Below are 226,786 nucleotides of genomic sequence, written 5' to 3' on the forward strand. Positions count from 1 at the left end.
TGACCGCGGCGGTGATCAGCGTATCGATCTGCTCCGGGCTGGCGCCCTGTCCGCCGCTCATCAGCAGGCCGTAGCGATAGACCATCAGCTTCTGTTCGGCCCAGTAGGTGAACGCGCCGGCCCAGCATTGGTCGTTGATCTCGTTCAGCACGTGGTAGAGCGCGGGCAGCTTTTCCTCGGGCGGCTCCATCTCGAAGGTGCAGACCATGCGCAGGGTCTCGTCGTAGCCCGACCACGCCAGCGTGATCGAATAGGTGCGCCACTGGCCCTCGACGGCCATGGCGATCTGGTCGTCGCCGATCCGGTCGAAGTCCCAGTCGTTATGCTCGGCCAGGGTCTCGACGATGTCGATGGGGTGAAGATCTTCCTGTAGGAACTGTTCGGACAATGCCACGGCGCCACCTCGTTTTTATATAGCGGAGAAGGCGGATATCGCCCCCAATCGCTAGGCGTCTGCTCAACGGACGGGGGTTCGCCCCCGCGTCCCTACCAGATATGGTGAGGGACGCGAGTCGCCCTGTAAAGCTATTTGTTGTGGATAACCGCAATAACTTGTGGAGCGCCGAATCCCCGCTGCAACATGCCGCGCGGGTCGTGGGTCAGCCCTCTGCGTCGGGCTCGGCTTCGATCAGGTGCACGACGCGCTCGAAGACGCCCGCCTCGTTCAGCGCGTGCAGCCGCTCGATCAGGTCGTCGATCAGCCGTGTATAGGTGATGATCGCGGCGTCCCGGCGCAACTGGTTCTCGGCGTGCTGGATGATCCTGCGCAGCGCCTTCGCCCTGGCCAGCGCGCCCTGCACGGCGCGGATCTCCTCTGCCGGATCACCGGACACGAGACCTGCCTGCGCCGGAACCGGTGCGTGCCTTGCGCGCCCGTCCGATCGACCGCGCCGCCATTTCGCAACCCCTGACTGATACGCCCCCGCGGCACACAGCCATAGGTGGTAAGGCATTGATACAACGCAACATTTCAACGAGCGTGCGGCGACGCGAACCTCGAGTCAAATCAAACTTTGCAACAATTTTACGAATAAGGGCGCTGAGCGCGCGGCCTCAGCCCTTCGTCTTCTTTTTCCCGGCTTCGAGCGCGTCGAGTCGCGTCTTGAGGGCTTCGTTCTCCTCGCGCGCCTTCTGCGCCATCGCGCGCACCGCGTCGAATTCCTCGCGGGTGACGAAATCGCGGTCCGCCAGCCAGCGGTCCACCATCGAGCGCATCGCGGTTTCCGCTTCCTGTTTCGCGCCCTGCGCCACGCCCATCGCGTTGGTCATCAGGTGCGAGATATCGTCGAGCACCTTGTTACGGCTCTGCATCCTCGGCCTCCGTCATTTCAGTCGGCTCCTATATGGGGCGCGGGCGCGCGATTCACAAGGTTGACGCCCAACGCGGCGCGGGGCAAGAGAGGCGCAAATGCAGGCGCTCATTCCCTTCCCCGACATCTCGCCCGAGATATTCTCGATCTCTCTCTTCGGGTTCGAATTCGCGCTGCGCTGGTACGCGCTGGCCTATATCGCGGGACTGGTGATCGGCTGGCGGATCGTGGTCGCGGCGGCGCGCCGCCCAAGGCTCTGGCGGAACGATGCGGCCCCGATGACGCCGGCGCAGGTGGACGACCTGCTGTTCTGGGTGATCCTCGGGGTGATTCTCGGCGGGCGACTGGGTTTCGTGGCGTTCTACCAGCCCGCATACTACCTGGCCAACCCGGCCGAGATCCCGATGATCTGGCAGGGCGGGATGTCGTTTCACGGCGGATTGCTGGGCGTGGTCACGGTCAACTACCTGTTCGCGTGGCGGCACGGGATCAGGCCGCTGTCGACGGCGGACGCGATGTGCATGGTCGCGCCGATCGGCATCTTCTTCGGCAGGCTGGCCAATTTCATCAATGACGAACTCTGGGGCCGCCCGACCGATCTGCCCTGGGCGGTCGTCTTTCCGGGCGCGGCGGCGCAGGACTGCCCCGGCGTGGTCGGGCTTTGCGCGCGCCATCCCTCGCAGCTATACGAGGCGTTGCTCGAAGGGGTGCTGCTGGGCGCGATCCTGCTCTGGCTCGCCTGGCGGCGCGGCGCGCTCAAGCGCCCCGGCGTCATCACCGGCCTGTTCTTCGCAGGCTACGGGGTGGGCCGCTTCATCGTCGAATTCGCGCGGCAGGCGGATGCGCAGTTCATCACGCCGGACAACCCCTTGGGCCACGTGGTCCAGATCGGCGGTCTCGGTCTGAGCATGGGGCAACTGCTGTCGCTGCCGATGATCGTCTTCGGCCTCATCGTCGCGATTTGGGCGCGGCGACGGCGGGTCGCGTGACGCCGCTTGGCCGGCAACTGGCCGCGCGGATCGCCCAGACCGGGCCGATCCCGCTTAACGAATACATGCGCGACTGTTTGATGCACCCCGAGCACGGCTATTACAGCACCCGCGATCCGCTGGGCGCGGCGGGCGATTTCACCACCGCGCCCGAGATCAGCCAGATGTTCGGCGAACTGGCGGGACTCGCGCTTGCGCAGGCGTGGATGGATCAGGGCGCGCCCGCCCCTTTCGCTCTGGCCGAGCTGGGGCCGGGGCGCGGCACGCTCATGGCCGACATGCTGCGCGCCACCGCCGGCGTGCCGGGCTTTCACGCCGCCGCCCGCCTGCACCTGGTCGAGGCCTCGCCGCCGCTGCGGCAGGCCCAGCGGCAAGCGCTGGGCGACCGCGAGGTCACTTGGCGCGACCGGCTGGAGGATGTGCCGGCGCTGCCGCTTTTCCTCATCGCCAACGAATTCTTCGACGCGCTGCCGATCCGGCAGATGCAGCGCGACGGTCCGGGCTGGCGCGAGCGCTGCGTCGGGTTGCGCGGCGGGGCGCTGACCTTCGGGCTGGGCGGGCGCATGGGCGTCGCGGCGCTGGAGCATCGGCTCGCGGACACGCGCGACGGCGACATCGTGGAATTCTCGCCCGAGGGGCAGGAAATCGCCGCCGCGCTCGGCGCGCGCATCGCACGAGAGGGCGGCGCGGCGCTCATCGTTGATTACGGCGATTGGCGCGCGCAGGGCGACACCTTCCAGGCGCTGCGCGATCATGCCCCAGCCGATCCGCTGGCCGAGCCGGGCAAGGCCGACCTGACCGCGCATGTTGATTTCGAGGCGCTGGCCCGCGCCGCCGCACCCGCCTTGCACAGCCGCCTGACCCCGCAGGGCGTGTGGCTTGAGCGGCTGGGGATCACCGCGCGCGCGCAGGCGCTGGCCGCCGGGCTGAGTGGCGCGGCGCTTGAATCGCATGTCGCCGCACATCGGCGCTTGACCCACCCGGCGGAAATGGGGACCCTCTTCAAGGTGATGGCGCTCTATGCGCAGGGCGCCGCACCGCCACCCGGGTTGGATCCATGACGCTCGAGATCCTCACTTCCGACAGCCTCGCGCCGCTGCGCCACGGCTTCTTCACCCGCAAGGGCGGAGCGTCCTCGGGGATATTTGCCGGGCTGAACTGCGGCAATGGGTCAAGCGACCAGAGCGAGATCGTGGCGATCAACCGCGCCCGCGTCGCCGCCGCGATGGAGGTGCCGGCCGATCACTTGCTGAGCCTGCACCAGGTCCATTCCGCCAGCGCGGTCACGCTGGACGCGCCGCCGCAAGAGCGGCCGCGCGCCGACGCGATGGTGACGCGCACGCCCGGCCTCGCGCTCGCGGTGCTGACGGCGGATTGCCAGCCGGTGCTCTTTGCCGACGCGGACGCCGGGGTGATCGGGGCCGCCCATGCGGGCTGGCGCGGGGCGCTCGACGGGGTGCTTGAGGCGACGCTCGACGCGATGGAGGCGCTGGGCGCCGCGCGCGCGAACACCCATGCCGTCATCGGCCCGGCGATCAGCCAGGCCGCCTACGAGGTCGGGCCGGAGTTCATGGAGGACTTCATGGCCGACGACCCCGAAAACGCCCGCTTCTTCGCCGGCGGCGCCGGCGATCAGGTGCAGTTCGACCTGCCAGGATACGGCCTGCACCGGCTGCGCGGCGCCGGGGTCGGGGGCGCCGAATGGCTCCGGCACTGCACCTATTCGGACCCGGCGCGGTTCTACTCCTACCGCCGCGCCACCCACGAGGGCGAGGCGGATTACGGCAGGCTGGTCTCGGTCATCCGTCTCTGAGCGCGGACGCGCCGCCCGGCTGCCGCGGATTGAACCGGAAATGCCCCAGTTGCGGACAAATCTTGGCCGCAAATCCCCGCGATAGTCCGCTGGTCAGGAGCAACAGGCCCGCCGGTTGGGTATTTCGAGGAGATAAGCGCATGAAACTTAAACAGAAACGCTGGATGGCGTCGGTCATCGCGACCAGCCGCGCCGAGCTTCCGACGCTGCCCTTCGCGCGGGGCAAGCGCGCGAACGCGACCCGCCATCCCGCGCGCGCTGCGCTCAGCGATCTGCGCCGGGCCTGAGCCCGCGGGGTCGCTCCCGAAGGTTTTGACGAGTGCCCGGTTTGTGTCCGGAGCGGGGCCGTCCATTGGCGGTCCCGTTCCTATCATGAGCGGCGGGGCGAGGGCGGCCCGGATTGAGCCCACTCCGTTCGCATCCGGTCAACAATCCCGCACCCCGGCGTGGGATTGGCGCGGCGCGGGCATCGAATGTTCTCGGAAACTGGACGATAATGCCCGAATTCCGCCGTTTTGCGCATGTAGTGAGACAAGAGACACCAGTTCTTCTGTCGTCGTCGGTGGGAGCCGACGCGGTTGTGACAACCTCGAAAGGGTAACGCGACATGGTCTACACCCCCTCGGCGCAGAGCCTCCGGCGCGCGACGCCGGCCGATAATGGCGCCCCCCAACGCATGGTTCGCCCACTAGACACGCGTGCGGGCGGCGAGCGGGCGGTCTTTTCTTGCGATGTCCAGTATCTGCGCCGCGACGGCAGCATCGGGGCCGCCCATCACCGCGTGCCGCGGACGCCGCCCTTTCTCGACGCTTTCACAGCCTTCGCGCGCGGCGCGTTGATCGCCACCACGGCCGGGCCCGTCGCGGTCGAGGATCTCACTCCCGGCATGTGGCTGCACACCAATGAACGCGGACCTTCACCGCTGCTCTGGGTCGGCGCGATGACCATGCGCCCCGCCGCCTGCGCGCGCGAGGACGCCGCGCCGCGCCTTGTGCGGGTGATGCCGGATGCGTTGGGGATCGGCCGTCCAATGGCCGATTTCATGGCCGGTCCCGGCGCGCGCATCATGCGACGCATCCCCGGCCTGCTGGACGAAACCCTTTACCCGGTGACCGACCTTGTCGACGGGACGCACGCGATCGAACTGCGCCCGCCCGGCGCGGTGCATCTCTACCACCTGGCGCTGCACCGGCACGCCACGATCACCGCCGCCGGCCTCCATGTAGAGACGTTCCACCCCGGCCCGGGCTTTGACCAGAACCTCGGCGCTGCCGATCTGGCGCTGTTCCTCGGCCTGTTTCCGCACGTGTCGCGGCCGGTCGATTTCGGCAGCCTCGCGCATCCGCGCGGGCCGCTGAAGGGGATGGGCGGGGCCGGCGCGATCTAGGCGTCGCGCGCCAGCCGCTCCTCGAGCACGTCGAAGGGGACGCCGGGCTCATCCTTGGCGCGGCGGATCACCAGCGAGGTCTTGACGCTCGCCACGTTGTCAGCGGCTGTGAGTTCCTCGGTCAGGAACCGCTGGAAACTGCCGAGGTCGGGGGCGACGCATTTGAGGATGAAATCCACCTCGCCGTTGAGCATGTGGCACTCGCGCACCAGCGGCCAGGCGCGGCAACGGTCCTCGAACGCGCCGAGATCCGCCTCGGCCTGGCTGACGAGCCCGACGGAGGCGAAGACCTGCACCTCGAACCCCAGCTCGCGCGCGTCCACATCCGCGTGATAGCCGCGGATCAGCCCGCTTTCCTCGAGCGTGCGCACCCGGCGCAGGCAGGGCGGCGCGGAAATTCCGACGCGGCGGGCCAGTTCCACGTTGGTCATGCGGCCATCGGCCTGCAATTCGGCCAGAATCTTGCGGTCGATCGGATCGAGGCGTGTCGTCGCCATTTAATGCCAGCCCCCCGGATAAGCAGCAGGTTTTCGCGTTTCTTATATGAGGGCCGAAGGTTGCGCAACATTGTTTCGCGCGCGCGCAATATCGTTTCGCCATCTTCGCGCAGCCCGTCCCCGGCCGCAAGCAATGCAGGGCTTTCGTCCCGCCGCCCCCGCGTCTATATCAGGCGTGGCGCGCAACCCAAGCATTGAGAGGCATGAACATGGCCGAGACCCGCAAGACCAAAGTCCTGATCATCGGCTCCGGCCCGGCCGGCTATACCGCGGCCGTCTACGCCAGCCGCGCGATGCTTGAGCCGATCCTCGTGCAGGGGATCGAACCGGGCGGGCAGCTCACCACCACCACCGAGGTCGAGAACTGGCCCGGCGACACAGAGGTGCAGGGCCCCGACCTGATGATCCGCATGGAGGCGCACGCCCGCGCCGTGGGCTGCGAGGTCGTGGGCGACATCATCACGAGCATCGATTTCACCGCCCGGCCTTATGTCTGCCAGTCAGATAGCGGCACGGAATACGTCGCCGACGCGATCATCCTCGCCACCGGCGCGCGGGCCAAGTGGCTGGGCCTGCCGTCGGAGGAGAAATTCAAGGGCTTCGGCGTCAGCGCCTGCGCCACCTGCGACGGGTTCTTCTACCGCGGGCAGGAGATCGTCGTCGTCGGCGGCGGCAACACCGCGGTCGAAGAGGCGCTGTTCCTCACCAATTTCGCGTCCAAGGTGACGCTGATCCACCGCCGCGACGAGCTGCGCGCCGAGGCGATATTGCAGGACCGGCTGCTCAAGAACCCCAAGATCGAGCCACTGTGGTTCCACACGCTTGACGAGGTCTACGGGACCGACGATCCGCTCGGCGTCGAAGGCGTGAAGGTGAAGCACGTCAAGACCGGCGAGATCACCGATATTCCGTGCAAGGGCGTGTTCATCGCCATCGGCCACGCGCCCGCGAACGAGCTGGTGAAGGACGCGCTTGAAACCCATATGGGCGGCTACGTTGTGACGAAGCCCGACAGCACCGAAACCTCGATCCCCGGCATCTTCGCCGCGGGCGATCTTACCGACTGGAAGTACCGGCAGGCGGTGACCTCGGCCGGCATGGGCTGCATGGCCGCGCTCGAAGCAGAACGCTGGCTGGCCGAGCAGGACGACGCGCCGCGCAGCGAGGTGACGGAACCTCTGGGCTACGGCGCGGAGGTCGCCGCGGGCGAATAGGCCGGGAAGGGCCGTCGCAAGAGAGTATTTTTACAAAGAAGAAGCGGGGCGATGCAGGACGACTGGTACGAGATCGCGGAAATTGCCCCCGGCGTCTTCGCCATAGGCGAACCGCGCTATCACCAGCAGAACTGGAGTTACCTGATCCGCGGCGCGGAGCGCGCCCTGCTCTTCGATACCGGGTCTTTCGGGGGCGATATCACGGGCGTCGTGGGCCGGCTCAACGATCTGCCGCTGACCGCGCTGCCCTCGCATATGCATTACGATCACCTGGGCAACGTGGAAGCCTTTGACCGTGTGGCGCTGGCCGACCTGCCGATGCTGCGCGCCTGCGCGGCGGACGGCGTCGTCATCCCGACCGAGGCGCTGTTCCTCGGCGCGCGCGAGAACCGCGCCGCGCCGCGCATCAAGGTGGCGGAGTGGCTGCCGGTCGGCTCGGTGATCGACCTTGGCGGGGCGGCGCTCACCCTTTTGCACACGCCCGGCCATTCGCCGGACAGCGTGGCGCTCTGGTGGGCGGAGCGGGACATGCTCTTCGCCGCCGATTTCCTCTATCACGGGCGGCTCTTCGCGCAGACGCCCGGCGCGTCTCTTGCCGATTACGACCGCACGGCGCGGGCGTTGCGCCACCGGATCGGCGCGCGGATCCGCATCCTGGGCGCGCATGGCGACGCCGCGCGCGTGGAGGCGGCCGCGCCGCCCGAACTTGACCGCGGCCATCTCGACGCGCTGATCGGGGCGCTGGACGGAATTCGCCGAGCGTCCCCGGAATTGAGCGACGGCGTCGCTGAACTGCCGGTCACGCCGCTGAACACGATTGTCGTCGGCGCCGACGCCTTGCGCGGATTTTCCTGAAACCCCGCACGAATGTGGAAAAAATGTCCCCAAGGCGACGGAAACGCGCCCGTGCGCTAGACTTTCGCCACATTCAGGGTCTATGCCGCGCGCCAACGGGCCGTGGATGCCCGACGGCCAGGCAAAAACCGAGAGTGATCCGATGACCATGCTGAGCAACCTCACCCCGATCCCCGAACTCTATGTCAGTTACGAGAGCGCGCAGAAGCTCAAGGTGGAGGCGGGTGACCTGGTGAGCCACGACCTCACGCCGCGCCAGATCTGCGACCTCGAACTGCTGATGAACGGCGGATTCAACCCGCTCAAGGGGTTTCTTTCGGAAGAGGATTACGACGGGGTCGTCGACAAAATGCGGCTTGCCGACGGCACGCTCTGGCCGATGCCGATCACGCTCGACGTGTCCGAGGACTTCGCCGAGGGGCTGGAGCTTGGTCAGGACATCGCGTTGCGCGACCAGGAGGGGGTGATTCTCGCCACGATGACGGTCACCGACCGCTGGACGCCCGACAAGGCGCGCGAGGCCAAGGGCGTCTTTGGCGCGGACGACACCGCCCATCCGGCGGTGAACTACCTGCACAACACTGCCGGTCCGGTCTACCTCGGCGGGCCGGTCACCGGCATCCAGCCGCCGGTGCATTACGACTTCCGCGCCCGCCGCGACACGCCCAATGAGCTGCGCGCCTTCTTTCGCAAGCTGGGTTGGCGCAAGATCGTGGCCTTCCAGACCCGCAACCCGCTGCACCGCGCGCACCAGGAACTGACCTTCCGCGCCGCGCGCGAGGCCGAGGCGAACCTGCTCATCAACCCGGTCGTCGGCATGACCAAGCCGGGCGACGTGGATCACTTCACCCGGGTGCGCTGCTACGAGGCGGTGCTCGACAAATATCCCGGATCGACCACCACCATGAGCCTGCTGAACCTCGCCATGCGGATGGGCGGCCCGCGCGAGGCGCTGTGGCACGCGCTCATCCGGCGCAATCACGGCTGCACGCATTTCATCGTCGGGCGCGATCACGCCGGCCCCGGAAAGAACTCCGAAGGCGAGGATTTCTACGGCCCCTACGACGCGCAGGATCTGGTGCGCGAGCACCAGGACGAGATCGGCATCCAGATGGTCGACTTCAAGCACATGGTCTATGTGCAGGAGCGCGCGCAATACGAGGCCATCGACGAGATCGAGGACCGCGACAACGTCACCATCCTCAACATCTCGGGCACCGAACTGCGCCGCCGTTTGCGCGAGGGGCTCGAGATTCCCGACTGGTTCTCGTTTCCCGAGGTGGTCAAGCAACTGCGCCGCCGGTTCCCGCCGCGTAGCAAGCAGGGGTTCACCGTGTTCTTCACCGGCTTCTCCGGCTCGGGCAAGTCGACCATCGCCAACGCGCTCATGGTCAAGCTGATGGAGATGGGCGGGCGTCCCGTTACGCTTCTGGACGGGGACATCGTGCGCAAGAACCTCAGCTCCGAGCTCGGCTTTTCCAAGGAGCACCGCGATCTCAACATCCGGCGCATCGGATACGTAGCGAGTGAAATCACCAAGAACGGCGGCATCGCCATCTGCGCGCCGATCGCGCCCTACGCCACCACCCGCCGCGCGGTGCGCGAGGACGTGGAGGCCTTCGGCGCCTTCGTGGAGGTGCACGTCGCCACCAGCCTCGAGGAATGCGAGCGCCGCGACCGCAAGGGGCTCTACAAGCTCGCGCGGGAGGGCAAGATCAAGGAGTTCACCGGCATCTCGGACCCTTACGACGTGCCCGAAAGCCCCGAACTGCGCGTCGAGACCGAGAATGTCGAGGTCGACAACTGCGCGCACCAGGTGATTCTCAAGCTCGAGCAGATGGGGCTTATCGCGGGCTGAGGGATGGGTGGCGCGCGCAGGTTCTCAGCGCGCGTCAAGCACCGCCTCCGCGGCGCGGCGCAGGGTATCGCCCCAATGCGCCGCGCGGGCCTTCTGCGCGACTAGCGCGGGCCGGCGCGCGGCGTAGTCGGCGGGCGACATGGCCTCGATGGCGGCGCGGATCTCGCGCTCGTCCCGGCAGAGGATCATGCCGTCGGTGTCGAGGAAATCGCCGATATTGGGGCAGCCCCAGTAGATCGGCACCGTCTCGCACAGCACCGCGTCAATGATCTTTTCGGTAAAGTAGTTCCGCTCGCGCACGTTCTCGATCACCACCGAGTAGCGGTAGGGCGCGAGCCCCTCGGCCTTGGCGCCGAACTTGCGATAGCCCCAGCCCAGCAGATCGACATCCCGCCCCTCGGCGCCGGCCCAGCCAGCGACGGCGTGGCGCAGCCTGTGCCCCTCTTGCGAACGCTTGGTCGAGGCGATGAGCGAACACATCCGCGTCTTGCTCACCTCGAGGTCGCGCCACTCGGACACCCATGTGTCGCCATGCGCGAAGAAAATCCCGTTGGGGATCGCCCCGAGCAGATCCTCGTTGCAGGTCAGCACGCGGAAGAAGCGCCGATAGGTCCAGCGCAGCGCGCGCAAATGCGCGCCGTGGATGGCGGCAGGCTCCATCACCAGGATCGACACGCGCGCCCGCGTGCCGAACCCGGGGCGCAGGTGCACCGTCTTGCGCGGTGAGACGATCAGGTGATCGTCGGGACCAAGGTCGCGCAGGCGCCCGTCCTCGACCCCGGGCGGCGCGCCCAATGGCCAGACCAGGTCGGCCAGCGGAATATCCCCCGGCGCGAAACCCAGTCTCATGTTGTTGGGCAGGATGCCCACCTTCGGGATTGACGGCACCATGCGGCCCTCCGGCTGATCGGTCGGGGACCGCATTAGCCCCATGGCGGGGGCGGGGCAATCGCGGATGGTTCCGCAATACCGTGCGGGCGGAATCAGCGGTTGTACTTGATGAAGGGGGTCAGGGTCGCGATGCGATCATAGAGATAGCGGGCGGTCTGGTTGAAATCCTGCGTCATCCAGTAAACCGAGGGGCAACCGTCGGCGTCGGCCTGCGCATAGACCGCCTCGATCAGCTTGCGCCCGACGCCGCCGCCGCGCGCGGCCGGGTCGGTATAGAGATCCTGGAGGTAGCAGACCTTTTCAAGCCGCCAGTTGTGCGGGTGATAGATATAGTGGACAAGTCCGACCGCGTCGCCGCCCCGATGCGCGATCAGGCCGTTCTGGTCGGGCTGATCGTCCGAGAGCAGGCGGCGAAACGTGGTGCGGTAGACCTCTTCGGGGACGGTGGTTTCGTAATAGTCGAGGTAGCCGGTCCACAGGCGGCGCCAGTCGGGTTCATCCGTCTGGGCGAGGGGGCGGATCGTGATCGGGTCGCTCATTGTCGTGGCCTTTCATCGCGGTGAGTCGGGGAATGCCCGGTTCATTCTGCGGCCACCGCCTTGGGGTCGGCAAGGGTCACGATATCCATCATGATCGTGTTCAGCCCGAAATCCTTGGGGGTATAGACCTTGGCCACGCCCATTTCCGAGAGGCGGCGCGCGTCCTCTTCGGGGATGATGCCGCCGACGATGACCGGCACATGCCCGAGGCCGGCCGCGCGCATCCGCTCCATCAGGTCCTCGACCAGTGGGATATGGCTGCCCGACAGGATCGACAGGCCGACCACATGCGCGCCGTCCTCGAGCGCGGTGCGCACCAGTTCCTCGGGTGTCATGCGGATGCCTTCATAGGCGATGTCCATGCCGCAATCTCGCGCGCGCACCGCGATCTGTTCGGCGCCGTTGGAATGCCCGTCGAGCCCCGGCTTGCCGACGAGGAACCGCAGCCGCCGCCCCAGCCGGGTCGAAACCGCGTCGACCGACGCGCGCAACTCCTCCAGCCCCTCGGTGCGGTTGGAGGGGCTGGACGACACGCCGGTGGGGCCGCGGTATTCGCCGTGCACGGCGCGCATTTCTGCGGCCCATTCGCCGGTGGTCACGCCCGCGCGCGCCGCGTTGAGCGAGGCGGGCATGATGTTCTGCCCCATCGCGGCGGCCTCGCGCAGCGCCGACAGCGCCATTTCGACCGCCGCCGCGTCACGCTCTGCGCGCCACGCCTCGAGCCGGGCGATCTGGTCGGCCTCGACGCCGGGATCGACGGTCATGATCCCGCCGTCCTCGCCCATCAGGGGGCCGGCTTCGCCCTCGGTATAGCGGTTCACGCCCACGACCACGGTTTCGCCCGCCTCGATCCGGGCCAGCCGGGCGGCGTTGCTCTCGACCAGGCGCGCCTTCATGTGCTCGATCGCGCCGATCGCGCCGCCCATGCCCGCAAGCGTTTCCAGTTCGTGGCGCGCGCCTTCCTTCAGCGCCTCGACCTTCGCATCCACCACCGGGTTGTCGTCGAAGAGGTCGTCGTATTCCAGCAGGTCCGTCTCGTAGGCCAGGATCTGCTGCATCCGCATCGACCATTGCTGATCCCAGGGGCGCGGCAGGCCCAGCGCCTCGTTCCACGCCGGAAGCTGCACAGCCCGCGCGCGGGCCTTTTTCGACAGCGTCACCGCCAGCATCTCGATCAGGATGCGGTAGACGTTGTTCTCGGGCTGCTGTTCGGTCAGGCCCAATGAGTTGACCTGCACGCCGTAGCGGAAACGGCGGAACTTCGGATCCTCCACGCCGTAGCGGTCGCGCAGGATCTCGTCCCAGAGATCGACGAAGGCGCGCATCTTGCACATCTCGGTGACGAACCGGATGCCGGCGTTGACGAAGAAGCTGATCCGCCCGGCGAGCGCGGGGAAATCCGCCTCGGGCACGCGCGGCTTCAGTTCGTCCAGCACCGCGATGGCGGTGGAGAGCGCGAAGGCCAGTTCCTGCTCGGGCGTCGCGCCGGCCTCCTGCAAATGGTAGGAACACACGTTCATCGGGTTCCATTTCGGCACGTTCTTCAGGCAGTATTCGGCCACGTCCCCGATCATCCTGAGCGAGGGTTTCGGCGGGCAGATATAAGTGCCGCGCGAGAGATATTCCTTGATTAGATCGTTCTGCACCGTGCCGGTGAGCTTCTCGACATCGGCGCCCTGTTCTTCGGCCGCGGCGATATAGAGCGCCAGCAGCCAGGGCGCGGTCGCGTTGATCGTCATCGAGGTGTTCATCTGTTCGAGCGGGATGCCGTCGAACAGCGCGCGCATGTCGCCCAGATGGCAGATCGGCACGCCGACCTTGCCGACCTCGCCGCGCGCCAGCGCGTGGTCGCTGTCATAGCCGGTCTGCGTCGGCAGATCGAACGCCACGCTGAGCCCGGTCTGCCCGCGCGCCAGGTTCGCGCGATAAAGCGCATTCGACGCCTCTGCCGTTGAATGTCCGGCATAGGTGCGAATCAGCCAAGGGCGGTCTTGCTGCGGGCGGGGTGCGGATTCGGACATCGGCGGTCTCCAGACTGTCGAAATTCAGGTGCGCAACAATGTTACGCCAACGACTGCATACTTGGAAGATTGTGCCGATGTCAATTCGCCGCGATGCGGCATTTTGCTGTGTCCCAACTCTTGCGCGGAACGCTTCATCGGACCTACCGGACCCAAGCCCGAGCGGTTACGATGCCCGCACCTGCGCCCCCGAGCGGGACCGGAAAAGCGGAAAGGCCCGAATGACATCGACTGTGGAAATGCCACTCTGGGCGCTGCTGCTGCTACTGGCCTTCGCCGCGGTGACTTTCGCGTCGCATTTCCTGTTCCCGTCCGTGCGCTGGTTCTTTCGCCGCCGGCTGGAACGCGCGGTGGCCAGGCTGAACGAACGGCTGACGCGACCCATAGAGCCGTTCAAGCTGGCGCGCCGGCACGACATGATCCAGCGGCTGATCTACGATCCGACCGTCACCCAGGCCATCGTCGATTACGCGCGCAAGCACAACGTGCGCGAGGACGTCGCCTTCGAGAAGGCCCGCCGCTACGCGCGCGAGATCGTGCCGAGCTTCAGCGCCTTCGCCTATTTCGGCCTCGGCACGCGGCTGGCGAACTGGCTGGCGGGCGCGCTCTACTCGGTGCGCACCGGGCCGGACAACATGGCGGTGCTCGAGGCGATCGACAGGGACGCCACCGTGGTGTTCATCATGAACCACCGTAGCAACATGGATTACGTGCTGGTCACGACGCTGGCGTCCAAGGCCTCGGCGCTGTCCTACGCGGTGGGCGAATGGGCGCAGGTCTGGCCGCTCAGCCGTCTCATCAGGTCGATGGGCGCCTATTTCATCCGCCGCCGGTCGCGCGGCGGGCTCTACCGCACGGTTCTGGGGCGTTACGTGCAGATGGCGACGGCAGGCGGCGTGACGCAGGCGATCTTTCCCGAAGGGGGGCTCAGCGTCGACGGCCTGACGCGCCCGCCGAAGCTCGGCCTGCTGTCCTATGCCATCGACGGCTGGACGCCGGGGGCGCGCGACGTGGTCTTCGTGCCGGTGGCGATCAATTACGACCGCGTGCTCGAGGACCGGGTGCTGGTCTCCGCCGGAGCGCGCGGCGACCGGCGGTTCCGCGCGCGCATGTCGGTGGTGCTGCGCTTTGTCCTGCGCATGATCTGGCAGCGGCTGCGCGGGCGGTTCCGGCGGTTCGGCGTCGCCGCGGTGGTCTTTGCCGAGCCGGTGAAGCTCAGCGATTACGGCGGCGTCCCCCCGATCGAGGTGTTGGGCCGCGACCTGATGCAGCGGATCGAGGCGGCGATGCCGCTTCTCTTCGCGCCGATGCTGGCGCGCGTGATGTTGCTGGCCGAAAGCCCGCTCGACGCCGACGGGATGCTCGACGCGATGCGCGCCTGCGCCGCGGAGGCGCGGGCCGACACGCCGCTGGTCGCGCCCGAGGCGTTCCCCGCCGCCGTCGCCCGCGCGCGCGCCGTCCTCGCGCGGCGCAACCTCATAGAGGAAACCGGCGGGCGCTGGCGGGCCGCGCCGCATGAACGCGCGCTGCTGACCTATTACGCCAACTCCATTGCGCATTTCTATGACGCGCCCGCGGGCGAGCCTATCATGCCGGCGGCGCGCCCGGATGCTGCGACAGCAAAATCAGATGCTGCGCCTGCAGGGTCATAAAATTACCAATTCCACATCCGAGGCATTGCATTGTTGCGCCGCGATGCGTATCCACAGGGTGGAAATCCGCGATTCTGCATTGCGGCAAAGCTGACGCGGCCGGACCCCATCCGACCGCACCTGATGATGAAGGAGGCCGGCATGGCTCTGGACACCGATAACGGGATCGCGCAGTACGACGCGCCCGAAAAGGACCTCTACGAGATGGGCGAGCTGCCCCCGATGGGCTATGTGCCGAAACAGATGTACGCCTGGGCCATCCGGCGCGAGCGGCACGGCGAGCCCGATTCCGCCATGCGTGTCGAGGTCGTCGACGTGCCCGTCCTCGACAGCAACGAGGTGCTGGTGCTGGTGATGGCCGCGGGCGTCAACTACAACGGCGTCTGGGCCGCGCTGGGCAAGCCGATCAGCCCCTTTGACGGGCACGGGGCGGACTATCACATCGCCGGCTCGGACGCCTCGGGCATCGTCTGGGCCGTCGGCGACAAGGTGAAGCGCTGGAAGGTGGGCGACGAGGTCGTGATCCACTGCAACCAGGACGACGGCGACGACGAGGAATGCAACGGCGGCGATCCGATGTATTCCACCTCGCAACGCATCTGGGGCTACGAGACGCCCGACGGCTCATTCGCGCAGTTCACCAACGTGCAGGCGCAGCAGCTCATGCCGCGTCCCAAGCACCTGACATGGGAAGAATCGGCTTGCTACACGCTGACGCTCGCCACCGCCTACCGGATGCTGTTCGGCCATGAACCCCATGATCTGAAGCCGGGGCAGAACGTGCTGGTCTGGGGCGCGTCGGGGGGCCTGGGCTCCTACGCGATCCAGCTCATCAACACCGCGGGCGCCAATGCCATCGGCGTCATCTCGGACGAGGACAAGCGCCAGTTCGTGATGGACCTCGGAGCCAAGGGCGTCATCAACCGCAAGGATTTCAACTGCTGGGGGCAGTTGCCCACGGTGAATACGCCGGAATACGGCGAATGGTTCAAGGAGGCCCGCAAGTTCGGCAAGGCGATCTGGGACATCACCGGCAAGGGCAACAACGTCGACATGGTCTTCGAGCACCCCGGAGAGGCGACCTTTCCCGTTTCCACCTTCGTGGTGAAGAAGGGCGGCATGGTCGTGATCTGCGCCGGCACCACCGGGTTCAACTGCACCTTCGACGTGCGCTACCTCTGGATGCACCAGAAGCGCGTGCAGGGCAGCCACTTCGCGCATCTCAAGCAGGCGGCGAGCGCCAACAAGCTGATGCTCGAGCGCCGGCTTGACCCCTGCATGTCCGAGGTCTTCCCTTGGGCTGACCTGCCCGAGGCGCACATGAAGATGATGCGCAATCAGCACAAGCCCGGCAACATGTCGGTGCTGGTTCAGGCGCCGCGCACCGGGCTGCGCACGGTCGAGGACGTGCTGGAGGCGCGTAGCTGATCAACAACGTTTCCTTTCCGGAAGCGATGGCCCGCGATTCGGTGCGCCGGAACGCGGGCTTTTTCATGCGCGCTGACCGCCTGGTTTGAAATCAATGACTTAGAGTCACTCATACCCCCTATAATTGGGGGGATGAAATCTGCGAATACCCTGGCGGTAAGCCGCGTGCTAGTCTCAAGTTGACCTTCCGTTAACTCCTCCGAAAGCAGACACCAGATGCAGAATACGTGGATACTTGACGTCCTTGCCGATCTGAAGACTTTCGCGCAGAATAACAACCTGGGCGCCCTGGCCGAATATCTCGACGACACGAGTCTCGTCGCGGCAGCGGAACTGGCGTCGCTTGGGGAAGGAAGCAGCGGACATGACCGTCGCAGCGCAGGCGCGCTTGGATGCCATTTTGGAACGCCTCGAGGAGGCCACTGACCGCGACGGGCTGCAACAGGTCACCGAGGAACTTCGCGACTTTCTTGATGTTCGCCATGTCGTCTATCACTGGGTCAGCGCCGCGGGCGAGCAATACGGCGTCGGCACCTACGCGTCCGAATGGGTCGAACGCTACGTCGCCGAAGGCTACCTGCGCATCGATCCTGTCGTGCAGGGCTGCTATCAGCGGTTTCACCCGGTCGACTGGAAGCGGCTCGACTGGTCGGGCAAGGCGACGCGCAACTTCCGGAACGAGGCGATCGAATACGGGCTCGGCAACCAGGGCTACTCGGTGCCGGTGCGCGGCCCCGGCGGCCAGTTCGCCATGTTCACCGTCAACGATCATTGCGACGATGACGCCTGGGCGCAGTTTGCCGAGGATAACCGCCGCAGCCTGATCCTGATCGCGCATTCGTTCAACGAGAAGGCGCTCGACTTCGAGCCGGACCGCCAGCCCGACGCGGCGCCGAATCTGTCGCCGCGCGAGCTCGACGCGCTGACACTGATCGCGGTCGGCCACAGCCGCGCGCAGGTGGCCGAGACGCTGACCATTTCGGAGCATACCCTGCGCGCCTACATCGAATCGGCCCGGTTCAAGCTGGGCGCGGTCAACACCGTGCATGCCGTCGCCCGCGCGCTCAGCCGCGGATTGATCGTGATCTGACGCGCGGCGCGTCACGCGCCCCCGGACGCGGCCCAGTCCCAGTACATCTCGCGCACCTGCCGCGCGACCGGCCCGATCTCGTAGCGGCGGTCGTCGAAGGCCGACACCGGCGTGATCTTGGCCATGTTGCCGGACAGGAACACCTCGTCCGCGGCCTCGAAATCGGCGTAGTCGAGCACGCATTCATGCACAGTCATCCCTTCGCGGCGCATATTCTTCAGGTGCCGCGCGCGGGTGATCCCGGCCAGAAACGTGCCGTTGGCGATCGGCGTGAACACCTCGCCGTCGCGCACCATGAAGACATTGGTGGTCGCGGTCTCCGCCACGTTGCCAAGCGCGTCGGTCGCCAGCGCGTTGGAAAATCTCTTGGCGCGCGCCTCGGCGAGCATCCGCGCGTTGTTGGGATAAAGGCAGGCGGCCTTGGCGTTCACCACCGCGTCGTCGAGCGTCGGGCGGCGGAACCGCGTGCGCGTCAGCGTCGCAGCGGCGTCCGGGGCCGGCATCGGGATTTCTTCCAGCGCGACGGCGAATCGCGTGCTGTCGCCGTCGGGCACGATCGCCATGTATTCGCTTTCCGCCGCCCAGTACATCGGCCGGATATAGACCGCCGCCCCTTCGGGATACTGCGCCAGCCCCTCGCGAATGATCGCAACCATGTCTTCGGTGGTGACGCAGGGCGTCAGCATCAGCGCCTCGGCGGATCGGTTCAGCCGCGCGCAATGCAGATCGAGATCGGGCGCGCGCCCCTCGTAGAACCGCGCCCCGTCGAACACGTTGGAGCCAAGCCAGGCGCCGTGATCCGACGCGCGGATGACCGGCGGGTTCCCGTCGCGCCATGCGCCATCGAACCAGGTGCGGAGATTCCTGCCAACCGCCATGTCGCCTCCTCCTTTTTCATGGACCCTAGGACTCCGGCCGCGAGCCGTCCAGCGGTGACGCCCCCCGGTCCTGCAATGTTCCGCAAATACTCGAACACGGCAAGTGCGCCATGCGCCCGCCCGGAGGCTTGAGCCCACGTCCGCCATGCCCTACCAAAAGCAGCAGCGCGAGGAGAGGCCAAATGACATTCACGGTCGCGATCGACGGGCCCGCGGCGGCGGGCAAGGGCACGGTGGCGCGGCGGGTCGCCGCGCATTTCGGTTTTGCGCATCTCGACACCGGCCTGCTCTATCGCGCGACCGGGCTGCGCACGCTCGACGGAACCGACCCGGTCACCGCCGCCCGCGCGCTCAAGGCGGGCGACCTCGACGCCGAAGAGGCGCTGCGCGCGCCCGAAGTGGCGCAGGCCGCCAGCCGCGTCGCCGCCATCCCCGAGGTGCGCACGGCGCTGGTCGATTTTCAGCGCGCCTTCGCCCGGCGCTCGGGCGGCGCGGTGCTCGACGGGCGCGACATCGGCACGGTGATCTGCCCCGACGCCGAGGTAAAGCTGTTCGTCACCGCCAGCGACGATGTGCGCGCGCGCCGACGCCACGCGGAACTGACCGGCAATGGGCATGATGTCTCCCTGGACGACGTGCTGTCGGACCTGCGCCAGCGCGACGCCCGCGACAGCGCCCGCGCCACCGCGCCGCTGAAGCCCGCCGTCGATGCGGTGCTTCTGGACACATCGCAAATGACGATCGAACAGGCGGTTGCCGAAGCGATCGCGATTACCGACGCCCGCAAGGGGTAAGGCGCATCCCTATCGGTGGACCCGGCCCTATCGGTGGACCCGGCGCTCAGCCAGAACCACGCTTTCCTTGCGGGTCAGGATCGGCGCCGCAGGTTCTGGCGGCCCGTTAGGGGCCACGTCATCCAGCAGCAACTCGATCTCGGCCATCTGCTCGGGCAGCAGATTGCGCTGCGCCTCGGAAGCCAGCAGGAGACTTTCGCAGGGTTGACCGTTCGCCATCAGGATCACGTGCTCTTCACACAGGATGTGGTAGTAAGTGACCTGCGCCGCGTCGTAATCGATATGCGCCCCGGCGCCGACCAATGCCTTGGCCGGGACCAACACCTTATTGGCCGCAAACAGCATCTCCGCCGCGGGGTCGTCGATCAGCACCCGGTGCTGCTGTGACAGGTATAGATCTGCGTCGGGCATTCCGTGACCTAATGCGCCAGTCGGAATGCAAACCGGACGCATTTTATCACGCGTTCCGGGCAAGGCGGCATCGATATCCACGCAACCATTGCCGATCCAGCGAATCGCATGCGCATCGCCGAACATGTCCAGAACCAGATCACCGGCCGCCAGATCCTCCACCAGCACCTCGCCCCGCGGTGTGGCGATTCGCGTGCCGGCGCAAAAACACACCGGCGTCAGCCCATCATAGGGCACATCCTCCAGATCGGTCACAACGGCAACCGCCGACAGCAGGTTGGGCGGCCCTTCGGGGTAGTGGAAGAAAATCCTGCCACCCGCCTCGAACACGACCAAGTCCTTGGGCGTACCGAGCGGCAAAGTGGCGCCCGCTATGTCTACGCCGGGCGTCGCATCGCCCGACCCGATATAGGTCACCGGATCGCCATTGAAAGTCGCTGTTCCGTTGTCGTCGGAACCAAAGCTGTTATCATCATCCACCAAGAGCCCACTTTCGGCGGAGCCGAAAGACCCCAGGACGATGGTTTGGTTGCTAGACAACAGCTCGGTTTTCAGGAGTTCGCCAGTGTATTCATAAACGGTTATATCGGCTGATGGCATGTTGCGGCCTCCTATTGGCAGTGAGCCCCAGAAGCGAACCTGCGGATGCCGCGGTTCTTGTATTCTACCCAGTGCCACAACTCTAAGTTGATAAAGGCTAACAAAAGGTTAACAGGGACCGCCTAAGCCCAGATTTTCTAAGGCTTGATCTCACCCGGGCTTCGCCGTAGAAGGGCGCGGTCTGCATGAACCTGCGGCGAGGCGGATATCCAAGAGGTCCGGGGCGGAGATGCTCCGGCCCTTGTCTGCGTTCGCCGCATCTCTGACCAACGAAACCTTCAAGACCGGCGGAGACAACCGCGCGGCCCGTATAAATCGCTAGTTAGGATAGAAACGCCACATGGCTCAGAACGCATCTATGGAAGACTTCGAAGCCCTTCTGAACGAAAGCTTCGAAATGGACACGCCCGAAGAGGGCACGGTTGTCAAAGGCAAGGTCATCGCCGTCGAGGCAGGCCAGGCCATCATCGACGTCGGCTACAAGATGGAAGGCCGCGTCGAACTCAAGGAATTCGCCAATCCCGGCGAGGCGCCCGAGATCGAAGTCGGCGACGAGGTCGAAGTTTACCTGCGCGCCGCCGAGAACGCGCGCGGCGAGGCGGTCATCAGCCGCGAAATGGCCCGCCGCGAGGAAGCCTGGGACCGTCTGGAAAAGGCCTATGCCGACGACCAGCGCGTCGAGGGCGCGATCTTCGGCCGCGTCAAGGGCGGCTTCACCGTCGACCTCGGCGGCGCCGTGGCGTTCCTGCCCGGCTCCCAGGTCGATGTGCGCCCGGTGCGCGACGCCGGCCCGCTCATGGGTCTCAAGCAGCCGTTCCAGATCCTCAAGATGGATCGCCGCCGCGGCAACATCGTCGTCAGCCGCCGCGCCATCCTCGAAGAAAGCCGCGCCGAACAGCGCGCCGAGGTGATCGGCAACCTGCACGAGGGCCAGAACGTCGACGGCGTGGTCAAGAACATCACCGAATACGGGGCCTTCGTGGACCTCGGCGGTGTCGACGGCCTCTTGCACGTCACCGACATGGCGTGGCGCCGGGTCAACCACCCGTCCGAGATCCTGTCGATCGGCGAGACGGTCAAGGTGCAGGTCATCAAGATCAACAAGGAAACCCACCGCATCAGCCTCGGCATGAAGCAGTTGCAGGAGGATCCCTGGGATCTCGTCGCCGCGAAATACCCGATCGAATCGGTCCATACGGGCCGCGTCACCAACATCACCGATTACGGCGCCTTCGTGGAGCTGGAGCCGGGGGTCGAGGGCCTCGTGCACGTCTCGGAAATGTCCTGGACCAAGAAGAACGTGCACCCCGGCAAGATCGTCTCCACCTCTCAGGAGGTCGAGGTCATGGTGCTCGAGATCGACCAGGCCAAGCGCCGCGTTTCGCTGGGTCTCAAGCAGACCATGCGCAACCCGTGGGAAGTGTTTGCTGAAACCCATCCCGAGGGCACCGAGGTCGAGGGCGAGGTCAAGAACATCACCGAGTTCGGTCTCTTCATCGGTCTCGACGGCGAAATCGACGGCATGGTCCACCTTTCGGACCTCAGCTGGGACGAACGCGGCGAGGACGCGATCCAGAACTACCGCAAGGGCGATGTCGTGCAGGCGGTCGTCTCCGAGGTCGACACCGAGAAGGAGCGCATCTCGCTCTCCATCAAGGCGCTCGGCGGCGACAAGTTCGCCGAAGCGGTGGGCGGCGTGAAGCGCGGCTCCATCATCACGGTCGAGGTCACCTCGATCGAGGATGGCGGAATCGAGGTGGAGTACGAGGGCATGAAGAGCTTCATCCGCCGCTCGGACCTGTCCCGCGACCGCGCCGAACAGCGCCCCGACCGGTTCAGCGTCGGCGACAAGGTCGACGTGCGCGTGACCAACGTCGACAGCAAGTCGCGCCGTCTCGGCCTCAGCATCAAGGCCCGCGAGATCGCCGAAGAGAAGGAAGCGGTGCAGCAATACGGCAGCTCGGATTCGGGCGCCTCGCTGGGCGACATCCTCGGCGCCGCGCTGAAATCCGGCGACGACTGATCGCGCGACGGACTTGAAATCCAGACGGCCCCGCCCTCACCCGGCGGGGCCGTTTTCGTTTCCGCCCCCTGCTTCTTCTTGCTGGAAAAAATTCGGCCCGGCGGCTCGGGTCACGCGGCGCGCTTGCCGTAGTAGAGCCCGACCACATGCTCGGCCTCGGCGAAGAACAGCCAGCGCGACGCGGCGATCCCGGCCAGGTGGCTCACCACCGCGATGGCCGCGGCGACATGGCTGAACGGCAGCAGGAGCAGCAGGACCGGCAGCGCATAGCCGAGCGCAAGGGCGATCATGCGCAGCTTCAGCGCATGCTTGCGCCCCACTACGTAGACGAATTCCCGCAGGAGGTAGTTGGTCCCGGTATGCGGCGGCTCGAAGGCGCGCACAGCGCCGCCGCCCGGCCCCAGCCCCGTCGCACTGGCGAGCGTCGTGCCGCTTGCCGCGAGCGCGCCGTCGCCCCGCACCCACCACAGCGCCTGCAGCACCGCCGCCACCGGCAGCAGGATCAGCGCCCAGACCACCTGTCCCGCCAGAAGCGCGCCGCCCGCCAGCGCCAGCGCCAGGTAAAGCGCCGGCGTCAGAGGCGTGCGCCAGCGCGGCACGGTGCGCATCTGCGTATAGATCATCGAGGTCGTGTAAACCGTCCCGAGCGCCAGCGCCGCCCCGAGCCAGCCAAGCGGCCACCACCGCGCGTCGAAGAACACCAGCCCGGCGCCGTACAGCGCCATCACCAGCAGCGTCGCAACCGAGGTCCAACCCTCGCGGCTGAGCCAGGAGCTTCGCCATTGCGTGAACGCCTTCAATGCGCGTTCCGGGTGGCCGAGGTGGAAAACCGACGCGATCAGCCCGCCCACCGCCAGCAGGTAGGCGATGGTGAAGAAGGCGAAGGCGCTCCAGCCGGTGACGGATGGCAGCCCGAGACCCAGCCAGAACAGCAGGCCGAACCCGAGGCCCGAAAGCGTGGTGAAAACGATGACGGAAGGGGCGGGGTTCATCTCAGATTCTCTCCAACGCCTTGTCGAGCCAACCGATGAACCCGCCCGCATCCTCGGCCACGGGGTCGAGGAAAGGGGCCAGTACGTCCACCTGGTCCATCTCGTCGCGCATGCGCGGCGGGAGATACTGGTTGACGGGCTTCGTTCCCTGCTCGGGCATGAGATCCATGCCGCCGCGCTCCGCGACGAGGCGGCTCACGTCGCTGTCGGGATCGCCGAGATCGCCGAAATGCCGCGCGCCGGCGGGGCAGGTGCGCACGCAGGCGGGGGTGCGGTCCACCTCGGGCAGGTTGTCGTTGTAGATGCGATCGACGCAGAGCGTGCATTTCTTCATCACGCCCTCGGCCTCGTCCATCTCGCGGGCGCCGTAGGGGCACGCCCAGGCGCAGAGGCCGCAGCCGATGCAGTCGGCCTCGTTGACCAGCACGATGCCATCCTCCACACGCTTGTAGCTCGCTCCGGTGGGGCAGACGGTGACGCAGGGCGCGTCCTCGCAATGCAGGCAGGATTTCGGGAAATGCACCAGCTGCGCCGCCGGGTGCGGCATGTCGCTGGTGGCGAGCGGCTGCACCTCGTAGCTGTGCACGCGGTTGAGGAACGTGCCGCGTGGATCGTCGCCGTAAGGATCCTGGTCCGAAAGCGGGGCGCCGTAATTCTCGGTGTTCCAGCCCTTGCAGGCGACGACGCAGGCATGGCAGCCGACGCAGGTGTCGAGGTCGATCACGAGGCCGAGCTTGCGGTCGGTCTGGGCGGGAAGCGTGGTCATCGCCTGCCCTCCGCTCTTGGCGCGCAAAAGTCTGTTGAAGACTTTTGCCAAAACTTTTCCGAAAAGTTTTGCGTCATTCTCCCACCTTCCATGTCAGTTCATCCGGCCCCGTGCCGACAGGCGACTCGATCGCCGGGAGGACCGGCTGCGCCTCTTCGGGGGCCGCGACCTTCTCGATCTTCACGCGCAGATCGAACCATGCGGCCTGCCCGGTGACGGGATCGGAATTGGCCCAGCGCATCCCGTCGCCGCGTTCTGGCAGCAGCTCGTGGATGAGGTGATTGAGCAGGAAGCCCTTGGTCGCCTCGGGCGCGTCGCTTTCCAGGGCCCAGGCGCCCTTGCGCTTGCCGATGGCGTTCCATGTCCAGACCGTGTTCTCGTTGAGCGCGGCCATGTGGGCGACCGGTACGGTGATTTCGCCGTGATGCGAGGTCACGCGCGCCCAGTCGCCGTCGGCGAAGCCATGCGCGGTCCAGAGTTTTGTCGGCAGATAGAGCGGGTTATGCCCATGGATCTGGCGCAGCCAGGCGTTCTGCGACCCCCAGCTGTGATACATGGCCATCGGCCGCTGGGTCAGGGCGTGAACCGGGTATTCCTCGGGATCGGCATGACCGTCCTCGAGCGCGGGATACCAGATCGGCAGCGGGTCGAGCGTCGTCTTGATCTGTTCGCGCAGGCGGTCGGGCGGCTGGCGCTCTCCGTGCCCCTCGGCGGCAAGCTGGAAGCGGCGCATCGGCTCGACGTAGAGTTCGAAGATATAGGGTTGGGGCGCGTCGAACAGGCCAATGCCGACCGCCCACTCCTGGTAGCCCATGTTCCACGGTTTCATGTATTGCGCGGCCTCGGGGATGTGCGCGGAGAAGAAGCCGCCGTTCTTGATATAGGCGTCAAGCTGCGCCTCGTTCGGCGCGCCGCGCCCGTGTGTCAGCCCGTTTTCGCCCATCCGCCATCCGGCGAGCGGGCCGATGCCGGGCTTGCGTTCGTGGTTGGTGATGTAGTCGGCGTAATCGGCGTATTTCTGGCCGCCCTCGCCATCGGTGAAGCCCGGCAGCTTCAGCCTTGCGCCCAGTTCGCACAGCACCGACTGGAAGCAGCGCACGTCGCGATCCGGCTCCACCACCGGCCAGCGGATCGCGTCCGCCGCGGCGTCCGCCTCGCTTATGGGGCGGTCGAGCAGGGAGATGCAGTCATGGCGTTCAAGGTAGGTCGTGTCGGGCAGGATCAGGTCGGCGTAGGCGACCATCTCCGAACTGTAGGAATCCGAATAGATGATGCGCGGGATCACGTAGTCGCCGTTCTCGTCCGTGTCGGTCAGCATCTCCAGCGTGCCGCGCGTGTTCATCGAGGAATTCCACGCCATGTTCGCCATGTACATGAACAGCGTGTCGATCCTGTAGGGGTCGCCCGCATGGGCGTTAGAGATGACCATGTGCATCATTCCATGCGCCGACATGGGGTTGTCCCACGTGAACGCCTTGTCGATGCGCGCGGGGCTGCCGTCCTCGAGCAGCGCGAGGTCGTCGGGGCCGCGCGGATAGCCGAGATGCGGCCCGTCAAGCGGCTGGCCCGGCGTCGCCTTGCAATGCGGGGCCGGGTGGATCGACACCGGTTTCGGGTAGGGCGGCTTGAAACGCATCCCGCCGGGAACCTCGACGCTGCCGAGCAGGATTTGCAGCAGGTGCAGCGCGCGGCAGGTCTGGAACCCGTTGGAATGGGCCGAGATGCCGCGCATCGCGTGAAAGCTGACCGGGCGGCCGGTCATGGTCTGGTGAAGTTCGCCGCGGAAATCGGTCCACTCGATATCGAGCGTGATCGCCTCGTCAAAGGCGACGCGGGCGAGTTCGCCGGCGATCCGGCGTATTTTGTCTGCACATATTCCGCAACGTTCGGCCACCGCTTCGGGCGCGTATTTCGGGTCGAGATACCGCTCGGCCAACAGGTGCATCACCGGGCGGTGGGTGATCCCGGCTGCGCGGTGGGTGGCGTGCAGGTCCGGACGCACGCCCGGCTTGTCGAAGGCCGCCAGCTTGCCGGTGGCGCGGTCGATTACCAGCGGCTTGCCGTCGTCGTCGCGCAGGAACAGCCCGTGCTCTGGCGATTTCGCGTCGCCGTTCACCAGAACCGGCGCGTTGGTGTAACGCGCGAGGTAGTCGAGGTCGATCTTGCCCGCCTTCATCAGTTCATGCACGAGGCTGAGAATGAAGAGCCCGTCGGTCCCGGGGGTGATCCCGACCCAATCGTCGGCCACGGCGTTGTAGCCCGAGCGGATCGGGTTCACGCCGATCACCCGTGCGCCGCGCTCCTTCAGCCTGGCCAGCCCCATCTTGATCGGGTTGGAATCGTGATCCTCGGCCACGCCGAACAGCATGAACAGTTTCGTGCGCTCCCAGTCGGGAGAGCCGAATTCCCAGAACGCGCCGCCCATCGTGTAGATGCCCGCCGCCGCCATGTTGACCGAACAGAACCCGCCATGCGCGGCGTAGTTCGGCGTGCCGAAATTCTGCGCCCAGTAGCTCGTGAAGCTCTGCGACTGGTCGCGTCCGGTGAAGAAGGCGAGCTTTTCCGGCGCTGTTTCGCGCAGCGGGGCAAGCCAGTCGGTCGCGATGTCGAGCGCCTCGTCCCAGGTGATTTCCTCGAACTCGCCCGACCCGCGCGGGCCGACCCGTTTCAGCGGCGCGCGCAGGCGCGACGGCGCGTTGTGCTGCATGATCCCCGCCGACCCCTTCGCGCAGAGCACGCCGCGGTTCACCGGATGGTCGCGGTTGCCCTCGATATAGGCGACCTTGCCATCCTTCATGTGCACGTTGATGCCGCAGCGGCAGGCGCACATGTAGCAGGTGGTGCGACGTATTTCGTCGGAAACGGGCGGCGAGGTGTCGAGTTCGGGTTGGCGGTGGTGGGTCATACGGGCCTTCCTGTCATCTGCATCCGAGGTTAGGCCAGATCGCGCCCGACCGCGACCGGATTCCTCCCGGCGGCGGGGTCATGCGTCCGCGTCCAGCAGGGCCGCGGCGTCGGCGGCGATCATCCGCTCTTCCGCCGCCGGGACGACCCATGCGCCGACCGATGAGCCGGGCGCGTGCAGCCGCGCAGCGCCCGCGGCGTTGGCGTCGGGGACAAGGCCGGTCCATTCCAGCCCCTCCATGATCCGGGCGCGCACCGTTGTCGCGTTCTCGCCGATGCCGCCGGTAAAGGCGAGCGCGTCCACCCCCTCCATCGCAGCGATCATCGACCCCGCATGACGCCGCGCCCAGTAGCAGAAATGATCGACGGCGAAGGCGGCTTCGGGCGAGGAATCGCCGAGCAGCGTGCGCATGTCCGGGCCGACCCCCGAGAGCCCGGTGAGCCCGCTTTCGTGGTTGAGCAGCCGCGCGGCGGCGTCGATGCCGTCTTCTTCGGCCATCCGCAACACCGCGTTGCCGTCGATATCGCCGGTGCGGGTGCCCATCGTCAGCCCGCTCAGCGGTGAATAGCCCATCGTCGTCGCGACCGACCGCCCGTCGCGGATCGCGCAGAGCGACGCGCCATTGCCAAGGTGGAAGGCCAGCACCCGGCGCGGCAGCGTCCCGCCCGCGATGCCGGGCAGCGCGCGGGTGAGCGAAGCGTAGGAAATGCCGTGAAACCCGTAGCGGCGAATGCCGCGCTCGGTGATTGCGGGCGGCACGGCGTAGGTCGTGGCGACGGGCGGATTGGTGGCGTGAAAGGCGGTGTCGAAGCTTGCGAAATGCGCGAGATCGGGGGCGAGGTCGCGCAGCGCGTTGATGGCGGCGAGGTTGTGCGGATTGTGCAGGGGCGCAAGCGGGTTGCAGCGCGCGATCTCGGCCACGACTGCGTCATCGATGCGCACCGGCTCGGTCAGGCGCGCGCCGCCATGCACCACGCGATGCGCCGTGGCGCGCAGGCGCGAGACGGGAAAGCCCTGCGCCTCGAGTTGTTCAAGAACCGCCTGCAACGCCGCCACGTGGTTGGCGAACTGCGCCTCGCGCGTCACCTCGCCCACCTTCAGGCCGCCCGCCGCCGCGCCGATCCCGTCGGCGGCGCCCGACAGGCGCTGTTGCAGGGCGTCGTCGAAGATCGCGACCTTGATCGAGGACGACCCGGTATTGACGACGAGGATCACCGCGCCGCCACCACCGCGCCGAGCGCGGCCGCCGCGATCCGCGCCGGCGCCGCCTGCGCCCGCGAGGTGAGCAGCACCGGCACGCGCATGCCCAGCACGATCCCCGCGCAGCAGCAGCCCATGCCGAAGGCCATCGTCTTGAACACCGCGTTGCCGGTGGTGATGTTGGGGGTGAGGATGATGTCGGCGTCGCCGGATACTTCCGATCGGTAATTCTTGGCGCGCGCCGCGTCGGCCGACAGGATCAGGTCCATCGCCATCGGCCCCTGCACCACGGCGTCTGGCAGGGCGGTCGCCGCCCATTCGGCGATCTCCGCCGCCTCGATGGTGTTGGGCACGGTTTCGACCAGGTCTTCTGTCGGGGCGAGCAGCCCGGCCTTCGGCCGTTCGACCCCCAGCGTCTGCGCGAGGCGCACGGCATGGCCGAGGCAGGCCTTGCGGGTTGCGACATCCGGGTCGACATTCATCGCCGCATCGGTCAGCAGCAGGGGCCGGTCCGACCCCGGCGTGGTGATGTGAAACACGTGGCCACAGCGCGCGCCCTTGTCCCGCAGCCCGGCGGCCGAGGGCAGCAACTGCTTGAGGAATGTCGAGGTATGGATCTGTCCCTTCATGATCGCGTCCGCCTCGCCCGCGCGGACAAGGCGCGCGGCCTCCGGCGCGGCGGTGTCGCGGGGCGCGTGGATAAGGCGGACGCCCGAGATGTCCCAGCCGATGTCGCGCGCGGTGGCCTCGATCTTGGCGCGGTCGCCGATCAGGATCGGCTCGGCCAGGTCGGCCTCCATCGCCTCACGGATACCTTGAAGCGGATTGGGCGCGCCCGCGTTGACCAGCGCCACGCGCGGCGGCGGCAGCGATTTCGCGCGCTCGAGCAGCGCCTGCGGGGCATGAGGCGGGGTGGCGGAGAGAAACGGGTAGGGGGCGGTCATCAACGATCCTTGTTCATTTTACGTCACCTTTGACCGGAACCGGCCCCATGATCAACATGCCGCCCGCCGCGCTCAGCCCACCTTCTGCGGGCGCATGTCCGCCTTGTCGATGCCGGCCACGGCCACCGGTTTCTTCATCGCGTCGCGGCGGAAGGGTTCGCCCAGTTCCTGGTTGATCATCGCCTCGATCAGCGTGGTCACGCCGTTCTCCATCTGGTCCTTCACCGCCTGCGCCAGCGCGTCGGTCAACTCATCCATCGTGCGCGCCACCACGCCCTTGAGCCCGCAGGCCTGCGCGATGCCGGCATAGCTTACCTGTTCGTCCAGCTCGGTGCCGACGAAGTTGTCGTCATACCACAGCGTCGAATTGCGCTTTTCCGCGCCCCATTGGTAGTTGCGGAACACGATCTGCGTGATGGCGGGCCATTCCTCGCGCCCGATGGCGGTGAGTTCGGTGACCGCGATGCCAAACGCGCCGTCGCCGGAGAAACCGACGACCGGCACGTCGGGGCAACCGATCTTGGCGCCGACAACCGATGGAAGGCCATAGCCGCAGGGACCAAAGAGGCCGGGGGCGAGGTATTTGCGCCCCTCCTCGAACGAGGGATAGGCGTTGCCGATTGCGCAGTTGTTGCCGATGTCCGAGCTGATGATCGCCTCCTTGGGCAGCGCCGCCTGGATCGCGCGCCATGCCTTGCGCGGGCTGAGCCAGTCGGGTTTGTCCGCGCGGGCGCGTTCGTTCCAGGTGGTGCCGGGATCGTCCTCTTCGTGGTCCATCGAGGTGAGTTCCTGCGCCCAGGCCGATTTCGTCTGCGCGATCAGATCCTTGCGCGCGTCGCGGCCCGCGTCGCCCGCATCGTCCGAGAGCTTCTCGAGGATCGAGGTTGCGACCTTCTTCGCGTCACCGACGATGCCGACGCTCACATCCTTCGTCAGGCCGATCCGGTCGGGGTTGATGTCGACCTGGATGATCGCGGCGTCCTGCGGCCAGTAGTCGATGCCATAGCCCGGCAGGGTCGAGAACGGGTTGAGCCGAGTGCCGAGCGCCAGCACCACGTCGGCCTGCCTGATCAGCTCCATCGCCGCCTTCGACCCGTTATAGCCCAGCGGCCCGGCGAAAAGCGGATGCGAGCCGGGGAATGCGTCGTTGTGCTGGTAGCCCACGCAGACAGGCGCGTCGAGCCGCTCGGCCAGTTGCCGCGACACGTCCATCGCGCCGCCCAGCACCACGCCCGCGCCGTTGAGGATCACCGGGAATTTCGCGCCCGAGAGCAGTCTCGCCGCTTCGTCAAGCGCGGCCTCCCCGCCTCCGGGGCGCTCGAATTCGACGACTCGGGGCAGCTCGATGTCGATGACCTGCGTCCAGTAGTCGCGCGGCATGTTGATCTGCGCCGGCGCGCTCGCGCGTTTGGCGTTCAGGATCACGCGGTTCAGCACCTCGGCCACGCGCGAGGGGTCGCGCACCTCTTCCTGGTAGGCGACGCAATCGGCGAACATGTTCATCTGCTCGATTTCCTGGAAACCGCCCTGGCCCATCGTCTTGTTCGCGGCCTGCGGCGTCACGAGCAACAGCGGCGAGTGGTTCCAGTAGGCGGTCTTCACCGCGGTGACGAAGTTCGAGATGCCCGGGCCGTTCTGCGCGATCATCATCGACATCTTGCCGGTCGCGCGGGTGTAGCCGTCGGCCATCATGCCGCCCGATCCCTCGTGCGCGCAGTCCCAGAAGGTGATGCCGGCGTCGGGAAAGATGTCCGAAATCGGCATGAAGGCCGAGCCGATGATGCCGAAGGCGTGCTCGATCCCGTGCATCTGGAGGGTTTTGACGAAGGCTTCTTCGGTGGTCATTTTCATGGGGTCGTCCTCGGCGCTGGGGTGTCTGTGAAATCTGCCGGACCCTAGCCCCAAGGCGGGGGGCGCGTTAGGGCCAGCCGGCCTGCCGGGATAAGGCCAGTTCGCGCGCGATGAGCGCGATCCCGGCGGGGATCTTCGCAGCGGGGATGGAGGAGTAGGCCAGCCGGTAGAAATTGCGCGGCGGCGCCTCCCCGTGGAAGAAGGGCGCGCCCGGTTCGATCAGCACGCCGCGCACGCGCAGGGCGTGATCGACGGCCTCCATGTCCGCGCCCTCGGACGCGCGCATCCAGATCGAGGAGCCGCCGAACACCCCGCGCCCGGCGACGCGCAGCCCGTGCTCCGCCAGCGCGGCCTCCATCGCCTCGCGGCGCGCGGCGAGCACGCCGCTCATCCGGCGGATCAGGCTGTCGTAATGGCCGAGCCCGAGGAAATAGGCGGCGGTGCGCTGGATATGTCCCGGCGGATGGCGCAGCACGCTGGCGCGCAGCGCGCGCGCCTCGCGGATGAACGGGCGCGGCCCGACGAGATAGCCAAGCCGCAGCCCCGGAAAGATCGACTTGGAGAAGCTGCCGACGTAGATCACCCGTCCGTCGCGATCCAGCGACTTGAGCGAGGGCGAGGGCGCGGCGAGGAAGGACATCTCGAACTCGTAATCGTCCTCGACGATCAGCGCCTCCATCTCCGCCGCGCGCGCCAGCAGCGCCTTGCGCCGGGCGAGCGGCATCGTGGCGTTGGTCGGGCACTGGTGGCTGGGCGTGGTGAAAATCACGTCGGCGCGTTCCGGAAGCGCGCCGGGCGGCAGCCCGTCATGGTCGACCGGAACGGCCGTGAGATGGCAGCGGGATTGCGTCAGGATATCGCGCAACGCGTGGTAGCAGGGATCCTCGACCACCGCCGTGCGCCGCTGGGTGAGCAACACCTGCGCGGTCAGCCAGAGCGCGTTCTGCGCGCCCATGGTGACGAGGATTTCGTCCGGCTCGGCCAGGATGCCGCGCCGGGGCAGGGTGTGGCGCGCGATGAACTCGATCAGTTGCGGGTCGTCCTGGTCGTAGTAATCCGTGGTCAGCGCCTGGAAATCCTTCTGTCCCAGCGCGCGCAACGCGCAATGCCGCCAGTTGGCGTGATCGAAGAGCCGCGGATCCGCCTGCCCGTAGATGAAGGGATAGGGATAGCGCGACCAGTCCTGCGGCTTCTCCGGCGTGGCCCCGCCGGTAAAGCGCCGGCCGAGCGCGCGCGACCAGTCGATGCGATCCTGTTTCGGGTGGCGCGGGGCAAAGCGCGGCGGCTCGGGCGCGTTTTGGGACACGAAGAACCCCGATCGGTCGCGCGCGGTGAGGTAGTCGTTGGCCTGCAGTTCGGTATAGGCGAGCGTGACGGTGATCCGGCTCACCCCAAGATGCGCCGCGAGCCGGCGCGAGGAGGGCAGCCGCTCGCCCTTGGCGAGCCGGCCCGACAGGATGCCCTCGGCGATCATCTGCTGGATCTGCGCCTGGAGCGTGCCCTGCGCGTCCGGATCGAGAAAGAAGGTTTCGACGGGAATGGCCATGCGGCCAAGGTTAGACTGGACCTATCCGCAGGGCAATCTGGCCTGACGAGGGAGAAGGCTTTTTGTCAAAAAGCCTTGGCAATTTTCTTGGCGAAGAAAATTGCAGCGTCTCACCCCCAGCCGTCCGTGTAGTCGTCCACCAGCGGGTCGATCCGGTTCCGGCGAAACCGTTTCCAGCGCACTCGGATCGCCCAGAATATCGCGATCAATAGCGTGATGACGATGATGTTGAACCACGGGATGATGGTGACGTCTGGGCCGTCGACCGCGCGCACGCTGATCGCGTTGGGAAAGATCGACATGAACTCGTTGCGCCAGCCGTAATGGGTGATGACCACCCATTGCGGTTTGGCGGCGCTCTTCTTGGAGATCAGATCGGCCGCCTCGGCCTGCAAATTCGACGTGTCGAACTTGAAATAGGGCGGCCAGCCCCAGCCGGTGTCCTCGTTGCGGTAGATCATCGGCTTGTTGTCGGTGCGGAAGGCCTGGATGAAGAATACGTCGCGGTTGACCGTGCCGGTGGCGCTGCCTACGTCCGGGCTCGACCAGAAGATCGAGTTTTCGCCGAAATCGACGCGTTTCTCGTAGGTGTCGGTGATGCGCGCGATGTCGTGCTGCGGCAGCGTGTAGTGGAGGAACGCCGCGACCAGCACCCAGAACGTGCCCCAGAAAACCCACTTCACATAGACCATTCAGCGGTCCCCTCAGTTGAAATTCGTCAGGTAGATGATCGTGCCCATCGCCGCCATCGGGATGATGTAGACCAGCAGGATCAGCTTGCGCCGGACCGAGCCGTCATATTCCTTCAGCCCCGCCTCGACAAAGGCCTCCTTGTCGCCGCTCCGCCCGCTTGCGTCCCACTCCGCGCGCAGCTTGCCCGCGCGCACCGCGCGGGAATAGAGCGACAGCGCCACGTAGATCACGCTCAGGAACAGGAAGCCGTACACCAGCAGTTTCAGCAATGCCGCCATCTATGCCTTGCGCCTCCCCGTCTCGAAATCCCTTCGTTTCTGTCTACCGTTTGCGCGGCAATTGTCCACAGTCTCTGCAACGCGTCCGGCGCCGGTTCAGCGCAAGAAGCGGCGCGAAACGCGGATTTTCGCTTTGGATCCGGCGGTTCGGTGGTAGCCTCGGGAAAGGTCCAGCCAGAGGAGAAACTGATATGTGCGACGCTTGCGTAATGAACGCGGTCAGGGAGCGCATGCTGTCCCGCCGCAACTTCTTCACACTCTCGGCCACCGCCGGGGCCGCCGCCGGTTTGGGCGCCGCCGCCGCCCCGCCCGCCCTCGCGGCGGGCCACGCCACGGTGGAGGACATGACCCATACCCTCAGCGCGGAGTTTCCGACCTTCTCGGGCGCCCCCGGTTTCGGGGCTGAGCAGGTCGTCAATTTCGCCGATGACGGCTACAACGTCTTCAACCTGTCGATCGCGGAACACACCGGCACGCATATCGACGCGCCGCTGCATTTCTCGGCCGACGGCGCGTCGGTCGACGAAATTCCCGTCAGCAGCCTCGTCGCGCCGCTCTGCGTGATCGACATCGCCGCGCGCGCGGCCGAGGACGCGGACGCGCAGTTGACGCCCGACGACCTGAAGGCGTGGATGGACGCCAATGGCGAAATCCCGGACGGCGCCTGTGTCGCGCTCTATTCCGGGTGGGCGGCAAAGGTCGGGGGCGACGGGTTCCGTAACTTCGACGGCGAGGCGATGCATTTCCCCGGATTTCACATCGAGGCCGCCGAGATGCTCATGGAAGAAACCGGCGCGAAGTCGATCGCGGTCGACACGCTGTCGCTCGATTTCGGGAAATCGCCGGATTTCGCGGTGCATTACGCGTGGCTGCCCTCGGGGCGGTTCGGGATCGAATGCGTCGCGAACCTCGACAAGATGCCCGCCAAGGGCGCGACGCTGGTCATCGGGGCGCCCAAGCACAAGGGCGGCACCGGCGGACCCGCGCGTGTTCTCGCGATGGTTTGATCGGGTGGCGGGGCCGCCGGATTCGGCCGCCCCGCCTGTCGCCGGGTTCAGCCGACGACGTTGAAATCGGGGCCGTAGGGATACCCGGTGATGTTCTCGTTGCCGTCCTCGGTGATGATCAGCACGTCATGTTCGCGATAGCCGCCCGCGCCGGGGTTGCCCTCGGCGATGGTCAGCATCGGCTCCATCGAGATGACCATGCCGGGCTCCAGCACCGTGTCGATGTCCTCGCGCAGTTCGAGCCCCGCCTCGCGCCCGTAGTAATGCGACAGCACGCCGAAGGAGTGGCCGTAGCCGAAGGTGCGGTACTGCAGAAGATCGCGTTCCTCGAGGAAGTCGTTGATCTTGTGCGTGACCTCGGCGCAGCTGATGCCGGGCCTGAGCAGGCTCATCCCGTATTCATGGGTGGCGACGTTGGCCTCCCAGATCTTGCGGGACGCCTCGTCCACCTCGCCCACGAACATCGTGCGTTCGAGCGCGACGTAATAGGCCGAAACCATCGGGAAGGTGTTGAGCGACAGGATGTCCCCGCGTTCGAGCTGGCGCGCGGTTACCGGATTATGCGCGCCGTCGGTGTTGATGCCCGACTGGAACCAGACCCAGGTGTCGCGGTATTCGGCGTCCGGGAAGACGCGGGCGATTTCCAGTTCCATCGCGTCGCGCCCGGCGATGGCGATATCGATCTCGCGCGCGCCGATCTTGACCGCGTCCTTGATCGCGTAGCCGCCCACGTCCGCGATGGCGGTGCATTTGCGGATCAGCGCGATCTCGGCCGCCGATTTGTGCATCCGCTGGCGCATGGTCGCCGGGGCGAGGTCGACGGCGCGGGACGGTTTCATGAAGCTGTCCAGCTTGCCCTTCTGCAAGAGCGTCAGGTGATCGCCCTCATAGCCGACGACGCGGCCCTCGCCGGTGACCGAGACGATCGCGCGCCAGTAGTTGTCGCGCTGCCAGTCGGTATAGGTGATGTTGTCGCAGAAACAGCGCCGCCAGGGCTGACCGGCGTCGATGCCCGCGCTGATGGTCACGCATTCATCTCCCGTCACGACAAGGGCGTAGGGCCGCCCGAAGGCGCAGTAGAGAAAGCCCGAGTAATAGGCGATGTTGTGCATGGAGGTGAAGACGGCGGCTTCGACGCCCTCCTTCTCCATGATCTTGCGCAGGCCAGCGACGCGTGATTCGTATTCCGATACCTCGAAGGGCAGCGGCGCCTTTTCGCCGTTGTGGAAGCGATACATTTCAGGACGTGCAGTCATTTCGACCCTCCTAATCAAAGAAAGGTCCCGGCGTTCAGGACTGTTGGGATATGTCCGGCCTTGGCCCGCGCGGATGAAAATGCGGGCGGGCGACGCCATCGCCCCGGCCTTGGCTCTTTCCTTGCCGATCCCGCGCATTCTGGCAAGGTGTTTTGCGACGCGGATGGAGGATTAGCGACATGACCATGCAGACCGGGGCGCGGAACCTCATCACCGACGTGGCCGGGCTGTGCGTGGGCAACGCGGACGACGCGGCGCTGAAATCGGGGGTGACGGTGCTGACGTCGGATGCGCCGTTCACCTGCGGCGTTCACGTCATGGGTGGCGCGCCGGGCACGCGCGAGACGGACATGCTCGCCCCCGACAAGCTGGTGGAGCAGGTCGATGCGTTGACGCTCTCGGGCGGATCGGCCTTCGGGCTCGACGCGGCATCGGGGGCGGCGGACGCGCTGCGCGGCATGGGGCGCGGGTTTGCCGTGGGCGGCGTGCGCGTGCCGATCGTGCCGGGCGCGATCCTGTTCGACCTCATCAACGGTGGCGACAAGGACTGGAGCGAGAACCCCTATCGCGCGCTGGGCCGCGCGGCGCTGGAAACGGCGGCGCCCGACTTCGCGCTGGGCACGGCCGGTGCGGGGACGGGGGCGAGCACGGCGGCGCTCAAAGGCGGGCTCGGTTCAGCCTCGCTTTTGCTGGCGTCGGGGCACACGGTCGGCGCGCTGGTGGCGGTAAACGCGGTCGGTTCGGCCACGGTGGGCGCGGGGCCGCACTTCTGGGCCGCGCCGTTCGAAATCGGGGCGGAGTTCGGCGGGCGCGGCGCGGCGCCCGGGTTCGGCGATCCGCTGGACGCGCCCACCAAGCTCGGGCAGCACGCGGCGACCACCATCGGGATCGTCGCCACTGACGCCGCGCTGAGTCAGGCGCAGTGCACGCGGCTCGCCATCGCGGCGCATGACGGGTTCGCCCGCGCGCTGCTGCCGTCGCACACGCCGATGGACGGCGACCTTGTCTTTGCCGCCAGCACCGGCGCGCGCCCCTTGGGCGATCCTGTGGCCGAGTCTCTGATGATCGGCCACGCCGCTTCCATCTGCATGGCGCGCGCCATCGCGCGGGGGGTTTTCCTCGCGACGCCAGCGCCGGGGGATACGTTGCCCTGCTGGACGACGCGGCACGGGGAGCGCGGCGGGTGAATGCCCTTGAACCCGGCGATTCGCGCGCCATATGAACCCATTAATCCAGCCCAAAACAAAGAGATTTTCCTTTTGATGCGCCACGCCCTCGGTCTTTTCGCCCTTTGTCTCGCAACGCTTTTCATGGCCGCCCCGCTGGCGGCGCAGCAGACCGGGGAGGGGGGCGACGAAGCGCCCGCGCCGCTCGTCATCGCGACCAAGAACGCGCCGCCCTTCGCCTTTATGGACACGAACGGGGAATGGACCGGGATCGCCATCGACGCGGTCACCGCCATCGCGCGCGACATCGGGCGCGAGGTTGAGTGGCGCGAGGACACGCTGCAGGGCATGCTCGACGCGGTCGAAGCGGGCGAGGTGGACGCCGCCGCCGCCGCGATCAGCATAACGCACGCGCGCGAGTCGAAGCTCGATTTCACCTTTCCCTATTACACCACCGGTCTTGGCATCGCGGTCGACCCCGAGGCGGGCGGCGGCTGGCTCAGGGTGTTGCGCAACCTCTTCACATGGCAGTTCGCCGCCGCGATCGCCACGCTCTCCGGCGTGCTGCTGATCGCCGGCGCGGCGGTCTGGCTGTTCGAGCGCGGCCGCAACGAGGAATTTCCCCGCGATCCCGCGCAGGGGCTGGGCGACGGGTTCTGGTGGGCGGCGGTCACCATGACCACGGTCGGCTATGGCGACAAGTCGCCGCGCACGCTCGGCGGGCGGATCGTCGGGCTGATCTGGATGCTGACCGCGATGCTCATCGTGGCGAGCTTTACCGCCGCGATCGCCGCCGCGCTGACGGTCGGCAGCCTCGGCCACCGCATCCAGGGGGTCGGGGACTTGCGCGATTATCGCGTCGGCGTGGTCAGCGACACCACCGGCGCGGAGGAGATGCGCGCGCGCGGCATGCGCACCGGCCGGTTCGAGACGGTGAACGACGCGTTCGATGCGCTGCTCGCCGGCAGGGTCGGCGCGGTCGTCTATGACAAGCCGCTGATGCAATGGGTCGCCATGCAGGATTACGACGGCGAGATCGCGATCCTCGAGAACGCCATCGGGCGACAGGATTACGGCATCGCCCTGCCGACCGATTCGCCGCTGCGCGAACCGATGAACCGCAGCCTGCTGACCTACCTGCGCAGCGACGACTGGAACCGGGTGCAGAACCGCCATCTCGGCCGCGAATGAACGGCGCGGAACGGGGGGCCGGATTGGGTATTTTTTAGGCGAAATGCCCGGTCAGGGCAAAAGCGCGCCGATCATGCGGCTGGCGGGGTCGGCCAGGCCGTCGATCACGTCGAAGTGATGCTTGCTCCCCTCGATCACGTGGCTCGCGCCCCAGGCCTCGGCCAGCCAGCGCGCCTGGTCAAGGAAGACGGGCCGCTCATTCGCGCCGACCCAGACGGTGACCGGCGCAGCGGGAGCGGGGTGCAGGACCGGGCTTTCCGCGCGGGCCGTCGCTTCGGTCAGGTGGAAATCGGCGTTCATCGCCGTCTGCATCAGCGGGCGCAGGTCCGACACCGGGGATATCGGCATGATATGCGCGATCCGCTCGGCCACCGCCCTGGGCAGCATCGCGGGCGCGCCCATCCGCGCGACAAGGTGCCCGCCGGCAGAGTGACCGGCCAGCGCGACCGGCCCCGCCACGCGCGCCGCCGCCGCGCGCACCGCCTGCGCGATCTGCTGCGTGATGTCGGGGATGCGCACCGCCGGGCAGAGGTCGTAGGACGGCATCATCACGGCCCAGCCGCGCGCGACCGGCCCGGCGGCGAGATGCGACCAGAAGCTGCGGTCGAACCGCAGCCAGTAGCCGCCATGCACGAAGACGCAGAGCCCCCCGGGCGCGCCTTCGGGCAGGAAGAGATCATAGGCGCAGCGCGGCCCGTCCGCGTAGGCGATCCCGAGTTCCGCGCGGCCCCGGCGCGTCAACGTATCGCGAAAGGCGGCGGCCTGCGAGCTCCAGCGTTCGGGATAGGCGTCCGCCCCCGGAATGTGGGGCGCGTTGGCGTAGGCGTCGTCAAGTTCCACGGGCGGGCTACCTCTCATGCGGGGGCTGGACAAGCCTACCCCAACCTGCTTTGCGTTTTCGAGAGCGAAATCGGGCGCCTTGCGCGCCCCCCGCATCCGAGGAGGACAGAAGAGATGAGCGATACCGACCTGAAATCCCTGCTCAAGGACCCGAGCCTGTTGGCCGAGGCGTCCTATGTCAACGGCGAATGGGTCAAGGGCGATGGCGCGTTCGAGGTCACCAACCCCGCACGCGGCGACGTGATCGCCAATGTTGCGGACCTGAGCCGCGCGCAGGTCGCCGACGCGATCGACGCCGCCGAAGCCGCGCAGAAGGACTGGGCCAAGCGTACCGGCAAGGAACGCGCCGCCATCCTGCGCAAGTGGTTCGACCTGATGATGGAAAACCAGGACGACCTGGCCACCATCCTCACTGCCGAACAAGGCAAGCCGCTGGCGGAGGCCAAGGGCGAAATCGCCTATGGCGCGTCCTTCGTGGAGTTCTTCGGCGAAGAGGCCAAGCGCGTCTACGGCGAGACGATCCCCGGCCACCAGCGCGACAAGCGGATCACCGTCATCAAGCAGCCCATCGGGGTGGCCGCCTCGATCACGCCGTGGAACTTTCCCAACGCGATGATCACCCGCAAGGCCGCGCCCGCGCTCGCCGCCGGCTGTTCGTTCGTCGGACGCCCGGCGAAGGAGACGCCGCTTTCGGCCACGGTGCTGGGCGTTCTGGCCGAGCGCGCGGGCATCCCGGCGGGCGTATTCAACATTGTGACCTCGGCGCGTTCCTCCGAGATCGGCAAGGAATTCTGCGAGAACCCCAAGGTGCGCAAGCTGACCTTCACCGGCAGCACCGAGGTGGGGCGCATCCTGCTGCGTCAGGCCGCGGACCAGGTGCTCAAATGCTCGATGGAGCTGGGCGGCAACGCGCCGTTCATCGTGTTCGACGACGCCGATCTCGACGCCGCGGTCGAGGGCGCGATCATGTGCAAGTTCCGCAACAACGGGCAGACCTGCGTCTGCGCGAACCGCATCTACGTGCAGGCGGGGGTCTATGACTCCTTCGCCGAGAAGCTGAAGGCCGCTGTCGAGAAGATGAAAATCGGCGACGGGCTGAAGGAGGGCACGCAGCTTGGCCCGCTCATCAACGCGGACGCGATCGACAAGGTGCAGGAGCACATGGCGGACGCGACCGGCAAGGGCGCGGAGGTGATCCTTGGCGACGGCAAGCCGTTGGAGGGCGAAGGGCACTTCCTGCCGCCCACGATCCTCACCGGCGTGACGCAGGACATGCAGGTCGCCACGGATGAAACCTTCGGCCCGCTTGCGCCGCTCTTCAAGTTCGAGGACGAGGACGACGTGATCGCGATGGCGAACGACACGATCTTCGGGCTGGCCAGCTATTTCTACGCCAAGGATCTCAGCCGCGTCTACAAGGTGGCCGAGGCGCTGGAATACGGGATCGTCGGGGTGAATACCGGCATCATCTCGACCGAGCTTGCGCCCTTCGGCGGGGTCAAGCAATCCGGCCTCGGCCGCGAGGGCAGCCACCACGGCATCGAGGACTACCTCGAGATGAAATACATCTGCATGTCGGTCTGAAAAAACCGCCCCGGCTCAGGGCCGGGGCGGGCAGGAACGACAGCGCCCTGCCGGATTGTCCGGCAGGGCGTTTTTGCGTCAGTTCACCGATTTGGCGTCGACGACATCCTTTTCGCTCGCGGCGCCGCGGCTTTCGATCGCGATGCGGCGCGGCTTCAGCGCCTCGGGCACTTCGCGCACGAGGTCGATATGCAGCATGCCGTCGGAATGGGCGGCGCCCGTCACGCGGACATGGTCGGCCAGCTGGAAGCGGCGCTCGAACGCGCGGGTCGCGATGCCGCGATGCAGGTAGGTGCGCTCTTCTTCGTCCTCGGCCTTGCGGGCCGCGACGATCAGCGCGCCTTCGCGCAGTTCGACCGAAAGGTCGCTCTCGGCAAAGCCTGCGACGGCAATCGAGATGCGCCAGGCGTCATCGTCCGTCTTCTCGATATTGTAGGGGGGATAGGTCGGCTGGGCGACGTCATTGGACAGGACGCGGTCCATCATGTCCGCAATCTGATCAAAGCCGACGGTGGCGCGATACAGCGGCGCCAGGTCAAAGTTTCGCATGGGTCATCCTCCATTGAGCGATAACAATATGTGCCTTCCCCTAGGGGACAGGCTGGGTGTGACGCCGGACCCGTGATGGCGCCCGGCGCTGCAAATGTGGGAATTCCGCGCCCCGTTTCAAGAGGTGGGCGGCGTCAGGGTCTGGCGAATTTCGCGCCCGACGCGCGGCGTTCGTCACCCACGCGCACACGCTTGATGCGCGGCGCTTTCAATGTGGCGCGGGGCGCGGCGCGCAGGTCGCGCTTGAGCCGGTCCACCACGTCGGGCAGATCCATCCCGTAGGCGACAGACGCGCCGTCGTCGCGCCGTCCGCCGCTGATCAGCGACACGATGCGCGCGCGTCCCGATTCGCGGGTGAATACCGGCGCGCCGGATGACCCGAAGGTCACGTCGCAATCGAACTGCATCAGCCCGCGCCCCGCCGCCGTGACCCCGCAATCGCGCTGCCAGGACAGCGCCGCCTCGCGGCCCTGTCCGTAGCTGACGACGCTGACGCGCTCGCCCGCGCGGCGCGGTTCGGCCAGCACGAAGGGGCTCGCCACCGCGCTGAGGATCGGGCGGTCGAGCGACAAGAGCGCGGCGTCCGCGCGGATGTTGCGCGCGCTCAGCCCTTGCTGCGGCGCATAGTCCTCGTGCGCCGCGATCCGCGCGACACGGCTCTCCGAGATGAACGCGCCATCGCGCAGGCCCGCGCGGAAGGTGACGGTTTTCGGCTCCACCGCGCGGCCCGAGTCGTCATAGACGCAATGCGCCGCGGTCAGCACCAGATCGGGCGCGATCAGCGTGCCGGTGCAATAGCCGCTGTCGCCGATATCGACCCGGCCCACCGCCTCCCATCCAAAGAGATCGTCGCGATCCGTCAGCCGGATCAGCCCGCTGGCCGCCGCGCCCTGCGCCACGAGCGCCAGCGCGATCACGATATGCCACGCGCCCCTCATGGTTTGGCGAATTTCGCGCCGGTTGCGCGCCGTGCGCTGACCGCGCGCATTCGCGGCGCTTTGGCCTGCTGAACGCCTTCGCCCGCGTCGAGCGCGGCGCGCAGCACCGCCAGCGGCTCTTCGAGCTGGGTGCCGAGCGAGACCTTGCGCCCGTCCACCTCGGCCATGGCCGACACGACCGACACGATGCGCGGCGTTCCATCCTCAAAACTGAAGATCGGGGCGCCGGACGCGCCGTAATCGACGTCGCAGGACATCACCAGCACACCCTGCTGGCGCGCGATCACGTCGCACATTCTCTCGAGCGACGGCGCCTCGGAGCGCCCGCGCGCGTAGCTCACCACGCCGATGCGCTGCCCCTTGATCGGTCGCTGATCCGTGGCGAAGGGATGAACGCGCCCGTTGCGGATCGGGTGATGCAGTTCCAGCAGCGCCACGTCATTGCGCACGCGCTCCGCGGCGACCGCCTTGCGAAAGACGTAGTCGGGATGGATCACCGCCCGGCGAATCCAGCGATAGGCCGAGGCGCGCCCGTTGCGCCACCCGGCGAGGAACTCGATCTGCTCCTGGTCGATCCGCCGGCCGGTCTTCTTGTCGAACAGGCAATGCGCCGCGGTCAGCACCAGGTCGGGCGCGATCAGCGTGCCGGTGCAGAACCCGCGCCCCCCAAGGTCGAGCCTGCCGACCGCCTCCCATTCGCGCCCCTCGTCGGTGGTGTCGAGCCGCTTCAGCCCTGTCTGCTGCGCCGCGGCGGGAAATGTGAAAAGGCTCGCCAACAGGGCGAGCAGGAACGGGCGCAGCATGCGGGTCTCCGGTATTCCAGTCGTCCGGACGTCACTACCGGAGATTTGAGGCCAAAATTGGGCGGGTCAGGGTTTGTTCCCGGGATCGGCGGGTCGTGGCGCATCCGCCAGCGCGCGCGGCATCGGTCCGCCGGTCGCCCAGTCGAGCAGTTCGACCGTATGCACCACCGGCACATCGGTTCCGCTTCCGATCTGCATCATGCAGCCGATGTTCCCGGCCGCGATCACGTCCGGCGCGCGCGCCTCGAGCGTGCGCGCCTTGCGGTCGCGCAACTGCGCCGAGATCGCCGGCTGCATCAGGTTGTAGGTGCCCGCCGAGCCGCAGCAGAGGTGGCTGTCCGCCGGCTCCACCACGCGGTAACCGGCCCGCTCCAGCAGGGTCTTGGGCGCGCGGGTGATCTTCTGGCCGTGTTGCAGCGAACAGGCCGCGTGATAGGCGACCGTCAGGTCGCGCGGCGCGCCTTCGGGCAGGTCAAGTTTCGTCAGTAGTTCGGACACGTCGCAGGCGATCCCGGCCACCCGCGCCGCATCGCCGGCAAGCGGATCGTTGCGGAACATATGGCCGTAATCCTTGACCGTCGTGCCGCAGCCCGAGGTGTTGATGACGATAGCGTCGAGCCCCGCACCGTCCATCTCGGCCCGCCAGGCGCGGATGTTCCGGGCCGCCGCCGCGTGGCTCTCATTCGTGCGGCCCATGTGATGCGTCAGCGCCCCGCAACAGCCCGCGCCGCGCGCCACCACCACCTCGCAGCCCAGCCGCGTCAGCAGGCGGATGGTGGCGTCGTTGATGTCGGTGTCGAGCGCCTTCTGCGCGCAGCCCGTCAACAGCGCCACGCGCTTGCGGCGCTTCCCTTTGGGCGCAAAGCTCTGCGGGTCGTCGTTGCGGCTGACCGGCGGGATGCGCTTCGGCGCCATGTCCAGCATCGCGCGCAGGCGGGCGTCGGGGACGAGCCGCCGGAACGGGCGCGCGGCCTTCGCGCCCAGCAGTGCGAGGCGGAACCGCGTCGGGTAGGGCAGGATGCGCGCCAGCATCCAGCGCAGCGCCCGGTCGGACCAGGGGCGGCGATAATTTTCCTCGATATAGGCGCGCGCGTGATCGACGAGGTGCATGTAATGCACGCCCGAGGGGCAGGTCGTCATGCAGGCGAGGCAACTGAGGCAGCGGTCGATATGCAGCACGGTCTTCGCGTCCGGCACGCGCTCGTTCTCGAGCATGTCCTTGATCAGGTAGATACGCCCGCGCGGGCTGTCGAGCTCGTCGCCCAGCACCTGGTAGGTCGGACAGGTTGCGGTGCAGAACCCGCAATGCACGCAGGCGCGCAGGATCTCGTTCGACCGCGCGGTGTCGGGATCGCGCAATTGCTCTTCGGTGAATTCGGTGCGCATCCGTCAGTCTCCCATCAGGCCGGGGTTGAGGATGCCGCGCGGATCGAACCGCGCGCGCAGCCCGGCCTCGAGCGCGGCGATGGCGGGCGGCTGCGGGGGATACGCGCCGGGGCCGTCCCCGCGCAGCCGCGTCGCATGACCGCCTGCGGCGCTCACGGCCTCGCGGATGGCCGCCATATGCTTTCCCTCGGGCGCCAGCAGCCAGACCAGCCCGCCGCCCCAGTCATAGAGCGCGCGGCATTCCGGCAGCGCGGCGACGATCCTCGGCGCGTCCGAAGGCTTGACCGACAGCCGCCAGACATCGCCCGAGCCCGCCTGAAACGCCGCCACGTCGCGGATCGCGGCCCAGAGCCCGGCGTTTTCCGCGCCGTCGGTCACGATTTCCGCCGCGCCGAACCCGGCCAGCAACTTTTGCAGCGCGCCGGCGCGGTATCGCACCGACGCCTCCGAGCCTTCGATCCGGATCAGCGTCGCCGCCCTATCGGGCGCATGCGCCGCGCCGCTCACCTCCCACGGCGAGCCGAGCGCGCGGGCGAGCGCCGTCACCGCGTCCACGTCCGACAGCCCCGAGAGGCGCAGCGTCGCCACGGCCGCCGGGCGCGGCAGCACCTTGAACGACACTTCGCTCAGAACACCGAGCGTGCCGCGGCTGCCCGCCATCAGCTTCACGAGGTCATAGCCGGTGACGTTCTTCATCACCCGTCCCCCATTGGCCACGATCCGCCCCGCCCCATCGACGAACCGCACGCCCAGCAGGAAGTCTCGCGCCGCCCCCACAGCGATCCGCCGCGGCCCCGACACGTTGGCGGCGAAGACCCCGCCGATCGTCGGCTCCCCTTTCGTGCCCAACAGCCCGCGATGATCCATCGGTTCGAACGGCAGGCGCTGTCCCTCGGCGGCAAGCGCCGCCTCGACCTCGGCGAGCGGCGTGCCCGCGCGCGCCACCATCGTGAGCGCCCCGGGTTCATAGAGCGTGATTCCCGACAGCCCGCCGGTCCGCAGCACCGCGCCACCGCCGCCCGTAGCGCGCGTGCCGCCCCCCTCGACCCGGATCGGGCCGGTCGCGGAGCCGATCGCGTCCGCAAGCTCCGCTTCGGTGTCAGGGCGCATCATGCACTTTCAATGTTCCCAGAATACTCAACGCCACCGCCCGCTCCATTCACTCCGCCGCGACGCGGCGCGGTTCGCTCGCGGCCAACGGGAACACCTTGGCCGGGTTCAGCAGCCACTTGGGGTCGAACACGTCCTTCACCGCCATCTGCGCCTCCAGGTCGTCGGGCGTGTATTGATGCGCCATCAGGTCGCGCTTTTCCACGCCGACGCCGTGCTCTCCGGTCAGGCAGCCGCCGACCTCGACGCAGAGTTTCAGGATCTCCGCGCCGAACGCCTCGCAGGTCTCCAGATCGCCCGGCTTGTTCGCGTCATAGAGGATCAAGGGGTGCATGTTGCCGTCGCCCGCGTGAAACACGTTGCCGACGCGCAGCCCGAATTCCTCGGACATCTCGGATATGCGGCGCAGGACGCGGGGCAGTTCGCTGACGGGGATGGTCCCGTCGAGGCACATGTAATCCCCGATCTGTCCCATCGCGCCGAAGGCCGACTTGCGCCCGAGCCAGATCGCCGCGCTTTCCTCCTCCGATCCGCTTTCGCGCAGCTCCACCGGATCGTGGCGGCGCGCGATCTGCAGGATCACGCCAAGCTGTTCGTCGATCTCGGCTTCGCTGCCCTCGACCTCGACGATCAGCAGCGCCTCGCAATCCGGGTAGCCCGCGCTTGCGAAGGCTTCGCAGGCGCGGATGCAGGGGCGGTCCATGAACTCGATCGCGACCGGCAGCACGCCCGCCTTGATGATGTCGGAAACGCAGGCGCCCGCGACCTCGCTGCTGTCGAACCCGATCAGCACCGGGCGCGCGCCCTCGGGGCGGGGCAGGATGCGCAGGGTGGCCTCGGTCACGACGCCAAGCTGCCCCTCGGAGCCGCAGACGAGGCCCAGCAGGTCGAGCCCGCCCGCGTCCAGATGCGCGCCGCCCAGCTCTGTCACCGTGCCGTCCATCAGCACCAATGTGACGCCCAGCAGGTTGTTGGTGGTCACGCCGTATTTCAGGCAATGCGCCCCGCCGGAATTCATCGCGATGTTGCCCGCGATGGCGCAGGCAAGCTGGCTGCTCGGGTCGGGCGCGTAGAAGAACCCGTCGGCCTCCACCGCGCCGGTCACGCTCAGGTTCGTGCGTCCCGCCTGCACGCGGATGAAGCGGTTGGCGTAATCGGTTTCCAGCACCGCGGTCATCCGCGCCACCCCGAGGACCACGCAATCCCCGCCGGGCAGCGCACCGCCGGCAAGCGACGTGCCAGAGCCCCGCGGCACGACCGGCACGCGCATGTCGTGGCAGATGCGCAGCACGGCCGCCACCTCTTGGGTCGAGGATGGCAACACCACGGCCAGAGGCGCGCAGCGATAGGCGGTGAGCGCGTCGCATTCGTATGCTCGCGTCTCGGCCGGGTCCGAGATCACCGCGCCGGCGGACAGCGCGCCGGACAGGCGCTTCACGAGCTCGGGCTGTCGGGCCAAGATGGCCGGATCGGGGGGCGGCATCTCCATCGGCGGTCCTCCTGTCGGGGCGGCGGGGCCAGTTTGCCCGGTATCGGGCGTGCGGCGCAATGACGGATCGCTGTCCGCCGGGGCCGAATTGCCATGACGCAGAGATAGTGCGAACACACAGACGTGAAAGCATGACATACGCCCGCATCCTATATCATGAACCCATGACCCGATTCACTTTTCTCTTCTGTGCGGCCCTCGCGGTCGCTGCCGCCCTCGTCACGCCCGTCCGCGCCGCGGGGCCGGAGATCACCGGCGTCGAGGTCGAGCGCGACGGGATGGGCTGGCGGTTTCACGTCACCGTCCTGCACCCCGATACCGGCTGGGACCATTACGCCGACGGCTGGGAGGTGCTGGATGCGGACGGCGCCGTGCTGGCCAAGCGCAAGCTGCACCACCCGCACGTGAATGAGCAGCCCTTCACCCGCAGCCTCGGCAACGTGATGCTGCCCGACGGCACGCGCGAGGTCTGGCTGCGCGCGCATTGCTCGGTCGCCAACTGGGTGGGCGAGGCGGTGAAGGTGTCCGTGCCCTATTGATCCGCGCCGCTCGCCGGATGCGAGGACGCCCGCAAGAGCGAAAGAGCGTCAGGTCCGCCGCCCCTCGCGCAGCCAGCCGCCGACCACCAGCCCCGCGACCAGCAGCAGCACCAGCCACGCGGGCAAAAGCGCCGTCTGCGTCACGCTCAGCGTGCGGTAGGCCTCGCGCGGGGTGACGCCGAGCCACGTGCGCCCCGCCGCCGGGCGGCCCTCGCGCACCGTGCGGATCGCGGGCAGCCCATCGGCCAGCGCGCGGACGCCGCCCCCCGTCGCCTTGATCGCATCGGCCAGCAGGTCGCCCGTGGCGATGGTCTGCTCGAACTCGACAGGCGCGGCGGGACCGAGGCCGATCACCGCCGAATGCTCTCCGTTCTCCAGCCGGTAGAGCCCGATCACCGGCCCGTCGTAAAGCGCCTCGAACCGCCCCGGCGACACCTCGGACAGGTCCAGCTCCACCGTGTCGCCCACGGGCGTCGTCACCGTCACCGGCGGAACCGATTCGCCCAGCGTGCGGCGGATGATGCGCATCTCTTGCCCTGTCGCCTCGGCCCAGAGCGCCTCTTCCTCGAGCTCGGGTTCCTTCATCATCCAGTGCGCAAGGCGGCGCAGCATTTCCAGTTGCGGCCCGCCGCCCTCGTAGCCGCGGTTCCAAAGCCACGCATGATCGGAGGCGAGCAGCGACACGCGCCCCTCGCCCACCCGGTCGAGGATCAGCAAGGGCGCGTCTCCCGCCCCGGTCATGACCACGTCGCCGGTGGCCTCGTCCACCTCGACCTGGCGCAGCCAGCGGCCCCATTCGCCGTCATGCATCTCTTCCAGCCCCGCCGTGACCGGGTGGCGATGGCCCAGTTCGCTTATCGTCGGGCGGTAGCCGCGGTCGATCACCCGCGCCGTGGGGCGCGCGGGCACGATCGCCTCGAGCGGTGAGCGGTAGAGGCTGTCGGCGCTGGCGAAATCCGGCCCTGCGGCGATCAGCACCGCGCCGCCCCCTTCGACATAGCTGCGCACGTTGTCGAGGTAGAGCGACGGCAGGATGCCGCGCCGCTTGTAGCGATCGAAGATGATCAGGTCGAAATCGTCGATCTTCTCGAGGAACAGCTCGCGCGTGGGAAACGCGATCAGGCTGAGTTCGCGCACCGGCACGCCATCCTGCTTGTCCGGGGGGCGCAGAATGGTGAAGTGGACGAGATCCACGGAACTGTCGGATTTCAGCAGGTTGCGCCATGTGCGCTCGCCGTTGTGAGGCTCGCCCGAGACCAGCAGCACGCGCAGGCGGTCGCGCACGCCGTTGATCTGCACTAATGCGGAGTTGTTGCGCTCGGTCAGCTCGCCCTCGGCCTCGGGGACGGTGAATTGCAGCACGTTGCGCCCGCCATGCGGCAGCGCGAGCGGCAGATCGATGCTGCGCCCGACCGGCACGTCGAAGCGTTGCGGCGCCTCTCCGTCGACGGAGATGTCGAGCGGCGCGCTGTCCATGCCGGCGGGCACGGCGCCGCTGTCCTCGATGCGCAGGGTAAGGGTGATTTCCTCGCCGAGAATGGCGAAGGCGGGCGCGCCCTCGACGATCAGGCGGCGGTCCCAGTCATCCTCGCGCCCGGTATGCAGCAGGTGCATCGGCGCGGGCAGGTCCGGCGCGCGTTCGATGTCGTGCAGCCGCCCGTCGCTCAGCAGGAAGACCCCGGCGATACGCCCCTGCGGTTCCTCGGCGATGGCCTCGGACAGCGCGGTCATCAGTTGCGTGCCGCTGTTGTCCGGCCCGTCCGGGACGGTCACGCGGCGCACCTCGGTGTTGGCGCGCGCGCCCAACCGCTCGGTCAGCGCGGCGGCGGCCTCCTCGGTCATCGCGGCGCGGTCGCCCAGCTTCTGGCTGGCGCTGGTATCGTCAAGCACCAGCACGATGTCGCTGAGCGGCGCGCGGTCCTCGCGCTGGTAGACCGGACCGGCCAGCGCCAGCAGGATCACCGCCGCGCCGAGCGCGCGCAGCGCCCAGCCCGACAGCCCCCGCCAAAGCGCCAGCGCCACGGCGCAGAGCGTCATGCCCCCGAGCGCCGCGATCAGCCACCAGGGCAGCAGCGGGTCGAAGATCACCGCGCCCGTCATTGGCCCAACCTGTCGAGAAGCGCCGGCACGTGCACCTGGTCGGATTTGTAGTTGCCGGTCAGCACATGCATCACGAGGTTGACGCCGAAGCGGTAGGCCAGTTCGCGCTGCCTCTCCCCCGCGTTGCCCCGCCCGACCGGGAACATCGGGGCGCCGCGCCGGTCCACCGCCCACGCGGCGGCCCAGTCGTTGCCGCCGATCACCACCGGCGTCACCCCGTCGTTGAGGTTGCGGAACGGCATGCCCTCGACCTGCTCGGCGTCCGGCGGCGCGGCCTCGACCCAGACGGGTTGGCCGGCGTAGCGGCCCGGGAAATCCTGCAAGAGATAGAACGCGCGGGTCAGCACGTGGTCCCGCGGTACGGGTTCAAGCGGCGGAATATCCAGCGGCGCGGCAAGCCGTTGCAGCCGCGCGCCGTTGGGCGAGGCCGCGCCGAACCCCGCGACGTCCGCGTCGCGGGTGTCAAAGAGGATCATGCCGCCGGTGCGCAGGTAGCGGTTGAGCTTCACGTAGGCCTCGGCCGAGGGCGTCGGCTGATCCGGGCTGATCGGCCAGTAGAGCAGCGGAAAGAACGCCAACTCATCCGTCTCCAGGTTCACGCCCACCGGCTCGGCCGGTTCCACCGAGGTGCGAAAAAACAGCGTCTGCGTCAGCCCGCGCAGCCCGGCCTTCGCCATGTCGTCAAGCTGCGCGTCGCCGGTGATGACATGCGCCAGCGTCAATTCGTCCGCCAGCGCCTCGGGCGATTCCTGCGCCGCGCCGGGCTGGGGCAGCGTCAGCGCGGCGGCAAGGATCAGCGCCGCGCCCGCGCGGGCGGGCCAGAGCCGCCCCGAAAGCCCCAGAGAGGCGAGCACATCCGCCGCCAGCAGCACCAGCGCCAGCGCCAGCAGCCAGCCGCCAAGCGGGCGCTCGGTCCCGGGGGCGAGGCCGCTTATCCGCGTGCCTGCGGGCCACGCGACGGGCGCGATCGCGTCGTCCGAGCCGATGACGTTGCGCGCGATGCGGCGGTCCTCGTCCTCGTAGACGCCGGGGCGCAGATCCGGCCCGAGGGCGGCGTCGGCAAGGTCCGCGCCCGCGACGCCGGGCAGGGCGCCCGCATCCTCAAGCGCGCCGAAGGCGTCCATGACCTGCACCGGGCTCCAGGTGGTCCCGGCAAGGTCCTCCGCGCCGGGCAACCCCGCACCCGATGAAATCGCCAGGCGTTCGAGCATCTGCACGAAAAGACCCGAGAGCGGCAGCGTCGACCACTCCGCATTGGCGGTGACGTGGAACAGCACGACCTGCCCGGCTCCGATGCGCTTGCGAGTGACCAGCGGCGTGCCGTCCTCGAGCTGCGCAATCACCCGCTGGGCGAGGTCCGGATCGGGCTGGGCCATGACCTGCGCGCTGACCTTCACGTCGTCCGGGATGGGAAGGCCGTGAAACGGGCTGTCCTCGGGGAAGGGGGCCAGCGCCTTGGGCGAACCCCAGCTCATCGCGCCGCCCACCGTGCGGCCGCCCGCGCGCAGCCGCACCGGCATGAGCGGGGCCTCCTCGGCGCGCGACACGTCGCTCGCGGCAAGGCGCGGTCCGGCAAAACGCAAGAGCGCGCCGCCGCCCTCGACCCAGTCAAGCAGCGCGGCCTGTTCCGCCCCGGCGAGCGTGGCGACATCGGCCAGCACGATCACGTCCGGCGCGGCGGGCAGGACGTCCATCAACGCCCCGTCCAGCAGGTCGGCGGAAGGGGCGAGCGCACGGTTCAGGTAGTGCAGCGGCGACAGCAGCTCCAGCCCCTCGCGGTCTTCGCGCCCGGCGATCAGCGCCACCTCGCGCCGCTTGAGCCCGTCACCCGTCAGGCTCACCGCGCCCGCGTGGTCCTGCCCGGCGATTTCGAACCGGGTGAGGCGCGCGCGCAGTTCGGCGGGCAGGGTCAGCGCGCCGGCGGCGGTCGTCTCGCCGGCTGTGAAAGACAGCGGCAGTTGCGCAAGCACCCGCGGCGCGCCAGACGGATCGCGCCCGTGGGCGAGGATGGTGACGTCGCGCGCCAGCGCCGCGTCGGTGCGCAGCGCGGTAAGCGCGAGCGCCCCGTCCTCGAGCATTGCGGGCGCAAGCGCGAGGATCGGTTTGGCGCTTTCGATGATCGTGACCGGCCCGTGCGTCTCCAGCGCGTCCAGCAGCGCGCCGCGCCCCTCGCGGGCAAGCCCGTCCGACAGCCAGCGCGTCTCGAACGGCGCGTCGCCCAGCATTCCGGCCGCGTCCTGCATCGTCTGCGGCGAGGGTTCCCAGGCGGCAGGCGCAAGGCCGGGCAGGCGGCCGCGCCACGTAGCAGCCGAGCGGAACACCGGCGTCTCGGGGTCGCTCAGCCGCAGCACCGCGACGGCGCGCGACTCGCGTCCCGCCTCGGCCAGCATCGCGTCGAGGAACTCGCGCTGCGCCGGCCAGTCGCGCGCGCTGGCCCAGCTGGCGTCCATGACCACCAGCAGCGGGTCGGCGTTGCGCGCGCCCGCGTCCCGTTCGGGATTCAGCACCGGCCCGGCGAACCCGATGATCACCGCCGCCACCGCCAGCATCCTGAGCAGCAGCAGCCACCACGGCGTGCGGTCGGTGACGCTGTCCTCGTCCCGCAAGCCCAAGAGCAGCGCCACGCCGGGGAAGCGGCGGCGCACCGGCGCGGGCGGCACGGCGCGCAGCAGCAGCCACAGGATCGGCAGCGCGGCGAGCGCGACCAGAAGCCACGGCGCGGCGAAACCGATGGGGCCGATCATCATCGCGCGCGCCCTCCGCCCTCGATCGCGCCGAAAAGCCACAGGAGCGCGGATTGCGCGCTCTCGGAGGTGTGGTGGCAGCCATAGCGCCAGCCGGTCGCGTCACAAAGCGCGGCCAGCTCCGCCTTGCGCCGCGCGAGCCGATCAAGATAGCGATCCCGCAGGTCGGCGGCCTTCAGCGTCTCATGCGCGAGCGTGCCGCCGATCGACTCGAAAATCGCCCGCCCGCGATAGGGAAACGCCTCTTCAGCGGGGTCGAGCACCTGGTAGAGCACACCCTGCACGCCGCGGTCCGCCGCCTTGGTCAGCGCGGCGCGCACCGGTTCGGGATCGCCGAGGAAATCCGACACGAAGAGCGCGCGCGAATGCGGCAACATGCCCCGCGTCTCGGGGGCGCCGTAATCCTCTGCCGCCGCATCGCCGAGGGATCGGGCCAGCCGCAGGATCTGCGCCTCGCCCCGGCGGGGCGGCAGCGCGGCGCCGGTGAGGCCGACGCGCTCGCCCCCGCGCAGCAGCAGCACCGACGCGGCCAGCGCCAGCAGGGCGGCGCGGTCGGCCTTCTCGGGCAGGTCGGGCGCGCTGGCAAAGCGCATGGAGGCCGCTGAATCGACCCAGAGCATGACGCTCTGCGCGATCTGCCATTCGCGTTCGCGCACGAATTGCGCATCGCTGCGCGCCGAGCGGCGCCAGTCGATCATCCGGCGCTGGTCGCCCTCCTGAAGGGGGCGGTATTGCCAGAAATCGTCGCCCAGCCCCGCCCGCCGACGCCCGTGTTCGCCAAGGATCACCGACCCCGCCAGCCGTTCCGCGCGCGCCAGCAGCGGCGGAAAGCGGGCGGCCTCGGACTCGGCCCGGGCGCGCAGGGAGGCGGGGGCGGCGCTCACGCGGCGGCCCGCGTCCGGTCGAGCGTTTCGATCGTCTCTTGGATGAGCGCGCCAAGGCTGTCGCCTCGCGCCCGCGCCGCGAAGTTGAGCGCCATGCGGTGAATCAGCACCGGTTCGGCCAGGGCGGCCACATCCTCGGCGTTGGGCGCGAGCCGGCCCTCGATGAGCGCGCGGGCGCGCACGGTCAGCATCAGCGCCTGCGCGGCGCGCGGCCCCGGCCCCCAGGCGACGGTTTCGCGGACCCGCTCGGACGCGCTGGCGTCCTCGGGGCGGAAGGCGCGCACGAGGTCGAGGATCAGTTCCATCACCGCGTCGCCCACCGGCATCCGTCGCAACAGATGCTGCGCCGCGATCAACTCGTCCGGGGCGAATACGGCGTGCGCTTCTTCCTCGGCGGCGCCGGTCGTGGCCAGCAGGATCGCGCGTTCGGTGTCGCGGTCGGGGTAGGGCACGTCGATCTGCACGAGGAACCGGTCAAGCTGCGCCTCGGGCAGCGGATATGTGCCCTCCTGCTCGATCGGGTTCTGCGTGGCGAGCACGTGAAACGGCGGCTCAAGCGCGCGATCCGCCCCGGCGACGCTGACCTGGCGTTCCTGCATCGCCTGCAAGAGCGCGGATTGCGTGCGCGGACTGGCGCGGTTGATCTCGTCCGCCATCAGAAGCTGGCAGAAGACCGGCCCCGGAATAAACTTGAACGCGCGGGAGCCGTCCGCGCCGGTTTCCAAGACCTCGGAGCCGAGAATGTCGGCGGGCATCAGGTCGGGGGTGAACTGGATGCGGTTGGCGGCCAGTCCCATCACCGTGCCGAGCGTCTCGACCAGACGCGTCTTGCCCAGCCCCGGCAGCCCGACAAGCAGCCCGTGCCCGCCGCAGAGCAACGCCGAAAGGGCGAGGTCGACGACCCGCTCCTGCCCGATGAATCGGCGGGTGATCGAGGTCCGCGCGGTCGCGAGCCTGTCCTTCAGCGCCTCGATCTCGGCCACCAGGTCGGCGGGTTCGGTCATGACATATCTCCTGCGCGGTCTATGATTACGCTGACGAGTGTATAGACCAGATGCGAAATGGCAAAAGCAATGAGCGACGATCCGATCACGACCCCGTCAGCAACCCGCCTCGAGGACGCCGCCCGCACGGCGGGCGATGACCGCCGCCTGCCGCCGGTGCATATGTGGGATCCGCCTCTGTCGGGCGAGATGGACATGCGCATCGCGCGCGACGGGACATGGTATCACGAGGGCGCGCCGATCAATCGCCCCGCGCTGGTGCGTCTGTTCTCCACGATCCTGCGACGCGATGCGGAAAAGGACGCCGGCCGTTACGTGCTGGTCACGCCAGTCGAGAAATGGGCGATCACGGTCGAGGACGCGCCATTCGTCGCCGTGGATTTCGAGGCGCGCGGCGCGGGCGAGGACCAGGTGCTGACCTTCACGACGAATGTGGGCGACAGCGTGACCGCCGGCCCCGACGCCCCGCTGCGCGTCACCCGCGACGGCGCGGAGCCCGCGCCCTACGTCCTCGTGCGCGGCGACCTCGAGGCGCTGATCGACCGCAAGAGCTTTTACCGGCTGGTGGAGCTTGGCGCGCATCGCGACGGGTGGTTCGGCATCTGGACGGGCGGCGCGTTCTTTGAGGTGATCCCGTCCGATGAAATGCGGGCGTAGCGCCTGGTTCGCGGTCCGCCTGCGGCGGGCCGCCCTTCGGTCAATGCGCCTCGGCCCAGTTCGCGCCATGGCCCGCGTCGACGATCAGCGGCACGCCGAGCCGCACCGCCGGAGCGGCGGCGCCCTGCATCACGTCGCGCGCGGCGGCGATGACGTCCTCGACCGCGCCATCCTCGACCTCGAACAGAAGCTCGTCATGGACCTGAAGCAGCATCTTGCAGGGCAGACCCTCGATGGCCGCGGGCATCCGGATCATCGCGCGGCGGATCACGTCGGCGGCGGTGCCCTGAATGGGTGCGTTTATCGCGGCGCGGCGGGCGAAGCCGGCGCGCGGCCCCTTGGCGGAGATTTCCGGCGTGTGGATGCGGCGCCCGAACAGCGTCTTCACATGGCCGTGCTCCTTGGCGAAGGCGATGGTGTCGTCCATGTAGGCGCGGATGCCGGGGAAACGTTCGAAGTAGCGATCGATAAACCCCTGCGCCTCGGCGCGCGGAATGCGCAGGTTTCGCGCCAGGCCAAAGCCCGAGATGCCGTAGATCACGCCGAAATTGATCGCCTTGGCCTGGCGGCGGATTTCCGGCGTCATCTGGTCCAGCGGAACGCCGAACATCTCGGAGGCCGTCATCGCGTGGATGTCTAGCCCGTCGCGGAACGCCTGCTTGAGCGCGTCGATATCCGCCACATGGGCAAGGATGCGCAGCTCGATCTGCGAATAGTCGAGGCTGACGAGCGTGCGGCCCTTCGGCGCGACAAAGGCGGTGCGGATGCGCCGGCCCTCCTCGGTGCGCACGGGGATGTTCTGGAGGTTCGGATCGGTCGAGGCGAGCCGCCCGGTATTGGCCCCGGTCTGCACGTAGGAGGTATGCACGCGCCCGGTTTCCGGGTCGATATGGTCCTGAAGCGCATCCGTATATGTCGATTTCAGCTTGCTCAACTGGCGCCAGTCGAGGATCCGGGCGGGCAGATCATGTTCCGTCGCGAGATCCTCGAGCACGTCGGCGCCGGTGGCGTAGGCGCCGGTCTTGCCGCGCTTGCCGCCCACGAGGCCCATCTCGTCGAACAGGATCTCTCCCAGTTGCTTGGGCGAGCCGACGTTGAACTTGCGCCCCGCGAGGGCGTGGATTTCCTCTTCCAGCGCGGCCATCTTCTGGGCGAAGGCGCTCGACATGCGGCTAAGGACCTCGCGGTCGACCTCGATTCCGTGCCGCTCCATCCGGGCCAGTACCGGCACGAGGGGGCGTTCGAGGGTTTCATAGACCGCCGTGACCTTCTCGCGGTGCAACTGCGGCTTGAACAGGCGCCACAGACGCAGGGTGATGTCGGCGTCCTCTGCGGCGTACGCCACGGCGTCGTCCACCGGAACGCGATCGAAGGTGATCGCCGACTTGCCGCTGCCCAGCAGCGTCTTGATCGGGATCGGCGTGTGGCCGAGATAGCGTTCGCTGAGCGCGTCCATGCCATGATTGTGCAGCCCCGCGTGCAGCGCGTAGGACATCAGCATCGTGTCGTCGATGGGCGACATGCTGACGCCGTGGCGCGCCAGGATCTTCATGTCGTATTTCATGTTCTGCCCGATCTTGAGGATCGCCGGATCCTCGAGCACCGGCGCGAGCGCGTCGAGCGCGTCCTGAAGCGGCAACTGCCCCCCGGCCAGCCTGTCCGAACCAAAGAGATCATCCGCGTCGCCGCTGCGATGGCCAAGCGGGATATAGCAGGCATGGCCCGGCTCGACCGCGAGGCTGATGCCGACAAGTTCGGCCTGCATCTCGTTGAGCGAGGTCGTCTCGGTGTCGATGGCGACATGCCCGTGCGCCTTGACGAGGTCGATCCAGACCGCGAGCGCGGCCATGTCGGTGATCTTCTCGTGGCTGGCGGCGTCGATGGCGGGCCAGTCGGGGGCGGCCTCCCCGGGCGCTTGCGGAGCCGCGTCGGGGATGACCGGCGGCTCGACCTCCATCGCGGCGGCGATGCGCTTGGAGAGCGTGCGGAACTCCATCTCGGATAGGAACCCGAGCAGCGTGTCGGGATCGGGGTCGCGCACCTCCAGGTCGTCGAGCGTGAAGTCGAGCGGCGTCGCGCAGTCGAGCTGCACGAGCTGGCGCGACAGGCGGATCTGGTCGGCCTTCTCGATCAGGGTCTGGCGCCGCTTGGGCTGCTTGATCTCGCCGGCGCGCTCCAGCAGCGTGTCGAGATCGCCGTATTCGTTGATGAGCAGCGCCGCCGTCTTGACCCCGATCCCCGGCGCGCCCGGCACGTTGTCGACCGAATCGCCCGCCAGCGCCTGCACGTCGACCACCCGGTCGGGGCCGACGCCGAATTTCTCCTCTACGCCCTCCGCGTCGATCCGGCGGTTCTTCATCGCATCCAGCATCTCGACCCCGCCGCCGACAAGCTGCATCAGGTCCTTGTCCGAACTGATGATCGTCACCCGTCCGCCGGCGTCGCGCGCCTGCATCGACAGCGTGGCGATGATGTCGTCGGCCTCGTAGCCCTCGATCTCCTTGCAGGCGATGTTGAACGCCTCGGTCGCGCGGCGGGTGAGCGGGATCTGCGGGCGCAGATCCTCGGGCATCGCCTCGCGGTTGGCCTTGTATTCGGGGTAGAGATCGTTGCGGAAGGTGTGGCTGCCCTTGTCGAAGATCACCGCGACATGCGTGACGTCGCCGCCGGCGTTGTCGTCGACATAACGTTGCAGCATGTTGCAGAACCCGCTGACCGCGCCGATCGGCAACCCGTCGGATTTGCGCGTCAGCGGCGGCAGCGCGTGATAGGCGCGAAAGATGAAGGCGGACCCGTCGATCAGGTGCAGGTGGCAGCCTTTTCCGAATGACATGGCCCGGGCCTCCTGACGCGCGCCCCCGCGCTTTTTCCTGGTGTAGATACCCAAAATCCCGCGGCTTGCGGCCGGGCGCGGCGCCGATGGATCAGACCTTGCCCTCGAAGTCGCGGTGGATGATCCTGCAGTCGCAATAGGGACACTCGACCCAGCCCTGCTCGGCCGGGATTTGCAGCCAGACGCGCGGATGCCCCAACGCGCCCTCGCTGCCGTCGCAGGCGACGCGATACTGGTCGACGATCCGGATCTCGGGGGCCTCGGTCACCATCGGGGCGTTTCCTTTTGCGGTCATATCTCTTAGGTGCATTTATGGGCGATCCAATCGGCAGGGGCAAGGGCACCATGAGCGCGAACGCAATCGAAATCCGCAACCTTCGCAAGACCTATCGCGGGCGGCGCGGCGAGCCGGCGAAGGAGGCGCTGAAGGGCGTGGATCTCAACATTCCGGCGGGCTCGGTGTTCGGGTTGCTCGGTCCCAACGGCGCGGGCAAATCGACGCTGATCAACATCCTCGCCGGCCTCGTCATCAAGACGGCGGGCAAGGTCGATATCTGGGGCTTCGACCAGGACGTGAACCCGCGCCAGAGCCGGGCGGCGATCGGCGTCATGCCCCAGGAGCTGAACCTCGACCCGTTCTTCACGCCGCGCGAGGCGCTCGAGGTGCAGGCCGGTCTTTACGGCGTGCCGAAATCGCAGCGCCGCAGCGACGAGATCCTCGCACTCGTCGGGCTCGAGGACAAGGCGGAGGCCTATGCCCGCACGCTCTCGGGCGGGATGCGTCGGCGGCTGCTGCTGGCCAAGGCGCTGGTGCATCATCCGCAAGTGCTCGTGCTGGACGAACCGACGGCGGGCGTCGATATCGAGCTGCGCCAGATGCTCTGGGAGAACGTGCGCCGGCTCAACGCCGAGGGCATGACCATCATCCTGACCACCCATTACCTCGAGGAGGCCGAACAGATGTGCGACGAGATCGCGATCATCGACCACGGCGCGCTGGTGGCCCGCGACAGCACCGCCAACCTGCTCGCCCGGCTGGATACGCGCACGATGATCATCTCGCCCGAAGAGCCGGTCGCGGCCCCGCCCGCCGCCGAGGGGATCGAGGTGACGGCGCGCCCGGACGGCGCGCTCGCGATGACCTACCACGCGGGGCGCACCAGCGCCGAGGCGGTGCTTGCCGCGGTGCGCGACGCGGGCATCCGCATCCGTGACGTACGCACGGAACAGGCCGATCTCCAGGACGTTTTCCTTGACCTGACCCGCAGCCGGTAAACGCCGAAGGCCGCGCCGGGCCGGGGCAGGCCCCGCACGCCGTCGCATGGTTCACGATCGACAGGGCCCCATTGCGAAGCCTCTGCGCCGCAAGGCGCGGAAAAGTTATCGAATCGGGATAATTCGTGGTAAATTTTCGGTCTACGAAAGGGAATTTACCATGAAATATTTAAAAAGCATTACTTGTGCGTCGCTTCTTCTGGGCGGGATGCTCGGCACGGCGTCCTCGGCTGCAATCGTCGGCGGCGACGTCACCCACGGGTCGGGATCGTTCAGCATACTCGATCCCACATCCACCTTCTCGGTCGGGGAAGACAAGTTCGATGACGCCAATCTCTATGCCTTCAACGAGGATCAGAACATCATCATTCCGTCGGCCATCTCGGTCGATATCGGGACAGGGCCTGATAAGGGCGACGTGGTGGCAAGCCACTACGTGTTCTTCGATCCCGCCGCATTGACCAGCCAGAAGGGCTATGTGGATTTCGATGCCGACATTTTCGGAATCGCCACCTCCACGGCCAACCTCGACGCCAGCGACTTTCTTCTGAACAACAACGTCACCTACCTGAACCCGTCATTGCGCGGCCTCGAGGCCGGCGATTCGGTTGCGATCGACACCAGCAATTCGAAACGGCTGCTCATTGACTGGACCGCCTCGTCGCCGGGCGATTACGTCCGGGTCTTCACCAAGCAGTCGTCTTCGGGTCCGCCGCCGTCAAGCCCGGTGCCGCTGCCCGCCGGCGCTCCGCTGATCCTCACGGCCCTGGGCGCGCTGGCGCTGCTGCGACGCCGTCGCAAGGAGGGCTGACGCCCGGCCGATCCACGCCGCTGCCATGCGGGTGACTGAAGCCTGCGGTGTTTGACGGGGTCCAGGTGAATCCGGTTGACCCCCGCGCGAGGCATCAGCGCCCGCATGCGCCACGCCTTTATCAAGTGCCCGGGATCAAAAGGCGTGACGCTTCGCGAAGACGGCCTCGCCCTGCGATATGGCCGCCGCGGATGGATGGGGCGCGTTCAGTCGGCCTTCTCCACCATCCGCCCCATGTCCCGCCCGCCGAGGACATGCACATGCAGGTGCGGCACCTCCTGCACGCCATCCGCGCCCGCGTTCGAGATCATGCGGAACCCGGCCCGCCCTTCCTGCGGCATGACCCCCTTGATCCGGCAGACCTCTGCGATGGTGCGGTTGAAATCGACGATCTCGGCGTCCGATGCCTCTGCCGCGAAATGATCGAAGCTCACGTAGGCCCCCTTCGGAATCACCAGGGTATGCACCGGCGCCTGCGGCGCGATGTCGTCGAAGGCGAGGCTGTGCTCGGTTTCGAGCACGGTCTGGTTCGGGATTTCGCCGCGCAGGATCTTGGCGAAAATGTTCTGATCGTCGTAACGGTATGTCATGTCGTCCCTCTTCAGTCGGCGAACAAATGCTCGGTTCTCGCGATGTCCCGGGCCTGTTCGTGGTCGATGTCCAGAAACCGCGCGATGGGCGCGGCGTTTTCCTCGGGCGGGCGGGATTCGCTGATGATGTAGTGATGTTCGAACTCCGCGTCGCGGATCCCGTCGCTTTCATACACCATGTCGCCGCGGATCGTGGGCAGCAGCCGCTCGAACGTCTCCGCGCTGGTCTGCTCCCCGGCAAGGCCGACGCGCATGGCGTGGCCGATCAGGTAGTCGTCGGTAAAGACGCACTGGATTTCCAGCATCCGCGTCGTCGACCGATCGCTCGCGAAATCCTGCAACAGATCGAGCGCGCTGGGGTCCATGCAGACGATCAACTGGTCCGTCCCGTAGTAATCGAACAGCATCCGCATCAGCGCCCGGCGGTGGCGCGTGCGTTTCTCCAGCGTGGACTGGATGCCGCCGAGATCGGGCAGATCGGTATCCTCTTCGTTGAACAGGTATTCGATCGCCGGGGTGTTGGTGATCTTGCGCACCTGCTCCAGCAGGCGCTTGGCGACGTGCCATTTCTTGCAGATCACGATCATCAGTTCGCGGTGCCGCCCCAGCGTGCTCTCGGTTTCCCAGAACCGGCTGCCAAAGCGCTGTCCGATCCGGCCCCGTCCGGTCAGGAACTTGAACAGGCTGCGCCCCTCGTTGGAGATCTTGAACGTCGCGTCGTCGTCGGAATAGAGCGCGCCGAGCCGCGCCTTCAACTCGGTCGCCTCGGGGCTGATCTTGCGGGCAAAGAGGAAATCCTGCCCCAGAAGCAAATCATAATGATCGTTGTAGAAGGTCTGCGGCATTCCGTAATCGGTGAACATCAGGAAGGTGAGCGTGCGCGTGCGGATCTCGGCATCCGGCACGACATGGCGCACCAGCGTCTGAAAGAACGTCTCGTCCGGGATCCAGGTCGTGCGGAAGAACCGCATCACGTCGCGCCGCTTGCGCGTGAATTCGAGGATCCACTCCACCGTGCGGCGGCGCAGGCACCACCACTGGCTGCCGATCATGATCTGGATGTCATTGGGAATCGCGCGGCTCAATCCCAGCTTCCGCTGCAACGCGAAGGACGCGTCGAACAACCACTTGCGCTTGCGTTCGTTGAAGTAGTGGCGGTAGATCAGCCGCTCTTCCTTCATGCCGGTCTTGATCCAGTCGCTTTCGAAATAATCGAAACTCTCGATGTAATCGACGTCCTCGGCGTCAAGGAACTCGTGCGCGTAGCGCGCCGACTTGATCGCGGCGCAATCGCCCGACAGCATGTAGAAATGCGTGGCGCGCGGAAAATCCTTTGCCGCCGCCTCGACCGCCAGCAGCGTCGCCTGCACGAGACTCCATTCCCCCCAGCCGCATTTCACGCGCTTGCGCGCGAAGGTGACGTTGGGATTGTCGGCCAGCGCGCCGCGGATACGGCGGTAATGTTCGGGTCTCGCGCGCCCGTCGAAATGGATCGCGATATAGTCGCCTGCCTTGGTCAGCATCTCGGCCTGTCCGATGATCGCATCGGGGTCCTTGTGGCACAGCAGGATGTAGGCGATTTTTGCCATACGGGAAACAGACTGGCCCTTGTTGCAGCGACTGTTTACAGTGATAGTCCTGAAGTTGCTGTGAATAAACAGGCTTTCGCCCGTTTTTTTATCAGGCTAATTACCAAGAGACCCTGAACAGGGCAATTTGAGGCATGGAGGGCAGTCATGGGGTTTCCCGGGACATGGATGACCGAGAGCGAAAGCGTCGTGTACCGCGTGGTGCCGAAATGCGCCTGCTCGACCATCGGTCAGATCATGTATTACTCCGACCACGGGGAATTCTTCGACGGCGATATCCACGATGCGACGCACGGCCTGCACAAATGGGCGCTCGACGACAGCCAGCCGTTGATCACCGCCAACGTGACCGGGCACAAGTCCTACGCCTTCACCTGCGTGCGCAATCCCTATACCCGCATCCTCAGTTCGTTCTTCGACAAGATCTGCGGCATCCAGCGCAACGGCAAGCGCTACCGGGGCAAGCTGGTGCCGCTGTTGGTGCAGAAATACGGGATCGAGGTCGGCGGCGAGGACGGCAAGCAGGCGTTCGACCAGATCGCCAGCTTCCGCCGCTTCCTTCTGTTCGCGCGCGACACCATCCGCTGGCGCCGCCCGATGGAGCCGGACATCCACTGGTCCGCGCAGGCCGGCCACGTGAGCACCTATATCGTCAACGGCGGAACCTATGACCGCATCTTCTGGACCGAGGCGTTCAACGACGGGATGCAGGACGTGCTCGACGCGATCGAAACGCCCCACGCCGTCGACCTGAAGGCGATCCCGCGCTTCAACGAATCCGAGGGCCACGGTCCGAAACGCGCCCACCCGGTCGAGGATTACTTCGACGATCTGTCGATGCATCTCGTCTATGAAATCTACAAGCAGGATTTCGAACTGTTCAAATACGACCCGGCGGATCCGTCTAGCAAGATGCCCATCGGCGAGATCGACCTGGACGAGGTGCACGCCAAACTCGGCGAGTGACGCGCGCCGGGCGGAACGCCGCCCGACCCCGTCGCGCCCTATCGACGCGAGGACGGCCCGCAAGGGCCGGAGGAGCGGCGCGTCAGACCAACCCCTCGGCCGCGAGCAGCGCCTTCACGTCCCGCTCGGGGCGCGCGCCGTAATGGCCGATCACCTCGGCGGCGGCGATGCAGCCCATGCGCCCAGCCGCCTCGAGGGGCGCGCCCGTCGCGAGGCCATAGAGGAACCCGGCGGCGAACTGGTCGCCCGCGCCAGTGCTGTCCACCGGCGTCACCGCGCGCACCGGCACGCTCACCGTCTGGTCGCCGCGCACGATCGCCACGTCATGCCCCGACCGGGTGCAGACGATCAGCCCGCTTTCCGCCGCCGCCTGTTCCAGCGCCGCGCCCAGATCGTCGGTCTGGTAGAGCGCGCGCCACTCGTGCTCGTTGCCCAGCACGTAGTCGAGCTCGCCCACCAGCGCGCGGAAATCTTCGCGGTGCCGGTCCACGCAGAATGGATCGCTGAGCGTGATGCCCGCCATCCCGCCGCCCTCGCGACAGGCGCGCGCGGCCCGCGTGAACGCCGCCTTGCCCTTGGGCTTGTCATAGAGATACCCCTCGAGCAGCAGCAGCCCCGCGCCGCCCGCCGCCGCCTCGGGCACGTCCTCGGGGCCGAGCTCGGTCGAGATGCCGAGATAGGTGTTCATCGACCGCTCCCCGTCCGGGGTGACGAAGATCATCGATTTCGACGTCGGCAGTTCGCCCCCCGCCACCGGCGCGTTGACGAAATCAACGCCGACCTCGGCCATGCCGCCGGCGTAGAACCGGCCCGGCTCGTCGTCGCGGACCCGCCCGATGAACCCGGTCGAAAGCCCCAGCGCCCCCAGACCCGCGATGGTGTTGGCGACCGACCCGCCCGCCATCTGGCGGCGGTTCTCCATCGCGCTGTAGAGCAGTTCGCCGCGCTCTTCCTCGATCAGCTGCATCACCCCCTTCTCGATCCCCATGCGGGAAAGGAAGGCGTCGTCGCATTGCGTGATCACGTCGACGACGGCGTTGCCGATCCCGACGGCCTGGTAGGTCTTGGTCATAGGTTCTTGTCCTCGTAGGGGCAGAGATCGCGGATCAGGCAGGTCTTGCACAGCGGCTTGCGCGCCTTGCAGGTGTAGCGGCCATGCAGGATCAGCCAGTGATGCGCGTGGTTCTGGAAATCGGCCGGGATGTGGTCCTCGATCGCGCGCTCCACCGCGATCACGTCCTTGCCCGGGCAGATGCCGGTGCGGTTGCCGACGCGAAAGATGTGGGTGTCCACCGCCTGCGCGGGCATTCCCCACCACATGTTGAGCACCACGTTCGCCGTCTTTCGCCCGACGCCGGGCAGCGATTGCAGCGCCGCGCGTGAATTGGGCACCTCGCCGCCGTAGTCGTCGACGAGGATCCGGCTCAGCTTCATCACGTTCTTCGCCTTCTGGCGATAGAGGCCGATGGTCTTGATATGATCGGTCAGCCCCTCGATCCCGAGGTCGAGCATCTTCTGCGGCGTGTCGGCCACGGCGAACAATCCCCGCGTCGCCTTGTTCACGCCCGCATCCGTCGCCTGCGCGCTAAGCGCAACCGCAACCACCAGCGTGTAGGCGTTGACATGCTCGAGCTCGCCTTTCGGCTCGGGCTCCGCATCGCGGAACCGCTCGAATATGGCGCGGATCGCGTGGTAGTCGAGTTGCTTGCTCATGCCATCCCTATGCCCGCTTGGCGGGCAATGCGCAACATTCGGGTCGCCGTGCGCGCGCCGGGCGCCTAGATTGGAAGGCAGGCAAGGAGGATCACCGCGATGAACGTGCAGACCGACCAAGGCTATCACTACCACGTCATGCGCCGCGCGATCGAGCTGATCGACGCGAACGGCGCCGACATGACGCTGGATCGGCTGGCGCGCGCGATGAACATGAGCCCGGCGCATTTCCAGCGGCTGTTCTCGGCCTGGGCGGGCGTGTCGCCCAAGCGGTTTCAGCAATATCTCACCCTCGGCCACGCCAAGGCGCTGCTGGCCGAGCGGTTCACCACGCTCGCGGCCGCCGATGGCGCGGGCCTGTCGGGCGCGGGGCGGCTCCACGACCTCTTCCTGCGCTGGGAGGCGATGAGCCCGGGAGAGTTCGCGCGCAAGGGCGAGGGTCTTTCGATCCGCTGGGGCTGGTTCGACAGCCCCTTCGGCCCCAGCCTCGTGATGGGCACGGAACGGGGCATCTGCGGCATCGGTTTCGCGTCCGAGGCGGGGGAGGGCGCGACGATGGCGGATCTGCGCGCCCGCTGGCCCAGGGCCGAGTTTCGCGAGGACGCGGACATGCTGCGCCCCTGGGCGCTGGCGGCCTTTGGTGCGGACGCGGGCAACCCGGCGCCGCTCTACCTCATCGGCGCGCCGTTCCAGATCAAGGTCTGGGAGGCGCTGATGCAGATCCCCTCGGGCCATGTCACCACCTATTCCGAGATCGCCGAGGCGATCGGCCGCCCCCGCGCCGTGCGCGCCGTGGGCACCGCGGTGGGGCGCAACCCGATCAGCCTGCTCATCCCCTGCCACCGCGCGCTGCGCAAGTCCGGCGGGCTTGGCGGCTATCACTGGGGGCTGCCGGTCAAGCGCTCGATCCTCGCTTGGGAAAGCGCGCGGGCGGACGCCTGATCGCGCGGCGGGCATTCACGGCAATGTGCGCGAAATGCTGCCGATTTCACGTTGCATGGCGTCTTGGGCAATGGCGGAAAGACGCCTATACTCGCGCCCAACCCGACGAAACGGGCGTAACCTGAAGAGGCCTTTCATGATCCGAGCGAACAAACCCATTCTCGCGCTGACCGCGTCGGCGCTGCTGACCGTCACCGCCTGCACCAGCCCCGCGCATCTCGACGGCACGACCAATCCCAACGCCAAGGCGCAGCAGGGCGCGCTGCTCGGCGGGGTGATCGGCGCGATCACCGGCGCCGCGGCCAGCGACAAGAAGGGCAAGGGCGCCGTGATCGGCGGGGCCATCGGCGCGCTGGGCGGGGCCGCCATCGGCAACGCGCTGGACAAGCAGGAGGCCGAGCTGCGCCGCGACATCGAGAACGATCGCGTGAAGGTGACCAACACCGGCGACCGGCTGATCGTGACGCTGCCGCAGGACATCCTCTTCGCCGTGGACAGCGCGCGGGTGAACAACAGCCTGCGGGGCGATCTGCTCACTGTCGCGGACAGCCTGCGCTCCTATCCCGACACCACGGTGCAGGTCGTGGGCCACACCGACAGCACCGGCGCGGCGGCCTATAACCAGGGCCTGTCCGAGCGTCGCGCCAACGCGGTGGCCGACGTGCTGATGGACGGCGGCGTCGGCTTCGGGCGCATCCAGACCTTCGGCCGCGGCGAGGACCAGCCGGTCGCGTCGAACCTCACCGACGAAGGCCGCGCGCAGAACCGTCGGGTGGAGATCGTGATCCTGCCCAACCCGCGCTGATCCGCGCGCCCCGCGGGCCGGGCGTCGACCCGGCCCGCGGCGTTTCTTGACCATCGGGCGCCTTCGCGCTACCCGGTTCGGGACAGACATTCCCGAGGACATTCCACATGAGCACCCCTTCGCTTCTCATCCTGCCCGGTGACGGCATCGGCCCCGAAGTCATGGCCGAGGTCCGCAAGATCGTCGACTGGTTCGGAAAGAAGCGCGACCTGGCCTTCGATGTCTCCGAAGACCTCGTCGGCGGGGCGGCCTATGACGCGCATGGCGCGCCGCTTTCCGACGCCACGATGGCCCGCGCGCAGGAGGCGGACGCGGTGCTGCTGGGCGCCGTGGGCGGGCCGAAATACGACGACCTCGATTTCAGCGTGAAGCCCGAGCGCGGGCTGCTGCGGTTGCGCAAGGAAATGGACCTCTTCGCCAACCTGCGCCCGGCGCAGTGTTTCGACGCGCTGGCGGATTTCTCGTCGCTGAAGCGCGACGTCGTCGCCGGGCTCGACATCATGATCGTGCGCGAACTGACCAGCGGAATCTATTTCGGCGAACCGCGCGGCATCGTGCAGGAAGGCAACGAACGGGTCGGCGTCAACACCCAGCGTTACACCGAGTCCGAGATCGACCGCGTCGCGCGCGCCGCGTTCGAGCTTGCCCGCCGGCGCGGCAACAAGGTCTGCTCGATGGAGAAGGCCAACGTCATGGAGTCGGGCATCCTCTGGCGCGAGGTCGTGACCAAGGTCCACGCCGAGAGCTACCCTGACGTGGAGCTCAGCCACATGTATGCCGACGCGGGCGCGATGCAGCTCTGCCGCGCGCCCAAGCAGTTCGATGTGATCGTGACCGACAACCTTTTCGGCGACATCCTGTCCGATTGCGCCGCGATGCTGACCGGCAGCCTCGGGATGCTGCCCTCGGCCAGCCTCGGCGCGCCGATGGCGAATGGCCGGCCCAAGGCGCTATATGAACCCGTCCACGGCTCCGCCCCCGACATCGCCGGGCAGGGCAAGGCCAACCCGATCGCCTGCATCCTCAGCTTCGCGATGGCGCTGCGCTACAGCTTCGACAAGGGGGAAGAGGCCGACCGGCTCGAGCGCGCGGTCGAGGCGGTGCTCGCCCAGGGCGCGCGCACGCCCGACCTGATGGGCCCCGAAGGCGGCGCGCCGATCTCGACGACCGAGATGGGCGACGCGGTGCTGGACGCGCTCGACGCGAGCCTCTGAACCGACCTGCGGCGACGGCTTGCCCTTGACGGACCCCGCACGCAATTGCTCTGATGCGCGGAACAGTTGGTTTTTTCCCGGGGTGGCGTCATGCGTGCTTTGTCTTATGTTTTCGGCTGCCTGATCGGTATCGGCAGCCTGTCCGTTCCTCTTGCCGCACAGCAGGCCAGCGTCGCCGACGCGATCGTCGCCGAGACCGAGGATTTCCAGCTCTTCTGCTTCAGCAACCAGCGTTGCCCGGCCAGCGACGTTGCCGCACCGCAACGCGCCGCCGCGCAGCGCGGGCTGGAGGAACTGCAGAAGGCGCGCGCCTGGCTCGAGGGGATGGGCTTTGACGTGGAAAACGCGGACATGGATCCGGGAACCGACGGCAAGAAGGCGCTGCGGCTGCAATTCGACACCGCCATCCACGAGCGGCGCTGCACCGGCATGGCGGCCGCCTGCCGCACGCTCAGCGTGCTCAACGAGAGCCGGGTGATCCTTCCTGTCGAGGACGTCGACCAGCTTGCCGATGGGGGCACGCTGGTCCACGAATACGTGCACACGCTTCAGCCCTCGCGCGACGACGAGGGCGTGCACTGGTTAAACGAGATGGTGGCGACCGCCATCGGCTCGGTCTGGGTGCGCAAGCGGACCGGGCGCAGCGCGGTTTATGAGCCGAAATACTCGATGGTCCTCGACCGCGAATTCTGGGATGGGCAGGACGATCCGGGCTACGGCAAGTGGGATTACGCGATCTCATTGGGTCAGGAGATCGGCAGCCAGGACGGCGTGGCCTATCTCGCGCAGGACAGGATCATCAACGCGGCCGCTGACGCCGCCCTGCGCAGCGGCAACGGCATGACGCTTCTCTACGATGACGCGCTGATGGGCGGGGCGACCTTCGACACGTTCTTCCCCCGCTATGTCGCGCGCTTCAACAACGTCGAAAAAGACATCGCCCAACAGGACCGCACCGGCAAGTATTTCTACTACGGCGACATCGCCAGGCACGCGGTCGAGGTGACCTCGACCACCTTCACCCACGAGGACCGCTTCGCGGGCAAGGCGATCGCCTTCGCGGCGCATCCGATGCTGCTCCCGCTCAAGGTGACGCCGACCCCGGACACTCCTCCATCCGAGAACATCCTGCTGGCGACGGTCGAGGTGACCGAAGCCGACGATCCGGACAGCCTGACGCTCATCCGCGAACACCGGCTGGCCAAGGAGAAGCTGCGCGATTCCTTCCTGCTCGACGGCAACGATCCGCCCGATGAGCTGGGCTTCTTCCGCGTCGCGCACACGCCCGCCCCTGACAGCACGGCGGAGAACGGCTTTGTCCTGAAGGTGCAGACCCGCCCGGTGAGCATTGAGCCGCCGACCTGCTTCCAGGCGGGCAAGCCCTCCGAAATGACGGTCACCGGGCTGCCCGAAGCGGCCGCCGACAACTGGCGCTTCAAGGTCGACAATGGCCGCGCCGAGGGCCGCACGATCACCCCCGCCAGCCCCGGCGAGATCGCCGTTCAGGTCGAGATCGACAGCTCCATCACGCGGCGCGAGACGGGGATTGCGCCCAAGGATCCCGTGAAGACGCGGGTGGAGCTGGGAACCTTCGACGTCGCCGCCGACGATTGCATGGTGCGCCTGACGATGGGGCCGGCGGTCATGACCTATGTCGCCGACGGCAGCTATACCGAGTTCAGGAGCCCCGGCGGCGAGGCGATGTATATCAGCGAATCCAACCTCGCCATGTGGCAGGGGGGCGGGTGGATGAACGTGCCGGCGCAGGCCAAGGCGATGATCCTGGGCAGCATGAAGCAGAACAACGCCGCGCTGCGCATGGAATTCCCCGGCGCCCATGACGACGAGGGCGATTTCATGTCGCAGATGCCGAAGATCTTCGCGAAGCGTTTCGGCTGGACGAATCTCCGCAACGCCCACGCGCTGGACGGCGGAACGCCCGTGCGCAAAAGCGCGGCCTGCCCGGATGGCGGCAGCGGATGCAGTTCGATCGTGTTCTCGATGGAGGGCAACCCGGTGCCGGTCACCTTCGATGCGCAGAAACGCCCGAAGGTGGTCACTTTCGACGGGCAGGACATCGTCTTTGACTACGGCACGTGGACCGTGCGCCGCCCGCCGGGCTGGTGACGGTTTTCCTTGCGGAACAGCTTGCATCCGGAACCGATAGCCAGTAATTCCGCCCCACGGTCGGGCAGTAGCGCAGCCTGGTAGCGCACCTGCTTCGGGAGCAGGGGGTCGGAGGTTCGAATCCTCTCTGCCCGACCAGTTTCGGAGATGGCGGCAAGACGTATCGTGAGAAACCTGACTCGCAGCACTTCGCGAGGCGCTCGACTGACTATCAAGTTGTGCAGTTAGTCTCTGTCATCGCCAGCGACGCGTTTAGCTTCGAAGTGTTCCCAAACATGCATACGGCCTTTCTGACGCGCGTCTGCTAACCATAGTTTCTTGCGCGCGTCCGGCAGTTCCAACGGTCGATACTTCCCACCCGAGAACTTTGACCAGTCGATGGCCAATCCGAGTTTCACCATTTCAGCCGAAAGGTCTCGGCCATCTTGCAGGTGGCATCTTGCCACGGCGCGACCATAAGCATCTTGTTCGGTCACTTCCGCCTGCACTGTCTGCCCCTTGCAAAGCGAAACCAGAGCCCACTTGGCCTTCTTTCCGTAGGGATGATTCAATTCCGGCGCATCGACGCCAAATAAGCGTATCTGCGTCTTGCGGATGACCAAAGTGTCGCCATCTATCACGTAAGCAGAGCCTCTCAGGATGGGATTGGCTGCCTGCGGTTTCGCGGTCTTGACGTCGAATGGCTTTAGATGCGCGTCAGTGCTCTTGTAAGGTGCCGTTCGGTTTCGTCGAGCGTTTTTCCGGACTTTTCTTCTGGTGCGCAGCGCGAGGATCAAGACACCGCTCAACAGGAGGATAATGAACACGCTTTCCAAGTTACGGAACCTCTAACGATTAACAATTAAAATGCACGCGTAAGCAGCAATGAGTGGGTTCGCCTTTCGCGTGCGAGGATCAAACTGGTTTGGCGGGAAAATAATGTCCAGCTAAAAGGTGAGAAGTCGCAATGCTCTTACCAAAGCGTGTTCCGTCCTCCCGCGCCTCGGGCCGCGCGCGGCGATCCCGCCGCGCGACGGCGCTGCTACATCAGCCCCAGCGCGCGCGGGATCGCCAGCGACAGGTCTTCCCAGAAGGTCGTGACCAGCATCACCGGGAACGCCACGAAGGTCATCAGTCCGATTGCCGGCATCACCGCCTGCATGATTGGCGCGCGGGTGATCCGGCAGGACAGGAACAGCGTCGGCGCCACCGGCGGGCTGTTGGCCCCGATCACGACCGAACAGCCGACGATGGCCGCGAAATGCACCGGGTTGACGCCGTTGGCCACCATCAGCGGCATGAACAGTGGCGCGATCACCACCGTCACGGATACGTCATCCATCAGCATGCCCGCGATGATCAGCACGAGGTTGACCATCAGCAGCGCGATGATGGGGTTGTGCACGACCGCCTGGATCGCCTCGGTCATGTCTTGGGGCACCCGCTCGAACGCGAGGATGCGCGAGATCATGAACGAAAAGAGCAGGATCAGGATGATCGTGCCGGTCGTCTCGGCGGCCTCGATGATGCTTCCGGCAAGGCTCTTCCAGGTGAATTCGCGGTAGATCAGCCCGCCGACGATCAGCGCCGCGACGGCCGCGACGGCGGCGGATTCGGTGGGGGTGAAGATGCCGCCATAGATGCCGCCCAGGATGATCACCGGCAGCGTCAGGGCGGGCAGGGCGCGCAGCGTCACCTTGCCGAAACTCTCGCGCGGGCCTTCTTCGGCGACCTCGACCTCCTCGAAGGCGCGCCCGACCAGGAAGCGGTTGTAGAGAATCAGCCCCAGGATCAGCACGATGGCCGGGCCGATGGTGGCCGCGAAACAGGCGGCGACGGATTGCCGCGTGACCACGGCGAACAGGATCATCGTGATCGACGGCGGGATCAGGATGCCCAGCAGGGACGAGATGCCCAGCAACGCCGCGACCCGCCCGCGCGGATAGCCGCGCGCGACCAGCGGTTCGGTCATGATCGACCCGATCGAGGCGATGGCCGCCGTCGCCGTGCCCGCGATCGCGCCGAAGATGCTGGACGACAGAACCATCGCGCTGCCCATCCCGCCCTTGCCCGTGGCCAGCCGCGACACGAACGCGATGATGCGCCGCGCAATCCCGCCCGACTGCATCAGGTATCCGGTCAGGATGAACAGCGGCAGCGCCACCAGCACCAGCGAGTTGAGCGACCGGAAGCCCTGCAACATCAGCGTGTTGAGATTGGCGTCGAAAACGAACGCGAGATAGGCCAGCACACCGGCGAAGGACCAGGCGACAGGCAGACCGATCGCCATCAATAGGATCAGCAGCGGAAGGGCGACAAGTGCATCCATGTCAGGAACGTCTCAGCTTGCGGATCGCGGTGATGAAATCGCGCAATCCGTAGAGGAAGCAGGCGACCGCCGCGATCCCGATGGACAGTTGCGGCACCCAAAGCGGGATTCGGTAGGCCGGCGTCAGTTGCGGCCGTTTCAGCCCCCAGGAAAACATCCAGTAGGCCCAGACGATGAAGAAGATCGTGATGATGATCGTCAGCGTGGCGATCAGCAGCTCGTGCGCGGCCTTGCGGCGCGGGTTGGTGATGGTCCCGGCCAGCCAGTCCACCGTCAGATGCGAGCGCGTGCGCGAGGCGATCATCGCCCCGATCATGTAAAGCGCGACGGCGGCCAGCATGATCAGTTCGTGCAGGCCCACCACCGACAGCCCGAGCACATAGCGCGCCACCACCAGGAAGAACATCAACCCGGTGACCGCCAGCGACGCAATCACCGCCAGCGCGTCGAGCAAACGCGCGAGAGCCCCGCCGATACGTGCGACGGGGCTCTTGTCGGTTTCGTCAGAGCTCGCTGGCATTGGCCCGGATCGTGTCCATGATGTCCTTGCCGACCCGGCCTTCCATCATCGGCCAGACCTGTTCGCGAACATGCTTGGCCATCGCGTTGAGCTGCTCTTCGGAGGGTTCGACATAGGTCATGCCGGCTTCCTTGGCCTTGTCGACGTAATACTGGTTACGCTCCTTGGCCTGCTCGAACGCTTCGTTCATGATGGTCATCGCCGCGTCGTGGACGACCTTCTGCTGGTCTTCGCTCAGCCCTTCCCAGGACCCCTGGTTCATGGTGATCACGCCGGTCACGAACTGCTGCTTCGTCTGGTTGTAATAATCCAGCACGTCGCGGAAATATTCGTAGTCCCAGTAGATGATGTTGGCGCCGTCGCCATCGACGGTGCCGTTCTGAATCGCCGAGAACACCTCGGACCAGTCGATCGTCGCGGTCTGGTAGCCAAGCGCCTGCACGGATTCAGCCATCGGGAACATGGCGGGCACGCGGATCTTGAGATCCTTGGCCTCTTCCGGCGTCATCGCGTATTTGCCGCTCGAGGCGATGCCGTTGAAGCCCTCGGGCCAGGGGCCGAAGAACTTGATCCCGAGATCGGCCCAGATGCCGCCCAGCATCTCGTTGACCCAGCCGCCGGGCTTGTAGGCGTCGAACGCCTCTTCCCAGCTCATGACCATGTAGGGCGTGAACAGCACGCCCAGGCGTTCGTCATAGGCGGTGATCGGCCAGTTGATCATCATGTCCACGTCGCCGGCGACCAGCAGGTCCAGCACTTCGGCCTGGCTGCCCAGCTCGTTCTGGTAGAAGACGTCGACCTGCACCTCGCCGTCGGTGCCCTCTTCGATCAGGTCCGCCCAGCGGTCCATCGCATCGCCCGAGGGCGAGCCCTTGGCGCCCGAATCCGTCGCCAGCTTGAGCGTCGTCTGCGCCAGCGCCGGGGTTGCGGTCATCAGCGCCAGCGCGGCGCCGGCGACCAGGATTTTCTTCATGAACATCAGCGTTATCCCCCTTCTGTGAAATGCCCTGCGCGGCAGGCCCGCGCGGCACCGCGATTAACTGGGCATAGATGCCCATTACTGTCAATGCGGATTGCATGCAGGCGGGGGGCGGTCAGGCCGGATCGGCCGCCACCCGGTTCAGCCACTCCGCGAGGAACCAGGCGCGCGGCCACTCGATCAGCACGACATAGCCTTCGTCGTGACGCCCCAGCAGGCAGGTTTCGCCGGCAAACAACACCGCCGCAGAGGCAGAGCCGCCATCCGGATCGATGGACGCGCCCTCGGCGATCACGCGCGGCGCGGCCCTGCCCGAAAGGGTGAAGATGGCCCACTGGTCATCCGCCGGGGTCGCGGCGAAGCCCCCTGCATGCCAGCCGGGCGTCGCGTCGGTCGGCGCGTCGCATACCAGCAGCGCGCGGTCGCGCGCGATGCGCAGGCCCACCGGCAGCGTGGCGGCGTCGCCCCCCAGCCCCAGCAGCGGCGCAGCGGGGGCGAGCGCCGCAATCGCCGCGTCCAGATCGCCCGAGATCAGCACCGCGCCGCCCGTGCGCCGGCATGTCGCGTGCAGATCGGCGGTGTCTATCAGCACGTCGTCAAGGTCGATCAGTTCCGGCCAGTCCATCTCACGCATGAAGCCGCTCCCCTTTCGCATCGAACGCGCAGGGCGCGATCACCCGCGCCTCGCGCACCGCGCCGTTGTCGAAGACGCCGACGCTCTCCCCCATGCGGCTGCGCCCTGACTCGAGCAGCGCCAGCGCATGCGGGGCGCCCGGATCCGGCGCGACGGAGGTGACGAAGCCCAGCGACCGGCGCGCGGCGTCCAGCGGCACGAGATGCGCGCCTGCGGTAAACGCCGCGCCGCCATCCGTCGCCGTCAGCCCGACCAGCTGGCGACGGTCGTTGCGCAGCGCCTCGTCGGTGAGAAGGGATCGCTTGCCGATGAACTCGTCCTCGCGCCGGTTGGGCCAGCCCAGATCCTGCGGCATGGTGAGCCCGTCGGTGTCCTTGCCGATCAGGATGAACCCCTTTTGCGCGCGCAGCGTCAGCACCGCCTCGAGCCCGATGCGCCCGCCGCCCGCTTCCCCGACCCTTGCCGCCAGCAGCGACTCGAGCCATTCGGCATGGCGCGACGGGACCGATAGTTCGTAGCTGCGTTCACCGGTGAAACTGACGCGCGCGATGCGCAACGTGCGCCCGTTCCAGTCAGCCTCGGTCACGCCCATATGCGGCAGGGCGGCATCGTCGAGGTCAACCGGAACGCCCGCCGCGCGCAGCACGTCGCGGGCTCGCGGCCCGGCGACGCAGAGCGTGGTCCAGTGCGCGGTCACGTCATGCAGAAAGACGCGGGCGGGATCGAAGCGGTCCTGGCGCGCATCCTCGAGCCGCAGGCGCACGCCGTCGACGTGGCTCGATGAGGCCGAAACGATGAAGCGATCCCCGGCCAGCCGCAGCGTCACGCCGTCATCGAACACGATGCCCGTCTCCGACAGCATCAGCCCGTAACGCGCGCGCCCCGGTTTCAGCGTCGAGAGCCGGGTGAAGAAACAGAAATCCAGCAACTCCGCCGCGCCCGGCCCGATCACCTCGATCTTGCCCAAGGGCGAAGCGTCGTAGAGCGCGACCGTTTCACGCGCGACGCCCGCCTCGCGCAAGGCCGCCTCGGCCTCGTCGTCGCCGTAATGCGCGGGGCGCAGCCAGCCGCCGTACTCGCGCAGCTGCGCGCCCGCGGCGCGATGCGCGCGCTCCAGCGTCAGACGGCGCGGCGGGTCGAAAAGCTGCCCGCGCCGCCGCCCGGCGATCACCGTCAGCGGCACCGGCAGGAAGGGCGGGCGATAGGTGGTCGTGCCGGTCTCGGGGATGGAGCGATCGGTCAGCCCCGCCATCGCCGCCAGCCCCGCGAAATTCGACGTGCGGCCCTGGTCGGTCGCCATGCCAAGCGTCGTGTAGCGTTTCAGGTGCTCGACCGACACGAACCCTTCGCGCTGTGCCAGCGCGACGTCCTTGAGCGTGACGTCGTTCTGGAAGTCGATCCATTGCCGCCCCGCGGCGTCCGGGTCGGGGCGCATCGGCAGCACGCCCCAGTCGCCCGCCGCCTCTGCGCGCGGCGCATTGCCCGCGCCGCCCGCCGCCGCGTGTCCCTCGGCCAGCGCGTCGGCCAGCGCGAAGGCGCCGTTCGCGGCGCCGGCCACCCGCATCGACGCGCTGCCTGCGCGCGGGATCAACGCATCGCACTCCGCGTCCCAGTCAAGCCGCCCGCCCGCCTGCATGAAGATATGCACCGAAGGCGTCAGCCCGCCCGAGACAAGCAGCGTGTCGGCCTCCTGCAGCACCCCGTTAAGGCGCACGCGCGCCACCGCGTCGCGCCCTTCGGCCCCGGTCACGCGGGTCTCGCGGCGCAGATCGACCCCTTCGGGGGCGTCGGGCGTATCGCCTCGCGCGTCGGCCAGCGTCACGTCGCAGCCCGCGCGCGCCAGCGCCGCCGCCACCGGGTAGCTGCCGTCATTCCCGGTCGCCAGAACGATGCGCCGCCCCGCCACCGCGCCATGCAGGGTCAGGTAGCGCAGCGCCGCCTCGGCGGAGATCACGCCGGGCAGGTCGTTATTCGCGAACCACAAGGGCCGCTCGATCGCGCCGGCGGCGAGGATCACGTCGCCCGCGCGGATGCGCCACAGCCGGTCGGGGGCGCCGCAGCGGCGCTCCCACGCGGCGTATAGCCCATGATCGAACGCGCCCCAGAGCGTCGTGCGGCTCAGGATCTTTCCGCCCGCGCGCAATATCCGCTCCTGCGTGTCGGCGCACCAGTCACGCCACGGCCCGCCGTCGATATCGCCGCCGCGCCAGCGCAGGCTGCCGCCCGGCGCATCCCCGTCGTCGATCAACCACACGGCGCGGCCCGCCCGCGCGGCCGCCCGCGCCGCCGCCAGCCCCGCGGGCCCGGCCCCGATGACCAGCAGATCGGCGCGCGCGTTGATCTGCGCGCAATCGGCGGGCGGCGCGTTGGCCGGGTCCAGCCGCCCGAGCCCGGCCATGCGGCGGATCATCGGCTCCCACCGCATCCAGCCGCCCGCCATGAAGGTCTTGTAGTAGAACCCGGCCGGCAGGAACCGGTTCAGCCGGTCGAGCAGGCGATGCCGGTCGCGCGCCGCCTCGGGCCAGGTGTTGACCGAGCGTAGCGCAAGCCCCTCGCGCAGCGGCTCCAGCGTGGCGCGCAGGTTCGGTGTCGTGACGCCGCCCTCGGTCACGTCGACAATCGCGTTCGGCTCTTCCGCGCCCGCCCCCCAAAGGCCGCGCGGGCGGTGATACTTGAAGCTGCGGCCCAGCACGCGGCGCCCCGACGCCAGCAGCGCCGAGGCCAGCGTATCGCCCGCGAACCCGGTCACGGCGTGGCCGTCGAATGTGAAGCCAATCGGCCTGTCGCGGTCGATTTCGCCGCCCCTGTCCAGCCGCCAGCCGCTCATGCTCTTCTCCCCGGCAGGGTCTCGCTGCCCTTTACTTCGCGCGTGAGCGTGTCGCGCGTCATCACGAAATACTCGCCGCAGGTCAGGTGCAGCCAGACCTCGCGCGCCTCTCCCCTGGGCGCCTCGTTGGCGTAGAGGTACGCGGCCCAATCCTCGGCCGACACCTTGTCTGCGGGCTCGGGGCGCGGCTTGCCCGCCTCGGTGGCGAAGTGGAACTCGCGCTCATCGCGCGGGCCGCAGAAGGGGCAGGGGAATATCTGCATGGCTCAACCTCCTCAATGCGCGATGCCGGACCCGGCGGCTTCGTCGATCAGCCGCCCGCGCGCAAAACGCGTCACATCGAAGGGCGCGCTGATCTCGTGGTGTTCACCCGTGGCCAGCAGATGCGCGAGCAGCCATCCCCCCGCGGGGATCGCCTTGAACCCGCCGGTGCCCCAGCCGCAGTTGACGAACAGCCCCGGAACCCCGACGGGCCCGATGATGGGCGAGCTGTCGGGAACGACGTCAACCACCCCGGCCCATTGGCGCAACAGTTTGAGCTGCCCGAAGGCCGGGAACATCTCGAGCAGGCCCGAGGTCACGGTCTGCTGCGCGGGCAGGTTGCCGCGCTGGCCATGGGTCGGAACCCGGTCGAGCCCGCCGCCAAAGACCATCTCCCCCTTGTCCGATTGCGAAACATAAGTGCCCGTGCCGAGGTAGAGCAGCACGGTGTCAAGGCAGGGCTTGACCGGTTCGGACACGAAAGCCTGAAGCGCGTAGTCGTGGATCGGCAGCGTGACCCCCGCCTGCGCCGCCAACCCCGGTGTCGCCCCCGCCGCCGCCAGCCCGACGCGGGCGGCGCGGATCGGGCCCCGGTCGGTTTCGACGCCGACGCATGCGCCGTTCTCGATCAGCAATTCGCGCACCGCGCAGTTCTCGACGATATCGACGCCCAGGTCGCTGGCCGCGCGGGCGTAGCCCCAGGCGACCGCGTCATGGCGCGCGATCCCGGCGCGGCCCTGCCAGATGCCGCCCTGAAGGCGGTGGCGCGCGTCCTCGGACTGGTTGACCAGCGGCACGCGTTCGAGCGCCTCGTCGCGGCTCATCAGCGCGCCGTCGACGCCGTTCAACTGCATCGCGTTGGCGATGCGGGTGCAGATCTCCATCTGCATCGGCGTGTGCGCGGCGATCAGCATGCCCCGCTGGCTGAGCATGACGTTGTAGTTCAACTCCTTCGACAGCCCCTCGTAAAGGCGCAGCGCCAGATCGTAGAGCGCCACGCTTTCGGGGTGAAAGTAGTTCGACCGGATCACCGTGGTGTTGCGCCCGGTGTTGCCGCCGCCGATCCAGCCCTTCTCAAGCACGGCGACCCGGCGCAGCCCGTGATTCTTCGCAAGGTAATAGGCGGTGGCGAGACCATGCCCGCCGCCGCCCACCACGATGGCGTCATATTCCGCCGCCGGCGTCGCCTTGCGCCAGGCGGGGCGCCAGCCGCGATGGTTCTTCAGCCCCTCAAGGGCCAGCGTCAGGGCGGAATATCGTTTCATCGCTCTTTCAGCGCCTCCGCATGGGCTCGCAGCTTGGCCGTTTCCTCCGCGCGCGCGGCCTGCCCGGTAAAGCCGAGAATATAGCCGTCAATGCGCGACAGACGTTCGTCCAGCGGCTCGGCCAGGTCCAGCGCGTAATAGCCGATCTGCATGAAGTAAAGGATGCGCGCCCGCGCATCGGCCTCGTAGGGGGCAAAGCCGTGGCGTTCAAACATCGCGGCGATGGCGGCGCAGCGGGCCGCGTCGCTGCGATCGATGACGCGGCGCACGTGGCCCTCGCGCCGCGCCCATTCGCGCACCGCGAAATCCAGCTGGTGATTGAACAGCGATGGGTCGAGGAAACAGTGGAAAAGATTGCAGACGGATGCGGTGATCGTCGGCGCGGGCATCTCGGCATGGGCGATCAACGCGCCGGTATTGCCGCTTTCCCATTCCTTCAGCAGCGCGTCGAGCAGATCCTTGCGGCTCTTGAAATACCAGTAGAAGCTCGACCGCGACACGCCGAGGCGCTCGCTGATGGGCAGCACCTTGACCTCGGCCACGCCGTCGCTGACGAGGATGTCCATCGCCACGGTGAGCCAGTCGGCGCGCGTGACCTTGGTGTTGCCGCCGGGGCGGGGGGATTTGCTGTCGTCGGGATCCATCTGCGTCCTCAGCTTTCGGGGGGCGCGCCGCCCTCGGCGCTGCGCCGCGCGATGAAGGCGGTAAGCGCCTCGGCGCGTTCGGGCGGGACGTCAAGCGGCGCGGGATTGTCCAGCAGCGCCTGCCAGATGCCGGTGGCGCGCGTGCTGGCGTCGCGCGCGCCTGCCTCGGTCCAGGCGCCGAAATTCGACCAGTCGGCGACCAGCGGCTCGTAGAATGCGGTCGCGTAGCGTTCCATCGTGTGCGCGCAGCCGAAGAAATGCCCGCCCGGCGCCACCTCGGCCAGCGCGTCGAGCGCGAGATCGTCCTCGGGCATATCGGCGCACAGTTCGGCGAAGGTCTGCAACACTTCGAGATCGGTGATGAATTTCTCGTAGGACACGCTCAGCCCGCCCTCGATCCAGCCTGCGCCGTGCAGCACCACCGTCGCCCCGGCCAGCACCGCGCCCCACGCGCTCATCTGCGTCTCGTGCGCGGCCTGCGCGTCGTTGATGTTGGCGGCGCATCCGGCGGCGCAGCGCCAGGGCAGGCCCAGCAGGCGCGCCAGTTGCCCGGCCCCGAGATTGGCCCTGACCTGCTCGGGCGTGCCGAAGGCGGGCGCGCCCGATTTCATGTCCACGTTCGACGCGAAGGCGCCGTAGCAGACCGGCGCGCCGGGGCGGGCGAGCTGGGTCAGCGTGATACCGGCCAGCGCCTCGGCATGGGACAGCGTCAGCGCGCCCGCCACCGTCACCGGCGCCATCGCGCCCATCAGGCAGAAGGGGGTGACGATCACCATCTGCCCGGCGCGGGCAAAGTCGATCAGCCCCAGCGCCATCGGGACGTCCAACTGCCGGGGCGAGTTGGTGTTGACGATGGTGTAGCACCACGGCTCGGCCGCGAAATCGGCGTCCGACAGTCCGCGAAAATCGCGGATCATCTCGAACCCGTCCTGCACCTGCGGCGTGCCGCGCGCGAAGATCACCGGGAACTTGTCCGACAGGGTCAGCTGCGCCTCGAGCGTGGCGTAATGGCGCAGGTTCAGCGGCACGTCCTGCGGCTCGACCAGCGGGGTGAGCATGTGCAGCGCGTCGAATTGCTGGGTGAGGATGGTCAGTTCGCGGTAGTCGCGCAGGTTGGCGGGCCGCCTGCCGCGTATCAGGTCCGTCGCGTGCGGCGCGCCCGCCCCGGCCTCGAGCGTGAGAACGCCCAACTCCATCAGCACGTCACGGTCGCGCGCCCCGGCGCGCAAGGTGAAGGAGCGCGGCGCGCTGGCAAGCGCCGCTTCGACCATGTCGCGCCCGATGCGCACCATCTGGCTCGCGTCATCCACCACCGCGCCGCCCGCGCGGTAGAGCGCGCGCGCCTCGGGCAGCAGCACCTTCATTCCGAGGTTTTCGAGCACGCCGAGCGCCGCGTCATGGATCGCCCCGACGCGGTCCTCGGAGAACACCGGGACCGGCGGGAAGGGATTTCGCAGGTGGCGGTAATCCACCTCGCGGGCCGGCGCGGTTTCACCCCCGCCGCGCCGCCGCCCCCGTCTGCGATCGCGCGGTCCGGTCATCCCCGCACCGCGCGCCCCTCGGGGTCGTAGGGCGAGGGGGCAATGACGCGCGCGGCGCGTTCGTCGCCCACGACATGCACCGAAAGCTCGGTCCCCTCGGCGGCGGCGTCGCGGTCGATCAGCGCCATCGCCAGCGATTTGTCGAGGCAATGCGCATACCCGCCGGAGGTGACGAACCCCACCATCGCGCCATCCTTCCAGACGGGCTCATAGCCGCTGGCGTCCGCGCCGTCGGCGTCGACCTCAAGCGTGACCAGCAGCTTCGCGGGGCCATCGCCGTCGCGTTCGGCCAGTGCCGCGTCGCGGCCGATGAAATCGGGCTTCTGCCAGTCGATCCAGCGATCCATGCCGGTCATCGCGGCGGTGTAGCCCTGGGTGAATTCCGCCGACCATATGCCGAAACTCTTTTCAAGGCGCAGCGACAGCAGCGCGTTCATCCCGATCTCGCGCAGGCCCTGTTCGGCCCCCGCCTCGATCAGCATCCGGCGCAGCGCGACATGCTCGCTTGAATGGCAGTGGATCTCGTAACCCAGCTCACCCGTCACCGAAAGCCGCCCGACCTTGGCGCGGATCAGGCCGATATCGAATGTGCCGCAGCCCATGAAGCGCAGTTCCGACAGGTCCTCCTCGCAGAGCGTTTGCAGGATGTCGCGCGATTTCGGCCCGGCGATGGCGAAGCCGACGGTATCGTCGGATATGTCGCGCAGATGCACGTCCCCGAACAGGTGATCGCGGAACCAGCGCATGTGCCACGCGCGCAGGTAATAGGACCCCATCAGCCAATAGACATCGTCGCCCGCGTCGTTCGGCCCCCAGTTGAACACCGTCAGGTCGCCCTTGAGCCGCCCGTCATGGCCCAGCATCGGCGCCAGCCGCGCGCGCCCGCGCGCCGGCAGGCGGCTGGCCAGCAGACGGTCGAGCGCGGCCCCCGCTCCGGGTCCGCTTATCTCGAAACGCGAAAACGCCGTAATGTCGAGCAGCCCCGCCGCCGACCGCGTGGCGCGGCATTCCGCGCCGACGATGTCATGCGCGTTCGAGCGGCGCAGAGATCCCTTCTCGCTGAATCCCTCGGGCGCGAAATAGAGCGGCGTCTCAAGGCCGTAGCTGACCCCCCAGCGCGCGCCCGCAGCGCTCATCGCGTCATGCGCGGGGGCCATCTTCAGCGGCCGTCCGGCGGGCAACTGTTCGTTCGGGTAGGTCATGACGAACCGGCGGCTGTAGAACTGCCCGGTGGTCTCGCGGATGAACCGCTTGTTCTGCGCGTAATCCCCGAACCGCGCCACGTCCATGCCGAAGACGTCCGCCTCGGGTTCGCCGTGGATCATCCACTCGGCCAGCGATTTGCCCACGCCGCCCCCTTGCAGGAAACCCGCCATCACCGCGCAGGCGCACCAGTAGCCGCGCTTGCCCGGGACGGGACCGACCAACGGGTTACCGTCGGGCGCGAAGGTGAAGGCGCCGTTGACCCAGCTCTTGACGCCGACCTCCTGCAACGCCGGGTAGCGCTCAAAGCCCTTGATCAACTCGCCCTCGATCCGGTCGGTCTGTTCCTGGAACAGCTCCATCCCGTAATCCCACGGCGCGCCGTCCAGCGCCCAGTGCTCATGGTCGATCTCGTAGATGCCCAGCAATACGCCCTTCTGGTCCTGCCGCAGATAGGTGAACCCTTCGAGGTCCACGGTCATCGGAACCTCGAAGTCGAGCGATTCCAGCGCCGGGATCGCGTCCGAGATCAGGTAGTGATGCTTGAGCGGCGCGACCGGCAATTCGATCCCGGCCATGCGCCCCACCTGCTTGGCCCAGAGCCCGGCGGCGTTGACCACGTGCTCGGCCTGCACCGTTCCCTTCTCGGTCACGACTTCCCAGCCTTCGGCGGTCTGGTTCAGCTCCAGCACGCGGTTATGCTCGATCACCTCGGCGCCGTGGTTGCGCGCGGCCTTGGCGTAGGCGTGGACCGTGCCGGTCGTGTCGACATAGCCCTCGCGGTCGGCCCACATGCCGCCCAGCAGCCCCTCGGTCGACATGATCGGGTTGAGCTCGCCCGCCTCCTCGGGGGTGACGAGGCGGCAGTCCTCGATCCCGATGGATTGAAACACCCGGTAATTCGCCTGAAGCCAGTCCCAGCGGTCGGGCGTGCCCGCCATCGTCAGCCCGCCGGTCATGTGCAGCCCGATCGACTGCCCGCTTTCGGCCTCGAGCTGGCCCAGCAGGTCGATGGTGTAGCCCTGCAACGCCGCGATGTTCGGATCGGCGTTGAGCGCGTGGATTCCTCCCGCGGCGTGCCAGCTCGACCCGGCGGTCAGCACCGAACGTTCGATCAGGCAGACATCGCTCCAGCCCATCTTGGCCAGATGGTAAAGCACCGAGGCGCCGACGACGCCCCCTCCGATCACGACGACACGGTAATGCGATTTCATGGCGGCCCCCCTCGATGCGCTGTCGGGGCCGAGCATATGCAGGAAGGCGCGAAGCTGTCTAGACATTACTGTCCATTGGGGCGGGGAAGCCTTCAGGGCGCCCCGACAAGCGGCGGCTCGCCCGGCGCGTTCCAGTCCTCGGCGGTGATCCAGTCGCAGAAGGTCGCCACCGCCTCGATCCGCCGGTTGGCGCGCGGCAGCACGAGGTAGAAGCCGGGGATGTCCGCCGCGTCCATGTCCTTCAGCGCGTCCTCGCCCAGCGGCGCGACCAGCCGGCCGGTTTTCAGATCCTCGCGCAGATCGATCTCGGAAACCAGCCCGACGCCAAGCCCGTTGATCGCGCCGCGGCGCATGGTGGCCGCGTCCTGGAACTCGATCTCGCCCGCGGGATCGCAATCGCTGTTGCCCAGGTGGCGCAGCACCCGGCTCCAGAGATCGCGCGACAGCGCCGGGTGCAGAAGCGTCCGCCCGGTCAAATCCTCGGGCGTCGAGATCTCGCGCGCCAGCGCGGGCGAACAGCAGATGATCTTGGGGTCGCGCACCAGCAGCGTGACGTCGTGATCCTTCCACGTCCCGAACCCCCACTGGATCGACACGTCGACCTCGTCGGCGTGGAAATCGGGCAGGTCGATCATCGTGGTCAGGCGCAGATCCGCCCCCGGCAGCCGTTCGCGGAACCGGTCGAGCCGCGCCATCAGGAAGCGGGTCGCGAAATAGGGGCTGACGTTGATATTGATCCGGTTGCGGTAGGGCGCCTTGGAAATGCGCCGCACGCCTTCGGCGAACTCCTCGAACCCGGCTTCGACGTAATGCGCCAGCACCCTGGCCTGTTCGGTCGGCTCGATCACCCGCCCCTTGCGCCGGTAGAGCGGCGCGCCGAGGATGTCCTCCAGCAGCTTGATCTGCTGGCTCACCGCCTGCGGCGAGACCAGCAATTCATCCGCCGCCGCGCGAAAGCTTCCCTTGCGCGACACCACCCAGAACACGCGCAGCGCATTGAGCGGGATCATCCTCAGTGACGGGTTTCGCATCTCCGGTCTCCGGCGGCGGGCAGGGCGGCGCCCGCCTGTCCGGGGCGGGACGCGTCAGATGACGGCCTTCTCGATGAAGGGCCGGTTCTCGACTATACGCTCGAATCCGACCTCTGTCAGGTCCAGCGTGCGGAAACCGCCATAGGTGATCAACTCGGACACCCCGCGCCCCGCCGCCGGTCCCTGTTGCAGCCCGTGGCCGGAAAACCCGTTGGCGAAGACGAAATTCGCGACCTCGGGGTGACAGCCGACCACCATGTTGTGATCGAGCGTGTTGAACGCGTAATGCCCCGCCCACTGGTTGACGACCTTGATCGCCTCGAAATTCTGCGACCGTTCGGCCAGCGTGGGCCATATGATTTCCTCGAATTCCTCGTAGCGCGGATCGAAATCGTCCCAATCCACCGCCGGATCCTCGACCGGGGGCGCGCCGCTCAGGAAATACTGCCCCTCGGGGCGGCAGAACACGCCAGAGGGGTCGATCATCAGCGGCAGGCGGCCTTCGTTGACGCGCGCCGTGCCCTCGGGCGTCTGCGCGCAGTCAAAGACGAAGATCGTGCGCTTGCGCGGCTCGACCGGGATGTGAAGGCCGGCCATCCGCGCCGTCAGCGCCGCGCGCGGCCCCGAGGCGTTGACCACGTGGCCCGCCGCGACCGTCGCGCCCGAGGCCAGCGCGACCGCGGTGACGCGCGCGCCGTCGCGGGTGATGCCGGTGACCTCGTCCTTGACGAAGGTCGCGCCCTGCGCGCGGGCCTTGGCGCGAAACCCGTGCATGAGGCCGGTATTGTTGAACCACCCCTCGCCCGAGCGCCCGTAGGAGGCCAGCGCGATATCCTCCACCCGCAGATGCGGGAACGCATCGGCCAGCGCGTCGCGCTCGAGCAGGTCCACATCCGCGCCGCACGCCTTCTGCACCGCGTGGTTGTCGCGCAGGATCTGCGCCTGTTCCGGCGTGCTCGCCAGGAACAGGTAGCCGCCGGGATGGAAGTTGAGGTCGGGCCTGTCGCCGTCGACCTCCATCATCTCGCCGAAATTGGTGATGACCTCGTGGCCGTACTGGCTCACCTTGACGTTGATCGGGTTGGAGAACTGCGTGCGGATCGACGAGGACGACAGCGACGTCGAGGCGTGCGCGTAGCTGGGGTCGCGCTCGACCACGAGGACGGAGCCGTTGAAATCGGGGTTGGCGGTCAGGTAATACGCGACGGCGGAGCCGATAACGGCCCCGCCGACGATGACGACGTCAAAGCCGTCGTTCATTTCCCCTCCTCGTCGTCGGGATGGCCGAGGTTCACGAACCAGCCGCCGATATGCTGCGTCGAGGGGTCGCCGGGATCCGCCGGGTCGGTCTTGGCCTCCATCGCCTCGCGGTAAGGTTCGCTGCTGTCCTGCGGGCGGAACCCGACATGGCCGCCATTGGTCATGTCCACGGGCTTCACCTTGTTGTCGGACATGCCGGCGGTGATGGTGGCGCCCAGGTAGGGCGCGGTCAGGCAGGCGCTGAACAGGCGGCAGCAGTCGTCGAAGGACAACCACGACCACAGCATGCGCCGATCGGCAGGCTCGGGGAAGGACGAGAAGATGCGCACGCAGGCGCTCTCGATCCCGAACTTGTCATGGTAGAGGCTGGCCAGCGATTCCACGAAACACTTGGACACGCCGTACAGGCTGTCGGGCCGGGGTTTCGCGTCGCAGGGGATGTGATCGCCCAGGCGGTGATAGCCGATGGCGTGGACCGAGGAGGCGTAGATCACCCGCTTCACCCCGTGTTTCCGCGCGCCCTCGAAGATGTGGTAGGAGCCGCGGATATTGCTGTCGAGCACTTCCTGCCAGGGCCGCTCATGCGGCGCGCCGCCCATGTGGACGATGGCGTCGCAGCCCTCGATCGCGGCCATGGTCGCCTCTTCGTCGCCGAGGTCGAAGACGATCCCTTCCTCGTTCGCCTGAAGGTCCTTCACCTCGACCATGTCGGCCAGCAGCAGCGTGTCGGCCAGCGGCGCAAGGCCGCGGCGCAGCTCCGTGCCAAGCCGGCCGGCGGCGCCGGTGATCATGATTTTCTTGTATGGTTTGGTCATGCGTGTCTCCGGGTTCAATCTGTCAATGCCGCGACGGCGCGGCCGATCCGCGACACCGCCTCGGTCAGCGTGTCTTCGGATGTGGCCGTAGAGATGCGGAAGAACGGCGACAACCCATAGGCCGTCCCCGGCACCGCCGCGACATGGCCTTCGTTCAGAAGGTATTGCGCCACGTCGACATCCCCCTCCAGCGTGTCGCCATCCGGCGTCTTCTTCCCGATCAGCGCGTCACATCCGATATAGGCGTAGAACGCGCCCTCGGGAGGATCAAGGGTCAGCCCCTCGATCCCGGCGATGCCCTTCACCACCAGGTCGCGGCGGCGCTCGAACTTCTCGCGGAAGGCGGCGACCATGTCCTGCGGGCCGTTGAGCGCGGCGATCGTGGCGTGCTGCGCCACCGCGGAGACCGAGGTGCAGGACTGGCTCTGCACCGTTCCCATCGCCTTGATCAGCGCCTTCGGTCCCGCGCCATAGCCCACGCGCCAGCCGGTCATGGCGTAGGCCTTGGACACGCCGTTGACCGTCAGGGTGCGGTCGCGCAGTTCCGGGCAGGCCTGCGCGAAGGCGATGAATTCGCGCCCGTCGAACAGGATATGCTCGTAAATCTCGTCAGACAGGATCAGAACGTCCGGGTATTTCGCCAGCACGTCGCCCAACGCGCGCAGCTGCTCGCGGGTGTAGACCGCGCCGGACGGGTTGCCCGGCATGTTGAGGAACAGCCAGCGGGATTTGTCGGTCAGCGCGCCTTCCAGAACCTCGGGGGTGAGGCGGAACCCGGTTTCGGCCGGGCAGGCGGGCATCACGGGGACGCCGCCGAAAAGCTTGGCCATCTCGGGATAGGACACGAAATAGGGCGCGGGCAGCACCACCTCGTCGCCCTCGTTCACGGTGGCCATCAGCGCGTTGAAGATGATCTGTTTCGCGCCGTTGGCGACCGCGATCTCGTCCAGCGCATAATCCAGCCCGTTTTCGCGCGCGAATTTCGCCTGGATCGCGGCGCGGCATTCCTCGATGCCCAGCGGCGCGGTGTAAAGCATCCGCTCGGCCTTGGCCGCCTTGAACGCCGCTTCGGTGATGTGATCGGGCGCGGCGAAGTCCGGCTCTCCGAGGCCAAGGTCGATCACGTCCACGCCGGTCGCGGCCAGCGCCCTGGCCGCCTGCGACACGGCCATCGAGGCCGAAGGTTTCACCGCGCTCAGGCGGTCTGCAATCTGCGTCATATTCTTCACTCCGTCACGTAACCCTTGCGCCTGTCTTCGGCGCGCGCTTCCTTTGACCGTTTGGCGGGGTCGCCGTATCCGCCCCCGCCCGGCGCCGCGAGGATCAGCCGCCGCCCGGCGGGCACGAATTGCCAGCCCTTGGGCTTCATCCGCGTCCCGTCATCGAGCGTGACCGCCCCGGCCTGGCCGTCGCCGCCGCCGTCGCGGCCGCGCGCGGGCGCGGTGATGCGGTCGAACATGGCCGAGAACTCGAACTCGTGGCCCTCGGCCGGGGCGATTTCGATCATTTGGCCGAGCCCGCCGCGATGTTCGCCGTCGCCGCCTGAATCCGGGCGCAACTCCTTGCGCCAGACGACGATCGGGCCGGTGTGCTCCGTGGCCTCGATCGGCATGGTGTGCACGCCCGAGGGAAACGCCGTCGCCGAAAGCCCGTCAAGCGTGGGCCGCGCGCCCATCCCCCCCGAGTTGAACATGAGCACCTCGGCGCGCCGCCCGTCGCGACCCTCCGCGGGGCGGGCCGAGATGTGGATGTTCCAGAGCGCCCCGGCCCCTTCGGCCAGCACCTTGCCCGGCAGCGCCTTGGCCACCGCCCCGAGGATCAGGTCAGGAACCATGTGGCCCAGCACGTGACGCACCGACACCGGCGCCGGCCGCGCGGCGTTCAGGATGTTGGTCGGCGACGTTACATTGAACACGGCAAGCGATGCGGCGTTGTTGGGGATGTCCGGCGCCACCACGCATTTCAGCGCGTAGCACGCGTAAGCCTTGGAATAGATCAGCGGCACGTTGATGCCCCAGCGGCTCATCGGCGAGGTGCCGGTGAAATCGACGGTGACCTCGTCCTCGCCGATGCCGACCTCGGTGACCAGCCTGATCTGCTCGTCGTAACCGTCTGTCGTCATCTCGTTGGTCCAGGCGCCTTTCGGCAGGCCCGCCAGCCGCTCCATCATCGCCTTGCGGGTGCGCGACAGGATGAACTCGCCGAGCTTCTCGAGGTTGGGCAGCCCGACCTCCTCCAGCATCTCGATCAGGCGCAGGTGGCCCACGTCGTTGCACGCGGCGAGCGAGTAGAAGTCGCCGATCACCTGGTTGGACTCGCGCACGTTGGTGCGCAGGATGCGCAGCAGATCGCGGTTCACCTCGCCGCGTTCGGCAAATTTCATCACCGGGATCTGGATGCCTTCCTCGTAGACCGACTTGCCGTCCGCGCCGAACCCGCGCCCGCCCACATCGACCACATGCGCCGTGCAGGCGAAGAAGCCGATCAGCTCATCCCCCTTGAACGAGGGCGAAACCATCGTGATGTCGTGCAGGTGCCCGGTCCCCTTCCACGGGTCGTTGGTGACGTAGGTGTCGCCGGGATACATCTCCTCGCGCGGGATCTCGTTGATGAAATGCTGAAGCGCCTCTGCCATCGTGTTGACGTGCCCCGGCGTGCCGGTCACCGCCTGGGCGAGCATCTCGCCACGCGCGTTGTAAACCCCGGCGGACAGATCGCCCGCCTCGCGCACGGAGGTCGAGAACGCGGTGCGCAACAGCGTCATCGCCTGTTCCTCGACGACGGAGATCAGGCGATTCCACATCACCTGCATCCGGATTTCCTCGATCTGGTTCATTGGTCGGCTCCTTTCCGCACGAGCAACAGCGCGCCATCCGGCTGGACGACCGCATCAAAGGGCGAGGTCACCACGGTCGAGGTCTCGTCCTCGACGATCACGGCCGGCCCCGCCACCCGGTCGCCGGGGGTAAGCGCGGTGCGCTCGAAAATGGCCGAATCGCATTCCTTGCCCTCGGTCGGGTCGAACACGGCGCGGCTCTGCTTTGAAGTGACCGGCTTGCCGGCTTCGTCGATGGTCTGGCGCGCGCCCTCGGGGCGCTGATCGTAGGCCTTGACCGAGAATGTCACGAACTCGATCTCCGGGCCTTCCACCGCGCGGCCGAAGAACTCGGCGTAGCGCGATTTGAACGCCGCCTCGATCATCGCCTCGTCATCGGCGGTGAAGGCGCGCAGCGGCAGGGCGACCGGGATTTCCCAGCCCTGGCCCCGGTAACGCATGAAGGCGGTGATCTCGCACAGGATCTCGCCGTCCGTTCCGGCCCGCACGAAGCCCTCGGCGGTCTCGCGCAGGTCGCCCAGGAGCGTGTTCAGCGCGTCCGCGTCGAACCCGGACAGCGTCTGGATCTGCGACGCCACCGCCTCGTAGCCGAAGGGCGCGCGCAGGAAACCGATGGCCGAGCCGACCCCGGCGCTCTGCGGGATGAGGCAGCGCGCGACGCCCAGCTTCTCGCACAGGCGCGCGGCGTGCAGCGGGGCCGCGCCGCCGAAGGCGATCATCGTGTTGTCGCCGATATGCTTGCCGTTCTCGACCGCGTGGACCCGCGCGGCGTTGGCCATGTTCTCGTCCACCACGTCGCACACGCCAAAGGCCGCCGCCTGCGCGTCAAGGCCGAGCTTCGCGCCAACGTCGCGTTCAAGCGCCGCCTTCGCGGCGGCGGGGTCGAGCCGGATCGCGCCGCCCGCGAAATTGTCGGGGTCGAGCTTGCCCAGGAGCAGGTCGGCGTCGGTGATCGCGGGGCGCTCGCCCCCCTTGCCGTAACAGGCCGGCCCGGGTTCGGAGCCCGCCGATTCCGGCCCGGCGAGGATGCGGCTCATCGCGTCCACCGACGCGATGGACCCGCCGCCGGCGCCGATCTCGATCATCTCGATCACGGGGATGGAGATCGGCATGCCCGATCCCTTGGCGAAGCCCGAGGTCCGCGCAACCTCGAAGCTGCGCGCGGTCTGGGGCTGGTAATCCTCGATCAGGCAGATCTTGGCGGTGGTGCCGCCCATGTCGTAGCTCACCACCCGGTCGAGCCCGAAACTCTTGGCGATGTCGGCGGCGAAGATCGCGCCGCCGGCGGGGCCGGATTCGACCAGCCGCACGGGGAATTCCGCCGCCGTGTCGACCGAAACCAGCCCGCCGCCCGAATGGATCATGTAGACCGGGCAGCCCGCGCCCATCTCCTTCAGCCGCTCTTGCAGGCGGCCGAGATAGGTCGCCATCTGCGGGCGCACATAGGCGTTGGCGCAGACGGTGTTGAAGCGTTCGAACTCGCGCATCTGGGGGCTGACCTCGGCCGAGATCGAGATTGGCACGTCAAGGTGTTCCTGCAGTATTTCACGCGCGCGCTTTTCATGCGCGGCGTTCATGTAGGAATGGATGAACCCGATGGCGACCGCGCCGAAATCCTCGGCGGCAAGGCGTTTGCCCAGCGCCTCGAGCGCTGCCTCGTCCAGCGGCTGAAGCTCCTCTCCCTGCGCGCTTATCCGTCCGGCAATGGGAAAGCGGTCCTCGCGCGGGATGAGCGGCGCGGGCAGCTCGATATTCATGTCGTATTGGTCGAACCGGTTCTCGGTGCGCATCTCGATCACGTCGCGGAAGCCCTCGGTCGTGACCAGCGCGGTGCGCGCGCCGCGCCGCTCGATCAGCGCGTTGGTGGCCAGCGTGGTGCCGTGGATGATCATGTCCACCTCCGACACGTCAATGCCGGCCTCCTTCACCACCGCGTCGATCCCGTCGAGGATCGCCTGTTCCGGCGCGGCGTAATTGGTCAGCACCTTCGCAGTGTATAGCGCGCCGCGCAGGTCGAGCGCGATATCGGTGAACGTGCCCCCGATATCCGCGCCGAGCCGAATGTCGTCTCCGGTCTTCATGCTTCATCCTTTCTTGCAAGCGCGGATTCGCGCATCTCGGTTAGCGTCATCCTCGGCGTCAGCGCCTCGGGTGAAATCACGAGGTCGAGCACCGCGCCGGTGCCCGACGCCAGCGCGCGGTCGAAGGCCGCCGCGAAATCCTCGGTTCTCTCGACCCGCTCGGAATGGAACCCGTAGGCCGCGCCAAGTGCGACGAAATCGGGGTTTGCGGTCATCGTCGTGCCGGACACGCGGGTCGGGTAATTGCGCTCCTGGTGGGCGCGGATCGTGCCGTAGATGCCGTTGTTCACCACCAGCACGATCGGCTGCGCCCCGGCCTGAAGCGCGGTCGCCAATTCGGGGCAATTCATCTGGAAATCGCCGTCCCCGGCAAAGCAGACGACGGTGCGCCCCGGCTCCGCGATTTTGGCCGCGACGGCGGCGGGCAGGCCATAGCCCATCGCGCCCGATTGCGGCGCCAGCAGCCGCGCGTCGGGGCCATAGCGAAAGAACTTGCCGGGCCAGACGGTGAAGTTGCCCGCGCCGTTGGTCAGGATGAAATCCTCGGGCAGCTTGTCGCGCATGATCGCGCAGACCTTGCCCATGTCCACGGGCGAGGGCAGGTCCGGCAGCTCGAACCCGGCCTCATACGCCTCGCGCCCCGCGCGACGCCAGTCGGCCCAGCCGCCCTTGACCGGCGCGAGTTGCTCAAGCGCCTCGGCGAATGCGTTCGGCCCCGCATGGATGCCGAGCGTGGGGCGATAGACCTTGCCGATCTCCAGGTCCGAGCCATGCACATGGATCACGCGCTGCTTGGGGTCGGGGCAGTCGAATAGCGTGTAGCCATCCGTCGACATCTCGCCAAAGCGGTTGTTGAGCGCGAGGACGACGTCGGCCTCCTGCACCATCTTGCGGATCTGCGGCGTCATGCCGACGCCCAGTTCCCCGACGAAGACCGGCGAGTTGTTGTCGAACCGGTCCTGGTAGCGAAAGATCGCCGCGACCGGAATATCCGAGCCTTCGGCGAAGGCTTGCACGCGCGCGCGACTCTCATCGCTCCAGTTGCAGCCGGCTATCAGGATCAGCGGACGCTCCGCCCCGGCGAGCATGTCGCGCACCCGCTCCATCGTCGCCGGAGTCGGGGCGGGTTCCGCGATCTCGATCGGCCCCGCCAGCGGCGCGGCGTCGGTCAGAGAGGTCAGCATGTCCTCGGGCAGCGCCACCACCACCGGGCCGGGGCGGCCGGTCGTCGCCTGCGTCCATGCGCGCGACAGGATCTCGGGGATGCGATCGGCGTCCTCGATCTCGACCGCCCATTTCGCCATCGTGCCGAAAACCGCGCGATAATCGATTTCCTGAAACGCCTCGCGGCCCTTCATGTCGGTGCCGACCTGCCCGACGAAGACCAGCATCGGCGCGCTGTCCTGCATCGCCGTGTGAATCCCGATCGAGGCATTGGTCACGCCGGGACCGCGCGTCACCATGCAGATGCCGGGCGCGCCGGTCAGCTTGCCATAGGCGGCGGCCATGTAACCGGCGCCCCCCTCGTTACGGCATAGGACGAAATCAAAGGCGCCCTGCGTGTCGTGCATCGCGTCCAGCACGGCGAGATAGCTCTCGCCGGGGACGCCGAACGCCTTTTTCGCGCCCAACGCGACAAGGCTTTCGACAAGAAGCTGCCCACCGTTGCGTGTCATGTGTCTGAATCCTCGGAGGTTCTGGGGAAAGGGCGCGGATGCAACCCGAGTCGGGCGCGATGCTGCCCCTTTCCCTCCGCCCGGTAAACCAAGAAATTCCGCCGATGGACAAGGCAGGCTTGTCTATTATCCGCCCGTCCGCACCACCACTCCGGGGTTGAACACGCCCTCGGGGTCGAGCGCTGCCTTGATCCGCGCCTGCAACGCGCGTTCCGCAGGCGCGCGCAGCGCATCGGCAAGCGCGACTTTGGCGCGCCCCAACCCGTGCTCGGCCGCGAAACTGCCGCCAAGCTCTCCGGCCAGCCCGCCGAGCGCCAGCCCGAGCCGCTCTTTCACAGGGCCGAAATCGCCGCCCGCGTCGGGCAAGGACAGGTTGTAATGGGTGTTGCCGTCGCCCAAATGCCCGAACGGGTTGATCCGCACCCCCGGCATGATCTCTTCGCAGAGGGCGGCGCCTTGCGTCAGGAATTGCTCGAGCCGCCCCGGCGGCACGGAGATGTCGTGCTTGAGCTGCGGCCCTTCAAGCCGCTGGCCCTCGGGCTGTTCCTCGCGCAGCGCCCAGAGCGCGGCGCGCTGCGCCTCGGACATGGCGATCGCGCCGTCGCTGACCAGCCCCTTCTCGAACCCCGATTCGAGGATGTCCGACAGCATCTCGGAAAGCGGGACGCGCGCCGAACCCGCCGTCAGCTCGACCAGCAGATACCACGGCGCGCGGCTTTCCAGCGGATAGTCCAGCCCCTGCACATGGCGCAGCGCCAGGTCGAGCCCGAGATCGCAGAAGAACTCGGCCCCGCTGATGAATTCGCCCGCCTCCGCGCGCAGCGCCGTGCCGACCGCCGCCAGCGCGGCGAGATCGGGCAGCGCCAAGAGCGCCGTCTCGCGCTGTTTCGGGGCCGGATACACCTTCAGCACCGCGCGCGTGACCACGCCCAGCGTGCCCTCGGCCCCGCAGAACAGGCGGCGCAACTGGTAGCCGGCGTTGTCCTTCTGCACCGCGCGCATCCCATCCCAGACCGTGCCGTCATGCAGCACCACCTCGAGGCCCAGCACCAGGTCCTGCATCATGCCATAGCGCGCCGCGTGGCTACCCCCGGCGTTGGTCGCGATCAGCCCGCCGATCTGCGCGGTGCCCTCGGCCCCAAGATGCATCGGAAAGATCAGGTCATGCGGCTCCAGCGCCTCGTGCAGCGCGGCGAGCACCACGCCGGCGCCGACCTCTATCGCGCCGCTCGCCGGATCGGGGGCGGAGATGTCGCGCATCCGGGCCAGCGACAGGATCACCGCGCCCGTCCGCCCCGCCACCGCCGCGCCGCAAAGCGACGTGTTGCCGCCCTGCGGCACGATGGAGACGCCCGCCGCGCGGCACGCCTTGACCACGGCGGCGGTCTCTTGCGTGTTCCGGGGCCGCGCCACACCCAGCGGCGACTCCCCGTAACGGTCCAGCCAGTCGCGCGCATGGCCAGCCGCGTCCGCCCCCGTCAGCCAGCCCTTGCGGCCCAGCAGCCCGTCCAGCTTGTCTGCCAATCCGCTCATCTCTCAACCCCTTCCGCGCCAGCGCCCTTTCCGCCGCATCATGCTGGCAAAGCGGGCCTGCCGCCACAGCCAAGAAGCGTTGGCGAAGGAAAAGAACAGCTTGGCGATGTCACATCGCCGGAACGCCGATCACCAGCGGGTGCAGCAGGATCAGCGCGGCGAACGCCGCCACGCCGATCACGACGCGCAGGATCGCGCCGGGCCACGAGGCCGGGCGCGGCAGGATCGGCCCGGCGCGCACGGCGTCGCGCAGCGCCTGCCAGCGTTCGGCCCCCATCTCGCGCCGCTTGCGCGCATCGATCAGCCGCATCCCGGCAAGGGCAAAGGCGAAAAGCGGCGCGAACAGCAGCAGATGCGCAAGGTCGCCATTGACCAGCAGATGCAGCCCCGCCCACAGCCCGAGCGCAAGCAGCACGGGATGGCGGGCCCAGCGCACGATGCCGGGCCGCGCGGGGTCGAACCGCTCATCATGCGCGCCGCCGAAAGAGAACGGGTTGGGCCGCAACAGCGCCAGCGCGGCGATCAGGCAGACGATCAGCATGCCGATATGCACCACGTGCACCTGCCACGGATGCTGATACCACACCGCCACGTAAGGCGCGCGCCCGGCGGCGAAGATCAGCAGCGCCAGCATCGCGAGCGACAGCAACGCATAGGCGACGGTGAAGCCGCGCGCGCCCAGGCGGCGCACCAGCCGCGCCTTGACCGCCGGCCGCGTCGGAAAAGAGTGACTGACCGCGAAGGCGACGAACGCCGCGCCGAACCCGAGCCAGCCCATCACGCCCCCTTGCGATACCGCAGAAGCGCGGGCCCATAAAGCGCGGCGAAGCCCGCGAACCCGACGATCCAGAGCGCGCCCGCCGCCTCGTATAGCGTCTGTTCGGGCCAGACCCCGCCCAGCGCGCGCACCAGCACGGAGCCGAACAATGCGCCGTAGATCGCGACCGTCCCGGCGCCCGCATGAAGCGCCTGACCGGTGTGTCCCAGCGTCGCGCGGCTCATCACCGCCATCGTCATCAGCCCCATCGCGCCGCTCATCCAGACATGTTGCGCGCTCGCGGCGTCATACAGCCCAAGGATCGCGATCCCCATCAACAGCGCGCCCAGCGGGATCAGCCCATAGGCCGCGTGCAGGATCAGCACCAGCGGCTCCGCCGCGGTGCGCGCGCCCTGCCAGCGCGCCAGCCGCACCGCCTGAAGCGCGCCCATCACGATCAGCGCCGCGCCGCTCAGCCGATCCTCCGGCAGCGCGACCCAGAGGCCGAGCGCGAGCGCGCTCAGCAGCAGCACCGCCTTGTCGAGCCGCTGCATCGGCGGGGCAGGGCGCGCATCATGGCCCGCCTTGACCAGCCAGTTGCGCGTGAACGAAGGCACGATCCGCCCCCCGATCACGCCGATCATCATCAGCACCGTCGCCACGCCCAGCCGCAGCCCGATCCCCTGCGCCGCGTAGACCCCGCGCGCGTTCTCGAGGTGAAACAGCAGGTTGGCGAGCGTGAAGACCCCCAGCATCATCAGCACGACCAGGTTGCGCCAGTTTTTGCCCGCCACGATCTCGCGCAGGATCACCGCGCCGAGGAGGATGGGAAAGGCAAGGTCCACCGCCGCCGCCACGCCCGCGGGCAAGTGCGCCGAGAACGTCACCGCGACCCGCCCCGCGGCCCAGAGCGCGAACAGCCCGCCCAGATACCAGCCCACCACCGGCAGGCGCCCGGTCCAGTTCGGCACCGCCGTCAGCAGGAACCCCGCGATCACCGCGCCGAGATAGCCAAAGAGAAACGCATGCGCGTGCCAGGTCACCGCGTCGAACCGCGACGGCAGGTCCAGCGCGCCGCTCAGGGCCATGATCCACAGCACCATCGCCCCCGCCGCCCAGAGCGCGCCGAAGAGGAAGAAGGGCCGGAACCCGAAGGACAGGATCGCCGGCCCCTGCCATTGCCGCATCTGTTCCGCCGATGTCTGTGCCATTGTCACTTCCTATGCCTTGCGGTCGGCGACATCCATCAGGCGCCTGATGTGTCGCGCGAACATGATTGTAGCGGGGATTCCGATCACGCAACCGATTGCAATCGACCAGCCCGCGCCCAGAATCGGCAACCCGACCCAACTGCCGATCAGCGAGGCGAAGAACACGTTGATCGCCATCGCCCCCGCCCCGAACGGATAGAGGACAAGCGCGATCCGGTTCGCCGACCACGCGCCGCCGTCGCTCATCGCCGGGCGACCAGCCGCTGGACTGCGATCAGCGCCACGATCAGCGCGATGGACGCCAGCGCGAACCAGAACTCGGCCGTCGCCGATTGCGATTGCGGGATCGGCCGTTGATAGGCCTCGGCGGCCAGCGGGCCGCCGATCAGGGTGAAGATCAGGGTGAGAATGCGCAGCATGTCATGTCTCCTCGGTCAGGGTGCGGTAGATGTCGGGCAGCGTGCGGGTCAGCCGGGCGGGATCGGGCAGCAGGGCGAACCCGCCACGCCCGAAGATGCGCGCGAACCAGTCCTGCCCGTCCTCGTCGATGATGACGCCATATAGGGACTGGCCTTTCGCGCGCGCCTCGCGGACGGCCATGCGGCTGTCCTCGATCCCGTGCTGGCCCTCGTAATGGTCGAGATCGTTGGGCTTGCCGTCGGTGAGCACGATCAACAGTTTCCTGGCGCTCGGCTCGGCTTCGAGCTGCGCGCTCACATGGCGGATCGCGGCGCCGAGGCGGGTGTAATGGCCGGGGCTGAGCGACGCGATATTGGCGTCGATGGCCGGGGTCATGGGATCGGCGAAACCCTTGCAGCGGGTCAGGAACACCCGGTCGCGCCTGAGCGACGAGAATCCCCAGACGCCGAGCCGATCCCCCGCCGCGTCGATCCCGGCGGCGAGCGCGGTCATCGCCTCGCGCGCCACCTCGATCACCGAGGTCTCGCCGATCGCCGCCTCGGTCGAACGCGACGTGTCGATGAGGAACGCCACCGTCAGGTCGCGCTCGGTCCGGCGGGCGTCCTGCCAGATGCGGTCCGATCCGCGCCCCGTCGCCAGCAGGTCGGCCCGCGCGGTCAGCGCCGCGTCGAGGTCGAGCTCGGCCCCGTCCACCTGGCGCGGGCGCAGGATGCGGCGCGGGCGCAGCGTCTCGAACTGGCGGCGCACCTCGCGGATGCGACGGTCGTTCCGCGGGATCACGGCCTCGCCATCGGGCTGCGCGGCCGCGTCGAGCACGCGGCAATGCCCGTCCATGTAGCTGCGCGCGCGGTGGTTCCACTCGGGATAGGTGTGCTCCCCGGCGAGCTTCTCGTGCTCCGCATCCGCCGGCGACAGATCAAGATGCAGGCGCAGCCGCGTCGCCGCCTTGCGCCCCAGGTCCGACAGCGTGATCTTGTCCTGGTCCTCCGCGGCCTTCTGGGCGTTCTCGTCGTCGTCATCGTCAATGCTGCGGTTGATGTTCATCGATTCGACCCAGGAAAGGATCGATTCAAACCGGTGGATGATGAAACTGTCCTTGCGCCCGTGCTGGTCCTGGTCGCGGCGCTCGCCCAGCTTGCGGTCGGTGCGCGCCGCGTTCGGGGGCGGCGCGGCGCTGTCGGCCTCTTCCTCGGTCGCGGCGGCGCCGGATTCGGGATGCGCGAAACTCAGCCAGATCGGCACCGGGGCAAAGGGCAGGTGCCCGTGCGCGGCGCCCACGTCCACCGGCTCGGCCGTGCTTCCGCAAAGCTGGTCGCGCACCGCGCGCTCGATCGCCGCCTCGCTTGGCGGGCGCGCGATCCGGGGGCGGGCCTCCACGCAGGCGGCGGCCATCCGGTCATAGGCCGCGCGCAGCCCCGGGCAGCGCGCATAGGCGCGGTCGGCGGCGTCGGCATTGGCGTGGATCTGCGCGCAATCGCGCGCCGGCCCCCCGGCGGGCAGCTCCAGCGTTGCCGGGTCGCTCACCGCGGCCAGCGCGGTCAGCCAGAAATAGGCGGCGCGGTTCAGTTCGGGGTCGTCGAACGCCGCCATGACCGGCGGCAGCGACAGCCGCGCCCCGTCATAGCGCGCCAGCCACTCGCGGTCGCGCTCCGCGCCCAGCTTGCGCCGCGCCGGGCGGCGATGGGCGGCCAGCGTCGGCGCGCCTTCCCCGATCTCGACGCCCCCGGACCCGCCAAGCGCGCGGAAGAGCACGGCGAGGCTGCCCCGAAGCGGCGCCAGTTCGACCGCCGCCTCCGCGTGTCCCGCCGTCGCGCCGATCCCGCTGGCCATGTCGTGCCAGAGGTTGCCGACGGTCTCTTCCGGTTCCATGAGGTCCATGAGGCGCATGGCGTCACCCGTAAACGGTCGCGATCAGGTCGCGCAGCGCCTGGCGGGTCTCGGGCTCGTCGGTCAGCGGCTCGATCACCGCCGACTCGAGCGCGCGCTCCACCCCCATGCCGCCCGCGATCAGCGTCGCCGCATAGATCACCAGCCGCGTGGAAATCCCTTCTTCAAGGTCCATGCCGCTCAGTTTGCGGATGCGCCCGGCAAGCCGCACCAGCGACGCCACGCGCGCCTCGTCCAGCCCGCTCTCGGTCGTCACCACGGCGATCTCGGTCGCCTCGTCGGGGAAATCGAACGACAGCGACAGGAAGCGCTGCCGGGTCGAGGGCTTCATCCGCTTCAGCACGCTCTGGTAGCCGGGGTTGTAGCTCGCCACGAGCATGAAGCCCTCGGGCGCGGATAGTTCCTCGCCGGTGCGGTCGATCATCAGCGTGCGCCGGTTGTCGGTCAGCGGGTGCAGCACCACGGCCACGTCCTTGCGCGCCTCCACCACCTCGTCGAGATAGCAGATGCCGCCCTCGCGCACCGCGCGGGTCAGCGGCCCGTCGGTCCACACCGTCTCGCCCCCTTTCAGCAGGTAGCGCCCGATCAGGTCCGCCGCGCTGAGGTCGTCATGGCAGGCGACGGTGTAAAGCGGCCTGCCCAGCCTTGCGGCCATGTGCTCGACAAAGCGCGTCTTGCCGCAGCCGGTCGGCCCCTTCAGCAGAAGGGGCAGACCGTGCCGGTGAGCGGTCTCGAAAAGATCGCACTCACCAGCGGTTTCCCGGTAGAACGGGATGGCCGGATTGGTTTGCATGTTCATCGCTCACTCTCCGGGAACATGCGCCGCGGGACCGGGCGCGATGATCTCGCGGCGACGCACGACCAGCATCGAGTAGATGAACAGCAGCGCCCCCAGAACCACCGCCGCGCCGGCGCCGAAGCGCATGATGTAGAACAGCATCAGGTCGTCCTGAACCACCATGAAATATTCGCCCAGCACCCGCTGCATATGCGTCTGGATGGTGCCGGCGAAGGTCAGCACGAAGGTCATGAACGCCATGCCGCTGGTCATCAGCCAGAAACTCGCCATGTTCAGCACCTGGTTATAGGGCGCGCGATTCCGCAGCATCGGCATCGCGTAGGAGAACATCGCGAGATTGAGCGCGACATAGGCCCCGTAAAAGGACAGGTGCCCGTGCGCCGCGGTGATCTGCGTGCCGTGGCTGTAGAAGTTCACCCCGTGCAGCGTGTGCAGGAAGCCCCAGACGCCCGCGCCGAAGAAGGCGACCGTGGCCGAACCCAGCGACCACAAGAGCGCCGCCTTGTTCGGGTGGTTCTTGCGCCCCTTCCAGACCATGACGAAGGCGAAGGACATCATCAGGAAGAACGGGATCACCTCGAAGGTCGAGAAGATCGACCCGACCCACTGCCAGTAGCTCGGCAGCCCGATCCAGTAATAGTGGTGCCCGGTCCCGAGAATGCCCGAGAAGAGCGCCGTGGCGACGATGACGTAGAGCCATTTCTCGATCACCTCGCGGTCCACGCCGGTCAGCTTCAGCAGCAGGAAGGCGAGGATCGACGCCATCACCAGTTCCCAAGTGGCCTCCACCCAGAGGTGCACGACGAACCACCAGTACATCTTGTCGAGGCTGAGGTTGTCGGGGTTGATGAACGCGAAAACCCAGAGCAGCGACAGCAGCCAGAGCCCCATCAGCAGCACGTTGGTGATCGCCGTCTTGCGCCCCGCCAGCACGGTCATCGACACGTTGAAAAGGAAGATCAGCGCCGCGACGAGTATGCCGAACTTGACCCAGAGCGGCTGTTCGAGGAACTCGCGCCCGCCGTGGATGCCGACAAGGTAGGAAACCACCGCGCCGAGCGTGCCGACCACCAAGAGGATGAGCTGGATATAGGCCAGCGGGACCGAGTAGATCTCGCGCTCGGACTCCTCGGGGATGAGGTAGTAGGCCGCGCCGAAGAAACCCAGCAGCAGCCAGACGATCAGCGCGTTGGTGTGGATCATGCGGATGATATTGAACGGCAGCAGTTCCGACAGGAAATTGGGCGAGACATAGATCCAGCCCGCGATCAGCCCGCCCAGGACCTGGATGCCGAACAGCGCCAGCGCGCAGACGAAATAGGCGAGCGCCACTTTCTGTGATTGGTATTTCATTGTCCTTGGTCCCTCTTATCCGGCGTCGTTGGGCGGCCAGCCCTGCGTGTCCGTCTGGTCTGCCCAGCGGAGGAATTCGGCCAGGCCGCGCATTTCCTCCTCGTTGATCTCGAAAGACGGCATCTGGCGGCGCCCCTCGATGCCCGACGGCTGCGCTTCCATCCACCCGGTCAGGATCTCGTAGGCGCCTTCGGGGTCGTCCAGCACTCCCCAGCGGGTCATCACGTTGGCCAGTTCCGGCGCGAAATAGGCGCCTTCGCCATGCAGCGTGTGGCAGTTGATGCAGGAATGCCGCTCCCACACATGCTTGCCGAGGATGACCTCCTCGCTCAGCGGCATGCCTGCGGTCGATTTCTCCACCACGTATCGGTGGCTGTGCACGGTCATCGCGATGAACACCGCCACGAAGAACAGCGATCCTCCGTAGAAGATGTTTCGCGCCCGTGATTTCGTCAGGATTTCGGCCATTGCGGGCTCCTTGGTCAGGCTGAGTCACCCCACAGCTACCGCACCGCCCGCATGAGAAGTTTGCGCCAGCGCAACGTTCATCGCGATCGGGCGGCTAGGTTCCGGCCATCACAGGAGTCGACTGATGCGACGACGGCCCAGACTGGACGACCCGGACCTGCCCATTGCCGACCTGCTGCGCAACTGGCCGCAGGCGGTGGCCGTCTTCATGCGCCACCGGATGCTCTGCGTCGGCTGCCTGATCAGCTCGTTCCACACCGTCATCGACGCCTGCGACGAATACGCGCTGGACGAATCCGAATTCCGGCGCGAGCTGCGACAGGCGGTCAGCGCGTCGGATGCGCCTCGGAGATGACGACGAGCCGATGCGGATCGCACAGGATGATCCGCTTGCGGCGGCTCTTGACGATGCCGTCCTTCTCCCAGGCGCTCAGCATGCGGCTGACCGTGTGCAGCGTGGTGCCGGTCAGTTCCGACAGGTCCTGTCGGGTGATCGGGAAATCGATCTCGATTCCCTCATCCGTCTGCCGCCCGTTCTGGTTGGCGAGCCGCAGCACCGCGTTGGCGATGCGCTGCTCCACATGCTGGGTCGCCATCTCCACGATGCGCGTGTTCATCTCGCCGACGCGCTTGCCGACGGTCTTGTAGGTCTCGGTGGCGAAGCCGTCGTAGCGCGTCACGAATTCCTGCCAGAGCCGGACCGGCCAGCTCAGCGCGAGCGATTCGGACGCGGTGATCGCGGTCGCCGGGTAGGTGTCGCGCCCCAACGCCGGGGCGATCCCGAACAATTCGCCGCTCGGGATGTGCAGCGCCGTCACCTGTTCGCCGGTCGGCGTCACGCGCACCACGCGGATATGCCCGTCCAGCAGCATGAAGAACCGCTGCGCCGGTGCGCCCTCGTCGAAGACGGCGATGCCCGCGTCGTAGCGGCGCACGGTCCCCTGGTCGAGTATCGTGCGGATCTGCCGCCGCTCCAGCCTGGAAAAGGGCGGCAGACCGGTCAGCAGGCTTTCGTCGAGTCGGGAAAGAGGCTTTCTCGGCGCGGGTTCGTTCATGTTTTTCCTCTCTACGGGACCGTCCCCCTATGCCATCGCGCGATAGTTTGCGCCAGCACAACGTAATTGCTGCGCAGCGGCGTATATTTCCTCTCGAAGCGATCAAGAAAAGGAAAGGACACCTCATGATCCGCATCATCGCGAAATCCCTCGTCATCGCCGCGCTGCTGGGCGGCGCGGCCTACGCCGACACCGTCGAGGTCCAGATGCTCAACAAGGGCTCGGACGGCGACCGCATGGTCTTCGAACCCGATTTCGTGCAGATCCAGCCCGGCGACACCGTGAAATTCATCGCCACCGACAAGGGGCACAACGCCGAATCCATCGACGGCATGATGCCCGAGGGCGCTGAATCCTTCAAAGGCAAGATCAACCAGGAAATCGACGTCACCTTCGACGCCGAAGGGCTCTACGGCGTGGAGTGCAAACCCCACTTCGCCATGGGCATGGTGATGACCATCGCCGTCGGCGACGACGTCAAGGCGCCCGACGACTTCCTCGAAGGCCGCATCCCGCGCAAGGCCAAGGAGAGATTCGAAGAACAGCTCGGCAATCTCTGACGCCGCGCAAGGCTTGCCGCCGGGGCGCAGACCCCGGTGGCGCAACACACGGAGCAAGACATGACCAGACTCATAAACCCCGGCCTTAAACAGACGTCACGGCGCAACGTGCTGCGCGGTTCGCTCCTCGCGGGGGCCGCCGCCATGACCGGCGCCGCCTCCTACGCGGCGCCGCGCCGCGCGCCGATGCACCACGCGAACGCCGCATCGGCCCGGCTCTACAAGGCTTCGGCCCAGGGCCAGGCCGAAAGCCGCGCGAAACCCGCCGACCTTTCGGGCTATACCCGCGTGCGCCAGGAACTCGTCGCGCCGCCCTTCGCGCCCGAACATGAACAGGTCGCGACCGGCGGACCGAAGATCATAGAGGTCACGATGGAGACGACCGAACGGCTGATGGTGGTGGACGAGGACACCGGCGCCTCGATCTGGGCGCTGACCTATAACGGCTCGGTCCCCGGCCCGCTCATCATCTGCCACGAGGGCGACATGGTCGAACTGACCCTGCGCAACCCCGAAGATTCGATGATGGAACACAACATCGACTTCCACGCCTCCACGGGCGCGCTCGGCGGCGGTGGGCTGACCCATGTCTATCCCGGCGAGGAGTGCGTGCTGCGCTGGAAGGCGACCAAGCCGGGTTGCTTCACCTATCACTGCGCGCCGGGCGGGGCGATGATCCCCTACCACGTCACCCACGGGATGAACGGCGCCGTCATGGTGCTGCCCCGCGACGGGCTCAAGGACCGCGACGGAAACCCGCTGCGCTACGACAGCATCGCCTATATCGGGGAACAGGACTACTACCTGCCGATGGACGAGAACGGCGAATACAAGACCTACGAAGTCGCCGGCGACGACTATGCCGACAGTCTTGACGCCATGCGCACGCTGACGCCGACGCATTCGGTCTTCAATGGCGCGGTGGGCGCGCTCACCGGCGAAGGCGCGCTGCGCGCCAGGGTCGGCGAAACCGTGCTGATGATCCACAACCAGGCCAACCGCGACTCGCGGCCCCACCTGATCGGCGGGCACGGCGACTACGTCTGGGAGACCTCGTTCAGCGACGCGCCGCTCACCGGGCTGGAAACCTGGTTCGTGCGCGGCGGCACCGCGATGGCGGCGATGTACACGTTCGAGCAGCCGGGCGTCTACGCCTACGTCAACCACAACCTGATCGAAGCGGCCATGCTGGGCGCCACCGCGCATTTCGTGGTCGAGGGCGAGTGGAACAACGAACTGATGGAACAGGTCACGCCGCCGCGCGCGTTCGCCAGCTAAGGCCGCGCGCGACCCCAGGAACGCCCCCGGCCCTCGGGCCGGGGCCAAGCGCCCAGGCTCTGGGACAGGAGCATCCACAATGATCGCCGCCGCCAGCATACAGCGCGAACGCCCGCACCTCATGGCGGGCCTTGCGATCGCGCTGGCGGTGGCGCTGATCGGGGCCACGTCTGTCCTTCGTGGCCCCGATCCCGTTCTTCCGGCCCCGATGGCCGCCGAACGTCCCGTGGTCATGCCGGACGGCCGCGAACTTTACGTCCAGAAATACGAAGTCACCATCGGTGAATGGAACGCCTGCCATGACGCCGGCGCCTGCCTTCTCGCGCTCAGGACGCCGCGCGGCATGGACGCCGCGACGACGCCCGCCACCGGTCTCAGCTACGCCGACGTGGCCGAATACCTCGCCTGGATCGGCAGCGGCGCGCGCCACCCGTTCCGCCTGCCGACGGCGCGCGAATGGGCGGTCATGGCCTCCGACGTCCTGCCCGAGGACCCGGACCCCATCTTCACCGACCCGGCGCTGTCCTGGGCGTCGGCCTACCTCACCGAAGGGCTGTCGCCGCGCCGGCTCATGCCGCAGGGCAGTTTCTCCACCAGCGCCGAGGGGGTGGCCGATCTCGACGGCAGCGTGTGGGAATGGACGCAGGACTGCCATGACGGCGCGGACGGCGATCCCGGCGCGCGGTCCGACCCATCCCGCTGCCCCGCCTTCTATGTCGGGGGCGAACATCTCGCGGCGATGTCCTACCTCGTGCGCGACCCCGCGCGCGGCGGCTGCGCCGTGGGCAGCCCGCCGGCGCATCTCGGCGTGCGGCTGGTTTCGGACAGGCCCTGGTAGCGGGCTCAGACCGAGGCCAGCAAATCCGCCACCGCCGCGCGGTAATCGCGCAGCACCGCCTCGCGCGCGACGTGCCGCCCCTCCCGGACCTGATGCCGCCCCGCCGACCAGAGGTCGGTCACCACCGCGTCCTTCGCGGCGAAGGCCAACCCGTCCAGCAATTGTTCCGTGGTCAGCGCGCACAGCGCCGGCGCGCTGCTGTCCACGGCGACAAGGTCGGCCCAGAGCCCTTCGGCGATCTCGCCCGCGTCCCGCCCCAGCGCCTGCGCCCCGCCGCGCGCAGCCCCGGTATAGAGCGCGCGCCCCACCGATCCTTCGTCGCGCACCATCACGTTGCGCTCGCGCCGGTGCAGGCGCTGGGCGTATTCCAGCGTCCGCAATTCCTCGGTCAGCGAGATGTTGACGTTGGAATCCGATCCCACGCCGAACACGCCCCCCGCGCCGAGGAACACCTCGCCGTTGAACACTCCGTCGCCCAGGTTCGCCTCGGTGATGGGACACAGCCCCGCCACCGCGCGACTTCGGGCCAGCCCGCGCGCCTCTGCGTCGGTCATGTGGGTGCAGTGGATCAGGCACCAGTCCGGCGTGATCCCGACATTCTCCAGCAGCCATTCCACCGGCCGCGCGCCAAGCCAGCCCTGCACGTCCTCGACCTCCCGGACCTGCTCGGCCGCATGGATATGCACCGGTCCGCCCTCGCGCGCCGCCAGCGCCTCGCGCAGCTCGTCCGGCGCCGTCGCCCGCAGCGAGTGGGGCGCGATGCCGATCACCGTGTCGCCCGGCAGACCCGCCGCGCCCTTGCGCGCCGCCTCGACCAGTTTGTGATATGTGCCGACGTCATTGCCGAAGCGTCGCTGCCCCTCGGCCAGCGCCGCCTTGCCCGCGCCGCCATAGGTATAGAGCACCGGCAGATGCGTCAGCCCGATCCCGGTCTGCGCGGCGGCGGCGAAGATGCGCTGCGACAACTCCGCGATATCGTCGTAATGCCCGCCGCCCGCGCGATGATGGACATAGTGGAATTCCCCGACGGCGGCATACCCCGCCTCCTGCATCTCGACATAGACCAGCGCCGCGATCGCCTCGATCTGCTCCGGCGTGAGCTGATCCATGAACTGATACATCACCTCGCGCCAGGTCCAGAAATTGTCGCGCCCGGCGCGGCGCTGTTCGGTCATCCCGGCCATCGCCCGCTGAAAGGCGTGGCTGTGAAGGTTCGAAAGCGCCGGCAAGAGCGTGTCGACGGAGACATCGCCATCCCGCGCCCGCGCGCCGGTCGCGATCCCTGCGATTCGCCCGTCCGCGAGGTCGACGCGGACATCCTTCGCCCAGCCGTCCCCGAGAAGCGCCTGCCGTGCGTGTATCATCGCCTCACTCCTGGTTGGCATTATTATGTCTAGACATAATAATCAAATCGCGCTAGGCGAGGGAAGCGGAATCCGCGTCACCGGGGGATGGGTTCATGGCCGACACGTCGCGCGTCCTTGTCGATCTGCACGCCGCCACGATGGCGGGCGCCGACGCGCCCTACGGCATGATCCGCGACGTCGCGATCGCGGTGGCGGACGGGCGCATCGCCTGGGTCGGCGCGGTTGACGAACTGCCTGAACCCCACCGCGACCTGCCGCGCGACTCGCTTGGCGGCCGGCTGGTCACGCCGGGGCTGATCGACTGCCATACCCATGCCGTATTCGGCGGCGACCGGGCGCGGGAATTCGAGATGCGGCTCGAGGGCGCAAGCTATGAAGAGGTGGCGCGCGCCGGCGGCGGGATCGTCTCGACCGTGCGCGCGACCCGCGCGGCCTCCGAGGATACGCTGCTGAAGGCCGCGCTGCGTCGGGTCGATGCGCTGATCGCCGAAGGTGTCACAATGATCGAGATCAAATCGGGCTACGGCCTTGATACAGATACGGAATTGCGGATGCTGCGGGTCGCCCGCGCCATTGGCGAACAACGCCCGATCCGCGTCCGCACCAGCTTTCTCGGGGCGCACGCGGTCCCGGCCGAATACCTCGGCCGCGCCGACGCCTATATCGACGAGGTCTGCATTCCCGCCCTGCGCGCCGCCCATGCCGAAGGGCTGGTCGACGCGGTTGACGGTTTTTGCGAAGGCATCGCGTTCTCGCCCGCGCAGATCGCCCGCGTCTTCGACGCGGCCAAGGACCTCGGCCTGCCGGTCAAGCTCCATGCCGAGCAGCTCTCGAACCTCGGCGGCGCCAAGCTCGCCGCGAGCTACGGCGCGCTGTCGGCGGATCATGTCGAGCATCTCGACGCCGAGGGCGTGCGCGCGATGGCCGGGGCGGGGACCGTCGCGGTGATCCTGCCCGGCGCCTTCTACACCCTGCGCGAAACCCAGGCGCCCCCGATAGATTCCTTTCGCGAACAAGGGGTTGCGATGGCGCTCGCGACCGATCTCAATCCCGGCTCATCGCCGCTCAACTCGCTTCTGCTGGCGATGAACATGGGCTGCACGCTCTTCCGGCTCACGCCCGAGGAGGCGCTGCGCGGCGTGACCGCGAACGCGGCGCGCGCGCTCGGGCTGACGGATGCGGGGCGCATCGAACAAGGACAGCGCGCGGACCTCGCCGTGTGGGATATCGAGCACCCGGCCGAGCTTGCCTATCGCATCGGGTTCAACCCGCTGGCGCGCCGCATCTTCGGGGGCGCGCCATGCTGACGCTCACCCCCGGCGCGGCCACGCTCGCCGATCTCGAACGCATCTACCGCGATGAAATCGCCGTGAAGCTCGACCCCTCTTGTCACGGCGCGATCCATGCCGCGCAGGCGCGCATCGACGCCGCCGCACAGGGCGAGGCGGCGGTTTACGGCGTCAACACCGGGTTCGGCAAGCTCGCCAGCGTCAAGATCGCGGCCGAGGACACCGCGACGCTGCAACGCAACCTGATCCTGTCGCATTGCTGCGGCGTGGGTCAGCCGATCCCGCGCGCCCATGCGCGCCTCATGATGGCGCTCAAGCTCCTGAGCCTCGGGCGCGGCGCCTCGGGCGTGCGGATGGAGCTGATCGCGCTCTTGGAAGGGATGCTCGCGAACGGTGTCACGCCGGTGATCCCGGTGCAGGGCTCGGTCGGGGCGTCCGGCGACCTCGCGCCGCTGGCGCATATGGCCGCCGTGATGATGGGCGCGGGCGAGGCGGAATTCGGCGGGCAAAGGATGCCGGGCGCCGACGCGCTGGAACGCGCGGGGCTCGCGCCGGTGACGCTGGGCGCGAAGGAGGGACTCGCGCTCATCAACGGGACGCAGTTCAGCACCGCCTTCGCGCTCATCGGGCTTTTCGGCGCGTGGCGGGCGATGAACACGGCGCTGGTCACCTCGGCCATGTCGACGGATGCGATCATGGGCTCGACCGCGCCCTTGCAGCCCGAGATCCACAGCCTGCGCGGCCACGCCGGCCAGATCGAGGCGGCGGCGGCCATGCGCGCGCTGCTCGACGGATCGGTCATCCGCGAGAGCCACCGCGAGGGCGACGCGCGCGTGCAGGATCCCTACTGCATCCGCTGCCAGCCGCAGGTGACGGGGGCGGCGATGGACATGCTGCGCATGGCCGCGCGCACGCTTCAGATTGAGGCCAACGCGGCCACCGACAACCCGCTGGTGCTGGAGGAGGCGGGGCTGATCGTCTCGGGCGGGAATTTCCACGCGGAACCCGTGGGCTTCGCCGCCGACATGATCGCGCTGGCGGTCGCGGAAATCGGCGCCATCGCGCAGCGCCGCATCGCGCTGATCGTCGACCCGGTGCTGAGCCACGATCTTCCCCCCTTTCTGACCCCCGATCCGGGGCTTAATTCGGGTTTCATGATCGCCGAGGTCACGACCGCCGCATTGATGAGCGAGAACAAGCACATGGCCAACCCCTGCGTCACCGACAGCACGCCGACATCCGCCAACCAGGAGGACCACGTCAGCATGGCCGCGCATGGCGCTGTGCGGCTGGGGCGGATGGTCGCCAATCTCGAACGCATCCTCGGGGTGGAGCTGCTCTGCGCCGCGCAGGGGATCGAGTTCCGCGCGCCGCTGGTCACCAGCGCGCCGCTCGCGCGGGTGCTGGCCCGGCTGCGCCAGTCGGTGCAGAGCGTGGGCGTCGACCGCTACCTCGCCCCCGATCTGGAAGAGGCGGGCGCGCTGGTGCGCGGCGGCGTGGTGGCGGCCAGCGCCGGGATCGCCCTGCCGGAGCTGGGCGCATGAGCCCGGTCGAGGTCACGCGCGGCGACGGGCCGGTGGTGCTTGGCCTGCCGCACACGGGCACGCATGTGCCCGACGCCATCGGCGACCGGCTGAACGCGCGGGGGCACGCGCTGGCCGATACGGACTGGCATATCCACCGGCTCTATGACGGGCTGCTAGAGGGCGTGACCCTGGTGCGCGCCACCTTTCACCGCTACGTGATCGACGCCAACCGCGACCCGGAGGGCGCGAGCCTCTATCCCGGGCAGAACACCACCGGGCTCGTCCCGCTCACCGATTTCGACGGAGAGCCGATCTGGGACGCGCCCCCCGACGAGGCGGAGATCGAGGCGCGGCGCGCGGGCTTTCACGCGCGCTATCACGCCGCGCTCGCGGCAGAGCTGGCGCGGGTGCGCGACCGGCACGGGGCGGCGATCCTCTATGACTGCCATTCGATCCGCAGCCGCATTCCCTTTCTCTTTGACGGCGTGCTGCCGGATTTCAACATCGGCACCAATGGCGGGACCACCTGCGATGCGCGCATCGAGGCCGCGGCGCAGGAGATCTGCGCAGGCGCGGCAGGGTACTCCTGCGTTCTGAACGGACGGTTCAGGGGCGGCTGGACGACGCGGCATTACGGCCGCCCCGAAACCGGCGTTCACGCGATCCAGATGGAGCTGGCGCAATCCGCCTACCTCACCGCCGAGGCGCCGCCCTGGACCTATGACCCGGACCGCGCCGACGCGCTGCGCGTGCATCTCGGCGCGATCCTCACCGCGCTGCGCGACATGGCCCCCAAGCTGAAAGGCACGACATGAGCGATCCCCGCAAGAACACCCGCGACATCTATCCCGCGACCGGGTCCGACATCACGGCGAAAAGCTGGCTGACCGAGGCGCCGATGCGGATGCTGATGAACAACCTGCACCCCGACGTCGCCGAGAACCCGCATGAGCTTGTCGTTTATGGCGGCATCGGGCGCGCGGCGCGGACGTGGGCCGATTTCGACCGGATCGTCGCCAGCTTGCGCGATCTGGAGGAGGACCAGACGCTGCTGGTGCAATCGGGCAAGCCGGTCGGCGTGTTCCGCACGCATGCGGACGCGCCGCGGGTGCTGATCGCGAACTCCAACCTCGTGCCGCACTGGGCGAACTGGGACCATTTCAACGAGCTCGATAAAAAGGGTCTGGCGATGTATGGCCAGATGACCGCCGGGTCGTGGATCTATATCGGTTCGCAAGGCATCGTGCAGGGCACCTATGAAACCTTTGTCGAGGCGGGGCGCCAGCACTACGGCGGCGACCTGTCGGGGCGCTGGATCCTGACCGGCGGGCTTGGCGGCATGGGCGGCGCGCAGCCGCTCGCGGCGGTGATGGCCGGGGCCTGCTGCCTCGCGGTGGAGTGCAATCCCGACAGCATCGATTTCCGCCTGCGCACGAAATACGTGGACGAAAAGACCGACGATCTCGACGACGCATTGGCGATGATCGACCGCTGGACCCGCGCGGGCGAGGCGAAGTCGGTCGCGCTCCTGGGCAATGCGGCGGACGTGTTCCCCGAACTCGTGCGGCGCGGCGCGCGCCCGGACATCGTCACCGATCAGACCAGCGCGCATGACCCGGTGAACGGCTACCTGCCGCAGGGCTGGACGATGGCGCAATGGCGCGCGCGGCGCGAAAGCGACCCGAAGGCGGTGGAAAAGGCCGCCCGCGCCAGCATGCGCGTGCAGGTCGCGGCGATGGTCGAATTCCACGAATCGGGCATCCCCACCGTCGATTACGGCAATAACATCAGGCAGATGGCGCTTGAGGAGGGGTTGGCGGACGCCTTTGCCTTTCCCGGTTTCGTGCCGGCCTATATCCGCCCGCTCTTTTGCCGCGGGATCGGGCCGTTCCGCTGGTGCGCGCTGTCGGGCGAGCCCGAGGACATCTACCGCACCGACGCCAAGGTGAAGGAGCTGGTGCAGGATGAGCACCTGCACAACTGGCTCGACATGGCGCGCGCGCGGATCAGCTTCCAGGGGCTGCCGGCGCGGATCTGCTGGGTGGGCCTTGGCGTGCGGCACAAGCTTGGCCTCGCCTTCAACGAGATGGTGCGCTCGGGCGAGCTCTCCGCGCCTGTCGTGATCGGGCGCGATCATCTCGATTCCGGCTCCGTCGCCTCGCCCAACCGGGAAACGGAGGCGATGAAGGACGGCTCGGACGCGGTCAGCGACTGGCCGCTGCTGAATGCGCTTCTCAACACCGCGTCGGGGGCGACATGGGTGTCGCTGCACCACGGCGGCGGCGTCGGCATGGGGTTCTCGCAGCATTCGGGCATGGTGATCTGCTGCGATGGGACCGAGGACGCGGACCGGCGCATCGAACGGGTGCTGTGGAACGACCCCGCGACCGGGGTGATGCGGCACGCGGACGCGGGCTATGACATCGCGCTCGACTGCGCGCGCGAACACGGGCTGGATCTGCCGGGCATCCTGAACGCGTAGCAGAAGATTTACGACGGCGTCATCGCGGATTCGCCGTCGTGATGGACAGCCGATACGTCATTCCCCGCGAGGCGCGGACGCGCGGCAGGCGGACGCGGCAGCGCAATCCCAGGGTCGGCTTGACCTGCCCGTCAAGGCGGCGGTCGTGATTCACAGGGGGTCGCGGACTTTCCCTTCCGGCGCCCCGATCTCATTCGGCGCAAGAAGAGACAGGTACCTGAAGTTCAGCCCCGGGATGGCGCTACCGGGGCGTAACCCGGTCACACGCGGGTTTGACGCCGGCGCCACAGCGCCAGCATCCCGAACCCGGTCACCAGCAGCGGCAGGGTCGCCGGAAGCGGAACCGGCACCGTGCCGTCCTCGACGTAGGTCCGGAAGATTGCATTGTCGTCTACTGTTTTCCAATCGTAGCCGCCGCCGACACCGTTATTGTAGAAATAGGTTTGCGCGCCGAAATATATTGGATCTGTGCTTATTCGGTATCCGTTCCAAATCTTGAACGCCAGCACGTCGCCCACGGCGACCGAGATCCCCATAGACAGCACGTCGAACGAGGCCCAGCCGCCAACGTTCACGCCGCCAGCGGTCCCAACCACGGTGGGATTGGCCGGGGTGCCGCCAACAGGAGCGCCAGCGACGGTGGACAGGATGTCGATCGTCTCCACTGAACGATCCGGAACGCTCAGCAGGAATTCGATACGCGACAACGTGCCGGCGACGCCGACGGTAAATGTCTGCGCCCTGCCGAACCAGGGTGCGACACTTGCGCCCGCGCTGCCCGACTGGCTGGCGCCCGAGTAGTCCTGATCGAGAACGGTGACGGCCGAAGCGCTCGTCGCGGTCAGGATGGCAATGGCTGAAAGGGCGGTTCTCAGAATATTGATCATGGTATCCAAATTCCCTTGAAAACAAATATTATCGGATAAAAATGTCGTCTACCTTCTCACCGAGTCAAGAGATTCCTTGCGCCCGCCCTGCCAGGCGCTTCAAAAGCAGGGCTCGCACCCCCCTCAATACCGCGTCTCCAGCCGATAGCCGGGCCGGAACCACAGGCGCACGAAGGTGATCGCCTCGCCCTGCCACCAGGTCGAGCGTTCGGTCTGGAAGAGCGGCGTGGCCTCCGTGCACGCCAGATGCGCGGCTGCGTCGGCGTCCGCGGCGACCGCGCCGAAGGCGATCTCGGCGTTGGAAAAGGGGATCGCCGCGACCAGCCATTCGTTGGGGCCGGTCGCGGTGAAATCCGCATCCGCCGCGTGGGGGAGCATGTCGAGGCTGATCCAGCGGTCCTCGTACTGGTAAGGAGCGCCGTCGGCGAAATGCAGACAGGTCAGGTGCAGCGCGCGGGCGCCGTAGAGCAGCGACAGGCGGTCGCGCAGCCAGTCGGGGGCGGTCGTTTCCTCGCGCGAAAGCAGGCTGTAGCGGTAGCGCGCGCCGGTCGCCTCAATCTCGTGGCGCACGATGGGGATGGGGACGCGTGCCTCGCGCCGGGGCGCGAGGCGCACGCGGGTGCCGGCCTTGCGCTTGCGCTCGATCACGCCTTCCTCGGCCAGTTCGCGCATCGCGCGGTTCACCGTGGCGCGGGCGCAGTCATAGGTTTCGGCCAGTTCCAGTTCATTCGGGATCAGCGCGCCGGGCGCGAGCGCGCCGCGGGTGATCCGGGCCAGGATGTCGGCCTTTATGTCGCGGTAGGTGGTCGCCATCGCGCCGCTGCTCCTGTCTTGTCGGACCTCAGCAGGCATAGCGCATTTTGTCTAGACATAATAGCGCGCACGGCGCGTTCAGTTGATGGTCGAACTGAGCCCCTCGGGCGCGCCGACGACGACGAAGGTGAGGCGCTCGGGGTCGAGCCGTTCGCGCGCGACGCGGTTGATCTGCTCGAGCGTGACGGCGTCAACCATGTCATTACGATTGGCGATGTAGTCTGGTGACAGTCCCTCCATCTGCATCGCGACCGCGATGTTGGCGATGGCGGCGTTGCCGTCGAAGCGCAGCGGGTAGGCGCCGGTCATGTAGGTCTTGGCGTCTTCCAGTTCCTTCGCGGTGACGCCGTCCTTCGCGATGCGCGCCCATTCCGCGCGGATGACTTCGATCGCCTCCGCGATGCGGTCATTGGCCGAGGCGACGCTGCCCGCCCAAATCTGCGCGGCGTCCTTGTCCACGAGGTAGGAATAGACGCCGTAGGTGAGCCCGCGCTTCTCGCGCACCTCCTGCATGAGGCGGCTTTCGGTGCCGCTGCCGCCGAGAATCTCGTTCAGCAGGTAGGCGGCAAAGAAATCGGGGTCCTCCCGGTCGATGCCGGGCTGCGCGAAGGTGGCGACCGATTGCGGGGTGGCGAAATCGACCACCTGCACCCCGCCCGGCAGGTTGAGGCCGGCAGGGCCGGGCAGGGGCGCGTCGGTTTCGGGCAACCCGTCGAGCAGGGAATCGACCAGTGCGGTCACCTCCTCGGCGGTGATGTCGCCCACCGCGCTCACGTAAAGGCGGTTGCGGGCCAGCGCGGCGTCATGCGCGGCGACGATGTCGTCGCGGGTCAGCGCCGTCACGCTCTCGACCGTGCCGTTCTTCGAACTGGCATAGGGGTGGTCGCCGTAAACCAGCGCGTCGAAAGCCCGCCCGGCGATGGCGCGGGGATCCTTGAGATTCGACTGGATGATCGACAGCACCTGCCCGCGCACCCGGTCGATGGCCCCCTGCGAGAAGGTCGGGTTGACGAGGCTCTCGCGCAGCAGCGCCACCGCCTCGCCCCGGTTTTCGGTGAGGAAGCGGGCCGATACAGACACCGCGTCGTCGTTGACCGAGTAGCTGAACCCGGCGGCCAGCGCCTCGCTCGCGCGGGCGAATTCGCGCGCGTTCATGTCGCCCGCGCCTTCCTCGAGCGTGGCCACCATGAGGTTGATCGCCCCCCGCTTGCCCGGTGCGTCGAGCGAAGCGCCACCGCGGAAGCGCAGCTCGAGCGCGACGAACGGGATCGAGTGTTCCTCGACCAGCCAGATGTCGGCGCCGCCGGGGGTCGTCAGTTCCTGGATGTCGATTTCGGCGCGCGCGGGAAGGGTGACGAGCATGAGCACGAAGGCGGCGAGGACGAGACGGATCATTGGGTTACCTCCGGTGCGGTCAGCCAGCCGGTGACCGATTTGGCGGGATCGAAGACGGCGCGCGCGGCGGCCATGATCTCATCGGACGTGGTCGCCTGGAGGATGTCGGGCCAGGCCTGCACGTCCTCGACCGTGAGCCCCTGCGTCAGCGCCGCGCCGTAGCGGTTGGCGAGCCGTTCCACATCGTCGCGGGCGTAGATCTGCGCGGCGCGAAGGCCCTTCTTGATCCGCGAAAGCTGATCCTCGTCGACGCCGTCCTCGAGGAAGCCGGCGATCACGGCGTCCATCGCCTCTTCGGCCTCTTCCAGCGACACGCCGTCGGCGGGGACCACCAGCAGCGAAAAGGTCGTGTCGTCGAGCGAGGTTCCGTCATACCAGGCCTGCGCCTGCACCGCGACCTGCGTGTCGAACTGCAGCTTTTCCGCCATGACCGAGGTGGTCCCGCCGCCCAGCAATTCGGCCAGCAACGCGAGCGCGGCGGCCTGCTGCTGCGCGCCGTGATCGCGTTCGGGCGCGAGATAGGAGCGCATGACATAGGGCTGCGCGACACGGGCGTCCTGGTAGGTAATGCGGCGCGCGGCGATCTGGCGCGGCTCCTGCGGGCGGTCGCGCGGGGCGAGGTCGGGATTGGCGGGGATGGGCCCATAGTATTTCTCGGCGAGCGCGCGCACCTCGTCCGGGGTCACGTCGCCCGCAACCACGAGGACCGCGTTGTTGGGCGCGTAATTGCGCTCGTAGAAGGCGAGCGCCTTTTCGAGGTCGAGTTCGCGCATCTCGCGCCGCCAGCCGATGATCGGCACGCCGTAGCGGTGGTTGAGATATTGCGCCGCGTTGCGCTGTTCGCGGAACAGTGCGCTCGGGTTGTTCTCGACCCGCTGGTTGCGTTCCTCGAGGATGACGTCGCGTTCGGTCGCGATGTCGTTCTCGTCCAGCCGGAGATTGACCATCCGGTCGCTTTCCATCCGCATCATCAGCTCCAGCCGGTCGGCGGCGACCCTCTGGTAGTAGCCGGTATAGTCGTAATTGGTGAAGGCGTTGTCATTGCCGCCGTTGCGCGCCACGGTGGCGGAAAATTCCCCTGGCGCCAGCGTGTCGGTGCCCTTGAACAGCAGGTGTTCGAGGAAATGCGCGACCCCAGAACTGCCCGGTTCCTCGTCGGCCGAACCGGCGCGATACCAGACCATGTGCACCACCACCGGCGCGCGGTGGTCCTCGATCACCAGCGCCTGCATCCCGTTGTCGAGCGTGAAGCTCGTCACCTGGTCGTCGGCGGAGGCTGCGAGCGGAAGGCAGAGCAGCGCGACAAGCGCGGCCAGGTGGGCGAAGGGGGCCGTGATGATGCGGTCGCGCATGGGCGTCTCCATGAGGGTTGGGCGTGCTGCGCCCTAGATACGCGACGGGGCCGCGCATTCAAGCGCGGTGACGATCCTGTGACCGGCCGGGATGAAGCGGTTACCGCTTGGGCGGCGGGGCCGAGGGCACGCCGACGCCCATCGCGCGCAGGCGGCGCAGCTCGCGCTGCGCGTCGAGCCACTGGCGCTTGTAGGCGTCGGTATAGTCGTCGTTCGGCCCGATATTGAAGATGTTCACCCGCCCGTGCCGCTTGCGCACCTCGAGATCCTCGCGCGCCAGCGTCTGGCGGATGCCGCCGGTCACGCCATAGCGCCGCGCCCGGTTCAGCAGCGCGCCGTCCGCGGCGCCGACGCCATGCGGGGTCAACGCCGCCGGATTGCCGCCAAGGGCCGCGACGCCTTCGGCCTCGGGGTTGGGATCGACGAGATTGGCGCCGCCGGGATTGGGCGGCGGCAGGCTGTTATAGCTTTCGGGGGCTTGCAGCGGCTTGGTCGGCAGCACGGTGAATTCATCCGGTCCGTTGCCGGTGTTCTTGAACCGGCGCAGGCGCAGGTCGTCGCCGCTCCCGCAGGCCGACAGGGTCAGCCCGATCGCCATCACCATCAATACGCTGCGCGACAGGATCATCGCCGTACTCCCAAATCGTTCGAGCCCGGTGTATCGCATGATCGGCGCGAGGTCACGAGGGCTTTTTCGAGGGCGTGAAGATCACCATGCCGATCGCTCCGGCGAAGATCGCCACATCGGCCACGTTGAAGGCGTAGGGGTTGTCGAAACCGGGCAGGCCGAAGTTGAGAAAATCCGCGACCGCGCCGTAAAGCAGCCGGTCCACCACGTTGCCGAGCGCGCCGCCGACCAGCAGCCCGGCGGCGAATTTCTGCCACCACCCGCCCGGTTCGCGCCGCACCCACCACAGCACCGCGCCCGAGATCGCCAGCGCCACGCCGATCAGCGCCCAGCGCGCCACGTCCGAGTCGCCGGCCAGCAGGCCGAAGTTGATCCCGTAGTTCCACGCCATCCGCAGGTTGACCCAGGGCGGAAGCAGATCGATACGCCCCAGCGCGTCCAGCGCCATCGCATGGACGACGACGTATTTCGTCACCTGGTCGATCATGAAGGTCCAGAACGCGGTCCAGAACACCGTTTTCATCGCCTGCTCCTCCTGCGGGGTCGCGGGGCTTCTGCCAGAAGCGCCCGCCTTGCGAAAGCGAAACCCGCGTCAGTGCCGGAAATGCCGCATCCCCGTGAACACCATCGCGAGCCCGGCCTCGTCGGCGGCCTTGATCACCTCGTCGTCGCGCATCGACCCGCCCGGCTGGATCACCGCGCGCGCGCCCGCCTCCGCGGCGGCAAGAAGGCCGTCGGCGAAAGGAAAGAACGCGTCCGACGCCACGACCGAGCCTTCGGTCAGCGGCGCGGGCAGGCCGAGCGTCTCGGCCATGTCGCGGGCCTTGCGCGCGGCGATGCGGCAACTGTCGACGCGGCTCATCTGGCCCGCGCCGACGCCCACCGTCGCGCCATCCCTGGCGTAGACGATGGCGTTCGACTTCACGTGTTTCGCCACCTTCCAGGCGAAAAGCAGGTCGGCCATCTCGCGCTCGCTCGGCGCGCGCCGGGTCACGACCTTCAGATCGCCTTGCCCGACATGCCCGTTATCCTTGTCCTGCCAGAGATACCCGCCCGAAACCTGCCGGATCAACCGCGCCGCCGCGCGGGGGTCGGCCATCCCGTCGGTCAGCAGGAGCCGCAGGTTCTTCTTCTTTGCGAAAATACTCAAAGCTTGCTCGTCGGCGCCGGGCGCGATCACCACCTCGGTGAAGATCCCGGTGATCTCTTCGGCGGTTTCCGCGTCGAGCGGCCGATTCAGCGCGACGATCCCGCCGAAGGCCGAGGTCCGGTCGCAGTCATATGCCGCGCGGTAGGCGGCGCAAAGAGTGTCGGCGCGCGCCGCGCCGCAGGGGTTGGCGTGCTTGACGATGACGCAGGCGGGGCCGTCTTCGGGGGTGAACTCGCAGGCCAGTTCGAACGCGGCGTCGGTGTCGTTGATGTTGTTGTAGCTCAGATCCTTGCCCTGCGCCTGCCGGGCGGTCGCGACGCCGGGCCGCGCGGAGCCGTCGGTGTAGAACGCCGCGCGCTGGTGCGGGTTCTCGCCGTAGCGCAGTTGCTGCGCAAGCGTTCCGGCCGCGGCGCGGCGACGCGGGGCGGCGTCGCCCCGCCGCCCGGCCATCCAGCCGGAAACGGCGGCGTCGTAGGCGGCGGTGCGGGCGTAGGCGGTCATCGCCAGCCCCTGCCGGAATTCCAGCGTCGTGGCCCCGTCATGCGCCGCCATCTCGGCCAGCAGCGCGTCGTAATCCTCCACGTCCACGATCGTCGTGACGAAGCGGTGGTTCTTGGCCGCGGCGCGGATCATGGCGGGGCCGCCGATGTCGATGTTCTCGACGCAGGTGTCATAGTCCGCGCCGCGCGCGACGGTTTCCTCGAACGGGTAGAGGTTGACCACGAGCAGGTCGATCGCGCCGATGCCGTGTTCCTTCATCGCGTCAAGGTGGCCTGCGTCGTCGCGCAGCGCCAGCAGGCCGCCATGCACCATCGGGTGCAGCGTCTTGACGCGGCCGTCCATCATCTCGGGGAAGCCGGTCACCTCCGCCACGTCGCGCACCGCGAGCCCCGCGTCGCGCAGCGCGCGGGCGCTGCCGCCGGTGCTCAGCAGCTCGACGCCGCGTTCGGCCAGGGCGCGGCCCAATTCGACCAGGCCGGTCTTGTCGGAGACGGAGAGCAGGGCGCGGCGGATGGGCGTGGTGCTGGTCATGGGCGGTCCTCGGGATCTGTTGCGTGCCGCCCGCATAGCGGGTTTCCCCGGAAAGCTGAATGGCCGATTTTCGCGCGCCCGCGCTACTCCGCTTCGTCCTCCCAGGGTTTCTCTTCGGCCAGATCACGGATGGCGATCGGCGTGTCCTGCGCCTTGGAGAGCGACCAGCGGATGCGCGTCACGTGATCGCGGGCCAGGCCCGAGAGCACGATCTGCCGGGTCGCGCGGGGCTTGAGGCGCCCTTTCTCGAGATAGACGCTCGGTTGCAGCGCGATCTCCGCGCGGCCGTCATGGCGGAATACCCAGATCTCGCCCGAGCGCAGCGCGACCGAAACCGCCGCCCCGCCCATGTCGAGCGTGGCGTCGGCGTCCGGGTGCAGATGAAAATGGACCTGGTAGCCGATCCCGGCGAGCCGAACGGCGTCCATCGCCTTGTCAAAGCGCCGCCGGTCCGCGTCCCCGAGCGCGACCAGCATGTCCTCACCGGCGACGCCGCGCCCGTCGAAGGTCATCTCGAGCGTGCGCGCGTGGGTGAGGCCGAAGCGCGAGAGGTAGCCGTCATGCCCGCCTTCGAAGCGCAGCCCGTCCGAGGCGTGGCCGATCTCCACGGGGACGTGTCCGGGCCCGCCGACCAGCCATTCCTCCTGCGGGCCGGCGGGCCCGAGCCGGGCGCTCGATTCTCCGGCCACGACCAGCGTGGAATGCGAGGGCGTCGCGCGTCCGGCGCGGCGCCAGTCGGGCCCGAAGGTCGCGCCCGAGCCGCAGTTGACGATCAGCGGCCGGCGCCCCGAGGTCAGTTCGAACGCGAGCGTGGAGGCATGCGCGCCCGCCGAGGCCGCGCCGCGCGGCGGAAGGCTTGCGTCGACGATGAGCGAGCTGCGCCCGGCGCTGAGCCGCGCGAAGCCCATCGCCAGCCCCCCCGGCGCGCGCTCTTTCACGCCGCTGGTCGCCAGCGCGCTGTCGAGCCGCCCCTCGAGCCCGCGCCCGCCGCCGTGGAACCGGGCCAGCCCGCCATCGGCGTGGCGCAGCGTGCGCAACGTCGGCGCGATGCGCCGGATCGCCCGCCAATGGGCGTCGCCGGGGCTCTGGCCCGCGTCGGCCAGCGCCGTGGCGGCCCAGGTCAGCAGGGTAAACACCTCGAGCAGGTCTTCGGGGTTGCGCGTGGGCAAGAGAGCGTCCCCCGCGAGCAATGTTTCGCATTCGCGGGCCAGCGCGCGTAGGGCGGGGGCGGCGTGATCCTGCATCCCCTCGAGCGAAAGCCCCGCGTAGATCAGCCCGGTGAGCGCCTCGAACCGGGGCAGGCCCGGCGGCGCGGCGCGCCAGCGCCGCCCGAGAAACAGCGTCTGCTGCCCGAGCGAGCGGTAGAACGCATCCGATTGCGCGCGATCCTGCTTGCCCAGCAGGAAGAGCGCATGCGCGATCCAGCGGATCAGCCGCCGCCCGGTGAGCGCGGGCGTCCAGCCCGGCCCGCGGCCAGCGCCGAAGCGCTCGATCCAGTCCCAGGTCCATTGCCGCGCCGCCGCGCGGGCAGGCGCGTCGCCCGCCGCGGCGAGGTCGTCGAGCCAGGCGAAGCCCTGCAACTCGGCCTCGAAGGCGAAATCGGGCGCCGCGATGTCCCAGATCGACGTGGCGGGCGGCGCCTGCACGAGATGTCCGGCAAAGAGGAAGTTGCCCGAACAAAGCTGCCGCCCGCGGGCGAAGCTGCCGATGGTGCGCGGTTCGGGCGATGAGACGAAGGCGGTTGCGGGTCGTGCGGAGGCCGCGCGCCGCGCCTGCACGCGGTTCATGAAGCGCGTCCAGCGCGCGGTCATCGTGTCGGATCCTGCCATCGCTCGCCTCTCGGGCGCTCTTTGCGGCGCCTCATGCGGCCAGCCTACCGCGCGGGCGCGTGCAAGTCACCGGCAAAATCGGCGCGGGCGCGCGCGCGGCGCGGAAACGCCGTGCGGTGGGTGGCGCTGCGCCGCGTTGAAGCGCGCAGCCCGCCACGCCTGCGGCGCGGGTATGCGGGCCGGGAAAAAACGCCGGGTCGTGGATGGTGGCCGGGGGAGGGGGTCAGCTGCGCAAGAGCGCCATGTAGAAGCCGTCCATGCCGCCTTGCTCGGCCCAGAGGTCGGGGCGCAGGCGCAGCCCGCCTTCCTCGGTGCGCCAGCTCTGCTCAATGCCGGGCAGGGCGAGCGCGCCCGCGTCGACGCTGAGGCCGGGGTGGCGGGCGAGCGCCTCCTCGATCTGGCATTCGCCCTCGTCCGGCAGAAGCGAGCAGGTGCAGAACATCAGCCGCCCGCCGGGTTTCAACAGCGTCAGCGCATGGTCGAGCATTGCGGCCTGGAGCGCGATCAGTTCGGCGATTCCGGCGCCGTCGCGCGCGTGCGGCAGATCCGGGTGGCGGCGGATCGTGCCGGTGGCCGAACAGGGCGCGTCGAGCAGGATCGCGTCATAGGGCCCGCCCTGGTGCTCGAGCGCGTCGCCGGTGAGGCAGGTGGCCGCAAGGCCGGTGCGCGCGAGGTTCTCCTGCACGCGCTTCATGCGTGTCTCCGAGAGATCGAGCGCGGTGACCTCCGCGCCCGCGGCGGCGAGCTGCATGGTCTTGCCCCCCGGCGCCGCGCAGAGGTCGAGCACCGCCTCCCCCGGTTGCGCGGCGAGGATGCGCGCGGGAAGGGCTGCGGCGGCGTCCTGCACCCACCATGCGCCTGTCGCGTAACCGGGCAGGGCGCTGATCTGGCCCGGCTCGCGCAGGCGGATGGACCCTGTCGGCAGCAGCGCCCCCCCCCCGGTGGCGGCGGCGACCGCGTCCGCGTCGTCGCGCGCGGTAAGGTCGGTGGGGGCGCCGGCGAAATGCGCGGCTTCCATGCGCGCGACGGTCGGCGCGTCGTAGGCCGCCACCAGCGGGGCGCGCAGCCATTTGGGCAGGTGCGGGACGCGCAGCCGGTCCCATGCCGCCGGGCCGTCCGAGGCGACCTTGCGCAGCACCGCGTTCACCAGCCCCTTCATCGCCGAGAGGCGCTTGTGTCCGGCGATCAGGGTCACCGCCTCGTTCACCACGCCATGCGCGTCGCCGCCGGTGCAGAGCTCGACCGTGGCGAGGCGCAGCACGTTCATCACGTGCAGTTGCGGGGTCTTGCGCAGGTGGCGTTTCAGGACGCGGTCGGCGCGTTCCAGCCCACGCAGCGTGTCGGCGGCGAGGCGTTGCGCACGCGCGCGTTCCGCCGGGTCGAGCGCGTCGAGCGCGCCGGCGGCCAGCAGGTCCGACAGCATCCGCCCCTCGCCCAGGATCCGGTCGAGCAGGTGGACCGCGGCGCGTCTTGCGCCGGGATGTCGCGGGGCGTTGGCCATCATGAGTCCTTGCCGGGGCGTGCGCGGGGCGTATATCAACGGGGGGATCGCAAGGAAAGGGGCGCAGATGACCGAGGACGTTCGAGCGGAGTTGCCCGAAGCCGCGCGCCGCGCGCTGGCCGAGGCCGAAGAGCGCCGCCGCGCGCAGCAGCCGCGCGATCTGCCCAAGGAGCTTGGCGGGCGCAGCGAGGGGCTCGAGCCGGTGCGCTATGGCGACTGGGAGAAGAAGGGGCTGGCGGTCGATTTCTGACGCTTGACGCGCGCACGGGGCGGGCGCATATCTGGGCTGCGACGGGGGCGTCCGCGCAAGCGGGCTGAGAAGCACCCTTTGAACCTGACCCGGATCATTCCGGCGGAGGAAGTCGCGGGACCGCCGCGCCGGCACGGTCCCGCCACCACCTGCGCCGGGCAGGAGGCGAGACATGAACGACATCGGAGCCCATCTTGCGGCGATGCGGAACACCGCGCCGCTGGTGCAGAACATCACCAATTACGTCGCCATGAACGTCATGGCCAATGCGCTGCTGGCGGCGGGCGCGTCGCCCGCGATGGTGCACGCGCGCGAGGAGGCGGCGGAGTTCGCCGGGCTCGCGCAGGCGCTCAGCGTCAATATCGGCACGCTCGATCCCGACTGGGTCACAGCGATGGAGGACGCGGCGCGCGTGATGAACGACGCGGGCAAGCCCTGGGTGCTGGACCCGGTGGCGGTCGGGGCGACCGCGCTGCGCCGGGACGCGGGCGCGCGGCTTCTGGCGCTGAAGCCTTCGGTCGTGCGGGGCAACGCGTCGGAGGTCATGGCGCTGGCGGGTGCGGACGCCGCCGGGCGCGGCGCGGACGCCGCCGACGAGGTGGCGAGCGCGGAGGCCGCGGCGCGCGACATCGCCACACGCACCGGCGGGGTGGTCGCGGTGACCGGGCCGGTGGATTACGTCACCGACGGCGCAGCCGCCTACCGCATCGAAAACGGCTCCGCGATGATGCCGCGCGTGACCGCGCTCGGCTGTGCGCTGAGCGGGGTGGTGGCGGGTTTCGCCGTCGGACAGGAGCCGCTGCCGGCCACGGTCGCCGCACTCGCCTTCTACGGGCTGGCGGGCGAGGAGGCGGCGGCGCGCGCGCAGGGGCCGGGGAGCTTCCTGCCCGCCTTCATCGACGCGCTGGCGGGGGTGACGCCCGAGGCGCTCGACCGCGGGGCGAAGGTCATGGGCGCATGATCGGGCCGCTCTATTTCGTGACCGACGCGGGCGCGCCGGCGCCGGTGGCCGAGCAGGCGCTTGCCGTCGCGCGGGCGGGCGTGCGGATCGTGCAACTGCGCGACAAGACGGCGAGCGACGCCGAGATGATCGAGACGGCGCGCGCGCTGCGCGGCGCGTTGGCGCCGCTGGGAACGCGGCTCATCGTCAACGACCGGGTCGAGGTCGCGATCAAGGCGGAGGCGGACGGGCTGCATATCGGGCAGGGCGACGGCGATCCGCGCGCCATTCGCGACCGGATCGGGCATGACATGCTGCTGGGGCTGTCCATCGACGCGCTGGCGCAACTGGACGCGGTGCCGCCCGATTGCGTCGACTACCTTGGCGTCGGCCCGCTGCGCGCCACGGCGAGCAAGCCCGACCACGCCGCGCCCATCGGCTTGGATGGCGTCGCGAGGGCGGTGGCGCAGAGCGATCTGCCGGTCTTTGCCATCGGCGGCGTCACGGCCAGGGACGCGCCCGCGCTCAAGGCGACCGGCGCGGTCGGCATGGCGGTGGTTTCGGCCATATCGCGCGCGCAGGACATGGAGGCGGCGGCGCGCGCGCTCATCGACGCATGGAGGGACCCATGACGCCCAATATCCTGAGCATCGCCGGGTCCGATCCGTCGGGCGGGGCGGGAATCCAGGCGGATATCAAGGCGATCTCGGCCAATGGCGGTTACGCGATGGCGGTGCTGACGGGGCTGACCGTGCAGAACACGCAGGGCGTGCAGCGGGTCGAACTGGTCGCGCCGGGACTTATCGCCGAGCAGATCGCGGCGCTGCGCGAGGATATCCGCATAGACGCCGTGAAGATCGGAATGCTGGGCGACGCGGCGGTGATCGGCGCGGTCGCGGATGCGCTTGGCGGGCTGGAGGCGCCGATCGTGCTCGACCCCGTGATGGTGGCCAAGGGGGGCGACCGGCTGCTGGCCGATGCGGCGGTGGCGGCGCTGCGCGAGCGGCTGCTGCCGATGGCGGCGCTCATCACGCCGAACCTGCCCGAAGCCGCCGACCTTCTGGACAGGACCGAGGCGCAGAGCCGCGACGCGATGACCGAACAGGCGCGCGCGCTGCTGGCGCTGGGGCCGGAGGCGGTGCTGCTCAAGGGCGGGCACCTGGGCGGCGGGCAGAGCCCGGACCTGCTGCTGGGCGCAAATGGCGCCGAAGAGTGGTTCGAGGCCGCGCGGGTGGAGACGCGCAACACGCATGGCACGGGCTGCACGCTTTCGTCGGCGCTGGCCGCGCTGATCGGCGCAGGGTTCGATCTGCCCGAGGCGGTGCGCCGGGCCAAGGCCTATATCGGCGGCGCCATCGCCGCCGCCGACCAGCTTGGCGTCGGGTCGGGGCACGGGCCGGTGCATCACTTTCACGCGCTCTGGCGCGGGGGCGACTGACGGGCTTTCATGCGCGCCCGCCGCGGTGTAGGCAGGCGCGATCACTGACGGGAGCCTTGCCGCATGACCACCCTGCCCGATTTCCGGCTCGAGACGCATTTCGCGAAATGGGAATTCACCGCGCGCCACCACATGACCGCGTCGGACGCCGAGAGCATCGCGCTCAGCGAATTGCTGGACATGGCCACGCCCGAGGATCGCCGCGCGTTCGAGACGATGTGGCTGGGTTATACCGAAACCCGGGGCGCGCCCGACCTGCGCGCCGCGATCGCGGGCATCTACGCGGGGCAGGACGCCGATGACGTGCTCTGCTTCGCCGGGGCGAGCGAGGGGATCTTCGCGGCCAATTCCGTGCTGCTCGACCGGGACAGCCACGCGATCGTGGTGACGCCCAACTATCAGAGCCACGAAACCCTGCCGCTGGCGATCTGCGAGGCGACCGGCGTGCCGCTCGACCCGGATGAGGGCTGGTCGCTCGATATCGACCGGGTGCGGGACGCCATCCGGCCCAACACGAAGCTGGTCACGATCAATTTCCCGCACAACCCGACCGGCGCGATCCTGTCGCTGCAACGCTATCGCGCGCTGATCGAGCTGTGCCGCAAGCACGGCATCTGGATCCTGCATGACGAGATCTTTCACGGTCTGGGGCCATCGGGCGCGCGGCATCTCCCGTTCGTCGCGGACGAATACGAGCGCGGGCTGTCGCTGGGTGTCATGTCCAAGAGCTATGGCCTGCCGGGGCTGCGCATCGGCTGGATCGCCTGCCAGGACCGCGAAGTGCTGGGGCAAATGGAGCGGATGAAGCATTACCTGTCGATCTGCAACTCCGGCCCCAGCGAGCGGCTGGCGCTGATCGCCCTCAAGGCGCGCGACCGGCTGCTGGCGCGCAACAACGCCATCGTGGAGGAGAACCTGCCGAAATGGGACGCCTTCTTTGCGCGTCATCCCGGGTTGTTCGAGTGGACGCGCCCCGACGGGTCCTGCATGGGTTATCCGCGCTACCTTGGCGCGGAAGGGGTGGACGCGTTCGCGCGCCGGCTGGTCGAGGAGGCGGGCGTGCTGGTGCTGCCAAGCACGATCTATTCTTCCGATCTGGGCGAGACGCCGGAAGACCGGTTCCGGATCGGGTTCGGGCGCCGCAGGCTCGACGCGGGGCTGGCGGCGATGGAGGCGTTTGTCGGGCGCGGCCGGGGATAGCGACGCCGGTCTACCGCTCGGGCGTGGTCCAGTCCTTCTCCATCTCGACCCCGCGCCGGCGCAGGCGCAGCGCGAGGCCGACCGAGACGCCGACGCCGATGGCGACGGTGAGGTCGGCGAAGACGGTGAGCACGAGCGTGAGCAGCAGCAGCGCCCGGTCAGAGACGCGCGTGCGCATGTAGGCGCCCCAGCGGTGGGGTTCGCTCATGTTCCAGGCGGTGAGCATCAGCAGCCCCGCGAGCGCCGGCATGGCGAGATAACCCGCAAGCGGCGCCGCGAGCTGCATCACCAGCAGGATGGTGAGGGCGTGCACGATGCCGGCCACCGGCGTCTTGCCGCCCGCCCGGACGTTGGTGGCGGTGCGCGCGATCGCCCCGGTGGCGGGCAGCCCGCCAAAGAGCGAGGAGCCGATATTGGCGAAGCCCTGCGCCAGCACCTCGGCGTTGGGACGGTGTCGCCCGCCGATCATCTTGTCCGAGACCATCGCGGAGAGCAGCGATTCGATGCTGGCGAGGAACGCGATGACGAGCGCGGAGGGCAGCAGCTCGACGAGGCGCCCGACGCTGATCTCGGGCACGGCGGGCATGGGCAGCGTGGCGGGCAGCGCGCCGAAGCGCGACTGAATCGTGTCGACCGGCAGCGGGGCGAACGCGACCAGCGCCGAGGTGACGCCCACGGCGACGATCAGCCCCGGCGCCCTTGGCGCGAGACGGCGCAGCGCCACGATCATCACCATCGTCGCAAGCCCGATCGCGACCGCCCAGAGGTTGAGCGTATCGCGCCCGGCCCAGAGCGCGCCGGTCTTGGCGATGAAATCGGCGGGCGCGTCGTCCAGCGCGAGGCCGAGAAAATCCTTCACCTGGCTCATCGCGATGATGACGCCGATGCCGATGGTGAACCCGCTGATCACCGGCTCGGGCACGAAGGCGACGAGGTTGCCGGCGCGCAGCAACCCGGCGACCAGCATGATCACCCCGGCCATCAGCGTGGCCAGCACCAGCCCGTCATAGCCATGCGCCGCGATGACGCCGAAGACCACGACGATGAACGCGCCTGTCGGCCCGCCGATCTGCACCCGGCTGCCCCCCAGGGCCGAGATCAGGAAGCCCGCGACGATCGCCGTCACCAGCCCCTTCTCCGGCCCCGCGCCCGAGGCGATGGCGATGGCGAGGCTGAGCGGCAGCGCCACCATCGCCACGCTGACGCCGGCGGCCAGGTCGGCGGCGAACTGGTGGCGATCGTAGGTCTTCAGCGTGGTGAGGATCTTGGGTTTCATGGGGCGGATCTATCCGCCTTTCGCGACCGGGGATCAAGTGCGCGCGCCGCATGGACGCCACGCATTCATGGCGCCCGCTAACAGGATATTAATGCCTTCGGCGGGGATATTCGGGGCAAGAAGAAGGGGCTGACGCGGGCGCCGGTCAGGCGGAGGCGCCCCGCATCCCCAGCACATCCAGCATGTCGTATTCGCCCGGCGGGCGGCCCTGGCCCCAGAGCGCGGCCTTGAGCGCACCGCGGGCGAACACCGCGCGGTCGGTGGCGACGTGGCGCAGGGTGACGCGTTCGCCCGCGCCGGCGAAGAGCACGTCGTGTTCGCCGACGATATCGCCGCCCCGGATCGCCGTGAAGCCGATGTCGCCGCGCTTGCGCTTGCCGGTGATGCCGTCGCGGCCGCGATCCGAGGCGGCGTCGAGCGACAGGCCGCGCCCCTCGGCGGCGGCTTCGCCCAGCATGAGCGCGGTGCCCGAAGGGGCGTCGACCTTCTGGTTGTGATGCGCCTCGACGATCTCGATGTCGAAATCCTCGTCGAGTGCTGCGGCGACCTGCCGGGTGAGCTGCGTGAGCAGGTTCACGCCCATGCTCATGTTGCCGGCGCGCACGATCGCCGCGTGCCGCGCGGCGGCCTTGATCCGGCTCAGGTCCTGGGGCGCGAAGCCGGTGGTGCCGATCACGTGCACCGTGCGCGCCTGCGCGGCCAGATCCGCGAATTCGACGCTGGCCGCGGGCGCGGTGAAGTCGATCACCGCCTGCGCGTGGGCGATGACCTCGAGCGCGTCGTCGCTTACCGTCACGCCGAGGTCGCCGCCGCCCATCGCGGCGCCGACGTCCTGCCCGATCCAGTCATGCCCGGCCCGTTCGAGCGCGCCGGCAAGGCGCACGCCCCGTGTTTCTGAAATCAGCCGGATCAGCATTTGGCCCATGCGCCCCGAGGCGCCGGTGACGACGATCCCGGTGGTTCCGGGAGTTGCGGTTTCGCTCATCTGCGTTCTCCTGCTGCGGTCGCGACTCTCTTAGCGCGGGCCTGCCCGCTTGGCAAAGGCGGGCGAAAGGCTTAGATGCAGGCGCATGGCCAAGAACAAGCATCATCAGAGCGCCGGCCCCTCGCAGCGGCAGCTGCGGGTGGGTGAGTTGATCCGCCGGACCCTGTCCGACGTCCTGGCGCGTGGCGACGTGCATGACGCGGAGCTGAACCGCCTGTCGGTGACGGTGGGCGAGGTGCGCGTCTCTCCGGACCTGAAGATCGCGACCGCCTATGTGCTGCCGCTGGGCGGCGAGGGACAGGACGAGATCGTCGGGCTGCTGGCGCGCAACAAGGGCGAGCTGCGCCGCGTGATCGCCAAGAAGCTGGCGCTGAAATACGCGCCCGACCTGCGGTTCCGGCTGGACACGACATTCGATCAGATGGACGAGACGCGCCGCCTGTTCGCGCAGGACGCCGTGCAGCGCGACCTGGACGGGGAATGAGCGCGCTGCGCCGGCTCTGCGCGCTGCTGGCGCTGGCGCTGCCGCTGCCCGTCGCCGCCGCCGAATGCGGCGATGTGACCTGGGAGGGCGCGCGCTACACCATCTGCGAGGCCGACATGGCGCGCGACGAGTTGCGCCTGTTCCTGCGCGCGCCGGGCGCGGGGGCCGCGCTCGGCAGTTTTCGCAACGTGAACGAGGTGCTGGCGCGCGAGGGCGGACAGCTTGGCTTTGCGATGAACGCGGGGATGTATCACTCGGACCGCCGCCCGGTCGGCCTTTACATCGAGGACGGGCGGGAAGTGAGCGGGATCGTGGCCTCCGCCGGGCCGGGGAATTTCGGGCTGCTGCCCAACGGGGTGTTCTGCATCCGCGAGGGGCGTGCGGACGTGATGGAGACCGGGCGTTACCTGCGCGAGTCGCCCGGCTGTGCCTACGCCACGCAATCGGGGCCGATGCTGGTGATCGACGGCGCGCTGCACCCGCGGTTCCTGCGCGACAGCGACAGCCGCTATATTCGCAACGGCGTGGGCGCCTCGGAAGACGGGCGCCGCGTGGTGTTCGCGATCTCGGACGCGCCGGTCAACTTTGACAGTTTCGGGCGGTTCTTCCGCGATTACCTGGAGCTGCCGCAGGCGCTTTACCTTGACGGCAATATCTCGCGGCTGCACGCCCCGGCGCTGGGGCGCAGCGATCTCGGGCTGCCCATGGGGCCGATCGTCGGCACGGTCGCGCCCAAGGATTGATCCGGCGCGCCGGCCCGCTAGCTGGGACAGGATGAACGACCGGACCGCCCGATGAGCGCCGACCGGAGCCTGACCGACGGGCCGGTCGGCCGCGCGCTCTATTCCGTGAGCGCGCCGATGACCGTGGGGATCCTCGGCGTGTTGTCGGTGGGGCTGGCGGATGCGTTCTTTCTCGGGCGGGCGGGGACGGACGAACTGGCCGCCATCGGTTTCGTCTTTCCGGTGATCGCGACGCTCACCTCGCTCTCCATCGGGCTGTCGGCGGGAACGAGCGCGGTGATCGCGCAGGCCATCGGCGGGGGCGCGACGGGCGCGGACCAGCAGCGGCTGACGGTGCACGCGATGATGCTGGCGGCGGCGCTTTCCGGCGTGGCGGCGGTGCTGTTCTTCGCTCTGGCGCGCTGGCTGTTCATGGCGCTGGGCGCCGGGGGCGCGGTGCTTGACGCGGTGCTGGGCTATGTCGGCTACTGGTGCATCGGCTTTCCCTTCATGGTGACGGGCATGGCGCTTAACGCGCGGTTCCGCGCGGCGGGGCGCAGCGGCGTGGCGGCGACGGTGATGAGTTTCCAGGCCCTGCTGAACGTGGCGCTCGATCCGCTGTTCATCTTCGGCGCGGGGCCGTTGCCGCCGCTGGGGGCGGACGGGGCCGGCATCGCCACGACGCTGGCGCGGCTGGTCGCGTTCGCGGGCATTCTGACCTACGGGATGCGGCGTGACGTGATCCGCTTCGACTGCGCGCCGCTGCGCGGCCTCTGGCCGTCGGTGCGGCGCATCGTGCGCATCGGCGCGCCCGCCGCGCTGTCGAACGCGATCGGCCCCTTCGGCATGGCGCTGGTGACCGGGGCGATCGCCACCATCGGCGATACGGCGGTTGCGGGTTTCGGCGCGGCGACGCGGGTGCAGGGGCTGATGATGGTGCCGATGCTGGCGCTGTCCTCGGGGATCGCGCCGGTGGTCGGACAGGCATGGGGCGCGGGTCGGCAGGCGCGCGCGCAGGAGGCGGTGCGGCTCACCTTCCTGTGGTGCCTTGGCCTCGGGCTGGGCGTGGCGGTGTTGCTGACGGCGCTGGCCGGGCCCATCGCGATGGTGATGACAGCCGATGCGGGCGCGGCGCGCTATGCCGCAGCCTACCTGCGCGTGGTGAGCTGGGCGTTCTTCTGCTACGGCATCCTCATCACCGCCAATTCGGCGATGAACGCGCGGGACCGCGCGCTCTGGTCGATGGGGGTGAGCATGCTGCGCATCTTCGTCCTCTACGTTCCGATGGTCTGGGCGGGGGTGCTGACGATGGGCTATGGCGGCGTGCTGGCCGCGGCGGTGCTGGCCAATGCGCTGGGCGCGTGGGGTGCGTTGATCGCGGTGCGGGCCGTCGGGCTGCTGGCGACCGATCGCGCGGCGCTGCGCGCGCCGGCGGAGTGGGTGCTGCGGCGGCTCGGGCGCGGCCCGATTGACAGGGCGCGTCCGCTGGGCTAGCCCGCAGGCTTCATTTCCACAGACGAAGGGCCGGGCATGGCACGCAAACGCAAGGGGCGCGACATTTCGGGTTGGCTGGTGGTGGACAAGCCGGCGGGGCCGAGTTCGACCGCCATCGTGAACAAGGTGCGCTGGGCGTTGCAGGCGAAGAAGGCGGGCCACGCAGGCACGCTGGACCCGGAGGCGACCGGCGTGCTGGCCATCGCGCTCGGGGAGGCGACCAAGACGGTGCCCTTCGTGACCGACGCGCTCAAGGCGTACCGGTTCGGCGTGCGCTTCGGGCAGGCCACCAACACCGACGACGCCGAGGGCGAGGTGATCGCCGCCAGCGACGCGCGCCCCACGGATGACGAGATCAAGCAGGCGCTGCGCCCCTTCATAGGCGACATCATGCAGGTTCCGCCACGGTTCTCCGCCGTCAAGATCGACGGTGAGCGCGCCTACAAGCGCGCTCGCGAGGGCGAGGACATGGAGATCGCCGCGCGTCCGCTCTGGGTCGAGGAACTGCTGCTCACCGACCGGCCGGACGCGGACGGCGCCGTGTTCGAGATGACCTGCGGCAAGGGCGGCTATGTGCGCGCGATCGCGCGCGACCTGGGCGAGAGCCTGGGCTGCCACGCCCATGTCACCTGGCTGCGCCGCACGTGGTCCGGCCCCTTCGAGGAGGAGGACGCGATCCCGCTTTCGAGGATCGAGGATCTGGCGCAGGACCCGGCGCTGGACGAATTCCTGCTGCCGCTGGAGGTCGGCCTGAGCGAGTTGCCCGAGCTGCGCTGCACCCCGGAGGGTGCGGCCAAGCTGCGCAACGGCAACCCCGGCATGGTGCATCCCGGGGACGCGGAATATGGGGATGAATGCTGGGCCTCGCTCGACGGGCGGGCGGTCGCGGTCGGTATTTACAAGGCGGGCGCGCTGCACCCGAGCCGGGTGTTCGCGGCCCCCGCATGATCGAACGCACGCACATCAAGGGCGACGCGCCCTCGACCGCGGTCTATTCGGATTGCGAGCGGTATCGCTACCTGCTGACCCGCGTGTGGAACCCCGAGGGGCGGCGGGTGCTCTTCGTCATGCTGAATCCTTCGACGGCGACCGAGGTGCAGAACGATCCCACGGTCGAGCGCTGCGAGCGGCGGGCGCGGGCGCTGGGCTTTGGCGGGTTTCGCGTGACCAACATCTTCGCCTGGCGCGACACCGATCCGCGCGCGATGCGCGCCGCCGCCGATCCGGTGGGGCCGGATAACGACGCGGCCATTGTCGAGAGTTGTGGCTGGGCGGACGTGATCGTCGCGGCCTGGGGCGCGCATGGCGCGCATCTAAACCGCGGCGCAGAGGTCGAGGCGCTGCTGCGCGGCACGGGCCGCGCCGTGCATCACCTGGGGCTGACCAAGGCGGGTCATCCGAAACATCCCCTCTACATCGCCTATGCCCAGCAGCCAGAACCCTGGCTGCCCGGCGCCGTGGGCGCAAGCTGACGTTAACCACCTCCCCCGGTTTTCGTTGATCCCAAACCCCGCGTGGCGGCACACTGGCGCGGGGTAATGTGTGGATTGGTGGTATGCTGCTATTGGCGGGACTGGTGGGTATGATGGCGGTCGGTTCGCTGGCCTTCGTCGGTATGTCGGAGGACGAGGAGGACGACGCCGACGCGGAGTGCGCCGAGGAGACCCCGACCGAAGAACATGAGACCGGCGCGGAGGGGCAGGGCGTCATCGATTTCGCGGGCCGCGGCGACGCGCCGCGCGCAGCCGATCCCGAAGAGCGCGACGCCGGGGCGGACCCGGAGGCGGAAGAAGGCACAAGCGCGGGCGCCGAAGACACGATCGGCGCGCCCGACGGACCGGACGTCGCCGCGGACCCGGAGAGTGAAGACGCCGACGCCACCGGCGCGCCCGGCCCCGACCGGATGCGCGGCGGCGACGGTCCCGACCGGATCGAGGGCGGCGCGGGCGATGACGAGCTGCTGGGCGGAGCGGGCGATGACAGCCTGTCGGGAGGCGACGGCGACGATACGCTGAACGGCGGTGAAGATGACGACGCGCTCACGGGGGGCGCGGGGCTCGATACGCTTTACGGCAATGTGGGCGACGACGTGATGGAGGGCGGCGCGGGCGATGACAGCCTGCATGGCGGCGCGGGGGACGATACGCTTGCGGGCGATGATGGCGACGACGCGCTGCATGGCGGGCTTGGCGATGATGCGCTCGACAGCGGGGCGGGGCGGGACACGCTCTTTGGCGGCTGGGGGGATGATACGCTTTCCGGGCTGGGCGATGGCGCGGATTTCCTGAACGGCGGCGGCGGGGACGACATGATCACCGCCGGGGCGGGCGATATGGTGACTGGCGGCGAGGGTGCGGACACAGTGGCGCTGGGCGACTGGCTGAACGGAGAGCACCAGGCGCAGATTCTCGATTTCGCCACCGAGGAGGACAACCTGATGGTGATCTTCGACGATATCGCCGATCCCGACCCGGAGGTCGCGATCGAACGGGACGAGGACGACGCGAATATCCGCCATCTCGTGCTGAACGGCGCGCGGATCGCGGCGGTGCACGGCGCGCCGGGGCTGACGCTCGGCCACGTCACGCTGATGGGGCAGAGCGTTCTCGCGGAAGGCGCGGCGGCCTGACGCGATCCGCGCGCCGCGGCCTTGGCGACATGCGCTTGATCGAGGTTGCGAGCGCGCAAGCGGAATGCCCTAGCGGTTGTCGTCTTGGACGCCTGGCGCGAATCGGCTTTTCTTCGCGCGCCGGCTGGCCTATACGCGCCCGGTGTTCCGGCGCGCCCGGAGCATTTCCATGGACCTTGCTGGACGACATCCCGGCTTGCGCCCGCAACCTCTGACCCCAAGGAGACCCCGATGTCGATTACTGTCGAAGAAAAGCAACGCCTGATGAAGGAATTCGCGACCAAGGAAGGCGACACCGGTTCGCCCGAGGTTCAGGTCGCCATCCTCACCTCGCGGATTTCCACGCTGACCGAACATTTCAAGACCCACAAGAAAGACAACCACGGCCGCCGTGGCCTTCTGATGATGGTCGCCCAGCGCCGCAAGCTGCTGGACTATCTCAAGAAGAAAGACGAACCGCGCTACCGCGTCCTGATCGCCAAGCTCGGCATCCGCCGCTGACGCAGGGCCGCAATTCGCGGCGCCCGTGACGACGGAAAATTGGGGAAACGCCCGCTCGGATGGAGCGGGCGTTTCGTGTTTCATGGCGGTCTGTCGCGGCCCGGCGGGCAGGCGTTATGGCGCCGCCCCATGAGACATCATCGAGCGGTTCCGCATCGACGTGAACGCCTGCGCGACAGTCTGAAGAACCGTCACGCTTGCCTTTCGGCGCGGATCAAGCGGCCCGCGCCGATGAACACCGTGCAGAGCGTGACAATCATCGCCGCCGCGATCACGCCGAGCGCGCGTTCGTACAGGCCGTCTATGCCCGTGGGCAGAAAGAAAAAAACCGGCGCGGTACACCCCCAGAGGAGTCCGAGTCCGATAAGGACACGCCGCACGCGGGAATGGTGGTGCGGCAGCGCCCACGCCATGCAGAGCGGCATGGCCAGAAACAGCAGGCCGAGCGCGTAGACAAGGTAGCTATGGATCACCACGCCATCGCTATCGGAATCGCCGTATTCGTTCCGCGCCCCGACGATTATCACGATCCCGGCAAGGATCGCGAGGCAGAAGATACCGGTGGACCAGGCTCCGCCACCCGGATGTAGATGCGCAGCGCCAAGCGCCGTGGCGAACAGTCCGACCGAAAAGCCGTAGAGCGCGATATCCATCGCGATCTCGCTACGCCCGGCGGCAAGATCGCTGATGGTGTCCGAAATCCAGTCATGGTTCGGCACGAGAAAGGCCGCGACAACCGCGCCGGCGATAAGCGCGGCGCAGCCACAGATCCCCATCCAACCGAGTGTGATGAGAAGGCGTGACTGTAACATGTTGTCCGGTAACCCGTGGGATCGGTCATGCGCCACGTCGTGCTCCATCGCTATGCAATCGCAGAGCTTAACTCGCGGCGATGCCGGATCGTTCCGCGCCCGATTTTAACCCGTTCGCCCCGTTCAGATCGCCCGCGCCGCCATCGCGCCCTCGGCGAAGGCTTCCTCGGCGGTGCGCGGCGCCAGCGCGTCGCCGATCAGGCGCCAGTCGCGGCCCGAAGCGGCGGCCGCTTCTTGGAGCTCGGTCACGGCCAACCGCCCGTCCCAGGCGACGATCAGATCGATGGGCTCAACCGCCACTTCGCGCAGGGAATAGACGTTTTCGAGCGTCGCGCCGCCACCCTCAATGCGCAGCAGGTCGTGATTGGGGTGGAAGGTCGCGCCTGCCGACAACAGCCGTTCATAGAGCGGCACGCGGCGCACGATGTCGAGGTCTTCGGCCACGGCGGGCTGCGGCGTGACGATATCGAGCATCAGCCCCATGTCGTTCGCCGCCTCCATCGCGCCCGCGCCTATGATGCCGCCCGCGCGGTCCCAGACCAGCGCGCGCTGCGCCGCGCCGGCGCCGTTCTCGATCAGCGCGTGGGGGGTGACCACGGGGACCGATCCGTCGCTGTCGATCTCGGGGGGCAGGGGCAGCGCGCCGGTGGCCAGCACGATGGCGTCGGCGTCGAGCGCGTCGATCTCCGCCGCCTCGATCCGCCGGCCCAGCTCCATCCTGACCTGCAGGCGTTCGAGCACCTGCCGGCGCCAGTCGATGGCCTTCTGGAATTCCTTCCAGGTGGGGATCGAGGCGCGCAGCATGAACTGCCCGCCAAGATGCGGCTGCGCCTCGTAGAGCGTGACGCGGTGGCCGCGCTCGGCCGCGACGCGCGCCGCCTCGAGCCCGCCGGGACCGGCGCCGATCACCGCCACCTTGCGCGGCGCTTTGGCCGGCGTGGCGGGGCCCCAGTCATGTTCGCGCGCCGCCTCGGGGTTGTGCAGGCAGCGGATCGGTCCGCCGGCGAGCGCGCGCTTGATGCACACGTTTGCGCCGACGCAGGGGCGGATCTCGGCGGCTTTGCCGGTCCTGACTTTCGCGACGATCTCGGGGTCGGCAATATGGGCGCGGGTCATGCCGACCATGTCCGCGCGGCCCTCCGCTACGATCCGCTCGGCCAGCGCCGGGTCGGTGATGCGCCCGGTGGTGAAGACCGGCAGCGATACGACCTGTTTGACCTGCGCGGCGAGGTCGACGAACAGCCCGTGCGGCGCGGGCGTGGGCGGCCAGTGCGTCGTGCGGTGCAGGCGGTCCATGTTGTGCCCGGCGATCACGTTGAGATAATCGAGATGCCCGGTCGCCTCGAGCATCGGGGCGATCTCGCGCATCTGGGTGATATCGATGCCGCCCTCGATGAATTCGTCGCCGGGCACGCGCATCCCGACGATGAGATCGGGGCCGGCCGCTTCGCGCACCGCCTGCGCCACCTCGATCAGGAAGCGCAGCCGGTTCTCGAGCGAGCCGCCGTAACGGTCGCCGCGCGTGTTGGTGGCGGGCGAGAGGAAATTCGCCAGCAGCAGGCCGAAGGCGGCGAGGATCTCGATCCCGTCCATGCCGCCGGCGCGCGCGCGCCCCGCCGCCGCCCCGAAGGCGGCGACCATTTCGTCGATCTCGGGGATGGTCATCTCGTGCGCCTGCACGCGGGCGAGTTCGGACGCCTTGCCGCTGACCCCCCAGAGGGGCGCGCCGGGGGCCGTGTCGCCCAGCGTCGGCCCGTAATGCGCAAGCTGGGCGAGGATCGCGCCGCCTTCCTCGTGAACGGCGTCGGACACCATGCGGTAGCCCTCGATCACCCGGTCGTCCACATTGGCGAGCGCGCGCCCGCCCCGCCCGCTCGAGGCGTGGACCGGCGCGGCGCCGGTGATCTGCAACCCCGCCCCGCCGCGCGCGCGTTCGCGGTGATAGGCGGCGTAGGCCTCGCGCGGGACGCCGTCGACGGAAAGGCCGGGCACATGCGCCGTCACCAGAACCCGGTTGCGCAGGGTACGCGGGCCGACGGTGAGGGGGGAAAGCAGATGATCGAAACCCATGGGATTCTCCTGTCGTGGCGCGATCTGCGCAGGATGCGCAGCGAACGCCCGGGCAGGCAAGCCCCCGGGCCGGCGATCAATTCACCGTGCGACAATCAACACATGTGCGGCGCGCCGTGCGGTGTCTCTTTCATTCCACCGTGAAACCCTGTATGCGCGCAGAATCTGAAAGCCGGCGCCCGGACCTCAGCGCCAGACAAAGAAGATACCGGGGTCAGGGGCAATACGGCCCCTACGCAAACGCCCGATCCGGGCGAGAACAGGAAACGACAGATGTTCAACGAAGTTAAGAAATCGATCGAGTGGGGCGAGGAAACGCTCACGCTCGAAACGGGCAAGGTGGCCCGTCAGGCGGACGGGTCCGTCATCGCCACGCTGGGCGAAACCAGCGTCATGGCCAACGTCACGTTCGCCAAGCAACCGAAGCCGGGCATGGATTTCTTCCCGCTGACGGTTCACTACCAAGAGAAATACTATGCCGCGGGCAAGGTTCCCGGCGGCTTCTTCAAGCGCGAAGCGCGTCCGACCGAAAAGGAAACGCTGACTGCGCGCCTGATCGACCGTCCGATCCGTCCGCTCTTCGTGCCGGGCTTCAAGAACGAAACGCTGGTGATGTGCACGGTGCTGAGCCACGACCTCGTCAATGACCCGGACATGGTGGCGATGATCGCCGCGTCGGCCGCGCTGACGATTTCGGGCGCGCCGTTCCGCGGGCCGATTGCCGGTTGCCGCGTGGGGTATGAGGATGGCGAATACATCCTGAACCCGACCGTCGACGACATGCACGAGCTGAAGAACAACCCCGATCAGCGTCTCGACCTCGTTGTCGCCGGCACCAAGGACGCCGTGATGATGGTCGAATCGGAAGCCTACGAGCTGACCGAGGACGAGATGCTCGGCGCGGTGAACTTTGCGCATGAGCAGATCCAGCCGGTGATCGACTGCATCATCAGCCTCGCCGAAGAAGCGGCGAAAGAGCCGTTCGATTTCGAAGCGCCGGACTACTCGGAGCTTTACGAGGCCGTCCGCGCCGCGGGCGAGGACAAGGTGCGCAGCGCCTATGCCATCACCGACAAGCAGGAGCGCACCACCGCCGTGGCCGCGGCCAAGGACGCGATCCGCGAGGCGCTGACCGAGGAACAGCAGGAAGACCCGAACCTGTCCTCCGCGCTGAAGAAGCTCGAGGCGACGGTGCTGCGCGGTGACGTGGTCAAGACTGGCAAGCGGATCGACGGCCGTGCGCTCGACGAAGTGCGCGACATCGTTTGCGAAACCGGCCTGCTGCCGCGCACGCATGGCTCCGCGCTCTTCACCCGCGGTGAAACGCAAGGTCTCGTCGTGACCACGCTCGGCACCGGCGACGATGAGCAGTTCATCGACGCGCTGCATGGCAACTTCAAATCGAACTTCCTGCTGCACTACAACTTCCCGCCCTACTCGGTCGGTGAAGCGGGTCGCGTGGGCCCTCCGGGTCGTCGCGAGATCGGTCACGGGAAACTCGCATGGCGCGCGTTGCAGGCTGTTCTGCCGGCGGCGACGGATTTCCCCTACACCATCCGGCTGGTCAGCGAGATCACCGAATCGAACGGCTCCAGCTCGATGGCGTCGGTCTGTGGCGGGTCGCTTTCCATGATGGACGCGGGCGTGCCGCTGAAAACCGCCGTGGCGGGTGTCGCGATGGGCCTGATCCTCGAAGAGGACGGCGACTATGCCGTGCTGACCGACATCCTCGGCGACGAGGACCACCTCGGCGACATGGACTTCAAGGTGGCCGGCACGAAAGACGGCATCACCTCGCTCCAGATGGACATCAAGGTGGCGGGCATCACGCCCGAGATCATGCAGAAGGCCCTGGCGCAAGCCAAGGAAGGCCGGATGCACATCCTCGGCGAGATGAACAAGGCGATCACCGGCGCGCAGGAGTTTTCTGTCCACGCGCCGCGCATCGAAACGATGCAGATCCCGACCGACAAGATCCGCGAAGTCATCGGGTCCGGCGGCAAGGTCATCCGCGAGATCGTCGAAGTGTCGGGCGCCAAGGTCGATATCAACGACGAGGGCGTCATCAAGATCGCCAGCCCCAACGGTGATGCGATCAAGAAGGCCTATGACATGATCCATTCGATCGTGGCCGAGCCCGAGGAAGGCGCGATCTACACCGGCACGGTGGTCAAGATCGTCGATTTCGGCGCCTTCGTGAACTTCTTCGGCAAGCGCGACGGACTGGTCCACGTGAGCCAGATCGAAAACCGCCGCCTGAATCATCCTTCGGACGTGCTGAAGGAAGGCCAGGAAGTGAAGGTCAAGCTGCTGGGCTTTGACGACCGCGGCAAGGTGCGCCTGTCGATGAAGGTCGTGGATCAGGAGACCGGCGAAGAGATCAAGAAGGGCGAGGACGCCTGAGCGTCCGCGTCCCTTGCTTAAAACCTATGGACCCCGGCGGAAACGCCGGGGTTTCTTGTTTGTGATTCCCGGTTTTCCTGTACTCAAGCGGTTTTGAGTAGCCACCACTGACCACAAACTATTTTGAATATAGAGGTGGCGACGATATCATATTCAAGTTGTTTGAGTATGACGCCTCCGATACAACGGCTTTCATGGTAGCCAAAACCGAAGTTCTTATACACAACACAATATATGACCGTTCGGACGCGGTGGACTACCACTATGGCCAATTCCCGCCGCCCGCACCCGACCTGAACGTGCTTCAGGCGCCGTTTGCCGGGGCGCTTGTCGCGCTTACCAAATATGACACGCTATTGCGGCAGCTTCCCAATAGTGAATTGCTGCTCGCCCCGCTCCGCGCCCGCGACGCGGTCGTTTCGTCGCGCATGGAGGGCACAATTTCGACCATCGAAGAGGTGCTGCGGCTCGAGGCGGATGCGAATGAAAACGCGATGTCGACGACATCGCGAAACGACGCACTGGAAGTGGCGCTCTACGCGCGCGCCCTGCGACAGGCCGAGGACCAGATTGCCGAGGGCTATCGAATTTCCGAACATCTCATCAAGTCGGCGCACCGAGTCCTCCTCAGCCACGGGCGCGGCGCCGAAAGGCGCCCCGGGGAATACAAGGCGGACCAGAATTACATCGGCGAACGGCGAGGACGGAAGATCGACTTTATCCCGATCAATGCCGGGGACCTGACTGCCGCGATGCAATCGCTTGTCGTGTTCGTGAACGAAAGCGACATGCAGCCGCTTTTCAAGACGGCGATCGCGCATGCCGAGTTCGAGGCGCTCCACCCGTTCGATGATGGCAACGGCCGGGTCGGGCGTATGCTGATCCCGCTGATGCTGTGGCAGCAGGGCGTGCTCAGCGCGCCGCGTTTCTTCGTCAGCGACTATTTCGAGCGCAACAAGGAAGAATACATCGAACGTCTGCGCGCTGTTTCCTCCGATGGGGACTGGACAGGCTGGTGTCGGTTCTTCCTTGACGCCCTGAGCGAGCAGGCCGGTGACAACCTCGTCATGGTCAATGAAATCCAGGCGCATTATGGCGATATGCGCGAGGCCTTCCGTGATGTGTTGCGTTCGCACTGGTCCGGCGATGCGCTGGACTACATCTTCGCCAACCCGATCTTTCGCAACAATCGCTTCACTCGGAATGCCGGCATACCCAGACAGACCGCGCACAGTTTTACCCGCAAGCTGGTCGATGCGGGGTTCCTGAAAGTGCTCGAGCCTCCGGCGGGACGCGCACCGGGCCTCTATTCGTTCCCGTCGCTCCTCGAGATTGTCCAAGAGCCACGCTGAGTGGCAATGCCGCCCGCGACGTCATCGGATTGCTTGCAATTCGGGCGGTAGTGCAAGCAATGTAGCTGAAATTGAAACAATCCGGATGGGGGAATGATGAAGAAGAGGATCGCGGGCCTGCTGGGTCTGTCGCTGGCGGTGGCGGGATGCGTCGAGACAGCAGAGATGGCGTCGCCGGCGCGGCCGAACGTGCCGCGCGTGCTGTCGACGGTGCCCGAGAACATCAAGGAGATGGCCGCGCCGAGCCAGGACCTGACATCGGTGCGCGTCGCGCCGGAGGACGGCTGCCTGTGGTATCTCTACGCCGGTCCGGTCGAGACCACGTGGCTGCCGCTGCGCACGCGCGACGGGCGGCCGATCTGCACGGCGAAGGACGCGGCCGCCTGAGCCGCCCCGCCGGGGCGGGGCCGCCTCAGCTGCGCGCGGTGACGTAGTTTTCGGTCGGGTAGAGATGCGCGGTGGACCCGAGCGCGACCCGGTCGTAGAGGCCGATGATGTGGGCCATCACCATGCGCACGCAGCCCGAGCTGGCCCGACCGCCCACGGAACGCGGCGTCGGCGTGCCGTGGATCCGCAGATAGGTGTCGCGATTGCCCTCGTAGAGATAGAACGCGCGCGAGCCCAGCGGGTTGGTCGGGCCGCCGGGGACGCCGTCCTCGAACTGGGCGTATTTTTCCGGCTCGCGCTTGATCATCTTGGCGGTGGGCGTCCATGTCGGCCATTTCGCCTTGCGCTTGATGGTGTAGGTGCCCGGCTCGTACAGGTCGCCGCGCGCGATGGCGACGCCATAGCGCATCGCCGTGCCGCCCTCCTCGATGAAGTAGAGATAGCGCGCCACGGCGTCGACATGGATGTCGCCCGGCCGCAGCCCGTCATTCGCCTTGACCCGCGCCGGCATGAAGCGGGGTTTCAGCCCCCAGGGATTCGACGTCGCCGGATCGTAGTTCGGCGGCGTCACCTGTGCGTCCCATTTCGCCCACATGCCGGGCGAGGATTTCGGCGCGGCGTGAAGCGACGCCGGCAGCGCGGCGGCGGAGAACAGCGCGCCGGTTGTCTGGATGAAATGGCGTCTCGTCAGCATAGGTTTCACACCCTCCGGGATCATGTACTGTTTGGTACTCAATGACTTTACGGCATTTTTGTTCGGGTGGGGAGGATAACATTCCTGTGCGCCGTTGCGGTTGGTCCGCTGCGTCAGACCGGCAGCGCGGTCGTCTTGCAGACCGTGCGCAGCGCGAAGCTCGACTGCATCTTGGCCACGCCCGGCAGCCGGGCGAGGTGCTGGCGGTGGATGCGGGCGAAATCCTCGGTGTCCTCGGCGACGAGCTTGAGGATGTAGTCGGCGGTGCCCGCCGTCAGGTGACATTCCAGCACGTCGGGGATGCGCGCGACCGCCGTCTCGAACGCGCCCAGCACGTCCTCGGCCTGGGTGGAGAGGGTGATCTCCACGAAGACGGTGGCCGGCACGCCAAGCTTGCGCGCGTCCAGCAGCGCGACGTAGCCGCTGATATAGCCCTCTGCCTCGAGCCGCTGAACGCGGCGGTGGCAGGCGCTGGGCGAGAGGTTGATCCGCTCGGCCAGGTCGGCGTTCGAAATCCGGCCTTGCCGTTGCAGGACGGTGAGAATGCGGCGATCGGTGGCGTCGACGGACATTGTGCAAGCCTTTTGAGTAACGAAGTTCATATGGCGAAGAATATTCGAATAAAACCGCTAATTGCGAGAGTTAATTGGCCACGTTTGCGCGGCGGTTGCGGCATCATGCCGTCAAACAGGAGGAGAATCGTATGAAGATCGGCTGCCCGACGGAAATCAAGCCACAGGAGTTCCGCGTCGGAATGACCCCGAACGCCGCGCGCGAGGCGGTGCATCACGGCCACGAGGTGATGATCCAGGCCGGGGCGGGGATCGGCGCGGGCTTTACCGACGCCGACTATGTGGATGCGGGCGCGCGGATCGTCGATACCGCCGAGGAGATATTCGCCGGCGCCGAGATGGTCGTGAAGGTCAAGGAACCGCAGGCGGTCGAGCGCAAGATGCTGCGCGAGGGGCAGGTGCTCTTTACCTACCTGCATCTCGCCCCCGATCCCGAGCAGACGAAGGATCTGCTCGCCAGCGGGTGCACCGCCATCGCCTACGAGACGGTGACCGACGCGCGTGGCGGTCTGCCGCTTCTGGCGCCGATGTCCGAGGTGGCCGGGCGGCTGGCTCCGCAGAGCGGGTCATGGGCGCTGCAAAAGGCCAATGGCGGCAGCGGCGTGCTGATGGGCGGCGTGCCCGGCGTGCGCCCCGCCAACGTCGCGATCATCGGCGGCGGCGTCGTCGGCACCGCGGCGGCGCGGGTCGCGGTGGGCATGGGCGCCAACGTGACGGTGCTGGACCGGTCGGTGCCGCGGCTGTCATATCTTGACGACGTGTTCATGGGCCGCCTGACGACACAGTATTCCGACAAGGGGGCGGTCGAGGACCTGCTGCCGCGCATGGACATGGTGATCGGCGCGGTGCTGATCCCCGGCGCCGCCGCGCCCAAGCTGGTGAGCCGCGAGCAACTGGGCGTGATGAGCCCCGGTTCCGTCCTCGTGGATGTCGCCATCGACCAGGGCGGCTGTTTCGAGACGTCCAAGCCCACCACCCACGAGGACCCGATCTACGAGGTCGACGGGATCATCCATTACTGCGTCGCCAACATGCCCGGCGCGGTCGCGCGGACCTCGACCATCGCGCTGGGCAACGCGACGATGCCGTTCATGCTCGCGCTGGCCGACAAGGGCTGGAAACAGGCCTGCGCGGAGGACGAGAATCTGCTCAACGGTCTTAACGTCCATGCCGGGCAGCTGACCTATTACGCGGTGGGCAAGGCGCTCGGGATCGACGTGATTTCGCCGCAGAAGGTGGTGAAGGGCTGAACCTGCGCATATTCGGGCTTCCCGCCGGGCGCGGGACGTGCCACATCGACCCTGGCAGGAACGGGGCAGGGGGAGACCGATGATGGCGTTCATTTCCGACATGATGCGGGTTCTGACGCGGGACAGCATCCGGCGGGCGGTGCTGGTCTGCTGCGTTCCGGCGCTGGTCTTTTACCTGCTGGCGCTGCTGATCCTCACGCAGGCGGGGTTCACCCTGGTCGAGATCCTGCGCGACACCGCGCAGACCACGGGAGAGTCGAGCTTCCTCGGCTTCGTTTCAAGCTTTGGCGCCTGGCTCTGGGTCGCGGCGGCGAGCGTGGCGGCGTTCCGCGTGGTGGTCGAGGGGCGCGGCGCGACCGGCGCGCATCGGAGATTGGCGTTGTTGCTGGCGGGCTTCTCGTTCTTCCTGGCGCTGGACGATTTCTTCATGATCCACGACCGGTTCCTGACCGAAGGCATCCTGATCCCGCTCTACATCCTGTTCCTCTATTACCTGATCCGCCGCTTCTGGCCGCTGATCGCGCGCGTGGACGGGACCGCGTTCCTTATGGCGGGCGGGTTCCTCGCGATGTCGGTGATCGTGGACGCGGTGCAGGAGATCCTGCCGATTTCCTACGGCGCGTCGCAGGCGCTGGAGGAGGGGTTCAAGTTCCTCGGCGGAGCGGGGTGGCTATACTTCTGCACCCGCGTTGCCGCGCATCGCCTCGTGGTGGCCCCGGTGGAAGAGGGTTGAGGGGGGACTGAAAATCCTTGAGGCCCCCCGGCGGCGCGGCTACACCCGCGACCAAAGGAGCCGCGCCATGAGTTTCAACACGTTCGGACATCTCTTTCGCGTCACCACCTGGGGCGAAAGCCACGGTCCCGCGCTCGGGGCGACGGTCGATGGCTGCCCGCCCGGCGTGGCGGTGAGCGAGGCGATGCTCCAGCACTGGCTGGACCGGCGGCGGCCCGGGCAGAACAAGAACATGACCCAGCGCAATGAGCCGGACGCGGTGCGAATCCTGTCCGGCGTGTTCGAGGGGCGCACGACCGGCACGCCGATCCAGTTGATGATCGAGAACACCGACCAGCGCAGCCGCGACTATGGCGACATAGCGGACACGTTCCGCCCCGGCCATGCCGACATCACCTATCACCAGAAATACGGGCTGCGGGACTATCGCGGCGGCGGACGCAGTTCCGCGCGCGAAACCGCCGCGCGGGTGGCGGCGGGGGGCGTGGCGCGGGCGGTGCTGGAAGACCTCGTGCCGGGGATCGCGGTCAAGGGGTACATGGTGCGGATGGGCGCGATGGCGCTGGACCGCGCGCGGTTCGACTGGGACGCGATCGAGGGCAATGATTTCTGGCTGCCCGACGCTCAGGCCGCGCCGGAATGGGAGAAATACCTGCAAGCGCAGCGCAAGGACCGCAATTCGGTCGGGGCGGTGGTCGAAGTGGTGGCGCGCGGCGTGCCTGCCGGCCTCGGCGCGCCGGTCTATGCCAAGCTGGACACCGCCCTGGCCGCCGCGATGATGAGCATCAACGCTGTCAAGGGCGTCGAGATCGGCGAAGGCATGGCCGCGGCGGAATTGACCGGAACCGGCAACGCGGACGAGATTTTCATGGGCGAGGACGGGCCGGAATACGGGTCCAACCACGCGGGCGGCATCCTTGGCGGGATCAGCACCGGGCAGGAGATCGTCGTGCGGTTCGCGGTCAAGCCGACGTCGTCGATCCTCAGCCCGCGCCGGTCGATCCGCAGGGACGGCTCGGCCATGGAGGTGGTGACGAAGGGCCGGCACGACCCCTGCGTCGGCATCCGTGCGGTTCCGGTCGGCGAGGCGATGATGGCCTGCGTTCTGCTCGACCAGCTGCTGCTTCAGCGCGCGCAGACCGGTGCGGCGGGGCCGGTGGGCCGCATCGGGTGACGCCGTTCAGCTGCGCCAGAAATTGATGGTGAAGATCGCGTAGACCGCCATCAGTTCCAGCCGCCCGATCAGCATGGCCGCGCTCAGGATCCATTTCGCGGTGTCGTTGAGAGGCGCGTAATTCCCCGCCGGGCCGATGGTGTCGCCCAGCCCGGGGCCGATATTGGCCAGCGCCGCCGCCGCGCCCGAGATCGACGTGACGAAGTCGAGCCCGGTAAGCGAGAGCAGCACCGAGATGACGCCCAGCGACACGATGAAGAAGACGAAAAACGCCATGACCGAGTTCAGCACGTCATCCGCCACCGGCCGCCCCGCGTAGCGCGGCGTGAAAACGCCGTGAGGCGTGCGGATGCGGCGCATCTGCACGCGGATCGAGGCGAACAGGAGCTGGTAGCGGAAGATCTTGATCGAGCAGGCGGTCGAGCCGGCGCAGCCCCCGATCAGCCCGGTGAGAAAGATCACCGCGATCGGCAGCGGCCCCCATGTCATGTAGTTTTCGCTCGCGTAGCCGGTGCCGGTCATGATCGAGATGGTGTTGAACAGCACTTCGCGAAAGGTCTTTTCACTGGCGTCGCCGGCCTGGATGAAGCGCCAGAGCGTGAGGGAGCCGATGATGGCGAACAGCGTCAGCAGGTAGGCGCGCACCTGCGGGTCGGTCAGCAGCGGGCGCGCGGTTCCGGCGGTCAGTTGCACGAACCGCACGAAGGGCAGGGCGGCCAGCGCCATGAACAAGGAGGCGACGTATTCGCTCGACGCTGGCAGGGCGACGAAGGAGGCGTCGTAATTGGCCATGCCGCCGGTCGCGATCGTGGTCATGGCGTGCACGATGGCGTCGAACATGTTGAGCCCCGCCAGGACGTAGGCGGTGACGCAGACCAGCGTGAGCGCGAGGTAGATCACCGATATTCGCGACGCGATCTCGGTCGCGCGGGGCAGGATCTTGCCCATCGTGTCAAAGGCTTCGGCCTTGAATATCTGCATCCCGCCGACGCGCAGTTCGGGCAGGAACACCATCGCGACGATGATGATCCCGATGCCCCCCAGCCACTGCATGATGCCGCGCCAGAGCAGCAGTCCCTTCGGGAGATCGTCAAGCCCCGACATCACGGTCGATCCGGTCGTGGTCAGCCCCGACATCGCCTCGAAGAAGGCGTCGACGAAGCGCAGTTCGCTTTCGCCCAGCATGAAGGGCAGCGCCCCCAGAAGCGGCAACACGACCCAGACGCCGGTGGTCAGCAGAAAGGTCTGCTGGATGGTCAGCCCCTGCTCGACCCCGTTGCGGCAGGTCAGCGCGACCAGCCCGCCGCTGAGCATGGTGAGAAGCGAGGATTGCGCGAACACCGTCCATTCGCCGCGCCCTTCGGCGAGATCGACCATCAGCGGAGCCAGCATCGCCAGCCCCAGCGCCATGACCGTGAGGCCGACAACATATCCCACCGGACGAAAATCCATGAGCGGCAGCGTTGGACTCGGCCCGCGCCGCTGTCAAGCTGCAACGGAGCGCGGCTCCGGCAGGGAATGAATCCCCCTTTACAGGGCGGGCGAATTGTATACAGATTGTGTACGATATGGGGGTGGCATGGCCGGGGAACGCAAGAAACAGTGTCTCGACGATCTCCGGATGCGGATCCTGACCCAGCAGATCGCACCGGGCGCGGATCTTGACGAGGTGTCGCTCTGCGACGCTTACGGCATGTCGCGCACGCCGATGCGCGAGGTGCTGCAAAGGCTTGCCGGGGACGGTTACGTGCGGCTCGAGCGCAACCGCGGGGCCAAGGTGGCCTCGATGGATCTGCCGGTGCTGCGGATGTTCTTCCAGACCGCGCCGCTGATCTACGCCAACATCGCGCGTCTTGCCGCCAGCAACCGCCGCCCCGAGCAGATCGCGCCGCTCTGCGCCACGCAGGAGGCGTTCCGCGCCGCGACCGAAGCGCAGGACGCCGGGGGCGCCGCGCTGCTCAACCACCGCTTTCATGAGACGCTGGGCGAGATGGCGCACAATCCCTACCTGATGCCGGCGCTGCGCCGGATGCTGATCGACCACACGCGGCTTGGCCAGACGTTCTACCGCCCCACCTGCGCGGACGAAAAGCAGCGGATCGCCACCGCCTGCCTGCATCACGAGCAGATGATCGGCGCGATCGAGACGCAAGATGCGGAGCGCGCCGTCGATCTCACGCTTGCGCACTGGGATCTCTCCCGCGACCGGCTGGAGCGTTACGTGACGCCCGATCCGCTGCCGCTCGACCTCGATACGACAAAGGACCAGGCCCATGCAGTTTGACGGCATCTACGTTCCCATAGTCACCCCCTATCACGACGATTTCACCATCAACGAGGAGGCGCTGGCCGACACGGTCGAGCTGCTGATCGGCGCGGGCGTCGCGGGGATCGTCGTCGCCGGGACGACGGGGGAATATTACGCGCAGTCGATGGAGACGCGGCTCTGGCTGTTCGAGCGGCTGAAGAAGCTGATCGATGGCCGCGTGCCGATGGTCGCGGGCACCGGCGACATGCAGACCGAGAATTCCGTCACCTACGCGAGGGCCGCCAAGGAGATCGGCGCCGATGCGCTGCTGGTCGCCACGCCGCCCTATTCCTGCCCGACGGGGCGCGAGATCGCGCTGCACTGCCTTGCGATCGACCGGGCGGCGAACCTGCCGGTGATGCTTTATAACTACCCGGGGCGGATGGGCGTGAACATGGACGAGGAATGCCTCGACCGGCTGGGCCGTTCGCCCAATTTCTGCGGCATCAAGGAAAGCTCGGGCGACATCAACCGGCTGCACATGCTGGCGCGGGATTACCCGCATATCGGGCTGGGGTGCGGGATGGATGACCAGGCGCTCGAATTCTTCGCCTGGGGCGCGCGGTTCTGGGTCTGCGCGGGCGGCAACTTCGCCCCCGAGGCGCATGTCGCGCTGTGGCGGGCCTGCGCGGTCGAGGGCGATTTCACGCGCGGGCGCGCGATCATGTCGGCGATGCTGCCTTTGATGCGCGTGCTGGAGCAGGGCGGCAAGTTCATCCAGTGCATCAAGCACGGGCTGACCATGCGCGGCATCCCCGCCGGACCGCCCCGCAAGCCGCTGCATCCGCTCAACAAGGACGACAAGCGCGCGCTGGAGGAGGTGATCCGCACAATGAACACCGCCATCGCCGCCATCGAAGGAGAGGCAAAATGAGTGCGAGCTGGCGAATGGCCCGCCCGGACGCAGGCCGGGCTTCGGATAGGCATCCGATCTCGCACGCAATCAGTGTTATGGAAGGGGTCTCGAAATGACCGAGTTTCTCACACGCGCCGAATACGCCGCCATCGCGGCCGAGATCGACCTGCCCGCCGCGCCCTATATCGACGGCAAGTTCCGCAAGGGGTCGGGGCCGATGATGGACACGCTGAACCCCGCCACCGGCGAGGTTCTGACCTCGATCAGCACGGCCGGCGCCGATGACGTGGATTTCGCCGTCGCCAAGGCGCGCGAAGCGTTCGAGCGGGGCGACTGGTCGCGGCTGCACCCGTCCGAGCGCAAGGACGTGCTGATCCGGCTCTGCAAGCTCATCACCCGGCGCAGGAACGAACTGGCGGTGATGGAATGCCTCGATTCGGGCAAGCCGATCCGCGATTGCGTGAGTATCGATATTCCTGAGACGATCGACACCATCAAGTGGCACGCCGAGCTGATCGACAAGCTCTACGACCAGACCGCGCCCGCCGGGGATGACGCCGTGGCGATGATCGTGCGCGAACCCATCGGAGTGGTCGGCGCGGTGCTGCCGTGGAACTTCCCGCTGATGATGATGGCGTGGAAGATCGGCCCGGCGCTGGCCGCGGGCAATTCGGTGATCGTGAAGCCGGCCGAGCAGACGACGCTGACCGCGCTGCGCATCGCGGAATTGGCGAGCATGGCGGGCCTGCCCGCCGGCGTGCTTCAGGTGCTGCCGGGCGACGGGCCATCGGTGGGCGAACCGCTGGGCCTGCACCGCGCCGTCGACATGGTGAGCTTTACCGGCTCGACCGAGACCGGAAAGCGGTTCCTGCGTTATTCGGCCGACAGCAACATGAAGAAGATCACGCTGGAATGCGGCGGCAAGAACCCCGCCGTGGTGCTGGCGGACGCCGAGAACCTCGACCACGTCGCCGCGCATGTGGTGAACGCCGCGTTCTGGAACATGGGCGAGAATTGCAGCGCCGCCTCGCGCCTGATCGTGCACAAGGACGTGAAGGAGCCGCTGATGGAGCGCATCGTCGCGCGTATCCGCGACTGGAAGACGGGCGATCCGCTCGACCCGGCGAACCATCTTGGCGCGCTCATCGACGCGAAGCATTGCAGTAAGGTCGCCGCCTATCTCAAGGGCGAGGCGATCGTGGGTGGGACGGCCGAGGGCGCGTTCGTGCCGCCCACGGTTTACGAGGTGAAGGTGGACGATGCGCGCGCGCAGGACGAGATCTTCGGCCCCATCCTGTCGGTGATCGAGGTGGCCAGCACCGAAGAGGCGATCCGGCTGGCCAACGACACGAGCTACGGGCTGGCCGCAAGCGTGTTCACCGCCAACGCGCGGACCGCGATTCGCGCCGCGCGAGAGATTCGCGCCGGCACAGTGACCGTCAACTGCTACGGCGAAGGCGACATTTCCACGCCCTTCGGAGGCTATAAACAGTCGGGATTCGGCGGGCGCGACAATTCCATTCATGCCCATGATCAATTCACCGAACTGAAGACGATCTGGATCGACCTGAGCGATCCGGCGGAAGGGGACAACGTGGGCTGAAGGCGCGGGGCGCCGGCCCTTGGGCCGGGCTCCTGGTTGCAGAGGGGAGACCCCGGCCACGTCCGGGGCGGGGAGGGAACGATGGAGACACAGACGCTGAAACCCGCCCGCCGCGGGCGCGGCGCGCGCACCGCGATCCGCAAGGCGCGCGATTTCACCATGCTGCCGGCGCTCAGGCGCGGCCTGCCGCTGACCGAGCCGATGGACGAGGTTGAGATCGAGCGGATCGACGCCGCGTCGATGGACATACTCGAGAATATCGGCGTCGTCTTTCGCGACGATACGGCGCTCGCCGACTGGCGCGGCGCGGGGGCCAGGGTGGAGGGCGAGACGGTCTATCTCGACCGCGGCCTCGTGCGGGAATTGATCGCGACCATCCCCGAGACGTTCACCTATCACGCGCGCAATCCGGCCAACAACCTGCCCTTCGGGCGCGATCATGCGATGTTCGTGCCGATGACCGGCGCGCCTTACCTGCGCGATCTGAACGACGTGCGGCGCAATCCGACGCTGGAGGATCTCGCCAATTTCCACAAGCTGAGCCACATGCTGCCGGCGATCCATTCCTCGGCGCATCATATCGTGGAGCCCTACGATCACCCGATCAGCCAGCGGCATCTGCGCATCACCTACTCTTCGATGAAACACTCGGACAAGACCTTCATGGGCATGACGACGAGCCCGAAGAACGCCGAGGACGTGATGGAGATGTGCGCGATCCTCTTCGGCGCGGAGTTCATGGAGACCCACCCGGTCGTCACCGGGAACTGCAACGGCAACTCGCCCTTGGTGTGGGACGAAACCATGCTGGGGGCGATGCGCGCGTTCAACAAGCGTAACCAGCCGGTGCTGTGTTCGCCCTTCGTACTGGGCGGGGCGAACACGCCCGCAAGCGTCGCGCCCACGGTGGCGCAGCTCAACGCCGAGGCGCTGAGCGCGCTGGCCTACACGCAGGTCGTGCGCAAGGGGTGTCCGGCGATCTACGGCCACTACCTCAGCACGGTCAGCATGAAATCCGGCGCGCCGATGGCGGGCACGCCTGAAATATCGCTCATGAACCTGATGATCGGCCAGATGGCGCGGTTCTACCGCGTGCCGTGGCGGTCCTCGACCAGCCTGGGCGGGGCCAAGACGTTCGACGCACAGGCGGGGTATGAAAGTGCGACGACCCTGATGGCGCTGCAAATGGCGGGGACCAACTACATGTGGCACGCCGCCGGCTGGAACGAGGCGGGGATGCATTGCTCAATGGCGAAATTCGTGGTGGACGCGGAGCAATGCGCGATGGCCTACCGCATGGCGCAAGGAATCCGCTGGGACGATTTCGACGAGGCGCTGGCGGCGGTCGCCGATATCGGCCCCGGCGGGCATTACCTGGGCCATGCGCATACGCTCGAGAATTTCCAGCGCGCGTTCTTCATGCCGGAACTGTTCGACAACAACTCGATCGAGCAATGGCAGGCCGAGGGGGCGATCGAGATCAACGCGCGCGCGCTGGCCTACACGCGCGACCTGCTGGGCGCCTACGAGGAGCCCCGGCTCGACGAGGCCGTGAACGAGGCGCTGCTCGACTACATCGCCCGGCGAGAGCGCGAGATCCCGCCCGCCGACGCGCTCAACCAGGACCGCTAGCACGGTGAAGATCGCAAGCATCCAGATCTACCAGGCCGAACTGCCGGTGCGCAACGGCCCCTACACGATGGCCTGCGCGCAGGTTTGGTCGCTGACCAGTACGCTGGTGCGGGTGGTGAGCGATAACGGAATCGTCGGCTGGGGCGAAACCTGCCCCGTCGGCCCCACCTATGCCGAGGCGCATCCGGGCGGCGCGCTCGCGGCGCTCGGCGCGATGGCGCCGGGGTTGATCGGGGTCGAGATCGCGCCGCTCACGCTGCACCGGGCGATGGACGGGCTGCTGACGGGGCACAACTACGCCAAGGCCGCCATCGACATCGCGGCGCATGACCTCATCGGCAGGGCGACCGGGCGGCGCGTGGCGGATTTCCTGGGCGGCGTCGCGCAGGAGCGCGTGCCGTCCTACTACGCCACCGGCGTGGGCGCGCCGGACGAGATCGCGCGCATCGCCGCCGAGAAGGTGGCCGAGGGCTATCCCCGGCTTCAGATCAAGGTCGGCGGGCGGGACGTGGCGATCGACATCGCCGTGCTGCGCAAGGTCTGGGAAGCGGTAGGCGGGCGCGCGCGTCTTGCCGTGGACGGGAATCGCGGCTGGACTACGCGGGACGCGCTCCGGGTGAGCCGCGAATGTGGGGATATCCCCTTTGTCATGGAGCAGCCTTGCAACAGCATCGACGAGCTGCGCCAGATACGCCCGCAGATTCGCCACGCGCTCTACATGGACGAGAACGCGGTTGACCTCTCGACGGTGGTGAACGCCGCGGGGAGCGGGCTTGTCGACGGGTTCGGGATGAAAGTGACGCGCATCGGCGGGCTGCACCCGATGGCCGTCGTCCGCGACATCTGCGCGGCGCACCGCCTGCCGCATACCTGCGACGACAGCTGGGGCGGCGACGTCATAGCCGCCGCCTGCGCCCATGTCGGCGCCACCGTGGCGCCCGATCTGCTCGAAGGAGTGTGGATCGCCGCGCCCTACATCGAGGGGCATTATTGCGCGCGCGGCGGGATCGAGGTGACGGACGGCATGATCGCGCTACCCGAGGGGTCGGGGCTTGGGCTTGAGATAGACGCCGCGCGGTTCGGCGCGCCGGTGCTGGAGGCATGATGCGGTTTACAGGAAAAAGGGCGCTGGTGACCGGCGCGGCGGGCGGCATCGGGCGGGCGATCGTCGCCGGGCTGCGGGCCGAGGGCGCACAGGTGGCGGTGACCGATCGCGATTGCGGCGCGCTTGAGGCCGAAGCGCGCATCGACGGCGACCTGCTCGACGGCGGGTTCTGCGATGCGCTGCCGGGGCGGGTGGCCGAAGAACTCGGCGGGCTGGACATCCTCGTGAACAACGCGGGCGTCATCACGCGCGGCGACATCACCACGGCGACGGATGCGGATTACGCGCTGACGATGGGCGTCAACGTGGAGGCGCCGATGCGCCTTTGCCGCGCGGCGATCCCGATCATGGCGGCGGCGGGCGGCGGGGCGATCGTCAACACCGCGTCCTGCTGGGGGCTGCAACCGGGGCCGAACCATCCGCTTTACGTCATGTCGAAGGCGGCGCTTGCCTCGCTCACAGAATGCCTGGGGCGCGATCACGCGCACCAGGGCGTCCGGGTGAACGCCGTCTGCCCGAACGAGGTGAACACGCCGATGCTGCGCACCGGTTTCGCCATTCGCGGGCTCGACCCCGAGGCGGGCATCGCCACGCTGAACGCAAGCGTGCCGCTGGGTCGCATCGCGGAGCCGGAGGACATCGCCGACGTGGCGCTGTTTCTCGCCTCGGACGCGGCGCGCTACATGACCGGCGCGCTGCTGCCCGTGAACGGCGGGAAACCGGTCGGATGAGCGAGTTCAAGGGCAAGGTCGCGCTGGTCACCGGCGCATCGAGCGGAATGGGCGCAGCGACCGCGCGGCTTCTGGCGCGACGCGGCGCGCGGGTCTTTACCGCGCAGCGCGGCGCCGCGGAATTCGAGGCGGTGCGCGCCGATTTGGCCGAACCCGAAGCGCCCGAACGGGTGATCGCCCATGTGGCGGACGCGGCCGGGCGGCTCGATATCCTCGTGAACAACGCGGGCGTCATGCGCGAGGGCACGGTCGAGGAAACCTCGCTCGAGGATTGGCATGTGCAGTTGCAGGTCAACCTCACCGCGCCGTTCCTGATGATCCGCCACGCCATGCCGCTGTTGCGCGCCGCGCGCGGGGTCATCGTCAACGTCGGCTCCATCGAGGGGCTGGGCGCGAACCCGCGCCACCCAGCCTATGGCGCGTCCAAGGCCGGGCTGCACGGGCTCACCCGCGCTGTGGCGGTCGATCACGGGGCGGACGGCGTGCGCTGCAACGCGGTCGCGCCGGGGTGGATCGACACGCCGCTCAACGAGGATTTCATCGACAGCCAGCCGGACCCGGCGCGTTTCCGCGCGCAGATCGGCGGCATCCATCCGCTGCGGCGCACCGGGCGGACGGACGAGGTGGCGCAACTTGTCTGCTGGCTCGCCTCGGACGCCGCAAGCTTTGTCACCGGGCAGGTCTATGCCGTGGACGGCGGGCGCACCGCGCAGTTGAGCCTGCCGTGAAGGTCGCGCGCCTCCCCGTCGATCCCGGCGCCTCCGGCTGGAGCGCCCTGCTGCCCGCACAACCTGCGCCCGACCGGCTGGAGGATGCGATCACCGCCGACTGGCTGATCATCGGGGGCGGGTTCGCCGGGCTGGCGGCGGCGCGCAGGCTGGCGCAGCTCCACCCCGGTACGAGGATCGCGCTGCTCGAGGCGACGCGCATCGGCGAGGGGCCGGCGGGGCGCAACTCTGGCTTCATGATCGATCTGCCGCATGACCTCGCCTCGGAAAGCTATGCGGGCGCAGAGCAGGGCGACGCGGCGCAGACCCGCGCCAATCGCGCGGCCATCGCGTTCGCGGCGGAAATGGCGGCGGAATTCGGGCTGACGGCCGAGGCCTTCGCGCCGACCGGCAAGGTGAACGCGGCGGCGGGCGACAAGGGCCACCGGCACAACCTCGATTACGCCGCGCATCTCGCGGGGTTGCGCGAGGCGCATGAAATGCTCGACGCTGACGCCATGCGCGAGATGACCGGCACGCGCTACTACCGCAGCGGCCTTTTCACCCCCGGCACGGTGATGATCCAGCCCGCGCTTTTCGTGCGCGGCGTGGCGAAGGGGCTGGCGGGCGCGGGCGTGCGGATATTCGAGGACAGCCCGGTCACGGGGCTGAGCCGCGACGGCGCGTGGGGGGCGCAGACGCCGCGAGGATCGGTTGTCGCCCCGCGCGTGATCCTTGCCGTCAACGGCCATGCCGAAAGTTTCGGACAGTTTCGGGGGCGGTTGCTGCATGTCTTTACCTATGCGTCGATGACCCGCGCGCTGACCACGGATGAGGTGCGCGCGCTGGGCGGCGCGGCGCGCTGGGGCGTGACCCCGGCGGACCCGATGGGCACCACCGTGCGGCGCATCAGCGGGACCGGGGGCGACCGGATCATCATCCGCAACCGGTTCACCCATGACCCGGCGATGCAGGTGTCGCAGCGGCGCATTGCGCGGGTGGGCCGCGATCACGACCGCGCCTTCGCCGCGCGCTTTCCGATGCTGGCGGGCGTGGGGATGGAGTATCGCTGGGGCGGGCGGCTTTGCCTGAGCTGGAACGGCGCGCCCGCGTTGGGCGAGGTGGCGCCGGGGCTTTTCGCGGCGTGCTGCCAGAACGGGCTGGGCGTCGCCAAGGGGACGCTGCACGGAATGCTGATGGCCGAGCTGGCCTCCGGGCAGAGCTCCGACCTGCTCCGCGAGGTGCTGGCCCAGCCCGCCCCGCGCCGCCTGCCGCCGGCGCCGCTGACCTATCTCGGGGCGAATGCGACGATGCGCTGGGGGGAATGGACGGCGGGGCGCGAATTCTGAGCCATATCTTCGCGCCGCGCCTAGAACTGGCGCCGTAGCCACGACCTGAATGCTTCCACGTGCGGTTGGATTGCCGTGCGGTGCTCGGTCCGGACAAGATAATGAGACTGCCCAAGGTCCATGGGCTCACCGACGATGCGGATTTTCTGTCCCGCCTTGATCGCCTGTCGCGCGAATCTTTCGATGACCACAGCGCAGCCCAGCCCCGTCGCGACCATCTCGATCGCGGCGGTCGAGGTGTCGGTGATCAGCCGCCCGCCGGAGGTCGCCGGTTTCAGCGCGTGCCCGGAAAGATATCGCGCCCAGTGATCGTCAAAACCCGTGATATGGATCGGGGGCTGTTCCAGCAAGTCCCGGGGTGTTCTTATCTTGCGGGCGGATGCGGCGCTGTGGACGGGAACGATCGCTTCGTCCGCCAACAGTTCGAGATCCGATCTTGTATGCTGTTTCGGGGCGAGGACGATATCGATATCGATTGGGTTCTGGTCGGGGGCCGTCCAGATGGCGGTCATCGTCTTGATGCCGATATCGGGATGGTCCTTCAGGAAGCCGTCCAGCCGGGAAGAAATCCACATGATGAACGCCATCGAGGCGCGCATGGTGATCGTGCTGGCCCGGCGCGGTCCGAACAGGCCGGTGGTCGACATCTCGATCGCGTCAAGCGCGCCGCGTACCGCCGGCAGGTAGGCCTTGCCGACATCGGTCAGGTGCAGGCTCTTGGGGCGGCGCAGGAAAAGCTTGTGGCCAAGCTGCGTCTCGAGCGCCTTGATATGTTGGCTGACGGCGGTTTGCGTCAGGCCGATTTCATGACTGGCGGCGGTGAAGCTCAGCAATCGCGCCGTTGCCTCGAAACTGCGCAGCCAATTGAGATTCAGGTTGTGGCGCATGACATCGTCATAAGTTTTTTATGTCCATCGGCGTTTATTGTTTCGTTTTATCTGACAGAAACCTCGCTGCATAGTCTTCCGGACCCCACCGCTTTCGCGCCGCCCTAGGGGCAATGAGAGGAGACCGTCATGGCTGACAGCAAACAGGCCCGAAACGATATCGCCCTGGATATGATCGACCTCGACCGCTATCCCATTGCCGATCTGGACAGCGGGCCGGGCGCGGAGTTCCTGGCGGAATGCCAGCGCAGTATGGATGATCAAGGTTGGTGCAACCTGGACGGGTTCATCCGCGCCGATGCTCTTGAACAGCTCAACGGCGAGGCCAACGACCTCTTGCCGACCGCCGAAGTGCTACATGTCAAACGCAATATCTATCAGGGCGCGATCGATCCGTCGGCGCCCGAGGATGATCCCCGGCGAAAGGAATTCACACATATCGCCGCCCAGCTCGCCGATGATCAAATACCCGCCGAAACGCGGCTAAAGCGGCTTTATCATTCGGATACGCTGACTGAGTTCGTGCGCCGGGTTCAAAGGAAAGCCCAGCTCTTTCGCTGCGCGGATGAGTTCCAGGCGCTCAATATCGTCGCGCTGCAACCCGGTAGCTGGCACGCATGGCATTACGACACGACCGAATGCACCGTCACCCTGCTGTTGCAGGCCGCCGAGGCAGGCGGCGAGTTCACGTTTCTGCCCAACTCTCGCACCGATGAGGCCGAGGACCGCGAGGCGGTGGACCGGCTGCTGTCGGGCGACATGAGGCAGGCCCGGACCTTTTCGCGCGGGGCGGGCGCGTTCACCCTGTTTCGCGGCGGCTATTCCCTGCATGGCGTCACCAGGGTCGAAGGCGGCCGATCGCGCATATCCGCGATCCTGACCTACGATGAACAGCCGGGCCGCTTGATCGAGGATGAGATCAACATCCGCATCTATGGCAAGCGGGTGGAGAACATCCTGGCCAGCCGCAAGACCCAGGCGACTGCATAGGGACGCGCGACGATGAAAACGGCATTGCTTGTGATAGACGTGCAGATGGCGCTGGCGCATGAGGATGCCGCCGGCGCGGAGCGATCCTGTCCCGGAGCCGAGGACAACATCGCCCTGCTTCTGGACGGGTTTCGCAGCATTGGCGGCATGGTGGTGCATGTCCATCACCACGGCACGGACCCGGACGACCCGTTTCATCCCGACTCTGCCGGCGCGGCGGTTCAGCCTGTCGCCGCCCCGCAACCGGGTGAGCCTGTCGTCACCAAGACCGGCAGCAGCGGGTTCGTGGGGACGCCGTTGCAGACGATCCTTCAGGAAGCCGGCGTCGAACGCGTCATCCTGTGCGGCGCGACCGCCAATCATTGCGTGGAATCCACCACCCGCAATGCGGCTGATCTGGGGTTCAACCCCGTTTACGCGGCCGATGCGGTCTGGACTTATGGCCTCACCGGGCCGGACGGGGTGAGGCATGGCGCAGAGCGGATACACTCGGTCAGCATGGCGACGCTTGACGGTGAACTAGCCGTCGTGAAGAACACCAAAGACATTCTGTCGATGTGACCTCCGCGCGGCGCCAGCGCCATTGCCGCAGTGCTGCGCCTCGCTGCGCAGACCGTGAACGCCCGCCTTCCCGCTTTCCGGCTTCCCTGCACCCTCAATCCGGCGCGAGATCCTGCAGGATCGGGCAATCGGGGCGCTCATCGCCCGCGCAGGACTCGACGAGATGCGCCAGCGTGTCGCGCATCGCCTGAAGCTGGGCGATCTTCTCCTCGATCTGCGCGAGGTGGGTGCGCGCGACTGCCTTCACGTCCGCAGAAGAGCGCCCCTCGTCCTCGTATAGCCCCAGCAGCGTGCGGCACTCGTCGATCCCGAACCCGAGCGCGCGCGCCCGCGCGACAAAGCCGAGCTTGTGCGCGTCGGCGTCGCTGAAGCTGCGATAGCCGTTCGCCCTGCGCTCCGGGCGGATCAGGCCGATATCCTCGTAATAGCGGATCGTCTTGGCCGGCAGGCCGGTGCGTTCCGCGACTTCGCCGATATTCATGGCCTTTCTCCCGTTTCCAGCCGCCGCAGCCGCAGCGCGTTGCCCACGACGAAGACCGACGACAGCGCCATCGCGCCGGCGGCGAGCATCGGCGACAGCAGCAGCCCGGTCAGCGGGTAGAGGACCCCGGCCGCCACCGGGATCAGCGCGGCGTTGTAGGCGAAGGCCCAGAACAGGTTTTGCCGGATGTTCGACATGGTGCGCGCCGAGGCGTGCCGCGCGGTGAGCGCGCCATGCGGGTCGCCTGAAATCAACACCACGTCGGCGGCGTCGATGGCGATGTCGGTGCCCCCGCCCATCGCGATGCCGATATCCGCCTCGGCCAGCGCGGGCGCGTCGTTGATGCCGTCGCCGACAAAGGCGACCGGGCCGTGCCGGTCGCGCAGCGCGCGGATCGCGTCGCGCTTGCCGTCGGGCAGGACGCCGGCGATCACCTGGTCGATGCCGATCTCGCGCGCGATGTTCTGCGCGGCGGCCTCGGTGTCGCCGGTGATCATCGCAGTGCGCAGCCCGGCGGCGTGCAGCGCGGCGATGGTGGGGGCGCTCGCGGGCTTGATCGTATCGGCCACGCCGATCACCCCGACGAGCGCGCCGTCGATGGCGACCATGATGAGCGTCTGGCCAGCCTCGGCCATCGCTTGCGCTTCGGCGTCCAGCGCATCCGTGCCGATCCCTTCGGTCCGCATCAGCGCCGCGTTGCCGATCAGCACCTGTCGCCCCTCGACCTGCGCGCGCATCCCGTGTCCGGCGATCGCCTCGGCCGCCTCGGCGCGGGGCAGGTCCATGCCCTGCGCCGCTTCGGCCACGGCGCGGGCGAGCGGATGATCGGACTCGGCCTCGACCGCGGCGGCGACGCGCAGCACGTCGGCGCGCTGCGCGCCCTTGGCCAGCGCGATGCGCTGCATCCGCGGCTCGCCCACGGTCAGCGTGCCGGTCTTGTCGAAGGCGATGACGCGCGCGTCGTCCAGCGATTGCAGCGCCGCGCCGCGCCGGAACAGCACGCCGAGTTCCGCCGCGCGGCCGGTGCCGACCATGATCGACGTCGGCGTCGCCAGTCCCATTGCGCAGGGGCAGGCGATTATGAGCACCGACACCGCCGCCACCAGCGCATTGGTGAGGGCGGGCGCCGGCCCGAAGGCAAGCCACGCCGCGACCGTCACCAGCGCCACTGCGATCACCACGGGAACGAAGACGCGCACCACCCGGTCGGCAAGCGCCTGAATCGGCAGTTTCGCGCCCTGCGCCTCTTCGACCATCGCGACGATGCGCGACAGCACGGTGTCGCGCCCCACCTGGATTGCGCGCACGCGCAATGCGCCGCTGCCGTTGCCGGCGCCGCCGATCACCGTGTCGCCCGGCGCTTTCTGCACCGGCATCGGTTCCCCGGTGAGCATGGATTCATCGACGAAGGACGTGCCCTCGATCACCTCGCCGTCGACCGCGATCCGGTCGCCGGGGCGGGTGCGGATCACGTCGCCGACCTCTACCGCCGAGAGCGGGATTTGCTCAGTCCCTTTGCCGCGTTCGACCAGCACCTCGTCGGGTTGCAGGCCCATCAGGCGTTCGATCGCCGCGCCGGTGCGGCCGCGCGCGCGGGCCTCCAACCAGCGCCCGACGAGGATCAGCGTCACGATCACCGCCGCCGCTTCGAAATAGACGGCGCGCGCCGCCTCGGGCAGCAGCGCGGGCGCCAAGAGCGCGACCGTGCTGTAGCCCCAGGCCGCCAGCGTGCCGAGCGCGACGAGGCTGTTCATCTCGGGGGCGCCGCGCAGCAGGGCGGGGATGCCCTTGGCGTAGAACACGCGCCCCGGCCAGAGCAGGACCAGCGTGGTCAGCGCGAACTGGATCATCCAGGCGGTTTGAACGCCGATGGTCGCCGCGATGGCGTCTTGCAGCGGCGGAAAGACATGCCCGCCCATCTCCATCACGAAGACCGGCAGCGTGAGCGCGCCCGCGATCAGCGCCGCGCGGCGGGTCTCGGCCGCCTCGTCATCCGCGCTGTCGCCGTCGCGCGCAGCTTCTCCGACGATCGGCGCCGCTGCATAGCCCGCGTCCGTCAGCGCGCGGGCCAGCCGCGCAGGATCGGTCGCCCCGTCGAGATAGGTCACCCGCGCGCGCCGCGTGGCGAGGTTCACCGCCGCGTCAAGCACCCCCGGTACGGCGCGCAGCGCGGTCTCGCTGCGGCTGACGCAGGAGGCGCAGGTGAGCCCCGACACGTCGAGTTCCGCCTGCGCCTCTCGCGCAGGGTAGCCCGCCTGCGTCAGCGCCGCGGCAAGCGTGGGCGCATCCGCCGCGGCGGGCTCGACCTGCGCGGCGTGGCTGGCGAAGTTCACGCTCGCCCGCGCCACGCCCGGCGCGGAGGCGAGCGCGCGCTCGGCCCGCCCCGCGCAACCCGCGCAGGTCATGCCGGTGATCCTGAGGGTAAGTGTGTCGCCCATCACGTCGCTCCTTCATCCGAGGGTCAGATAGTGCTTCCAGTAACTGGAAGGTCAAGGGGCGGCATCCGCGACAATGCGGCGCGCGCCCCTTGACCTCGGCGCGCGCGCCGCGCACATGTTTCCGGTAACGCGCACAGCAGGAAAGCCGGTCCCATGCCCCTGGACAGATCCGTCAAGATCGCCCCTTCCATCCTCTCGGCGGATTTCGCCAATTTCGGAGCCGAGATCGAGGCGATCGAGGCGCAGGGCGCGGACTGGGTGCATGTCGACGTGATGGACGGGCATTTCGTGCCCAACCTCACCTTCGGCCCGCCGCTGGTGAAGGCGATCCGCAAGCATGTGCGCACGGTGATGGACGTGCACCTCATGATTGCGCCGGTCGATCCCTATATCGACGCCTTCGCCGATGCGGGCGCGGACATCCTGACCGCGCATCTCGAGGCCGGACCGCATATCCACCGCACGCTTCAGGCGATCCGGGACGCGGGCTGCAAGGCGGGGCTCGCGCTCAACCCCGGCACGGGGCTCGATGACGTCAAGCATCTTTTGGACATGATCGACCTTGTCTGCGTGATGACGGTGAACCCCGGCTTCGGCGGACAGAGCTTTATCGAAAGCCAGGTCGCGAAGGTGCGCTCATTGCGCGAGATGATCGGCGACCGGCCCATTCATATCGAGATCGACGGCGGAATCACGCCCGACACCGCGCCGCTGATGACGGCGGTGGGGGCGGACGTGCTCGTCGCCGGGTCGGCGGTGTTCAGGGGCGGCGGCGTGGACAACCCGGGGGTTTACGGCGCCAATATCCGCGCGATCCGCGACGCGGCCGAGGGCGCGCGCGCCGCGTGACCGATGGCGCCGGCGGAGCAATGACGACAGCAGGGGAACGGACATGACCGATATCGTGATTCTGGGTGGCGCGCGCACCGCCATCGGCACATTCGGCGGATCTCTCAAAGGGGTGAAGCCGACGGAACTGGGCGCGATCGTGGCCCGCGCCGCGCTTGAACGTTCGGGTGTCGAGGGCGGGCAGATCGGCCACGTGATATTCGGCCAGGTCATCAACACCGAACCGCGCGACATGTATCTCAGCCGCGTGGCGGCGATGGATGCGGGCGTTCCCGAGACGGTTCCGGCGATGAACGTCAACCGGCTCTGCGGGTCGGGCGCGCAGGCGGTGGTGTCGGGCGTCCAGGCGCTGCGCCTCGGAGATTGCGATTTCGCGCTGACCGGCGGGGCCGAGAGCATGTCGCGCGCGCCGTTCATCAACCCGGACGCGCGCTGGGGCGCGAAGATGGGCGACGTGCGCGCGCTCGACATGATGCTGGGCACGCTCAACTGCCCGTTCGGCACCGGCCACATGGGCGTGACCGCCGAGAACGTCTCCGCCGAGCATGGCGTGAGCCGCGAGGCGCAGGACGCCTTCGCGCTCGAAAGCCAGACCCGCGCGGCGAAGGCGATCGAGGCGGGGTGGTTCAAGGAACAGATCGTGCCGGTCGAGGTGAAGGCAAAGCGTGACACCGTGGCGTTCGACACCGATGAACACCCGAAGACGACCACCGCCGACGGGTTGGCCGGTCTGCGGCCCGCGTTCCGCAAGGACGGGTCGGTGACGGCGGGCAACGCATCGGGCATCAATGACGGCGCGGCGGCGCTGGTGCTGGCGCGCGCCGGGGCGGCGGAGAAGGCGGGGCTGACGCCCCGTGCGCGCGTCTTAAGCTACGCCCATGCAGGCGTGCGTCCCGAGGTGATGGGAATCGGCCCGGTGCCAGCGGTCAAGGCGCTGTTCGAACGCACCGGGCTTGGCGCGGATGATTTCGACGTGATCGAATCGAACGAGGCCTTCGCGGCGCAGGCGGTCGCTGTGAACGCGGCGCTGGGGCTGGACGCGGCGAAGGTGAACCCCAATGGCGGCGCCATCGCGCTTGGCCATCCGGTCGGGGCGACGGGGGCGATCCTCGTGGTCAAGGCGCTTTATGAACTGGAGCGGACCGGGGGCGCAAGGGCGCTCATCACCATGTGCATCGGCGGCGGGCAGGGCATCGCGCTCGCGATCGAGCGGGTCTGAGCCGCGCGCTCCTCCGCCCTTGCGGGCGTCCTCGCTTTTTCATGGGAAGAACACCTCCGCCGAAAGCTCCGGTGGCCGGTCAGGGACGCCTTCGGCGAGAGTATTTCGGGAGCATTGAAAGCCGGCTTCAATCCAGCCGGATCGTCACGCGCGCGGCGCGGCCCTTTGCGTCAATCACCGAGAGTTGCGAGAAACCCCGCTCGAGCCCGGTGAGTTCGGCCTGCCGCCTGTGCACCCCGGTCAGCAGCGGCGCGCCATTGGCGAGCCAGGTGAAGGGCGGGGTTCCGTCGCGGACCTTGACCGGCACGCCGTGCTCCCCGGTGGCGAGGCGCGCGCCGTCAGGCGGGAAGATCAGCTTGGGCGCGTCCGGCGCGGCGGCGAAGACCGCGTCGCGCGGAGTGAAGCGGCGCAGGGGCTGGGGCAGTTCGGCGGTGGGAAGGATCAGGGTTTCGGGCGGCGGCGGGGGCAGGGGCGTCCGCGGCGTGTCGAGGCGCTGGAAGGCTTCGAAAAGCACGGGGGCGGCGATGTTCCCGCCAAAGGCGCCGGGCACCGGCGTCCCGTCGGGCCGCCCGATCCAGACGCCGGCCACATGTGCGCCGTCATAGCCCACCGCCCAGGCGTCGCGGTGGCCGTAGGAGGTGCCGGTCTTGTAGGCCAGCGCGCGGCGCGGCGCGCCCGGCGGCGGGGCCAGCCCCAAGAGGATGTCGCCCACCTGCCACGCGGCGACCGGGCTGAGGATGCGCTGCGGCGGCGCATCGGACGCGGGGCCGGTCCAGCGCAGCGGGCGGGCGATGCCGCCTTCGGGCAGCGCCGCGTAGAGTTGCACGAGATCGGTGAGGCTGATCCCGACGCCGCCAAGCGCCACCGCCAGCCCCGGGCGTTCGCCCGGCAGCTCGGCGCGCACATGGGCGCGGCGCATCAGATCCATCAGGTGCGCCGGGCCGATCTCGTTCATCAGCAGCACGACGGGAATGTTGAGCGACTTGCGCAGCGCGTCCGTCACCGTCACCTCGCCGCGGAAGCGGCCGTCGAAATTCTGCGGCGCGTAGCGGCCGAAGGCGATGGGGCGGTCGTCGATCAGCGTTTGCGGATGGGCAAGCCCGCGGTCGAAGGCCAGCCCGTAGATCAGCGGCTTGAGCGTGGAACCGGGCGAGCGCAGCGCCTGCGTCATGTCCACGAACCCGTCCCGCGCCTCGGCGTTCCTGAGCCCGGCGGAGCCGACCGAGGCCAGGATCGCGCCGCTGCGGTGGTCCGCCAGCACGATGGCGATCGAGACGTTGCCGGGCAGGCCGCGCAGCGCGCTCCGGGCGAGCGTTTCAAGCCGCGCCTGAAGGCCCGCGTCGAGGGTAAGCCGATGGTAGGTTTGCCCGGGCGCTTCCGCCACGGCCCGGTCGGTCAGGTGCGGGGCGAGCGCGGGAAAGGGGCGGCGCGCCTGCGGGACGGGTTCGCTCAGCGCGGCCTCGGCGGCCTCGGCGGTGAGCCGCCCGGCGCGCACCATCCGGTCCAGCACCCGGTCGCGCGCGGCGCGCGCGGCGCCATGCGCGCGGTCGGGGCGGCGGGCCTCGGGCGATTGGGGCAGCGCGATCAGCAGCGCGGCCTCGGCCGGGGTCAGGCGGCGGGGCTCCTTGCCGAACCAGGCGAGCGTCGCGGCGCGGATGCCCTCGAGGTTGCCGCCATAGGGCGCGTGGGTGAGGTAGAGCGCGAGGATCTGCGCCTTGCTCAGCCGCCGCTCGAGCGCGAGCGCCACGCGCATCTGGCGCAGCTTGCCCGCCCATCGCCCCGTGCCGCTTTCCTCAAGGAGCCTTGCGACCTGCATGGTCAGCGTCGAGCCGCCCGAGACTACCCCGCCATGCCACGCCGCCTGCCATGCTGCGCGTAGCATGGCGCGGGGATCGATGCCGGAATGGCTGCGGAACCGCTTGTCCTCGTAGGCGATCAGCATTTCGAGGTAGCGCGCGTCGACCTGTCCGGGCGTCACCGCCAGCCGCCAGCGCCCATCGGCGACGGTATAGACGCGCAACAGGCGCCCCGCGCGGTCGCGCATCTCGGTCGAGGTCTCCGACAGGAGCGGCGGCAGCACCGTCGCGTCCACCCATGCGTCGAGCCGGTCGCGCGCGTAGCCGCCAAGCGTCAGCAGAAGCGCGAGCGCGAAGAGGAGGCGATGCGCGCGCATGCTGCGAACGCTATTCCACCACCGTCATCGCGCCGGTGTCGGTGTTGGCGCGGAATTCGGGGCGATACATATCCTCGACCGTGGCGGCGGGGTGATGGTAGCGCCCCGGCGAGACGGCGCGCACGATATAGGCCAGCGTGAAGGGCTTATCCCCGCGCCACTCGACGGCGGCGATGAACCGGTCCGAGCGGAACTCGGAATGTTCGGCCTGCGCGGTGTCGAGCCAGTCGAGCGCGCGCACGTCGCCCGAGCGCAAGAGGTTCGGGTTGTCGATCTCGAGCCCCGCCGGCAGCGGATCGTCGATGATGAGCCGCGCCGCGCTGTCGCCTGCGGGCCGCACCTTCAGCACCGCGACGAGCCGCTCGCCGCTGCTCACGCCATCGAGCGGGACCGCCTTGCCGTCCATGTCGTAATAGCTGCGCTCGATCCGGTAGCCGTAGCCGCCGGCGGGCGGCGGGACCTGCGGTACGCCGATCGTGGTCAGCGTCACGTCGGCCTCGCGCGCGCCGGTGTTGGCGATGGTCTGCGCGCTCAGCGTGTCGGCCGCGAGCAGCCGCACGAGCGGCCCGTTGACCGGCTCGCCGTTGAGCGTGAGGTCGCCGCGCGTCGGATTGTCGATCAGCGAATGCGCGGCCAGCAGCGTCCAGGCGCGTTCCTGCGTCGACATGTGCGGCCCCGTCCGGCCAAGCCCGCCGGCAAGCTGCGCAGGATCGGCGACGTTGCTGCGCGCCTCGAGCAGCAGGGCAAGCACCCCGGCGCGGTCGCGGTACTGCGTGCCGTAATCCGAGCGCCAGACTTGCCGCTCATTGCCGCTGTCTCGGGTCAGCCGCGACACGGCGGCGCGGAACATCCGGTCGGCCCGGGTCTGATCGCCGTAGGCGGCGAGCGCCGCGCCGAGCTGCGCCAACGCCAGCGGCGTGGCGAAGGCGTCGGCCTTCACGTCGGCGTAGTAGCGCAAGTCGCCCATGCGCGCCGCCCCCTCGCGGGCGAGCACCATGAGAGCATAGGCCACCGCCTCTCCGCCGTCGTCGAAATCGGGGGCGTAGTTCAGCCGGTTGCGCAGGTTGTCCATCGCCATCGAAAACGCGCGGTCGGGGACGTCGAACCCTTCGGCGCGGGCGCGGCTGAGGAAATCGGCGATATAGGCGTCGAGCCAGAAATCGCCCGACCCCGCGCGCCAGAGCCCGAAGGCGCCGTTGCTGTCCTGGCGGGTGAGGATGCGATCTATGCTCCGCTCGATGCGGTTCGCGATCTGCGCGTCGGTCCCGAGGTCGAGCGCCCTGGCGACCTGGTTGAAATAGAGCAGCGGCATCGCGCGCGAGGCCACCTGCTCGGTGCAGCCATAGGGATAGCGGTCAAGCGAGCGCAGCATCGCGGGCGCGTCGAGTTGGGCCAACGGACCGGCGGTAAGCACCGCTTCGCCAGTGCCGGGGCGCATATCGGCGAAGATGTCCGAATCAAACGTCAGGCTCTTGCCGGCCGCGAGCGTGAGGCGGCGTGTCTGCGATACCTCGGGGTCGTTCGAGCGCACCGGCAGGGTCAGCGATTTGGTCAGTTGCCTGCCCCCCGGCGTTGTGAGCGCGATCTGCACGTCATAGTCGCCCGTCTCCCCGGCGGTGATCGGCAGGCTGAAGCTCGCCTTGCCGTGCTCCGCGAGGTCGAAGCCCGAGGGCACGGCGCCGCCCAGGGTCACGCCCGGCGCGCTCACGTCGAGGCCGACGCGGCCCGCCGGGCCAGTGGCGTGCGCGATCTCGAGCAGCAGGCGGCTTTGATCGCCGGGGGCGAGGAAGCGGGGCAGCGACGCGGTGAGGACCACCGGGTCGCGCACCAGCACGTCGCGCGCGGCCTGCCCGACGCCGGTATCGGACCAGGCGATCGCCATCAGCCGCACCGTGCCGTTGAAATCCGGCATCTCGAAGCTGGCCTCGGCCCTGCCGTCCGGGCCGACGCGCAGCGGGCCGGTGAAGAAGGCGACGAGTTCCTCGGTCGGCGGGGGCGATTGGCGCTGCATCCCGCCGCCGGCGTCGCCGCCCGAGCGGACCTGCCCTTCGGCGCCGTTCATCCCGTCGATGAGGCGGCCGTAGAGGTCGCGGATTTCCACCCCCAGCCGGCGCTGGCCGAAATAGTATTCGGAGGGGGCGGGCGCCTCGAATCCGGTGAGGTTGAGGATGCCCACGTCCACGGCGGCCAGCGTAACGTAGCCCGTCGCGCCGTCCGCCAACCCGCCGACATCGACGGTGACCGGCAGCGGGCCGCGCGGGTCGGACGCCTCGGGCGCATTGATGCTGACCGAGAGCTGCTGCGCGCCCGGATCTATTTTCGCGTAGCTGAGGCCGAGCGAGCGCGCCGGGTTCTGTTCTGCTGAAACGTCCATCGGGCGGATCACCTGCGCGGTGACATAGGCGCCCGCGCCCCACTCGTCGGTCACGTCGAGAGGGATCGTGTTCTCGCCCTCCGAAACCTCGACCGCCTTCATGTCGATCACCCGGTTCGACAGCACGGTGATGAGCGCGGTGCCCGCGTAGCGCGGCACGATGCGCAGTTGCGCCGTCTCGCCGGGGCGGTATCCGTCGCGGTCGAGCGACAGTTCCAGCGTGTCGGGCGTCTGGCTCGCGTCGGCGGGGGCATACCAGCCGGCGTGAAAATCCGTCGACGCCGCGACGTACGCGCCATCGGTGCGCTCCACCACCAGCTCGTAATGGCCCCAGTCGACGTCGCCGGACAGCTCGAGCGGCGCGTCGCCGAGCGCGCCGGCGCCCTTGGCGATGCGTTCGCGGGTGGTCACGGGCTCCCACTGCCAGTTGCCCCATTCCTGGTACCACTGGTAGCGCGTCGTCACGCGGTTGAGCGTCCATGTCACCTGCATCGGCTGCGGCTCCAGATCGGAGCCGAGGCCGATCACGCTGAACCGCGCCTTGCCGCCTTCGGGCACGACGCCGTCGAATTGCGGCTTGATCCCGATCATCGGCCCCTTGGGCGCGGTCATGCGGGTGATGCGCCGCTCGACCGGGCGGCCCGAGCCTTCGCGCAGGCGCAGCACGACCTCCGCCTCGTAAGGGCGGTCGGTCACCTCGATGTCGGGCAGTTGCAGCGAGATCGAAAGCGCGCCGGCGTCGTCGGTGGTGAAACTGTCCAGCGTCGTGGTGCGCGTCGGCGCGCGTTCGTCGTACCGCCCGAAGACATAGCCGGGGAAGGCCTCGAGGCTGCGTTTCGGGCGCAGCACGACCTCGCCGCCGGATTTCAGGCCCGCGCCGGGCGCGCTGAAGAGGTATCTGGCCGCCACCGAAAGCGCGGGCGGGTTGTCCATCGCGATCAGCCCCTCGGGCAGCGAGAGATCGAAATCGATGCGCTCGGGCAGGAAATCCTCGACCAGCACCGACTGGCTGGCGAGCGCGGGCGCGTCCACGTCGGCCTTGATGTCGATCTGCCATGTGCCGCGCGGGGCGGTCTCGCCTATCGGCATGTCGAACACATGCCCGCCCGCAGCGTCCTCGGCAGAAAGGTGACGCGCGTATTCCACCCCGTCGGGCCGCGTCAGGATCGCGGTCAGCGGCAGGCCGGTCACGGCGTTCACCTTGCCGTCGCGCGCCAACGCGGCCGCGTGGATCACCTCGCCCGCGCGGTAGGCGCCCCGGTCGGTGGCGAGAAACACGTCCACGGGCGGCGCGGGCGGACGGCCCTCGACCCCGCGATCGGACAGATCGAACGCCGGATCGGTGAGCGACAGGAAGGCCATGTCGTCATCGCCCTTGCGCGCCAGCACCATCGCCGGGGCCGCGCCGCCGGTCCCGCGCGCGAGGCCGGGATCAAACCGCACGTGCCCCTGCGCGTCGGTCGTCGCCGTGTCCAGCACCCGGTTGGAGCGCGACAGCAGCGTGACTTCGATCCCGTCGAGCGCCTCGGCGTCCGACAGGGCGCGGGCGAAGACATGCAGCCCGTCCGTGCCCTTGAGCGTGGTCAGCCCCAAGTCGGTCAGCACGAACCATTGCAGCGCGCCGGGATCCTCGTAGCGCTCCACGCCTTCGATCCGCGCGCCTAGCGTGTAGATGCCCGGCGGCTGATCCGACAGCGCCTCGCCCAGCGGCAGGCGGGTCGTCATGGTGCGGTTGAGGGTGTTCTGCACCTCGCCCTTGCCGGTCCAGACCTGCTCGGAGATGTCGTTCTCGAACGTGTCGAACTGGTACTCGCTCAGCGGACGGCCGAAGTAATCCTCCTGCATCGCGCGCAAGAGGTTGCGGTCGCTCACCCGGCGCAACTCGAGGGTCACCTCGTCCAGGTTCACCGTCTCGATCGGGAGCGCCGCGTCGGCGGCGCGCGGCAGCACGTAGGCGCGGCCCGGAAACGCCACCTTGGGCGAGCGGTCGCGGATATAGAGCGAGATCGGCACGTCCTTGGCCAGCGTTTCGCCGGAGGCGGCGGGCAGCCCCTTGCGGAAGGTGATGGTGTAGCGTTCGCCGTGCTCCACGCCGTCGATGCAGATCTGCCGCCCGTCGGGCTGCACCACGAGGCCGGGATCGGGCAGCTTCACATAGGGCGTGTAATCGGTTCCCGCCTCGATCAGCCTTTCGGAGAACTCCGCGCAGATGCGCGGCGCGGCGGATTCGTTGTCGGCGCGATGCTCGGTGATGCGGAAGCCGTATTTCGCGATCGCCCTGTCCAGCGCGGCGTTCACGTCCTCGCGCGGCTGGAGGTCGCTGGCCAGCCGCAGCGCGCGCAGCGAATCGCGGCCCCGGCTCTGTTTCTCGAGCGCCTCGGCCAGGATCATGAGCGCGTTCACCCGCGCCCCGTCGCCGCGCGCGCGCAGGTAGCCGTTGACCGCCGCCTCGACCGCCTGCCGGGCATGTTTGCTCCGGTCCTTCTTGGTAAGCAGCGACAGGCGGGCGAATTCGGTCCACTGATCGGCCGCGTCGGTGACCGAGACCGCGGCCCCCATCCAGCGCATCGCGTTGAGCGCGTCGCCATCGGCCATCCGGTCGCGCGCCGCCTTGAGCATCGCATCGACATCCCATTGCCCCGCCGGGTGCTTGCCGCCCACGCTGCGGGCGAGGTCATGCGCGCTGTCGATGATGTAGGCGCCGAGAAATCCGAGGTCCTCCATCCGCGCGTCCGCCTGCGCGAGCACCGCGGGATCGGTGGGCAGGATGCGCGCCGAATAGGCGCCCTCATAGGCCACTTCCTCGCTCACCGCGCTCTTGGGGAAGCAGGCGCTGGATTTCGAATTATAGGTGAACGCCTTGCAGGCCGGATCGTTCAGGCAGGCGTTGCGGCAGGTCTTGTAGGTCGTGTCGAAGATCGCCTGAAGGTCCGAGCCGTAGTAATCCATGTCGTTTGTCACCACCGCGCGCCGGTCGGGCAGGGCGGATTGGCCCATGGCCTGCGACGCCAGCAAAACGAGGGCGAAAAACGGGAAAATCATACGCGACATGGCGGCCTCCGGGGTTGGCGTTGCGCCCAGTGTGCCGCCCCGTCGCCCGCCTGGCAATGATTCCACGTCGCCTTTTAATTAGTTGTTCACGCCGATGACGGAACATGCGTTGGATCGGAACGGCGCACGGCGGAGGTGTGCATGAGCCTGGCCAACAAGCTGGCGGAGGAACGGCGCGCGCGGCTCGCCGCCGAACGGCTGCTCGAACAGAAGCAGGCGGAACTGCATGCCGCCAACCGCAAGCTGGGCAAGCACGCCCGCCAGCTCTCGGACGAGATCGTGGAGACGCGCGCGAAGGTCCAGACCGTGGAGGACGAGAACCAGCGCGTCAAATCCGACCTCACCGTCGCCAACGAAAAGGTCGAGATCGCCGAACGTCGGCTCTGGCACTCGATCGAGACGATCCAGGACGGGTTCGCCTTCTTCGACGAGGGCGGCCGCATGATCGCCGCGAACCCGGCATGGATCGCCATCTTCGATGGGCTGGCGGATGTGCGCGCGGGCGTGAGCTATATCGAGATCCTGCAACTCGCCACCGAGGAGGGGATCGTCAACACCCGGGACGAAACCCCGGCCGAGTGGCGCGAACGCATGCTCGACCGCTGGCAGTCCGAGGCGCCCGAACCGACGGTTATCCGGCTCTGGAACGGCGCCTATATCAAGCTGATCGACCAGCGCGGGCATGGCGGCGACGTCGTGAGCCTGGCGCTCGATATCACCGACACGGTGCGTTATGAGCAGCAACTGAAGGAAGCGCGGCGGCGGGCCGAGGCGGCGAACCGCGCGAAATCCTCCTTCCTCGCCAACATGAGCCACGAGATCCGCACGCCGATGAACGGGGTCGTGGGCATGGCCGACCTGCTGCGCGAAACCGCGCTGGACGAGGAACAGCTGCTCTACGCCACCACGATCAAGAATTCCGGCGAGGCGCTGCTGGTCATCATCAACGACGTGCTCGACTACTCCAAGATCGAGGCGGAAAAGCTGGTCCTGCATCCCGAACCCTTCGATCTCGAACGCTGCATCCACGAGCTCATCATGCTGATGCAGCCCAGGGCGCGCGATCAGGGGGTGGAGGTGCTGCTCGACTACGACCTGTTCCTGCCGACGCGGTTCATCGGCGACCCGGGGCGCCTGCGCCAGGTTCTGACCAATCTCATGGGCAACGCGATCAAGTTCACCGCGAAGGGTCATGTGCTGATCCGGGTGACCGGCATCACCGATGACGGGGCCGGCGCGGTGCAGGTGCATGTCGCGGTCGAGGATACCGGCATCGGCATCCCCGAGGACATGGTCGATCACGTCTTCGGCGAATTCAACCAGGTCGAGGGGGAGCACAATCGCAAGTTCGAGGGCACCGGGCTCGGCCTCGCCATCTCGGAGAAGCTGATCGGGTTGATGGGCGGCGATATCTGGGTCGAGTCCGAGGAAGGCGCGGGATCGACCTTCGGCTTCCGCATCACCCTGCCGGTCGCCGAGGGGGCCGCGCCCGAGCCGCCCGCGCGCGCGCAGACGCTCCGGCGCGCGCTGGTGGTTGGGGGCAGCGACGCCAACCGGACCCTGCTGGAAAAGCAGCTCGATCAGCTCCGGATTGCTCCGCTGGCCTGCGCCGACGGGGCCGAGGCGCTGGCGCGGCTGGAGGAGGGCGCCGACGCCGTTTTCGCCGAGCATAACATGAACGCGATGGACGGGCTGGAACTCACCGCCGCGATCCGCGAGGCCGGAAGCGACGTGCCGGTGATCCTGCTGAGCGCGAATACCGGCTATGCGGAGCGCGACCCGGCGGCGCATCACCTGCACGCGATCCTGCAAAAGCCGGTCGCGCGGCGCGATCTCTTCGCGGTGTTGCGCAGCCTCGACGCGGCGGCGCCCCCGGATGCGCCGAAGGCGCCCACCGCCCCCGATGCGCCCGCGCCGGCCCGTGCCGCGCCCGCGCCCGACCGCGCGCTGCGGGTTCTCGCGGCGGAGGACAACAAGACCAACCGCCTCGTCTTCTCCAAGATGGTGGGCGCGCTCGACATCGAACTCGAATTCGCCGGGAACGGGCATGAGGCGGTCGCGCTCTACCAGTCATTCGCGCCCGATATCGTGTTCATGGACATCTCCATGCCCGGCATGGACGGCAAGGAGGCGACGCGCGAGATCCGGAAGCTGGAGCAGGAAAGCGGCGCGCATGTGCCCATCGTCGCGATGACGGCGCACGCGATGGAAGGCGACGACGCTGAGATCCTCGCCGCGGGGCTGGACCACTACCTGACCAAGCCGCTGCGCAAGGCGCTGATACATGAACGGATCGCGGCGATGGCGGGTGACGGCATACGCCCGCCGATGGGCGCGGACGTGGCCTGACGCTCAGGCCGCCTTGGCGGCCGCCTCGCTGCGCAGGAAGACGGGGCGATCGGGTTCCGACATGCCTGCGTCGAAGCGATAGCCGCCGAGGTCGAAACTATGCAACGCCTCGGCGTCGCGCAGGCGGTTCTGCACGATGAAACGCGCCATCGCGCCGCGCGCCTTCTTGGCGAAGAAGCTGATGACCTTGGGCTCGCCGCCCCGCTCTTCCATGAAGACCGGCGTGACGACGCGCAGCCCGAGCGCGTCAAGGTCGACCGCCCCGAAATATTCCTGGCTGGCGCAGTTCACGAGCGTATCGCTGCCGGTCTCGGCGGCTTGCGCGTCGAGCGCCTCGGAAATCTGCGCGCCCCACCAGTCATAGAGCGACCTGCCCCGGTCGGTCTTCAGCCGGCTGCCCATCTCGAGCCGGTAGGGCTGGATCGCGTCGAGCGGACGCAGCACGCCGTAAAGGCCCGACAGGATCCGCAGGTGATCCTGCGCATAGCGCATCTCGTCCGCGTCGAGCGTGCCGGCCTCGAGCCCCTGGTAGGTGTCCCCGGCGAATGCGAGCGCGGCGGGCTTGGCGTCCATCTCTCCGAAATCGCGGAACCGGCGGGCGTTGAGGCTGGCGAGATCCTCGCTGATCTTCATCAGCTTGCGCAGCTCTGCATGGGTGAGCCGCGCGGCGCGGCGCGCCAGCGCCTCGGCCTCGTCCGCGAATTGCGGGGTGGTGGGGGTCACGCCCTCCACCGGGTCCATATCGAGCTTCTTCGCGGGCGAAATGACGACGAGCATGGCGGTTCCTCCGTATTCTCCCAATACCTAGGACGCCCCGTGCAGAACGTCCAGAAAGGCCGCGCCGAAGCGTTCCGCGCGCCTGTCGCCGAGGATGTGAGACATCTGGACCGCGTCGCGGGGGCGCGTCTCGGCCACGCGGGTGATGAGCGAGGTCGAGCAGCTGAGCGGCTTCTCGGTGCCGTCCGTCCCGCGCGCCAGTTCCGCGTGCACCTCGGCCAGCGCGTCGAACAACGTCCCGGACTCGCGCCCGGCAAGCCTGCGCCGCGAGGGGTGCATACGCGCCGCCTCGCCGTTGATGACGGCGAGGAAGGCGTCGCCGTATTGTTCGAGCTTCTTCGCGCCGACGCCACCGATGCGCGCCATCTCATCAAGCGTCGCGGGCCGGGCTTCGGCCATCTCGATCAGGGTGCGGTCATTGAACACGACATAGGCGGGCACGCGCGCGGCCTCGGCAAAGGCGCGTCGACGCGCCTTGAGCGCCGAGAGCAGCGGTTCGTCCTCTTCCGACACCAGCGTTTTGACCGCCGGGCGGCGGTCCTTTACGGCCAGCGTGTCGCGGCGCAGCGTGATCTGCGCCTTGCCCTTGAGGATCGGCACGGCGGGATCGGTCATGCGCAGCGCGCCGTGGCGGTCCGGATCGGGGCGGATCAGGTCATGGCCCATCATCTGGCGGAAGATGCCCTGCCACATGGGCCGCGCGATGTCGCGCCCGACGCCGAAGGTGGGCAGCCCGTCATGGCCGCGCGCGCGCACCTTTTCCGTGACCTTGCCGGTCAGGATGTCGATCAGGTGCCCCGCGCCGAACCACTCATCGGTGCGCAGGATCGCCGAGAGCGCCTTCTGCACCGCCTCGGTCCCGTCGAAGGTGGCGGGGGGCGCGTCGCAAAGATCGCAATTGCCGCAAGGCTGGGCCTCCTCGCCGAAGTAGCGCAGCAATTGCACGCGCCGGCATTCCAGCGCCTCGGCCAGCCCGAGCAGCGCATTGAGCCGCGCGTGATCGGCGGCGCGGCGCTCGGGGGGCGCGAGGCCCTCGTCGATCTGTGCGCGGCGCAGGCGGATGTCGTCGGGGCCGAACAGCGTCAGCGTTTCCGCCGGCGCTCCGTCGCGGCCCGCGCGGCCGATTTCCTGGTAGTAGGCTTCGATCGATTTCGGCAAGTCAGCATGCGCGACCCAGCGGATATCGGGCTTGTCCACGCCCATGCCGAAGGCGACGGTGGCGACCACGATCAACCCGTCCTCGGTGTTGAAGCGTTGCTCCACCGCACGGCGCGCATCCGCCTCCATCCCGCCGTGATAGGCGATCGCGGAATGCCCGGCCTCGCGCAGCGCCTGCGCGAGCGATTCGGTGCGCGCGCGGGTGCCGCAATAGACGATTCCGGGCTGCCCCTTGCGCGCCGCGGCGAAGGTGGTGATCTGCTTGCGCGGTCCGTCCTTGGCCTGGAAGGCGAGGTGGATGTTGGGCCGATCAAAGCCGTGCAGGAAGGTGTCGGGCGCGCGCCCGTCAAACAGTTTCTCGACGATCTCGGCCTGCGTTTCCGCGTCCGCCGTGGCGGTGAACGCGGCGAGCGGCACGTCGAGCGCGCGGCGCAATTCACCGATGCGCAGGTAATCGGGGCGGAAGTCGTGACCCCACTGGCTGACGCAGTGGGCCTCGTCCACGGCGATCATGCTGACATTGATGCGCCGCAACATGCCCATCGCCGACCCCGCGGCGAGCCGTTCGGGCGCTATGTAGAGCAGCTTCAGCCGCCCCTCGTCCAGCGCGCGCCAGACCGCTGCGGTCTCGTCCTCGGTGTTGCCCGAGGTGAGCGCTCCCGCCTCGACCCCCGCTGCGCGCAATGCCCGGACCTGGTCGCGCATCAGCGCGATCAGCGGCGAAATCACCACCGTCACGCCATCGCGCATCAGCGCGGGCAGCTGAAAGCAGAGCGACTTGCCCCCGCCGGTGGGCATGATGGCCAGCACGTCGCGCCCGCCCGCAACCGCATTGACGATGTCCTCCTGTCCGGGACGAAAGGCGTCGAATCCGAATATGTCGCGCAAGAGCGTGGCGGCGGCTGGCATGGAAAAGCCCTGTATCTGGTGTTCTGTTTTCTGCTCGCCCCAAGGACTAGCCCAGACCGGCGGCCTTGCGCAACGCCTCGTTCATGCGGCTCTGCCAGCCGGGGCCGTCCGCCTTGAACCGTTCGATCACGTCCGCGTCGAGCCGGATGGTCGTGGAGACCTTGGGGTTGGCGGATTTCGGGCGGCCGCGCTGCACCGGCGCGGCCTCGATCACGGCGGCCCATTCGTCGGTGGAGAGATCGGGAATCTCATCCGGATCCACCCAATCGGTTGCGGTATCTTCTTTCTTCACGCGCATTGGCTTTCCTCAGGCTGATGATGCGCCGCGCATCGCCGCGATATGTCCAGGCGAGAACGACCATCCGTCCGTCCAGAAACCCGAAGGTCAGGTATCGGTCTTCGCCGTAGTCGTAACGGATGTCGGGAAATGTAAGGCAAGTCCCGACAAAGACGGCGTAGGCGTGGGCCATGTCGAGCCCACGGGCAGCATAAGTCGCGTCACGCTTGCCGCATCATGCTCGATCTTCATTTACGTTACTACAATAAATGGGCGTTGCACCCACTATCGGCAAGCGTATTCAAGAATGGATGAAGTTCGGCCGTCGCTCAGTAGAACGCGGCCGCGTTGTTCGTGAGAATGATGCGCAGCGCGTAGACTGCGACCAGCGCCACCAGCGGCGCGAGGTCGATGCCCGACATCGGCGGCAGGATGCGGCGGATCGGGGTGTAGATCGGTTCGAGCAGACGGTCGAGGCCGCTCCAGATCTGGGCGACGAGCGGCTGGCGCAGGTTCAGCACCTGGAAGTTGATCAGCCACGACATGATGACATGCGCGATGATGACGAACCAGACGATATCGAGGATCAGCATGATGATCTGGAAAAGCGATGTCATGAGCGCGCCCTGTTCTGCAAATTCGCCCCCGTAGGTAGGCGTCGGCGCGTCAAAGCGCAAGACTTACGCCAAGTGACGGTTGACGCCCGCGCCCGGCCATATGACATGGACCGCAAAGGAGCCCGCCCATGTATCCCGCGATCCGAATGCTCTGGCAGTTGTGGAAACACCGCAACGACCCGGCGTTGCCGGTTACCGGCACGCATGTGTCGCGGCACTACTGCCTGCCCTGGGATATCGATCTGTGGATGGAGCTGAACAACGGGCGCACGCTCACGCTCTATGATCTCGGGCGGATCCCGCTGGCGCGGCGCGCGGGGCTGATCCGGGTGCTGCGGGCGCGCAAATGGGGACTCACGATGGCCGGCGCGTCGGTGCGCTATCGCCGCCGCGTGCGCCCCTTCGAGGCGGTGGAGATGCGTAGCCGCATGGTGAGCTGGGACGAACGGTTCGTCTATATCGAACAGTCGATGTGGAAGGCGGACGGCGGTTGCGCCAATCACATCGTCTATCGCGGCGCCGTCACCGGCAAGAGCGGCATCGTGCCGCCCGCCGAGGTGCTGGAGGCGATGGGGCGCGCCAATGCGCCACCTCCCATGCCGGAATGGATCGCCGCCTGGATCGCGGCCGACGCCGTGCGACCCTGGCCGCCGATGCAGGACGCCACAGAGGGCGAAACCCCGCAGGAATGACTTGCCCCGAACGCGCGCCCGCTGTCATATCGGCGCGGGAAAGACTTGGGGTTGTTCATGAAATCGGCATCGCATCGCAAGCGTATCTGGGGATGGTTCTTTTTCGACTGGGCAAGCCAGCCCTACAACACGTTGCTCATCACCTTCATCTTCGCCCCCTACGTGAAGGAATTGATAGGCGACGGGGCCGCGGCGCAGACGGCCTGGGGGTTCGGGATCGGCGCGGCGGGGCTGATCGTCGCGCTGCTGGCGCCGGTGCTGGGGGCGATGGCGGATCATTCGGGCAACCGGATGGAATGGATCAAGCTGTTTTCGGCGATGTATGTGATCGGCGCCTTCGGCCTCTGGTGGGCCGCGCCCCATGATTTCAACCTGACGCTCATCCTGATCCTGTTCGCCCTCGGAATGATCGGGATGGAGTTCGCGACGATCTTCACCAATTCCATGCTGCCCGACCTGGGTGACAAGCAGGAGATCGGCCGCATCTCCGGCAATGGCTGGGCGTTCGGTTATGTCGGCGGACTGTCGGCGCTGATCATCATGCTGCTCTTCTTCGCCGAGAGCGGCGACACCGGCAGGACGCTGATCGGGCTCGACCCGCTTTTCGGGCTCGACCCCGTGAAGCGCGAAGGCACGCGGTTCGTCGGGCCGCTGACCGGGTTCTGGTACTTGCTGTTCATGGCGCCGTTCTTCCTCTGGGTGCGCGACCCGCAGCCCCGGACGGTCGAGAAGGGCGTCGTGGGCGAGGCGTTGCGCAGCGTCGCGGCGACGATCCTGCGCCTGCCGCGCACGCCGTCGCTCTTCGCCTTCCTCGGGAGCTCGATGCTCTATCGGGATGCATTGAACGGCATGTATTTCTTCGGAGGGATCTACGCGGCGGGGGTGCTTGACTGGAACGTGGTCGATACCGGCACGTTCGGCATCATCGCAATCATCGCGGGCGCGATCTTTGCCTGGCTGGGCGGGCGCGCGGATCAGCGGTTCGGACCGAAGCCGGTGATCATGGTCTGCATCATCGTGCTGGGCTTCGTCGCCGTATCCATCGTCTACGTGTCGCGCGAGAGCGTCTATGGCGTCGCCGTGCCCGCGCGTTCGACGTTGCCGGACATGATCTTCTACGCATTCGGCGCGCTGATCGGGGCGGCGGGCGGCGTGATCCAGTCGGCCAGCCGCACGATGATGGTGCGCCAGGCGCGGCCCGGGCACATGGCCGAGGGGTTCGGCCTCTATGGCCTTGCCGGCAAGGCGACGAGCTTCGTCGCGCCGATCGCCGTCGGTCTCGCCACGGCGGCGAGCGGCAGCCAGCAGATCGGCGTGACGCCGCTGATCGGGCTTTTCACGGTGGGGTTCGTGTTGTTACTGTTCGTCAAACCGAACGGGGACGCCGCGCCATGATGAACCCTTTGAAAGCCCTTCTGATCGCCGCCGGGCTGTGCGGTCTCACCCTGCCGGCGGCGGCGGAGATTCCCGCCTCGATGAAGAATGTCGAGGCCAAGCAGCTCTTCGGCAAGCAGCGCGCAGGTTCGGCGCACAAGCCCGCGCCCTTTGGCAGCTACGCGAAGGGCTGTCTCGCCGGTGGTCTGCAACTGCCCGGGACGGGTCCGACATGGCAGGCGATGCGCCTGAGCCGCAACCGCAACTGGGGCCATCCCGAAACCATCGATTTCGTCCAGAAACTCTCGGCCTTCGCGGCGCGGCAGCCGGGCTGGGCCGGGCTTTACATCGGGGATATCAGCCAGCCGCGCGGCGGGCCGATGCTGACCGGGCATCGCTCGCACCAGCTCGGGCTCGATGCGGATATCTGGCTGATGCCGCCCAAGCGGCTCAACCTCAGCCGCGCCGAGCGCGAGAATCTCTCGGCGATTTCCTACCGCCGCGCCAAGGGGGCGTTCGTCAATTCGCGCTGGACGCGCCAGCATCATGAGGTGATCAAGGCGGCGGCGAAGGACCCGCGCACCGCGCGCATCTTCATCTTTCCCGGCGCCAAGGTAAAGATGTGCAACGACGAGAAGGGCGACCGCGCCTGGCTGCGCAAGATCCGCCCCTGGTGGGGGCATCACTACCATTTTCACGTGCGCCTCGCCTGTCCGCGCGGCGCGCGCGGCTGCGTCGACCAGAACCCGCCGCCGCCGGGGGATGGCTGCGCCGCGGCGCAGAAATGGGTGAACGACATCCTGAACCCGCCGCCGCCCGACCCGAACGCGCCGCCACCCAAGAAACGGCGCGAACTGACGATGCGCGACCTGCCGTCGCAATGCGTGACCGTCCTGCAATCGCGTTGAGCGCGCGCCAATAAAGAGTCTTCTTGCCTACGGCGAGGATATTTCGGGCAAGAAGAACGGATGCCGAGCGGTTGACCGGTGGCGGGGCGGGGTGTATCGGGCGTCGTCCCCGGTGATCAGGGGCCAAGTTTCCGCAACCTTGTGCAAAACGGACCCATCATGAAACATCTGACCGGCATCTTGGTCATGGCCGCGATCGTCGTGGCCTCGAACATCCTCGTGCAGTTCCTGCTGCTGGACGGCATCCTGACCTGGGGGGCGTTCAGCTATCCGCTGGCCTTTCTCGTCACCGACCTGATGAACCGCATCTATGGCCCCGCCGCCGCGCGGCGCGTGGTGCTGGCGGGTTTCGTCGTGGGGATCGTCTGCAGCCTCATCGGGTCGCAGATCATGCTGAAATTCGGCCCCGCCGTGCCGCTGCGGGTCGCGGTCGCCTCGGCGACCGCGTTCCTGGTGGCGCAATTGCTGGACGTGGCGATCTTCGACCGGCTGCGCGGCGGCGCGTGGTGGCGCGCGCCGCTGGTCTCGACGCTGATCGGGTCGGTGGTGGATACGGCGCTTTTCTTCACCATCGCCTTCTCGGCCTCGATCACGGTTTTCGGCGCGGGCGCGGACGCCGCGATCAACTGGGCGTGGGAGGGCGCTCCGTTCATGTTGCTTGGCCCGGTGGCACCGCTCTGGGTGACGCTGGCGGTGGCCGACTGGACGGTGAAACTGGCCGTGGCGTTGGTCGCACTGATTCCCTTTCGCCTCATCTCGGCGAAATATTCGCGGCCCATGCCCTGAATTCTTTTGACAAATGCGAAATCCGTGGCAGGCTGTTCACAGGTTCAACGAGCGAAAGGAGGTGGTCCAGTGTCTATAGAGGTATTGGAGCGAGGTGTCGGAACAGTGCGGGAGGCGCGGGTCTAGGGCAGCCCCTGGACGTGTAACCACCCGGATTGGTGCGCCTAACCGGCCCACCTCCGAGAGACTTCTAGAGGGCCGTTCCCGCCAGGGGCGGCCCTTTTGATTTGCGCGCAAGGCATTAGGTTGGGGCGATGCTGAGGATCGACGACGCCATCGCCATCGAGGATTGGGAACTGACCGAGCAGTTCGTGCGCGCCAGCGGGCCGGGCGGGCAGAACGTGAACAAGGTGGCGAGCGCGGTCGAGTTGCGCTTCGAAGCGGAACGCTCGCCCAACCTGCCCGATGCGGTCAAGCGGCGGCTGAAGCGGCTTGCCGGACGGCGCTGGACGAAGGACGGCGCGGTGGTGATCCAGTGCGACGAGACCCGCCACCAGGCGCGCAACCGCGAAATCGCGCGCGCCCGGCTGGCCGAACTGGTCCGCGCGGCGGCGACCAAACCGAAACGGCGCATCCCGACGCGTCCGACGCTCGGGTCGAAGAAGCGGCGGCTCAAGGCCAAGAAGGCGCGCGGCGAGGTCAAGGCGCTGCGCGGCAACGTATCGCCCGGCGAGGAATGACATGCGCCGGGACGCCGACAATCTGGTGGCCTCGCGCGCCGATCCTATGTAGAGCAAGGACGCAACAGGTGCGAAGGACAGGTTATGGCGAACCATCTTTACCAGGGCGATCTTCCCGACGGGCTTGATCTCGGGCCGGTCGTGGCCATCGACTGCGAGACGATGGGCCTGAACCCGCATCGCGACCGGCTCTGCGTGGTGCAGATGTCCGGCGGCGACGGCGACGCGCACCTGGTGCAGATCGCCAACGGGCAGTTCGAGGCGCCCAATCTCTGCGCCATGCTCGAGGACGAGGACGTGCTCAAGCTGTTCCATTTCGGGCGTTTCGACATCGCCGCGCTGCTCAACGCCTTCGGCGCGCTGACCGCCCCCGTCTATTGCACCAAGATCGCAAGCAAGCTGATCCGCACCTATACCGACCGGCACGGGCTGAAGAACCTGTTGCAGGAACTGCTGGACATCGACATTTCCAAGCAGCAGCAGAGCTCGGACTGGGGGGCCGACAGCCTGAGCGACGCGCAGGTCGAATACGCCGCGTCGGACGTGCTCTACCTGCATCGGCTGCGCGAGAAGCTGGATGCGCGGCTGGTCCGGGAGGGGCGCATGGAGATGGCGCAGGCCTGTTTCGATTTCCTGCCGGTGCGCGCCGCTCTCGACCTCGAAGGCTGGCCCGAGCAGGACATTTTCGCCCATTAGGATCGCCGATGCGCGCTGGGGACAATCTCTATTCGGTGCTGGTGGCGTGGATGAAGATCATCCTGCCGCTGGTCGCGCTTGGCCTGTTGTCGACGGTATTCCTGATCAGCCGCAAGGTCGATCCCGGGGGGACGATCCCGGTCAGCCAGGTCGATATCGAGCAGCGCGCCGACGAGCAGGGCGTGACCAATCCAAGCTTTGCGGGCGTCGCCACGGGGGGCGAGCAGATCACGTTCAAGGCCGATCGCGTGCGCCCGGACCTCGACCATGAAGGCCGCCTGATGGCCGATCGGGTGCGGGCCGAACTGCGCCTGAACGGCGGAACCGTGGTCAACATCACCTCGGATCGCGGCGAAAGCGACCAGTTCGAGTATTCCGCGCGGCTCGACGGGGATGTCCACATCACCACCACCACCGGCTACGATATCCGCACCGACGTGCTCACCGCCGAGTTCGACACCCTGCGCGCCGAGGCGCCGGGGCGCGTCACCGGTTCCGGCCCGGCGGGCACGCTCGAGGCGGGGCGGATGCTGCTGACCTCGGAAGAGGAGGACGGAACCGCACATTTGCTGTTCACGGACGGGGTCAAGCTGGTATACAGCCCCGCAGACACAAAGGACTGATAAGACGTGGCGCGCCTGATAAAAGTAATCCTATTCATGTGCCTTGCAGGCATGGCGCAGGCGCAGGGCACGCAGGTCGCCTTTGGCGACGTCAGCCAGGATTCATCCCTGCCGGTCGAGGTGACGGCGGAGAATCTCGACGTTGATCAGACCGACGGCACCGCCGTGTTCACCGGCAACGTGCTGATCGGGCAGGGGGAGATGCGCCTGTCGGCGCCGCGCGTGCTGGTGGTCTATCTCGAGGACCGCTCGGGGATCGAGCGGCTGTCCGCCACCGGCGGCGTGACGCTGGTCAGCGGCGAGGACGCCGCCGAGGCGACGCAGGCCGATTACAACGTCCAGACCGGCATGATCGAACTCGATGGCGATGTTCTGCTGGTGCAGGGAACCTCCGCGCTGACCGCCGACCGCATGTTCGTGGACACCAGGGCGGGAACCGCCCGGATGTCCGGCCGGGTCAAGACGGTGCTGCAGCCCGAGCAGGAGCAATGACGCCCGCCGCGCTGCATATCGCGCATGAAAGCGACGCGCAGGACCTGGGCCTGAGCGTGCGCAACCTGCGCAAGAGCTACAAGAAACGCGTGGTGATCCGCGACGTGTCCCTGACGCTGCGCCAGGGCGAGGTCGCGGCCCTCCTGGGACCGAACGGGTCGGGCAAGACCACGACATTCTACGCCATCGCCGGCCTTGTCTATCCCGAGGGCGGCAAGGTGATGATCGACGGGCGCGACGTGACCGGCCTGCCGATGTATCGCCGCGCCAAGATGGGGATCGGCTATCTTCCGCAGGAAATGTCGATCTTTCGCGGCCTTTCGGTCGAGGACAACATCATGGCGATCCTCGACATATCCCAGAGCGACCGCCACAAGCGGCGTGAACGGCTCGAGGCGCTGCTGTCGGAATTCTCGATAGAGCATATTCGCCGCGCGCCCGCGCTCGCCCTGTCGGGCGGTGAGCGGCGCCGGGTCGAAATCGCGCGCTGCCTTGCCGCCGATCCGCGTTACCTGCTGCTGGACGAGCCATTCGCGGGGGTCGATCCGATCAGCGTCGGAGATATCCGCCACCTTGTCGCGGACCTCAAGAAGCGCGGCATCGGCGTGCTCATCACCGATCACAACGTGCGTGAGACACTGGAAATCGTGGACCGCGCATATATATTGCACGATGGGCAGGTGCTGATGTCCGGCGCCCCTGCCGAGGTCGTGGAGAATGAGAATGTCCGCCGCGTCTACCTGGGTGAGAACTTTCGCATCTCGTGATATTCCGTGCTGAATTCCGCAGGGGGATCCGTGATCGTGATTGACGAATCGCCTCGAACCGGCCTCAATTATCCCATGACATTCGAGACGCCCGAACAGCCCGGCGCCGGGGTGCGGACCCCCGGGGCAAGGACCGGACAGATCGGCGGGATGAGCATTTCAAGCGACCAGGATCAGGGCTGCATCACGCTACGCAACCGCGCGGCGCGGCAATGACCGGCGCAAAGCCCGAAGGAGAGAACATGCGCTATCAAATCACCGGAAAGCAGATCGATATCGGCGAGGCCCTTCAGACGCACGTCAAGAACGAGCTTGGCGTGGCTGTCGAGAAATACGCCGAGCGGCCGGTCGACGCCCAAGTGGTTTTTTCCAAGAGCGCCAACGAGTTCGTGTGCGAGGCGACCGTGCATCTTTCGACCGGTCTGACGGCGCAGGCCAGGGGCCGCGCGCACGAGATTTACTCGGCGTTCGACAAGTGTTGCGAGAAAATGGAAAAGCAGCTGCGCCGTTACAAGCGCCGCCTGAAGGACCATTACCGCGACCGCACGGAGCCGGTTGAACTTTTTGGCGGCGCCTCCTATATCCTCGCCTCGGAAGCAGAGGAGGGGGAATCGGAACCCGAAAGCCTCCAGCCGATCATCGTGGCGGAGATGGAAGCGCGGATACCGTCGCTCTCCGTCGGCGAGGCCGTCATGCAGATGGAATTGGCCGGAGCCCCCGTCCTGGTGTTCAAGAACGAGGCGAAAAACGGGCTGAACGTCGTGTATCGCCGCGATGACGGCAACATAGGCTGGATCGACCCGTAAACGAGGGCAGCGCGCGGCAAGACGGCGTTTGTTCGGAGCGAGAATGGAAGTTTCAATGATCCTCAAGCCCGAGGCGGTACGAGTCCTGTCATCCGTATCCAGCAAGAAGCGTCTGATGCACGAGCTGGGCGATATCGTCCACGCCGCCTATGGCGTGAGCGCGGGCGCGGCCGTCGAGGCCCTGCTCGAGCGTGAAAGCCTGGGGCCGACCGGCGTCGGACATGGCGTGGCGCTGCCGCATGCGCGGCTCGATGATCTGGGCCGCGTGGTCGGCGCGCTGGTGCTGCTCGAACATCCGATCGAGTTCGGGTCCGTGGACCGCCGCCCGGTCGACCTCGCCTTCGGGCTCTTCGCGCCGCGCGACGCGGGGGTGGAGCATCTGAAGGCGCTGGCGCTGGTGTCGCGCACGCTGCGCGACGACTCGCTCTGTGCGAAGCTGCGCGCAAACCGGGACGCGGCGACCCTCTATGCCATCGTGACCGAGGCTCAGTCGGCCCTCGCGGCCTGACGCAAGGCTGTTGCAAGATCCCTGGCGCTCAGCCCCAGCGGGTGAACCCGAACGTCTCGTAGTCGCGCTGGTAGATGTCGGCGGTCAGCGCCTCGATCCCGTCGTCGTAGATGTCGGCCAGCGCAAAGGGCGCATCCGGTGCGGGCGCCGGAACCGGGACCGCACCCGGATAACCCGCCTGCTTGGCCAGCGCGGCAAGGTGCAGCACCATCTCCTCTTCGCGCAGCACCATGTCGGGGAGGACGAATTGCGCCATCCCCTGCAGGACCGAGACCTGGCTCGCCCAGGCGGCGTCGACCCGCACGCTGGTCTGGCCGCGCAGGTTGGCCTTGAGGAATTCGAGGAACGCTATGAAGGCGGTGTGATGCGCGCGCCGGTCCCAGCTCTCATCGGGGCCCGGGCCGGGGATCGGCAGCTTGTGGAAATTGCGCAGCGTGCGGCGGATTTCCGGCAGGCAGTCCGGCCCGCGGTTCAGGATGCGCGTGCAGAAGGCGTGGTGTGCGCGGGCCACCGGATGACGCAGCACGGTAAAGCGGCGATGACCCGGATGCGCGGCCATCCAGGCGCGCATCCCCTTCTGGTTCATGCCGCTGCGCAGCGCCTCGGGCGCCGCGCCGTCGAGCGCGGCGAGCCATTGGCGCACTTCCGCCTCGGGCCCCGCCCGCACCGGCATATAGAGAAGCGGCGCGCGGAGCGCCGCCACGTGGGCGGGCACGGCGGGGCCGCGGCGCGGTTCGAAATTCGGCGTGCGGGTAAGGTTGAAGCGGTCGAGCCCGGCGAGCGCTCCGGCCATTTCGTCGAAATTGGCGACCTTTTCCCCAATCGCCTGAGGGTTCTGTATCTTGAGGGTGCTGTCGAGCGATTCCAGCTGCTCCCCGACGCCGAGGAAACGCGCCAGCCCGTTCATCACGTCAAGGTCGCTGAGGTCCTCGTAGGCGATGTAGAACGCAGTCTGCCCGCTGCGCTGCAGCGCGTTCAGCAGCTTTAGCTGGAATTCCTGCAAGCGCGTCACATGCGCGTCGAATTCCGCCGCGTCGAACTGCGCGCGCGCGCCGCGGCGGCGCTTCACGTTGGTCAGTTTCCACTGGCCGGTTTCCTGCGCGATCTTCCAACTCACATAGCTTTCGGCGGGGTTGCGCGTCAGGATGATCTTGGCGCAGCGCGGATCGTTCAGCACGATGTCGAGCGCGCGCTGATCATGATCGTGAAAGAAGCGGAATCCGCCCAGGCCCTCCGTGTCGTCCCGGATGGCGTAGATCAGCCGCCCGGGGTCGCCCTCGCGCATGGCCTGCGTGACGCCGAGGATTTCGGTTCGGTTGGGGTAGCCGATGAAATGCGGGTTGAACGCTTCGCCGTGGCAGGCGATGCCGTCAAAGGCGTTGAGATTGGATTCGAGCAGGTTGCTCCCGGTGCGCATCTCCGCGAACACCACGAAGTAATCGAAACGGCTCATGCTGGGCTACCGGACCAGATAGGGTTTGCGCTTGCCGGCCTGAGGCGCGTGCGGGCTGTGGGCGACGGGGAAGTTGCCCATCAGGTAGGGGTGCATCCCCTGGTTCTTGAGGTTTTGCAGGAACTGGCCGAACCCGGTGAGGTCGGCCATCTTGGGCGCCTCCGCAATGCCACGCGTGGTCTGCTGCGCGCCGATCTCGTCGATGATGGTCTGCAAGGGCTCCATCGGCGCCTCGATGAACTCGGCCATGGTCCAGATGCGCACCCGCGCCTTGGTCCAGGATGAGCGCAGGATCTCGAGATGCTTGCTCTCGATCTGTTGCAGGCGGGCCGCTTCGCGGCGGATGTCGGCGAAGTTGCGGTTCGACTGGAACAGCGTCACCGCCCAGGCGCCCGATATGACGGAAATCTGCGCGTTGGGATCCTTGGCGATGTCCCAGTTGATCGCCTGGTTGTCGCAGGGGCCGAACTGGAAACATTGCCGCTCGCCGCGCGTGTTCCAGATCAGCGAGGCGAGAAACGCGTGCGGGTTGTAATCGCGCAGCGCGGCGCTGTCGCTCAGCGCGCCGTTCATCACCGTCTGATCGTCGCAGAACTCGGCCCGCTCGGGCGCGAAGATATGGCCGTGCACCCGAGTGCCTGTCGCCCGCGCGAGCCAGGGTTCGAAATTCTCGAACAGCTCGGTGAAGCCCTGGAACATCGAATATTGCGCCGAGGTGAGACCGTTTTCGCGGGTTTCCACCGGAAAGCGGCTCTGCATGTAGAGGCCGGGGCGGCCGCGCGTGCGCCGCTCCACCGCCTTGGCGAAGATGCGGTCAATCTTGCCGGGGTTGGGTTCGGTCTTTTTCATGGCGTGCGCGGCGTCGGTCAGAAACGCGTCGTAGAGCCGGTTCGCCCGCGGCCAGATCTTGCGCGCGACGAAACAGTCGGACCGGCGCAGCAGTTGCAGGTGATCGTCGTAGAAGATGTGCGGCTTGCCCTGGTAGTCGAACTTGCTCAGCGTGAGCGAGCGGCTCTCGATCCGGCGGGAATACTGCCGCGCGAGGGTCTGGAAATAGGCTTCGTCAGGGATCCACACCTTGGAGAAGTAGCGATCGTAAGTGGCGCGCTCGGGATCGCTCAGGATCGCGGACAGGGTCTGGCGGGTGAGGCACCACCACTGGCTGCCCATATGTGGCACGATGCCTGGCGGGATGCGCCGGCGCAGGCGCAAGGTGCGCTGCAACGCGACGTATTTGTCAAAGAGATAGCGGTGCCGGCGCCACGAGAAGGGAAAGCGCAGCGTGAACCGTTCGGCGTCCAGCCCGCCGATCGTCCAGGGCACATCCGCCGTCGTCGCGCTTTCGATGAAATCGGTTTGCGGGCGCTCGGCGAGATAGTCGATCAGTTCCTCCACGGGGCGCAGCGGCAGGCACGACCCGGAGGCGAGATAGACGTGACGCACCTTGGGGAATTCGTCCAGCATGATCTGCGAGGCCGCCTGCGACGCGGCGACAAGACCCCATGTCCCCCATTCGCAGCGATGCCGCCTCGAGAAGCGCACGTCGGGCAGGTCCGAAAGCGCCTCCCGGAAGGCGCGGAAGGTCTTGTTCGGGACCGAGACATCGGCATGGATCACCAGCGGGCAGCCCGCCGCCGACCAGTGGCGCGCCACCTGCTCGGCCCGCGCAAGGGCCGTGTGGACCAGCATGACGATGCCGACGCTCATGGCGCGTGTGCCTTCCTGCTCATGCCCAGTTGCCCTTGGACATGAGGCCAAGGATCTCAAGCTGGCGCCAGTTTATATATTTCTCCGACCATTTGCACCAAAGCTCTGGCGTGTCGCGGAGGTTTTCCATGTAGGCCTTGTATTCGATGCTGGCGCGATAGTGCTGGCGGCGCTCCATCTCCTCCTCGGCCTTGTGGGTGAAGGTGTCGAGAAACTTGGCGTGCAACAGCACCCCGCTCGCCGTCTCCCCGCCCCATTCGTCGTAGACGAGGTTGAGCCCGCGCGGCAGCAGCATGTGGGTGGAGCTGATGTAGGCATAGCGCCGGTGCCATTTCACCAGCGGTATTTTATTGAGCGCAGGCGCCTTTTTGGGCATGTCCTGAAAGAAGACGCGGGCGCGCGGCCCACCCTGGATCCAGAGATTGCCGTATTTGCGGTTCTTCTCGATCATGTAGTTGCCGGGGTCGAACCACGACGCGATCTCGATCGGGTCCTGTCCGCGCCGGTAGGGCACGGAATCAAGCCGCCCCTTGGGATACATGTCCAGCAGCATCGCCCCGAAGCTGCGCACGTTCGACCCGTCGAGCCAGTCGGTGAGCGCGCCGATCGGCCGCGTGTCGCAGAACGGATAGATGAAGAGTTCGTCCGGGTCGACCACCAGCGTCCAGTGGCCATGACCATAGCGCGCCTGCAACCAGTTGAGCCAATCCACGCCAAAGCGCGACCGCCGGTAACTGCCCCGCGTGTGCCAGAGCGACACGTCGGGCTGATCGGCCAGGTAATCGCCGCCGCCGTCGCTGCTCTCATTGTCCACGATCAGGAAATGATCGACGCCGAGGCCGCGGTAATATTCAAGGAAATAGGGCAGGCGGACATGTTCGTCCCGCATGGTCGAAAAGAGCAATATATGACCCGGCCGGATCTGGCCTGTGCGGTCCACCACCGGGCGCAGCGCGAAATGCTTGCGAAACGCGCGCGCCTTGGCGTGCTTGCGTCGCAGCCGCATCCGGTAGGATTGCACGAAACTCAACTCGGTTTTCCCTCGCTTCTGGTTGCCGGACAAGGGTCACTTGGCGCAGCATAGGCGCGTCCGATTAAGACAAGATTGCTGAAATTACCCCTGCCCCTGCCTGCGGCGGGACGATAAGATGTTGGCGCGTTTGGGTAAACGCATATTCCGCCAAACTTCACAGCCAAGTTCCCCGGCTCATCAGTCCCATCGCCTCGAGTTGCCGCCAGCCGATCAGCCTGGTCGAGCCCTCGCACCAGAGATCGGGCGCCCGCGACAGGCTGTCATAATATTCATCATAAAGCGCGGAATTGGCGAAGTGTTCGCCGCGCGCTCTTTCCTCGACCGATTTTTCGGCGATCTCCGGCAGGAACTTGGTGTGCAGCAGGACGCCGCAGGTCCGCTCGCCGCCCGTCTCGTCGTAGACATGGTTGAGCCGGCGCGGCAGCAGCGAATGGGTGGAGCTGACATAGGCGTAGCGGCGCCGCCACTTGACCAGCGGCACCTTGCCCATCGTGGGCGCGCGCCGCGGGTTCCGGGCGAAGAAATTGCGCGCGCGGGGGCCGCCCTGGATCCACAGGTTCTCGAGATCTTTCTTCTTTTGGATCATGTAGTTGCCGCCGTCGAACCATTGCAGGATCTCGAACGGGTCCTCGCCAGCCTCGTAGGTCTGGGCGTCGAGCGGTCCCTTGGGATACATATCCAGCATCAGCGCGCCAAAGGCGTCGATCCCCTTGCGCTCCAGCCATTCGGTCAGCGCCGGCAGCGGTCGGGTGTCGTGGAACGGGTAGATGAATATCTCGTCCGCATCGAGGGTCAGGCACCAGCGGCCGTGGCCGTGGCGGATTTGCAACAGGGTGAGCCAGTCCACCCCGAAGCGCGACAACCGGTAGCTGTGTGATGTGCGCCAGACGGATACGTCCGGTTGCTCAGCGAGCAATTCGCGCGTTCCATCACCCGAGTCATTGTCCACGATCAGGAAATGATCGACCCCGAGTTTGCGGTGATGGTCGAGCCAGAAAGGCAGGCGGGCCGCCTCGTTCCGCACGGTGGAGAAGCACAGGATCGCGCCCGCCGCGAGCCCGTTCGTGCGATCTTCGACCACGCTCAGCTGGCGGCGCTTGCGCAATGCGCGCGCCAGCAGCCGGCGGCGTTTCCAGCGCAGGCGATAGGCCATCGCCGCACGGCTCAGATGTCGCGAAATGTCCTCTCTTTTCGGCATCGGTCCTCGGCGGGTGGCGTTTCACGTCTTCTGCCACGAAACTTGGGCGATTCGATGAAAATCCGCATCGCTTCCAGGCGCGGCGACCGCTACCGTTCGTAATGCCCGCTCTGGTGCCAGCGCCAGGCGTCCGCGATCATCTGCCTGAGCGTGGAGCGATGCGGCGTCCAGCCAAGTTCGGCCTCTGCGCAGGTCGATCCCGACACCAGCCTGGTGCAATCGCCGGGACGGCGCGGTCCCTCGATCACCGGCGCCTCGCGCCCCGTCACCGCGCCGGCGTGGTCGATCACCTCGCGCACGGAAAACCCGGTCCCGGTTCCGAGATTGAAGATCCGGCTGCCCTTGTCTCTTTCCAGCCATTTCAGCCCCAGAAGATGCGCGTCCACCAGGTCCATCACGTGAACGTAATCGCGGATGCAGGTGCCGTCGGGGGTGTCCCAATCCGTGCCGAAGATGGTGAGCGCGTCCCGCTTGCCGTCGATCGCGTCGAGCATGAGCGGGATCAGGTGCGTCTCGGGGCGGTGGAATTCGCCGATCTCGCCGTCGGGGTCGGCGCCGGCGACGTTGAAATAGCGGAAGATCACGTGGCGCAGCCCGTAGGCGCCCTCGAAATCGCGCAGCATGTCCTCGATCGCGCGCTTGGAGGCGCCGTAGGCGTTGATCGGATGCTGCGCGCAGTTCTCATCCAGCACCACGTTATCCTGGTCGCCATAGGTCGCGCAGGTGGAGCTGAACACCACATCGAGACACCCGGCATGCACCGCCGCCTGCAACAGCGTGAGGGAGCCGGCGACGTTGTTGTGCCAGTAGGTCTCGGGGCTGCGGATGCTGTCGCCGACCTGGCTCAGCGCGGCGAAATGCATCACGGCGGCGGGCTGGTAGGCGGCGAACACCTGATCGAGCCGCTCGCGGTCGGTCAGGTCGCCCTGCTCGAAGGGGCCGAACTTCACCGCGTCCCGCCAACCGATGCCGAGATTGTCGTAGGTGACGGGGGTATACCCCGCCGCGAGAAGCGCCTTGCACGCATGGCTGCCGATATAGCCCGCGCCGCCCGTCACCAGAATGTTCGTCACGTTGTCGCCTTCGTGGCTGCGAAAAGGTTATTGCGCAGCCTTACTAGCGTTAACGATGTCGTAAAGGAAGTTTTGCAGATCGTCGCGCAGGTCGGGCCGATCGAGCGCGAATGACACCGTCGCCTGGAGGAACCCGGCCTTGGAGCCGCAATCGAACCGCTGCCCGCGGAAGCGCAGGCCATAGACCTCTTCGCCCTCGTCGCGGGCGTCGTCGATCGCATCGGTCAACTGGATTTCGCCCCCCGCGCCCGGCTTCTTCTTGTTCAGCATCTTGAGCACCGTGGGCGTCAGCACGTAGCGCCCGATCACGGCGAGGTTCGAGGGCGCCGTGCCGGCCGCGGGTTTTTCCACCATGCCCTTGGTCGACACCACCGAGCCCATGTCGTCCTTGATATCGAGGATGCCGTAGGAGGACGCCTTGTCATCCGGCACCTCCATCGCGGCGACGATGTTGCCCTGTGTTTCCTCGAACTGTTCGATCATCTGTTGCAGGCAGGGTTTCTCGGCCGCGATCACATCGTCGGGCAGCATCACTGCGAACGGTTCGTTGCCGATCAGACGCCGGGCGCACCATACCGCGTGACCCAGGCCGAGCGGCTTGTGCTGGCGGATATAGGCGATTTCACCAGAATCCATGTTGGTGGATTTCAGGATTTCCAGCAGCTCGGACTTGCCCTTCTTGCGCAACTCCTGTTCCAGTTGGGGCGCGTTGTCGAAATAATCCTCGAGCGCGCCCTTGCCGCGCGAGGTGACGAAGATGAATTCCTTGATCCCCGCCGCGCGCGCCTCGTCGATCGCGTATTGCACGAGCGGGCGGTCGACCAGCGTCATGATCTCCTTCGGTACCGATTTCGTGGCTGGCAGGAACCGCGTTCCCATCCCGGCGACCGGAAAGATGGCCTTGGTCACTTTGCTGCGCATGCGCTTGTCTCCGACACGTCCCATGATTCACCCACCTAACATCGAAAAGCTAAAGACAGTTTCCAGCTAAGTGGGAATTTTGACATTTTTTTGTCCCCGGGGCCGGAATTCCTGACCAATGTTGGTCCGGCGGCGCAATTCTATCAACAACGGCAAGCAAATGCACTCGGAAGTTGCTTGATCACGGCATTCCCATGTCGCGCATCATCGCCTCGATGCGGGGCGCGTCCTCGGGGTTGTTCAATTCCCAGAACTGCCGCCCGCGCGCCTCGACCTCGACGCAGAGAATGGCGCGCCCCTGTTCGAGGAACCGCAGCTGCTCGAGCCCCTCGAGCGCCTCCAGCGGCCCGGGCGCGGCGGCGGTGTACGCCGCGAGCGCCTCGGGGCGGTAGGCATAGACGCCGACATGGTGGAAAACCGGCGTGGGCGCGTCGTCGGCGTAGGTTTCCGCGGTGTAGGGCACCACCTCCTTGGAGAAGTAGAGCGCGTGACGCGCGGCGTCGAACACCGCCGTAGTGCCGCCGACGCGGCCCTCGCTGCGGTCGCGCAGGAACCCGTTGAGCGCGCGCCCGTCGCAGCGCAGCACCGGGGTCGCGACCCCGGCGCCGGCGTCGGCGCGCAGGCCCTCGATCAGGTCCTCGACGAACCAGTGCGGCGTAAGCGGCGCGTCGCCCTGAAGGTTCACCACCATCTCGAACCCGCCGCCCAGAGCCGCCGCGGCCTCGGCGCAGCGTTCGGTGCCATTGGCGCAGTCGGGCGAGGTCATCACCACCTCGGCGCCGAACGCCTCGGCATGGGCGCGGATGCGCGCGTCGTCGGTGGCCACGACGACGCGGTGGTCGCCCGGCACGGCGCGCGCCGCCTCCCACGACCGCTGGATCAGCGATTTCGTCACGCCGGTCGCGCCGGTGAGCTCCGCCAGCGGCTTGCCCGGATAGCGGGTCGAGGCGTGGCGCGCGGGGATGGCGATCAGCACGCTCATGGCTCAGCCGTCCTTGAGCGCGACGCCGGGCGCGTGGGCGATGAAGAAAGGGTTGGCGAAGCCGTCCTTGCCGTAGGTCAGCGCCTCGTGATCGTCAAACCGCACGACATGCCCGCCCGCGCCCGACAGCACCGCATGACCCGCCGCCGTGTCCCATTCCATCGTCCGCCCCAGGCGCGGATAGATGTCCGCCTCACCCGTCGCGACAAGGCAGAACTTGAGCGAACTGCCCGCGCTTTTCATGTCGCGCACGGCGTACCTGCCGATATAGTCGTCCGTCGCCTGGTCGCGGTGGGATTTCGACGCCACCACCATCAGCGCCGCGTTGTCCGGCCTTGCGACGCGCACCGGGCTGACGGGTCCGGGCGCATCCTTGTCGAAGGGGCCGGTCTCCTCGACCGAGCCGCCATCGGCGAGCGTGTAGAACAGCCGCCCGCGGGCCGGCGCATAGACCACGCCGCGGATCGGCGCGCCGTCTTCGACATAGGCGATGTTGACGGTGAAATCGCCGCGCCGGTGGATGAATTCCTTGGTCCCGTCCAGCGGATCGACGATCAGGAAAGTGCTGACGCTCTGCGCGTGGGAATTCGCCTGTTCCTCGGTCACCAGCGGCAAGTCCGGAAAAGCGGCGCGCAGCCCGGCCGAAATGATGGCGTCAGCGGCCACGTCCGCCGCGGTGACGGGGCTGGCGTCCGCCTTCGTTTCGACCCCGAGGTCCTCGGACTCGTAGATCGCCATGATCGCGTCCCCCGCCTCGAGCGCGAGGCGGCGGGTCACCGCAACAAGATCGGCGTGATCCATGAAACTGCTCCTATATACCTTCGCGACACCCCGTGATCACGAGATGTTGCGGGAAATTGCCTGTCCCCTTATGGTATGGCGCTAACGGGACGGCAAGAATTCCGTGCGACATTGCGGGCAGCAAAGGCAGGGCGGATGTTTCAGGCGGCCAAACCGAAGTCGAAACTGCAGACGGCGATCTCGATCGCCGAGCTGATCTATCACGCCACCGTGCGCAGCGTGCGCAAGGGACATGGCAACGCGCTGATGGCGATCGGGCTGAACATTCTTCAGGCGCTGGTCTTCATCGCGACGTTCTACGTCATGTTCGCGGTGCTCGGGCTGCGCGGCGCCGCGCTGCGCGGGGATTTCCTGCTCTACATCATGTCGGGAATTTTCCTGTTTCTCACCCATGTCAAGACGTTGGGCGCGGTGGTCGGTTCCGAAGGGCCGTCATCGCCGATGATGAAACACGCGCCGATGAACACCGTGATCGCGATCTCGGCGGCGGCGCTGGGCGCGCTCTATATCCAGGTGCTGACGCTGTTCCTGATCCTGTTCGTCTATCACGTCGGCTTTCACCCGTTCGACATCGATCAGCCGTTCCTGGCCTTCAGCATGCTGCTGCTCGCGTGGTTCACCGCTGTCGCGATCGGGATCGTCCTGCTCGCGGTCAAGCCATGGTTTCCGACCTTCACCACCACCGTCGTCACCGTCTATTCGCGCGCGAACATGATCGCCTCGGGCAAGATGTTCGTCGCCAATGCGCTGCCGCCCTTCATGCTGGCGATGTTCGACTGGAACCCGCTGTTTCATCTGATCGACCAGTCGCGCGGCTTCGTCTTCGTCAACTACTTTCCGCGCAACAGCAATATCGAATACCCGGTGACGGTGGGCGTCATCTTTCTCGTGGTCGGGATGATGGGGGAATTCTACACCCGCCGCCAAGCTTCGCTCAGCTGGGACGCGCGGCGCTGACGCGATTGCGCGCCGCCGCTCAGTTCCGGCCGGCGCTGCGCACCGCTTCCGCGATGCTGCCCACCACGTCCTGCAATAGCGGTTCGTCCTCGCATTCGGCCATGACGCGGATCAGCGGTTCGGTCCCCGACTTGCGGATCAGGATGCGCCCCTTGCCGTCGATGCGCCGCTCCTGCGCCGCTATCGTCTCCTGCACCGGTGCGGCGGCCAGCGGCTCCGCGCCCGCCTCGAAGCGCACGTTCTCGAGCAGTTGCGGCACCGGCTCGAATGAGCGGGTTAGCGCGCTCGCCGGTTGGCCGGTGGTGACCATCGCGGCAAGGAACTGCAACCCCGCGATCAGCCCGTCGCCGGTGGTGGCGTAATCCATCATCACGATATGGCCCGACTGCTCTCCGCCGAGGTTGAAACCCCCGTCGCGCATCCGCTCCACCACGTAGCGATCCCCCACGTTGGTCCGCGCGAGCGTGATCCCGCGCGCCTCGCAGAACCGCTCCAGTCCGAGATTGGACATCACCGTGGTGACGAGCGTGTTCTCGCGCAGCCGCCCGGCCTCGGCCCAGAGCCCGGCGAAGAGCGCCATCAACTGATCGCCGTCCGCAACGGCGCCCGTCTCGTCGATGAGGATGATCCGGTCCGCGTCCCCGTCAAGGCAGATCCCGAGATCGGCGCCATGCTCGCGCACCGCGGCCGCGGCGGCGCCCGGGCAGGTCGAGCCGCAATCGCGGTTGATGTTGTAGCCGTTGGGCGCGACGCCCAGCGGGATCACCTCCGCGCCCAGTTCCCACAGCACGTCGGGCGCCGCGCGGTAGGCCGCCCCGTTGGCGCAATCCACCACGACCTTCAGCCCCGAAAGGCGCACGGCGCGCGGGATCGTCGTCTTGGCGTATTCGACGTAACGCCCCTCGCCCTGCTCGATCCGCTTGGCCTTGCCGATGTTGTCGGGCTGCGCGGGTTCGATCTCGCCGCCGAGGATGCGCTCGATATCGGCCTCCGCCGCGTCGTTCAGCTTGAACCCGTCGGGGCCGAAGAACTTGATCCCGTTGTCGTGATGCGGGTTGTGGCTGGCCGAGATCATGATGCCGAGATCGGCGCGCATGGAACGCGTGAGAAAGCCCACCGCTGGCGTCGGCACCGGCCCGAGCAGCAGCACGTTCATCCCCGTCGAGGTAAGCCCCGCGGTCAGCGCGTTCTCGATCATGTAGCCCGACCGGCGCGTGTCCTTGCCGATCACCACGCGATGCCCGTTCGACCCGTCATGCCGGAAGTGCCGGCCCGCCGCCGCGCCGATGCGCAGCGCGTTCTCGGCGGTCATCGGATAGGTGTTGGCGGTGCCGCGGATGCCGTCGGTGCCGAATATCTTGCGGGTCATCATGATCCCTTCGCAGTCGGGGTTGGCGGCGTTCGCCGCGTGCGCTCTGGGGCGCGTCTTATACCCCCGCGCGCGCTTTGGCGAGCGTTTCCGCCATGTTGGCGCGCTCACGCGCATTTCAACGTCGACCGGTTGCCAGCCGCGGAACGGCAAGGCAGAACAGGGTCGGCAACGACCCGGAGGAGGCGACGCATGACATCATCCGACCCCAGGGCGCGCGACCGCAGGCTGGCGGGTCGGGCGACGGTGGCGCTGGTGCTGCTGATCGCCGGTCTCACCCTCTACCCGATCCAGACGCCGGGCTCGGTCCCGGGCACGGACAAGCTGCACCACCTGGTCGCCTTCGCCGCCCTTGCCCTGCCGCTGTCCTGGGCCTGGCCGCGCCATGCGCTGCTAGTGATCGTCGCGGCGGCGCTCTATGGCGGTGTGATCGAGCTGGTCCAGCCCCATGTCGGCCGCTTCGGCGAGTTGAGCGACTGGTATGCCGACTCCATCGGCGCCGCGCTGGGCGGCGCGCTCGGCGCGATGCTCGGCGCGTGGCGCGGCCGGCGCCTTACCCGAGAAGCGTGACCCCCGCCTCCTGCATCCGGTCGAGCGCGGTGGCGAGCGACCCGTCAAGGTCGATCGCGCGGCAGAGCGGCAATTCCACCGAGACGTGATAGCCCAGCTGCGCCGCGTCCTCGGCCGAGAAGGCGACGCAGAAATCGGTGGCCAGCCCGACCAGCCGCAAATGGGTGATCCCGCGCGTGCGCAGGTAGCCGTGCAGCCCGGTGGGCGTGCTGCGGTCGTTCTCGAAAAAGGCCGAGTAGCTGTCGATGGCGGGGTTGTAGCCCTTGCGGACGATCATGTCCGCCCCGTCGGTGTCGAGACCGGGATGGAACGCGGCGCCTTCGCTGCCCTGCACGCAATGATCGGGCCAGAGCACCTGCGTCCCGTAGGGCATTTCGATCGTCTCCATCGCCGCCTTGCCCGGATGGGACGAGGCGAATGAGGAATGGTCCGCCGGGTGCCAGTCCTGGGCGAGGATCACGGCGTCGGCGTCCTTCATGCGTTGGTTGATCCCCGGCACGATCCGGTCGCCGTCATCGACGCCGAGCGCGCCGCCGGGGCAGAAATCGTTCTGGACATCGATCACGATCAGGGCGGTCGGCATGGCGGTCTCTCCGGTTCGGGGGCTCGTCATCGGTAGGCGGGCCGGGCGGGCGCGTCAACCATGCCGCAGGCCCACGCCCTTGCCGGGGGCGGCGCGAGGGCGTAAATGCGCCGCATGTACACCATTGCCGCGCTCTATCACTTTACCCGTCTTGACGATCCCGCCGCGTTGCAGGGTCCGTTGCGCGCGCTGTGCGAGGCGCGGGGCGTGACCGGCATCCTGCTGCTGGCGCATGAAGGCGTGAACGGCACCATAGCCGGGTCGCGCGACGGCGTCGACGCGGTGCTGGCGCACCTGCGCGCGCTGCCGGGTTGTGCCGCTCTCGAGCACAAGGAAAGCACGAGCGCGACGCAACCCTTCGGTCGCCTGCGCGTGCGCCTGAAGGCCGAGATCGTGACGATGGGCCGCGAGGACGTCGATCCGCGCGCCGGGACCGGGCATTACGTGGACCCCGCCGACTGGAACGCGCTGATCAAGGCACCCGACGTGGCGGTGATCGACACGCGCAACGATTACGAGGTCGCCATCGGCACGTTCGAGGGGGCGATCGACCCCGAAACCGAAAGCTTCCGCGACTTCCCCGCGTGGTGGGAGGCGAATAAACACCGGTTCCACAATAAGCGGATCGCGATGTTCTGCACCGGCGGCATCCGTTGCGAGAAATCGACCAACTACCTGCTGGGACAGGGGGTGGAGGATGTCTATCACCTGAAGGGCGGGATCCTGAAATATCTCGAAGAGGTGCCGGAGGATCAGAGCGCGTGGCGAGGCGAATGTTTCGTCTTCGACGGGCGGGTGTCGGTCGGGCACGGGCTGCGCGAGGGGCGCCACCGGCTCTGCCACGCCTGCCGCCGCCCCGTGTCGCTCGCGGATGCCGCGCGCCCGGAATACGAACAAGGCGTGTCCTGCCATCATTGCATCGCCGAGACGAGCGAGGCCGACAAGGCCCGGTTCCGCGAGCGCCAGAAGCAGATCGCGCTTTCCGCGGCGCGGGGCGAGCGGCACATGACCCGCGTCCCCGGCGGGTGAGCGGGGTGTTGCCGCCGCGCGGCGCGGGCTGTAGCACTCTGCGATGATGACGAAGAAACGCGGCGCCGCGAAATCCTCAAAACCGACCCCGCGCCGCCGCCCGCTGCGGCGGCTGCGCCGCTTCGCGCTCTGGTGCGTGCTGGTCTGCGTCGTCTCGACCTGCCTCGCCGCGCTGGTTCATAGCCGGATCGCGCCGAATCCGACGCATTACATGCGCGAGGAGGCGCGCCGCCTCGGCGGGATCGAGTGGCGCTGGGTCGATATCGACGATGTCGCCCCGGTCATGGCGCGCGCCGTGGTGGCGGCGGAGGACGCGGATTTCTGCATTCACTGGGGGTTCGACATGCGCGCGATCCGCTCCGTGATCGAGCGCGGCGAGACCCGCGGCGCCTCCACGCTCAGCCAGCAGACGGTCAAGAACGTCTATCTCTGGCAGGACCGAAGCTGGGCGCGCAAGGCGCTCGAGGCGCTGATGACCCCGCTGATCGAGGCGCTCTGGTCCAAGCGGCGCATCATCGAGGTCTATCTCAACATCGCGGAGTTCGACGAGGGCGTATTCGGAATCAAAGCGGCGGCGCGGCATTACTTCGGCGTCAGCCCCGATGCGCTGAGCGCGCGACAGGCGGCGCGGCTGGCCGCGTTGTTGCCCGATCCCAAGGATCGCTCGGCCAGCCAGCCGAGCGCATGGGTGCGCAAGCGCGCGGGCGCGATCATGGACGGGGCGGCCACCATTCGCCGCGACGGGAGATCAGGCTGTTTCGAGGATTGAAAATCCCGTTCGGAGCAGGCATTGAAGACCCGAGTTCCCCGCGAAGGTGCCCGCCGGTCATGGCCAAGCTCTATCACGTCCCGCTCTCGCCGTTCTGCCGCAAGGTCCGTCTCAGCCTCGCCGAGAAGAAGATCGAATGCGAGCTGGTCGAGGAACGCTACTGGGAGCAAAGCGCCGAATTCCTGCGCCGCAACCCCGCCGGCAAGGTGCCGGTGCTGCGCATCGACGGGCGCACCCTGTCCGAAAGCGCGCCGATCTGCGAATATATCGAAGAGAAATACCCCGAACCCGCCTTGCTGCCAAAGAGCGCCGAGGCGCGCTACGAAGTGCGCCGGCTGGTGGCGTGGTTCGACGACAAGTTCCACCACGAGGTCACCTCGAAGCTGCTCTACGAGCGGGTGAACAAGAAGATGATGAGCGCGGGCTACCCGGACAGTTCCAATGTCAAGGCGGGCGCGCGCGCGATCAAGTATCACCTCGACTACATGACCTGGCTGCTGGATCACCGCCGCTGGCTGGCCGGCGACGTGATGACCCTCGCGGATTTCGCCGCCGCCGCGCATCTGAGCGCGCTGGACTACATCTCGGACGTGGACTGGAACCGCTCGGAGGTGGTCAAGGACTGGTACGCCAAGATCAAGTCGCGCCCGGCCTTCCGCAACATCCTGACAGATCAGGTGTCCGGCTTTCCGCCGCCGCCGCATTATGCTGACCTCGATTTCTGAGATGCCCCGCCGCGCGTGGTCCCGCCGCCGGCTGTTCGGGTGTTTCTACCAAGAGAAAACATGAGCGGGCTCAAGCAGAGGCTGGTGGCGCGCGCCGTCGAGGAAGGGTTCGACGCGGCCCGCATCTGCCGTCCCTGGGATATCCCGAAAGTGCCCGCGCGGCTGGCGGAGTTCCTGGACAAGGGGCGGCACGGGCAGATGGGCTGGATGGAGGCGCGCAGCCATTGGCGCGGTGACCCCGCCGCGCTCTGGCCCGAGGCGCAATCGGTCGTCATGCTGGCCGAGAGCTACACGCCGGAACTGGACCCGACCGCGACGCTGGAGCGCCCGGATGTCGGGACCGTGTCGGTCTATGCGCGCAACAAGGATTACCACGACCTCGTCAAGAAGCGGCTGAAGCGGCTGGCCCGCTGGCTGATCGCGGAAGCCGGGCCGCAGACCGAGGTGAAGGTCTTCGTCGACACCGCGCCCGTGCCGGAAAAACCGCTGGGGCAGGCGGCTGGCCTTGGCTGGCAGGGCAAACATACCAACCTGCTGAGCCGCGAACTCGGTAACTGGTTCTTCATCGGGTCGATCTTCACTACGCTCGAGCTTGAGGCGGACGCGCCCGAGGTCGATCATTGCGGGTCGTGCCGGGCCTGTCTCGACGCCTGCCCGACGAACGCGTTTCCCGCGCCCTACCAGCTCGACGCGCGGCGCTGCATTTCCTACCTCACGATCGAGCACAAGGGGCCGATCGACCCCGAGTTGCGCCCGCTGCTGGGCAACCGGATCTACGGCTGCGACGATTGCCTCGCTGCCTGCCCGTGGAACAAGTTCGCGGTCAGCGCCCGCGAGGTTCGCTATCACGCGCGCGACGATCTGAACGCGCCGCCGCTGGCCGAACTGGCCGCGCTGGACGACGCGGCGTTTCGCGCCAAGTTCTCGGGCAGCCCGATCAAGCGGATCGGGGTGAACCGGTTCCTGCGGAACGTGCTTTACGCCATCGGCAACTCGGGCCGGGCCGACCTGGCCCCGAGCGCGGCGGCGCATCTCGATGCGGAGGCGCCCGAGGTGGCGGATGCGGCGCGTTGGGCGCTGGAGCGGTTGGGGCAAGGCTGAAAAGGGGACGGCAATGGCGATACTGTTGGGGGTGGACACCGGCGGCACCTACACGGATGCGGTGCTGCTGCGGGACGAAGAGGAAGTGATCGCGTCGAGCAAGGCGCTGACCACGCGCCACGACCTCGCCATCGGCATCGGCGCGGCGGTCGGGCGCGTGCTGGAAGAGAGCGGCGTCTCGCCCGGCGACATCGCGCTGGCGTCGCTGTCCACCACGCTGGCCACCAACGCGCTGGTCGAGGGGCAGGGCGGGCGCGTCGGGCTTGTCTATATCGGGTTTCGCGAACAGGATATCGACGGGCACGGGCTGCGCGCGCCGCTGAACGGCGACCCGGCGATCGTCGTGGCCGGCGGGCACGATCACGCCGGCGGCGAGGCGCGCGCGCTGGACCGCGAGGCGCTGCTGACGTGGCTCGATTCGGTCGAGGGCGTCTCCGCCTACGCGGTGGCCGCGCAATTCGCCACTCGCAATCCCGAACATGAACTGGCGGCGGCCGAAATGATCACCCGGCTGACGGGGCGGCCGGTTTCCTGTTCGCACCACCTGTCCGCGCGGCTCAACGGGCCGAAACGCGCGCTGACCGCGCTGCTCAACGCGCGGCTGATCGGCATGATCACGCGGCTGGTCGAAAAGGCCGAGGGCAAGCTTGCCGAACTCGGCATCACGGCGCCGCTGATGGTGGTGCGTGGCGATGGCGCGCTGATCAGCGCCGCGCAGGCCCGCGCCCGCCCGATCGAGACGATCCTGAGCGGCCCCGCCGCCTCCATCGTCGGGGCGCGCTGGCTGACCGGCGCGTCGCTGGCGCTTGTCTCGGACATCGGCGGCACCACGACCGACATCGCGCTGCTGCGCGACGGGCGCCCGATGATCGACCCCGCCGGCGCCCGCGTCGGCCCCTGGCGCACGATGGTCGAGGCGGTGGCGATGCGCACCTCGGGCCTCGGCGGCGACAGCGAGGTGCATGTCGTCGACGAGGGGCTCGTGGGGGGTGTCACGCTCGGGCCGCGCCGGGTGCTGCCGGTCTGCCTGATCGCGCATGAATCGCCCGAGATCGTGCATCGCACGCTTGATGCGCAACTCCGCAGCACCGTGCCCGGCGAATTCGACGGGGCGTTCGCGCGCGCGGTGCCGGGGATCGACGCCGACGGGCTGCACAAGCGCGACGCAGCACTTCTGGATCGGATCGGCGATGGGCTGCACCCGGTCGGCTCGCTGCTGAACAGCCGGCTCGAGCAGATGGCGCTCCGCCGGCTTATCGGGCGCGGGCTCGTGCAGGTGTCGGGCGTCACGCCCACGGATGCGAGCCACGTGCTCGGCCACGTGAACAGGTGGGATACCGAGGCGGCGGAAAAGGCGCTGACGCTGATGACGCGCAAGCGGACCGGCACGGGCAACGTGCTGGCCGAGGACGCGGCAGGCGTGGCGCGGATGATCGTGGACCGGCTGACTTGGCAGACGGTGATCGCGCTTCTGGAGGCGGCGCTCTCCGAGGAGGAACGCCCCTTCGGCCCGCCGCCCGAGCAGCTGGCGCGCCATGTGCTGATGGCGCATGGGCTGAACGGCTATCGCGGGCTGACGCGGCTCGACGCCGGGCTTGACGTGGCGGTGGTGGGTCTGGGCGCCTCGGTGGGGTGTTACTACCCGGCGGTCGGAGAGCGGCTGGGCTGCGAGATGATCCTGCCGGACCATGCCGGCGTCGCCAACGCCATCGGCGCGGTGGTCGGGCGCGTGACGATCCGGCGCAGCGGCACGGTGACGGCGCCCTCCGAGGGGCAGTATCGCGTGCATCTCGACAGCGGGCCGGTGGATTTCGAGACCGCAGAAGAGGCGCTGGCCCGGTTGCAGGCCGAACTCGAATCCGCCTCCCGCGCCGAGGCCGAGGCGGCGGGCGCCGAGGACATCCAGATGAGCGCCACGCGCGAACTGCGCACCGCGCAGGCGCAAGAGCGCGAGGTGTTCCTCGAGGGCGAGATCACCGTCGAGGCGTCGGGGCGGCCCCGGATCGCGGTAGGCGGCGCGGCGGGGTGAGGCCCCGCCCTACGCCTGCGCGTGGGCGATCAGCCAGTCGCGGGCGGCCAGCGCCTCCGCGGAGAGGGGGGCGCCGTTCGACCAGACAAGGTAGAACCCCGCGCCGGTTTCCCAGGCCCAGTCCGCACGCTCGGCCAGCAGGCCCTGTTGCACGAGAAAGGCGGTGGTGTGCCGCCAGCCGAGGGCAAAGCCCTCGCCCGCCATGGTCGCCTGGAGCACCAGCGCGTAGTCGTTGAGCCGCAGCCCGCCATGCGGTTCGGCGTAAGGCGCCTGCCAGTGGCGAAAGAAATCCGCCCAGGTCGGGCGGTCGCGGACCGGCTCTTCGAGGTGGATCAGCGGCTGGTTGCCCAGCGTGGCGATCGAGCGCAGGTTGATCGCGGCCGCCATCACGCGGGGCGCCGCGATCGGCGCGATCACCTCGGGGGCGATAAGGGCGGCGTCGCAGCCGGGCCAGTTTCCATTGCCTCGCCTTATGGCAAGGCTCAGCCCTTCGGCGTCGATATCCGGCTCGCGATCCGAGGTTTGCAGGCGCAGGTCGGTGTCCGGGTTCGCCGCGTGGAACCCGGCCAGACGCGGCACCATCCAGTAATGCGCGAAGGCGGTCGAGGCCGAGAGCGTCACCCGGTTGCCCGCATGGCGCGTGGCAAGCGTGCGGGCGCTGTCCAGCACCCGGGCGAAGGCGCCGGATACGTCCGTGTAAAGCCGCTCGCCCGCAGGGGTGAGCGTGACCGAGCGATGCGCGCGGGTGAATAGCGCCGTGCCGAGCGCCTCTTCCAACTGCTTGATCGCCGCGCTCACCGCGGGCTGCTGCACGTTCATCTCGCGCGCGGCGCGGGTGAATGAGCCGTGCCGCGCCGCGGTCTCGAAGACCAGCAGATGACGCGGGGAGGCGACCAGTTTCCAAAGTTCCTGCATAAGCTCACGTTATCCAAGGCCATGGTTTTTTCAAGGCTCACATGCGCCCTGCCGCGGGCTAGTCTCAGGGCGGTGCGAGAGCGGAGGGCAAGGTCATGGCCAGGCGGACACGGATCAGGAGGGACGGGGGGGAAGGACAGGGGCCGGACGTCGCGTCGCCGCATGTCGAGCGGCGCCTGCCCTATTTCGACCCGCTGAACGAAGAGGGGCTCGCGCGGCTCGAGGCGCAGGTCGACTGGATCATGCAGGACGTGGGGCTCGAATTCCGCGACGACCCCGAGGCGCTTCGACTCTGGAAAGAGGCCGGGGCGAAGGTCGAGGGCACGCGGGTGCGCGCGCCCGCGGACTGGATCCGCGATCTCTGCTTGAGAGCGCCGCGCGAGTTCACCCAACGCGCCCGCAACCCGGCGCGCAGCGTGACCATCGGCGGCGTCAACCAGGTCTTCGCCCCGATCTACGGCGCGCCCTTCGTGCGCGACCTCGCCGGGGGGCGGCGCTACGGCGACATGGAGAGCTTCGAGAAGCTGGTGAAGCTCGCCTGGATGCACCCCAACCTGCACCATACCGGGCTGGTGATCTGCGAGCCCTGCGACGTGCCGGTGAGTCACCGCCATCTCGACATGGTCTACACGCACATGAGATGGAGCGACAAACCCCATCTCGGCGCGATCACCGAGCAGAGCCGCGCGCAGGACAGCGTCGACATGGCCGAGATCCTGCACGGGGCCGACGTCATGAACGAACATTGCGTCATCATGGGCAACGTCAACACCAACTCGCCGCTCCTGGTGGACAAGGTGGTGACGCAGGCGATCCAGACCTATTGCGGACGCGGTCAGGGCATCGTCGTCGTGCCGTTCATCCTGTCGGGCGCGATGGGGCCGGTCAGCACCGCGGCGAGCGTCTGCCAGGCGATGGCCGAGGCGATGATGTGCTGCGCCTACGCGCAACTGGTCCGCCCCGGCGCGCCCTTCGTACTGGGCAATTTCCTGAGCTCCATGAGCCTCAAGTCCGGCGCGCCGACCTTCGGGATGCCCGAACCGGTGCTCAGCAACTACGCCATCGGCCAGATGGCGCGGCGCGTCGGGCTGCCGCTGCGCTGCGGCGGATCGCTCACCGCGAGCAAGCTGGAGGATGCGCAGGCGGCCTATGAATCGGCCGATTCGATGCATTCCACCATGCTTGCCGGCGCGCATTTCGTCCTTCACGCGGCCGGTTGGCTCGAGGGGGGATTGTGCACCGGGTTCGAGAAGCTGGTGATGGACGCCGACCGGCTGGGCAGCTACCAGAAGGTGCTGGGCGGGCTGAACGTGAGCGACGAGGCGCTGGCGCGCGACGCCTACGAGGAGGTGAAGCCGGGGGGCCATTTCCTTGGCTGCGCGCACACGATGCGCAATTATCAGACGGCGTTCTACGAACCCGCGCTGAGCGATTCGGAAAATGTCGAGAGCTGGGAAGAGGGCGGATCGCTGGACATGCGCGCGCGCGCCTACACGCGGTGGACCGGGATGCTGGCGCGCTACGAGGCGCCGCCGATCGACGCCGACAAGGACGAGGAACTGCGCGACTTCATTGCCCGTCGCAAATCCGAGATACCCGAGGCATGGTATTGACGGGCCCGCCAGCCCCCGACCCCCGGGATATTTGGCGCAAGAAGTAGTAACAGGCGGGCAACAAGGAAGGAACGGCGATGCGAGCATCGGAAAGATTCGACCAGGACATCGGAGCAAGGCTTGACGGATTGCGCGACGACGGGCTCTACAAGACGGAGCGGGTGATCGCCTCGCCGCAGGGCGGGCGGGTGACGCTGGCCGACGGGCGCGAGGCCGTCAACCTATGCGCCAACAACTACCTTGGCCTTGCCGATGACGCGCGGATCGTGGCGGCGGCGAAGAAGGCGCTCGATCGCTACGGGTTCGGCATGGCCTCGGTCCGGTTCATCTGCGGCACGCAGGAGGATCACAAGGCGCTGGAGGCGCGCATCGCGGGATTTCTGGGGATGGAGGACTGCATCCTCTACCCGTCCTGTTTCGACGCCAACGCCGGGCTCTTCGAGACGATCCTCGGGCCCGAGGACGCGGTGATCTCGGACGCGCTCAACCATGCGAGCATCATCGACGGCGTGCGGCTTTGCAAGGCGCAGCGGTATCGCTACGCCAATTCAGACATGGGCGATCTGGAGCGATGTCTGAAAGAGGCGAGCGGCGCGCGGCACCGGCTGATCGCGACCGACGGGGTGTTCTCGATGGATGGCTATTACGCGAGACTCGACGATATTTGCGACCTGGCCGAGCGTTATGACGCGATGGTGATGGTGGATGATTGCCACGCCACCGGCTTCGTCGGCGCGACGGGGCGGGGCAGCCATGAGCATTGCGGCGTCATGGGGCGCGTCGATATCCTGACCGGTACGCTGGGCAAGGCGCTCGGCGGGGCGTCGGGGGGCTACACCGCCGCTTCGACGCGGGTGGTGGACTGGCTGCGGCAGCGCTCGCGTCCCTATCTTTTCTCCAACGCCGTGGCGCCGGTGATCGCGGCGGCGTCCCTTACCATGTTCGAACTGGTCGAGGCCGGCGACGATCTGCGCTCGCGGCTCTGGGAGAATGCGGCCCATTTCCGCGAGCGGATGGGCGCGCTGGGATTCGAGCTCTTGCCGGGCAGCCACGCGATCATCCCCGTCATGCTGCGCGATGCGAAGCTGGCGCAGGCGATGGCGGCGGCGCTTGGCGAACGGGGCGTCTTCGTCACCGCGTTCAGCTTTCCGGTGGTGCCCAAGGGTCAGGACCGCATTCGCACGCAGATGAGCGCGGGGCTGACGCACGATGACCTTGATGCCGCCATCGACGCCTTCGCCGAGGTGGGGCGGGAACTGGGGGTGATCGCGTGAAGAACGAGATGAAGGCGCTGGTGAAGGCGCGGCCCGAACCGGGGCTGTGGATGGAATACGTCCCCGTCCCCGAACCGGGGCCGAACGACGTGCTGATCAAGGTGCGCAAGTCGGCCATCTGCGGCACCGACGTGCATATCTGGAAATGGGACGAATTCAGCGCGAAGACCGTGCCGGTGCCGATGGTGGTCGGGCACGAGTTCGTCGGCGAAATCGCCGATTGCGGCGCGGCGGCGACGCGCTATCGCATCGGGCAGCGCGTGTCGGGCGAGGGGCATATCGTCTGCGGCGCCTGCCGCAACTGCCGCGCCGGCCGCGGCCAGCTTTGTCGCAACACGAAGGGCGTGGGCGTGAACCGGCCTGGTTCCTTCGCCGAGTATCTCTGCATCCCCGAGGCCAACGTGGTCCCGATCCCCGCCGATATCCCGGACGAGATCGCGGCGATCTTCGACCCGCTCGGCAACGCGGTGCATACCGCGCTCAGCTTTGATCTGGTGGGGGAGGACGTGCTGGTTACCGGGGCCGGCCCGATCGGGATCATGGGCGCGCTGGTCGCGCAGAAGGTCGGCGCGCGCAAGGTGGTGATCACCGATATCAACCCCTATCGCCTGACTCTCGCGCGGGACATGGGCGTGCAATACGTGGTCGATGTGTCGGGCGAGCAGTTGCGCGACGTCATGGACGATATCGGCATGACCGAAGGCTTCGACGTGGGACTTGAGATGTCCGGCGCCGCCGCCGCCATGCAGCAGATGATCGCGCGGATGAACAATGGCGGCAAGATCGCGCTTCTCGGGATCGCGCCGACGGAGTTCGCGGTGGACTGGAACAGCATCATTTTCAAGATGCTGCACGTGAAGGGCATCTACGGGCGCGAGATGTTCGAGACCTGGTACAAGATGATCGCGCTGGTGCAGTCCGGGCTGGACGTGTCAGGGCTCATCACCCACCGGATCGGCATCGACGAGTTCGAGGACGGGTTCGAGGCGATGATGTCGGGCAATTCGGGCAAGGTGGTGATGGATTGGTAGCGGCGCGCGCTCTTCCGCCCTCACGGGCGTCCTCGCGTCGCGAAACGGGAAAGGAAGTGACATGAGCGATATCGGGGCCAGGTTTCGGGCGCTGCATCGGCGCGGCGATCCGTTTCTCCTTGTCAATGCGTGGGACGCGGGGTCGGCGCGGATGATGGAGAGCATGGGCGCGCAGGCGGTCGCCACCACCTCGGCGGGCCACGCCTTCAGCATGGGACGCGTCGACGGCGGCACGCTCAGCCGCGACGAGGCGCTGGCCCATGCGCAGACGCTGGCGGCGGCGGTGAACGTGCCGGTGTCGGGCGATTTCGAGAACGGCTTTGCCGAGGCGCCGGACACGGTGGCCGAAACCATCCGCCTTGCGGACAAGGCCGGGCTTGCGGGCTGTTCCATAGAGGACACCGCGCTTCCTGCTTTCAATTCCTACGGGTTCGACCTCGCGGTCGAGCGCATCCGAGCCGCCAGCGCGGCCGCCCGCGCCCTGCCGCGCGACTTCGTGCTGGTGGCGCGCGCCGACGGGGTGATGCTCGGCCAATACGACCTGGACGAGGCGATCCGCCGCATTCGCGCCTTCGAGGAGGTCGGCGCCGATTGCGTCTATGTCCCCGCGCCGCCGGACGTGGACGCGCTGCGCCGGGTTGTCGCGAGCGTATCGATTCCGGTGAACGTGCTGGCGGCGGGGCGGTTCGCGTCGCTCAGCCGCACCGAGTTCGCGGAGATGGGCGCGGCGCGCCTGTCCGTCGGCGGGGCGTTGTCACGGGTCGCCTATGGCGCGGCGATCAAGACGACGCGCGGCATGCTGGGCGGCGACTTCACCGGGCTGACGCGCGTCGCCGGGGAGCCCGAAATCGAGACATTGCTGACACGGAACGGCGGAGATGAAGATGCCTGAAATCCAGAAAGACACCGAAACCGGCGCCAGGACGCTTCCCTCGCACGCCAAATGCGTCGTCATCGGCGGCGGCGTGGTCGGCTGTTCGATCCTCTTTCACCTCGCCAAGTTCGGCTGGAAGGACACCGTGCTGCTGGAGCGCGACGAATTGACCAGCGGCTCCAGCTGGCACGCGGCGGGGCAGATCCACACGATCAGCTCGGACCCCAACATCTCGCGCCTGCAAAGCTACACCATCGATCTCTACAAGGAGATCGAGGAGCTGAGCGGGCACAGCGTGGGGCTGCATATCACCGGCGGCTTCTACCTTGCGTCCAACAAGGAATGGTATGATTACCTCAAGCGCGAACGCTCCAAGGCGCGCTACATGGGGCTGCATCAGGAATTCATCAGCCCCGAGGAAGTGGCGAAGCGCCATCCGCTGATCGACCCGAAACACTACCTCGCGGCGCTCTGGGACGACCAGGACGGCGATCTTGACCCCTCGGGCGCGACCTATGCGTTCGCTAAGGCGGCGCGCTATCACGGCGGGCAGTATTTCACCCATTGCGGGGTCACCGCGACGACGCAGCGCGCTGACGGTTCATGGGACGTGACCACGCCCAGGGGCGTCATCAACGCGGAGCATATCGTGAACTGCGGCGGCCTCTGGGCGCGCGAGGTGGGGCATATGCAGGGGCTGAACCTGCCGGTGCAGCCGATGGAGCATCACTATCTCATCACCGAGCCGATCCCCGAGATCGTCGCGCGCAAGGATCGCCTGCCCTGCGGCATCGACTACGAGGCGAACATCTATTTCCGCCAGGAACGGCAGGGGATGCTGCTTGGCACCTACGAGCCGCGCGGCACGCCCTGGAAGGTCGAGGGCACGCCCTGGGATTTCGGGCATGAATTGCTCCAGCCCGATCTGGACCGCATCGCCGACCGGCTTGAGCTCGGGTTCGAGCGCATCCCGGCGCTGGGGGAGGTCGGGATCAAGGACGCGATCAACGGCCCATTCACCTTCGGTCCCGACGGCAATCCGATGATCGGGCCGGTGCCGGGGATGCGCAACTACTGGTGCGCGGTGGGCGTCATGGCGGGGTTCTGCCAGGGCGGCGGCGTCGGCCTCACGATGGCCGAATGGATGATCGACGGAGAGCCCTCCATCGACGTCTGGGCGATGGACGTGGCGCGCTTTGGCGACTGGGCGTCGCCCGACTGGGGCACCGTGAAATCGACCGAGAATTACGAGCGCCGCTTCGTCATGACCTTCCCGAACGAGACGCTGCCGAAGGGCCGCTTGCAGAAGACCACCGCGATCCACGACCGGCTGATCGCCAAGGGCGCGCTGATGGACCAGTCCTTCGGTCTCGAGAACGCGCTCTGGTTCGCCGACGGCCCCGAGGACGCGCATGAGGACCCCACCTTCGAGCGCAGCCGCAGCCACGCCTATGTCGCGCGCGAAGTTGCGGCGGTGCGTGAAGGCGTTGGCGCGATCGAGATCGCCAACTTCGCCAAGCACGAACTGACCGGGCCGGGCGCGCGCGCCTTCCTCGACCAGTTGCTCGCCGGGCGGGTGCCGAAACCGGGCCGCTTGACGCTGACGCCGATGCTGACGGAAAAGGGCAAGCTTTACGGCGATCTCACCGTTGCCTGCCTCGCCGACGATCATTTCATGCTCTTCGGCTCGGGCGCGATGCAAGAGGCGCATCGCCGCTGGATCGAAGCGCGGCTGCCCGATGACGTGCTCTATCGCAACGTCTCGGACGACTGGCACGGGATCGCGCTGTCGGGGCCGAAGTCGCGCGCGCTTCTGGCGTCGATCACCCGCCATGACGTGAGCGCGGAAGCGTTCAAATTCCGCGACCTTGCGCAGACCTACGTGGGCGGCGTGCCGGTGATCCTGAACCGCATCAGTTTTTCCGGCGAACTGGGCTACGAGATTTATTGCCGCCCGCCATACCTGCTGCGCCTCTTCACCGCGGTGGAGGAGGCGGGCGCCGATCTCGGCCTGCGCTGGTATGGCGCAAGGGCGCTGATGAGCATGCGGCTGGAAAAGGGCTGGGGCGTCTGGACGCTCGATTACCGCCCGGATTTCGATGCGATCGAAAGCGGCATGGACGCCTTCATCGACTGGAGCAAGGACTTCGTCGGCAAGGACGCCGCGCTTGCCCAGCGCGAGGCGGGGCCAAGCCGCCGGCTTGTCACGCTGGTGATAGACGTGGACGGCATCGATGTGTCGGGAGACGAGGCGATCCTTCAGGACGGGCGCGCGGTGGGCTACGTGAGCTCGGGCGGCTACGCGCATCATGTCGGGAAATCCGTCGCGATGGGCTATGTCGAGGCGGATCTCGCGGCGGATGGAACCGCGCTCGAGGTTGAGATCCTGGGCCGGATGTACCCGGCCCGCGTGCAGGCCGCGCCGCTCTATGACGCGAACGGGGCGAACATGCGCGGCTGAGAGGCGGGGCGCGGCGTTTCGGGCGCCGCGCCCGCTGCTCGCATGGGATTCCGAGTATTCGGAGAACATTGAAAGGGCGGACTCTGGCCAGCATCGCCGATGGCTTGCGTTGCGCCGCACTTGCGCCTTGGGGACGTCGGGTCTACCTCTACGGCGACAAAGCGTTCTGAGTTCAGGTTGAGCCACAGGCTGATCACGAAACGCACGCAACCTTCATATGTCGTGGGCGTTTCGACCTATCGTCGTGATCCGACGCCATGTCGAAACGCTTTAGCGGAGCCGCCGATGACCACGTCCCTCACTGACCTTGCAGAGATGCTTCTCGACGCCGCGCGCCGGGCCGGCGCGGACGGGGCGGATGCAATCGTCGCCAGCGGGCGGTCGGTCATGATCGACGTGCGCGCGGGGCAATTGGAACAGGCCGTGCGGGCCGAGGGCCGCGATCTTGGGCTGCGTGTGCTGATCGGACAGCGGCAGGCCGACGTGTCTTCCTCGGATGCGCGCCCCGAAACCATCGACGCGCTGGCCGAACGCGCCGTCGCGATGGCGCGCGAGGCGCCCGAGGATCCGCATATCGGGCTGGCCGACCCCGCGCAGCTGGCGCAGGAGCGCGACAGCGCCGCGCTCGAACTGGCCGACCCGGCGGACGAGCCTTCGGGCGAGACGCTCCAGGCGCGCGCGGCGTGCGCCGAGGAAGCCGCGCTCGCGGTCGAAGGGGTGAGCCAGGTGCAATCCGCCATCGCCGCCCATGAGCGCAGCGAGATCGCCCAGGCGATCAGCAACGGCTTTCGCGGCAGCTATGGCCGCACCAGTAACCACGTCGGCTGCACCGCCATCGCCGGGGCCGGCGCCGGGATGGAGCGCGATCACGACAGCGATACCCGCATCTTCGACGCCGACCTGCGCGACGCCGCCGGAATCGGCCGCCGCGCCGGGGAGCGCGCCGCCGAGCGGCTGGGCGCGCGCCGCCCGCCCACCGGCGCCTGGCCGGTGCTGTTCGATGAGCGTATCTCGGGCTCGCTCATCGGGCACCTCGTTGGGGCGGCGAACGGAGCTGCAGTGGCGCGCGGGGCGTCCTGGCTGCGCGACCGGCTGGGCGAACCGGTGCTGCCCGAGACGCTTTCGCTGATCGAGGATCCGCATCGCCCCCGCGTGAGCGGCTCGCGCGCGTTCGACGGCGAAGGGCTGGCGACGCGGCGGCGCGCCATCGTGGAGAACGGCGTGCTGACGGGCTGGCTGCTTGACCTCGCGAGCGCGCGCAAGCTCGGGATGGCGCCCACCGGCAACGGCAAGCGCGGCCTGTCCGGGCCGCCCAGTCCGGGGCGGTGGAACGTGGCGCTGACCCAGGGCGCGGCCGACCGCGACGAACTGCTGGCGCAGATGGGGACCGGGCTTCTGGTCACGTCGATGATCGGGGCCACGATCAACCCCAATACCGGGGATTATTCGCGCGGCGCCGCGGGTTTCTGGGTCGATAACGGGCAGATCGCCTACCCGGTCAACGAATGCACCATCGCGGGCAGCCTGCCCGATTTCCTGCGCCGGATCACGCCGGCCAACGACGCGCGCACGTGGCTCTCGTCGGTCGTGCCGTCGCTGCTGGTCGAGGGGCTGACGCTTGCCGGGGAATGACCTGCCGCTGCTGGTCGCGGCGGCGCGCGAGGCGGGAGAGACCGCGCGGCGCTTCACCGGGGCCAGCGCGCGCCGCTGGGACAAGCCGGGCGGCGCCGGCCCGGTGACCGAGGCCGATCTCGCCGTGAACGAGGTGCTGGCCGCGCGGCTGCGCGATGCGCGCCCCGGCTACGGATGGCTCTCCGAGGAAAGCGAGGACGGCGCCGGGCGCCTTGACGCCAGCCGCGTCTTCATCGTCGATCCTATCGACGGCACGCGCAGCTTCATCGAGGGGTCGCGCGCCTGGGCGCACGCGCTCGCCGTGGCCGAGGGCGGCGTCGTGCGCGCCGCGGTTATCTACCTGCCGATGATGGACAAGCTCTACGCCGCCGCCGAGGGGCAGGGCGCCACGCTCAACGGGACGCCGCTCCGCGCCAGTGCGCGAACCGAGCTGGAGGGCGCGTCGGTGCTGGGCGCCAAGCCGGCCTACGAGCCGCGCAACTGGCGCGTGCCGGTGCCGGGTTTTCGCCGCGCATACCGCCCGTCGCTCGCCTATCGGTTGGCCTGCGTGGCCGAGGGGCGGTTCGATTCGATGCTGACCCTGCGCCCGACCTGGGAATGGGACGTGGCCGCGGGCGATCTGATCCTGCGCGAGGCGGGCGCGGTCACCTCCAACCGGCGCGGCGGCGCGCTGCGCTTCAACAATCCCGTGCCGCAGGTCGACGGCATCCTCGCCGCCAACCCATTGCTGCACGCCGCGATGCTGGACGCGCTGGCGTGAGAGGCGCAAGGGGCGCTCACTTCTGCCCGATTTTCGGTTCCGTCCCGGCGCGGATGCGGCGGATATTGCCCCGGTGCCGCCAGAACACCAGCAGCGTCAGGACCGCGCCGAGGATGACCGCGTGGCCGTGGCCCAGCAGCAGCATCCAGATCGTCGAGGACGCCGCCGCCGTGATCGCGGCGAAGGACGACATTCGCGTGATGGCCGCGGCGGCCGCCCATGTCGCGCAGCAGGCGATACCCACCGGCCAGGCCAGCGCCAGAAGCAGGCCAAGGAATGTCGCCACCCCCTTGCCGCCGCGAAAGCCCAGCCAGACCGGGTAGCAATGCCCGAGAAACGCCGCCAGCCCAGCCAGTTGCGCCGCGTCCTCGCCCGCCGCACAGCGGGCCAGCAGCACCGCCGCCGCGCCCTTGACCCCGTCCAGCAGCAGCGTGGCCAGCGCCGCGCGCTTGTTGCCGGTGCGCAGCACGTTGGTCGCGCCGATGTTGCCCGATCCGATCTCGCGCAGGTTCCCGAGCCCCATCGCGCGGGCCAGCACCATGCCGAACGGGATCGACCCCAGCAGATAGCCTGAAATGGCCCAGAGGATCAGGACGCCGGTTGTGGTTTCGATCAGGGGCATCGGTCGGCCTCGTAAACGGTTTGGCCCGCGACGAAGGTCATGGCGACCCGGCCCTGCATGCGGGCCTCGTCAAACGGGGTGTTCTTGGATTTCGAGCGCAGCTTGAACCGGTCGAGGATGAAGGGCGTGTCGGGATCGAACAGCACGAGGTCCGCAGGGGCGCCCGCCGCCAGCCGCCCAGAGGGCAGACCCAGCCGCTTCGCGGGGTTGAGCGCCAGCGCGCGGAACAGCGTCGGCAGGTCGAGATCGCCGGAATGATACAGGCGCAGCGCCGCGGGCAGCAGGGTTTCAAGCGCGACCGCGCCGCTTGCCGCTTCCTCGAAGGGCAGGCGTTTGGATTCCTCGTCCTGCGGCGTGTGCATGGAACTGATGGTGTCGATCAAACCGTCGCGCAGTGCGGCGATCACCGCCTGGCGGTCGTCCTCGGACCGCAAGGGGGGCTTTACCTTGAAGAAGGTGCGATAGCCCGCGACGTCCAGCTCGTTGAGCGTGAGGTGGTGGATCGACGTGCCCGCCGTGATGTCGAGCCCGTTGCGCTTGGCCCGCTCGAGCGCGGGCAGGGCGCGGGCGGTGGTGATCTGGTCGGCGTGATACCGCGCGCCGGTCATTTCCAGAAGCGCTATGTCGCGATCCAGCCCCATACGCTCGGCCATCGGGCTGACGGCGGGCAGGCCGTAGAGCGACGCGAACTTGCCGCTGGTGGCGGCGGCGCCGTCCGAGAGGCCCGGCTCCTGCGGGTGGGCGATCACCAGCGCGCCAAGGCTGCGGGCGTAGGTGAGCGCGCGGGCCAGCACCTTGGTGTCCTGCACCACGTGGTCGCAATCGGTGAAGGCCACCGCGCCCGCGTCCAGCAGGAAACCGATCTCGGTCATTTCCCGCCCCAGCCGCCCCTTGGTCAGCGCGGCCATCGGCAGCACGTTGACCGGAGCCGCCTCGTTCGCGCGCCGGCGCGCGAATTCAAGCACCTCGGGGCTGTCGATCGCCGGCAGCGTGTCGGGGCGCGTGGCCATGGTGGTCACGCCCCCCGCAGCGGCGGCGAGGCCGGCGGAGCGGTAGGATTCCTTGTGCCGCTCACCCGGCTCGCAGACCTTGACGCCGATATCGACGATGCCGGGGGCGAGGCACTTGCCCCCGGCGTCGATCACCCGCGCGCCCTCGTCCAGCCCTTGCGGGCTCTCCTCGGGCCTGACCTCCAGGATCGCGCCATCCTTGATCAGAACCGCGCCGGGGGCGTCGGCGCCGGCCTCGGGGTCGATCAGTCGGGCGTTGGTGATGAGGGTGCGGATCATTGGGCTGTCCCTTCCATCGGCGGCTTGCGGCGAATGCGGTCGCTCATGTCCCCTCCTTCTCCCGGCCCAGCCCTCCGGCGCGCTCATGCGGGGGTCCCCTGCATCGCGGCGGCGATCCGGGCGCGGGTGGCGGCGCGGTCGCGCTGGTATTTCAGCAGATGCTTGTCGCCGCCCTCGGTGACGATCTGCACCGCGCTGCCGAGGCCGCGGAGCGCCGTGATCCGGGCGAGCGGGACGTTCCGCCCGCCGGGGCCGAGCAGGCCGCGGTCCGTGAGGTCCCAGCGCGCGTCGAGCTCTTCGGAGGCGAGGTAGAAGCAGCGCAGCGCGACCGCCGCCAGCCCGCCGACCGCGCCGGTCCAGACATGCGGATTGCCAAGCGCCCAGAGCGCCGCCATCCCCGCCGCTATCGCCAGCGCCGCCATCCAGGCGTGATCGCGGTAATAGGTGGCGCGGTCGGGGCGGAAGCTGTGGCGCACAATCTCTTCCGCCCGCATGGGGCCGCCGCCGTCCGGCGTCATGACAGCGCCAGCGCAAGCAGGCCGACCGCGACTCCGGCGATCAGCAGGATCACCGCCCACCAGCCGCGCCCGGACGCGGGCGCGCCCGCCGTCCCGGTCCCGGCCACCGTGCCGACCGCGCCGGACGAGGGCAGCGGCTCGAACTGGACCTTCGGGCGGGCCTCATGGAAGGTTGCGACATGGCGCAGCGGCGCGCGCGGCTTGAGCGTGACGGCCTGCCCGCCGAAGGCGCGCGAGCGCAGGATCAGCACGCCGCGCTCCAGTGAGTCGAGCCGGGCGCGCATGTCCTCGAGCTCTTCCGCCGCAACGCCCAGCCCCTCCTCGAGGTAACCCGAGAGGCCGACGCCGGCGAGATCGGAGGCGGGGAAGAGCTCGACCTGGTCGGGGGCGAGCGTGTCGACCCCCAGCGCCTCGGCCGCCGGCCAGGCGCCGTTGCGCTGCCCGAAGGCGCGCAGCTCATCCGCGTCGAGATCGACGGCGAAGACCCGCACGACCCCGTGCTCGTCCGCGCTCACCTCGATTTTGTCGCTCATGCCATCACTCCCTTGTCGCTCTGTTCCGCGCGCCGCACCCGCAACCGGCGCGCCAACAGGTCCATCGCCGCCATGCGCACCGCGACGCCCATCTCGACCTGTTCGCGGATGACGCTGCGGGCCACGTCGTCCGCCAGTTCGCCGTCGATCTCTACGCCGCGGTTCATCGGCCCCGGATGCATGACGATGGCGTCGGGCGCGGCATGGACGAGCTTTTCGGCGTCCAGCCCGAAGCGGTGGTAATATTCGCGCTCGGACGGGATGAAGCCGCCGTCCATCCGTTCGCGCTGAAGGCGCAGCATCATCACCACGTCGACGCCCTTCAGCCCCTCTTCCATGTCGTCGAACACCTCGACGCCGAATTCGTCGATGCGCGCGGGCATCAGCGTGGGCGGCCCGATCAGGCGGATGCGGTTCTCCATCTTGCCCAGCAGGATGATGTTCGAGCGCGCAACCCGGCTGTGCGCGATATCGCCGCAGATCGCGACGCTGAGCCGGTGCAGCCGCCCCTTGGCGCGCCGGATCGTCAGCGCGTCGAGCAGCGCCTGCGTCGGATGCTCATGCCGCCCGTCGCCGGCGTTCAGCACCGCGCAGTTCACCTTTTGCGCAAGCAGATCCACCGCGCCCGATTGCGGGTGTCGCACCACCAGCAGGTCGGGGTGCATCGCGTTGAGCGTCGTCGCCGTGTCGATCAGCGTCTCGCCCTTCTTGATGCTCGACGCCTGCATCGCCATGTTCATCACGTCCGCGCCAAGCCGCTTGCCCGCCAGTTCGAAACTGGCCTGCGTGCGCGTGGAGTTCTCGAAGAACATGTTGATCTGGGTGAGCCCGGTCAGCGCGTCGGTATGCTTGACCTCGCGGCGGTTCAGCGCGGCATACTGGTCCGCGAGGTCGAGCAGCGTTGCGATGTCCGCGGGCGCGAGCGGTTCGATCCCCAGAAGGTGGTCATGGTCAAAGCGCACTGGTCCGGTTCTCCTGCCGCGGGGGCCCCGCGCAGTTATCGCATCTCGCCGGGGGCGGATCAACGCCCCCGCGCGGCGCGCGCGCCGCGGCGGCGGGATTCAGGCGTTTTCAGCAGCAAATAACATCCGGCGCGGCAGATTTGCGCGCTGCTTTCCGCGGCGCGCCGGGCGCGATAGCATGGGGCATGGATTCGGCATTGGATTTTCACGCGGCGCGCGCGCTGCTGGCCTGGCAGGTAGAGCTCGGCGCGGACGAGGCGATCGGCGACGCGCCGGTGAACCGCTACGATCTGCCCGACACGGCGCCGGGCAGGCCCGCTCGCAAGACGGCGGCGACCGAGCCCGAGCCGGTCGCGCAGGCCGCGGCGGCCGACCCGGTGGCGGATGCGCGGCGCATGGCGCAGGCGGCGGCGGATCTCGACGGCTTGCGCGCGGCGATGGCGGCCTTTGAACATTGCGAACTGAAGCGCGGCGCGCGCAACCTGGTCTTCGCCGACGGCAACCCGGCCGCGCGGGTGATGATCATCGGCGAGGCGCCGGGCCGCGAGGAGGACCAAGCCGGCAAGCCCTTCGTCGGGCGCGCGGGCAAGATGCTCGACCGGATGCTGGCGGCGATCGGGCTGGACCGCGCCGCGCAGGACGGGGCGCACGCGGCCTATATCGCGAACGTGGTGCCGTGGCGGCCGCCACAGAACCGCGACCCTTCCGCCGAGGAGATCGCGATGATGGTTCCCTTCATGCAGCGTCATGTCGAGTTGGCCGCGCCCGACCTGCTAGTGCTCGTGGGCAACATCAGCTGCGAGGCGGGGCTGGGCAAGCGCGGCATCACCCGGCTGCGCGGCGGCTGGACGCAGGCCTATGGCCGCCCGGCGCTGCCGATGTTCCACCCCGCCTACCTGCTGCGCCAGCCGGCGAAGAAGCGCGAGGCCTGGGCCGACCTGCTGAGCCTTCAGGCGCGGCTGCGGGAGGGCGGCGCATGAAAATCCTCGCGTTCTCGGACTTGCACCATGCCTGCGCCCGCGCCGAGGCGCTGGTCGCGGCCAGCCGAACCGCCGACCTGGTGATCGGCGCCGGCGATTTCTGCAACATGCGCCGGGATCTCGCGGACGCGCTGGCGCTGCTGGACGGCATCAGCGCGCCGATGGTGCTGGTCCCCGGCAACGCCGAGAGCGCGGACGAGCTGCGCGCCGCCGCCCCCGGGGGCGCGCGCGTGCTGCATGGCGAGGGGACGGAGGTGGACGGCCTACGCCTCTTCGGGCTGGGCTACGGGGTGCCGGTGACGCCGTTTGGCGCGTGGTCTTGCGATCTGCCCGAGGAAGAGGCCGCGCGCATGCTCGCGCCGTGCAGCCGCGCCGACATTCTCGTCACCCATTCGCCGCCCAAGGGCGTCGCCGACCGCACTTCGGCGGGGCAATCCGTCGGCTCCACCGCGATCCATGCGGCGATAGAGCGCATCCAGCCGCAACTGGCGCTTTGCGGGCATATCCACGACAGTTGGGGGCAGGGCGGGCTGATCGGCCGCACGAAGGTGCGGAACCTCGGGCCTGCGCCCAACTGGTTCGACATCGAGGGAGAGGCATGAGCGAGACGCGCGAATTCATTCCGGTCCGCATCGCGGTGCTGACGGTCAGCGACACGCGGCAGGCGGGCGACGACCGCTCGGGCGACACGTTGGCCGGGCGGATCGGGGACGCGGGCCATGTCCTCGCCGCGCGCGCCATCGCAAGGGACGACCGCGCGGAGATCGCCGCGCAACTGCGGGCGTGGATCGACGACCCGGAGATCGACGTGATCCTCTCTACCGGGGGCACCGGTCTCACCGGGCGGGATGTCACCGTCGAGGCGCATCGCGACGTCTACGAGAAAGAGATCGAGGCTTTCGGAACCATCTTCACCATGCTCTCGATGCAGAAGATCGGGACCAGCGCGGTGCAGTCGCGCGCGACCGGCGGCGTCGCGGGGGGGACCTATCTATTCGCGCTTCCGGGCAGCCCCGGCGCGTGCAAGGACGCCTGGGACGGCATTCTCGCGGCGCAGCTCGATTACCGGCACATGCCCTGCAACTTCGTCGAGATCATGCCGCGCCTCGATGAACACCTGCGGCGCAAGTGACGCAACTGTCATCGGCTGCGCGCTTGGTGTTTCGCGCGCGACGCTTTACATTGGGCCAATGCGCCCAGGGCGGGGCGCGCCAACAAGGCCCTGTGAGATATGCGGTTTCTGCGCCATAGCCTGACCGGTCTGTTCCTCGTGTCGATGACGCTGGGGCTGCTGGGCTACGCCGGCTACGTGCTCTATGACGCGGTGCAGACCCGGCTGAGCGCGGAGCCGCGCATGCCCGAGCGGCGCGAACGCATGTTCGCGGTCAACGTCGTCACCGCCGCGCCGCAGCGGATCACCCCCGTCCTCACGGTCTTTGGCGAGGTGCAGAGCCGCCGCTCGCTCGAGATACGCGCCCGCGCGAGCGGCACGCTGGTCGAACTGGCCGAGGCGTTCGAGGAAGGCGGGCAGGTGCGCAAAGGGCAGCTTCTGGCGCGCATCGACCCCGCCGACAGCGAGGCGGCGCTCGCCCGCGCGAAAAGCGACGTGCTGGATGCGCGGGCCGAGGTGCGCGACGCGCAGCGCAGCCTCGGGCTGGCGCAGGACGAACTGGCGGCGGCGCAGGCGCAGGCGGACCTGCGCGAGCGGGCGTTTCAGCGGCAGAAAGACCTCGAGGAGCGCGGCGTCGGCACCGCGGCGGCGGTGGAGACGGCCGAGCTGGCCGCATCGCAGGCCCGGCAGGTCGTCATCACCCGCCGGCAGGCCGTGGCCGCCGCCGAGGCGCGGATCGATCTTGCCAAAACCGCGCTGTCGCGCGCCGAGATCTCGCGCGATGAGGCCGGTCGCAGGCTCGCCGATACGCGCATCACCACCGGCTTCTCGGGCAGCCTGAGCGACGTGGCGGCGGTCGAGGGCGGGCTGGTTTCGGCGAACGAGCGGCTGGCGACGCTGGTCGACGCCGACGCGCTCGAGGTGGCGTTCCGCGTCTCCACCCCGCAATTCGCGCGGCTGCTGGACGCGGACGGCCGCCTGCGCCGCGCGCCGGTCACCGCCACGCTCGAGGCGTTCGGCGTCGATCTCGAGGCTACCGGCGCGATCACCCGCGCCGGCGCGGCTGTGGGCGAGGGGCAGACCGGGCGACTGGTCTTCGCCCGGCTCGGGGAGGCGGCAGGCATGAAGCCCGGCGATTTCGTCACCGTCCGCGTGCGGGAGCCGCCGCTTGACCAGGTTGTGCGGCTGCCTGCCTCCGCACTCGGGGCCGATGGCGCGGTGCTGGCGCTGGGCCCGGATGACCGGCTCGAATCGCTCGAGGTCACGCTCCTGCGCCGCCAGGGCGACGACATCCTCGTGCGCGGCGCGGCGCTTGCCGGGCGCGAGGTGGTGACCGGACGCTCGCCGCTTCTGGGCGCGGGGATCAAGGTGCGCGCGATCCGCCCCGAGTCGGCGGGCCCGCGCGCCGACGCGCCCGAGATGCTGACGCTGAGCGCGGAGCGCCGCGCGCGGCTCGTCGCCTACGTGCAGGACAGCGCCGACATGCCCGACGCGGTCAAGACTCGGCTGCTCGCCAAGCTGGGGCAGGACCGCGTGCCCGCCCGCGTGGTCGAGCGGCTGGAAACCCGGATGGGCGGCTAGGGCATGGCGCGCGCCATTCCTCCGGCGGCGGGCGGGCTGCTGTCGTATTTCACCCGCCACCGCACCGCGGCGAACCTGCTGCTGTTGTTGCTGATCGTGCTGGGCGTCGCCGCCGCGCCGCGCATGCGCGCGCAGTTCCTGCCGGACGTGATCGTGGACACCGTCACCGTCTCGATCACCTGGGAGGGCGCGGGGGCCGAGGATGTCGACGCCGCGATCGTCCAGCCGCTCGAGCCTGCCTTGCTGGCCGTGGAAGGCGTCGAATCAACCCAGGCCACCAGCCGTGAAAACAGCGCGCGCATCACGCTCGAGTTCGAACCCGGCTGGGACATGGGCCGCGCCGCGACGGATGTGGAGGCGGCGGTCGACTCTGTCACGACCCTGCCCGAAGAGGCCGATGAGCCGGTGGTGCGCCGCGGGGCGTGGCGCGACCGGGTGACGGACGTGGTCATTACCGGGCCGCTGGGCGCGCAGCAACTTGGCCTTTACGCGGATGAATTCATCACCCGCCTGTTCGCCGCGGGGGTGACGCGGACCACCGTGCGCGGCGTGGCCGCGCCCGAAACCATCGTCGAGGCGCCGTCTACCGCACTCATGGCGCATGACGTTACGATGGCCGAGATCGCCGCCGCGATCCGCGCCGAGGTCGACGCCGCCCCGGCGGGCGATGTCGAGGGCGCCAACACCCGCGTGCGCACCGGCACCGAAAAGCGCACGCCCGAGCAGATCGCCGCCATCACCCTGCGCGTCAATCCCGACCGCTCGCGGCTGACCATCGGCGACGTGGCCCATATCCGCACCGAGGGCGTGGCGCGCGAGCGCGGCTATTTCGTCGGCGACGACCCGGCGATGTCGATCCGGGTCGACCGTTCCGCGCGGGGCGACGCGCTGGCGATCCAGGACGCGGTCGAGAAGGTCGCGGCGCAGATGGCCGAAACCCTGCCCGAAGGCGTCACGGTCAAGCTGGTCCGCACCCGCTCCGAGAACATCTCGGCGCGGCTCGACATGCTGCTCGGGAACGGGCTCACGGGGCTTTTGCTGGTGGTGACGCTGCTGTTTCTCTTTCTCAACGCGCGCATCGCGTTCTGGGTGGCGGCGGGCATTCCGGTGGCGATGTGCGCGGCGGTGGCGCTGATGTACGCGGCGGGGATCACCATCAACATGATCTCGCTCTTTGCGCTCATCATCACGCTGGGGATCGTGGTGGATGACGCGATCGTCGTGGGCGAACACGCCGACGCCCGCACCCGCCGGCTGCGCGAATCCCCGGCCCAGGCGGCCGAGAACGCCGCCCGGCGCATGGCGATGCCGGTGTTCTGCGCGACGCTGACCACGATTATCGCCTTCTTCGGTCTCGTGGTGATCGGGGGGCGGTTCGGGACGCTCATCGCCGACATTCCCTTTACCGTGATCGTGGTGCTCACCGCGTCGCTGATCGAGTGTTTCCTGATCCTGCCCAACCACATGAGCCACGCGCTCGTCCATTCGGCGCGCGAACACTGGTACGACGCGCCGTCGCGGGTGGTGAACCGCGGGTTCGTGTGGGTGCGCGCCTATCTTTTCCGACCGCTGATGGCGGGGGTGATCCGGGCGCGCTATCCGGTGCTGGCCGGCGCGGTGCTGGTGCTCAGCTCGCAGCTGGCGCTGTTCGCGCGCGGCGACGTCACATGGCGGTTCTTCAACGCGCCCGAGCGCGGCAGCGTGACCGGCAATTTCGCGATGGCGCCGGGGGCCACGCGCGCCGATTCGATGGCGATGATGCGCGAGATGCAGCGCGCGACCGAGGCGCTGGCGGCGGAATATGTGCAGACATATGGGCGCAGCCCGCTGGCTTACGTGATGGCCGAGGTCGGCGGCAACGCCGGGCGCGGCATGGCCGGAACCGAGACCAAGGAGCCCGACCAGCTCGGCGGGATATCGATCGAGCTGATCGACGCCGACCTGCGCCCCTATTCGAGCTTTGCGTTCGTCGCCGACCTCCAGGAACGGATCGTGCAGCACCCGCTGGCGGAAACCGTGAGCTTCCGCGCCTGGCGCGGCGGGCCGGGGGGCGATGCGCTCGACGTGCAGTTCTACGGCGCGGACGCGGAGCAGCTCAAGCAGGCGTCGGGCGCGCTCAGGGCGGCGCTGATGCGCTATCCCGAGGTCTCGGGGTTGGAGGACGACCTTGCCTACGACAAGGAGGAGCTGATTCTCGACCTGACGCCGCAGGGGGCGGCGCTCGGGTTCGACATCGACGGGCTGGGCCGGGTCTTGCGTGCGCGCCTCGCCGGGATCGAGGCGGCGACCTACCCGCTCGGGCCGCGTAGCGCCGCGATCCGGGTCGAGCTGCCCGAGGGCGAACTGACCGCCGATTTCCTTCAGCGGATGCAGTTGCGCACGGCGGCGGGCGGCTATGTCCCGCTGGCCGATATCGTGACGGTCGAGCGGCGCAACGGCTTCTCGACCGTGCGGCGCGAGAACGGGCTGCGCACGATCAGCGTGACCGGCGAATTGTCCGAGGACGACCCGGCCCGCGCCGCCGAGGTGATGCAGGCGCTCGAGAGCGAGATCCTGCCGCGCATCGCCGCGGAGCAACAGGTCGAATGGCGGCTCGCGGGCCTCAGCGAACAGGAGGACGAATTCCTCGCCGAGGCGCGGCTCGGACTGATGCTGACGCTAACGGGGATATACCTGGTGCTTGCCTGGGTGTTCTCGAGCTGGACGCGCCCGTTCGTGGTTATGGCGATCATTCCCTTCGGCCTTGTCGGCACGATCTATGGCCATGCGCAATGGGACGTGCCGCTCAGCATGTTCACGGTGGTGGGGTTGCTGGGCATGACCGGGATCATCATCAATGATTCGATCGTGCTGGTCACCACCATCGACGAATACGCCGCCGAGCGCGGCCTGGCGCCGTCGATCATCGACGGGGCGGCGGACCGGCTGCGCCCGGTGATGCTGACCACGCTTACGACCGTGGCCGGCCTTGCGCCGCTTCTGTTCGAGCGCTCGGCGCAGGCGCAGTTCCTGCTGCCGACGGTGATCACGCTGGTCTACGGCCTCGCCTTCGGGATGCTGCTCGTGCTCTTGGTGGTGCCCGCGCTGATCGCGGTGCAGCATGACCTCGCGCGCGAGACGGCGGCGCTGCGTCGCGGGCTCGGGATGCGGCGCGGCGGGCGGATACGGCTGGCGCTATGGGCCGGGGCGGCGTTGATCCTTTGCTGGCTTGGCGCGACGCTGGGCTGGACGATCGCGAGCGGCGCGTTGCCCGCGACGCTGCTGGCGGCGCTGCCGGTCCTGGCGGAGTTCGATCCGATGGTCGCGGCGCTTCTGGCCTTCCTCACGGGCGCGGCGGCGCTCGTGCTTGCGCTATATGTCGCGCTGGCGCTGACGCAGGCGCTGCGGCGCCCTCAGCCCGCCGGGCAGCCCTGAATGTCCACGGCGTAGGACGTGCCCAGCACGGTGATGCGCAGCCCCTTGCGGTTCACCGCAAAGCTGCGCCCCTCGGCATGGACCATGCGCGTGTTCACCGTCAGCGTGTCGCCCTTGCGCGCGGCCTTGGCCGGGGCGACCCAGACCGCCGGGTTGTCGGTCTCGACCACGGCGAATTCGCGTCCGCCGCTGCTCGGCATCGCGATCTCGGCGTGCAGGCGCAGACCCCCATCCGCCGGGGCGAGCGTGCAGCGCACCGCGCCGACGCGCGCCTCGGACGCGCTGTAGGGTTGATCGGCGAGCGCGGCGGCGATGCGCGGGTCGCGTTTTTCGGTGGTGCGGGGCAGGTCGGCGTCGAGCCGCAGCTGCACCGGAATGCACACGTCGCGGCAGACCCCGAGATCGAGCAGCCCGTCGAGCCGCACGTCGCGCCCCGCCCGGCGCGGCAGCACCCGCAGCGGCAGGATCACCCGTCCGTCATAGCCGATCGTGGTCGTCCCCGCCTGCAGAATCGGTTCGGGCGTTGGCCAGACGATCTCGACCCCGGCGAGGTTGCGCGAGCCGCTCCAGTCGAACTGCGGCGGGATCCCGAGGTCGCCGGGCGCGCGCCAGTAGGTCTTCCAGCCCGGATCGAGCGTGATCTCGAGCGCGGCCATATGCGTGCCGTCCGCCATCCGCCAGCCGGGCAGGAGCCGCGCCTCGAGCACGTCCTCGACCGACCCAGCCGCATGGGCGAACGTGGCGGCAAGGGCCGTGGCGAGGCAGGCGAGGGAGCAGAGAACCGTGCGTATCATGCCTCCGACATGGGCCATTCCGCGGGCAAAGCCAACTCACGTTCCGGCGAAGACGTGCAACAATTCCGCCAACGGTATGCAACAATGTCCCATGAACGGACGTTACAGGCCCATGCGCGTGCGGTCCGGCCCCGCCCCTTGTGTTGACCTGGGCGGTATCCCATTGTCGGAGGGAATACGCGCGCAGGGGCGCGAAACCGCAGGAGACCGGCAATGGCCGAGGAAATGAACCTGACAGGACAGACGCTTATCGCCATGCCGGGCATGGGCGACGACCGTTTCGGCAATGCGGTGGTCTTCATGTGCGCGCATTCTCCCGAGGGCGCGATGGGCCTCATCGTGAACAAACCGACGTCGGACCTGTCGCTGTCGCATCTTCTCGACCAGTTGTCGGTGGAGGTGAGCGCGGAGGCGCGCGAAATGCCGGTGCATTTCGGCGGCCCGGTGGAGCATGGGCGCGGCTTCGTGCTGCACGAAAAGGGCTACGCGTCGCCCGTTTCCACGCTTGACGTGAGCGACGCCTTCGCGATGACCGCGGCCATCGACATTCTCGAGGACATGGCTGGCGGCGGCGGCCCGGAGCATGCGATCATCGCGCTGGGCTATGCCGGCTGGGGGCCGGGGCAGCTCGAGAGCGAAATCGCGCGCAACGGCTGGCTGATCTGCCCGGGCACGCCCGACCTGATCTTCGACACCGCCGATCCCGACAAGTGGGAGGCCGCGCTGACCCTGCTCGGGGTGAGCCCGCTGACGCTTTCGGCGGAGGCGGGGCGGGCGTAGGTTTTTCGCACGCTGCGCACGCTTGATCTCTCGCCCCGAGGCGGAGGCTCGCGCCGTCTTTGGCGAGAGTATTTGGGGAACATTGAAAGCCCGTCGGGGGCGTCAGAACCGTTCGAGCAGGCGTTCGAGGTAGTTGCGCTCGACCTCGGGGCGTTCCGTTTCGCCCGAGCGGCGGCGGATTTCATCGAGCAATTCGCGGGC

At 68.0% G+C, this 226,786-nt stretch carries 207 protein-coding genes, 1 tRNA gene and 1 riboswitch (2 of these 209 running past the window's edge); of the genes, 98 read left to right on the plus strand and 110 right to left on the minus strand.

The genetic code is table 11. The annotated features are described in order from the left end of the window. The 3 genes from D6850_RS00540 to D6850_RS00550 form a co-directional block, all read right to left on the minus strand. Positions 1–394, minus strand: partial view of a type III secretion system chaperone family protein gene (locus D6850_RS00540; protein ID WP_121163015.1) — the 5' portion only. The gene continues 107 nt to the left of window position 1, outside the view; 394 of the gene's 501 nt are visible here — the first part of the coding sequence; its start codon is at positions 392–394; its stop codon lies off the left edge, out of view. Positions 395–599: 205 nt separating this feature from the next. Continuing rightward, positions 600–833: a hypothetical protein gene (locus tag D6850_RS00545; RefSeq protein ID WP_121163016.1), complete on the minus strand. Its 234-nt coding sequence runs from the start codon at positions 831–833 to the stop codon at positions 600–602. A gap of 220 nt (positions 834–1,053) precedes the next feature. Continuing rightward, positions 1,054–1,311 carry an accessory factor UbiK family protein gene (locus D6850_RS00550; RefSeq protein WP_121163017.1) on the minus strand — a complete coding sequence of 86 codons (258 nt, stop codon included), beginning with the start codon at positions 1,309–1,311 and terminating at the stop codon, positions 1,054–1,056. A gap of 97 nt (positions 1,312–1,408) precedes the next feature. Here D6850_RS00550 and lgt point away from each other — a divergent pair, with 97 nt between their 5' ends. The 5 genes from lgt to D6850_RS00570 all read left to right on the plus strand — a co-directional run bounded on the left by lgt (position 1,409) and on the right by D6850_RS00570 (position 5,499). Further along, on the plus strand, positions 1,409–2,299 hold the full coding sequence (lgt, locus tag D6850_RS00555) for a prolipoprotein diacylglyceryl transferase (RefSeq protein WP_121163018.1): 891 nt from the start codon (positions 1,409–1,411) through the stop codon (positions 2,297–2,299). Continuing rightward, the gene (locus tag D6850_RS00560) at positions 2,296–3,360 is read left to right on the plus strand and encodes a class I SAM-dependent methyltransferase (protein WP_245964057.1); all 1,065 of its coding nucleotides are present in this window, start codon (positions 2,296–2,298) and stop codon (positions 3,358–3,360) included. Before lgt ends, D6850_RS00560 begins: the two co-directional genes overlap by 4 nt. Continuing rightward, positions 3,357–4,112 (plus strand): peptidoglycan editing factor PgeF, encoded by a 756-nt coding sequence (pgeF, locus tag D6850_RS00565; RefSeq protein WP_121163019.1) that lies wholly within the window; start codon positions 3,357–3,359, stop codon positions 4,110–4,112. Before D6850_RS00560 ends, pgeF begins: the two co-directional genes overlap by 4 nt. 140 nt (positions 4,113–4,252) lie before the next feature. Then, positions 4,253–4,399 (plus strand): hypothetical protein, encoded by a 147-nt coding sequence (locus D6850_RS19370; protein WP_166433962.1) that lies wholly within the window; start codon positions 4,253–4,255, stop codon positions 4,397–4,399. 320 nt (positions 4,400–4,719) lie between these two features. Beyond that, the gene (locus tag D6850_RS00570) at positions 4,720–5,499 is read left to right on the plus strand and encodes a Hint domain-containing protein (protein WP_121163020.1); all 780 of its coding nucleotides are present in this window, start codon (positions 4,720–4,722) and stop codon (positions 5,497–5,499) included. On the opposite strand, the gene D6850_RS00575 is transcribed toward D6850_RS00570, so the two are convergent. Next, entirely contained in the window at positions 5,496–5,996 is a 501-nt protein-coding gene (locus tag D6850_RS00575) for an Lrp/AsnC family transcriptional regulator (protein ID WP_121163021.1), read from the minus strand. The two genes, D6850_RS00570 and D6850_RS00575, sit on opposite strands and share 4 nt — an antisense overlap. Before the next feature lie 209 nt (positions 5,997–6,205). On the opposite strand from D6850_RS00575, the gene trxB reads away from it, so the two are divergent. The 3 genes from trxB (at position 6,206) to D6850_RS00590 (ending at position 9,923) form a co-directional block, all read left to right on the plus strand. Then, complete coding sequence (gene trxB / locus D6850_RS00580; RefSeq protein WP_121164964.1) at positions 6,206–7,210, plus strand: thioredoxin-disulfide reductase; 1,005 nt, start codon at positions 6,206–6,208, stop codon at positions 7,208–7,210. Between the two features lie 51 nt (positions 7,211–7,261). After that, positions 7,262–8,065 (plus strand): MBL fold metallo-hydrolase, encoded by an 804-nt coding sequence (locus tag D6850_RS00585; RefSeq protein WP_121163022.1) that lies wholly within the window; start codon positions 7,262–7,264, stop codon positions 8,063–8,065. Positions 8,066–8,207: 142 nt separating this feature from the next. Next, complete coding sequence (locus tag D6850_RS00590; RefSeq protein WP_121163023.1) at positions 8,208–9,923, plus strand: bifunctional sulfate adenylyltransferase/adenylylsulfate kinase; 1,716 nt, start codon at positions 8,208–8,210, stop codon at positions 9,921–9,923. Positions 9,924–9,947: 24 nt separating this feature from the next. On the opposite strand, the gene D6850_RS00595 is transcribed toward D6850_RS00590, so the two are convergent. From D6850_RS00595 to D6850_RS00605, 3 genes are all read right to left on the minus strand, one after another. Beyond that, positions 9,948–10,814, minus strand: a complete 867-nt coding sequence (locus D6850_RS00595) for a hypothetical protein (protein WP_121164966.1) — start codon at positions 10,812–10,814, stop codon at positions 9,948–9,950. Between the two features lie 92 nt (positions 10,815–10,906). Beyond that, positions 10,907–11,353, minus strand: a complete 447-nt coding sequence (locus D6850_RS00600) for a GNAT family N-acetyltransferase (RefSeq protein WP_121163024.1) — start codon at positions 11,351–11,353, stop codon at positions 10,907–10,909. A gap of 41 nt (positions 11,354–11,394) precedes the next feature. Next, positions 11,395–13,374, minus strand: coding sequence for a protein meaA (locus D6850_RS00605; protein WP_121163025.1), 1,980 nt, complete (start codon positions 13,372–13,374; stop codon positions 11,395–11,397). 221 nt (positions 13,375–13,595) lie between these two features. On the opposite strand from D6850_RS00605, the gene D6850_RS00610 reads away from it, so the two are divergent. Then, a complete protein-coding gene (locus tag D6850_RS00610; RefSeq protein WP_121163026.1) occupies positions 13,596–15,026 on the plus strand; it encodes a 1-acyl-sn-glycerol-3-phosphate acyltransferase in 1,431 nt (476 codons plus the stop codon). 141 nt (positions 15,027–15,167) lie between these two features. Further along, positions 15,168–16,454 carry a crotonyl-CoA carboxylase/reductase gene (ccrA, locus tag D6850_RS00615; RefSeq protein ID WP_121164968.1) on the plus strand — a complete coding sequence of 429 codons (1,287 nt, stop codon included), beginning with the start codon at positions 15,168–15,170 and terminating at the stop codon, positions 16,452–16,454. Between the two features lie 174 nt (positions 16,455–16,628). On the opposite strand, the gene D6850_RS19375 is transcribed toward ccrA, so the two are convergent. Continuing rightward, positions 16,629–16,853: a hypothetical protein gene (locus tag D6850_RS19375; protein ID WP_166433959.1), complete on the minus strand. Its 225-nt coding sequence runs from the start codon at positions 16,851–16,853 to the stop codon at positions 16,629–16,631. Between D6850_RS19375 and D6850_RS00625 the strand changes: the two genes are divergently transcribed. Next, the gene (locus D6850_RS00625) at positions 16,819–17,544 is read left to right on the plus strand and encodes a helix-turn-helix transcriptional regulator (RefSeq protein WP_121163028.1); all 726 of its coding nucleotides are present in this window, start codon (positions 16,819–16,821) and stop codon (positions 17,542–17,544) included. The genes D6850_RS19375 and D6850_RS00625 overlap by 35 nt on opposite strands. An 11-nt stretch (positions 17,545–17,555) precedes the next feature. On the opposite strand, the gene D6850_RS00630 is transcribed toward D6850_RS00625, so the two are convergent. Further along, the gene (locus D6850_RS00630) at positions 17,556–18,422 is read right to left on the minus strand and encodes a branched-chain amino acid aminotransferase (RefSeq protein ID WP_121163029.1); all 867 of its coding nucleotides are present in this window, start codon (positions 18,420–18,422) and stop codon (positions 17,556–17,558) included. Positions 18,423–18,604: 182 nt separating this feature from the next. Between D6850_RS00630 and cmk the strand changes: the two genes are divergently transcribed. Continuing rightward, positions 18,605–19,216 carry a (d)CMP kinase gene (cmk, locus tag D6850_RS00635; protein ID WP_121163030.1) on the plus strand — a complete coding sequence of 204 codons (612 nt, stop codon included), beginning with the start codon at positions 18,605–18,607 and terminating at the stop codon, positions 19,214–19,216. Positions 19,217–19,243: 27 nt separating this feature from the next. Here cmk and D6850_RS00640 read toward each other — a convergent pair whose 3' ends face one another. Then, complete coding sequence (locus tag D6850_RS00640) at positions 19,244–20,227, minus strand: Hint domain-containing protein (RefSeq protein ID WP_121163031.1); 984 nt, start codon at positions 20,225–20,227, stop codon at positions 19,244–19,246. Between the two features lie 340 nt (positions 20,228–20,567). On the opposite strand from D6850_RS00640, the gene rpsA reads away from it, so the two are divergent. Next, positions 20,568–22,250 (plus strand): 30S ribosomal protein S1, encoded by a 1,683-nt coding sequence (rpsA, locus tag D6850_RS00645; protein ID WP_121163032.1) that lies wholly within the window; start codon positions 20,568–20,570, stop codon positions 22,248–22,250. Between the two features lie 110 nt (positions 22,251–22,360). Here the strand turns inward: rpsA and D6850_RS00650 are convergent, their stop codons facing one another. From D6850_RS00650 to D6850_RS00685, 9 genes are all read right to left on the minus strand, one after another. Continuing rightward, entirely contained in the window at positions 22,361–23,242 is an 882-nt protein-coding gene (locus tag D6850_RS00650; protein ID WP_121163033.1) for a dimethyl sulfoxide reductase anchor subunit family protein, read from the minus strand. Position 23,243: 1 nt separating this feature from the next. Beyond that, positions 23,244–24,008: a 4Fe-4S dicluster domain-containing protein gene (locus tag D6850_RS00655; RefSeq protein ID WP_121164970.1), complete on the minus strand. Its 765-nt coding sequence runs from the start codon at positions 24,006–24,008 to the stop codon at positions 23,244–23,246. Positions 24,009–24,081: 73 nt separating this feature from the next. Continuing rightward, the gene (locus D6850_RS00660) at positions 24,082–26,913 is read right to left on the minus strand and encodes a molybdopterin oxidoreductase family protein (protein ID WP_121163034.1); all 2,832 of its coding nucleotides are present in this window, start codon (positions 26,911–26,913) and stop codon (positions 24,082–24,084) included. A gap of 78 nt (positions 26,914–26,991) precedes the next feature. Continuing rightward, a complete protein-coding gene (locus D6850_RS00665; protein ID WP_245964058.1) occupies positions 26,992–28,128 on the minus strand; it encodes an acetate/propionate family kinase in 1,137 nt (378 codons plus the stop codon). Beyond that, positions 28,125–29,057 (minus strand): phosphate acyltransferase, encoded by a 933-nt coding sequence (locus D6850_RS19655; RefSeq protein ID WP_245964059.1) that lies wholly within the window; start codon positions 29,055–29,057, stop codon positions 28,125–28,127. Before D6850_RS19655 ends, D6850_RS00665 begins: the two co-directional genes overlap by 4 nt. 72 nt (positions 29,058–29,129) lie before the next feature. Then, complete coding sequence (gene xsc / locus D6850_RS00670; RefSeq protein ID WP_121163036.1) at positions 29,130–30,908, minus strand: sulfoacetaldehyde acetyltransferase; 1,779 nt, start codon at positions 30,906–30,908, stop codon at positions 29,130–29,132. 67 nt (positions 30,909–30,975) lie between these two features. Then, complete coding sequence (gene pdxR / locus D6850_RS00675) at positions 30,976–32,454, minus strand: MocR-like pyridoxine biosynthesis transcription factor PdxR (protein WP_121163037.1); 1,479 nt, start codon at positions 32,452–32,454, stop codon at positions 30,976–30,978. A gap of 110 nt (positions 32,455–32,564) precedes the next feature. Next, positions 32,565–33,146, minus strand: a complete 582-nt coding sequence (locus tag D6850_RS00680; RefSeq protein WP_121163038.1) for a DUF1523 family protein — start codon at positions 33,144–33,146, stop codon at positions 32,565–32,567. A gap of 12 nt (positions 33,147–33,158) precedes the next feature. After that, a complete protein-coding gene (locus tag D6850_RS00685) occupies positions 33,159–33,425 on the minus strand; it encodes a hypothetical protein (protein WP_121163039.1) in 267 nt (88 codons plus the stop codon). Positions 33,426–33,616: 191 nt separating this feature from the next. On the opposite strand from D6850_RS00685, the gene D6850_RS00690 reads away from it, so the two are divergent. Then, complete coding sequence (locus tag D6850_RS00690; protein WP_121163040.1) at positions 33,617–34,432, plus strand: cyclase family protein; 816 nt, start codon at positions 33,617–33,619, stop codon at positions 34,430–34,432. Positions 34,433–34,479: 47 nt separating this feature from the next. On the opposite strand, the gene D6850_RS00695 is transcribed toward D6850_RS00690, so the two are convergent. Next, positions 34,480–35,688, minus strand: coding sequence for an aminopeptidase P family protein (locus D6850_RS00695; RefSeq protein WP_121163042.1), 1,209 nt, complete (start codon positions 35,686–35,688; stop codon positions 34,480–34,482). Positions 35,689–35,873: 185 nt separating this feature from the next. On the opposite strand from D6850_RS00695, the gene D6850_RS00700 reads away from it, so the two are divergent. Together D6850_RS00700 and D6850_RS00705 are read left to right on the plus strand one after the other, a co-directional pair. Then, positions 35,874–36,875, plus strand: coding sequence for a P1 family peptidase (locus D6850_RS00700; protein ID WP_121164972.1), 1,002 nt, complete (start codon positions 35,874–35,876; stop codon positions 36,873–36,875). A gap of 75 nt (positions 36,876–36,950) precedes the next feature. Continuing rightward, a complete protein-coding gene (locus tag D6850_RS00705; RefSeq protein ID WP_166433963.1) occupies positions 36,951–38,045 on the plus strand; it encodes a transporter substrate-binding domain-containing protein in 1,095 nt (364 codons plus the stop codon). A 51-nt stretch (positions 38,046–38,096) separates the two neighbouring features. Here D6850_RS00705 and D6850_RS00710 read toward each other — a convergent pair whose 3' ends face one another. Further along, positions 38,097–38,885 (minus strand): alpha/beta hydrolase, encoded by a 789-nt coding sequence (locus D6850_RS00710; protein ID WP_121163045.1) that lies wholly within the window; start codon positions 38,883–38,885, stop codon positions 38,097–38,099. Positions 38,886–38,999: 114 nt separating this feature from the next. On the opposite strand from D6850_RS00710, the gene D6850_RS00715 reads away from it, so the two are divergent. Further along, positions 39,000–40,469: an NAD-dependent succinate-semialdehyde dehydrogenase gene (locus D6850_RS00715; RefSeq protein ID WP_121163047.1), complete on the plus strand. Its 1,470-nt coding sequence runs from the start codon at positions 39,000–39,002 to the stop codon at positions 40,467–40,469. A 78-nt stretch (positions 40,470–40,547) separates the two neighbouring features. Here D6850_RS00715 and D6850_RS00720 read toward each other — a convergent pair whose 3' ends face one another. The 6 genes from D6850_RS00720 to D6850_RS00745 form a co-directional block, all read right to left on the minus strand. Continuing rightward, positions 40,548–41,018, minus strand: coding sequence for an Hsp20 family protein (locus D6850_RS00720; protein ID WP_121163048.1), 471 nt, complete (start codon positions 41,016–41,018; stop codon positions 40,548–40,550). Positions 41,019–41,152: 134 nt separating this feature from the next. Beyond that, positions 41,153–41,956, minus strand: a complete 804-nt coding sequence (locus D6850_RS00725) for a trypsin-like serine peptidase (protein WP_121163050.1) — start codon at positions 41,954–41,956, stop codon at positions 41,153–41,155. Then, positions 41,953–42,759 (minus strand): trypsin-like serine peptidase, encoded by an 807-nt coding sequence (locus D6850_RS00730; RefSeq protein WP_121163052.1) that lies wholly within the window; start codon positions 42,757–42,759, stop codon positions 41,953–41,955. The genes D6850_RS00725 and D6850_RS00730 overlap by 4 nt, the downstream gene beginning before the upstream one ends. A gap of 66 nt (positions 42,760–42,825) precedes the next feature. After that, positions 42,826–44,145: a glycolate oxidase subunit GlcF gene (glcF, locus tag D6850_RS00735; RefSeq protein ID WP_121163053.1), complete on the minus strand. Its 1,320-nt coding sequence runs from the start codon at positions 44,143–44,145 to the stop codon at positions 42,826–42,828. Between the two features lie 3 nt (positions 44,146–44,148). Further along, the gene (locus D6850_RS00740) at positions 44,149–45,255 is read right to left on the minus strand and encodes an FAD-binding protein (RefSeq protein WP_121164974.1); all 1,107 of its coding nucleotides are present in this window, start codon (positions 45,253–45,255) and stop codon (positions 44,149–44,151) included. Between the two features lie 49 nt (positions 45,256–45,304). After that, a complete protein-coding gene (locus tag D6850_RS00745; RefSeq protein ID WP_121163055.1) occupies positions 45,305–46,744 on the minus strand; it encodes an FAD-linked oxidase C-terminal domain-containing protein in 1,440 nt (479 codons plus the stop codon). 164 nt (positions 46,745–46,908) lie between these two features. On the opposite strand from D6850_RS00745, the gene D6850_RS00750 reads away from it, so the two are divergent. Beyond that, positions 46,909–47,283 (plus strand): hypothetical protein, encoded by a 375-nt coding sequence (locus D6850_RS00750; protein WP_121164976.1) that lies wholly within the window; start codon positions 46,909–46,911, stop codon positions 47,281–47,283. Between the two features lie 48 nt (positions 47,284–47,331). On the opposite strand, the gene D6850_RS00755 is transcribed toward D6850_RS00750, so the two are convergent. Genes D6850_RS00755 through D6850_RS00770 form a run of 4 tightly spaced genes read right to left on the minus strand, consistent with a single transcriptional unit; the run spans position 47,332 to position 54,015 of the window. Continuing rightward, on the minus strand, positions 47,332–49,383 hold the full coding sequence (locus D6850_RS00755; protein WP_121163057.1) for a hypothetical protein: 2,052 nt from the start codon (positions 49,381–49,383) through the stop codon (positions 47,332–47,334). Continuing rightward, the gene (locus D6850_RS00760; RefSeq protein ID WP_121163058.1) at positions 49,380–52,130 is read right to left on the minus strand and encodes a DUF4159 domain-containing protein; all 2,751 of its coding nucleotides are present in this window, start codon (positions 52,128–52,130) and stop codon (positions 49,380–49,382) included. The genes D6850_RS00755 and D6850_RS00760 overlap by 4 nt, the downstream gene beginning before the upstream one ends. Then, positions 52,127–53,011, minus strand: a complete 885-nt coding sequence (locus tag D6850_RS00765) for a DUF58 domain-containing protein (protein WP_121163060.1) — start codon at positions 53,009–53,011, stop codon at positions 52,127–52,129. Before D6850_RS00765 ends, D6850_RS00760 begins: the two co-directional genes overlap by 4 nt. Beyond that, positions 53,008–54,015: an AAA family ATPase gene (locus D6850_RS00770; RefSeq protein ID WP_121163061.1), complete on the minus strand. Its 1,008-nt coding sequence runs from the start codon at positions 54,013–54,015 to the stop codon at positions 53,008–53,010. The genes D6850_RS00765 and D6850_RS00770 overlap by 4 nt, the downstream gene beginning before the upstream one ends. A 69-nt stretch (positions 54,016–54,084) precedes the next feature. Between D6850_RS00770 and D6850_RS00775 the strand changes: the two genes are divergently transcribed. Further along, entirely contained in the window at positions 54,085–54,672 is a 588-nt protein-coding gene (locus D6850_RS00775; protein WP_121163063.1) for a DUF1285 domain-containing protein, read from the plus strand. A gap of 40 nt (positions 54,673–54,712) precedes the next feature. Here the strand turns inward: D6850_RS00775 and polA are convergent, their stop codons facing one another. Both polA and D6850_RS00785 read right to left on the minus strand, forming a co-directional pair. Next, on the minus strand, positions 54,713–57,505 hold the full coding sequence (gene polA / locus D6850_RS00780) for a DNA polymerase I (RefSeq protein WP_121163064.1): 2,793 nt from the start codon (positions 57,503–57,505) through the stop codon (positions 54,713–54,715). A gap of 91 nt (positions 57,506–57,596) precedes the next feature. Beyond that, positions 57,597–57,776, minus strand: a complete 180-nt coding sequence (locus D6850_RS00785) for a zinc-finger domain-containing protein (RefSeq protein WP_121163065.1) — start codon at positions 57,774–57,776, stop codon at positions 57,597–57,599. Between the two features lie 74 nt (positions 57,777–57,850). Between D6850_RS00785 and D6850_RS00790 the strand changes: the two genes are divergently transcribed. Both D6850_RS00790 and D6850_RS00795 read left to right on the plus strand, forming a co-directional pair. After that, the gene (locus D6850_RS00790; RefSeq protein WP_121163066.1) at positions 57,851–58,780 is read left to right on the plus strand and encodes an ABC transporter ATP-binding protein; all 930 of its coding nucleotides are present in this window, start codon (positions 57,851–57,853) and stop codon (positions 58,778–58,780) included. Between the two features lie 160 nt (positions 58,781–58,940). After that, entirely contained in the window at positions 58,941–59,591 is a 651-nt protein-coding gene (locus D6850_RS00795; RefSeq protein ID WP_121163068.1) for a VPLPA-CTERM sorting domain-containing protein, read from the plus strand. A gap of 206 nt (positions 59,592–59,797) precedes the next feature. Here D6850_RS00795 and D6850_RS00800 read toward each other — a convergent pair whose 3' ends face one another. Both D6850_RS00800 and D6850_RS00805 read right to left on the minus strand, forming a co-directional pair. Further along, positions 59,798–60,181: an HIT domain-containing protein gene (locus D6850_RS00800; protein WP_121163069.1), complete on the minus strand. Its 384-nt coding sequence runs from the start codon at positions 60,179–60,181 to the stop codon at positions 59,798–59,800. A gap of 11 nt (positions 60,182–60,192) precedes the next feature. Beyond that, entirely contained in the window at positions 60,193–61,770 is a 1,578-nt protein-coding gene (locus D6850_RS00805; RefSeq protein WP_121163071.1) for a DUF5928 domain-containing protein, read from the minus strand. A 147-nt stretch (positions 61,771–61,917) separates the two neighbouring features. Between D6850_RS00805 and D6850_RS00810 the strand changes: the two genes are divergently transcribed. Next, entirely contained in the window at positions 61,918–62,736 is an 819-nt protein-coding gene (locus D6850_RS00810; protein WP_121163072.1) for a sulfotransferase family protein, read from the plus strand. Positions 62,737–62,818: 82 nt separating this feature from the next. Here the strand turns inward: D6850_RS00810 and D6850_RS00815 are convergent, their stop codons facing one another. Together D6850_RS00815 and nth are read right to left on the minus strand one after the other, a co-directional pair. Then, entirely contained in the window at positions 62,819–63,808 is a 990-nt protein-coding gene (locus D6850_RS00815) for an adenosine kinase (RefSeq protein WP_121163074.1), read from the minus strand. Next, on the minus strand, positions 63,805–64,449 hold the full coding sequence (gene nth / locus D6850_RS00820; RefSeq protein ID WP_121163075.1) for an endonuclease III: 645 nt from the start codon (positions 64,447–64,449) through the stop codon (positions 63,805–63,807). Before nth ends, D6850_RS00815 begins: the two co-directional genes overlap by 4 nt. 99 nt (positions 64,450–64,548) lie before the next feature. On the opposite strand from nth, the gene D6850_RS00825 reads away from it, so the two are divergent. The 5 genes from D6850_RS00825 (at position 64,549) to D6850_RS00845 (ending at position 69,675) form a co-directional block, all read left to right on the plus strand. Continuing rightward, positions 64,549–65,391 carry a methylated-DNA--[protein]-cysteine S-methyltransferase gene (locus D6850_RS00825; protein ID WP_121163077.1) on the plus strand — a complete coding sequence of 281 codons (843 nt, stop codon included), beginning with the start codon at positions 64,549–64,551 and terminating at the stop codon, positions 65,389–65,391. A 136-nt stretch (positions 65,392–65,527) separates the two neighbouring features. Further along, complete coding sequence (locus tag D6850_RS00830) at positions 65,528–66,196, plus strand: YiaD family glycine zipper/OmpA-like lipoprotein (protein WP_121163078.1); 669 nt, start codon at positions 65,528–65,530, stop codon at positions 66,194–66,196. 107 nt (positions 66,197–66,303) lie between these two features. Beyond that, positions 66,304–67,410: a 3-isopropylmalate dehydrogenase gene (leuB, locus tag D6850_RS00835; RefSeq protein ID WP_121163080.1), complete on the plus strand. Its 1,107-nt coding sequence runs from the start codon at positions 66,304–66,306 to the stop codon at positions 67,408–67,410. Between the two features lie 90 nt (positions 67,411–67,500). Further along, positions 67,501–69,537, plus strand: coding sequence for a hypothetical protein (locus D6850_RS00840; protein ID WP_121163081.1), 2,037 nt, complete (start codon positions 67,501–67,503; stop codon positions 69,535–69,537). A gap of 61 nt (positions 69,538–69,598) precedes the next feature. Next, positions 69,599–69,675 (plus strand) — tRNA-Pro (locus D6850_RS00845). An 86-nt stretch (positions 69,676–69,761) separates the two neighbouring features. On the opposite strand, the gene D6850_RS00850 is transcribed toward D6850_RS00845, so the two are convergent. The 27 genes from D6850_RS00850 to D6850_RS00980 form a co-directional block, all read right to left on the minus strand. Continuing rightward, on the minus strand, positions 69,762–70,343 hold the full coding sequence (locus tag D6850_RS00850) for a thermonuclease family protein (protein ID WP_245964111.1): 582 nt from the start codon (positions 70,341–70,343) through the stop codon (positions 69,762–69,764). 215 nt (positions 70,344–70,558) lie between these two features. Next, a complete protein-coding gene (locus D6850_RS00855) occupies positions 70,559–71,845 on the minus strand; it encodes a TRAP transporter large permease (RefSeq protein WP_121163083.1) in 1,287 nt (428 codons plus the stop codon). Position 71,846: 1 nt separating this feature from the next. Beyond that, positions 71,847–72,365 (minus strand): TRAP transporter small permease, encoded by a 519-nt coding sequence (locus D6850_RS00860; RefSeq protein ID WP_245964060.1) that lies wholly within the window; start codon positions 72,363–72,365, stop codon positions 71,847–71,849. After that, positions 72,349–73,344, minus strand: a complete 996-nt coding sequence (dctP, locus tag D6850_RS00865; RefSeq protein ID WP_121163084.1) for a TRAP transporter substrate-binding protein DctP — start codon at positions 73,342–73,344, stop codon at positions 72,349–72,351. Before dctP ends, D6850_RS00860 begins: the two co-directional genes overlap by 17 nt. 115 nt (positions 73,345–73,459) lie before the next feature. Beyond that, complete coding sequence (locus tag D6850_RS00870) at positions 73,460–73,978, minus strand: hypothetical protein (protein ID WP_147438839.1); 519 nt, start codon at positions 73,976–73,978, stop codon at positions 73,460–73,462. Next, the gene (locus D6850_RS00875; protein ID WP_121163087.1) at positions 73,971–76,805 is read right to left on the minus strand and encodes a 2Fe-2S iron-sulfur cluster-binding protein; all 2,835 of its coding nucleotides are present in this window, start codon (positions 76,803–76,805) and stop codon (positions 73,971–73,973) included. Before D6850_RS00875 ends, D6850_RS00870 begins: the two co-directional genes overlap by 8 nt. Next, positions 76,802–77,068 (minus strand): sarcosine oxidase subunit delta, encoded by a 267-nt coding sequence (locus D6850_RS00880; RefSeq protein ID WP_121163089.1) that lies wholly within the window; start codon positions 77,066–77,068, stop codon positions 76,802–76,804. Before D6850_RS00880 ends, D6850_RS00875 begins: the two co-directional genes overlap by 4 nt. 12 nt (positions 77,069–77,080) lie before the next feature. Beyond that, positions 77,081–78,331, minus strand: coding sequence for a sarcosine oxidase subunit beta family protein (locus D6850_RS00885; protein ID WP_121163090.1), 1,251 nt, complete (start codon positions 78,329–78,331; stop codon positions 77,081–77,083). Continuing rightward, positions 78,328–78,975, minus strand: coding sequence for a TetR/AcrR family transcriptional regulator (locus D6850_RS00890; RefSeq protein WP_121163092.1), 648 nt, complete (start codon positions 78,973–78,975; stop codon positions 78,328–78,330). The genes D6850_RS00885 and D6850_RS00890 overlap by 4 nt, the downstream gene beginning before the upstream one ends. Before the next feature lie 8 nt (positions 78,976–78,983). Further along, positions 78,984–80,516 (minus strand): trimethylamine methyltransferase family protein, encoded by a 1,533-nt coding sequence (locus D6850_RS00895; RefSeq protein ID WP_121163094.1) that lies wholly within the window; start codon positions 80,514–80,516, stop codon positions 78,984–78,986. After that, positions 80,513–82,933, minus strand: coding sequence for a GcvT family protein (locus D6850_RS00900; RefSeq protein ID WP_121164982.1), 2,421 nt, complete (start codon positions 82,931–82,933; stop codon positions 80,513–80,515). Before D6850_RS00900 ends, D6850_RS00895 begins: the two co-directional genes overlap by 4 nt. Before the next feature lie 92 nt (positions 82,934–83,025). Further along, positions 83,026–83,964, minus strand: a complete 939-nt coding sequence (locus D6850_RS00905) for a LysR substrate-binding domain-containing protein (RefSeq protein WP_121163095.1) — start codon at positions 83,962–83,964, stop codon at positions 83,026–83,028. Between the two features lie 54 nt (positions 83,965–84,018). Then, a complete protein-coding gene (locus D6850_RS00910; protein ID WP_121163097.1) occupies positions 84,019–85,224 on the minus strand; it encodes an NAD(P)/FAD-dependent oxidoreductase in 1,206 nt (401 codons plus the stop codon). Then, positions 85,221–86,039: an NAD-dependent epimerase/dehydratase family protein gene (locus D6850_RS00915; protein WP_121163099.1), complete on the minus strand. Its 819-nt coding sequence runs from the start codon at positions 86,037–86,039 to the stop codon at positions 85,221–85,223. The genes D6850_RS00910 and D6850_RS00915 overlap by 4 nt, the downstream gene beginning before the upstream one ends. 14 nt (positions 86,040–86,053) lie before the next feature. Further along, complete coding sequence (locus D6850_RS00920; protein ID WP_121163101.1) at positions 86,054–87,259, minus strand: pyridoxal phosphate-dependent aminotransferase; 1,206 nt, start codon at positions 87,257–87,259, stop codon at positions 86,054–86,056. Between the two features lie 5 nt (positions 87,260–87,264). Beyond that, complete coding sequence (locus tag D6850_RS00925) at positions 87,265–88,875, minus strand: hydantoinase B/oxoprolinase family protein (protein ID WP_121163102.1); 1,611 nt, start codon at positions 88,873–88,875, stop codon at positions 87,265–87,267. Beyond that, the gene (locus tag D6850_RS00930; protein ID WP_121163104.1) at positions 88,872–90,956 is read right to left on the minus strand and encodes a hydantoinase/oxoprolinase family protein; all 2,085 of its coding nucleotides are present in this window, start codon (positions 90,954–90,956) and stop codon (positions 88,872–88,874) included. Before D6850_RS00930 ends, D6850_RS00925 begins: the two co-directional genes overlap by 4 nt. Continuing rightward, the gene (locus tag D6850_RS00935; protein ID WP_121163105.1) at positions 90,953–92,632 is read right to left on the minus strand and encodes a thiamine pyrophosphate-binding protein; all 1,680 of its coding nucleotides are present in this window, start codon (positions 92,630–92,632) and stop codon (positions 90,953–90,955) included. Before D6850_RS00935 ends, D6850_RS00930 begins: the two co-directional genes overlap by 4 nt. A gap of 126 nt (positions 92,633–92,758) precedes the next feature. Continuing rightward, positions 92,759–94,165, minus strand: a complete 1,407-nt coding sequence (locus D6850_RS00940; protein ID WP_121163107.1) for an FAD-binding oxidoreductase — start codon at positions 94,163–94,165, stop codon at positions 92,759–92,761. Between the two features lie 109 nt (positions 94,166–94,274). Next, the gene (locus D6850_RS00945) at positions 94,275–94,943 is read right to left on the minus strand and encodes an NnrU family protein (protein ID WP_121163109.1); all 669 of its coding nucleotides are present in this window, start codon (positions 94,941–94,943) and stop codon (positions 94,275–94,277) included. Then, a complete protein-coding gene (locus tag D6850_RS00950; RefSeq protein ID WP_121163110.1) occupies positions 94,943–96,133 on the minus strand; it encodes an NnrS family protein in 1,191 nt (396 codons plus the stop codon). The genes D6850_RS00945 and D6850_RS00950 overlap by 1 nt, the downstream gene beginning before the upstream one ends. A 9-nt stretch (positions 96,134–96,142) precedes the next feature. Next, positions 96,143–96,379, minus strand: a complete 237-nt coding sequence (locus D6850_RS00955) for an NnrT protein (protein WP_121163112.1) — start codon at positions 96,377–96,379, stop codon at positions 96,143–96,145. Beyond that, positions 96,376–96,552, minus strand: a complete 177-nt coding sequence (locus tag D6850_RS00960) for a protein NnrT (RefSeq protein ID WP_121163114.1) — start codon at positions 96,550–96,552, stop codon at positions 96,376–96,378. Before D6850_RS00960 ends, D6850_RS00955 begins: the two co-directional genes overlap by 4 nt. Before the next feature lies 1 nt (position 96,553). After that, a complete protein-coding gene (locus tag D6850_RS00965) occupies positions 96,554–98,440 on the minus strand; it encodes a nitric oxide reductase activation protein NorD (RefSeq protein ID WP_121163115.1) in 1,887 nt (628 codons plus the stop codon). 4 nt (positions 98,441–98,444) lie between these two features. Next, positions 98,445–99,239: a CbbQ/NirQ/NorQ/GpvN family protein gene (locus D6850_RS00970; RefSeq protein WP_121163117.1), complete on the minus strand. Its 795-nt coding sequence runs from the start codon at positions 99,237–99,239 to the stop codon at positions 98,445–98,447. Positions 99,240–99,242: 3 nt separating this feature from the next. Next, a complete protein-coding gene (locus D6850_RS00975; RefSeq protein WP_121163119.1) occupies positions 99,243–100,592 on the minus strand; it encodes a cbb3-type cytochrome c oxidase subunit I in 1,350 nt (449 codons plus the stop codon). 15 nt (positions 100,593–100,607) lie between these two features. Then, entirely contained in the window at positions 100,608–101,060 is a 453-nt protein-coding gene (locus D6850_RS00980; protein ID WP_121163121.1) for a c-type cytochrome, read from the minus strand. A 124-nt stretch (positions 101,061–101,184) separates the two neighbouring features. Between D6850_RS00980 and D6850_RS00985 the strand changes: the two genes are divergently transcribed. Continuing rightward, the gene (locus D6850_RS00985; RefSeq protein WP_121163122.1) at positions 101,185–101,415 is read left to right on the plus strand and encodes a DUF1858 domain-containing protein; all 231 of its coding nucleotides are present in this window, start codon (positions 101,185–101,187) and stop codon (positions 101,413–101,415) included. Here D6850_RS00985 and D6850_RS00990 read toward each other — a convergent pair. After that, on the minus strand, positions 101,387–102,115 hold the full coding sequence (locus D6850_RS00990; RefSeq protein WP_121163124.1) for a Crp/Fnr family transcriptional regulator: 729 nt from the start codon (positions 102,113–102,115) through the stop codon (positions 101,387–101,389). The genes D6850_RS00985 and D6850_RS00990 overlap by 29 nt on opposite strands. A 125-nt stretch (positions 102,116–102,240) precedes the next feature. Between D6850_RS00990 and D6850_RS00995 the strand changes: the two genes are divergently transcribed. The 3 genes from D6850_RS00995 (at position 102,241) to D6850_RS01005 (ending at position 104,791) form a co-directional block, all read left to right on the plus strand. Further along, positions 102,241–102,675: a pseudoazurin gene (locus D6850_RS00995; RefSeq protein ID WP_121163125.1), complete on the plus strand. Its 435-nt coding sequence runs from the start codon at positions 102,241–102,243 to the stop codon at positions 102,673–102,675. A 60-nt stretch (positions 102,676–102,735) separates the two neighbouring features. Then, positions 102,736–103,953 (plus strand): copper-containing nitrite reductase, encoded by a 1,218-nt coding sequence (gene nirK / locus D6850_RS01000; protein ID WP_121163127.1) that lies wholly within the window; start codon positions 102,736–102,738, stop codon positions 103,951–103,953. Between the two features lie 79 nt (positions 103,954–104,032). Next, positions 104,033–104,791 (plus strand): formylglycine-generating enzyme family protein, encoded by a 759-nt coding sequence (locus tag D6850_RS01005; RefSeq protein WP_121163128.1) that lies wholly within the window; start codon positions 104,033–104,035, stop codon positions 104,789–104,791. A 5-nt stretch (positions 104,792–104,796) separates the two neighbouring features. Here D6850_RS01005 and D6850_RS01010 read toward each other — a convergent pair whose 3' ends face one another. Then, positions 104,797–106,155 (minus strand): formimidoylglutamate deiminase, encoded by a 1,359-nt coding sequence (locus D6850_RS01010; RefSeq protein ID WP_121163130.1) that lies wholly within the window; start codon positions 106,153–106,155, stop codon positions 104,797–104,799. A gap of 95 nt (positions 106,156–106,250) precedes the next feature. Between D6850_RS01010 and hutI the strand changes: the two genes are divergently transcribed. The 4 genes from hutI to hutU are packed head-to-tail and all read left to right on the plus strand — an operon-like array spanning position 106,251 to position 111,455. Next, on the plus strand, positions 106,251–107,465 hold the full coding sequence (gene hutI, locus D6850_RS01015) for an imidazolonepropionase (protein WP_121163131.1): 1,215 nt from the start codon (positions 106,251–106,253) through the stop codon (positions 107,463–107,465). Continuing rightward, positions 107,459–108,991, plus strand: coding sequence for a histidine ammonia-lyase (gene hutH, locus D6850_RS01020; RefSeq protein ID WP_121163133.1), 1,533 nt, complete (start codon positions 107,459–107,461; stop codon positions 108,989–108,991). The genes hutI and hutH overlap by 7 nt, the downstream gene beginning before the upstream one ends. Next, positions 108,988–109,788, plus strand: coding sequence for an N-formylglutamate deformylase (hutG, locus tag D6850_RS01025; RefSeq protein WP_121163134.1), 801 nt, complete (start codon positions 108,988–108,990; stop codon positions 109,786–109,788). The genes hutH and hutG overlap by 4 nt, the downstream gene beginning before the upstream one ends. Next, positions 109,785–111,455, plus strand: a complete 1,671-nt coding sequence (hutU, locus tag D6850_RS01030) for a urocanate hydratase (RefSeq protein WP_121163135.1) — start codon at positions 109,785–109,787, stop codon at positions 111,453–111,455. Before hutG ends, hutU begins: the two co-directional genes overlap by 4 nt. A gap of 260 nt (positions 111,456–111,715) precedes the next feature. Here the strand turns inward: hutU and D6850_RS01035 are convergent, their stop codons facing one another. The 9 genes from D6850_RS01035 to D6850_RS01075 form a co-directional block, all read right to left on the minus strand. After that, positions 111,716–112,342, minus strand: coding sequence for a VPLPA-CTERM sorting domain-containing protein (locus D6850_RS01035; protein WP_121163137.1), 627 nt, complete (start codon positions 112,340–112,342; stop codon positions 111,716–111,718). Between the two features lie 123 nt (positions 112,343–112,465). After that, positions 112,466–113,155, minus strand: a complete 690-nt coding sequence (locus tag D6850_RS01040) for a histidine utilization transcriptional repressor HutC (protein ID WP_121163138.1) — start codon at positions 113,153–113,155, stop codon at positions 112,466–112,468. Between the two features lie 78 nt (positions 113,156–113,233). Further along, positions 113,234–114,550 (minus strand): M16 family metallopeptidase, encoded by a 1,317-nt coding sequence (locus D6850_RS01045; protein WP_121163140.1) that lies wholly within the window; start codon positions 114,548–114,550, stop codon positions 113,234–113,236. After that, entirely contained in the window at positions 114,547–115,902 is a 1,356-nt protein-coding gene (locus D6850_RS01050) for a M16 family metallopeptidase (protein ID WP_245964061.1), read from the minus strand. Before D6850_RS01050 ends, D6850_RS01045 begins: the two co-directional genes overlap by 4 nt. Before the next feature lie 100 nt (positions 115,903–116,002). Further along, a complete protein-coding gene (locus tag D6850_RS01055; RefSeq protein WP_121163143.1) occupies positions 116,003–116,530 on the minus strand; it encodes a DUF3035 domain-containing protein in 528 nt (175 codons plus the stop codon). Positions 116,531–116,582: 52 nt separating this feature from the next. Continuing rightward, positions 116,583–117,053 carry a signal peptidase II gene (lspA, locus tag D6850_RS01060; protein ID WP_121163145.1) on the minus strand — a complete coding sequence of 157 codons (471 nt, stop codon included), beginning with the start codon at positions 117,051–117,053 and terminating at the stop codon, positions 116,583–116,585. Between the two features lie 69 nt (positions 117,054–117,122). Next, on the minus strand, positions 117,123–118,712 hold the full coding sequence (gene purH, locus D6850_RS01065; RefSeq protein ID WP_121163146.1) for a bifunctional phosphoribosylaminoimidazolecarboxamide formyltransferase/IMP cyclohydrolase: 1,590 nt from the start codon (positions 118,710–118,712) through the stop codon (positions 117,123–117,125). Between the two features lie 83 nt (positions 118,713–118,795). Then, entirely contained in the window at positions 118,796–120,541 is a 1,746-nt protein-coding gene (locus D6850_RS01070) for a heparinase II/III family protein (protein WP_121163148.1), read from the minus strand. 223 nt (positions 120,542–120,764) lie between these two features. Next, complete coding sequence (locus D6850_RS01075; RefSeq protein ID WP_425452338.1) at positions 120,765–122,045, minus strand: RsmB/NOP family class I SAM-dependent RNA methyltransferase; 1,281 nt, start codon at positions 122,043–122,045, stop codon at positions 120,765–120,767. A 64-nt stretch (positions 122,046–122,109) separates the two neighbouring features. Here D6850_RS01075 and D6850_RS01080 point away from each other — a divergent pair, with 64 nt between their 5' ends. The 5 genes from D6850_RS01080 to D6850_RS01100 all read left to right on the plus strand — a co-directional run bounded on the left by D6850_RS01080 (position 122,110) and on the right by D6850_RS01100 (position 125,870). After that, positions 122,110–122,292, plus strand: coding sequence for a DUF1674 domain-containing protein (locus D6850_RS01080; RefSeq protein WP_121163149.1), 183 nt, complete (start codon positions 122,110–122,112; stop codon positions 122,290–122,292). Between the two features lie 33 nt (positions 122,293–122,325). Continuing rightward, positions 122,326–122,420: riboswitch (TPP riboswitch) on the plus strand. Between the two features lie 44 nt (positions 122,421–122,464). Beyond that, positions 122,465–123,253 carry a hydroxyethylthiazole kinase gene (thiM, locus tag D6850_RS01085; RefSeq protein WP_121163151.1) on the plus strand — a complete coding sequence of 263 codons (789 nt, stop codon included), beginning with the start codon at positions 122,465–122,467 and terminating at the stop codon, positions 123,251–123,253. Continuing rightward, positions 123,250–123,864 (plus strand): thiamine phosphate synthase, encoded by a 615-nt coding sequence (thiE, locus tag D6850_RS01090; protein WP_121163152.1) that lies wholly within the window; start codon positions 123,250–123,252, stop codon positions 123,862–123,864. Before thiM ends, thiE begins: the two co-directional genes overlap by 4 nt. Then, entirely contained in the window at positions 123,861–124,670 is an 810-nt protein-coding gene (gene thiD / locus D6850_RS01095) for a bifunctional hydroxymethylpyrimidine kinase/phosphomethylpyrimidine kinase (RefSeq protein ID WP_121164987.1), read from the plus strand. The genes thiE and thiD overlap by 4 nt, the downstream gene beginning before the upstream one ends. Positions 124,671–124,733: 63 nt before the next feature. Next, positions 124,734–125,870 (plus strand): aminotransferase class I/II-fold pyridoxal phosphate-dependent enzyme, encoded by a 1,137-nt coding sequence (locus tag D6850_RS01100; protein WP_121163153.1) that lies wholly within the window; start codon positions 124,734–124,736, stop codon positions 125,868–125,870. A 10-nt stretch (positions 125,871–125,880) separates the two neighbouring features. Here D6850_RS01100 and D6850_RS01105 read toward each other — a convergent pair whose 3' ends face one another. Continuing rightward, positions 125,881–127,146 carry a SulP family inorganic anion transporter gene (locus D6850_RS01105; RefSeq protein ID WP_121163155.1) on the minus strand — a complete coding sequence of 422 codons (1,266 nt, stop codon included), beginning with the start codon at positions 127,144–127,146 and terminating at the stop codon, positions 125,881–125,883. Between the two features lie 145 nt (positions 127,147–127,291). Next, a complete protein-coding gene (gene dapB, locus D6850_RS01110) occupies positions 127,292–128,131 on the minus strand; it encodes a 4-hydroxy-tetrahydrodipicolinate reductase (protein ID WP_121163156.1) in 840 nt (279 codons plus the stop codon). A gap of 85 nt (positions 128,132–128,216) precedes the next feature. On the opposite strand from dapB, the gene rbfA reads away from it, so the two are divergent. The 7 genes from rbfA to rpsO all read left to right on the plus strand — a co-directional run bounded on the left by rbfA (position 128,217) and on the right by rpsO (position 133,961). Beyond that, positions 128,217–128,615, plus strand: a complete 399-nt coding sequence (rbfA, locus tag D6850_RS01115; RefSeq protein WP_121163157.1) for a 30S ribosome-binding factor RbfA — start codon at positions 128,217–128,219, stop codon at positions 128,613–128,615. Beyond that, positions 128,612–129,358, plus strand: a complete 747-nt coding sequence (locus tag D6850_RS01120; protein WP_121163159.1) for a phosphodiester glycosidase family protein — start codon at positions 128,612–128,614, stop codon at positions 129,356–129,358. Before rbfA ends, D6850_RS01120 begins: the two co-directional genes overlap by 4 nt. A 51-nt stretch (positions 129,359–129,409) precedes the next feature. After that, complete coding sequence (locus D6850_RS01125; RefSeq protein ID WP_121163161.1) at positions 129,410–130,831, plus strand: MATE family efflux transporter; 1,422 nt, start codon at positions 129,410–129,412, stop codon at positions 130,829–130,831. A 36-nt stretch (positions 130,832–130,867) separates the two neighbouring features. After that, the gene (gene truB / locus D6850_RS01130; protein WP_121163162.1) at positions 130,868–131,779 is read left to right on the plus strand and encodes a tRNA pseudouridine(55) synthase TruB; all 912 of its coding nucleotides are present in this window, start codon (positions 130,868–130,870) and stop codon (positions 131,777–131,779) included. Further along, positions 131,776–132,303: a DUF1643 domain-containing protein gene (locus D6850_RS01135; RefSeq protein WP_121163163.1), complete on the plus strand. Its 528-nt coding sequence runs from the start codon at positions 131,776–131,778 to the stop codon at positions 132,301–132,303. The genes truB and D6850_RS01135 overlap by 4 nt, the downstream gene beginning before the upstream one ends. An 83-nt stretch (positions 132,304–132,386) precedes the next feature. Next, on the plus strand, positions 132,387–133,460 hold the full coding sequence (locus D6850_RS01140) for a calcium-binding protein (RefSeq protein ID WP_121163165.1): 1,074 nt from the start codon (positions 132,387–132,389) through the stop codon (positions 133,458–133,460). Between the two features lie 231 nt (positions 133,461–133,691). After that, positions 133,692–133,961 (plus strand): 30S ribosomal protein S15, encoded by a 270-nt coding sequence (gene rpsO / locus D6850_RS01145; RefSeq protein ID WP_121163167.1) that lies wholly within the window; start codon positions 133,692–133,694, stop codon positions 133,959–133,961. 191 nt (positions 133,962–134,152) lie between these two features. Here the strand turns inward: rpsO and D6850_RS01150 are convergent, their stop codons facing one another. Beyond that, positions 134,153–134,821 (minus strand): DUF998 domain-containing protein, encoded by a 669-nt coding sequence (locus D6850_RS01150; protein WP_245964062.1) that lies wholly within the window; start codon positions 134,819–134,821, stop codon positions 134,153–134,155. A 75-nt stretch (positions 134,822–134,896) separates the two neighbouring features. Next, the gene (locus D6850_RS01155) at positions 134,897–136,843 is read right to left on the minus strand and encodes an oxidoreductase (protein ID WP_121163170.1); all 1,947 of its coding nucleotides are present in this window, start codon (positions 136,841–136,843) and stop codon (positions 134,897–134,899) included. A 273-nt stretch (positions 136,844–137,116) separates the two neighbouring features. Between D6850_RS01155 and pnp the strand changes: the two genes are divergently transcribed. The 3 genes from pnp to D6850_RS01170 all read left to right on the plus strand — a co-directional run bounded on the left by pnp (position 137,117) and on the right by D6850_RS01170 (position 140,985). Further along, the gene (pnp, locus tag D6850_RS01160; protein WP_121163171.1) at positions 137,117–139,246 is read left to right on the plus strand and encodes a polyribonucleotide nucleotidyltransferase; all 2,130 of its coding nucleotides are present in this window, start codon (positions 137,117–137,119) and stop codon (positions 139,244–139,246) included. 194 nt (positions 139,247–139,440) lie between these two features. Beyond that, positions 139,441–140,598: a Fic family protein gene (locus tag D6850_RS01165; protein WP_121163173.1), complete on the plus strand. Its 1,158-nt coding sequence runs from the start codon at positions 139,441–139,443 to the stop codon at positions 140,596–140,598. Between the two features lie 93 nt (positions 140,599–140,691). Continuing rightward, on the plus strand, positions 140,692–140,985 hold the full coding sequence (locus D6850_RS01170) for a hypothetical protein (RefSeq protein ID WP_121163175.1): 294 nt from the start codon (positions 140,692–140,694) through the stop codon (positions 140,983–140,985). A gap of 25 nt (positions 140,986–141,010) precedes the next feature. Here the strand turns inward: D6850_RS01170 and D6850_RS01175 are convergent, their stop codons facing one another. Next, entirely contained in the window at positions 141,011–141,679 is a 669-nt protein-coding gene (locus D6850_RS01175; RefSeq protein WP_121163176.1) for a L,D-transpeptidase, read from the minus strand. Positions 141,680–141,792: 113 nt separating this feature from the next. Further along, positions 141,793–142,251 (minus strand): Lrp/AsnC family transcriptional regulator, encoded by a 459-nt coding sequence (locus tag D6850_RS01180; protein WP_121163178.1) that lies wholly within the window; start codon positions 142,249–142,251, stop codon positions 141,793–141,795. A gap of 131 nt (positions 142,252–142,382) precedes the next feature. Here D6850_RS01180 and ald point away from each other — a divergent pair, with 131 nt between their 5' ends. From ald to aroC, 3 genes are all read left to right on the plus strand, one after another. Further along, positions 142,383–143,501: an alanine dehydrogenase gene (gene ald / locus D6850_RS01185; protein ID WP_121163179.1), complete on the plus strand. Its 1,119-nt coding sequence runs from the start codon at positions 142,383–142,385 to the stop codon at positions 143,499–143,501. An 82-nt stretch (positions 143,502–143,583) separates the two neighbouring features. After that, positions 143,584–144,234: an oxidase gene (locus D6850_RS01190; protein WP_147438840.1), complete on the plus strand. Its 651-nt coding sequence runs from the start codon at positions 143,584–143,586 to the stop codon at positions 144,232–144,234. 67 nt (positions 144,235–144,301) lie between these two features. Continuing rightward, positions 144,302–145,408, plus strand: a complete 1,107-nt coding sequence (aroC, locus tag D6850_RS01195) for a chorismate synthase (protein ID WP_121163181.1) — start codon at positions 144,302–144,304, stop codon at positions 145,406–145,408. Positions 145,409–145,414: 6 nt separating this feature from the next. Here the strand turns inward: aroC and D6850_RS01200 are convergent, their stop codons facing one another. Continuing rightward, positions 145,415–146,860 carry a TrkH family potassium uptake protein gene (locus D6850_RS01200; protein WP_121163182.1) on the minus strand — a complete coding sequence of 482 codons (1,446 nt, stop codon included), beginning with the start codon at positions 146,858–146,860 and terminating at the stop codon, positions 145,415–145,417. A gap of 127 nt (positions 146,861–146,987) precedes the next feature. Here D6850_RS01200 and D6850_RS01205 point away from each other — a divergent pair, with 127 nt between their 5' ends. The 8 genes from D6850_RS01205 (at position 146,988) to D6850_RS01240 (ending at position 155,699) form a co-directional block, all read left to right on the plus strand. Beyond that, complete coding sequence (locus D6850_RS01205) at positions 146,988–147,692, plus strand: GntR family transcriptional regulator (protein ID WP_121163184.1); 705 nt, start codon at positions 146,988–146,990, stop codon at positions 147,690–147,692. Continuing rightward, a complete protein-coding gene (locus D6850_RS01210; protein WP_121163186.1) occupies positions 147,682–148,590 on the plus strand; it encodes a dihydrodipicolinate synthase family protein in 909 nt (302 codons plus the stop codon). The genes D6850_RS01205 and D6850_RS01210 overlap by 11 nt, the downstream gene beginning before the upstream one ends. 94 nt (positions 148,591–148,684) lie before the next feature. Further along, positions 148,685–150,175: an aldehyde dehydrogenase gene (locus D6850_RS01215; protein ID WP_121163187.1), complete on the plus strand. Its 1,491-nt coding sequence runs from the start codon at positions 148,685–148,687 to the stop codon at positions 150,173–150,175. Positions 150,176–150,256: 81 nt separating this feature from the next. Then, entirely contained in the window at positions 150,257–151,807 is a 1,551-nt protein-coding gene (locus tag D6850_RS01220) for a trimethylamine methyltransferase family protein (protein WP_121163188.1), read from the plus strand. 4 nt (positions 151,808–151,811) lie between these two features. Next, positions 151,812–152,912, plus strand: a complete 1,101-nt coding sequence (locus D6850_RS01225; protein ID WP_121163189.1) for a mandelate racemase/muconate lactonizing enzyme family protein — start codon at positions 151,812–151,814, stop codon at positions 152,910–152,912. Further along, the gene (locus D6850_RS01230) at positions 152,909–153,643 is read left to right on the plus strand and encodes an SDR family NAD(P)-dependent oxidoreductase (RefSeq protein ID WP_121163191.1); all 735 of its coding nucleotides are present in this window, start codon (positions 152,909–152,911) and stop codon (positions 153,641–153,643) included. The genes D6850_RS01225 and D6850_RS01230 overlap by 4 nt, the downstream gene beginning before the upstream one ends. After that, complete coding sequence (locus tag D6850_RS01235) at positions 153,640–154,371, plus strand: SDR family NAD(P)-dependent oxidoreductase (RefSeq protein ID WP_121163192.1); 732 nt, start codon at positions 153,640–153,642, stop codon at positions 154,369–154,371. Before D6850_RS01230 ends, D6850_RS01235 begins: the two co-directional genes overlap by 4 nt. Then, positions 154,368–155,699, plus strand: coding sequence for an NAD(P)/FAD-dependent oxidoreductase (locus D6850_RS01240; RefSeq protein WP_121163193.1), 1,332 nt, complete (start codon positions 154,368–154,370; stop codon positions 155,697–155,699). The genes D6850_RS01235 and D6850_RS01240 overlap by 4 nt, the downstream gene beginning before the upstream one ends. 20 nt (positions 155,700–155,719) lie before the next feature. Here D6850_RS01240 and D6850_RS01245 read toward each other — a convergent pair whose 3' ends face one another. Further along, positions 155,720–156,586, minus strand: coding sequence for a LysR family transcriptional regulator (locus D6850_RS01245; RefSeq protein WP_121163195.1), 867 nt, complete (start codon positions 156,584–156,586; stop codon positions 155,720–155,722). Between the two features lie 129 nt (positions 156,587–156,715). On the opposite strand from D6850_RS01245, the gene D6850_RS01250 reads away from it, so the two are divergent. After that, on the plus strand, positions 156,716–157,576 hold the full coding sequence (locus tag D6850_RS01250) for a HalD/BesD family halogenase (RefSeq protein ID WP_121163196.1): 861 nt from the start codon (positions 156,716–156,718) through the stop codon (positions 157,574–157,576). A gap of 12 nt (positions 157,577–157,588) precedes the next feature. Next, positions 157,589–158,137 carry an isochorismatase family protein gene (locus tag D6850_RS01255; RefSeq protein ID WP_121163198.1) on the plus strand — a complete coding sequence of 183 codons (549 nt, stop codon included), beginning with the start codon at positions 157,589–157,591 and terminating at the stop codon, positions 158,135–158,137. Between the two features lie 94 nt (positions 158,138–158,231). On the opposite strand, the gene cueR is transcribed toward D6850_RS01255, so the two are convergent. Together cueR and D6850_RS01265 are read right to left on the minus strand one after the other, a co-directional pair. Further along, positions 158,232–158,618 (minus strand): Cu(I)-responsive transcriptional regulator, encoded by a 387-nt coding sequence (gene cueR, locus D6850_RS01260; RefSeq protein ID WP_121163199.1) that lies wholly within the window; start codon positions 158,616–158,618, stop codon positions 158,232–158,234. Next, complete coding sequence (locus tag D6850_RS01265; protein WP_121163201.1) at positions 158,615–161,056, minus strand: heavy metal translocating P-type ATPase; 2,442 nt, start codon at positions 161,054–161,056, stop codon at positions 158,615–158,617. The genes cueR and D6850_RS01265 overlap by 4 nt, the downstream gene beginning before the upstream one ends. A gap of 153 nt (positions 161,057–161,209) precedes the next feature. Between D6850_RS01265 and rpe the strand changes: the two genes are divergently transcribed. Together rpe and D6850_RS01275 are read left to right on the plus strand one after the other, a co-directional pair. Further along, positions 161,210–161,905 carry a ribulose-phosphate 3-epimerase gene (gene rpe / locus D6850_RS01270; RefSeq protein ID WP_121163202.1) on the plus strand — a complete coding sequence of 232 codons (696 nt, stop codon included), beginning with the start codon at positions 161,210–161,212 and terminating at the stop codon, positions 161,903–161,905. Positions 161,906–161,948: 43 nt separating this feature from the next. Beyond that, positions 161,949–163,124, plus strand: a complete 1,176-nt coding sequence (locus D6850_RS01275; protein ID WP_121163203.1) for an acetyl-CoA C-acyltransferase family protein — start codon at positions 161,949–161,951, stop codon at positions 163,122–163,124. A 127-nt stretch (positions 163,125–163,251) separates the two neighbouring features. On the opposite strand, the gene pbpC is transcribed toward D6850_RS01275, so the two are convergent. Then, positions 163,252–165,297 carry a penicillin-binding protein 1C gene (gene pbpC / locus D6850_RS01280; protein WP_121163204.1) on the minus strand — a complete coding sequence of 682 codons (2,046 nt, stop codon included), beginning with the start codon at positions 165,295–165,297 and terminating at the stop codon, positions 163,252–163,254. 10 nt (positions 165,298–165,307) lie between these two features. Further along, positions 165,308–170,722: an alpha-2-macroglobulin family protein gene (locus D6850_RS01285; RefSeq protein ID WP_121163206.1), complete on the minus strand. Its 5,415-nt coding sequence runs from the start codon at positions 170,720–170,722 to the stop codon at positions 165,308–165,310. Positions 170,723–170,863: 141 nt separating this feature from the next. On the opposite strand from D6850_RS01285, the gene D6850_RS01290 reads away from it, so the two are divergent. Then, positions 170,864–173,071, plus strand: coding sequence for a response regulator (locus D6850_RS01290; protein ID WP_121163207.1), 2,208 nt, complete (start codon positions 170,864–170,866; stop codon positions 173,069–173,071). 3 nt (positions 173,072–173,074) lie between these two features. Here D6850_RS01290 and yaaA read toward each other — a convergent pair whose 3' ends face one another. From yaaA to D6850_RS01315, 5 genes are all read right to left on the minus strand, one after another. After that, positions 173,075–173,848 carry a peroxide stress protein YaaA gene (gene yaaA, locus D6850_RS01295; RefSeq protein ID WP_121163208.1) on the minus strand — a complete coding sequence of 258 codons (774 nt, stop codon included), beginning with the start codon at positions 173,846–173,848 and terminating at the stop codon, positions 173,075–173,077. Between the two features lie 27 nt (positions 173,849–173,875). After that, complete coding sequence (gene recQ / locus D6850_RS01300; RefSeq protein WP_121163210.1) at positions 173,876–175,915, minus strand: DNA helicase RecQ; 2,040 nt, start codon at positions 175,913–175,915, stop codon at positions 173,876–173,878. Positions 175,916–175,961: 46 nt separating this feature from the next. After that, the gene (locus tag D6850_RS01305) at positions 175,962–176,213 is read right to left on the minus strand and encodes a BrnA antitoxin family protein (protein ID WP_121163211.1); all 252 of its coding nucleotides are present in this window, start codon (positions 176,211–176,213) and stop codon (positions 175,962–175,964) included. After that, complete coding sequence (locus D6850_RS01310; RefSeq protein WP_206019184.1) at positions 176,164–176,385, minus strand: BrnT family toxin; 222 nt, start codon at positions 176,383–176,385, stop codon at positions 176,164–176,166. The genes D6850_RS01305 and D6850_RS01310 overlap by 50 nt, the downstream gene beginning before the upstream one ends. Positions 176,386–176,521: 136 nt before the next feature. After that, positions 176,522–176,809 carry a YggT family protein gene (locus tag D6850_RS01315; RefSeq protein WP_121164989.1) on the minus strand — a complete coding sequence of 96 codons (288 nt, stop codon included), beginning with the start codon at positions 176,807–176,809 and terminating at the stop codon, positions 176,522–176,524. 128 nt (positions 176,810–176,937) lie between these two features. On the opposite strand from D6850_RS01315, the gene D6850_RS01320 reads away from it, so the two are divergent. The 12 genes from D6850_RS01320 (at position 176,938) to D6850_RS01375 (ending at position 185,141) form a co-directional block, all read left to right on the plus strand. Continuing rightward, a complete protein-coding gene (locus tag D6850_RS01320) occupies positions 176,938–177,501 on the plus strand; it encodes an acyl-CoA thioesterase (protein ID WP_121163213.1) in 564 nt (187 codons plus the stop codon). Positions 177,502–177,558: 57 nt separating this feature from the next. Then, positions 177,559–178,896 (plus strand): MFS transporter, encoded by a 1,338-nt coding sequence (locus tag D6850_RS01325; RefSeq protein ID WP_121164991.1) that lies wholly within the window; start codon positions 177,559–177,561, stop codon positions 178,894–178,896. Between the two features lie 80 nt (positions 178,897–178,976). Next, positions 178,977–179,783: a penicillin-insensitive murein endopeptidase gene (gene mepA / locus D6850_RS01330; protein WP_425452364.1), complete on the plus strand. Its 807-nt coding sequence runs from the start codon at positions 178,977–178,979 to the stop codon at positions 179,781–179,783. Between the two features lie 159 nt (positions 179,784–179,942). After that, positions 179,943–180,569 carry a queuosine precursor transporter gene (locus D6850_RS01335; protein WP_121163215.1) on the plus strand — a complete coding sequence of 209 codons (627 nt, stop codon included), beginning with the start codon at positions 179,943–179,945 and terminating at the stop codon, positions 180,567–180,569. Positions 180,570–180,823: 254 nt separating this feature from the next. Continuing rightward, positions 180,824–181,249 (plus strand): alternative ribosome rescue aminoacyl-tRNA hydrolase ArfB, encoded by a 426-nt coding sequence (gene arfB / locus D6850_RS01340; RefSeq protein WP_121163217.1) that lies wholly within the window; start codon positions 180,824–180,826, stop codon positions 181,247–181,249. Between the two features lie 84 nt (positions 181,250–181,333). Beyond that, positions 181,334–181,945 (plus strand): ribonuclease D, encoded by a 612-nt coding sequence (locus tag D6850_RS01345; protein WP_121163218.1) that lies wholly within the window; start codon positions 181,334–181,336, stop codon positions 181,943–181,945. Between the two features lie 8 nt (positions 181,946–181,953). Then, complete coding sequence (gene lptC, locus D6850_RS01350) at positions 181,954–182,568, plus strand: LPS export ABC transporter periplasmic protein LptC (protein ID WP_121163219.1); 615 nt, start codon at positions 181,954–181,956, stop codon at positions 182,566–182,568. Between the two features lie 36 nt (positions 182,569–182,604). Then, positions 182,605–183,060, plus strand: a complete 456-nt coding sequence (locus tag D6850_RS01355; protein WP_121163221.1) for an LptA/OstA family protein — start codon at positions 182,605–182,607, stop codon at positions 183,058–183,060. Further along, positions 183,057–183,827, plus strand: coding sequence for an LPS export ABC transporter ATP-binding protein (gene lptB, locus D6850_RS01360; RefSeq protein WP_245964063.1), 771 nt, complete (start codon positions 183,057–183,059; stop codon positions 183,825–183,827). Before D6850_RS01355 ends, lptB begins: the two co-directional genes overlap by 4 nt. Before the next feature lie 75 nt (positions 183,828–183,902). After that, positions 183,903–184,043 (plus strand): hypothetical protein, encoded by a 141-nt coding sequence (locus D6850_RS19380; protein ID WP_166433964.1) that lies wholly within the window; start codon positions 183,903–183,905, stop codon positions 184,041–184,043. A 26-nt stretch (positions 184,044–184,069) separates the two neighbouring features. Next, positions 184,070–184,633, plus strand: coding sequence for a ribosome hibernation-promoting factor, HPF/YfiA family (gene hpf, locus D6850_RS01370; RefSeq protein WP_121163224.1), 564 nt, complete (start codon positions 184,070–184,072; stop codon positions 184,631–184,633). A gap of 43 nt (positions 184,634–184,676) precedes the next feature. Further along, positions 184,677–185,141: a PTS sugar transporter subunit IIA gene (locus tag D6850_RS01375; RefSeq protein ID WP_121163225.1), complete on the plus strand. Its 465-nt coding sequence runs from the start codon at positions 184,677–184,679 to the stop codon at positions 185,139–185,141. 28 nt (positions 185,142–185,169) lie between these two features. Here the strand turns inward: D6850_RS01375 and D6850_RS01380 are convergent, their stop codons facing one another. The 8 genes from D6850_RS01380 to cysQ form a co-directional block, all read right to left on the minus strand. Next, a complete protein-coding gene (locus D6850_RS01380; protein ID WP_121163226.1) occupies positions 185,170–186,594 on the minus strand; it encodes a sulfotransferase family 2 domain-containing protein in 1,425 nt (474 codons plus the stop codon). Between the two features lie 6 nt (positions 186,595–186,600). Further along, positions 186,601–188,301, minus strand: a complete 1,701-nt coding sequence (locus D6850_RS01385) for a DUF5927 domain-containing protein (RefSeq protein ID WP_121163228.1) — start codon at positions 188,299–188,301, stop codon at positions 186,601–186,603. A gap of 19 nt (positions 188,302–188,320) precedes the next feature. Then, positions 188,321–189,307 (minus strand): glycosyltransferase family 2 protein, encoded by a 987-nt coding sequence (locus D6850_RS01390; RefSeq protein ID WP_121164995.1) that lies wholly within the window; start codon positions 189,305–189,307, stop codon positions 188,321–188,323. 181 nt (positions 189,308–189,488) lie between these two features. Beyond that, complete coding sequence (locus D6850_RS01395) at positions 189,489–190,532, minus strand: glycosyltransferase family 2 protein (RefSeq protein WP_121163229.1); 1,044 nt, start codon at positions 190,530–190,532, stop codon at positions 189,489–189,491. An 89-nt stretch (positions 190,533–190,621) separates the two neighbouring features. Further along, complete coding sequence (gene galE / locus D6850_RS01400; protein WP_121163230.1) at positions 190,622–191,605, minus strand: UDP-glucose 4-epimerase GalE; 984 nt, start codon at positions 191,603–191,605, stop codon at positions 190,622–190,624. A gap of 27 nt (positions 191,606–191,632) precedes the next feature. After that, on the minus strand, positions 191,633–192,526 hold the full coding sequence (galU, locus tag D6850_RS01405; RefSeq protein ID WP_121163231.1) for a UTP--glucose-1-phosphate uridylyltransferase GalU: 894 nt from the start codon (positions 192,524–192,526) through the stop codon (positions 191,633–191,635). A 181-nt stretch (positions 192,527–192,707) separates the two neighbouring features. Beyond that, positions 192,708–193,508, minus strand: coding sequence for a 3-deoxy-manno-octulosonate cytidylyltransferase (locus D6850_RS01410; RefSeq protein ID WP_121163233.1), 801 nt, complete (start codon positions 193,506–193,508; stop codon positions 192,708–192,710). 3 nt (positions 193,509–193,511) lie between these two features. Beyond that, positions 193,512–194,309, minus strand: coding sequence for a 3'(2'),5'-bisphosphate nucleotidase CysQ (cysQ, locus tag D6850_RS01415; protein ID WP_121163234.1), 798 nt, complete (start codon positions 194,307–194,309; stop codon positions 193,512–193,514). A gap of 135 nt (positions 194,310–194,444) precedes the next feature. On the opposite strand from cysQ, the gene D6850_RS01420 reads away from it, so the two are divergent. Beyond that, positions 194,445–195,266 (plus strand): ABC transporter permease, encoded by an 822-nt coding sequence (locus D6850_RS01420; protein ID WP_121163235.1) that lies wholly within the window; start codon positions 194,445–194,447, stop codon positions 195,264–195,266. Positions 195,267–195,285: 19 nt separating this feature from the next. On the opposite strand, the gene glmM is transcribed toward D6850_RS01420, so the two are convergent. Next, a complete protein-coding gene (glmM, locus tag D6850_RS01425; RefSeq protein WP_121164997.1) occupies positions 195,286–196,635 on the minus strand; it encodes a phosphoglucosamine mutase in 1,350 nt (449 codons plus the stop codon). A gap of 192 nt (positions 196,636–196,827) precedes the next feature. Between glmM and D6850_RS01430 the strand changes: the two genes are divergently transcribed. Continuing rightward, on the plus strand, positions 196,828–197,205 hold the full coding sequence (locus D6850_RS01430; protein ID WP_121163236.1) for a VanZ family protein: 378 nt from the start codon (positions 196,828–196,830) through the stop codon (positions 197,203–197,205). Here D6850_RS01430 and pncA read toward each other — a convergent pair. Further along, a complete protein-coding gene (gene pncA / locus D6850_RS01435; RefSeq protein ID WP_121163237.1) occupies positions 197,189–197,788 on the minus strand; it encodes a bifunctional nicotinamidase/pyrazinamidase in 600 nt (199 codons plus the stop codon). The two genes, D6850_RS01430 and pncA, sit on opposite strands and share 17 nt — an antisense overlap. 114 nt (positions 197,789–197,902) lie before the next feature. On the opposite strand from pncA, the gene trhO reads away from it, so the two are divergent. The 5 genes from trhO to D6850_RS01460 are packed head-to-tail and all read left to right on the plus strand — an operon-like array spanning position 197,903 to position 203,441. Beyond that, positions 197,903–198,817, plus strand: a complete 915-nt coding sequence (gene trhO, locus D6850_RS01440) for an oxygen-dependent tRNA uridine(34) hydroxylase TrhO (protein ID WP_121163238.1) — start codon at positions 197,903–197,905, stop codon at positions 198,815–198,817. 43 nt (positions 198,818–198,860) lie between these two features. Further along, positions 198,861–199,586 carry a monofunctional biosynthetic peptidoglycan transglycosylase gene (gene mtgA, locus D6850_RS01445; RefSeq protein WP_166433965.1) on the plus strand — a complete coding sequence of 242 codons (726 nt, stop codon included), beginning with the start codon at positions 198,861–198,863 and terminating at the stop codon, positions 199,584–199,586. A gap of 59 nt (positions 199,587–199,645) precedes the next feature. Beyond that, positions 199,646–200,311: an FtsZ-binding protein FzlA gene (gene fzlA, locus D6850_RS01450; RefSeq protein WP_121163240.1), complete on the plus strand. Its 666-nt coding sequence runs from the start codon at positions 199,646–199,648 to the stop codon at positions 200,309–200,311. 60 nt (positions 200,312–200,371) lie between these two features. Further along, positions 200,372–201,412, plus strand: a complete 1,041-nt coding sequence (gene queG, locus D6850_RS01455; RefSeq protein WP_121163241.1) for a tRNA epoxyqueuosine(34) reductase QueG — start codon at positions 200,372–200,374, stop codon at positions 201,410–201,412. A 13-nt stretch (positions 201,413–201,425) separates the two neighbouring features. Beyond that, complete coding sequence (locus D6850_RS01460; RefSeq protein ID WP_121163243.1) at positions 201,426–203,441, plus strand: hydantoinase/oxoprolinase N-terminal domain-containing protein; 2,016 nt, start codon at positions 201,426–201,428, stop codon at positions 203,439–203,441. A gap of 9 nt (positions 203,442–203,450) precedes the next feature. Here the strand turns inward: D6850_RS01460 and D6850_RS01465 are convergent, their stop codons facing one another. Further along, a complete protein-coding gene (locus tag D6850_RS01465) occupies positions 203,451–204,356 on the minus strand; it encodes a LysR substrate-binding domain-containing protein (protein WP_121163244.1) in 906 nt (301 codons plus the stop codon). 95 nt (positions 204,357–204,451) lie between these two features. On the opposite strand from D6850_RS01465, the gene D6850_RS01470 reads away from it, so the two are divergent. The 7 genes from D6850_RS01470 (at position 204,452) to D6850_RS01500 (ending at position 214,001) form a co-directional block, all read left to right on the plus strand. Further along, positions 204,452–205,969, plus strand: a complete 1,518-nt coding sequence (locus D6850_RS01470) for a trimethylamine methyltransferase family protein (protein ID WP_121163246.1) — start codon at positions 204,452–204,454, stop codon at positions 205,967–205,969. Between the two features lie 77 nt (positions 205,970–206,046). Further along, positions 206,047–207,243: a glycine C-acetyltransferase gene (locus D6850_RS01475; protein ID WP_121163248.1), complete on the plus strand. Its 1,197-nt coding sequence runs from the start codon at positions 206,047–206,049 to the stop codon at positions 207,241–207,243. An 8-nt stretch (positions 207,244–207,251) separates the two neighbouring features. Further along, on the plus strand, positions 207,252–208,274 hold the full coding sequence (gene tdh, locus D6850_RS01480) for an L-threonine 3-dehydrogenase (RefSeq protein WP_206019210.1): 1,023 nt from the start codon (positions 207,252–207,254) through the stop codon (positions 208,272–208,274). Between the two features lie 61 nt (positions 208,275–208,335). After that, positions 208,336–209,166 (plus strand): isocitrate lyase/PEP mutase family protein, encoded by an 831-nt coding sequence (locus tag D6850_RS01485; RefSeq protein ID WP_121163250.1) that lies wholly within the window; start codon positions 208,336–208,338, stop codon positions 209,164–209,166. After that, complete coding sequence (locus D6850_RS01490; protein ID WP_121163251.1) at positions 209,159–211,609, plus strand: GcvT family protein; 2,451 nt, start codon at positions 209,159–209,161, stop codon at positions 211,607–211,609. The genes D6850_RS01485 and D6850_RS01490 overlap by 8 nt, the downstream gene beginning before the upstream one ends. Positions 211,610–211,894: 285 nt before the next feature. Then, a complete protein-coding gene (locus D6850_RS01495) occupies positions 211,895–213,241 on the plus strand; it encodes a TldD/PmbA family protein (RefSeq protein ID WP_121163253.1) in 1,347 nt (448 codons plus the stop codon). Beyond that, positions 213,228–214,001 (plus strand): inositol monophosphatase family protein, encoded by a 774-nt coding sequence (locus D6850_RS01500; protein WP_121163254.1) that lies wholly within the window; start codon positions 213,228–213,230, stop codon positions 213,999–214,001. The genes D6850_RS01495 and D6850_RS01500 overlap by 14 nt, the downstream gene beginning before the upstream one ends. A gap of 16 nt (positions 214,002–214,017) precedes the next feature. Here the strand turns inward: D6850_RS01500 and plsY are convergent, their stop codons facing one another. The 5 genes from plsY to D6850_RS01525 form a co-directional block, all read right to left on the minus strand. Beyond that, entirely contained in the window at positions 214,018–214,623 is a 606-nt protein-coding gene (gene plsY / locus D6850_RS01505; RefSeq protein ID WP_121163256.1) for a glycerol-3-phosphate 1-O-acyltransferase PlsY, read from the minus strand. Continuing rightward, complete coding sequence (gene pyrC / locus D6850_RS01510; protein WP_121163258.1) at positions 214,614–215,912, minus strand: dihydroorotase; 1,299 nt, start codon at positions 215,910–215,912, stop codon at positions 214,614–214,616. The genes plsY and pyrC overlap by 10 nt, the downstream gene beginning before the upstream one ends. An 83-nt stretch (positions 215,913–215,995) precedes the next feature. Beyond that, positions 215,996–216,430, minus strand: a complete 435-nt coding sequence (locus D6850_RS01515; protein WP_121163259.1) for a hypothetical protein — start codon at positions 216,428–216,430, stop codon at positions 215,996–215,998. Continuing rightward, positions 216,427–216,963, minus strand: a complete 537-nt coding sequence (locus D6850_RS01520) for a hypothetical protein (RefSeq protein WP_121163261.1) — start codon at positions 216,961–216,963, stop codon at positions 216,427–216,429. Before D6850_RS01520 ends, D6850_RS01515 begins: the two co-directional genes overlap by 4 nt. After that, positions 216,960–217,925: an aspartate carbamoyltransferase catalytic subunit gene (locus tag D6850_RS01525; protein ID WP_121163262.1), complete on the minus strand. Its 966-nt coding sequence runs from the start codon at positions 217,923–217,925 to the stop codon at positions 216,960–216,962. Before D6850_RS01525 ends, D6850_RS01520 begins: the two co-directional genes overlap by 4 nt. Before the next feature lie 185 nt (positions 217,926–218,110). Here D6850_RS01525 and D6850_RS01530 point away from each other — a divergent pair, with 185 nt between their 5' ends. The 5 genes from D6850_RS01530 (at position 218,111) to D6850_RS01550 (ending at position 225,011) form a co-directional block, all read left to right on the plus strand. After that, the gene (locus D6850_RS01530; RefSeq protein ID WP_121163263.1) at positions 218,111–218,905 is read left to right on the plus strand and encodes a uracil-DNA glycosylase; all 795 of its coding nucleotides are present in this window, start codon (positions 218,111–218,113) and stop codon (positions 218,903–218,905) included. Next, positions 218,902–219,507 (plus strand): metallophosphoesterase family protein, encoded by a 606-nt coding sequence (locus D6850_RS01535; protein ID WP_121163265.1) that lies wholly within the window; start codon positions 218,902–218,904, stop codon positions 219,505–219,507. Before D6850_RS01530 ends, D6850_RS01535 begins: the two co-directional genes overlap by 4 nt. Next, positions 219,504–220,037: a molybdenum cofactor biosynthesis protein B gene (gene moaB, locus D6850_RS01540; protein WP_121163266.1), complete on the plus strand. Its 534-nt coding sequence runs from the start codon at positions 219,504–219,506 to the stop codon at positions 220,035–220,037. Before D6850_RS01535 ends, moaB begins: the two co-directional genes overlap by 4 nt. Before the next feature lie 99 nt (positions 220,038–220,136). Continuing rightward, positions 220,137–221,597, plus strand: coding sequence for an efflux RND transporter periplasmic adaptor subunit (locus tag D6850_RS01545; protein WP_121163267.1), 1,461 nt, complete (start codon positions 220,137–220,139; stop codon positions 221,595–221,597). Between the two features lie 3 nt (positions 221,598–221,600). Beyond that, positions 221,601–225,011: an efflux RND transporter permease subunit gene (locus D6850_RS01550; protein ID WP_121163269.1), complete on the plus strand. Its 3,411-nt coding sequence runs from the start codon at positions 221,601–221,603 to the stop codon at positions 225,009–225,011. Here the strand turns inward: D6850_RS01550 and D6850_RS01555 are convergent. Further along, positions 224,990–225,823: a protein-disulfide reductase DsbD domain-containing protein gene (locus tag D6850_RS01555; RefSeq protein ID WP_245964064.1), complete on the minus strand. Its 834-nt coding sequence runs from the start codon at positions 225,821–225,823 to the stop codon at positions 224,990–224,992. The two genes, D6850_RS01550 and D6850_RS01555, sit on opposite strands and share 22 nt — an antisense overlap. A 195-nt stretch (positions 225,824–226,018) precedes the next feature. Between D6850_RS01555 and D6850_RS01560 the strand changes: the two genes are divergently transcribed. Then, positions 226,019–226,585 (plus strand): YqgE/AlgH family protein, encoded by a 567-nt coding sequence (locus D6850_RS01560; RefSeq protein WP_206019185.1) that lies wholly within the window; start codon positions 226,019–226,021, stop codon positions 226,583–226,585. Positions 226,586–226,687: 102 nt separating this feature from the next. On the opposite strand, the gene D6850_RS01565 is transcribed toward D6850_RS01560, so the two are convergent. Continuing rightward, a protein-coding gene (locus D6850_RS01565) for a TIGR02302 family protein (RefSeq protein ID WP_121163270.1) crosses the window boundary here: on the minus strand, positions 226,688–226,786 show its final stretch. The gene runs 2,481 nt beyond the window's last position; 99 of the gene's 2,580 nt are visible here — the last part of the coding sequence; its start codon lies beyond the right edge, outside the window; it ends in the stop codon at positions 226,688–226,690.

It is taken from the genome of Roseovarius spongiae, from assembly GCF_003651245.1.
In the GTDB taxonomy this organism is placed as follows: Bacteria; Pseudomonadota; Alphaproteobacteria; order Rhodobacterales; family Rhodobacteraceae; genus Roseovarius; species Roseovarius spongiae.

Excerpts from the sequence above, each read along its gene's own strand:
- D6850_RS00550 (WP_121163017.1), bottom strand. The coding sequence starts at position 1,311 with ATGCAGAGCCGTAACAAGGTGCTCGACGATATCTCGCACCTGATGACC.
- lgt (WP_121163018.1), top strand. The coding sequence starts at position 1,409 with ATGCAGGCGCTCATTCCCTTCCCCGACATCTCGCCCGAGATATTCTCG.
- pgeF (WP_121163019.1), top strand. The coding sequence starts at position 3,357 with ATGACGCTCGAGATCCTCACTTCCGACAGCCTCGCGCCGCTGCGCCAC.
- D6850_RS19370 (WP_166433962.1), top strand. The coding sequence starts at position 4,253 with ATGAAACTTAAACAGAAACGCTGGATGGCGTCGGTCATCGCGACCAGC.
- D6850_RS00570 (WP_121163020.1), top strand. The coding sequence starts at position 4,720 with ATGGTCTACACCCCCTCGGCGCAGAGCCTCCGGCGCGCGACGCCGGCC.
- D6850_RS00575 (WP_121163021.1), bottom strand. The coding sequence starts at position 5,996 with ATGGCGACGACACGCCTCGATCCGATCGACCGCAAGATTCTGGCCGAA.
- trxB (WP_121164964.1), top strand. The coding sequence starts at position 6,206 with ATGGCCGAGACCCGCAAGACCAAAGTCCTGATCATCGGCTCCGGCCCG.
- D6850_RS00585 (WP_121163022.1), top strand. The coding sequence starts at position 7,262 with ATGCAGGACGACTGGTACGAGATCGCGGAAATTGCCCCCGGCGTCTTC.
- D6850_RS00590 (WP_121163023.1), top strand. The coding sequence starts at position 8,208 with ATGACCATGCTGAGCAACCTCACCCCGATCCCCGAACTCTATGTCAGT.
- D6850_RS00595 (WP_121164966.1), bottom strand. The coding sequence starts at position 10,814 with ATGGTGCCGTCAATCCCGAAGGTGGGCATCCTGCCCAACAACATGAGA.
- D6850_RS00600 (WP_121163024.1), bottom strand. The coding sequence starts at position 11,353 with ATGAGCGACCCGATCACGATCCGCCCCCTCGCCCAGACGGATGAACCC.
- D6850_RS00605 (WP_121163025.1), bottom strand. The coding sequence starts at position 13,374 with ATGTCCGAATCCGCACCCCGCCCGCAGCAAGACCGCCCTTGGCTGATT.
- D6850_RS00610 (WP_121163026.1), top strand. The coding sequence starts at position 13,596 with ATGACATCGACTGTGGAAATGCCACTCTGGGCGCTGCTGCTGCTACTG.
- ccrA (WP_121164968.1), top strand. The coding sequence starts at position 15,168 with ATGGCTCTGGACACCGATAACGGGATCGCGCAGTACGACGCGCCCGAA.
- D6850_RS00625 (WP_121163028.1), top strand. The coding sequence starts at position 16,819 with ATGACCGTCGCAGCGCAGGCGCGCTTGGATGCCATTTTGGAACGCCTC.
- D6850_RS19375 (WP_166433959.1), bottom strand. The coding sequence starts at position 16,853 with ATGGCATCCAAGCGCGCCTGCGCTGCGACGGTCATGTCCGCTGCTTCC.
- D6850_RS00630 (WP_121163029.1), bottom strand. The coding sequence starts at position 18,422 with ATGGCGGTTGGCAGGAATCTCCGCACCTGGTTCGATGGCGCATGGCGC.
- cmk (WP_121163030.1), top strand. The coding sequence starts at position 18,605 with ATGACATTCACGGTCGCGATCGACGGGCCCGCGGCGGCGGGCAAGGGC.
- D6850_RS00640 (WP_121163031.1), bottom strand. The coding sequence starts at position 20,227 with ATGCCATCAGCCGATATAACCGTTTATGAATACACTGGCGAACTCCTG.
- rpsA (WP_121163032.1), top strand. The coding sequence starts at position 20,568 with ATGGCTCAGAACGCATCTATGGAAGACTTCGAAGCCCTTCTGAACGAA.
- D6850_RS00650 (WP_121163033.1), bottom strand. The coding sequence starts at position 23,242 with ATGAACCCCGCCCCTTCCGTCATCGTTTTCACCACGCTTTCGGGCCTC.
- D6850_RS00655 (WP_121164970.1), bottom strand. The coding sequence starts at position 24,008 with ATGACCACGCTTCCCGCCCAGACCGACCGCAAGCTCGGCCTCGTGATC.
- D6850_RS00660 (WP_121163034.1), bottom strand. The coding sequence starts at position 26,913 with ATGACCCACCACCGCCAACCCGAACTCGACACCTCGCCGCCCGTTTCC.
- D6850_RS19655 (WP_245964059.1), bottom strand. The coding sequence starts at position 29,057 with ATGACCGCCCCCTACCCGTTTCTCTCCGCCACCCCGCCTCATGCCCCG.
- xsc (WP_121163036.1), bottom strand. The coding sequence starts at position 30,908 with ATGAAAATGACCACCGAAGAAGCCTTCGTCAAAACCCTCCAGATGCAC.
- pdxR (WP_121163037.1), bottom strand. The coding sequence starts at position 32,454 with ATGGCCATTCCCGTCGAAACCTTCTTTCTCGATCCGGACGCGCAGGGC.
- D6850_RS00680 (WP_121163038.1), bottom strand. The coding sequence starts at position 33,146 with ATGGTCTATGTGAAGTGGGTTTTCTGGGGCACGTTCTGGGTGCTGGTC.
- D6850_RS00685 (WP_121163039.1), bottom strand. The coding sequence starts at position 33,425 with ATGGCGGCATTGCTGAAACTGCTGGTGTACGGCTTCCTGTTCCTGAGC.
- D6850_RS00690 (WP_121163040.1), top strand. The coding sequence starts at position 33,617 with ATGTGCGACGCTTGCGTAATGAACGCGGTCAGGGAGCGCATGCTGTCC.
- D6850_RS00695 (WP_121163042.1), bottom strand. The coding sequence starts at position 35,688 with ATGACTGCACGTCCTGAAATGTATCGCTTCCACAACGGCGAAAAGGCG.
- D6850_RS00700 (WP_121164972.1), top strand. The coding sequence starts at position 35,874 with ATGCAGACCGGGGCGCGGAACCTCATCACCGACGTGGCCGGGCTGTGC.
- D6850_RS00705 (WP_166433963.1), top strand. The coding sequence starts at position 36,951 with ATGCGCCACGCCCTCGGTCTTTTCGCCCTTTGTCTCGCAACGCTTTTC.
- D6850_RS00715 (WP_121163047.1), top strand. The coding sequence starts at position 39,000 with ATGAGCGATACCGACCTGAAATCCCTGCTCAAGGACCCGAGCCTGTTG.
- D6850_RS00720 (WP_121163048.1), bottom strand. The coding sequence starts at position 41,018 with ATGCGAAACTTTGACCTGGCGCCGCTGTATCGCGCCACCGTCGGCTTT.
- D6850_RS00725 (WP_121163050.1), bottom strand. The coding sequence starts at position 41,956 with ATGAGGGGCGCGTGGCATATCGTGATCGCGCTGGCGCTCGTGGCGCAG.
- D6850_RS00730 (WP_121163052.1), bottom strand. The coding sequence starts at position 42,759 with ATGCTGCGCCCGTTCCTGCTCGCCCTGTTGGCGAGCCTTTTCACATTT.
- glcF (WP_121163053.1), bottom strand. The coding sequence starts at position 44,145 with ATGCGCACCGAATTCACCGAAGAGCAATTGCGCGATCCCGACACCGCG.
- D6850_RS00740 (WP_121164974.1), bottom strand. The coding sequence starts at position 45,255 with ATGCGCCCTGACACCGAAGCGGAGCTTGCGGACGCGATCGGCTCCGCG.
- D6850_RS00745 (WP_121163055.1), bottom strand. The coding sequence starts at position 46,744 with ATGGAGATGCCGCCCCCCGATCCGGCCATCTTGGCCCGACAGCCCGAG.
- D6850_RS00750 (WP_121164976.1), top strand. The coding sequence starts at position 46,909 with ATGACCCGATTCACTTTTCTCTTCTGTGCGGCCCTCGCGGTCGCTGCC.
- D6850_RS00755 (WP_121163057.1), bottom strand. The coding sequence starts at position 49,383 with ATGACGGGCGCGGTGATCTTCGACCCGCTGCTGCCCTGGTGGCTGATC.
- D6850_RS00760 (WP_121163058.1), bottom strand. The coding sequence starts at position 52,130 with ATGATGATCGGCCCCATCGGTTTCGCCGCGCCGTGGCTTCTGGTCGCG.
- D6850_RS00770 (WP_121163061.1), bottom strand. The coding sequence starts at position 54,015 with ATGACCGAACCCGCCGACCTGGTGGCCGAGATCGAGGCGCTGAAGGAC.
- D6850_RS00775 (WP_121163063.1), top strand. The coding sequence starts at position 54,085 with ATGAGCGACGATCCGATCACGACCCCGTCAGCAACCCGCCTCGAGGAC.
- polA (WP_121163064.1), bottom strand. The coding sequence starts at position 57,505 with ATGTCATTCGGAAAAGGCTGCCACCTGCACCTGATCGACGGGTCCGCC.
- D6850_RS00785 (WP_121163065.1), bottom strand. The coding sequence starts at position 57,776 with ATGGTGACCGAGGCCCCCGAGATCCGGATCGTCGACCAGTATCGCGTC.
- D6850_RS00790 (WP_121163066.1), top strand. The coding sequence starts at position 57,851 with ATGAGCGCGAACGCAATCGAAATCCGCAACCTTCGCAAGACCTATCGC.
- D6850_RS00795 (WP_121163068.1), top strand. The coding sequence starts at position 58,941 with ATGAAATATTTAAAAAGCATTACTTGTGCGTCGCTTCTTCTGGGCGGG.
- D6850_RS00800 (WP_121163069.1), bottom strand. The coding sequence starts at position 60,181 with ATGACATACCGTTACGACGATCAGAACATTTTCGCCAAGATCCTGCGC.
- D6850_RS00805 (WP_121163071.1), bottom strand. The coding sequence starts at position 61,770 with ATGGCAAAAATCGCCTACATCCTGCTGTGCCACAAGGACCCCGATGCG.
- D6850_RS00810 (WP_121163072.1), top strand. The coding sequence starts at position 61,918 with ATGGGGTTTCCCGGGACATGGATGACCGAGAGCGAAAGCGTCGTGTAC.
- D6850_RS00815 (WP_121163074.1), bottom strand. The coding sequence starts at position 63,808 with ATGACCAAGACCTACCAGGCCGTCGGGATCGGCAACGCCGTCGTCGAC.
- nth (WP_121163075.1), bottom strand. The coding sequence starts at position 64,449 with ATGAGCAAGCAACTCGACTACCACGCGATCCGCGCCATATTCGAGCGG.
- D6850_RS00825 (WP_121163077.1), top strand. The coding sequence starts at position 64,549 with ATGAACGTGCAGACCGACCAAGGCTATCACTACCACGTCATGCGCCGC.
- D6850_RS00830 (WP_121163078.1), top strand. The coding sequence starts at position 65,528 with ATGATCCGAGCGAACAAACCCATTCTCGCGCTGACCGCGTCGGCGCTG.
- leuB (WP_121163080.1), top strand. The coding sequence starts at position 66,304 with ATGAGCACCCCTTCGCTTCTCATCCTGCCCGGTGACGGCATCGGCCCC.
- D6850_RS00840 (WP_121163081.1), top strand. The coding sequence starts at position 67,501 with ATGCGTGCTTTGTCTTATGTTTTCGGCTGCCTGATCGGTATCGGCAGC.
- D6850_RS00855 (WP_121163083.1), bottom strand. The coding sequence starts at position 71,845 with ATGGATGCACTTGTCGCCCTTCCGCTGCTGATCCTATTGATGGCGATC.
- D6850_RS00860 (WP_245964060.1), bottom strand. The coding sequence starts at position 72,365 with ATGCCAGCGAGCTCTGACGAAACCGACAAGAGCCCCGTCGCACGTATC.
- dctP (WP_121163084.1), bottom strand. The coding sequence starts at position 73,344 with ATGTTCATGAAGAAAATCCTGGTCGCCGGCGCCGCGCTGGCGCTGATG.
- D6850_RS00870 (WP_147438839.1), bottom strand. The coding sequence starts at position 73,978 with ATGCGTGAGATGGACTGGCCGGAACTGATCGACCTTGACGACGTGCTG.
- D6850_RS00875 (WP_121163087.1), bottom strand. The coding sequence starts at position 76,805 with ATGAGCGGCTGGCGGCTGGACAGGGGCGGCGAAATCGACCGCGACAGG.
- D6850_RS00880 (WP_121163089.1), bottom strand. The coding sequence starts at position 77,068 with ATGCAGATATTCCCCTGCCCCTTCTGCGGCCCGCGCGATGAGCGCGAG.
- D6850_RS00885 (WP_121163090.1), bottom strand. The coding sequence starts at position 78,331 with ATGAAACGATATTCCGCCCTGACGCTGGCCCTTGAGGGGCTGAAGAAC.
- D6850_RS00890 (WP_121163092.1), bottom strand. The coding sequence starts at position 78,975 with ATGGATCCCGACGACAGCAAATCCCCCCGCCCCGGCGGCAACACCAAG.
- D6850_RS00895 (WP_121163094.1), bottom strand. The coding sequence starts at position 80,516 with ATGACCGGACCGCGCGATCGCAGACGGGGGCGGCGGCGCGGCGGGGGT.
- D6850_RS00900 (WP_121164982.1), bottom strand. The coding sequence starts at position 82,933 with ATGAAATCGCATTACCGTGTCGTCGTGATCGGAGGGGGCGTCGTCGGC.
- D6850_RS00905 (WP_121163095.1), bottom strand. The coding sequence starts at position 83,964 with ATGCGAAACCCGTCACTGAGGATGATCCCGCTCAATGCGCTGCGCGTG.
- D6850_RS00910 (WP_121163097.1), bottom strand. The coding sequence starts at position 85,224 with ATGAACGACGGCTTTGACGTCGTCATCGTCGGCGGGGCCGTTATCGGC.
- D6850_RS00915 (WP_121163099.1), bottom strand. The coding sequence starts at position 86,039 with ATGACCAAACCATACAAGAAAATCATGATCACCGGCGCCGCCGGCCGG.
- D6850_RS00920 (WP_121163101.1), bottom strand. The coding sequence starts at position 87,259 with ATGACGCAGATTGCAGACCGCCTGAGCGCGGTGAAACCTTCGGCCTCG.
- D6850_RS00925 (WP_121163102.1), bottom strand. The coding sequence starts at position 88,875 with ATGAACCAGATCGAGGAAATCCGGATGCAGGTGATGTGGAATCGCCTG.
- D6850_RS00930 (WP_121163104.1), bottom strand. The coding sequence starts at position 90,956 with ATGAAGACCGGAGACGACATTCGGCTCGGCGCGGATATCGGGGGCACG.
- D6850_RS00935 (WP_121163105.1), bottom strand. The coding sequence starts at position 92,632 with ATGACACGCAACGGTGGGCAGCTTCTTGTCGAAAGCCTTGTCGCGTTG.
- D6850_RS00940 (WP_121163107.1), bottom strand. The coding sequence starts at position 94,165 with ATGAGCGGATTGGCAGACAAGCTGGACGGGCTGCTGGGCCGCAAGGGC.
- D6850_RS00945 (WP_121163109.1), bottom strand. The coding sequence starts at position 94,943 with ATGGGCTGGCTCGGGTTCGGCGCGGCGTTCGTCGCCTTCGCGGTCAGT.
- D6850_RS00950 (WP_121163110.1), bottom strand. The coding sequence starts at position 96,133 with ATGGCACAGACATCGGCGGAACAGATGCGGCAATGGCAGGGGCCGGCG.
- D6850_RS00955 (WP_121163112.1), bottom strand. The coding sequence starts at position 96,379 with ATGAGCGACGGCGGCGCGTGGTCGGCGAACCGGATCGCGCTTGTCCTC.
- D6850_RS00960 (WP_121163114.1), bottom strand. The coding sequence starts at position 96,552 with ATGCTGCGCATTCTCACCCTGATCTTCACCCTGATCGGCGGCCCGCTG.
- D6850_RS00965 (WP_121163115.1), bottom strand. The coding sequence starts at position 98,440 with ATGCGCCTCATGGACCTCATGGAACCGGAAGAGACCGTCGGCAACCTC.
- D6850_RS00970 (WP_121163117.1), bottom strand. The coding sequence starts at position 99,239 with ATGAACATGCAAACCAATCCGGCCATCCCGTTCTACCGGGAAACCGCT.
- D6850_RS00975 (WP_121163119.1), bottom strand. The coding sequence starts at position 100,592 with ATGAAATACCAATCACAGAAAGTGGCGCTCGCCTATTTCGTCTGCGCG.
- D6850_RS00980 (WP_121163121.1), bottom strand. The coding sequence starts at position 101,060 with ATGGCCGAAATCCTGACGAAATCACGGGCGCGAAACATCTTCTACGGA.
- D6850_RS00985 (WP_121163122.1), top strand. The coding sequence starts at position 101,185 with ATGCGACGACGGCCCAGACTGGACGACCCGGACCTGCCCATTGCCGAC.
- D6850_RS00990 (WP_121163124.1), bottom strand. The coding sequence starts at position 102,115 with ATGAACGAACCCGCGCCGAGAAAGCCTCTTTCCCGACTCGACGAAAGC.
- D6850_RS00995 (WP_121163125.1), top strand. The coding sequence starts at position 102,241 with ATGATCCGCATCATCGCGAAATCCCTCGTCATCGCCGCGCTGCTGGGC.
- nirK (WP_121163127.1), top strand. The coding sequence starts at position 102,736 with ATGACCAGACTCATAAACCCCGGCCTTAAACAGACGTCACGGCGCAAC.
- D6850_RS01005 (WP_121163128.1), top strand. The coding sequence starts at position 104,033 with ATGATCGCCGCCGCCAGCATACAGCGCGAACGCCCGCACCTCATGGCG.
- D6850_RS01010 (WP_121163130.1), bottom strand. The coding sequence starts at position 106,155 with ATGATACACGCACGGCAGGCGCTTCTCGGGGACGGCTGGGCGAAGGAT.
- hutI (WP_121163131.1), top strand. The coding sequence starts at position 106,251 with ATGGCCGACACGTCGCGCGTCCTTGTCGATCTGCACGCCGCCACGATG.
- hutH (WP_121163133.1), top strand. The coding sequence starts at position 107,459 with ATGCTGACGCTCACCCCCGGCGCGGCCACGCTCGCCGATCTCGAACGC.
- hutG (WP_121163134.1), top strand. The coding sequence starts at position 108,988 with ATGAGCCCGGTCGAGGTCACGCGCGGCGACGGGCCGGTGGTGCTTGGC.
- hutU (WP_121163135.1), top strand. The coding sequence starts at position 109,785 with ATGAGCGATCCCCGCAAGAACACCCGCGACATCTATCCCGCGACCGGG.
- D6850_RS01035 (WP_121163137.1), bottom strand. The coding sequence starts at position 112,342 with ATGATCAATATTCTGAGAACCGCCCTTTCAGCCATTGCCATCCTGACC.
- D6850_RS01040 (WP_121163138.1), bottom strand. The coding sequence starts at position 113,155 with ATGGCGACCACCTACCGCGACATAAAGGCCGACATCCTGGCCCGGATC.
- D6850_RS01045 (WP_121163140.1), bottom strand. The coding sequence starts at position 114,550 with ATGATCCGTCTCGTCCTCGCCGCCTTCGTGCTCATGCTCGTCACCCTT.
- D6850_RS01050 (WP_245964061.1), bottom strand. The coding sequence starts at position 115,902 with ATGCGCGACCGCATCATCACGGCCCCCTTCGCCCACCTGGCCGCGCTT.
- D6850_RS01055 (WP_121163143.1), bottom strand. The coding sequence starts at position 116,530 with ATGATCCTGTCGCGCAGCGTATTGATGGTGATGGCGATCGGGCTGACC.
- lspA (WP_121163145.1), bottom strand. The coding sequence starts at position 117,053 with ATGAAAACGGTGTTCTGGACCGCGTTCTGGACCTTCATGATCGACCAG.
- purH (WP_121163146.1), bottom strand. The coding sequence starts at position 118,712 with ATGACCAGCACCACGCCCATCCGCCGCGCCCTGCTCTCCGTCTCCGAC.
- D6850_RS01070 (WP_121163148.1), bottom strand. The coding sequence starts at position 120,541 with ATGGCAGGATCCGACACGATGACCGCGCGCTGGACGCGCTTCATGAAC.
- D6850_RS01075 (WP_425452338.1), bottom strand. The coding sequence starts at position 122,045 with ATGATGGCCAACGCCCCGCGACATCCCGGCGCAAGACGCGCCGCGGTC.
- D6850_RS01080 (WP_121163149.1), top strand. The coding sequence starts at position 122,110 with ATGACCGAGGACGTTCGAGCGGAGTTGCCCGAAGCCGCGCGCCGCGCG.
- thiM (WP_121163151.1), top strand. The coding sequence starts at position 122,465 with ATGAACGACATCGGAGCCCATCTTGCGGCGATGCGGAACACCGCGCCG.
- thiE (WP_121163152.1), top strand. The coding sequence starts at position 123,250 with ATGATCGGGCCGCTCTATTTCGTGACCGACGCGGGCGCGCCGGCGCCG.
- thiD (WP_121164987.1), top strand. The coding sequence starts at position 123,861 with ATGACGCCCAATATCCTGAGCATCGCCGGGTCCGATCCGTCGGGCGGG.
- D6850_RS01100 (WP_121163153.1), top strand. The coding sequence starts at position 124,734 with ATGACCACCCTGCCCGATTTCCGGCTCGAGACGCATTTCGCGAAATGG.
- D6850_RS01105 (WP_121163155.1), bottom strand. The coding sequence starts at position 127,146 with ATGAAACCCAAGATCCTCACCACGCTGAAGACCTACGATCGCCACCAG.
- dapB (WP_121163156.1), bottom strand. The coding sequence starts at position 128,131 with ATGAGCGAAACCGCAACTCCCGGAACCACCGGGATCGTCGTCACCGGC.
- rbfA (WP_121163157.1), top strand. The coding sequence starts at position 128,217 with ATGGCCAAGAACAAGCATCATCAGAGCGCCGGCCCCTCGCAGCGGCAG.
- D6850_RS01120 (WP_121163159.1), top strand. The coding sequence starts at position 128,612 with ATGAGCGCGCTGCGCCGGCTCTGCGCGCTGCTGGCGCTGGCGCTGCCG.
- D6850_RS01125 (WP_121163161.1), top strand. The coding sequence starts at position 129,410 with ATGAGCGCCGACCGGAGCCTGACCGACGGGCCGGTCGGCCGCGCGCTC.
- truB (WP_121163162.1), top strand. The coding sequence starts at position 130,868 with ATGGCACGCAAACGCAAGGGGCGCGACATTTCGGGTTGGCTGGTGGTG.
- D6850_RS01135 (WP_121163163.1), top strand. The coding sequence starts at position 131,776 with ATGATCGAACGCACGCACATCAAGGGCGACGCGCCCTCGACCGCGGTC.
- D6850_RS01140 (WP_121163165.1), top strand. The coding sequence starts at position 132,387 with ATGCTGCTATTGGCGGGACTGGTGGGTATGATGGCGGTCGGTTCGCTG.
- rpsO (WP_121163167.1), top strand. The coding sequence starts at position 133,692 with ATGTCGATTACTGTCGAAGAAAAGCAACGCCTGATGAAGGAATTCGCG.
- D6850_RS01150 (WP_245964062.1), bottom strand. The coding sequence starts at position 134,821 with ATGGAGCACGACGTGGCGCATGACCGATCCCACGGGTTACCGGACAAC.
- D6850_RS01155 (WP_121163170.1), bottom strand. The coding sequence starts at position 136,843 with ATGGGTTTCGATCATCTGCTTTCCCCCCTCACCGTCGGCCCGCGTACC.
- pnp (WP_121163171.1), top strand. The coding sequence starts at position 137,117 with ATGTTCAACGAAGTTAAGAAATCGATCGAGTGGGGCGAGGAAACGCTC.
- D6850_RS01165 (WP_121163173.1), top strand. The coding sequence starts at position 139,441 with ATGGTAGCCAAAACCGAAGTTCTTATACACAACACAATATATGACCGT.
- D6850_RS01170 (WP_121163175.1), top strand. The coding sequence starts at position 140,692 with ATGATGAAGAAGAGGATCGCGGGCCTGCTGGGTCTGTCGCTGGCGGTG.
- D6850_RS01175 (WP_121163176.1), bottom strand. The coding sequence starts at position 141,679 with ATGCTGACGAGACGCCATTTCATCCAGACAACCGGCGCGCTGTTCTCC.
- D6850_RS01180 (WP_121163178.1), bottom strand. The coding sequence starts at position 142,251 with ATGTCCGTCGACGCCACCGATCGCCGCATTCTCACCGTCCTGCAACGG.
- ald (WP_121163179.1), top strand. The coding sequence starts at position 142,383 with ATGAAGATCGGCTGCCCGACGGAAATCAAGCCACAGGAGTTCCGCGTC.
- D6850_RS01190 (WP_147438840.1), top strand. The coding sequence starts at position 143,584 with ATGGCGTTCATTTCCGACATGATGCGGGTTCTGACGCGGGACAGCATC.
- aroC (WP_121163181.1), top strand. The coding sequence starts at position 144,302 with ATGAGTTTCAACACGTTCGGACATCTCTTTCGCGTCACCACCTGGGGC.
- D6850_RS01200 (WP_121163182.1), bottom strand. The coding sequence starts at position 146,860 with ATGGATTTTCGTCCGGTGGGATATGTTGTCGGCCTCACGGTCATGGCG.
- D6850_RS01205 (WP_121163184.1), top strand. The coding sequence starts at position 146,988 with ATGGCCGGGGAACGCAAGAAACAGTGTCTCGACGATCTCCGGATGCGG.
- D6850_RS01210 (WP_121163186.1), top strand. The coding sequence starts at position 147,682 with ATGCAGTTTGACGGCATCTACGTTCCCATAGTCACCCCCTATCACGAC.
- D6850_RS01215 (WP_121163187.1), top strand. The coding sequence starts at position 148,685 with ATGACCGAGTTTCTCACACGCGCCGAATACGCCGCCATCGCGGCCGAG.
- D6850_RS01220 (WP_121163188.1), top strand. The coding sequence starts at position 150,257 with ATGGAGACACAGACGCTGAAACCCGCCCGCCGCGGGCGCGGCGCGCGC.
- D6850_RS01230 (WP_121163191.1), top strand. The coding sequence starts at position 152,909 with ATGATGCGGTTTACAGGAAAAAGGGCGCTGGTGACCGGCGCGGCGGGC.
- D6850_RS01235 (WP_121163192.1), top strand. The coding sequence starts at position 153,640 with ATGAGCGAGTTCAAGGGCAAGGTCGCGCTGGTCACCGGCGCATCGAGC.
- D6850_RS01245 (WP_121163195.1), bottom strand. The coding sequence starts at position 156,586 with ATGCGCCACAACCTGAATCTCAATTGGCTGCGCAGTTTCGAGGCAACG.
- D6850_RS01250 (WP_121163196.1), top strand. The coding sequence starts at position 156,716 with ATGGCTGACAGCAAACAGGCCCGAAACGATATCGCCCTGGATATGATC.
- D6850_RS01255 (WP_121163198.1), top strand. The coding sequence starts at position 157,589 with ATGAAAACGGCATTGCTTGTGATAGACGTGCAGATGGCGCTGGCGCAT.
- cueR (WP_121163199.1), bottom strand. The coding sequence starts at position 158,618 with ATGAATATCGGCGAAGTCGCGGAACGCACCGGCCTGCCGGCCAAGACG.
- D6850_RS01265 (WP_121163201.1), bottom strand. The coding sequence starts at position 161,056 with ATGGGCGACACACTTACCCTCAGGATCACCGGCATGACCTGCGCGGGT.
- rpe (WP_121163202.1), top strand. The coding sequence starts at position 161,210 with ATGCCCCTGGACAGATCCGTCAAGATCGCCCCTTCCATCCTCTCGGCG.
- D6850_RS01275 (WP_121163203.1), top strand. The coding sequence starts at position 161,949 with ATGACCGATATCGTGATTCTGGGTGGCGCGCGCACCGCCATCGGCACA.
- pbpC (WP_121163204.1), bottom strand. The coding sequence starts at position 165,297 with ATGCGCGCGCATCGCCTCCTCTTCGCGCTCGCGCTTCTGCTGACGCTT.
- D6850_RS01285 (WP_121163206.1), bottom strand. The coding sequence starts at position 170,722 with ATGTCGCGTATGATTTTCCCGTTTTTCGCCCTCGTTTTGCTGGCGTCG.
- D6850_RS01290 (WP_121163207.1), top strand. The coding sequence starts at position 170,864 with ATGAGCCTGGCCAACAAGCTGGCGGAGGAACGGCGCGCGCGGCTCGCC.
- yaaA (WP_121163208.1), bottom strand. The coding sequence starts at position 173,848 with ATGCTCGTCGTCATTTCGCCCGCGAAGAAGCTCGATATGGACCCGGTG.
- recQ (WP_121163210.1), bottom strand. The coding sequence starts at position 175,915 with ATGCCAGCCGCCGCCACGCTCTTGCGCGACATATTCGGATTCGACGCC.
- D6850_RS01305 (WP_121163211.1), bottom strand. The coding sequence starts at position 176,213 with ATGCGCGTGAAGAAAGAAGATACCGCAACCGATTGGGTGGATCCGGAT.
- D6850_RS01310 (WP_206019184.1), bottom strand. The coding sequence starts at position 176,385 with ATGGCCCACGCCTACGCCGTCTTTGTCGGGACTTGCCTTACATTTCCC.
- D6850_RS01315 (WP_121164989.1), bottom strand. The coding sequence starts at position 176,809 with ATGACATCGCTTTTCCAGATCATCATGCTGATCCTCGATATCGTCTGG.
- D6850_RS01320 (WP_121163213.1), top strand. The coding sequence starts at position 176,938 with ATGTATCCCGCGATCCGAATGCTCTGGCAGTTGTGGAAACACCGCAAC.
- D6850_RS01325 (WP_121164991.1), top strand. The coding sequence starts at position 177,559 with ATGAAATCGGCATCGCATCGCAAGCGTATCTGGGGATGGTTCTTTTTC.
- mepA (WP_425452364.1), top strand. The coding sequence starts at position 178,977 with ATGAAGAATGTCGAGGCCAAGCAGCTCTTCGGCAAGCAGCGCGCAGGT.
- D6850_RS01335 (WP_121163215.1), top strand. The coding sequence starts at position 179,943 with ATGAAACATCTGACCGGCATCTTGGTCATGGCCGCGATCGTCGTGGCC.
- arfB (WP_121163217.1), top strand. The coding sequence starts at position 180,824 with ATGCTGAGGATCGACGACGCCATCGCCATCGAGGATTGGGAACTGACC.
- D6850_RS01345 (WP_121163218.1), top strand. The coding sequence starts at position 181,334 with ATGGCGAACCATCTTTACCAGGGCGATCTTCCCGACGGGCTTGATCTC.
- lptC (WP_121163219.1), top strand. The coding sequence starts at position 181,954 with ATGCGCGCTGGGGACAATCTCTATTCGGTGCTGGTGGCGTGGATGAAG.
- D6850_RS01355 (WP_121163221.1), top strand. The coding sequence starts at position 182,605 with ATGTGCCTTGCAGGCATGGCGCAGGCGCAGGGCACGCAGGTCGCCTTT.
- lptB (WP_245964063.1), top strand. The coding sequence starts at position 183,057 with ATGACGCCCGCCGCGCTGCATATCGCGCATGAAAGCGACGCGCAGGAC.
- D6850_RS19380 (WP_166433964.1), top strand. The coding sequence starts at position 183,903 with ATGACATTCGAGACGCCCGAACAGCCCGGCGCCGGGGTGCGGACCCCC.
- hpf (WP_121163224.1), top strand. The coding sequence starts at position 184,070 with ATGCGCTATCAAATCACCGGAAAGCAGATCGATATCGGCGAGGCCCTT.
- D6850_RS01375 (WP_121163225.1), top strand. The coding sequence starts at position 184,677 with ATGGAAGTTTCAATGATCCTCAAGCCCGAGGCGGTACGAGTCCTGTCA.
- D6850_RS01380 (WP_121163226.1), bottom strand. The coding sequence starts at position 186,594 with ATGAGCCGTTTCGATTACTTCGTGGTGTTCGCGGAGATGCGCACCGGG.
- D6850_RS01385 (WP_121163228.1), bottom strand. The coding sequence starts at position 188,301 with ATGAGCGTCGGCATCGTCATGCTGGTCCACACGGCCCTTGCGCGGGCC.
- D6850_RS01390 (WP_121164995.1), bottom strand. The coding sequence starts at position 189,307 with ATGCGGCTGCGACGCAAGCACGCCAAGGCGCGCGCGTTTCGCAAGCAT.
- D6850_RS01395 (WP_121163229.1), bottom strand. The coding sequence starts at position 190,532 with ATGCCGAAAAGAGAGGACATTTCGCGACATCTGAGCCGTGCGGCGATG.
- galU (WP_121163231.1), bottom strand. The coding sequence starts at position 192,526 with ATGCGCAGCAAAGTGACCAAGGCCATCTTTCCGGTCGCCGGGATGGGA.
- D6850_RS01410 (WP_121163233.1), bottom strand. The coding sequence starts at position 193,508 with ATGAGCGTGCTGATCGCCATCCCCGCGCGCCACGCCTCGACCCGCTAT.
- cysQ (WP_121163234.1), bottom strand. The coding sequence starts at position 194,309 with ATGGATCACGCCGATCTTGTTGCGGTGACCCGCCGCCTCGCGCTCGAG.
- D6850_RS01420 (WP_121163235.1), top strand. The coding sequence starts at position 194,445 with ATGTTTCAGGCGGCCAAACCGAAGTCGAAACTGCAGACGGCGATCTCG.
- glmM (WP_121164997.1), bottom strand. The coding sequence starts at position 196,635 with ATGACCCGCAAGATATTCGGCACCGACGGCATCCGCGGCACCGCCAAC.
- D6850_RS01430 (WP_121163236.1), top strand. The coding sequence starts at position 196,828 with ATGACATCATCCGACCCCAGGGCGCGCGACCGCAGGCTGGCGGGTCGG.
- pncA (WP_121163237.1), bottom strand. The coding sequence starts at position 197,788 with ATGCCGACCGCCCTGATCGTGATCGATGTCCAGAACGATTTCTGCCCC.
- trhO (WP_121163238.1), top strand. The coding sequence starts at position 197,903 with ATGTACACCATTGCCGCGCTCTATCACTTTACCCGTCTTGACGATCCC.
- mtgA (WP_166433965.1), top strand. The coding sequence starts at position 198,861 with ATGATGACGAAGAAACGCGGCGCCGCGAAATCCTCAAAACCGACCCCG.
- fzlA (WP_121163240.1), top strand. The coding sequence starts at position 199,646 with ATGGCCAAGCTCTATCACGTCCCGCTCTCGCCGTTCTGCCGCAAGGTC.
- queG (WP_121163241.1), top strand. The coding sequence starts at position 200,372 with ATGAGCGGGCTCAAGCAGAGGCTGGTGGCGCGCGCCGTCGAGGAAGGG.
- D6850_RS01460 (WP_121163243.1), top strand. The coding sequence starts at position 201,426 with ATGGCGATACTGTTGGGGGTGGACACCGGCGGCACCTACACGGATGCG.
- D6850_RS01465 (WP_121163244.1), bottom strand. The coding sequence starts at position 204,356 with ATGCAGGAACTTTGGAAACTGGTCGCCTCCCCGCGTCATCTGCTGGTC.
- D6850_RS01470 (WP_121163246.1), top strand. The coding sequence starts at position 204,452 with ATGGCCAGGCGGACACGGATCAGGAGGGACGGGGGGGAAGGACAGGGG.
- D6850_RS01475 (WP_121163248.1), top strand. The coding sequence starts at position 206,047 with ATGCGAGCATCGGAAAGATTCGACCAGGACATCGGAGCAAGGCTTGAC.
- tdh (WP_206019210.1), top strand. The coding sequence starts at position 207,252 with ATGAAGGCGCTGGTGAAGGCGCGGCCCGAACCGGGGCTGTGGATGGAA.
- D6850_RS01485 (WP_121163250.1), top strand. The coding sequence starts at position 208,336 with ATGAGCGATATCGGGGCCAGGTTTCGGGCGCTGCATCGGCGCGGCGAT.
- D6850_RS01490 (WP_121163251.1), top strand. The coding sequence starts at position 209,159 with ATGCCTGAAATCCAGAAAGACACCGAAACCGGCGCCAGGACGCTTCCC.
- D6850_RS01495 (WP_121163253.1), top strand. The coding sequence starts at position 211,895 with ATGACCACGTCCCTCACTGACCTTGCAGAGATGCTTCTCGACGCCGCG.
- plsY (WP_121163256.1), bottom strand. The coding sequence starts at position 214,623 with ATGCCCCTGATCGAAACCACAACCGGCGTCCTGATCCTCTGGGCCATT.
- pyrC (WP_121163258.1), bottom strand. The coding sequence starts at position 215,912 with ATGATCCGCACCCTCATCACCAACGCCCGACTGATCGACCCCGAGGCC.
- D6850_RS01515 (WP_121163259.1), bottom strand. The coding sequence starts at position 216,430 with ATGACGCCGGACGGCGGCGGCCCCATGCGGGCGGAAGAGATTGTGCGC.
- D6850_RS01520 (WP_121163261.1), bottom strand. The coding sequence starts at position 216,963 with ATGAGCGACAAAATCGAGGTGAGCGCGGACGAGCACGGGGTCGTGCGG.
- D6850_RS01530 (WP_121163263.1), top strand. The coding sequence starts at position 218,111 with ATGGATTCGGCATTGGATTTTCACGCGGCGCGCGCGCTGCTGGCCTGG.
- D6850_RS01535 (WP_121163265.1), top strand. The coding sequence starts at position 218,902 with ATGAAAATCCTCGCGTTCTCGGACTTGCACCATGCCTGCGCCCGCGCC.
- moaB (WP_121163266.1), top strand. The coding sequence starts at position 219,504 with ATGAGCGAGACGCGCGAATTCATTCCGGTCCGCATCGCGGTGCTGACG.
- D6850_RS01545 (WP_121163267.1), top strand. The coding sequence starts at position 220,137 with ATGCGGTTTCTGCGCCATAGCCTGACCGGTCTGTTCCTCGTGTCGATG.
- D6850_RS01550 (WP_121163269.1), top strand. The coding sequence starts at position 221,601 with ATGGCGCGCGCCATTCCTCCGGCGGCGGGCGGGCTGCTGTCGTATTTC.
- D6850_RS01555 (WP_245964064.1), bottom strand. The coding sequence starts at position 225,823 with ATGGCCCATGTCGGAGGCATGATACGCACGGTTCTCTGCTCCCTCGCC.
- D6850_RS01560 (WP_206019185.1), top strand. The coding sequence starts at position 226,019 with ATGGCCGAGGAAATGAACCTGACAGGACAGACGCTTATCGCCATGCCG.